Here is a 226,900-nt window from a genome sequence, read left to right as displayed (position 1 = left end):
GGCCCGATGCCGAAGGCGTACGCGACCGTTCCCACACCGAGGACGCCGCCCAGGGCCCAGCCGATGGCCACGACCGTCACCTCGATCAGCGTGCGGCACCGCCAGAGCGGCCATCCCGTGCGCCGCGCCAGACCGGTCATGAGGCCATCCCGGGCACCGGGGCCGAAGTTCGCACTGATGTAGCACGCCGTGGCCACAGCGTTGAGGACGAGGGCCCCGAGCAGGAAGACCAGCTGCCAGATCAGCCCGTCCGCTTGGGGGATGAACGGCATCGACAAGTCCACGAACAACCCCACCAGGACGGCATTGGCGAGGGTTCCCCAGCCCGGCTTCTGTCGCAGGGGGATCCAGAGCAGCAGGATCAGGAAGCTCAGCACGATGATCACCACACCCGTGCTGATGCCGGTCAAGTGTGAAACCCCGCGGTGCAGGACATCCCAGGGTGCGGTGCCCAGTCCGGCGCGGACGAAGAGGGCGATGGAGAAGCCGTACAAGGCCAGTCCGGCAATGAGCTGAGAAATCCTTCGGAACATCATGGCTCCACTCTCCCAGGAACTGGCTATGAAAAACATAGCCACTTTGGAATACTGGCTTCATGCATCAGGCCACATCCAGCACCGTCTTCGTCAGGCTGCTCGGCGAGTGGCGCCGCGGCTCGTCACCGGCGTACCGCGAGCTGGCCGACGTCGTCCGCCTTCTCATCATGGACGGCAGGCTTCCGCTCGACTCCCCGCTGCCCAGCGAACGCACGCTCGCGCTGTCCCTCGGCGTCAGCCGGACCACCGTCACCGCCGCCTACAACGCGCTGCGGGAAGAGGGATTCCTCTCGGCTGGGCAGGGCACGCGCGCCCGAACCTCGATCCCGAGCCGCACCGGCGAGGAGGATCCCTGGGCGGCCCGCACGGACTATGCGCCGGGGCTCCGCGCACCGCACGGCGTGGTCGACTTCGCGTACGCCTGCCTCCCGGCGAACGGCGCGGCCGTCCACCAGGCCTACACCGCGGCGCTCAGCGAACTCCCCGCGCTCCTTCCCGGTTTCGGCTACGACTCGTACGGCCTGCCCGAGCTCCGGGAGGCGATCGCCGCGAAATTCACCGCCGAAGGGCTGCCCACCACCGTGGACCAGGTCATGGTCACCGGCGGGGCACAGCAGGCCATGGCCCTCGCTCTGGCGGCATTCGTCGCCCCGGGCAGCCGCGTCCTTGTGGAACACCCCAGCTACCCTCATGCGCTGGACGCGATCGGCGCCCGCCAGTGCAAAGCCATCCCACTCGCGTTCCCCCTCGCGGAGGGCTGGGACGTCGACGGCTTCGAGGCGGCCCTGGCACGGCACCGGCCGGCCGCCGCGTACCTCATCCCGGATTTCCAGAACCCCACCGGCCGGCTCATGCCCGCCGAACAGCGACGCCGGGTGGCCCGGGCCGCCGCGGCGTCGGGCACCGTGCTGATCGCCGATGAGACGCTGCGGGACATCGACTTCGACGGCATCGCTCCCCCGCACCTGGGGTCCTACGCTCCCGGCGTCGTCACGATCGGCTCCCTCAGCAAGACTCACTGGGGTGGCCTGCGTATCGGCTGGGCCCGGTCCTCGGCCGAGAACATCCAGCGGATGGCCCGGGCCAGGACCCCTCTGGATCTCGGCGGACCCGTGGCCGAACAACTGGCGGGTCGGCACATCCTGCAGCACGACCTGCCGGGCCTCGGACCCCGATTGACCGAACTGCGGGCCCAGCGGGACGTGCTGCTCGCGCTCCTGGAGGAACACCTGCCCGAATGGCGGACCGAAATCCCCGACGGCGGACTGTCCGTGTGGTGCCGGCTCCCGCGGCAGGGCGCCCACGGCGAGGCCGTGAGCAGCGCGGCGCTCACCCTCCTGGCGGCCCAGCGCGGGGTGCGCCTGGCCGCGGGGCCGCGGTTCGGCGTCGGCGGGGCGTTCGAGCACTTCCTCCGGCTGCCGTTCACACTGCCGGCGAACGATCTCGAACGCGGCGTCCTGGCCCTCAAGGAAGCCCAGGCTCAGCTGCTCCGCACCCCCGGGCTCCGCCGTCGACTGCCGGATCCGCCCGCCGTCGCGATCGCCTGACCCCGCCCCCACATCGACTGCTCCATACGATGCCGTTTCCCACCGATTCGGGCCCGGAATGACATCCTAGGGAGCAGTCGATCGGGGGGCGCCGCGCTGGATCCGCTCGCGGGCGGTCCCGGTCCCCCGCCCCACCGGAACGTGCTGCGCTGCGGCGGCCAGGCCGAACCGGGGCATGTCGCTGTAGACGGTCTCGAAATCACCCGGACGGACCCGGTATGTCTCATGCCAGACTCCGACATCGCCGCTTCCCGCCAGTTCCTTCATGAAGCGGCGCCACGGTTCGAGGTGGGGTGCCTCCCGGTCCGCCGCGAAGCGATTGAGATGCTCCGGACTCTCCCAGTAGCTGAGGATGATCGTGGTCCGCCCGAACCAGGTGTGGAACCCGAGCATGCCGGCTTCGGGGGTGCGCGCCAGATGTGCGAGCATCTTCGGCATGGCGGACGTGACCTGCGCGATGCGGCCCAGTTTCCACCACCGATTCGCTCTCATCCCGATGAGGAACACCGTCACCTCATCGCGCGAGCCGACGTCCCGCCCAGTCTGAACGCTCTGCCCGGCCGGATCCTTCAGGGCCGCCGTGTACCGACCCGGGAAAACTGTGGAACTCATGGTGCCTCCGTTTGGTAACACTGTTACAAAACAAGGTTATGAAACAATGTCAGACATGGCAAGACCCGTGATTCATGACGATCAGCTCCGGCGCACCCTTCTGGACACCACGGCCGCCCTGGTCGCCGACCGCGGCCCGGCCGGGGTGACGCTCCGCGACCTCGCCGCAGCCGCGGGCACCTCGACCACCGCGATCTACTCATTGTTCGGCGGCAAGGCGCAGCTTCTGCAGGCTGTCGTGAACCACGGCTTCGCCTCCTTCGGCGCCGCACAGGAAGCGGCCGCCGACGGCGGTCTCCGCGCCCTGGGCATCGCCTACCGCCAGTGGGCGCTGGACCACCCCGCCCTCTACCGGCTCATGTTCGGCGGCCTCCTGAATCTCAAAGAAGGCCAGCAGGACCCACCCGAGCCGGAATCCGAGATCACCTTGCAGCCCTTGCTCTCCGCCATCCGGGCAGGTCAGGACCGGGGAACCCTGCGCGACGCTTCGCCTCAGGAGGTAGCCGCCGTCATCTGGGCCCAGGTCCACGGGATGGTCAGCCTCGAGATGGCCGGCCTCGGATCACCCACCGCCGACCGGGACGCCCAGTATCTGGCCGCGCTCGACGCGATCGAACGCGCCTGGGCGGCCTGACGCCCCCTCGTCGCCCGCCCCGCCCCCCCGGGCCATCCGGCCCCACCCCGAGACTGCCCACCGCCCCGACCCACCCCCACAAAGATCGACTGCTCCAGAGGATGCGTTTCCACGCCGGAATCGGCGGAAAACGACATCCTCTGGAGCAGTCGATCTGGAGATACGGGGCAAAGAGCGGGTCAGGCGTAGAGACCCTCGAGGTAACGGCCCCACGCGGCGGCGGTGGCTTCGGAATCCCCCGACCCGGAGAAGTCGTGGACCGTCAGGCCGACCACCGAACCGAAATGGTTCCGGCCGAAGAAGCGGTACAGAGCGTCGCCCGTGCGGATGCCGAAGAACCATTCATTGGCATAGTCGAGCTCACCCTTCAGCTCGCCGACCCCGGGCACCGACACGGCGACCTTGTCCCCGGCCTGCGCGTCGGCGATCCCGAAGGACTCCTTGAGCTTGTCGAACGCGTCGGGGGCTCCGGAGGCGGCAGGGCCCTGAACGTCGGTGAACACCACGGGCTGACCGTCGAAGTACTTGAGGTACTGCCCCAGGGTGTGCTGGTAGAAGAGCGTGTGCTTGGACGCGCCGTCGTACTGCTGGTCCCAGTCGTCCGTGAAGACGCCGCTGTGCACATAGCGGATCCGGGACTTGCCGCCCGGCAGCGCCTCGATGGTGTTCTCCAGCTGATTGAACCACCCGTCCGGGCCGTCCATCCTCGAGATCACATGCGTGGGGTACTCCTTGACGGGGTACTCGGCGGGCCACTGGTCCGTCGGGAACATCCAGGCGGCGGTGGCGTCATTGATCGCCTCCCACACCCGCTCCGGCGTGGCCTCCACCTCGGTGGTGGCTTCGATGCGGAATTCGCGGTTCTCACTCATGGTCCTACTCCTTGTCCGGGGTGTCGGTGATGTCATGCTCCGGCGTGGCGACCTGCCCGCCGGCCTTCAGTTCGGGGTGCAGCGCGAGCACCAGGCGGTGCCTGCGCGCGCCGGGGGCGCCGGCGTCGTGATACTTCTCCACGAGGGAGTCGACGACGGCGGAGAGCTCCTGCGCGAACTCCGCACGGTCGCGGGCGCTGGCGAAGCTGAGCTCGGCGTCGATCGCGAAGGTCGCCAACGGCTTCCGCGCCGCGACGGCTCCCGCGATCAGCTTGCCCACCTCCTGGACGAGCCGGCCCGCGAGGGCCAGCATCCAGAAGGCGGAGAAGCGGTCGGTGTACTTCTCGGGCTTCGGCGCCATGGACGCCAGGGCCAGTGGCGAGATCAGGTACGAGCCGGCACTGGCCTGCATGACCCGCTCGGTCATGTTGCCCTTGCGCCGCTCCTCCACCAGCTCCACGAGACCGGCCGATTCGAGCGCCTTCAGGTGGTAGTTCACCTTCTGCCGAGGCGCTCCGATCCGCCCGGCGACCGTGGCCGCCGAGGCGGGTTCCACGAGCGCTTCCAGGATCCGCGAGCGCATCGGGTCCAGCGAGACCTCCGCGACCTGGGGATCCTCGATCACTTCGATGTCCTTCATGACTCCAGGATCTCACCGACAAATTTTATTGTCAAGGACATTTTTCCCTCCAACCATCGACTGCTCCATAGGATGCGTTTCCGGGCCGGAATCGGCGGAAAGCGGCATCCTGTGGAGCAGTCGATCAGAGGGGAGGGCGGCCGGGGAAGACGCAGGGCTCAGAGCGCTTCGGCGACCTCGACCAGGAGTCCCTCGGGGCCGCGGAGGTAGGCCAGCAGGAAGACGTCCTGGTAATTGACCAGTTCGCGCACCAGACCGTAGCCCGCGGCCTCGGCGCGCGCCACGACGTCGCGCACGTCACCCACCTGATAGCAGATATGGCTGAAGCCGTAGGTGTTCACCGGGCGGCCGTCCGAGTCGCCTTCGGCGGGCGGCGTGATGAACCGGGTGAGTTCGAGCTTCCCCTCACCGCCGCCGGGCGGCCGGACCATCGCCATCTCCACCTGGGTCCCGTCGAGCCCGTTGACCCGGTCCGCCCAGGGGCCGCCGACCTCGGCACGGCCCTCCACCTCGAATCCCAGCGCCTCGAAGAATGCGATGGCGCCTTCCAGATCCCGCACGGTCACACCGACATGGTCCAGCCTGAAAGTGGTCATGGCGCCAGCCTACGCCCGGGGCCGCGCGTCGGGGACCCCCCCGGAATGAGCCACCCGTGAGGGTCGAGAGTGCACTTTCTCGGGGTTCCGCGCCCCGGAAGCCCGAGAAAGTGCAAGGTCACGCGACAGCCGGACCGGCCGAGCCGAGCAACGGGCCGACTAAACTGTCCCGGTGATGAAATCCCCCTTGCCGGTCCGCGACGGCGTCAACGCCACCCGCCTGCGTCTGCCGCACGACGGCCCGTGGGAGACCGCGCTGGACTACATGCAGCACCGCTGGGGTCACATCGATCCGCAGGGGATCCTGGACCGCTTCGACGCCGGGGAGATCGTCGGCGAGACCGGCGCTCCCCTGGACCGCACCACTCCCCTCCGCGACCACACCTTCATCTGGTACTACCGCACGCTGCCACCCGAGGAGCGGCTGCCGGTCGAGCTCTCGATCCTGCACCAGGACGGCGATCTGCTCGTCGTCGACAAGCCGCACTTCCTGCCCACGACGCCCGGCGGCACCTACATCCAGGAGTCAGCCCTGGTCAGGCTGCGGAAACTGCTCGACATCCCGGACCTCATCCCCATGCACCGCCTCGACCGCATGACGGCGGGCGTGCTGCTGTTCTCCACCAATCCGGAGACGCGCGGGAAGTATCAGGTCCTCTTCGAGAAGCGGAAGGTGCAGAAGGAGTACGAGTGCGTGTCCGCCGTCGTCCCCGAAAACGGCTTCGCGGACCCGGAATTCCCGGCTCTCGTCCGCAACCGCATGACGAAGTCCCGCGATTACCTGCTGGCCCAGGTCGTCGACGGTGAGCCGAACACGGAGACGCGCATCGAACGGGTGGAGATCATCGAGCCGCCACACCGGACGGCAGCGCACGACGACGCCGTCCACCCCCGCGGGCGCGCCCTCTACCGCCTGGAGCCGCACACCGGGAAGACGCATCAGCTCCGCGTGCACATGGCGTCGCTGGGGCTGGGGATCCTGAACGACCCCTTCTATCCGGTCCTCCTGGACAATGCCCCGGACGACTACGACCGTCCGCTCCAGCTCCTGGCCCGCGGGATCCGCTTCGTCGATCCGCTGTCCGGCAAGCCCGTGGAGTACCGGAGCGAGCTGACGCTGTCGGAGGCGCGGCGGGGCTGACGCCCCGCGGCCCTCACTGAGCAGGACGAACGCGCCGCACCTCAACCCCGCCGACGGCGCGCGATCTCCTCGGCGAGCGCCTGCACCTGGCCAGGGTCGGCGTCGCGGGCGAGAGCGACGTAGTGGTCCATCACGGTAGGCCGGTAGCGCACGGGCATCGTCTGCCCCGGGGCCAGCCGGGTGAGCTCCGTGATGCTCAGGTCTTCATCGGCGATGCCGCGGAACGCGAGCCCGTCAGCTGTCTCCACGTCGAACAGGAGCACGACGCGGGGCCGGCCCTCGCCGCCCACTTCGCGCCAATCGACCAGGACACCGAGGGCGAGCGGACCGCTGCGCAGTTCGGCGGTGCGTTTCCGTGCCTCGCCGCTCAGATAGGGGTTCGGCGCGACACCCGGGAATGCCGGACCGACGCCGAGAGCTTCCCGGCTCAGATCAGGCCTGAGCGCCTCGACCAGGTCTTCAAGCTTCCTCTTCCGCGAACCGAACATGCCGTCCCTCCTCACCGCGGGCCGAATGCCGGCCGGATCTGACCCCTTACCGGGATTCTACGGTCCGGCAGGTTCGGTCCGGCCAGCCTCAGCTCAGTAGTTCGCGAATCGGCCGGCCACGCCCATGCCGATCCCCAGCACCCAGAGCACGCCGAACCCGACACCGATCCAGCCGAGGACCTTGCCCGCCGTCGCCGTCACGCCGAGCGCCTCGGCCCGGCCGGCCTGTACGATCGCCACCGCCCCGAAGACGATCCCCAGGACGAACAGGCCCACCACCCCGAACACCGTGGCCTGTGTGCGGTGCCCGACGCCCTGCAGATACGCCGTCTGACTCTCGACCGTCAGCTGCCCGTCCCGCAGACGATCCAGATACGCCGCGTCCTGGTTGGGCCGCGAGCCCGCGACCACCGCCAGGATGACGAGCGCGGCCACCACCGCCAGCGTCAGGACGATGATGAGCAGAACCGGCCATGGCCCGTCGAACAGTCTTCCCATGGAAATACCCCCAAAGATCTCCGTACGAATGATCCGCACCAGCGGACGTGCCCACTGTACCGGCCCTTCGCCACGGCGTCCCGGCCCCACTCCGGCCCCACCCCGGGTCCGCGTGACGTACCTTGTTGCCATGGACTTCTCCGATCCCGCCACGTGGAGCACCGCGCTCTACTGGTGGATCGTCCCCCTGGTGATGGCGGACACCGTCTTCCCGCCGCTGCCGTCCGAGGCCCTCGTGGTGGCGGCGGGTGCTCTCGCGGCCGAGGGGCACTGCTCACTGCCGCTCGCGCTGGCCCTCGCCACGCTCGGGTCATTCCTGGGCGAGCTCGCGGTGTTCCTGCTGTTCAAACGACGGCTCGCGCACCTCATGGACCGGTGGAGCCTCACCTCGAGAATCCATGCGGGCATCCGCCGCGCGCTGGAACGCGCCGGCAGGACCCCCACGTACGGCGTGATCATCGGGCTGCGATTCCTGCCGGGCGGCCGACTGGTCCTGTCCGCCGGCTCCGGGATCGCGGACATCCCCACCCGCACGTTCGTGGCGTGTTCGCTGCTGGGCAGTGTGCTGTGGGCGACGTGGACCATCGGCCTCGGCTTCGTCACCGGGCAGACCACCCGCCTGCCGTTCTGGGTCAGCTCACTGCTGGGCCTCGCGGTGGGTGTGCTGGTGGGCGGGGTGCTGGGCATCGTGGTCACCCGCCGCCGTCGTCGCGCTTCCTGACTGGCACGGACACGACGACGGCGCAGTACGACGACGGCCGACACGACGACGGCGCGGGGCCCGGTCTCCCGGTCCCCGCGCCGCCCGGCGCGGTGCGGACTCAGCCCGTGTTGCGCAGGCCGGCGGCCACGCCGTTGATCGTGATGAGCATGGCGCGCTGCAGGGTCTCGGCGATCTCCGACTCCCCGGAGCCCGCCTCCTCCCGGACGCGGCGCAGCAGCTCGACCTGGAGGTAGCTGATCGGGTCCAGGTACTGATCGCGGACGCGCAGGGACCGCTGCAGCGTGGGCTGGGCCTCGAGAAGCTCCGACTCACCCGTCAGGCGCTCCACTTCCTCGACCGTCAGCGCGTGCTCGGCACGGATGGCGTCGAAGAGGCGGTGCAGTTCCTCCGGCACCAGGGTGCCGACATAGTGGCTCGCGATGTCCATGTCCGTCTTGGCCAGGGTCATCTCGACGTTGGACAGCACCGAGGCGAAGAAGTTCCAGCGCTCGGCCATCTCCCGGAGCTCGTCCTCCAGACCGGCTTCCCGGGCCGCCTTCAGGCCTGAGCCCACACCGAACCAGCCGGGCACGATCTGACGGGACTGGGTCCAGCCGAACACCCACGGGATGGCCCGCAGCCCACCCAGACCGGCCCCGGAATCGGGTCGCTTGGACGGACGGGATCCGATGTTGAGCTGCCCCAGCTGCTCCACCGGGGTGGAGGCGAGGAAGTACGCGGGCAGATCGGGATCGTCGATCAGCGAGCGGTAGCGGGCGAAGGCTGCGTCGGAGATGACGTCCATGACCTGGCCGTACCGTTCGCGCTCCTCCTCCGTGGTCCGCGGGGCGCGGTGCAGGGCCGAGCCCTGCATGACGGCGGCCAGCGAGAGCTCCAGGTTCTCCCGGGCCAGCTCGGGCAGCGAGTACTTGTCGCTGATGACCTCGCCCTGCTCGGTGAACTTGATCTCGCCTTCCAGGACGCCGTTCGGCTGGGCCAGGATGGCGTCATAGGTGGGTCCGCCGCCACGGCCCACGGAACCGCCGCGACCGTGGAAGAGGCGCAGCCGCACGCCGTGCTTGAGGGCCACATCGCGGAGCTTGCGCTGCGTCTTGTGGATCTCCCACTGACTGGTCATCACGCCGGACTCCTTGTTGGAATCCGAGTAGCCGAGCATGATCTCCTGCACGTCGCCGCGCAGCCGCACGAGTTCGCGGTAGGACGGGTCGGAGAGCAGCTGGTCCACGATCTGCTCCGAGGCCCGCAGCTCGTCCACGGTCTCCAGAAGTGGCGCGAAGCCGATCTTGGCGTACCGGGTCTCGCCGTGCAGCTGGACCAGTCCCGCCTCGCGGGCCAGGACCGCGGGGGCTAGGACGTCGTCCGCGCCACGTGTCATCGAGATGATGTACGTCTCGATCACGTCAGGGCCGTACGCCTTGAGCGCCTGCCGGATGACGCGGAAGACGTTGTACGTGTTGTCCGCGGCGCCGTCCAGCACGATCGGGTGGCCCGAGAGCGGGCGGTGCGACGCCAGTTCGGCCCGCAGCACCTCCCAGCGCTCTTCGCGGGAGAGCTCGGCGTACGGGCCGCTCAGCTCGCCGATGCGGTCGAACAACTGCCCGACGGCGTCGTGGTGGTGGTCCGCGTGTTCGCGGATGTCCAGCGTGGCGAGCTGCAGCCCGATCGAGGCGACCGCGCGCTGCACCCGGGCCAGGGCGCCGTCGGCGGCCAGGGACGCGGAGTGCTCGCGCAGGGAGTCTTCCACGAGGCGCAGATCCGCCAGGATCGCCTCGGTGCTGACGTAGTCACGGCCCGGTTCGTGGGGGCCGCCGTTGGCGATCCGGCGGCCCGTGTTGAGCAGCCGGGCCTTGATGCAGGTCAGCTTGAGGCGGTACGGCTCCTGGGCGTTCAGCTCGAGGACGCGCTTGTCGAGACCGGGCAGCTTCGCCAGGTCCTCCCGGAGCGATTCCTGAAGCGCCTCGCTGGAGCCGGCCAGGGCCGTGGAGTTGGAGAGGACGGAGATGAGCTCGTCCAGGAGGGAGATGGCGATCCGGATCGCGTTCTGGTTCTGGAGCTGGAGGATCTCCCGGGTGACTTCGGCCGTCACATTGGGGTTGCCGTCCCGGTCACCGCCGATCCAGGAACCGAAACGGATCGGGGCCTTCTCGGCGGGCAGGGTGACGCCGTGTTCGGCCAGGAGCTCGCCGAGTTCGGTCATGACTTCCGGCATGGCGCCCGTGAGGATGTTGCCGAGATAGTAGATGGCGTTGCGGGCCTCGTCGATCGGGGTGGGGCGGACCTGGCGCAGTTCGTCGGTCTGCCACATCTGGTCGATGATCTCGGCCAGTCGCCGGTCCTGGCGGCTGCGTGCCGCGGTGCCGTCCTCGGTGGGCTCGGACAGGACATCGGAGAGGGCGCGGAGCTTGTCCAGCACGGAGCGGCGCGAGGCCTCCGTGGGGTGGGCGGTGAACACCGGGCGGACGTCGAGTTCGTTGACCAGGTCCTGGAGGGCCTCGGTGCCGGCGTGTTCGGCGATCTCGGTGACGGCCCGCGCGAGCCAGCCGTCCTTCTCGGCCCGGGAGCGCAGGACGCGGACGCGGTGCACCTGCTCGGCCGCATTCACCAGGTGGAAGTAGAAGGCGAAGGCACGGACCAGGCGCGTGGCCTCCTCGAGCGGCAGGGAGGAGAGCAGTTCGCGGACCTGCTGCGCGACGTCGTCGGCGCTCCACGGCCCGGTGGCGTCACCGACGCCGCGCGCGGCTTCCTTGGACTCCTTGGTCAGCAGGCGCACCTGCTCGACCAGCTTGAGGAGCTCGGGCCCATGCTGGCGCACCAGGGACTGTCCCAGGAGGGTGGAGACCCGGCGCACGTCGGCGCGCAGCTCCGCGGCCAGTTCCTCGCTGGGGTCGGCCGGGTTCGGGACGGCGGAGGGCAGGGGGTTGTTCAACGGCATGGGCGCTTCCTCGGGACAGGGGATGGCCAGTACACGTCGCTGGATACTGAGAGCCAGATCGGCTGGCTGCTGAGCATGTGATCTTAGCCGCAAGCCGCCCCTCAGGGGAACCGTCGGCCGCCGTGCGGACCGTTCAGGAGGCGGTCTGCGGAGCCTTGACGCGGGGCGCGTAGCCGCTGCGCCAGACATAGACGATCGCGAGCAGCACTCCGCCGGCGAGGATCACGGCCCACCAGGGGAAGCCCGGGATGGTCGGAAGAGCGGCGGCCGCTTCCAGGTCCGCGGGCGGCGTCGGGGTGACCCGTTCACCGGTGACGAGGATGCGCTGGGAGTTGATGCCGAGCGGGGTGCAGGTCACCAGGGTGACCAGGTCTTTCCCAGGGACCGCCTGCAACGGCTTGGTCTGGTCGGGATCCACGACTTGGGTGTTGATCACCCGGTAGCTGATCACTTCGCCGCCCACGGAGAGGCTGAACATGTCCCCCTCCTTGACCCGGTCCAGGTCGGTGAACATGGTGGCGTTCGCCAGGCCGCGGTGACCCGTGATGACGGAGTGCGTGCCGGAACCGCCGACAGGCAGCGAAGTGCCCTCCAGGTGGCCCAGGCCCTTGAGCAGGGTCTCGTCCGACGTCCCGTGATAGATCGGCAGGTCGACCCCGATGGACGGGACCATGAGACGTGCCATGACGCCGGTGGCGGGGTCCTTGAGGATCGAGTCGTAGTTCAGCGAGCTGTCGCTGCTCTTGCCTTCGCCGGTGGGCAGGCGCTGATTGGCGTCGAGGACGGCGCCGGAGGCGAGGGCTTTGTTGTAGGCGTGGGCGAGGCGGAGCTGTTCGTTCTCGCGGGCACGGTCGGCGTCCACGGAGGTCGCGCTGTTGGCGATCACGCGGGACTGCTCAAGCTGGGAGAACCAGGAGGCCGCGGTGGGGTACAGGAGCACCGCCATCCCGGCCAGGGCGATGACGGCGACCACCACGGCGGCCACCGGGAGACGCCAGGTGCGGGCGGGGCGGGCAACGCGCCGGCCCCGGGCGGTGCCCGGGGCCGGCGCTGTGCTGGGAGTGTTCATGAACTCACCCGTTGGTGGTGGTCACCGGTCTCAGCGCTGTGCTGCGCGACGGCGGCTGACGACCAGCGCGGCGCCGACGGCGAGCAGGAGCAGGGCGATGCCGGTGACGGTCAGCAGGAGCTGACCCTCGGCGCCGGTGAACGGCAGGGTCACGGCGGGCTGCTGCGTGTTGGCGATCTTCAGCACGACCGGGGCGGTGTCACCGTTGGCCTTGACCGTGACCTGGGTCCACGGATCCTGGGGCAGGGTGTAACCGGCCGGAGCCTGGGTCTCCTTGACCCAGTAGGTCTTGCTGGTGACGTCGTTGTTGCCGACCCAGAGGCTGATGGAGGCCTTGCCGTTGGCGTCGGTCACGAGGGTGCCTACGGGCTGAGCGGCGTCCTTGGCGGTGTAGATCTCGAAGTGAGCGCCGGAGAGGGTCTTGCTCTCGTCCTGCTGGGCGTACTTGAGGATCTGCAGCGGGCCCCAGTTGGTGCTCGGCTTGTTGGTGTCGACCTTGGAGCCGTTGGTGTTCACGGTCGCGGTGTTGGTGATGACGCCGTTGTCGCCCAGGGAGGTGACCTTGGTGGTCACCTTGGCGACGACCGTCTGGCCCGAGGAGAGCTTGGCCACGCCGGCCGGGGTGAAGGTGATGGTGACGAGGCCGTTGGACTCGGTGACGGTGTAATCAGTGCCCGAGGTGAAGCCGTCCACGGTGGCGGAGGTGTAGCTCAGGCGGGAGTCCAGCTGGTCGGTGATGACGAAGGACTTGTAGGTGTCACCGGCTGCCAGGGCCGGCACCGGGGCGTTGATGGTCCAGGTGACCGAGGAGCCCAGGACCGGAGCGACCGGATCGGCCACCTCCTTGGTGGGGGTGGTGGTGTTGATCTTGTTCTTCGGGTACACGTGCACGTCGTAGAGCCAGTTGCCGTTGCTCTGCGGCAGGGGCAGCGTCACCAGGAACGGCTGAGCCGGGGAGATGACGTTGTTGGTGCCCGGGTCGGTTTCGGTGACCAGGTACACGGCCTGCGGCAGGGACTGGGTCACGGAGCCGTCGGCGCCGGTGGTCACGCTGACCGGGGTGCCGAACGCGTAGCCGTTGGCCGCCGTCACGTCGGAGGCCTTGACACCCTGCAGGAGGTCCCAGCCGGCCTGCGTGTGCAGGTCCAGGGCCTGGCCGTTCTTCGAGGTCACCGGGGTGATCTTGAAGGTCACACCGGCCAGGGCGTTGCCGAGCTGCGAGGTGTCGGTCTTCTGGGTGCCGTCACCGGCCGCGCCGGGCGTGCCGTCGTACTTGTGGATCGTCAGCGACGTCGGCGTGGACTCGTTGATGTTGCCTGCGGACGGCGCCGGGGTGTCCGCCTGGGCTGCGGCGGCGCCGCCGACCAGTGCGAGCGCTACGGCGCCGGCCAGTGCGGCGAAGCGCCGTCCCAGACCAAACGTGGAGTGGCCCATGGTGTTGTTGTCCTTTCGGAGGTCACCGGCGGCGTTCGCCGGAGATGCGGGGATGAGGTGTCGAAGGTGGTGGAAGATCATGACGTGGCTGCCCGGCGACGGTGCAGGACGACGGCGGTGACGCCGGCTCCCAGCAGGACGGCGAGCCCGCCGAGGGTGAAGAGGTCCGACCCGGTGCCACCCGTGAGCGGCAGCGTCACGGCCGCTCGCTGCACGTTCTTGAACGCCGTGGTGAACGCGAAATCCTTGCGGTCGGAGGTGAGCGTGAAGCGGTGCGGGGTCGTGTCCAGGACGTAGCCGGCCGGCGCGGACTTCTCCACGAGCGTGTAGTCGCCCAGGTTGAGGCCGGCCAGGTTGAATGCGCCTGCGGCCGGGTCCTTGTCGGCGCCGGTGCAGGACGCCGCGGAGGCGGCGACGCAGTCGGTGATCTCCTGGGTGGCGCCGCCCGGACCGGTCAGGGTCCAGACGGAACCGGCGAGGGCGCGACCGGATTCATCGGCCTTCTTCCAGGTCACGGAACCGGCCTGGTCCTGGTTGGTGATGGTGCAGGTGACGTTCGCGCCGGCCGCGACAGAGACCGTCTTGCCGTCGGCCGCGAGCGTGCCGCCCTGGCAGGTGATGCCGGCCTGCGCGTAGCCCGCGAGGAGGTCCTCGGAGATGACGTAGGAGCCGGTGGCCACGTAGCGCTTCTGGCCGGTGTTGTAGCTCAGCACGTTCTGGCCCTGGGTCGCCTTGAGGTGACCGTTCCAGTCCGTCGCGGTGCGGGTTCCGCCGTGCGTGTTCTGGACGTTCTTGATCACGGTCAGCGTCTGGCAGGTGACGGTGTTGGTCACCTGGTAGACGTTCTCCGTGCCCGGGAGCTTCACGGTGGTGGGCTGCCCGATGGCCTGGGTGCCGTTGACACCCGGCCCGGAGATGGTGGCGGAACTGAGCGTGCAGCCGGGGAACGCGTTCGGGTCGATGACGGTGGTCTCACCGATGCCGACGCTCTGGCCGATCGTGAAGCCGGTGCGGCGCTGGCCCCACGTGACGGAGCCGGTGCCGGTGCCACCGGGGGTGAGCGACGGCGTCGCCGAGATCCCGGCGGGCTGCTGGCCGTCGGCGTAGCTCTTGCCGTCCACGACCCAGGTCTTGTTGACCGTCACCGCGGCGGAGCGCGGCGAGTTGACGATCCGGCACAGGATCTCCTGGCCGGTGACCGGGATGGTGACGGAGCCGGAGGTCCCGGTGCCGGAGACCGCGGGGGTCATCGGCTGGCCGTCGACGGTGCACTGGTAACTGCTGGTGTAGCCGGAGAGGTTCGTGCCGCCGGCGCCGGTCTCGGCGAAGTTCACGGTGGTGCCGCGGACGGCGGGCAGCGGGCCCACCCGCTGGGACTGGACACCCGTGGCTGTGCCCGTGGTGGTCGCGGTGCCCAGAGTGGTGGAGCCCTGGGTCAGGCTCAGAGCGAACTGGTCGGTGTCATTCACACGCCCCTGCACGTCCTTCTCCAGCGTGATGGTCGCCGGGGAGGAGCAGGAGGCCAGGTCGGTGCCGGAGTAGCCGGAGGTCGAGGACGCCACGACCGTGGCGTTGGTCCAGTTCGGCATGTCGTAGGACGTGACCGTGTTGCCGGTGCCGAGGTAGGCCTTGCCGGAGGCGTCGAAGGCCACACCGTTCACGTTCGCGTTCGTCGTGAAGGAGTTCGACGTCGACGACGGGATGGTGCCGCCCGTGCCGGCCGCGAGGTTGGCGGCGGTCACGGAGAAGACGGTGGTGGTGCTACCGACGCCGCGCACCACGAAAAGGTTGCCGGCGGCGTCGAACGCCATGTCACCGTTGGAAGCGGAGGCCGCGTTGGTGGAGGTGTCCAGCGTGCCCATGAAGGTGAAGCGGGGCGAGCTGCCCGGGTTGTACCGCCAGAGGTAGTACTGCGTGCCGTTGCCGGAGAAGCCGCCGAAGTAGTACGAGCCCGTCTTGAGGTCCACGGCTCCGGCCACGAGCTGGCCGTTGTAACCGTCCAGCGAGGTGTTGTAGGCGTCACCCGTGTTGGTCCAGGTCAGGCCGACCGGGTCGAAGGAGAACATGGTGGCGGTGCGGCCGCCGTTCGTGCGCTCGTACGCCAGGACGGGGGAACCGCCTGTGCCGATGCCGAGGCCGTTGAAGCTGGAGACGCCGCTGGCACGGGAGCCGATCGAGGTCACGGTGCCGGCGGTGACCTGCTGGAGCTGGCCGTTCGCCGAGACGCCGTACACGACCCCGGCGGTGCACTGGATGAGCGAAGCGGTGGGTGCGGCGGGCACGGAACGAGGCGCCGGGGCAGTGAGAGCCTGCGCGGGCGCGGCTCCGCTCACCACGGCGCCTGCGATCAGCGCACACAGCAGCGCCAGGCGCACGATCAGTGGACGTCTTCTCCCGGCTGGTGGGTTTCCAGGCCGAAACGGCACGAACATCAGACTCTCCTTAGGGCGGGTACAGCGTCGGGCGACAGGGGGATCTCGGGTTCCGGCTGGGTTTCCGGCGCGGCTTCAGCCAGGAAGATCTCCTCAAGCGGGAGTTCCCTGTGGCATTCGCAGCGGCAGACCAGGCAGGCGTCGTGCATCCCGTCCCGGCAGTCGAAGGTCATGTACTTCGGCAGCCCGGCTGCGGTCCCTGCTCGGTCGGAGCGCGGACGCGAAGCACGACGCCCCGTGGTGAGGGCCTCGCGCAGTGCACGCAAGATCCAGATCACGCCCGTCCTTCCCTGTGGCATCAGCGCTCCACCGAGCCCAGGGCGGCCGCCCCTTTCGCCTGTTCATGGTCCTAGTGAGGGGTCTGACGGATTCGTGACGAGAAAAATGCAGACTTTCAGCACAAATTTTCGTGTCGTGCAAGTCACATAAAAGAATGGCGAAAAATATCGCCGTTTTCGCGACACGATCCGCAGGTTCGGCCCACTTAATGCGCTTGCACGCGCGTCGCCGCTGGCGTCCCCAGGAACTGTTCAGCGGGTCACCACGGCCCGTGCCGCTCCAGGGGTCGGTGGAAGATCCCCGGACGGCCGACAGCACGACGACGGCGGGCGGGGAGCGCGAAAAGGACCGCCAGGAAGGGGCTGCGGCAGCGGGAGCAGTGAGCCGGACACCGGCCGGAATCCGCAGGAAGGGGCGTCTGCGACGACGGTCTGCGGACACGAAAAATGCGGGTGCCGGCTATGCCGCCGCAGCGGCGATCTTAGGGAACGCCGGCACCCGCATCCCATGCTCCGAGCCGCATCAGCTCAGCGCACGGAAGTCTCGGTCCAGGAGCAGAACGAGACCTGCATCGGGGACCACGACCAGACCGTGGTCCCCGACACCTATGGAGAGCACCGTCGGACGGAATCGTGACGCGACGACGTCACGGGAGGAAACATGACGGCCGTGAAAGGGCCGGGGCGCGGAGGCCGACGGTTCAGACGGGGCCGGGTCTGTCGCCGGGGCTGCGGCCGTCCCCGGACCGCCGCCCGTGCGACGCGGAGCGGCGGCCTGCGAGCCCGACGACCAGCAACGCGACCGCGACCAGAACTCCACTCGCCCCGAGCCACCACCAGAGGGTGGTCTCGAGACCGAGAAGAGAGACCTGCCAGTCGCGGCAATACGACTTCGAGGTGTCCTGCGCGTCGACGCAGATGCCCGCACCGGCCACCGGCGCGAAGACGATGAACGCGATCACGAGCGCGCCGAGGACCGTCCAGATCAGGGCCTTCGTCCGCGTTCGCATGCGCTCACTCTACGCCGCGGAGGACGCGAGGGCGCGGGCCGGTTCGGCCTGGATCGTCAGGGTGTTACCGGCGCCGGCCGGGCGGGCGTCAGAGTGCGGTGATGCTCAGAACGTGCCGATCACGGGGCACTGCCACCAGGGGAACAGAGGGCACGGCGTGGTCGTCGGGGAAGGTGTGCTCGTCGTCGACGACGGTTCCGGGGACACCGGAGCAGTCGAGGTCGTCGAGTCCGTGGGAACCGGCGTCGTCACCGAATCCGTCGGGACCGGGGTCGTCGTCGTTTCCGTCGGCGTCGACACGGTCGTCGGACCCGAGGTCTCCGTCGGCGTGGCAGTCCCGGTCGGAGTGGCGGTGCCCGTCGGCGTCGTGGAACTGCTGGGCGTCGTGGTGGCACTCGGCGTTGCGCTCTTGCTCGGCGACGGCGAGGTGCTGCCGGTCGCGGAGGGCGTGGGAGTGGGCGTGAGCGCGGGAGGAGCGGGGAGCAGCGGCGCGAGGAGCTGCGGGAAGTCCGAGGGGCTCGGCTCCGCGTTCGGTGCTGGAGCCGCCGGTTTCGCTTCCGTCGACTTCGTCGCCGCGGACTTCTTGGACACCGGCGGCTTCACGGGAGGCTGCGCCACAGGCGCCTGCGACCCGGCAGGCCCGGCGGGCTGGCCCTGAGGCGCGGACTGCTGGGTCGCCGGAGACTGCCAGGCGGCCAGCACGGAAGGAGCCATCACGAGTCCGACCGCGACGACCGCGATCCCCGCCACGGCCGCGCCGATGCCGAGTGCGCCCGCGCCGGCCAGCGCACCGCCCGCGGCGCCGCCACCCGCGGCTCCACCGCTGGCAGCACCTCCGCTCGCGCCACCACTCGCGGCTCCGCCGGCTCCGCCTGCGGCCGCGGTTCCACTGAGCACACCGGCGCCCACACCACCGGTGGCGCCGACGAGGGATCCCAGGACGGCGGTCTGACCCGCCGCGGTGAGCCACCACGCGGCGGGGCCCACACCGATGATCAGCGGCAGCAGGACGGCCTTGATGGTAGCGCGCACATCACCGAGCTCGACCATGATGGCGGTGCACTTGGCACACGTCTCCAGGTGATCGCGGACCTTGCGTTCGGCGCCACGCGGCAGGCTGCCCCGGACGTAACCGCCCAGCTTGTCACGGTACGGCTTGCACTCCTCCGGGACGTCGCCCGTGACGTGGGCCTGCAGATATTCACGGCGGAGCGCGTCCCGGGCGCGGACACCCAGGGCGGAGACGGCGTTGGGGGCCAGGCCCATGATCGGCGCGACGGCGGCAGGCTTCTGCCCCTCGACGTCGAGGTACCAGATGACCTCCTGCCAGCGCTCCGGGAGAGCGCGAAAGGCGGTGGCCGCGGCGTGGCTCTCGAATTCCATCAGCGTGGGGTCGTCAGGGGTCTCCAGGCGGTCCAGCTGCTGCTCGTCGGCCGTGGGGATGGCGCGCCCTGCACTGCGATTGCGGGCATAGGCGGTCCGGCGGACCACCTGGAGCAGGTAGGCACGGAAGAAGGTGTCCGGGCCGTCACCTGAACGGAGCTTGTCCAGGACCGCATGGAAGGAGTCGGCGACGACGTCTTCCGCGTCGGCGTAGTTGTCGACGGACTGGCGGGCGATGGAGAGTGCCAGAGGGGCGTGACGCTCATAGAGCACGCCGAAAGCATCCTGGTCCCCTTCGCGGACCCGGAGACACAGGTCCCCGTCACTCAACTGGGTGTCGTCTGACACGCCATACCCCCTCCGTTGCACCGCGTTCCCCTCCGAAACGCTCCCCATAGAAGAGAAGTAGTCTTGGAGTGCAGATCGTGACGCCGGATCTTCTGACTTTTTTAAATTGTGACACTTCACACGAAAGTGGGAAGTCGCGTCACGATGTGCCAGATGTGCACACTCAATTTTACGTTAGACATGCACGATCAGCACTGGACGGGAAGGTGGGGCCATCATGCACCCGACGCCGGGTATGGAGAACCAGGACCACCTGTCCTGGCGCGAGCTGGTGGAGACCTGGCGCGCCGCCAGCCTCGGCGCCGGCTGGCGACATACCGGGGACTGGGATCTGGCTCCGGTGGAGTCCATCGCCCAGCAGCTGCTGACGGATGCACGGCTGTCCTCCGAATCCAGCGCCAGCCTGGGAGTCGCCCGGGCCTGGGCCGGCGTCGGCGCCCGTGAGGTCCTGTTGGATCTCAAGGCGCTCTACACCTCCATGGGCCAGGAGCTCGATCTGGACGCGACGGCCTGCGCCATCGACGCCTGGGCCGAGACCAGTCACGACACCGCTGAACTCGGATGCCTGGACGTCGCCACCGGCCTTTACACGCCCGCCCACTTCCGGCACACCGTGGGCGAGATGCTCGCCGCCGAGTCCGGCCCGGTGCTGGTGACCTCGTTCGCCCTGCGCCACAACTGCCCGGCGGCCCCGCTGAGCTGGACCCTGCTCGCGGAGCTCGGCGATGCGGTGAGCCAGGCGCTCGGCCCGGGATTCTGCGCGGCCCACATCTCCGGCACCGTGATGGTCGCCGGCCGCGACGACGAGAACTCGCTGCACCGCCTCCAGGAGTGCCGTCAGGCCCTGGAGTCCCTGCGCGACGGCGCCCTGATGCCGGTGTCCGTGTCCCAGGAGGAGGCGTCGCGGAGCGCCTTCGCCGGGGCTCCCGGAATCACGGTGAAAAAAATCTCCGGCATCGCGTCACGATTCGAGGGCTGACCCCACTCAGTAGTCGGGAGGTCCCGAGGCACGCCCCCCATCGTCTCGGGGCCGGGCGCCGTGGTTCACGCCACGGCGCCCTCCTCTTTTAATCGATGTGCCCTGTTCCTGGCGGTCGGGCCCGGCGGCGGCGCCCGGGAATGAGCCGTGGCACGGCATGGTTAGGTGGAGTGAGTTCTCGACCAGGAGGAACCATGAACCCCGCAGCCACCCCGTCACCGACCGGCACCGCCACACAGCAGGCCGCCGTCGACCCTCAGGAAGCCCGCTGGCTCCGCTTCCGGGACAACCGCAACGCCGCCCTGGCCACCTCCCACGGCTGGCTCACGCTCACGTCGCTGCAGTGGCTTCCGGACACCCCGACCGCGCTGGACGGCGTCCCCGGGCTGTGGTGGACCGACGGGACCACCGCCTGGCTGCGCGCCACCGAGGAGGACGGCCTGCGAGCCCTCTCCCCCGACGACGGCGAGTCCGGCGCCCCGGGCGCTGACGGTGAGCGGGAGGACGGCGTCGTCGTCGGCACGCTGAGCGCGCGGCTGAACGATGAGGAGTCGCTCGACTGGGTGGGCTTCGGAGGACCGGACGGCACCCGTGTGCTCGTGGAGCTGACGGTCCGGGGCGGGCGGTATGCGATCCGCACCCGCGACGACGCCTCCCCCGTCTACACCGGCTTCCAGGGCGTCCCGGTGTTCGACTACCGTCCCGAACTCGTGGTGACCGCGCGGTTCGAACCGTACCCCGAACCGCGTGCCGTGCCGATCGCCACCGCCAACCCGCACGTGACGAGCGTGCACCACTCGGTGGGCGAGGTCGTCTTCACGCTGCCCGGTTCGGACACGGAACACCGCCTCCAGGCCGAGGAGGAGAAGCTCGGCGCTCTGACCATCACCTTCCATGACGCGAGCAACGGGGACACCACCGACGAGTGGCGCAAGGTCTCCACGGCCCGGCCGCGGCCGGACGGCACCGTGGTGATCGACTTCAACCGCGCCATCAACTACCCGAGCGCCTTCACCGACTTCGGCACGTGCCCGGCCCCGGTCCCCGGCAACGCGATCACCTCGGCCGTGGAGGCCGGGGAGCGGAAGGCTCGCTGACAGACGGCCGGCCGAGGGAAAACCAGCCGAGGGCCGGCGCGCTGTGCGCCGCTCTCAGTGGATGGCCGAGACCCCGGTGATCTCCCGGCCCACGATCAGGGTGTTCACTTCGTAGCTGCCCTCGTAGGTGTAGATGGCCTCCGCATCGGCGAAGACCTTGGCGGCGCCGTAACCGGTGACGATCCCGTTGCCGCCCAGCACCGCCCGGGCATGAGCGACGGACTCCCGCATGGCCGTGGTGACGTGGGCCTTCGCGAGCGACACCTGGGGCATGCCCGCGAGGCCCTGCTCGTCGAGCTGGGCGATCCGCGTCATCATGGTGGCGCCGGAGACGGCGTTCCCGAGGATCTTCACCAGACGGTCCTGCACCATCTGGAACGAGGCGATCGGCTTGCCGAACTGTTCCCGGCGGACAGCGTAGGAACGGGCGACGTCGAAGGCGGCGAGCTGCTGCCCCACAGCCTGCCACGCGACCAGCACGCGGGAGCCGCGGAGGAGCTCATTGGTGTCGGCGAAGCTCGAGATCCCGGCGAAGCGGTCCGCTTCGGACACGCGGACGTCCCGCAGCTCGATGTCCGCGTTCTGCACCGTCCGGAGGGCCGTCTTGCCCTCGATCCGGGTGCGGGTCAGGCCCGGGAGGTCCCCGGCCACGATGAATCCCCGGACCGCCCCGTCAGCGCCGGGCGTCCGGTCCCGCGCCCAGAGCAGCATGTGGTCACAGAACGTACCGTTGCCAATCCAGCGCTTGGATCCGTTCAGCACCCATTCGCCACCGTGCCGCACCGCCGTCGTGGACAGCCCGCGGGCGATGTCCGAGCCATGCTCCGGCTCCGTGAGCGCGAAGGCGCCGGTGGTGCGGAGGGAAGCGGCGTCGTCGAGCAGGCGGTCCTTCTGGTCCCGGGACCCGAAGCGGTGCAGGGACTCGACGAAGAGGTCGTGGTGGACCATGAAGAAGGTGCCGAGGGAGACATCCGCCCGGCTCAGCTCCGCGATGAGCAGGCCCATGAAGAGGTGACTGTACCCGCGGCGCGTGGGGGTGTTGATCTCCAGGGCGGCGAGTTTGGGCAGGAGTTCGAAAGGGAACTCGGCGGCGTCCCACCAGGCGGCGGCGTAGGGCTTCACCTCGGCGTCCAGGAAATCACGCACCTCGGCGAGCTTGGCCCGCTCTTTGTCACTCAGTAGGTCTTCGACGCCGTAGAAATCGGCGGTGGGCAGTTCCAGGGTCATGGGACAGCCTTCCCGACGCCCCGTGGTCAACCGGGCGCCTGTGCCGGTGCCGGGACCTTGATGCGGGCCCGGCAAGCTGGTGATCAACCGCATCGACGTCCGGCCGAATGAGGCCATTGCGTTAATGCATGTTAACTACATCACATTCCGGGCCGGGTATGAAACGGCCTGGACGGACTCCTTGCCGGGCCAGCCGCTAGGCTCGGGACATGGACGCACAGCAACGCGCGGCGGAGGCGGCCCGCTCCGTGATCGCCCGCCACGGCCGACGCCTCGCAGGCCTTCCCGGGACCCATCTGGGACGGATCAAGGCGCCCAGCCGTGCCTTCAGCGAACTCGGCGTCTGGCACTACTGGTGGCAGGCGCATTACGTGGACGCTCTGGTCGACGCAGCCCTGCGTGAACAGGATCCGGACGGCCGGAAGGCGGCCCTCGCCCGGCGCGTCATCCGCTCCATCCGCCTCCACAACGTCTTCCGCTACGTGAACTCGTACACCGATGACATGGCCTGGCTCGCCCTGGCCGCTCAGCGGCTCCAGGCCCTCGATCCCGGGGCGCGCCACGCCCGCGGCCTCGACGCGCTCCAGCGGACGCTGAACCGCCGGCTGGTGCTGGCCAGCACGGACGAGCTGGGCGGCGGCAGCTTCTGGAGTTCGGCCCGGGACTTCAAGAACACCCCGGCCACCGCGCCCGTCTCCCTGTACTTCGCCCGAAGCGGCGACACGGTCCGCGCCCGGGCCCTGGTCGAATGGCTCCGCGAGCGCCTGCTGGATCCGGACACGGGCCTGTTCCTCGACGGCATCCACCTCCAGCCGGACGGGAGCACCACCGTGGCCCGGGAGGTGTACTCCTACAATCAGGGGCCGGTCCTGGGGTCCTATCTGGAGCTCGGAACCCCGGATGACCTGCGCCATGCCGAGGAGCTGATCCAGGCCGTGGCGGACCGGCTCACGCACCCCGGCGGCGCTCTGCAGACCCACGGCCCCGGCGACGGCGCGCTCTTCACCGGGATCCTCGCGCGCTACCTCGCCCTGGCGGCCCGGGACGAACGCTTGGCCCCCACGGCACGTTCCACCGCTTCGGCACTCGTCACGACGACGGCGGACGCGTTCTGGGCGGGCCGGCAGGACTCGGGCGAGGGCTGGGTCTTCCCGCGGGAGACCGCCGGGGCGCATGACCCCGACCGGCTGGACGGCGCCTCACCCCCGGACGGCGCCTCGCTTCTGAACGGCACGGTGGAATTCGCCGCGCAGCTTCAGGCCTGGATGACCCTCGAAGCCGCCGCGAGTCTCACGCCTGCCCGACAGGTCCGTTCGTAGGCTCCTCGGGCGCTTCGGCTTTCACCGCCGGCCTCCGGCTGAGCAGCAGGTCCCCCACCATGACCGCGGCGATGAACACCAGGGAGAGCCCGGCCGAAGCCAGCACATCCGTGAGCCAGTGGTATCCGAGATACAGGCGGGTGAACGCCACCAGGGCCGTGAACGCCACCGCGAGGACCGCTCCGAGCGCGAAGGCGTTCCGGCGCGCGGAATGAGCGGCCAGGAGATACGCCAGGGACCCGGCGAAGACGGCCGTCCCCAGGGTGTGACCCGAGGGGAACGAGTAGGACTGGTCGATGGTCAGCATCATCTGGAGCGGGTCCGGGCGGGCCCGGCTCAATTCGTGCTTGATGAGTGTCGACGCCAGCACCGCGAGGGTCATCGCACCCATCAGGAGGACCGGCCGGCGCCACTCCCGGAAGAGGATCATCCAGCCGAATCCGGTGATCGCCGTGATGACGGTCATCCAGCTCGGTCCGGTCAGCGTGGTGATGAACGCGAGGACGGCCGTGGCCACCGGGGTCCTGAGCGAGATCGCCCAGTCATGCACAGGCACATCCGCGGTGCCCACGAAGACGTGGTCCAGGTAACTGACCATCATCAGGACGAACCAGGCCGCACCGAACACCGCGAATGCCGCGGCGAGCCACCGGACCCGTTCGGGACGGACCGTCAGGGGCGGACTGGGGCGCAGGCGGAGACTGGTCATCCGACCAAGCTAGCGATCCCACCTGGGGGAACACCCGGAACGAACCCCACCACCGGCGCCACCCGCTTCGTCAATGCACCCCGCCCGCTTGGCGCAGTCGCTCCCTCGGCGCACCCGCTTCCTCAGCGCAGCCGGGGCGGCACGTTCCCCACAGACCGCGCCCGCTCCCCCGCCGCCCGGGTCTGGGCCGGGGTCTCCCCGATCACCTTGCGGTAACTGCGACTGAAATGCGCCTGGTCGGAGAACCCGAGCCGGTGCGCCAGGTCCGGCAGGGAGGCCGCGGCATCGGCGTAGAGCACCGTGGCCGCCTCCTGCAGGCGGCGGCAGTTGATGAGCCACTTCGGCGCCACCCCCACGTGATCCTTGACGAGCCGATCGAGGGACCGGACCGGCAGGCCCGCGGCCCGGGCGAGCTCGTCGACCCGGAGCATGTCCGGGTCCTCCTCCGCCAGGCGGCACACCTCGTTGCAGAGCCGCATCCGCTCGTCGACGCGCTCCGCGAACGGGGCCAGCCACTCCGCGAGCGCCGCGTGGAGCGGGGCGGGGCCGGCGTCGTCGTCCTCCATCGCGGCGCGGACCGCGTCCACCGGAGCGCCGGCGAGAGGCACCACGCGGCCCACCAGGGCGGCCGGTGACCCAGCGCTGAAAAGCCGTGTCGCGGCGGGGCGGAGGAGCAGGCCGAGCGCCCAGGACTCGCCCTCGAGATCCTGCGTCGCGACGGCCGTCCCGAGCCCCGACAGCACCGCGCCGTCCGGCCCGAAGACCACGTTCGACGCCGGGTAGCTCAGCACGCGCTGCCGCTGGACTGCGCCGTCCGGGAGGGACCACCGGACGCGCCAGAGGTGCCGCACCACGTCCTCCGTGCCGGCAGGCGGGGCGAAGCGGTCCAGGCGGACGCCTGCCGCCCCGGGGTTGAGATGTCCTTTGGAAGAGATCACTGTTCCATTCTCCCCGTGTCGCGGATCACAGACCCTTGCCGGAATTATTGCAGAGTATGTAAAGTTGCAGAGTCTGCAAACTTGTCGCCGAATCCGGCACACACTTCCCCAGAACCCTTCACCGAAAGTCCTGGTCTCTTTCATGTCCACAAGCACTGCTCACGCAGCATCTGCCGAGGCCCAGCAACCCGGCTCAGGCAATCCCGTCATGACGCACCGCCAGATCCTTCTGGTCATCTACGCGCTCATGGCCGGAATGTTCCTCTCCTCCCTGGACCAGACGATCGTCGGCACGGCCATCCGCACCATCGGCGATGACCTCCACGGGCTGGACCAGCAGGCCTGGGTGACCACGGCCTACCTGATCACCTCCACCATCTCGACGCCGATCTACGGCAAGCTCTCGGACATCTTCGGCCGCCGCCCGCTCTACCTCTTCGGTCTGGGCGTCTTCCTGGTCGGCTCGCTGCTCTCCTCGTTCTCGGACTCCATGCTCATGCTGGCCGCCTTCCGCGGCTTCCAGGGCATCGGCGCCGGCGCCCTCATGTCGATCCCGCTGGCCATCATGGGTGACATCCTGGCTCCCCGCGAGCGCGCCAAGTACCAGGGGTACTTCCTGGCCGTCTTCGCCGTCTCCTCCGTGGTCGGCCCGCTGATCGGCGGCGTGTTCGCCGACGCCGACCAGATCCTGTGGATCGCCGGCTGGCGCTGGGTGTTCCTCATCAACGTCCCGATCGGCCTCGCGGCCCTCGCCATGGTCCTCGCCTTCCTGCACCTGCCCAAGTTCCATGAGCACGGCAAGGTCAGGATCGACTGGTGGGGCGCGACGGCGGTCATCGTCACCTTGGTCCCGCTCCTCCTCGTGGCCGAACAGGGCCGCGAATGGGGCTGGGGCTCCGCGGGCTCCATCGCCTGCTACGTGATCGGCGCCGTGGGTCTCGCGGCCTTCATCATCATCGAATCGATCATGAAGTCGGACGCGATCATCCCGCTGCGGCTCTTCCGCTCCGGCACATTCTCCATGGCCACGGTCCTCGGTTTCCTGGTGGGCTTCGCGATGTTCGGCGCCATGCTGACCCTCCCGCTGTACCTCCAGCTGGTCACGGGCCTGACGCCCACCGAATCCGGCTTCGCCACGCTGCCCATGGTCGCGGGCCTCATGATCGCGTCGATCGTGTCCGGCCAGCTGATCGCGAAGACCGGCAAGTACCGTATCTTCCCGATCACCGGCACCTTCGCCACCGCGTGCGGCTACCTGGTGCTGACGTTCATGACCATCGACAAGCCGCTCTGGTTCCTCATGATCGGCATGTTCCTGATCGGTCTCGGCCTCGGCCAGCTCATGCAGACCCTGACGCTCGCGTCGCAGAACTCGGTGGAGCCCCGGGACATGGGTGTGGCGACCAGCTCGTCCACCTTCTTCCGCCAGATCGGTGGCACCTTGGGCACCGCGGTGCTGCTCTCGGTGCTGTTCGCCGTGATGCCGAACAACATCACCACGGCCATGCAGAACGAAAACGATCTGAAGGCCTCCCTGGACGCCGCGCTCACCCCGTCCGTGGCGACCGCCCCGGCGAACAAGGGCGTCATGGATCAGCTGTGGAACCCGATCGTGAACCCGGTCAAGGACGAGCTCCAGAAGGGCCTCGACCAGGGCACGGCCGCCGCGAAGAAGGCCGCGGACGACGCAGTGACCCAGCAGGTGACCGCCGCCGTTCAGGCCAAGGTCACGGCGGGTCAGCTTCCCGCGGAGGCCGCGCCGGCCATCATCGATCAGCAGGTCGCCGCCGCGAAGCCGGCCGCCGAGCAGAAGGCCCTGGAGGCCGCGGCACGGCAGGCGAACGCCGCCGTCGTGAACGGCAAGCTCGCCATCGACTTCAGCGACGCCGGCCAGCGGCAGGCCGTGGTGGACAAGCTGGCGCCGACCATGATCGATAAGCTGAAGGAACAGAAGTCGGAGAACGGCGGCAGCGCGTCGACCTCGGACACCTCGTACCTCAAGGGTGCCGATCCGCGCCTGACCCGTCAGTTCATGACCGGGTTCAACACCTCCGCGGTCAGCATCTACTGGGTGGGCCTGGGAGTGATCCTCCTGGCGTTCATCCTCAGCTGGTTCTTCAAGGTGCCGCCGCTGCGCCAGCGTTCGGCTCTGCAGGAACAGGCCGATAAGAACACGGCCGCCCAGCTCGCCGAGAGCTGAGCGGCGCCAGGACTGAACCGTGCTCCGGCCCCGGGACCACCCGGGGCCGGAGCACGGGCAGACCAGAGGAAGCATCCATGACCCCCATGACGTCCGGAACAGACACCGTCCACGGTTCCCTGCGGGAACGCAAGAAGCAGCAGACCCGGCAGGCGATCCATGATGCCGCGCGGGCGCTGGTGCTCGAAGAGGGGCTGGCGCAGGTGACGATCGCGGACATCTGCGCCCGGGCGGGGATCTCGGAACGGACCTTCTTCAACTACTTCCCGTCCAAGGCGGCCGCTTCCCTGGGCCTGCCGAGCAAGCCGCTCTCCGAGGCCCGCACGCGCCTGTTCCTGGACAGCGACGGGCCGATCATCGACGACCTCTGCCACCTCATCGGCAGTCTCTCCACCGGCCCGGACAGTGTCCCGCGCCTGAAGAAACTCGTGGACAACGAACCCGAGCTCATGGCCGCCGTGCACCACTGGATGTCGGGGCTGCGGGCGGAGATCATCGCCCTGGCCGAGCAGAAGACCACTCCGCTGCGGGCCCGCGCCGCCACCTCCCTGGTGTTCGCGGCGCTGTTCCTGCATTCGGACAGCAGCCACGCCGGGATCGAGGACCGGCCGTCGGCCGAGGATCTCCTGGCCATGATCAAGGTCCTGGCCGAGGTGGCGCAGGGGCACTGAGCCCCGGGGCGGCCCTCCGGCCGACACGACCGTCGCCCACGCGGCCCTCCCTGGCCGATTTCTTCAAGACACGGCCCGTGCTCCGCGCCAGAGTGGTGTCATGAGCGAAACACCAGCACACGATCAGCCCACCGCACCCGTCACGGGTGAGTTCACCACCGACGGCCTTCCCCACGGCCGCACCTCCATCACGCCGCACGTCGTGGTCTCCCCGGCCGCCGCGGCACTCGAGTTCTACCGCGATGTGTTCGGCGCCGTCGTCGTCTCCGACACGCGCATGGGCGACGCGATCGGCGAAGCCGAGCTGCGGTTCGCCTCCGGGAGCATCACCATCGGCGACCCCCTGCCCGAGTACGGCCTCGTGGCGCCCCAGCCGGGCGGGATCAGCATGTCCCTGGCCCTCTACGTCCCCGATGTGGACGCCGTCACCGCGAAGGCCGAGGCCGCCGGGGCCACGATCCGCGAAGCGCCCGCGAACTTCGTCTCGGGCGACCGGTACGCCTCCATCGTCGATCCGTTCGGCGTCCGCTGGGCCGTGATGACGCGCGTCGAGGACCTCTCCCCGGAGGAGAGCAAGCGGCGCGTGAACGAGTGGGCCGCCGGCTTCGCGGGCTGAGGCCCGCCCGCCGGTCATAATGGGTTCATGAGCGTACGCACCCCGGACCCCTACCCCGGCTGGCTGTCCGATGAGGACCTTTACGAGGCCAGGAACCGCCTCCCGATGGTCTACGTGGAGGCGGTCCCCGTGCGGCTGGACCCGCTGGGACTCGTGATCGAGGTCGGTTCTCTTCTGCAGGGCGACGCCGAAGGCAATATGGTGCGCTCCCTGGTGTCCGGGCGCGTCCTGTACCGCGAGACCATCCGCGCCGCACTGCTGCGCCACCTCGAGAAGGACCTGGGCGCCCTCGCGCTGCCGCAGCTCCCGCCGAGCCCGGTGCCGTTCACCGTGGCGGAGTACTTCCCGGCGCCGTCCCACACCGGCTTCACCGACGACCGGCAGCACGCCGTCTCGCTCGTCTACCTGGTGCCCGTCACCGGCGAGTGCAGCCCGCGCCAGGACGCGCTGGAACTGACCTGGATGTCGCCGGATGAAGTGCTCAGCCCCGCGGTCCAGCAGGAGTTCGACGGCGGCCGCGGACAGCTGGTGCGGCAGGCCCTGGCGTTCTCCGGGATCGCAGCCTTCTAGGTGGCTTGACGACCGGTCCGGCGCTCCGGCGTGTCCTCACCTCCCGCCGAATTGTCAGGCGCGGTTTGTAGACTGTGCGGCGAACTGGACCGGACACCGGGAGGTAACCCACTGATGGAACATCACGAAGCGCTGCGCGTCGAGCTCGCAGCCGGCCTGATCACCAAAGGGGTCCGCGTGGTGCTGCCCGATGGCACGCTGAGCCCCCAGGTGGAGGCCGTGGTCACCGAGGATGACGATCTGGGCCACCCCCTCCTGAACCGCCTGATGTTCGACGACGGCGCCAGCCTCCGCGTGGCGCTCACCGCCACGGTGCGTGTGGTGGCGGGCGCCGGGGCGGCGCTTCCCGTCGCCCGCGCCGAGGATGCCGCTGCTGACGCCTCCGCTGCCGACGCCTCCCAGGGCGAGGGCTCCGCCGCCGCAGATGGCGGCACACCCGGCCCCGGAGTCACGGAGACCGGCTCCGGCCTGGTGGTCCCACCGCCGCCCGCGCCGCTCCCCGCTCCGGAGGAGGACGCCGCGGTCCGCGAGGCCCGGGAGAAGATCCCGGCGCCGGAAGTCACTCCGGAGCAGCTCATCCAGGACCTCGCCGAGCAGTACCCCGGGCGCGCCGGGCTGCAGAACCTGGCCGAACGGCTGGCCAAGGGTATCAACGTGAAATCGGGCAGCTGCCTGGCCGATCTGCGGGCGTTCTCCCAGGACCTCTTCCTGGAGCACCAGGACGCCGACGGTGCTCTCGCGGTCGCGGATCTGCTGAACGTGCTGCCCTTCGACGGGAACCCGGCCCGCTGGACCCACACCGAGGCCAGCCTCGCGCTGTCCAGCTACATCGCCGAGCTGCTCGGCGACCGGGACCGTGCGGAGCGCTACCGGCTGCTGCTCAGGGCGCCGGAAGGACAGAGCCTGGACCCGTTCCGCTCCCGCCTGGAGGCGAAGATCCGCCAGCGACGGCTGAACGAACCCAATCTGTACGACAAGGAAGTCTTCCGCGCCATGGACAGCGGGAATCACGAGGCGGAGCGCGAATGGCGCATCCTGCGGCTCGAATCCCTGCTGCACCTCATGGCACATGGCGGGTCCCAGACGCTCGCGCCGGACGAGGTGGAGCGCCGCGTGCGCCTGGAACTGGACCTCATCCGCGGCTGAGGAACCTGGCTGAGCGGGTTCGGCGCCACGGACCTCTCCCCCTGCGGACCCTGCCCGAACCTCTCCGGAGCAACCTTTGGCAGAATGGCAGGGTGTCTTCCACCGCTGAATCCCTGATCGATCCCGTCGTCCCCGAGCGCGAGCCTGCCCGCCAGGAGGAGTTCGGCTTCACGGTCGGGACCCGCCTGGCGGAGTCCGAGCCCGGCAAACAGGGCCGCACGGGAACCATCAGGACGCCTCACGGTGAGATCCAGACGCCTGCGTTCATCGCCGTCGGCACCAAAGCCACGGTGAAAGCGGTGCTGCCCGAGTCGATGAAGGAGCTCGGCGCGCAGGCACTGCTGTCCAACGCGTACCACCTGTACCTCCAGCCGGGTCCGGAGATCCTGGACGCCGCGGGCGGGCTCGGACGGTTCATGAACTGGGAGGGACCGACCTTCACCGACTCCGGCGGGTTCCAGGTCATGAGCCTGGGGTCGGGCTTCAAGAAGGTCATCAACATGGACGTCGTGGACAATTCCGGTCCGGACGACGCGGTCGCTCCCGGCAAAGAGCGCCTGGCCCATGTGGACGAGGACGGCGTCTGGTTCAAGAGCCACCTCAACGGCGACAAGCACCGCTTCACCCCCGAGATCTCGATGCAGGTGCAGCATCAGATCGGCGCGGACATCATGTTCGCTTTCGACGAGCTGACCACCCTCCAGAACTCCCGTGCCTACCAGGAGGAATCCCTCGAGCGCACACGCCGCTGGGCGGAACGCTGCGTCACGGAGCACTTCCGCCTCACCGAGGAGCGCGTCGGCAAGCCGTATCAGGCGCTGTTCGGCGTCATCCAGGGCGCCCACTATGAGGATCTGCGCCGCAAGGCGTGCCGTGACCTCGGCGCCATGAACTTCGACGGCTTCGGGCTTGGCGGAGCCCTCGAGAAGGAGAATCTCGGGACGATCGTCGGCTGGTGCGCCGAGGAACTGCCGGAGGACAAGCCCCGGCACCTGCTCGGCATCTCCGAGCCGGACGACATCTTCACGGCCATCGAGAACGGGGCGGACACCTTCGACTGCGTCTCGCCCACGCGCGTCGCGAGGAACTCCGCGTTCTACACGCCGGACGGCCGGTTCAACCTCTCCGGCCGCAAGTACAAGGCGGACTTCGGCCCGCTCTACGACGGCTGCGACTGCTACGCCTGCGCCAACTACACGCGCGCCTACATCCACCACCTCTTCAAGGCCAAGGAGATGGTGGCGGCGACCCTCGTCTCCATCCACAACGAGCGCTTCGTGGTGAAGCTCGTGGACGACGCCCGTCTCGCCATGGAGTCCGGCGACTTCGCCGCGTACAAGGCGGAGACGCTGGGCCGGTACTACTCGGCCTGACGGCGTCCTCTCCCCCACCGCACAGCGTGCGGAGACGACGACGGCGCGCGGCCGCCCGGCCGCCGTTGGACCGTGGGGGGATGGTCCGCTCAGCCGGGTGCCGCGCGCCGTCGTACGCTAGACGCCGCGTGGGGGGGATCGCAGCGTCAGTCGAGGTCTTCCGGCCGGTCCTTCGGCAGGAAGAAGATGTACACCACGAGCGAGAGCGCGATCGTGATGGTGACGTAGGTGAAGAGCCATTCCTTGTGGCCCTGAGCGGACAGCCACTCGCCGATGAGCGGAGTCGTCCCGCCGAAGAGCGAATTCGCCACCGCGTAGCCCAAGCCCACGCCGAGTGCGCGCACCGACGACGGGAACAGCTCCGCCTTCATGATCGCGTTGACGGACGTGTAGTTCACCACGATCAGCAGCGCGGCGACCATGAGAAGGAACGCCGGGAGGGGGTCGTGCACGGTGGCCAGGGTCGACATGATCGGCCACGTGAACACGGTGCCCAGCACACCGAAGACGATCAGCAGGGTCCGGCGCCCGATCCGGTCGGAGAGCAGGCCGAACAGCGGCTGGATCAGCATGAACAGCAGCAGCGCCCAGAAGTTGATGACCGAGGTCTGCGACTTCGGGATGTGGGAGACGTTGTTCATGTAGCTGAGGATGTACGTCGTGTAGAGGTAGAACGCGCACGTGCCGCCCATGGTGAAGAACACCACCACCAGGAACTGCTTCCAGTGCTTCGTGAAGAGGAGCTTGAGGGTGCCGGGCTGGGCGCCGTCCGAGCGGACCGCTTCGCGCTGTTCGGTGGTGATGGTCTCGTCCATGGTCCGCCGCAGCCACAGCACCAGCAGGGATGCCACCGCGCCGATGGCGAACGGGATGCGCCAGCCCCAGTCGTGGATGGCCTGCTCGCCCAGCGTCTGCTGGAGGATCACGAGGGTCAGGAGAGCCAGGACCTGGCCGCCGACGAGGGTCACGTACTGGAAGCTCGAGAAGAACCCACGCTTGCCGCTCACCGCCGCCTCACTCATGTAGGTGGCGCTCGTGCCGTATTCACCGCCCACGGAGAAGCCCTGCAGCAGCCGCGACGCGTACATGAGGACAGTCGCCCAGACGCCGATCTGCGCGGCCGTCGGCAGCACGGCGACCAGGAGTGAGCCGAGGCCCATGAGGCTGACGGACAGCGTCAGCGCGGCACGGCGTCCGCGGCGGTCCGCGAAGCGCCCGAAGAACCACGAGCCCACGGGGCGCATCAGGAACGTCAGGGCGAACGTCAGGTACGCGTCGATCTGGGCCTGCGCCGGGTCCTTGCCGTTGAAGAAGGAGCTCGCGAAGTAGGAGGAGAAGGCGGCGTAGACGTAGAGGTCGTACCACTCGATGAGGTTGCCGGCCGAGCCTTTCAGGATGTTGGCGACGGCCCTGCCCATCGTGGGCTGTTTCGCCGGTGGGGCAAGACGTGTTCCTGACATACCGTTGCACCTTTCCGCCGCAACGCGCCGGTGCGCCACAGCCGCGGGCCACGCTACCCCCGCGTGGCCCCGGTCACGGCGTATTGGTCATATTGGTCACGGCTGCGACTGGAAGGGGTGGGGCGGCGCGGTGGGGCGGCGGGGCGCGGTGGCGGAGCGGCCCGGGCCTCGGGGCCGCGGCCCGGGCCAGTAGGCTACACGCATGGGGAACACGGCGGGTGAGGGCAATGCGGCGTACGACGGCGGCGCGGCGGCATCCGCCGGGAACGCGGCACCCGGCAGCGCCGCGGCTCAGCCGCCGGTCATTCCGGGACTGCATCCGGAGACTCAGGAGTTGCTGACGGCGCGGTATGGGTCGTCGGCCCCGCGCGATGACCGGCCGGAGGAACGCCACGGCCGGCCCGCAACGGTGCGGTACCCGTTTGAGGCTGTCATCCTCGGATTGATCGCGGCCTACGCGATGCTCGGGATCCTGTTCGAGACCGTTTTCCTCCTGGGCCCGGGATTTCCGGTGGCACCCGACAGCTCACGCCATCAGGGACTGTCCGCAGGCCTGTGGAACAGGTTCCTCGGAAGCGTGACCGCCGTGGGCTATCTCATGCTGTTCGCTCTGCTGCCGGTCATCCTGGTGGGCGGGCCGCTCGCAGCCGGCGTGGCGCGGGCGCTCCGCACCGTGAGAAACCAGGGGCTGCATGTCCTCGGGTTCGCTGTTGCGGGGTTCCTCACACCGATGCCCGCGGTGCTGCTCATGGGGCTGGGAGGAACTAGGCCAGGATTCGCCTCCTTGGTCCTGTTCGGAGGCGCGGGGGCGCTGTGCGCCGTCGTCGGGCGCCTGGCGATCTGGAAGCTCGTCGAGGTGACGCCAGCCGAAGCGTCGGCCCCGTAGCCCAGGTGGCGACGCCCCCATCACGGATCGTCGTGTCCGGGACGGTGACGAGAACGATGTCCGCGATAGTCGACGGCCGTCAGTCTCGTTGCTTCTCAAAACCCCACTGTTGTAACGCCTTGATGCCCAGACGTTCGACGAGTCAGAAACGCCCCGCGAGAGGTTTCGGCGCAGTCCACCTCACGACTCACGTTTCTGGCGCCGCGGGCAGTCGCTGAGAACATCCACCACCGCAGAGTCGATCAGTGCGCCAGAAACGACCGATTCTGACTCATCGTTTGTCGCCCCGAACCGGATGACGAGGTCGTGCCGGCGCATTCCCTGACCGGCGGGACGTGCCATGCAATACTGTCGCCATGACGGTACAGCCACCACCGGAGTTCTCCGGCCCCGTGGACCCAGGGTCTTGGCCGGGCGCTCCTAGGCCGGCCAGATCAGGTGGCCAGATCACAGACCTGATCGTCTCGATCATCCTGATGATCATAGGCGTCGTCGGATTCGCATTCCTCGGATTCCTGACCCTGTTTCTCTCGATGATGTCTGACGGCTGCTATGCGAACCAGTGCAATACCGGCCTGATGTCGGTCGGTTGGCTGATAGCTCTCGCTGTACCGCCCGCCGTCTTCATCGGCGCGATCATCTGGACCATCATCCGCCTCGCCCGCCGCAAGACCGCCTGGTGGATCACCCTTGCCGGCGCCTTCCTCGCGATCCTGGTCTGGGCTGCCGGCGCCGGCCTCATGCAAGCGGGCCTCGGACGCTGACGACGCCGGTCCCCACCTCTCAAGAGGACCAGCCGCAGGGTGAGCATCGGAAGTGGGTCCGACCCTGCTCACGCAGTTCTCACGATATTTCCGCGAGCGTCTCGGACAACCTTTCCCGTCCGTTGCCGTAGCCTCCACGTGGCGCAAGGTGAAGTGTCTCCAGGACCGTTGCCGGCGTCGTGGTACGTGATCGGTCCGGTGTTCTCCTGCAGCCTGGAGCCGGGCAATCGCGCCAGAGTGCTCTCACGCCTGAGCGCTGATCTGCTCACCGCTGTGGGCCGAGAGTCGGTGGTGGTCGACCTTGCAGAGTACTGGTCACCTTCACTCGCTACAGCGAGTTCGACGTCGGCGCATCTCGGGACCTGCACACGAATGCCGGCGGTCGGAAACCGCGAATGGTCTCCTAGTAGAACTGGATCTCAGCGGCGGCCCGTCTCAGGCGCTCGCGCTTAGATTCCGCCGGGCGCGATGAGAAGTCAGCGTCTGAGTCGACTGCTTCACGTGCACGCTCGGCGAGGTCTCGAACCAGTGCCCCGAGCAGTAGAGCGAGACCACTCTTGAGTTCTTCCAACGAGGTGTTCGTGATGTCCAGTCGACGGTCGCTCAGGATGAGTTCAACGTCGGGGTATCCAGCTGCGGCGAGGTGCCCGGCGCTGGCGACTTGGGCCATCAACCGCCTCTCCGCGGGGGTAGGGCGGCGGGACAGAATCGCTGGAACTGTGTACTTTTCCACCCGCGGGTCTTCCTCGACCCCGTCCCGGATGCCGGAGAACAGAACTCCTTGGAGACGTAGTGGCTCCAGGGAAGTTGAACGGCTGTCGCTTGTGGTCGTCATTGAAATGTTCCTCCCGTGGTCACGTTGGAAGAGGTCGCGTACCGGTGGTCGAAGCCGCCTCACGGAACGTGCCGTTCAGGTGGCAGAGGTTTCCGATCGCCAGATCCCGAGACGCCTCCCGTAATGGTCCAGCTCTGTTCGCCAGGATCCTCCACCACGACCAGGTTGGGCCCGGCCCGGAACTGGCTGGAGGCCTCTTGCTGACTGAAGTCCGGCCATACCATGGGGTCCTCGACCTTGGTGGTGGATGTCATCCGTCCGTATTTCCTGATCATGATGCTCCTCGGCACTGATCGGAGGGGCGTAGACCGATTGGTCGCACGCAGGGGATGCGGGCGACTAAAGCCGGGACCAAGCACTGCTGACGAACGAGATCTCGGCGGCGGCAGCTTCGACGTCGCGCAGTCTCCGCCCCTCCTCGTCTGCCAGAACGCTCAGGCGCTCGGTCTGCAGCGCCCACTCTTCTTGGACTTCGGAGGAGATCTGAGCGAGGAGGTCAGCAATGACCACGGCGAGTCCTTGTTTGAGTTCCTCAAGACTCGTGTTGGTGATGAACAATCGCCGGTCAGCGACTTGCAGTTCCACCGCCGTGTATCCGGCCTCGTCCAGTGTCCGCCGCGTTTCTGGCGCACCGAGCAGAAAGAGTTCGCGGGCTTCGGGGCGTCGCGTGAACACTGCTGCCACGGTGTAACGAGACGGTGCGCGGTAGGTGCCGAGTTCGGGGGGAAGAGCGGAGGCGAGGACCCCATTGAGTGCAAGAGGTTCCCTGGGATGTTCAGTTGTCATGACGGATTCCGCCGTTTCGTATCGCTGCGCTGTCGATTCCACGGGGGTGGATGGCGGCGTGATGATCGCGGGCTCAGCTGAGCAGGCGAGGTGCTATTTGTTCACCGGGTGGGCGTCGTCATGCCCGCCCTCGTTGTCCCAGCCTTCGGTCGCGTTCTCGTCACTACGACGATCGGCCCGATCTTCTGGATCGGACTCCAATTGCGCGGAATCATGCTGAACCTTCGGGGGTGTGTCTTTTCCGTCACGGTCTGGACCACCCGACATACTTCGAGTCTACTCCCGTCGATGGTGGCTGGCTCGACCCAGATCGATAGAAGAGCAAACAGAGGCGGTCTGGAACAGCAAGAACGCCGGACGAGGCGTTGAAGCATCGCGCGGGCGGCCGGCCCGGGGCCAAACCCAATCTAGAGGTCTGCCGCGACACGGCAACGATCTCTTGCGCCGCGTGCAGTCAATGAAGTCCTCGAGTTTAGCTTTGGGCTCTTCTATCGGGGTCGCCGGGTCCACCTCAGAAGTGCCCAGGGCGAAAGTACGGACCATCTCCGGACACGAGCCGACAAGTCACCGGCCGGCCCGTGGGCCCGTTGGACAAATCAGCAAGGATGAAAAGGCACAGGTTCCGGGGTGCCTCAGCATCACTCGAATGCAATGCCGGTGACTTCGGCCCTGAGCTCTCGGCCGCGGCGCGCACCAATTCTGACCGATGAGTCAAAAACGACCGTTTCTGACTCATCGTTTGTCACCCCGAACCGGATGACGAGGTCGTGCCGGCGCATTCCCTGACGGGCGGGCGGTGCCATGCAATACAGTCGCCATGACGGAACAGCCACCACCGGAGTTCTCCGGCCCCGCGGGCCCAGGGGCTTGGCCGGGCGCTCCCCAGCCGGCCAGATCAGGTGCCCAGATCGCAGACCTGATCGTCTCGATCATCCTGATCATCATCGGCGTCGTCGGATTCGCATTCCTCGGATTCCTGACCCTGTTCCTCTCGATGATGTCTGACGGCTGCTACGCGAATCACTGCAATACCGGCCTGATGTCGGTCGGTTGGCTGATAGCTCTCGCTGTACCGCCCGCCGTCTTCATCGGCGCGATCATCTGGACCATCATCCGCCTCGCCCGCCGCAAGACCGCTTGGTGGATCACCCTTGCCGGCGCCTTCCTCGCGATCCTGGTCTGGGCAGCCGGCGCCGGCCTCATGCAAGCGGGCCTCGGACGCTGACGACGCCGGTCCCCACCTTTGGCCAGGTCGCCGTGGGAATTGTGCATGCGGGCGATACGATCTGAAGCTCCCACCTGCGCCAGGCGGAAGCTCCAGATCGTCTATGGGTCGCGGTGCGTCTACTTCTGGGAACTCTTGATTCCTGCGGCGATGCCGGCTGCAGCAGTCGGCGCCAGCACAGTGAAGAAGATGCTCAGACCGCTTTGGTGTTCACCGAGCAGGTTGCGAATCACGGCGGTCGCAACGCCGATCGCCAGCCCAAAAAGAAGCCAGAGCAGTGTCCGGGATAGCGGGTTACGGGGAGTTTTCTTCATGGCAGTCTCCTAGCAGCTGGTGGCGCTCTGGACTCCGGAGATGATAGCCCCGGTGAGTGCGCCGATGACGACTCCGGGCACACCGGCGCCAGCCCAAACGCCGCTGCACCGAGAGCCTCGGATGTCGCGTTCACGCCGCGCTCCCCTCTTGCTGACCTGGCCCAGGCATGCCGCCAGCTTCAGGCTGGCGGCGTCATCTTCCTCAGCTGATCATGAATTCGCGGACCTCCAAGGGCCTTGAAACGACCCGGATGTCTCCGATGGCGCCCATCCACGTCTTGTCGAGCTCGCCCTTCCACGAGTACCCGCCCACAGCCCATTTCATCCCCGCGCGCGTCGAACCGCCGAGGAGACCAGCGTTGACGGTCGAGGGATTGCGAACCACCGGGCACCCATCGATGTACATGGTGGTATGGCGTCTGTTGTTGACGACCGCAACGTGCCACCAACTGTCCGTCCGCAGCTCATGTCCCCAGTTCGTGACAGAGCGATCCAGGTTCGTCGGGTAGACGCACCATTGCAGTTCGCGGCCTCCCGAGACCGACAGCGTGGCCACAGGCTCATCCTGGTCACCGCCGAAGCGTCCGGCCGACGCCGCCGATCCCCAGCGGGACAACAAGGCGGTCCATGCAGCGCCCCCGGTGAACGGTTCGGGCAGTTTGAAGAACGCCTCGACGGTATAGCCGCGATCGAGCGATGCCGTGTTCAATGGCGCTTTGTCCACGGTCAGGAGATAGCCGCCGGTCTTGCCCGACCCGGCGAATCGCAGTGACTCGCCGGCCGGTTGTGAGGGATGACGCTCGGTCACGCGGCTCAAGGTCGGACTTCCATCACCGACCACTTCCAGGTGATTGCCACGACCCGAGTGGTCCTCGATCCGGGATCCTCTGGCCAGCGATCCCTGACCGTCGAACCTCCAGTAGGCCTCGGTACCGCGCACCAACAGCGCTGCTGCGGGCCGGGTCGGTCGGCTCGGCCCGCCGCGGAGGCTTGGCGGGACCTGAAAGGAGAATCGGTCGGCCGCGCCGGTGATCCTCAGTTCCTCGCGTTCCAGTTGGTTGAGGCCATGCTGACGGGAGAAGGGAACCTCGGTGGACACGTCGACCACGCCACGGTCCAGATCGAACCGGTAGAGCCGGACGGCCGCTGCGCCCCCGTAGTAGGTCTCCTGGTAGTTGGCGAGGTGGAGTTCAACGGGCTGGCCAGCCGTGTTGGGCTTGGTCATCCGCCCGGAAGGCCAGAAGTGACCATTGATAGAGAGGAAGACCTGAGGATTGTCCTTGATGAGGCTGTCCCAGATCCTCTGGCCATGCTCGGAGAGGTCCGCCGTTGCTCCGTCGGCGGTGACGGCGTCATGGACGGTGACGATCGTGGGAAGGTGCGCGTGGGTCAGAAGAACTTCGCGGGCCCACGTAAGGCCCTGGTCGGAGACCCGCCAGTCCAGAGCGATCAGCAGGAGGTCGTGACCGCATGCGGAGAAGGTGTAGGCGGTGTTGTATCCGCCGTCGTCACGGCTGATCCGATTCCGGACGGCAAGGTCGGAGAAGGTGCCGAGGAACGGGGTCGGTCCGCGACGATCGTCCGTGCGCGAATCAACGTCATGATTTCCCGCCAGCACGGAGAACGGAATCCTGCGGGATTTCAAGGTGTTGAACGGGCCCACAGCGGCGGCGAACTCCTGTTGCCGACCGTTCTGCGTGACGTCACCCAAGTGGGCTACGAATGCGAGATCGTCAAGCCTGGAGAGCCACGCGACGGTCGCCTCGAGGGGCTCCGGGTGCAGGGAGTCGCCGTCGAAGAGGTACTGCGTGTCCGGAATCACCGCCAGGGTGAAGGTCCGTCCGCCGCTCGTCCCACGCTCATCGGCACGTCGACCGGTGGCCAGGTTTTCGGCCTCGGATACCGCAGCGGCCGATGCCGCTGTGGGGATGGTCAGGGACGCGGCGCCGGCCAGGGAACCGATGATCACCGCACGCCGCGAGGTTTCCGCGGCCATGGACTCCCTCCTGTGATCGCCGTGCATCAGCGGACGTCGATGAAGATCGGGTTGGCATAGAACCAGGTGTCCAGCCACGGATCCCCTTCACCGGCGCCATGACGCAACGGACCTGCCGGGTCCACGGCGGAACCATGGAAACCGGTGCCGTTGCGGTTGCCGTCGCTTCCGCGGAAGCGGACGTAGAACGGACGATCCACGCCCCGGAAAACATGAGTGACGGTGAAGGTGCCACGACGGCCGGTGGTATCGAATTGGCGCACTACGCGGGTTCCCGGCGCCCTGATCACGTCCGGGTCTGATGCCGGACCGGTCACCGGACCGGAAATCACATCAACGTGTGCCAGGTGCGGGATGATCCCCGCAGCGTTCACGTAGTCAGTGGTCGTGATGGTGATCGACACCTCGACGTCCTGCCCGCGCTTCGCGGTGAGGCGGCCGCCTAGCGTGGCGGAAGAGCCGGCCTGGTTGCCCCAGCCGTTGCCATTGCCGTTTCCACGGCCCTTCCCCTTGCCGGGCATCGTCGCCCGCACCCGCACATCGAGACCGTTCAGGAGATGGCCATGATCGACCCACATGCGTCCTCGACGCATGGCCTCCAGAACGCCTGCGTAGCTGCGTTCGGCGACACCCGTGTGCAAGCGCGAGAACTCGCCAGGCCAGAAGTCACTGCCGCCCTGCGGAAGCCCCGTGTCGATGGGATCCGGTCGCATGCCACGCACCGCCCATCGGTCGAACTCGTTCGGCAGGCTCGCGTACGGTTCCCCTGCCGGGTAGTCGCCGATCCGCCACGTGTCCTTGACCGTCAAATGGTTATCGGAGTTCGACGTGATGAAGAACGGTTTGCCCTCGGCGAGCATCGCATCCCACAGACCCCCGACCGTGGCCGTGATCCAGTCGAAGCCGCCATACGGACGGTAGGCGTCGACAGGGTATCCGGACCAGCTGTCCGGGCGTGGGGAATTGATGTACTCCCCGCGTTGGTCGCCGGGTCCGGCGTTCCTGCTGATGGCCGAACCCTGAGCTCCAGGCGCGCCCTCCATGCCGATGAAGATGTCGGGGTTCGCGTCGCGCCACGCGCGGATTTCATGCGGGGAGTCGATCCCGAGACGCATCGGATGATTGGCGAGCATGACGGCGTCGCCGACCTTGCCCGCCCTCTTCTGGGCGCCCAGCCAGGCGATCGCCTCTGTGGCCCGACGCGTGAACTCCGCCGCCTGAGCAGCGTCCGCAGGCTTGTCCCACCCGTTGAGCTTGCCATCAAACGCCAGTTCGAAGGCGCGGATCACCTCCGTGTCTCGAGGTCCTGGAGTGATCAGAACAGTCGCGTGCTCAGCGCCGGGGATGTACCACTCGAGGCCCTGGAAGATGAGCATGTTCCGGGAGCCTCGCTCCTGGTCGAGCAGACGCCGTGCCGTCGGCAGGCCCCGATCCGCATGAGCGAAGTTGCTGTGCTCGGTGAAGGCAAGCCAGTCGACACCAAAGCGCTGCGCGGCGTCCAGCTGCTGTGCCATCCGGTACTTCGCGTCATGGCTGAACTGGGTATGGATGTGGTGGTCGCCCACGAGCCACTTCAGCTGTGGTTCGGCGCCAGATCGCGCCGCCGGAACGCCGGCCAGTGCCGTTCCCACCCCACCGACCGCCGTCAAGCCCCCCGCAGCCAGAGCGATCGCTGCCGTACGAAGCATCTCCCGGCGGGAGAAGCCGAGAGAGCGAAGTTCGGCGTCGGCGTCGAACGGCGCCACAGGCGAGGAGAGTTGGTCACACATGTCGATCCTCCGTACATCCGGTCATTGCTCTGAACGGTATTCACCGGGAATGAACGGGAGGAAAACGTTTAACAACGACGACGTCGGTGCCTCTGGAAGCTGCTTCCTGGGGTGGACTTCGCGGGGACGTCAGCCGCGCTGCGCGGCAGACGTGAGACCCGTCAGCTGTCCCAGTCCTGCGGCCACCACGCGCCCCCAGGACACCGTGAGGTGATTGTCGTCGTAGTAGACGACGCGCTGATCGACCACCGCCGGGCAACGGCCGTTCCGGCAGACCAGGGGGCTGGTGTCGACCCATTGGGCGCCCGCCGCGAGGGTGGCCTCCTTGGTGAGCGCATTGCTGTCGATCTCGAGGCCGGTCTCCGCCCCCACGCACTGTTCGAGTGTCGCGCCGCGCACGGTGAGGCATTCGTCGGACTTCGAGGAGCGCGAGGGCACATCGGAGAGCACGATCACCTGGGGCGCCGTGGCCTTCAGCGCCCGGATGCCGGACTCCGCCCCGGCACGCCAGACGGAGTCGCGATCCGGACCGGACACCCGCATTCCATCGAAGCCCCGGGCGCTCACGACCACCGCTTCCGGTTTCAGGCCGGCGATCGTCCGCCGTGCCCACGTCTTGAACTCGTTGCAGGCCGTGATCTCCGCCGGCACGAAGCGCTGTTCCACGTCATACGCGTTGCAGGCCGGCTTGATGATCGGGACCAGCTTGAACCGGTTCTTCTTCCCGAGTTCGTCCAGGGCCGAGATCCACTGACCCGCATGGGAATCCCCGACGATCACCACCGTGCGCGAGGACGTCTTGTCCCCGACCGGGCACAGCTTCAGCGTGGAAGCCTCCCACCACGCCACGCAGGGGTAGACCTCCTGGAAGATGTCCCTCTTGTGGGCCGCCCAGTTGATGGACGGCGGAACCGGGGCGCCGGCATCGGCTGCGCCGAGTGCCTGCGTGATCCGCTCGCGGATCTGATCGACGGGCGCCACCTCCGGCGCGTCCTTGGCCGCCGGATCCGGCTTCTGGGCGCCTGCCGGATGGTCCTGGTACCACTGCGCGGCGGCGGCCTGCTCCTGCGCGGCGGCCTGCCCCACATAGCCGAGCGAGGCGACACAGCTGACCACCACCAGCGACGCCGCGACGGGCCAGAGCAGCAGGGCCCCGGTCTTGCGCGGCAGACGGACCGACCCCCGCAGGAACGGCTGCTCGACATACCGGAAACTCAACGCGGCGAGGGCGACCGCCGTCGCGATCAGCAGCGGCACGCGCACGTGCGGTGTCAGACCGGGCAGGAGCCCCAGCGTGAGCAACGGCCAGTGCCAGAGGTAGAGCGAGTACGAGATGTCCCCGAAGAACTGCATCGGGCGAAGGGACAGCAAACGGCCGGGGCCACCGAGCCCGCCGATGCCGGAAGCGAGAACTGCTGCCGTCGCGAGGACCACGAGGCCGCCGAGGATCCCGGGGATCGGAGTGGCCTCGTTCCACGCGACCACCATGACGAGCAACGCGGCCAGGCCAAGCCATCCGGCGACCGCTTGCAACCGGCCTGCATACCACCGCGGCAGGCGGGTTCCGGCGGCTGTGAGAATCGCCAGCAACGCGCCCCCGGCGAGCTCATAGGCCCGGTCCACCGTGGAGAAATACGCGGTGGTCGGAGAGAGCGCGGTCTCGATGCCGGAGGCGATCATCGATCCGGCGATGATCACGCCCACTGCCAGGCAGGCGAGCCGTGTGATCGGGGGCCGACGGCGACGGCGGGCGATCAGAGCCGCGATCCCCAACAGCACCAGCGGCCAGACGAGGTAGAACTGTTCTTCGACCGCCAGGGACCAGAAGTGCTGCAACGGGGACACGGTGGTCCCCGCGAAATAGTCGGTGCCCTCCAGGGCGAAATGCACATTGGCCAGGAAGAACGCTGACCAGATCGCATCCGTCGCCACCGCATCGAGCCGGCCCATCGGCAACAGCATCGCTGCGTACAGGACGGTGGCGACCAGGACCACCGTCCCGGCCGGGAGGATGCGCAGGGCACGCCTCTCGTAGAAGCGCCGGATGCTGATCCGCCCGGTCCTGTCGATTTCGCGGAGGAGCAGGGAGGTGATCAGGAACCCGGAGATGACGAAGAAGACGTCGACGCCGATGTAGCCGCCGGTCATGCCCGGTATCCGGGCATGGGACAGGACGACGACGAGGACTGCGAACGCTCGAAGGCCCTGGATGTCGGTGCGGCGCGCCCCCGGGGTTCCGGCCCGTCTCAGGTGCCGGGCCACGACCGAGGTGGTCAGTGTGGCCGTCAACGAGTCACCTCAGCGGCGCGATGTCCCACCTGGTCACTCGATGCCCAGGGCACCTGCCGGAACGCACACGACATGTGCCCTACCTCCCCCATCACAGACCGACAGGCCAGAGGATTGCGGTCCCGGCCTGTCGGGACGACGACTGTCATTCTACGATCCGGGACGTGAAGTGCAGCCGGTTCGCGCCGTCGTCGTCCGCGTGGCGAGCAGCAAGCCCGCCGACGCTACGACGCCGCCCCGGCTCAGGCCCCGTAGCTCGGTTCGCGGCGCTTGATCGCGCGGATCACCAGAGCGGTGACCGGCACCAGGGCGTACTCGACCAGGGTCTTGTAAAGGAAGCCGACCAGGACGTAGTTGATGAACGTGGGGGCGTCGGCGATGCCGATCACCGGCGCCGCGATGGAGCAGAAGATCAGGGTGTCCACGAACTCGCCGACGCCGGACGACCCCATGAGGCGCGCCCACAGGGTCTTCTCGCCCGTGCGGGCCTTCATCTTCACGAGGATCCACGAGTTGATGGTCTGGCCCGCCAGGAAGGCCACGAGGGAGGCCAGCACGATCTGCGGGACCGGGCCGAGGGCACCCTCGAGGGCGGCCTGCTTGGCGCGGCCGTAGTCGTCGTCGAAGCCGGGCAGCGCGATGATGACCCAGTAGGACAAGGACGCGAACACCGAGATCGCGAACGTGGTGATGATGGCCTTCCGGGCCACCTTGAAGCCGTACACCTCGGAGATCACATCACCCAGGACGTATGCGAGCGGGAAGAGGAAGAAGCCGCCGTCGGTCACGATCGGGCCGATGACGACGCCCTTCGAGGCGCCGATGTTGGACAGGATGACGATCACCGCCATGATCGCGAGCAGGATCCCGAAGAAAGGGCTGCCGATGGAGGCATAACTGGCTTTGTTCGCGGGCGAACTGGTGGCGGCGCCCGGCTGGGACGCAGGCGCGGCGGCGTTCTCGGCATTCATGTGATTCTCAATTCAGTGAAGGGCCGTCATCCCCACGACGTGCGCGGCAGCGTCGGGGTCGGACCCGGAAAGTGGTTCGCCAGGGCCTGGGCCCCGCTGTATTAGCACTCAGAGGGATTCCGGCTCGGCGGAACCCCTCGGTATTCTCCCACGACGCGCGGCGAAGGGCAGGGCTCCCCTGTCCCACCGGGCGACACCGTAGTACGGTGACTTCACACCCTGCAGGCCGAGCCGGGTGAACCCACGATTCCGCACCGGCCACAGCACGCCAGAGGCAACCAGACCACACCGGAGGCAAGGAGAGTCATGCACCGCCTGAAGCTGATCGCGGTGGTCATCGCCCTTGTCGCCGCGCTCACCGCCTGCGCCGGCGCGACGAAGAACGACGACGCCGCGGCGGCCAGGAAGCTCCACGACGCGGTGGCCTCACTCCCCCATGTCTCCAGCGTCAGCAGCACTTTCACGTCGAACGCCGGCATGGGCCGGACGGGCACTGTGGACATCACAGCGGACACCAGCGACGACGCCGCGCTGAAGGCGCTGCTGCGCCAGGCCTTCCCGGCCATCGTGAAAGCCGCGGACGGTGATCCCGAAGCGTCGCTGACCATCCTGGTCACCGCGGCGGACGGCTCGGGCTCGCTGTCCCCGACAGCACTCGGCTACTCGGGAGGGAACACCCTCACCAGCTATCGCGACTTCCTTAGGGCGCACCCGGACCTGTCCTCCGCGGGCTGACGTGGCGCCAGGGCGAGGGACTGCCCGCCGGCCCCACCGCCGTCGTCGTCCGCTGTCCACCCGCACAACGCGCGGGGGCCGCGCGCAGTGGGAGGATGGTGCCATGACGTCCACCGAACTGCATTCCGAATCCCCCGCCATCGCGCTGACCATCGCCGGTTCCGAGGCGACCGGCGGCGCGGGCGCTCAGGCCGATCTGAAGACCTTCCAGGAACTGGGCGTCTTCGGCATCGTGAACCTGACCTGCATCGTCTCCTTCGACCCGAAGGACAACTGGAACCACCGCTTCGTGCCCGTGGATCAGCAGGTCATCGCCGACCAGCTTGAGGCGACGACGGCGGCCTACGGTCCGGAGTCGGGCGCCGGGAGTGTGCTGGACACCGTCAAGATCGGCATGCTGGGCAGCCCCGCCACGATCTCCACGGTCGAGACGGCGCTCCAGGGCGGCGGATTCCGGAACATCGTGCTGGACCCCGTGCTGATCTGCAAGGGCCAGGAACCGGGCCACGCCCTGGACACCGACCAGGCGCTCAAGGCCCAGATCCTGCCCCTGGCCACGTTCGTCACCCCGAACCACTTCGAGTCCGAATCACTCTCCGGCATGACGATCTCCACGGTCGATGACCTCGTGGAGGCCGCGAAGAAGATCCACGCCCTCAGCGGCGCGGCCGTGCTGGCCAAGGGCGGCGTGCGCCTGGCCGGTGACGCCGCCGTCGACGTCTTCTACGACGGCGAGACCCTGGAGATCCTGTCCGAGCCCAAGGTGGGCGAGGTCGCCGTCTCCGGCGCCGGCTGCTCGCTGGCCGCCGCCGTGACGGCCGAGCTGGCCAAGGGCGCCACCCCGCTGGAAGCCGCGCGCACCGCCAAGGCGTTCGTGACCCGTGGCATCGAGAACCGCGTGACCTCCGGAGCCCCCTTCACCGCACTGTGGCAGGGCGGCGCCGGCGCCTGACCCCGGCCCACCCCTCCGCGAGAGAACAGATGGCGCCCCTACCCAGGCCGGGTAGGGGCGCCATCTGTTCTCTCGCGTGGGGAGGAGCCGTCTAGGAGCTGGTCACGACCTCGTTGAGGCTTGCGAGACCGGATTCGAAGTCCTTGCCGACCATCTTGTCCATGTTGAACACCTTGGCGAAGATCTTGGAGAACAGGGTCTTGTTCTCACCGCTCATGGTCCAGGTGACCTTGGTGCCGTCGCCCTCCGGGACGAACGTGAAGAGCGTGTGGTTCTCGTTCTTGAAGGGCTTGAGGAAGTTGAGGCGGATGTCGATGGACCCGGACCCGTCGGTGCTGCTGGCCGGTTCGGTCACGGCCTCGATCAGCATGGCGCCTGCCCCGGCCTTCTTCCCCTCCCACGAGTACGCCGCGCCACGGCCGGACTCCGGACCGCTGTAGTTCTTGGTCATCGCGGGATCGAGCTTTTCCCAGGGCGACCAGGCGCCCCAGAGGTGGAAGTTGTTGACATGGGCGAAGACATCCTGGGGCGCGGCCTGGATGAAGGCGCTGCGGGTGACGGCGAAGGTGCTCATGCGATCAGCTTAAGCCCCGGGGCGGGCGCCGTCACGGGTGTTGTCGCCCCGTGACTGTCAGGGCCCGCGACGGCGGCGCGCGCACCGCCGTCGTCCGCCGCCGCTGCCCGCCGGCGCCTCAGCCGGAGCACCTGCTGCGGCGTCAGCGCAACGGCCAGAGCAGGGCCGGGATTCCCGCGTCCGGCTGTTCCGGGACGGGCGGCGGCCACGGCGAACCTCCACCACCGGCCCGGTCCCCGGTCGGCAGCCCGGGCCAGCTCGCACTGCCGGACGGAACACTCCTGAACGGATCCACCGCTCCCCCTCTCAGATCTCCGAGGCGTCGACCACCGGCGCCTGGTACCGCACCCCGAGGGCCGCGAAGTGCGCCCGCCCGCAGGCCATCTTCCGCTGCTCCTCGGGACGGAGGGCGTCCTGACGGTGCGTGGACTTGGTCTCGGCCACCACGGCGACGTCCCGCATCCGTCCGTCCCTGAGCTCCATCTTGAGAACGGCCCAGTCGGGGTTGTACCCGCCCATCGGGGTCGGGATCCGGAACCGCGGCGGGAGTTTGAGGAACAGCTTGACGTCCCCGTCCGCGTCCCCATCGGCGAAGCGGTCGTCCAGCCCGCGGGCGAAGTCCCGCTCCACCGCGGAGTCCACCCGGACATGGCTCACGATCGACCCGTCCACGCCCACCAGATGCCGCGCGTCGACCTCGCAGTCCAGATCCCGCAGGATCTCGAGCGGCCACTCGGCGTTCTCCGGGTCCTCGACCCGGTGGTACCTGATGCCGTCGACCATGAGCGCCCGACGGGACTCGTTGATGACCCGCACCAGCAGATCCAGGACCGCCTGCGGGTTGACCGTCAGCTCTTCCGTCCGCCCCGACGCCCGGACGATGCCGGCCAGCGTGGCCCGGGTGAGGCCGGTCTCACGCTGCAGATGCCCCAGGACGTCCGGGATCCTCGGCGCCGCGTCCACCGCTCCGGCGTCCTGGAAGCCATGAACCATCCGGGCGTCCACCCCACCCGCCGCAGCGGCCTCCCCACGGCGCAGGGCGAGCATCGCGTCACCGACCATGAGGCGCGGCGCCTGCACGGCGGGCTCCCGCCGCAGCCGGTCGACGACGTCGGCCCGGAGCGCTCCGGCGTCCAGGCTCACCTCGTACCGGGTCCGCGGGTTGATGCTCCGCCACAGCGCGCGGACGGCGGGGTCGTCCGCGAGCGCGGCGAGCTCGGGGACTTCGACGCGCAGCAGGGTCCGCTGGTCGCGGATGCGGCCGCCGTCGAACGTCACGCCGGTCTCCTCCTCGATCTCCGCCTGCAGAGCGCGGGCGAAGTCGTCGTAGTGCTCGTTGGCGATGACCGTGAGCCGGTTGGCCGCGGGGTCGAAGCAGCGCTCGCCGTTCTCGTGCACCGGGAGGCGGAGGCCGCGTCCGATCTCCTGCCGCTTCCGGTCCGGAGACACCGATTCGTTGAGCGTGCAGATCTGGAAGACATTGGGGTTGTCCCACCCCTCCCGCAGCGCCGAGTGACTGAAGATGAACCGTCGTGGGTTGCCGTGCTCCAGGAGCTTCGTCTTGTCCCGCATGATCTCGTCGTACGCCGCCCGGTCATCCGCGGTGGTCCCCGAGGTGTCCCGGGGCCTCCCGGCGCGGTCCGCGGCGAAGTACCCGGTGTGGACGTCGTCGACCTCCGGAAGGCCCAGCTCGGCGAACCGTGGCTGGGCGGAGATTTCCCGGTACGCCTCTTCGAACCAGCGCCGGATCTTCGGCTCCTGCTCGCCGGTGCCGGTGTAGTTCGCGACCCGGTCGATGAACACCACCGACAGCACTTTGACCCGGCGGCCCGGCTCCGGGAACTTACGGCGCAGCAGCACCTCATGTTGCAGATGGCTCTCCACGGTGGCTCTGAGCTGGGCTTTCATGAGCGATTCCCGGTCCACCCCGGTCCGTTCGCCGACGCGGAGGATCCGGTCGTTGGCGAAGACCACCTCACCGGTGTCCGCACGGATGTCCTCCACCACCCAGGAGCCGTACCGTTCCAGGCCTCCCGAGAGTTCCTGGAGATCCTGGCCGGCCCGGTCCAGCCGCACGGCCCTCCGCGCCACCCCATCCCCCGCCCGGACGTCGATCTCGACCGTGGCACTCACCCCGCCCCGCTCCGCGTCGACGGCACGCAGCAGGATCCCGGCCCGGTTGGGATCGTGCTCCTGGAGCACGGACCGGACCACGATCTGTTTCACGAGCCCCAGGTCGTACGCGCGCACCGGGTCCAGCGTGTAGAGCTGATGGTGGCGGTCCTTGTGGGTTGCCGAGTAGCGAAGGGTGAAGAGCGGCCTCAGCTGGTGCAGCGCCTCCTTGCTCTTCCGGCTCTCCATCTTCTGCGGCTCGTCCAGAATGACGATCGGCCGCGTGTCCGCGAGCAGACTGATGCCCTGGCCCAGTCCTTCGAGATCCTTGTAGAGGACGTTCCCGGCCTTGTTGAAGGACGCCAGGGTCATGATGAGCACCTTGAGGTCGCTGTCCCGGTTGAAGCTGCGGATCCTGCTGACGTCCTTCGAGTCATAGACCCAGGCGTCCAGGCTCTGGTGCTCGAAGAGCTCCGCGAAATGCCCTTCCATCGCGCGAAGGCTCTGGAGGACCCCCTCACGGATCGCGACGGACGGCACCACGACGATGAACTTCCGCCAGCCGTACCGCTCCCGGAGCTGCCGGATGGTGCGGAGGTAGACGTACGTCTTGCCCGTCCCGGTCTCCATCTCCACGCTGAAATCGAGCGACCTCAGCGACTCGTCCCGGGCCTCCTCCGGGACGAAGTTCTCCGCCCGGCCCTGCACCGTGCGGAGGTTCGCCAGGATCTGCTCCGGCGGGATCGCCAGCCGGTTCCCCACCCCGCCGCCGGAGAACAGCACCCCTTCCTCCTCGAGCGCGGTGCCGAAGGACCCCTGGGCGAGCGGCTGCCCGCTGAACAGCTCGACGACGGCGTCCACCGCCGCGAGCTGGTGCGGCTGGGTGGCGTCGAAGGTGAGTTCCATGGGCCTCTTTCTGACACGTCGGGCGGGTGCGGGGCGGCTGATGCGGCTCCCGGGTGAAACCGTGGGGGCGGGGTGGCTGGGGGGTAGCGCCGGTGGCGCCGGTGGCCCCACTGGCTGGCGGTGCGGCCAGGGCCGGGCCGGGGCCGCCCGGTGGACGCCGCCCCGAAACGTCCCGGCCCGCCTGCGCCCCCTACACCGTCCGCAACGCGTGGTCCCGGTCCGGGTCGGTCTCCCCGTGGCGGGCGGCGAGGCGGAGCCGTGCGTTGAGCTTGAGCGAGTCGTCCTCGCCGAAGGCCGAGTCCAGCAGGAAGATCCGGCGCGGGGCCGGCTCGAGGTCCAGGAGTGCTGCGATGAACTCCGGAGTGATCCTCCGGGCCGCGCTCACGGCCACCGTTCCGCCCTCGGCGAGGACCAGCGTTTCCCCGGCCAGCGGCAGCACCTCCAGGGACGTGTCCAGGCGGACGCCCGCCTTGAGGAGGATCTCGTGCACGATCTGTTCGTCCGTGGCCGACGCCTCGACGTTGTCCACGAACACCTCCAGATCCTCGCCGAGCAGGGTGCCGGCGTCCGGAGGCCATTCCCGGAAGTGGGACGCGCTCAGCCGGAAGGCCCGGAAACCAGTGTCGGTGGATGCGGTGCGGGAGCCGGGTTCGCCGCCGGGCAGGGCGTGGGTGGGGTGGGCCTCGGCCTCCGAGCCGGGCTCCCGGACTGGCTCCGCCTCGGTCTCCGATCTCAGCAGGCGTCCAGCGCGCCGCACACGCTCCCGGGTGACGGCGGCCAGGGTGGGGAATCCGGGCTGACCGGACTCCTCGGGAAGCTGGACGAGCAGGAAGCGGCGGTCGCCGCCGTCGTCGGCATTCTGCCGGAGGACCGCTTCGGCCGTCGTGCCGGAGCCGGCGAAGAAGTCCAGCACCAGGTCGCCCCCGTTCGGCGAGGTGGCCGCCCGGACGAGCTGCTGCACGAACTCCACGGGCTTCGGGTAGTCGAAGGCGCCGTCCAGGCCGAGCCGTTCCAGGTCCTTGCGGCCCTGTTCGGAGAGGACCTTCACGATCGAGTAGAGCTTGGACGAGGCCTCCCGGACGGGGGTGCGCTTCGCGACGGCGTGCTTGCCGTCGCCCCACGGCAGGAGGAAGAGCTCCCCGCGGGCGATCCGCTCGTCCACCTCGCGCTTCTTCGCCTCGCCCTTGTACTCGACGAGCTCCTCGTACAGGCAGCGGCGCTCCACCCCCGGCTCGTACTTGCCGAACGTCTTGCGGATCACGTCGTCATCGACCAGGTACCGCACGCCGTCGATCTCCTCGACGCGGCCCTGGACCACCTTGTCGCGGCGCAGCGGCGGCAGGCTCCGCAGGGACTTGGCCACGACGAGCGCGTAGTCGTGGCCGCGCACCACGTGCCGGGCGTTGCCCCCGCCCTTGGCCCGCTGATGGATCAGGGTGACCACGAAGTTCTCCGAGCCGAAGATCTCGTCCACCAGGTGGCGCAGGGAGGCCAGCTCGCCGTCGTCGATGGAGACGATCAGCGCGCCGTCCTCGGCCAGCAGGCTCCGCGCCAGCACGAGCCGCGGGTACATCATGCTCAGCCAGTCCGAGTGGAACCGGCCCGACGTCTCCCGGTTGGCCGAGGTGCGGAACCCCTGGCCGTCCACCTGCCCGGAGCGCCGGAGGTAGGCCGCGGTGGGCTCGGTGAAGTCGTCTTCGTAGATGAAGTCGTGGCCGGTGTTGTACGGCGGATCCAGATAGATGAGCTTGACGCTGCCGTAGTACGGCTTCTGCAAGAGCTTGAGGACTTCGAGATTCTCCCCCTCGACGACGGCGTTCCGGGTGCCGGCCCAGCCGACGGACTCGTGGTGCACGGGGTCGAGGGTGCCCGTGGACGGCCGCTGCGCCAGCCGGACGGCCTCGCGCTTGCCGGGCCAGCTGAGCCCGTACCGCTCCTGAGGCTCGTCGGCTCCCAGGGTGGGGACGGCGTCGCCGAGCAGGACGCGCAGCCGCGCGAGGTCCACGGCGCCGTCCGCGAAGGCCTCCGGGAAGAGCTCTCTCAGGTCCGCGACGCGGTCCGGGCGGTGCTCCCCCGCAAGCTCCTCGACCGTCCGGATTCCGTCCGGCATCCCGTTCTCCTCCCTGCTGGACCGTTGCAAACAGTCACAGTGATCGATTTCGCACACTATGACAGTTATACATGTCACGAACAGGGGCTTTCTACTCTGTCATTGATGGGTGTCCAGTCATGCCAAGCTCACTCCGGAGGCCTCCAAGGCCCTCGGTCTGCGCTTGCAGGCGCTCCGCGCGGACTTCGGCTGGACGCAGGCGGAGGTCGCCGGACTCATCGGATTGTCCCGCGGCCACTACCGGACGCTCGAGCTGGGGCACCGTGACTACGGCGACCGCTCGACGTCGAACCCCACCATCGCCACCCTCCTGGAACTCGCGCGCGTCTACCGGATCGATCCCAAAGAGCTGATCGACCTGGTCCTGGAGAACAGCGGCAAGTGATCCTCCGGTCATGACCGGAGCCTACGCCCGCCCTCCGACACTATTTCCGGGCGGCAACGGCAAGGGCCGCCGGAAGGAATCCGACGGCCCTGCTTGTTGCAATATGGTGCACTGAATCTCTAGTGTCCCGGGATCTCCGCGGGCACCCCATGCTCCTCGAGCCCGGCGGCGCGGCGCGCCTTCAGCCGCTTGCGCACGAACGGCCAGCAGACGGCCAGGACCGCGACGGAGACGAGAGACGTCCAGACCTGCGTCTGACCGGACTCGCCGGAGAGCAGCATGACCACCACGATGCCGAGCACCGCCACGATCACCAGGATCCCGAGCCACGGGTGCAGCCACATCTTGAGCTTCAGCTGCGACTCCTCCTCCGGGCTCAGTGCCGCACGGGTGCGCAGCTGGGTCAGGGCGATGAACGCGTACACGAAGAGCGCCACGAGGCCGGCAGAGTTCATGATGAAGTCGAAGATGCCGGAATCCGGTGCGGTGAAGTTGATGATCACCGCGGCGTAGCCACCCAGAGTCGAGGCGATGACGGCAGCCACGGGCACACCGGACGAGGACTTCCGCGCGATCAGCTTCGGCGCGTACCCCTGCTCCGCAATGGACGAGAACATGCGCGCGGCGGAATACAGGCCGGAGTTCAGCACGGAGCAGACGGCGGTCAGGATCACGGCGCTCATGACGACGTCGGCGCCCGGCAGGCCGTACAGGCTGAAGAGGTAGGCGAACGGCGCCTTCTCCTTCGGGTCCGGCAGCTGGTTCCACGGCACGATCGTGACGATCAGGAGGACCGCTCCGACGAAGAAGATCAGGATGCGCCAGATGACGGTGCTGGTGGCCTGCCGGACGCCCTTGGCCGGGTCCTCCGACTCGGAGGCCGCCATGACGGCGATCTCGGTGCCGAAGTAGGAGAAGATCACGATGGCCACGCCGCCGACCACGGCGTCGATGCCCTTCGGCATGAAGCCGCCGTGCTCCCAGAGGTTCGGAAGGGAGAAGTGCGCGTTCGGCCACAGACCGAAGGCGAACAGGATGCCGACCACGAGGAAGACCACGATCGCGGCCACCTTGATGCTGGCCAGCCAGAACTCGGTCTCACCGAAGGAGCGCAGGGACACCAGGTTCGCCCCGGTGAACACGAGGAGCAGCAGGATCGAGAAGACCCACTGCGGCACCCCGGGCACCCAGCCGTTCAGGATGGAGCCGCCCACCACGGCCTCGTAGGCGATCACGCCCACCCAGAAGTACCAGTAGAGCCACCCCACGAAGTATGCGGCCCAGTCACCCAGGCCCACCCGGGCGTACTCCATGAAGGAGCCGACGGCGGGACGCGCCGCGGCCATCTCGCCCAGCATCCGCATGGCCAGGAAGACCAGCAGACCGCCGATGAGGTAGGAGATCACGGCGGCCGGACCGACGGCCTTGATCACATTGGCCGACCCGACGAACAGGCTGGAACCGATGATCCCGCCCAGCGTGATCATCGTGACGTGACGGGAACGGAGTTTCTTCCCCTCGGGGTGCGGGCTGTCCTGGGACATGGAGCCTCATTTCTGCAGAAGGTGGTGCGATGCGCCCGAGGGCACCCGGAATCCTACGCCACAATGGACCGGCTTTTCACGTCATGCCCCGCCCCGGGACCACGCCCCGTCCGGCTGCACCCGGTTGAACCAGCACCGCACCCGGCCGAACTCGTACTCCATTCCCTAACCTGGCCGCACCCCCGAACCCGGGCGCACCCCCGAACCCGGGCGCACCCCCGCCGAACCTGCCGAAACAGTGGGTTTGCGCTGAAACAGTGATGTTTGATCACTGTTTCAGCGCAAACCCACTGTTTCAGCGCGGGGCTCGGGCATCGCGGAGAGTCGTTCAGCAGGGCACTCGGGCGGGGCACTCGGAGGAATCGGCGGGACCTCCCCACACGGACCCGCCCCTCGCCGCGCTCGCCTACTCGTGCGCCGCCAGGAAGCTGTAGACCTCGGTCTCGTCCACGCCGGGGAAGGCGCCCGGGGGCATGGCCGCCAGAAGGTGCGAGTGCGCCCGCGCCGAGGGCCAGGCGTTCCCGGCCCAGGCATCGGACAGCTCCGCCGGCGGTTGCCGGCAACAGCTCGGATCCGGGCAGTTCGACACCGACCGCACCGTCGTCTCACGGCCGCGGAACCACTTCACATGGGCGTACGGCACCCCGACGGACAGGGAGAACTGCCCGCCCGCGGAGCGCTCGGTACGGGCCGTGCACCAGAACGTCCCGGCCTTGGTGTCCGTGTACTGGCTGTAGGGACTGAACTTGTCGGCCACCCCGAAAACCACCCGGCTCGTCCAGTTCTTGCAGCTCGGCTGACCCTCGATCGACCCCGTGTGATCCTTCGGAAAGATCACGCCGTCGTTCTCGTAGGCCTTGTAGATGATGCCGCTCTGGTGCGTCTTCTGGAAATGCGTCGTGATGCCGAGGTGGTGCGTGGCCAGGTTGGTGAAGCGGTGGGCGGCCGTCTCATAGGACACGGCGAAGTGGTCCCGCAGGTCCTCGATGGCGATCTCCTTGGCCGCCTTGGCGTGCTGCAGGAACTCGACCGTCGCATCCTCGGGCAGCATGAGCGCGGCGGCGAAGTAGTTCGTGGCGACGCGCTGGTGCAGGAAGTCCCCGTAGTTCCGCGGTGTCTCATGCCCCAGCACATAGTGGCCCAGCGCCTGGAGCAGCACTGAGCGCGGATCGTGATCGCCGGACGAGCCCTGCGTGAGGTAGATCCGCCGGTTCTTCAGGTCCGTCACGCTCCGGGTGGAGTGCGGGAGGTCGCTCACGTGGTGCAGGGTGAAGCCCAGGTGGGCGGCGATGTCCGAGATGACGAACTGGCTGAGCGGCCCGCCGCTGTACCCGACGCCGGCCAGGACCTTCTTGGCCTCCGCCTCGTACTCCGGGAAGTAGTTGCCCCGCTGGCGCATCATCACGCGCAGCTCGCTGTTCGCCCGGCGAGCCTCCTCCGGGGTGGCGAGCTGCTCGTTGAGGCGCCGTTCCAGTTCCTTGAGCAGGCCGAGCTGTGCTTCGAGCACGTCGTTGGGCAGCCGCGGCCCCACCCGGATCGCGGGCAGGTTGAGGGACTCGTAGAGAGCACTGCGCTGGTAGCGCTCCAGCTCGATCTCCATGGCGGCGCGGCGGCTGGGCGGTTCCGTGCCGAGCAGATCGTCCAGCCCGACGTCGAGCGCTCCGGCCAGCTGTTGTAAGGCGCCCAGGCGCGGCTCGCGCTTGCCGTTCTCCAGCAGGCTGAGCTGGCTCGGCGCCATGCCGACGACGCCGGAGAGCGCCTCGAGCGTCAGGCCCGCCTTCTTGCGCAGGTGCCGGACCCGGCGGCCGAGCGCGATGACATCCACCCCGCCGCTGTCGCCCAGGGGTGCGGGCCTCTCGAGGCCGGCATGCCAGTTGCCACGGACCGCTTGCTGCTCCGAACGCGCCATTTTTTGAGAATACGGGAAGAAGTGCATTTCTTTCCAGGGAAAACCTCTGGAAAGGGGTGTGAAACTGCGGAAATCTTAAAGCACGGCAAAGAACAGCCGGCATCAAGAGCTCAGCGAAGAGCCCTACTTGAGGAGACGGACATGACCGCAGAATTCACCACTTCCCCGAGCACCCCCGAAGAGTCGGCGGCGGCCCTGGAGCTGGAATGGTCTGCCAACCCGCGTTGGGAGGGCATCCAGCGCGACTACTCGGCTGCCGACGTCGTCCGCCTCCGCGGTCGTGTCAGCGAAGAACACACGCTCGCCCGCCGCGGATCCGAGAAGCTCTGGGCCCAGCTCAAGGAGCAGCAGAGCAAGGGCGAGCACACCCATGCCCTCGGCGCCCTCACCGGCAACCAGGCCGTGCAGCAGGTCAAGGCCGGACTCAAGGCCATCTACCTCTCCGGCTGGCAGGTCGCAGCGGACGGCAACAACGCCGCACAGACCTACCCGGACCAGTCCCTGTACCCGGCCAACTCCGTGCCGCAGGTGGTCCGCCGCATCAACAACGCCCTCCTTCGCGCGGACCAGATCGAGTTCTCCGAAGGCAAGCAGTCCGTGGAGGACTGGCTGGTCCCGATCGTGGCCGACGCCGAGGCCGGTTTCGGCGGTCCGCTGAACGCCTACGAGCTCATGAAGTCCATGATCGCCTCCGGCGCCTCGGGAGTTCACTGGGAGGACCAGCTGGCCAGCGAGAAGAAGTGCGGCCACCTGGGCGGCAAGGTGCTGATCCCCACCCAGCAGCACATCCGCACCCTCAACGCGGCCCGCCTGGCCGCCGACGTCTCCGGCGTCCCGAGCGTCATCATCGCCCGGACCGACGCCGAAGCCGCCACGCTCATCACAAGTGACGTGGACGAGCGGGACCAGGAGTTCATCACCGGCGAGCGCACGGCGGAGGGCTTCTACAAGGTCCGCAACGGGATCGAGCCCTGCATCGCCCGTGCCAAGGCCTACGCGCCGTACTCGGACCTCATCTGGATGGAGACCGGCACCCCGGACCTCGAGCTGGCCCGGAAGTTCGCAGAGGCCGTCAAGTCCGAGTTCCCGGACCAGATGCTCGCCTACAACTGCTCCCCGTCCTTCAACTGGAAGAAGCACCTGGACGACGCCACGATCGCCAAGTTCCAGCGCGAGCTCGGCGCCATGGGCTTCACCTTCCAGTTCATCACCCTGGCCGGCTTCCACGCCCTGAACTACTCCATGTTCGATCTCGCCCACGGCTACGCCCGTGACGGCATGAGCGCCTACGTGGAGCTCCAGGAGCGCGAGTTCGCCGCCGAAGACCGCGGATACACCGCAACCAAGCACCAGCGCGAAGTGGGCACCGGCTACTTCGATCTGGTCTCCACTGCCCTGAACCCGAACGGCAGCACCCTGGCCCTGGTGGGATCCACCGAAGAAGGCCAGTTCCACTGAGGTTCCCCGCACGAATTTTCTAAGGACAGTGACATGACCACCACCTTCGAGCTCACCGCTCAGCCGATCCGGAGGCAGGGAGAGATCCTGACCCCGGAGGCCCTGGAATTCATCGAACGGCTGCACCGTGCGCTCGGCGAGCGCCGCACCGAACTGCTCGACGCCCGTCACGGCCGCCGGGCCCGGATCGCCGGCGGCGAGGATCCGCAGTTCCCGCACGGCACCGAACACATCCGCGAGGACCGCAGCTGGCGGGTCGCCCCGCCGGCTCCGGGCCTGAACGAACGCCGCGTGGAGCTGGCAGGCCCCACCGACCGCCGCACCACCATCAGCGCGCTCAACTCGGGCGCCTCGGTCTGGGTCGCCGACTTCGAGGACTCCCTGACCCCGAGCTGGCGCAACATCATCTCCGGCCAGCTGAACCTGATGGACGCCCTGGAACGGCGCATCGATTTCACGGCGCCGGACGGCTCGGAGCTGCGTCTGACCGAGGGCACGCTGCCCACCATCGTGATGCGCCCCCGCGGCCTGCACCTGCCGGAGAAGCACCTTCTCTCGGGCGGTCAGCCGGTCTCCGGGTCGATCGTGGATTTCGGGCTGTACTTCTTCCACAACGCCCGTCGCCTGCTGGCCCAGGGCCGCGGTCCGTACTTCTACCTGCCGAAGGTGGAGACCCACCAGGAGGCCCGGTGGTGGAATGACCTGTTCATCCTGGCCCAGGATCTGCTGGGACTGCCCCAGGGCACCATCCGCGCCACGGTCCTGATCGAGACCATCTCGGCGGCCTTCGAGATGGAGGAGATCCTGTACGAACTGCGGGATCACGCCTCCGGCCTGGCCGCCGGGCACTGGGACTACATCTTCTCCCTCATCAAGACGTTCCGGACCCGAGGTCCGCGCTTCGTCCTCCCGGACCGCTCCCAGATCACCATGGAGCAGCCGTTCATCCGGGCCTACTCGGAACAGCTGGTGCACATCTGCCACAAGCGGGGCGCCATGGCGATCGGCGGCATGTCCGCCGAAGTCCCCAGCCGGCGCGACGCCGCACAGAACGCCCGTGCGACCGCCGCGGTCCGCGCGGACACCACGCGCTTCGCCGTGGACGGATTCGACGGCACCTGGGTGGCGCATCCGGATCTGGTGTCCTCCGCCCGTGAAGTGTTCGACGCCGCCCTCGGCCAGCGTCCGCACCAGATGGACCGGCAGCGCCTGGACGTGGTCCCGGACGCCCGCGCCCTGATCGACCTCTCGCAGACCACCGGCACCATCACGGAGGCCGGGATCCGCTCCAACGTGGAGATCGGCATCCGGTACATCGAATCCTGGCTGCGGGGCAACGGCGCCGTGACGATCCGCCGCAACATGGAGGACGCGTCGACGGCGGAGATCTCCCGGTCGCAGCTCTGGCAGTGGATCCACAACCAGGCGATCACGGACCAGGGCGAGGTCATCACCCGCGAATGGGTGACGGAGATCTTCGAGGAGGTCTACAGCGGACTGGAGCGCTTCGAGGGTGACCGCTTCCGCGACGCCCGCGAGCTCTTCGAGGAAGTGGCTCTGGCCTCCTTCTTCCCGACCTTCCTGACCATCCCGGCCTACGCCCGGTTCCTCTCCACCTCAGCGGAGGATGCGAGGGAACGACGGCTGGTGGCCGCCTGAGACCACCTGTCGGCGCCGGCGCCGCGACGGACTCGCAACACGTACCCCGAAGGCCGGGGGCGGCCCGGCCGACAGGGAACATCCGCCCCGACGACGACGGCGGCGCACCGGAAGGTGCGCCGCCGTCGTCGTGCTGGGCCGGCTTTTTGTCCCCCGCCCCTCGTTGCGTGCTCAGTTGTTGTGGGTTCCGACGCTTCGAACCCGCAACAACTGAGCACGCAACGCGTCGCCCGGCACACCCTAGACTGGCTCCATGCCGACCCTTGAGGCCACCACGACCGTCGCCATCGATCCGGAACTCGCGTTCGCGGTGTCCCAGACCCATGGCGAGCTGCGGCTCCGCTGGGACCGGTTCATCCGCGCCGAACGGCTCCTGGACGGCGCGACCTCCCAGGGCAAGGGCGTCCGGACGTGGACGCGGCACCGCTGGGGGATGCCGATGGTGAGCGAGTGCGTGTCCTTCCACCCGCCGTCGCACACCGGGATGCACATGGTGGAGGGGCCCTGGTTCTTCGAGCGGTTCGCCGGGGGCTGGCGGTTCAAGGCCGCGGACGACGGCGGCACGCTCGTGAGCTGGCGCTACAGCTTCGCGTGCCGGCCGGCGTGGCTCGCGCCACTTGCGGAGTGGATCGGCGCCAGGATCCTGCAGCGGGAGATCAGAGCCCGCCTCGACGGCTTCGCCGCCGGCTGCGCCGACCCGGAAGTGCTCGACGCGGTCCGGAGCGGCCGCCGCTCCTAGGCCTGCTGCGGCTCCTCGCCTCCCCTAGCCCTGCTGCCGCGCCGCGGCCAGCTTGTTCGCGCGGGACACGCCCCACGTGGTGCAGACGAGGAACGCCATGGTGGTCAGCAGCGGCACCAGGAGCGCGAGCTGCCAGCTGCCGGCGCTCACGTGGACCGAGCCGATCACGCTCGGCGCGATGCCCGCGAAGATGTACCCGATGCCCTGCACAAGCGCGGAGATCCGGGCGGTCTGAGCCTGGGTGGAGCCGGCCTTGATGATCGCCGAGAGCACCAGCGTGAAACCGCCGCCCTGCGCGGTGCCGCCAGTGAACGCCCAGAGCCACCACAGCTGCGGCGCCAGGAGAAGCCCGAGAGGAACCGTCACCCAGAGCGCGCCGATGACGAGCGTCCCCGCGATCCCGCCGAGCCACCGCACCAGCAGCGGCGTGCCGAGAGCGCCGAGGATGCCCATCACCTGGAAGATCGAGGAGCCGGCGCCGGCCTCGGTGGGGGCGAGCCCGATGGTGTCGTGCAGATAGCTGGGCAGCCATGCCGTGATGCCGAAGTAGCTGGAGGACTGGCCCGCGAAGCCGATCACCAGGGCGATGGTCACCCAGAGCGTGGCGCCCTGCAACCGCGCCGCGGCCCTGCGCGCCGCCTTGCCGGCGGCCTTCTCCTCGGCGGCGCTGAGCCCTTCCTGCCCGGATCCGGGACCGGCGATCGCCACCGGCTTGAGTGCCACGGCCGCGCCCATGGTCCAGATCCAGAAGCCCAGCACCACGAGCGCGACGACGCCGGACAGCGCCAGGGCGCCCTGCCACCCGAGCCACTGCGCCAGCGGAGCCGTGGCCACCGAGGCGAGGAACGCACTGAAGTTGAGGGTGCCGGAGTAGACGCCCATGGTGAGGCTCTGCCGCTCCACGGGGAAGTCCCGCCGGACGATCAGCGGCATGACGATGTTGCCGATCGTGATGGCCGCGCCGATCACGGCCGTTCCGGCGTAGAGGGCCCACTCCGGGCCGATCGACCGGATCGCCGCTCCCACGGCCACGCCGGCGACCGTGAGGGACACCGCCATCTCGGCGCCCCCCTTGCGGCCCAGCCAGGAGGCAGCGGGCGAGAAGAAAGCGAAGCACAGCACCGGGATGCCGGTGAGGATGCCGAACTGGACCTCACTGAGCCCCACCTCGTTGCGGAACACCGGCGCGAGGGGCGCGAGCCCGATGAACGGTCCGCGCATGGTGAGCGCGATGCCGATGATCGCGAGCAGGAGGAGCCAGGCCGGCTGTCCATGGGTGGTGGAGTGCGTCGACCTGGATGCCACGGTCGTGGGGGTACGGGTCATGCTGCCACGCTCTCCGGGCGCCCTCGACGCCCTGTCTCAAACAAACCACTATGGTATACCATCTTGCCCCAGCCTCCGGACGCCAGGGCGTCCGCCCCGCCCACGTCCGGTCCCGCCCCCGCCACACCCACCGCGGGAATAACGGTCCACTCCCCCGGGTTGATTCCTCACGTGAAGATTGAAATCTGGTCCGACGTCGCGTGCCCCTGGTGCTTCATCGGCAAGCGCCGTTTCGAAAAAGCCCTGGAGAAGTTCCCCCATCGCGATGAGGTGGAGGTCCAGTGGCGGAGCTACCAGCTGGATCCGAGCATCCCCGAACACTACGACGGTACCGAACTCGGATACCTCAGCGAGCGCAAGGGCATGGCACCCGAACAGGTTCGCACGATGTTCGGTCATGTCACGGAGCAGGCCGCGGGCGAGGGTCTCGCGTACGACTTCGACACCGTGGTGGTCGCCAACAGCTTCACCGCGCACCGCCTCATCCACCTGGCCGCGCAGTCCGGCAAGGCCGACGAGGCCAAGGAGCGTCTGCTCAGCGACCACTTCGAGCACGGCAAGGACATCGGGAACCACGAGTACCTGCGCGGTCTCGGCGCCGAGCTCGGCCTCCCCGCCCAGGACGTGGAAGAGCTGTTCACCACGGACAAGTACGCCGACGCGGTCCGCGAGGACATCGCCGAGGCCCGCGCCATCGGCGTGAGCGGCGTTCCGTTCTTCGTGTTCGACCGGAAGTACGGCGTCTCCGGCGCCCAGTCCAGCGACACGTTCTCCCAGGTGCTCAACGAGGTCTGGCAGGAGAGCCACCCCCTCCTGACACCCGCTGCGGTGGGCGCCCAGGCATCCGGCGACGACGCCGATCTCAACGGTCAGGCCTGCGGCCCCGACGGCTGCTGAACCGGCTGCTTCGGCTGATGATGCCGGCCCGGGCGAAGGCGTGCGCGAACACACAGCCTTCTCCCAGGCCGGCATCTCCCTTTTGATGACACAATCCGGTAAAGTGTCTCTATGCCCAAAATCTCCGCGGCCAACAATGTGGCCCAGCGCGCCGAGACCCAGCGGAAGATCCTCACCGCATTCGGCGAACTCCTCTTCACCCAGGGCCTGCCTGGGCTGACCATGACGGACGTGGCCCGCCACGCCGGCATCGGCCGCACCGCGGTGTACAACTACTACGCGGACATGGAGGAGCTGCTGGTCTCCTACGCGTTGACCGAGACCGAGAAGTTCGTGGCCGAGCTCAAGGCCGGCCTGGAATCGCTCGACAACCCCGTCGACCAGCTCTCCCTCTACATCCGGGCCCAGGTGGAGGACCTCACGCGTCGCCACCTGCCGCCGGGACCCGCGATGGCGGCGGTCCTCTCCCCCAAGTCCTTCGCCCGCCTCGCCGATCACGTCGGCGAACTCAACGGCCTGCTGCAGCAGATCCTCCGGCACGGCATGGAACAGGGCTTCCTCCCCCACGGTGACGTCGAATCCCTCGCCCGCCTGATCCTGGGCACCCTCTCCTCGACCGCTTCCCGCGCCAAGTCCCACCAGCCCGGCTCCCCGGAACTGGAACTGCAGATCGCAGCCACCGTGCGGTTCATCGCCAGCGGTGCGGGCGCCGAGTTCGACGACGACGGCCGTCCCGTCGTGGTCGCGCCTCTGCTGACGCCGCTGGCCTGAGTCCGGCCCACCCCGCGGGCGGGTCACCTCCCGCGGGAGCCACCTCGCCGGCATCACCTGGCCAGCGTCACTAGGCGGGAGTCACTGGGCCGGAGTCACTTGGCGGGAGTGCTCGCCACCGTCCGTTCGCGCGGGCAGAGAAGCGTCCCCGGTCCCTGCGCCAGCTTCGCGACAGGTGTGACGGCCGTGAACCCCTGGAACAGGATGACGTCCACGGTGCCGTCGGTCCGGCCGTCCTGGTAATAGTCCGAACCCGCGAACTGCCGCTGCACGGACAGCGCCGCGGCGTGGCCGTCCTTGCCGGACACCACCGCCACCGGCGTGTTCAGGGAGAGATCCCGGTTGGTCACCGCGCCCACCAGGAACTTGCGTTCCCTGAGCTGCGCAGCCACATTGCCCGCCAGGCCACGCCGGTCCGTGGCGTTGAAGACGTTGACCTTCACGGCCGAGTATTTGAGGGGCGTGATCGTCCCGGCCGGGCAGACCGAGGTCCGCTGAGGCGTGGACTCGGACTGCGGGATGTTCAGATAGCCCTTCTGGAGGGCGAAGGCGACGCCGATGCCGCCGGCCACCAGAACGAGCAGGGCCACCAGCACCACCCCGTGACGCAGGCGCAGGCGGAAGCGGCGCCCGTCGCCGTCGTCGTCCGGATCCGGGGAGAAGGCCGCCTCGAGTTCCTGGCGGGAGACCACATGACTCCCGTGCAGGCGCTCAGGATCCCGCGCCACCGTGCCTCACTCCTCGATGACCAGCACGCGGGCGTGGATGGCGGTCCGCTGGTGCAGGGCCGTGCGCACCGCGCGGTGCAGCCCGTCCTCCAGGTATTTCACGCCCTTGTACTCGACGACGTGCGGGAACAGGTCGCCGAAGAAGGTGGAGTCCTCCGCCAGAAGGGCCTCGAGGTCCAGGGTGCGCTTGGTGGTGACCAGTTCGTCCAGCCGCACGGGCCGGGGCGGCAGCGCGGCCCAGTCCTTGGGCGTGTTGTGCCCGTGTTCCGGGTACGGACGTCCTTCACCGACAGCTTTGAAGATCACCCTGCAAGCCTAGGCAAGAAACAGGTTCCGGGGAATCGGCACGCCGCCCGCACCCCGAGTCGTAGTGGAACGGTGACCATTTGACGGGGCCGGATTGAAGGCGGCCGGAACCCGGGTGTTGAATGGTGGGCATGACCGACAGCAGTGCCCCCGCCGCCCCCGACACCCACTCCCCGGACGGGACGGCCGGCCTGGAGCCGAGGGCCCCGCGTCAGGCGACCATCCCCGTCGAGCCGGGCGACGGCACCCGTCCCCCGCTGGCGCTGCTGCTCGACGTCGACGGGCCCATCGCGAGCCCGGTCACCCGCTCCGTTCCGGACGCGGTCATCGCGGAGCTGCTCTGGCTGGCCTCCGCCGGCGTGCCCGTCATCTTCAACACCGGCCGCTCCGCGGACTTCATCGACCAGCAGGTGGTCCGCCCCATGCTCGCGGCCGGCATCCCGGAAGGCCTCGAGTTCCTGGCCGTGTGCGAGAAGGGCGCCACCTGGTTCACCTTCGACCGCACCGGCGCAGGCGAGGTCCACGTGGACGAGCAGTTCATGGTCCCGGCCAGCTACGCCGCGGCGATCCGCGAGCTCGTGCGGCGCAAGTACGCGGAGTGGATGTTCTTCGACGAGACCAAGCTCGCCATGGTGTCCGTGGAGCAGCACGTGGAAACGCCCAGCGAGGACTACCTGGCGCAGCAGCCGCACTTCGACGCCGACGCGCTCTCCCTCATGCCGGCTCACGCCATGCGCGGTCTCATCCGCTCCGCGGCGCCGGAGAAGACGAGCGGCATCAAGGACTCCCAGGCGAACCACTTCCTGGTGGACCCCACGATCATCTCGACCGACATCGAGCACGCGCGCCTGGGCAAGGACCTCGGGGCGTGGCGTGCGCTCACCTGGCTCCAGGAGCGCGGGCTGGAACCCGAACAGTGGCGCACGGTGGGCGATTCGGGCACGGATTACGCCATGGCCGACTGGCTGCAGGCGCAGGGGCACGCCGTGGCCCACGTGGATGTCCGCCCCGCCGAGGAGCTTCCCGAGAAGCCGTACCACGTCCTGACCGCGGTCCAGGTGGGACTCGGCTCGGACGTGGTGAACGACGAAGCGGGGCTTGCCTTCCTCCGCGCCTGGCACGAGCGTCTGGACGGCTGAGCGGACCTCGCTGCCTCAGCCGGACCGCTCAGCCCATCAATCCGTTCAGCACATCAGCCCGCTCGGCGCGGCCGACCCGCTCGCTCAGCTTGCGGCGGGCTGAGCGGAACCGGTTTCCGGCGCCGCGAGGGCTGCTTCGACGGCGGCGAGCAGCTCGGCGTCGTCCGGCTCGGTCCGTGACCCGAAGCGTTCCAGCACCTCGCCGTCGCGGCTGATCAGGAACTTCTCGAAGTTCCACTTGATCAGGCCCGGCAGCAGAGGGTGCTTGAAGCGGGTCAGCTCCTGGTACAGCGGGTGCTGGTCCTTGCCGCGCACCTTCGCCTTGGCTGTGAGGGGGAAGGTCACCCCGAAGTTGAGCCGGCAGAACTCGGCGATCTCGGCGTCGTCGCCCGGCTCCTGCCCGGCGAACTGGTTGCACGGCACCCCGAGGATCTCCAGACCCTGATCCTGGAAACGCTCATAGAGCCGCTGAAGGCCGTCGTACTGCGAGGTGAAGCCGCATTTGGACGCCACATTGACCACCAGGACCGCCTTGCCCCGGAATCGCCCGAAGCTGGATCCGGCGCCGTCGTTCATGGTCAGGGGGATGTCATAAAGAGAGGTCACCTGACGAGCCTACGCCGGTCGGGAGACCCCGACGGACGCGAAGGTCCCGGTCAGCCGCCGAGGAGCGGCAGGCAGATCCTGATGCCGAGGATGGTGATGGTGCACCCGGAGTTCTGCGGCGGCTGCGGGGCCGGGATGCCGGGCGCCGGAGTGCCGGGCTGCGGCGCGGGCGGCTTCGGGGCCGGAGGCTGGGTGGCCGGCGGCTGGACGACAGGAGGAACCACGGGCGGCGCCGAGGGGTTCGCCGGGGCGGACGGCTCGGGCTCCGCCGGCGTGCCGGGAGCGGATGGCTCCGCACCGCCGCCGCCGGGCTCACCGCCGCCGGCGTCCGGACCCGGTGCCGTGGAACCGGGCTGACCGGGTTGCGCAGCAGCGGCGCCCGTGCCGGATCCCGTGCCCGACGTGCCCTCGTCAGAGGACTGCGAGGTGAGGTGGGCCTGCTCCTCGGTGGCCCCTGCCTCGCCGGCGGGTCCGGAACCGTCCGCCGGAGGGGCAGTCGCCTCGCCGGACTTCTTCGCGGGTCCGTTCGCGACTGCCGTCCGGGAACCGCTCTGGCGGTCGGCAGGACGTGACAGGACGACGCCGGAGGTCCCCGACGTCGAGCCGTTCGCCTGAGCGTGCGGCGCGGCGTCGTGCTCCGCGGCCAGTTCAGGCTGGGACGTTCCGCCGGAGACCAGAGCGGTCGAGACGAGTAGCACAGCGCTCAGCGTGGCCAGTGACACCGCCTGACGGTGCCGGGCGGTGCCGACGCCCCATGCGGCGAGAGCACCGGTGTCGGCCCGGCGGGCGCCCCGGCTCCGGGCCCTGCTGCGAGCCGTCCGGGCCGACGGCGGCGCGACGCGGCGGCCGCTCACGGCAGCGGCTTCCGGACACGGCCGGGCTGTCCGGCGACGGTGCCGAAAGCCCAGAACTCAGTCATCACGTGTGATCCCCCTTGCGCGGCCCTCCCCTGAAAGCCGTTGTCACCGATTCTCTCCCAGTGACATGCGCCACGCCAACCTTGACAACTCTGTTGCGCGCGGTTCTGGTGCGGTCAGTTCTGGCGGGGGCCCGGATCAGGGGGTGAGGAGCGACCGCAGCACGCTGGGCAGCAGCGTCGGACTCAGGAGGGATGTCGGTCCCGGCGTGCCGGTGCCCTCCACACCCGGGCTTCCCGAGTCCTGGGGCGTGGAGGGGGAACCGCTCCCCGCCGGGGCTCCGGAACTCGGCGGCGCCGTGGGGCCCGCGGTTTCCGTGCTGCTCGGCGTGGGCGTCGGGCTCGTCGGCCCGGTCGGGGAAGGTTCCGTGGGCGTCGGGGAGGGAGTCGGAGTGCCGGTCGGTCCCGGCGTCGAGGGCGGCGTGGGGCCCGGCGTCGAGGGTTGCGGCGTCGGGTGCTCGGGATGCGTGGGTTCCGGGCGGGCCGGGGGGACCTTGGTGCCCGGAGGGATCTTGCCGCCGTCCTTCTCCGCTTCGGGCGTGATGATCCCCTCCGTGCCGGAGGATCCGCCGGGCAGGGTCCAGGCCGACTTGGCGCCGGACCTCGAGTAGTCCGTGAAGGCGATGCGGTCCAGGCGGTCCACCTGCTTGATGGGGTCGAGCACCCATTGCAGCGGGTTGACGTACTTGCCGTTCTTGATGGTCTCGAAGTGCAGATGGCAGCCCGTGGACGAGCCCGTGGTGCCCACCTTCGCGATCACCTGCCCCACCTCGATGCTCTCGCCCTTGTTCACGGCGATGCCGGAGAGGTGGTTGTAGGTCGTGACCAGGCCGTTGCCGTGATCGATCTCGATCCTGTTCCCCCCGCCATACGGCGACCAGCCGACGTTGCGCACGCGACCGGCGTCGGCGGCGTAGACAAGGGTGCCGCACGCTGCGCCGTAATCCTGTCCCCAGTGGATCTCGCCCACTTCACCCGTGAGCGGGTTGATCCGCGGGCCGAACGGCGAGGTCGGGATCAGAACCTCCAGCGGCGAGGACAGATGGCCTGCGGCAGGACGGTGGCGTCCGGCCTCCGCCACGTTGAGACGTTCGCGCGCCCCCTTGGGACGGCTCTGCAGGGTGGTGGTCTCAAAGGCGATGAAGGCTTCGGCTTCCGCGGTGACCGGCGCGCCGAGCGCGGGGACCCTGACGTGGTCGGTGGCCACGGGCGGCGCCTGCGGCGTCCCCACCGCGGTGAACTGTGCCACGACGGGAGGCGTTCCGAGCGCCAGTGACACGAGGACGGCACTGGCCATGACCAGGCTCGCCCTCATCGATGTTCCCATGGGCCCCCGGCCGCGATGACGCGGCACGTGGTGGCCCCTCACAGTGCTTCCATCCCCAAGACCTGCACAGCGCTGAACATCCCCTGTTGTCGTCTGTGAAGACCGCCCGACCGGGCAATCACTTCTCAGTGTGCGCCCGCCGCCGTCGCGAATTCAAGGGGTTCCCGCGCCCCGTTTCAGAACCGCGTGCGGGAACGCCACCCGCCGCCCGGAACGGCCCCGGACGACACGGTGGGGCGCCCCGGATTCCGGGGCGCCCCACCGGCGCTTGCGGCCGTCGGAAAACGTCATGCCCTCCGCAGGGCCGGCGTGCGTCCCAGGATCAGACCGAGGGCGAGCATCGCGGCGCCGAGCGCGAAGTGGAGGATGTTGTCCGCCATGTTCACGGGCACGAAGTTGCCCGCCGACTCCTCGCCGAAGAAGAGGCCGTACACGAACAGCACCAGGTAGATCACGCCGCCCCAGACCAGGAAGTTCCGGGCCCCGGCAGCGCTGCGCCCGAGGATCAGGCCGGCCACGCCGAACAGGAGATGGACCACGTTGTGCAGGACGGAGACCTGGAAGATCCCGAGGAGCATGGCGTGCGAATGGTGGCCCGCCGCCTCCATATCGCCCGACGTGATGCCGGGGACGAATCCCAGGATTCCGACGAGCAGGAAGACTGCTCCCACCAGGGTCGCGGTCAGACGTACCGGGCTCTTGCCCTGGATGACATTGCTGGACATTTCGTGCTCCTCACCTCGTGTTCCACGGCGCCCGATGCGCCGTCCGGTGACTTCAGCCCCCGGTGCGGACTTCCCGCATCATGGATTCGGAGCGGATGGCCCGGCGGATTGGAAAAGCCCGGGAGAATTTCTCCCGGGCTTTTCTCAGGTGTTCCCGCCGGACCTCAGGTGATGGATTCCACGAGGATCGGCTTGGTGGTCGGCTGGGCCGAACCGCCTTCGGGTTCGACCGTGACCCCCAGGAAGGACGCCGAGCCGATCCCGCCGGGCAGCTCGTTCCAGGTGGACGCTCCACCGCCACTCTCCAGCAGACCGGCCGGCTTCGCCGCACCCGCCTGGTCGATGAGCCAGAGCTCGTAGCTCTTGCCCTGCGGCGGCGCCGACATCCCGAGCGTCATGACGCCGCCGCGGCCTTCCTTCTCCGAGTGCATGACCAGCATGGTCGCGCCACCGGGGACCGAGAACTGCTTCACCTTGGCGTCCGGCGCGGCGATGATCCTGTTCATCGCCTCGGCCGGGGAGTCCTGCGCCGCGGCCAGCCGCCGCTGCGCCTCGTCCCGCTGCGACTGCGCCTGGAACGCCCAGCCGGCCGTTCCCGCAGCCGCCACGGCGAGCACGGTCGCGACCGCGGCCAGCCAGCGCGTCGACGACGGCGCCCGGCGGACCGGGAGCGGCACGACGTCGGCGGTGGCCGGCTCAGCCCCGGCTGCCTGTGCCGAATCGGAGCCCTGCGCGGGAGCCCCGTCGGCCGACGTCGTCGGCGCGGGTGTCGGCACGAGTGTCGGCTGAGCCTGCGGCGCGGGCGTTTCCCGTGTCGGCCGCTCGGTGGTGGCAGGCTCGGTGGCGGCAGGCTCGGATCCGAGCGCCTCCGGCCCGGCGACCGCCTCGACCTGGGGCGTGATGGCGATCTGGGCCATGAGCCGAGCCTTCAGGTCCGCGGGCGGCGCCACCGGCGTCGTCCCGGCGGCCAGCAGGGCGGCCACCTGACTCAGTTCGCGCGCTTCCTCCGTGACCGGGTGGCCCGGGGTCAGCGACGTCTCGAAGTGGCGGCGTTCGTCCTCGTCCAAGGCGTTGAGCGCGTAGGCGCCGGTCAGCAGATGCAATTGATCATCCATGGCCAACTCCTAACGTGTCTCTCAGACGGATCATGCCGTCACGAATTCTGGTTTTCACGGTGCCCAGGGGCAGGTCGAGCGCCTGGGCCACTTCTCCGTAGCTGTACCCGCCGTAATAGGCGAGTTTGATGGCCTGCCGCTGGACCTCGGTCAGCGACTCCATCGCCTTGTGGACCCGCTCGCTCTCCAGGGCCACCTGCACGCGGTGCTCGACGTCGTCGTAGCTCTCGCGGAACTCCTTGATGCCTTCCCGCAGGTCCCGTTCCTGGGAGGCCTGCGCGGCTCGCACCCGGTCGACCGCCCGGCGGTGGGCCATCACGGTGATCCAGGCCCGGGCGCGTCCCCGGTCGGCGTCGAAGCGCTTGGCCTGCTGCCAGACCTCCAGGAACACCTCCTGGGTGACTTCCTCGCTCTGGGCCGGATCCCTCAGAACCCGGAGCACCAGACCGTGGACGTGCGGCGCGAGTGCGTCATAGAGACTGCCGAACGCTGCTTGGTCGCCCTGCGCCACCCGATCCATCAACTCGTCGATGTCGGCGGAGGCGGAGGGGGGAGGTCCCGAACCAGGGGGATGCATGTACATCACTGTCTCATAGCCGCTCATGTCCATCCGCCACCTGTCGTCCGGAAGTGGAAGGGTGGCGGGCCTGACGGCCCGCCACCCGGGTCTCACCTGGGGTCCTGCACCGCAGCGACTACTTGGCCGGGGGCAGGAGGACCGAGTCCACCAGGTAGACGGTCGCGTTGGCCGTCCGGACGCCACCGCAGATCACGTTGGCGCCGTTCACCTTCAGGTTGTCGCCGGAACCGGAGACGGTGACCTTCTGGCCCTCGACCGTGTCATGCGTGCCGACGATCGACGCCGGCTCGATCTGGCCCGGCACCACGTGGTAGGTCAGGATCTTCTTGAGGGCCGGGGCGTCCTTCTTGAGGCTGTCGATGGTGGCCGCGTCGATCTTCGCGAAGGCGCTGTCCACCGGCGCGAACACCGTGAACTGGCTGCCGTTCAGCGTGTCGACCAGGTTCACCTGCGGGTTCAGCTTGCCGGAGACGGCCTGGACCAGGGTCTTCAGCAGCGGGTTGTGGGAGGCCGCCACCGCCACCGGGTCGGTGGACATGCCCTGGACGGATCCGGGGCCGCTCGGGTTGGCGGAGGCGTACGCCTGGCAGCCGGGGCCCACCAGGTTGGCGGCGGGATCCATGCTGGGGCTGGCTGCTGCACTGCTGGACGTCATCGCCGGGGACGGCTCGGACGAGGTGGTGGCGGCGCCGCCGCTCATTCCACCGCTGCACGCCGCGAGCCCGAGGGGCACGACGGCTGCGAGACCGGCCAGGACGGAAAGACGCTGGATCTTCTTCATGATGATGCTCCTCTTCAAAGGTGTGCGGTCCGCATCCAGAAGCTGGGCTGACCTGTTGGTGCCAGTACTTCGGAGCAGGGTCCGCAGCCGGATTGGAGGAATTTCCGGAAACTTTCCGATGGCGCATTTTCCGCTCTCCTGAGCTGCGGCGAGCGCCGCGAGGGGACCCCGCGTGAGAGTGGGGTGCTGCTCCCCTCCGGCACGACGACGGCGGCTCCCAGCCGCCGCTTCCCTCCACCCGTCCGGTCCGCCCGTCCAATCCGCCGGGGCACGGCGCACCGAATACCCGGCATGGACACGAACATCATCATCGGCTTCCTGGGCGGTCTGGTGACCGGAATATCGCCCTGCATCCTGCCCGTCTTACCGGTCATCTTCTTCTCGGGAGGTCTGGACAGCGCACGGCGCGATCCCGGCGCCGCTCCCGGCGACGACGACGCGCCCGCCCGGGCCGTCTCCCGGTGGCGGCCGTACCAGGTGATCGCGGGACTGGTGATCAGTTTCAGTGTCTTCACGCTGCTCGGTTCGCTGCTGCTCAGCCTCCTGGGGCTGCCGCAGGACATCTTCCGCTGGGCCGGCATCGCGGTGCTGGCGGCGGTGGGACTGGGCATGCTCATCCCGCGCCTCGAGGAGTGGCTCGAACGGCCCTTCTCCTGGATCCCGCGACGTCAGGTGGACGCCCGGAAACGGGGCGGCTTCAGCCTGGGCCTCGCACTCGGGGCCGTCTTCGTCCCGTGCGCCGGTCCGGTCCTGGCCGCCATCACCGTCTCCGGCGCCACCGGCCGGATCGGCGCCGGGACCCTGGCGCTCACGCTGTCGTTCGCCGTCGGCGTCGCGATCCCCCTGCTGTTCTTCGCACTGGCGGGGCGCGGCCTGGCCGAACGGCTCAAGGCGTTCCGCCGCCGCCAGAAGGGCATCCGCATCCTCGCCGGCGTGCTCATGATCGCCCTCGCGGCCGGTCTGGCCTTCGACCTGCCCGCCGCCGTGCAGCGGCTCATCCCGGACTACACCGCGTCTTTCCAGGAGAAGCTGACGCCCTCGCAGGGCAGCCCTCTGGATCTGGGCGGCGTGGCCACGGACGAGAACAAGGACCTCTCCAAGTGCACCCAGGGCTCCACCGAGCTGCAGGACTGCGGGCCCGCACCCGAGCTCCGCGGCATCAACGCCTGGCTCGGCTCGGATCCGCTGACGCTCAAGCAGCTCAAGGGCAAAGTGGTCCTCCTGGACTTCTGGGCCTACTCCTGCATCAACTGCCAGCGGTCCCTGCCCCACATCACCGCGCTCGACAAGGCCTACCGTGACGCCGGGCTCCAGGTGATCGGCGTCCACACACCGGAGTACGCGTTCGAACGCGAGACCCGCAACGTCAGCGCCGGCATCAAGGATCACGGCATCCAGTACCCGGTGGCCCTCGACAACTCCTACGCCACCTGGACCGCCTACCGGAACCGCTTCTGGCCGGCGCAGTACCTCATCGACGCCCAGGGCAACGTGCGGCACATCCAGCAGGGCGAGGGCGGCTATGCGCTGACCGAGAAGCTCATCCGGTCCCTCCTGAGTTCCGCCCAGCCGGGCAAGGAGCTGCCGGCCGCCGTGGAGACGGGTTCGGCGGGACAGGACGGAGCCCTGCCGCAGAACACCACCCGCGAGACGTTCCTGGGAGTGTCCAAACAGGTCAACTACTCGGGCGCGGCCACCTACCGTTCCGGGACGTCCCTCTTCGCCTACCCGGCGTCGCAGGCTCCGGACAGCTTCGCGCTCTCCGGCTCCTGGACCCTCGAATCCCAGCGGATCTCGGTCCCGCGGAATGCGCCCGCCCCGGGATCCGGGGTGCGGCTGAACTTCCACGCCGGACAGGTCCAGGCGGTGCTGGGCGGCACCGGCTCCGTCACCGTGAAGGGCCCCGACGGCGAGAAGACCCTCCAGATCTCCGGCCCGCCGAAGTCCTACGTGGTCCATCAGAGCGACACCTCCGGCGCCGGGACCCTGGAGCTGCGGCCGACGCCGGGCGTGCAGCTCTACTCCTTCACCTTCGGGTGAGGTGAAGGAGGCCGTCTCCCGGAGTGCTGCGGGAGACGGTGGGGGATGTGAAACCCCCGTCGGAGAATCCCCCGACGCGTTCGTGTCAACGATTTCAGCGTTAACGTCAACGGCCCCGGAAACTCAGCTGAGTTTCCGGGGCCGTCTTGGCGGAGAATGGGGGATTTGAACCCCCGAGGGCGTTAACCCAACACGCGTTCCAGGCGTGCGCCATAGGCCGCTAGGCGAATTCTCCATTGCCCTAAGGGCAGGTATCAGCTTAGCGGACCTCCGCCGGGAGCGCCAAATCAAGGCCTGCCCGGCTCCTCGGACCGCCCCGATTTCCCCGTCCGCGTCCGGGCCGCTAAGCTGGTGTGCGACTCCTCGCGTGGCGTCATCCTGCCGAACTCCCCCAGGACCGGAAGGTAGCAAGGGTAAGTGGGCTCTGGCGGGTGCGCGAGGGGTCTTCTACGTTAAGGCCCGGCCCGTCCGGAGCCGTGGACTCCGGCTTCTCCTGTCAGCCTCGATTGATAGGGTTTCCCTGTGACCCAAGCCAGCGCTCTCTACCGCAGATACCGCCCCGACACTTTCGCGGACGTGATCGGTCAGGAGCATGTCACGGTCCCCCTGATGACGGCCCTGAAGAAGAACCGCGTCAATCACGCCTACCTCTTCTCGGGCCCCCGTGGCTGCGGCAAGACCACCTCGGCCCGCATCCTGGCCCGTTGCCTGAACTGCGAGCAGGGCCCCACCGACACCCCGTGCGGCGTCTGCCCCAGCTGCGTAGAACTCGCCCGCGGCGGAGCCGGTTCTCTGGATGTCATCGAGATCGACGCGGCCAGCCACGGCGGCGTCGACGACGCGCGTGATCTGCGCGAGCGCGCCACCTTCGCCCCGGCCCGGGACCGCTACAAGATCTTCATCATCGATGAGGCCCACATGGTCACGTCGGCAGGCTTCAACGCCCTGCTGAAGATCGTGGAGGAGCCGCCGGAGCACATCAAGTTCATCTTCGCCACCACGGAGCCGGACAAGGTGATCGGCACCATCCGCTCGCGGACCCATCACTACCCCTTCCGCCTGGTTCCGCCGGAGCCGCTCCTGGCCTACCTGGAACAGCTGTGCGAGCAGGAGAACGTCCCGGTGGCCCCGGGTGTGCTGTCGCTCGTCATCCGCGCGGGCGGCGGTTCCGTGCGCGACTCCCTCTCCGTGCTGGATCAGCTCATGGCCGGCGCCGGCCCGCAGGGTCTCGACTACGAACTGGCCGTCTCCCTCCTGGGCTACACGCACGCCTCGCTCCTGGATGACGTGGTGGACGCTGTCGCCGCCCATGACTCCGCCACGGTGTTCCGCGCCGTGGACCGGGTGCTGCAGACCGGCCACGATCCGCGCCGTTTCGTCGAGGACCTCCTGGAGCGTTTCCGGGATCTGATCATCGTCCAGGCCATGCCGGACAGCGCCGCCACCATCCTGCGCGGCATGCCCCAGGACCAGATCGCCCGGATGCGGCAGCAGGCCGTCACGCTCGGCCCCGCGGAGCTGTCCCGCTCGGCGGACGTCACCAACGCCGCGCTCTCCGAGATGACCGGCGCCACCTCGCCGCGTCTGCACCTCGAGCTGCTCTGCGCCCGTCTGATGCTCCCGGCGTCGGACAGCACCGAGCGCGGCGCCGCCGCACGACTGGACGCCCTGGAGCGCCGCCTCGCCCTCGGCGGGGCTCCGGCGCAGACGGCTCCCACACCCGCGCAGGCTCCGGCTCCAGCCGCGCAGCCTGCCGCGTCCGCTCCGGCCAGCGCGCCGGCGGTCACCCGGAACGACGACGCCGAACCGGCCTCCCAGCGGCCCTCCGCTGCTCCGACGGCTGCACCGGCCGCTACTCCGACACCTGAGCCGGCGCGTGCCGCGGACCTCCCGGATCAGCAGGCGTCCACACCGCCGACCCGCGACCTCCCTGCCGACGCCGCTCCCACGCCGGCCCCGGCTGCGGCTCCCGCCGCGGAACCGGTGTCCCGCGCCCGGGAGGCGGCGCCGTCGTCGGCCGCAGCCCCGTCCGCACCCGCCCAGACGCCTCCCCCGGCGCCCCAGCAGGAGGCCGCACCCGCGCCTCAGGGCGGCGGGGATGTCGAGGCGCTGCGCCGCGCCTGGCCGCAGATCCTGGACCGCCTGGGCAAGATCAAGCGCAGCACCTGGGCGCTCGTCGCACCCAACGCCACCGTGGCCCGTCTGGACGGCGACGCCGTGATCCTGTCGTTCTCCACCCCCGGCCTGGCCGGGGCGTTCGGCCGCGGTGACCACAAGACGCACCTTCAGACGGCGGTCAAGGAGGTCCTGGGCCTGGACTGCCGCGTCGAGGCCGTCGCGGGAGACGCGGCCGCACCGCCGCCGTCGTTCCAGACGAGCCGGCCGAGCGCACCCGAAGAGCCCGCGACGCCGTCGCCCGCAGCCGGTCCCGCCACGGCGGAGGAACCTCCGGGCTGGGGCGACAGCCCAAAAGCACCGGCTAGCCAGGAGAACATCCCCCCGGCTAGCGGCCCCGGCAGGTCAGCACCTCAGCGGACCGTCCCCTCTGGGGATTTCCACCCGCTGGATCAGCCGCGCGACGAGGACGAGCCGCCGCTGGATGAGGAACCGCCGTACGACGACGGTCCCTCCGACTGGGGCCGCCCGTCGGCTCCCGTTGCGCCGGCGACCCCCGCGTCACCGTCGTCCCCGGCGCCCTCGGCGCGTCAAGCGGCGCGGCCGGCGACGGCGGCCGCACCCACCGCACCCGAGCCGGCCGCGGCCGGAGGCCCTTCGGTCTCGCTCCAGGACGATCCGTGGTCGCGGGCCCGTGAGGTCTCCCCCGGCCGCTGGACGGTCGGGACCGAAAGCAATGTGAGCACCGGGAACGGCGGTTCCACAGCTTCCACGGCCATCCCCGGACAAGGATTCCAGGAACCCGAGTTCGAGGACGAGGACCTTTCCGACGAGGACCTGTCCGGCTCCGGCCCGGCTCCGGCAGCCGCTGGGGCTCCCGCCGGTGACCCGTGGGGTCTCCCCGCCGAACCGGCGAACGCCCCTGAGCGGACGGACGCCGCCGGCCAGGCAACCACAGCACCGGCACCCGCCGCCGCCCCGGCGTCGCGCCCCGCGGAAGCTCCCGCACCCGGTGAGCGGGGCGCCGGGAACGATGCTCGCGACGGCAACCAGAGTCTCTACCAGCGGCTCTCCAACAGCCCGCAGGCGCAGCGTGCCCGCGAGGAGGCCCGCCGGGCCGCCCCTCCGCAGGAACGGAACCCGGACGGCAGCGTGGCGGGGTATGCGGTGGACGAGATCAGCGCCGATGATGAGACCATCGAAGAATCAAGCACCTTCGGGCGCGCGGCCGTGGAACGTCTGCTGGACGGGACCCTCATCGAGGAGACCACCCTGGACGGCACCCCGATCATCCGGCGCTGACCGCGGGGAAGGCACCGTCGCGCACGCTGAACCGCACGAACGACCGGCCCGCCGCCAGAGCCGACCCAAAGCAAGAACTGACCTGTAGGAAAAGAGGACGCCGTGTACGAGGGCGCTGTTCAAGAGCTGATCGACGAGCTCGGACGCCTGCCGGGGATCGGCCCCAAGTCCGCGCAGCGGCTTGCCTTCCACATCCTCGAGGCGGACGCGGAGGACATGCGCAAGCTGTCCGAGGCGATCACCGCGGTGAAGACCCGCGTCAAGTTCTGCACCATCTGCGGCAACGTCTCCGAGCAGGACACGTGCAGCATCTGCCGTGACCCGCGCCGGGACGCGAGCATCATCTGCGTCGTGGAGGAGTCCAAGGACGTCATGGCCGTGGAGCGGACCCGGAGTTTCCGCGGCCGGTACCACGTGCTCGGCGGCGCCATCAGCCCCATCGACGGCATCGGTCCGGAGAAGCTGCGCGTCCGGGAACTCCTCACCCGCCTCTCCGATGACACGGTCCAGGAGATCATCATCGCCACGGACCCCAATGTGGAAGGCGAGGCCACGGCCACCTACCTCATCCGCACCCTGAAGCCCATCGGCGTCAACGTCAGCCGGCTGGCCTCGGGCCTCCCGGTCGGCGGCGATCTGGAGTACGCGGACGAAGCCACCCTCGGACGGGCCTTCGCCGGACGCCTCGCGGTCTGAGCCCACCGCTGAGCCCACCATGCGTCAGCCGGGCCGGCCGACGGAGGGCCGGCCGACGTCCGTACTAGATTGGCCTCATGGTCATCTCCGGGTCCCCTCTCGCCGCCCAGCCCACGCCACCGATCGCTCCCATCACCACCGACCGGCTGGTGCTCCGCCCCACGGAGCTCACCGACGCTCCTGCCCTGGAGAAGATCCGCGGCAGCGAGGAGACCACGCGGTACCTGTCGCACGAGGCCCTGGACCCCATCCAGGTGCGCGAGCGGATCGCCTCCGACCAGGCGCGTGCGGCCTCGTCCACGGCCACCGTCTTCCGGCACGCCTGGGCCATCCAGCTGCAGGATTCCGGTCAGGTGATCGGGGAGGCCAGCACCTGGACCACCAGGAATCCTCCGGAGCCGGGTCATCTCGAACCAGGTCAGGCCGCGTTCGGATACGTGCTCGATCCGGCGTTCCACCGGCGGGGGTACGGCAGCGAGGCCGCCCGGGCCCTCGTCGAGTGGCTCTTCACCCAGCGCGACATCCGGACCGCGTTCGCCGGCGTCTTCGAACCGAACGTCGCCTCGCAGGCACTGCTGCGAGGCCTCGGGTTCACCCCGGACCTCTGGTTCAGCGCCGAGCAGGACCAGAGCGGCAAGGGCCTGCCGTCCACCCGCTTCCGCCTCGACCGCCCGGACCAGGCCTGACTCCGGTCCAGCATGTGAGTCACATTTTCCGCACTGCGAGACGACGGCGATAAAATGGCTGCACGCGGTCTGTGCCCTGCCCGGGCCGCACGTCACGGACGCAGAGGTCCGCCACCCCCAGAACCTGGCGCCGCCCGGCGCCCGACCAGTAAGGGTCCATGCATGAGTCTGCCCACCAGTGAGCTGCCCGCAGCGGAACTGACCACCGAGCCCGGGGCCGCCACGCCCGCCACCGGCAAAGCCAAGCAGCTCATCGTCCAGAAGTTCGGTGGTTCCTCCGTGGCCGACGCGGACGGCATCAAGCGCGTGGCCGCTCGCGTCGCGGCCGCCCGGAACGCGGGCAACGACGTCGTCGTGGTGGTCTCCGCGATGGGTGACACCACGGATGAGCTGCTGGATCTCGCCGCGCAGGTCACGGACGGCGCCCCCGCCCGCGAGATGGACATGCTCCTCTCGGCCGGCGAACGCATCTCCATGGCCCTGCTCTCCATGGCCATCAACAAGCAGGGCGCCGTCGCGCAGTCCTTCACGGGCTCCCAGGCCGGCATGCTGACGGACGCGATCCACGGCAAGGCCCGCATCATCGACGTCGACCCGCACCGGGTCCGCACCGCCCTGGACAAGGGCCACATCGCGATCGTCGCCGGGTTCCAGGGCATGAGCCAGGACACCAAGGAAGTCACGACGCTCGGCCGTGGCGGCTCGGACACCACGGCCGTCGCCCTCGCCGCAGCACTCGACGCCGACGTGTGCGAGATCTACACGGATGTGGACGGCGTCTTCACGGCCGACCCCCGCGTGGTCGGCTCCGCCCAGAAGATCACCACGATCTCGAGCGAGGAGATGCTGGAGCTCGCCGCGTCCGGCGCGAAGATCCTCCACCTGCGCTGCGTCGAGTACGCCCGGCGCTTCGGCGTGCCGCTGCACGTCCGCTCATCCTTCAGCCAGCACGAGGGCACCTGGGTCCTGCCCAGCCCCGATGACAAGATCACCATCAAAGAGGGAGTTGCCTTGGAGCAGCCAATCATCTCCGGCGTCGCGCACGACCGTTCCGAAGCCAAGGTCACCGTGGTGGGCGTCCCGGACATCCCCGGCAAGGCCGCCGCGATCTTCCAGGTCATCGCCAAGGCGCACTCGAACATCGACATGATCGTGCAGAACGTGTCCACCAAGGGCACCGGCCACACGGACATCTCCTTCACCCTGCCGATCGTCGAGGGCGCCGACGCGCTCGAGGCACTCCGCGCGGCCCAGCCGGAGATCGGTTTCGAGAGCATCGACTACAACGCCGAGATCGGCAAGCTGTCGCTCATCGGCGCCGGCATGCGCTCCCACCCGGGCGTCTCGGCGACCTTCTTCAAGGCTCTCTCCGACGCCGGGATCAACATCGACATGATCTCCACCTCCGAGATCCGCATCTCCGTGGTCACCCGCGCGGACCTGCTGGATGACGCCGTGCGCGCAATCCACAAGGCGTTCGAACTGGACGGCGACTCCACCGCCACCGTGTACGGCGGCACCGGCCGCTGACGGCGGAGGCGCCGGCTGCATCACGCAGACGACGACGGCGGGGAACCGCCGTCGTCGTGTTGGTTAAGCGCCTGCCTTGTCAGGTGCGCGCCGCCTCACCTCAGCGGTGGGGCTCCTGCGGGCCGGGCTTCCGCGTCGCGTAATGGTGGCCCTGCGAGTCCGTCTCGATCTCGAAGTGACTGAGGTCCTCTTCCGAGGCCTTCTCGAAGTCGTCGTGCCGGTGGACCACCGGGGCCGCCGCGTCACCGCGCGCCGCCGGGCCGAAGAGCTTCGCGGCGTTCTCGGTCAGGTGCATGAATTTCTCGGTCATCGTGGTCATGCGTGCCACCTCCCTGCTCACGCCGGGCGGCCTCTCCACCCGGAGCGCTTAAGACGATTTTAAGTCCGCGGCGGGGGAAAGGAGCCGGTGGATCAGGAAATCCCGGAGGCCCCGAGGCTCAGATGCCTGGAGGCTCAGCGGAGCGAGTGATCGTCCGGATTCCGGGAGACGACGTAGGTGCTGCCGTCGGGCCGGGTCATCGTCTCCCACTGGAGCGTCTCGGCCTGACGCTGAGCCAGGAGGACCTTGTTCTCCTCGGTCATCTCATGATCCAGCGCACTGCGGTTCGCCGGACCGAAGACCGCCCGGAATTTCCCGGTGGCCCGCATGAAGCGCTGGGTGAAGGTCTGGTCGCTCATCTCTCTCCCTCGGTTCAGGGCATCCTCGACTCCTTCAGCATAGCAAATTATTTAGTACACTAACTAATCTCGCTCCTTGGCCCTCTCGACGGGGTCTTGACAACCCGAACGATAGGATGGACCTGTGGATTCCAATGCAGACACAGATCTCTCGCTCGAGAACCAGCTGTGTTTCGCACTCACGGTCGCTTCTCGGACGGTCGTCCAGGCGTACCGCCCGGTGCTGGAACCCCTCGGCCTGACCCACCCGCAGTACCTGGTGATGCTGGCCCTCTGGGACCACAATCCCCTGAGCGTCAAAGAGGTCAGCGCACAGCTCCTGCACGAGCCCGCCACCATCTCGCCCTTGCTGCGTCGACTGGAGGACATGGGCTACGTACGGCGCACCCCGAACGCCCAGGACGCCCGCGCGCTCGACGTCGAACTGACCACGGAGGGCCTCGCACTCAAGGAGAAGGCCCGAGCCGTCCCGCCCGCCATGATGCGCCGGCTCAAGCTCACACGCGAGGAGGTCATGGTGCTGAACAAGGCCATGCACAACCTCATCGAAGCGGCCACCGCGGAGGACTGACCCGCCGGGCCCTGCGCGCCTACACTGGGATCATCGATCCGGAGCAAGGAGACGCCATGGCCCAGCACATCTCGTTCAGGACACCTTCCGGCCTGCGCGCCGGTCTGCTGGGCCTGACCGCCGTCGCCTCCCTGATCGCGCTGTCCGCCTGCACTCCGTCCGCCACGCCCTCCCCGGACACCACGACGCCGGGCGCCACCGGTTCCAGGAGCGCCTCGTCGAGTCCATCGCCGAGCAGGCTTCCCACCACGCCTCCGGCCACCAGCGACCACCCTGCTCCTGACGCCTCCGCCACGGCCGATCTGACCATCACGGTCCTGGCCAAGCCCGGAGCCAAGCCCACCGAGACCAGGCTGCTGTGCACCGGCAAGACCGCGAAGCCGGAGGCCACGGTCCCGATCGCGGACGAGGCGTGCGCCCTGGTCGAAGCCCATCCGGCTTATCTGTTCCCCACGGCGAAGAACACCGCCCAGGCGTGCACCGAGCAGTACGGCGGTCCCGCGACGGCCACCATCAAGGGCACCGTCCGCGGCAAGACCGTGGACCTCTCCCTGAGCAGGACCGACGGCTGCAAGATCAGTCAGTGGTCCACTCTTGGGCCCTTGCTGGGCGAAGCCGGGGCGAACGTCTGAGGGGTTCGGCGGGCGTCGTCGTCTGCGCCCGCGCGGTGACGCGGGATAATGGAAGCGTGTCCGCCACCGTCCCAGCCACCGATCATGTCCTGTCCCAGGACGAGTGGCTCCCCCGCGCCGAGGCCCATGCCGCCCGCGTGGACCGGTACGCGGCGCCCTTCCTGGAACGGCGTCACACCGGCCGCAAGCACCCCGTGGAAGACTTCCTCTTCACCTACTACACCCATAAGCCAGGCCAGTTGCGACGCTGGCATCCTGGCGCCGGGACCATTCTGCTCGGCCCGGAAGCCCGCGAGCGCCAGGCCTGGAAGCACCACCGGGCGCTGACCACGGAGGAACGCGACGCACTCGGCCTGGCGCCCGACACGGCCGCGGTCACCGTCGACGTCGAGGGATTCCTGGCGGACCGGCGTGAAGCCGTCGACTTCGCCCGCATCATCTTGGGCGGAACGCAGGCCCGACCGGCGCAGTTCGGCTGTTTCGGTCTCCACGAATGGGCCATGGTGTACCGGCAGGAGAAGTTCGAGCTGCGCCACGAGTACCTCTCCCTCCGGCTCGGCGGCGAGGTGACGGACCAGGTGGTCGAAGGACATCGCATCCGGTGCAGCCACTTCGACGCCTTCCGCTTCTACACCCCGGACGCCACCCCGCTGAACGAGCTCCAGCCCACCCGGGAGACTCAGCGCGACCTGGAACAGCCCGGCTGCCTGCACGCCAACATGGACGTCTACAAGTGGGCCTACAAGCTCACACCGCTGCTGCCGAGCGAGTTCCTCATGGACTGCTTCGAACTCTCCTACCGGATCCGCGCCATGGACATGCAGGCCTCCCCGTACGACCTCGCCGCCTGGGGCTACGACCCCATCCGGATCGAAACCCCCGAGGGCAAAGCCGAGTACGTCGCCCGGCAACGGGGTTTCGCCGAGGAGACGCAGGAGTTGCGCGCCCGCTTCCTGGACCTGCTGGACCGCACCGTGCCACCCACTCCTCAGGAGACGCGATGACCTCCATGGACCTGACCGTCACTCTCACACCAGCCCCCGGAGCGCCCGAGGTGACCTTCCGTCTGGTCGGCGGGCCGGAAGGCCCCGGCCCCGCATCGACGGTGCCGGATCCGGCCGCCGCGTACGACGCCGTCGTGCGGCACGGCGCGCGGCTGCTCCTGCCCGCCCTGCCGCGCCAGGGGGCGGCCGTCTCCGAGACCCGCCCGGTCTTCGGCGGGGAGCAGCGTGCGCACGTCACGGGCACCCTGGAGGGCCGGCCGGTGGACCGCCGGTTCAGCCGCTCCGATTCGCGGGAGACCGCCCGCTGGGATGCGCTGGCACCACTGCTGGGAGGCTCGGAGGCCTGAGAGGCGGCGTCGCCGGGCGACGCTCCCCGGCAACGCAGCGCATCCAGGGAGACTCAGCGAATCCGGTGTGACCTCCGGAAACACCGGAAGGGCCGGTGGGACATGTCCCACCGGCCCTTCCGTTTCACTCAGCGGCGTGGATCAACCGGCCGCCGGAGCGTCCTCCTGATTCAGGTCGGGACGCTTCTGCAGTTCCTGCTCCGCCTTGGCGCGGACCCCGGCATCCGGGCTCTCCGCCGCGGGGGCCGCCACCGAGGCTCCGGTTCCGGTCACCACGACGTTGACGAAGGTCTGCACCGAGGAACCGGCGTAGCTGACGCGCCCGATGTAAGAGCCCGGGGTCAGGCCCTTCCAGGCGAGCGTGACGTCCGCCGTCTTGCCGTTCTTCAGCACGAGCGGGTTCGGCGTCACCGTGGCGTTGCCCACGGAGGCTCCGAGCACCGAAGCCTCGAGGCTCGCCTTGACGGGCTGGTTACCCGGGCTCGCGTAGAGGTTGGCCAGCAGGGTGTACTGGCCCGGCGCGGGGTTGCTCAGGGAGACCGACTCGCTCGCGGAAGCCGTGGCCGCCGTGTAGACCTTGCCGTTCGGGCCCAGGACCACGAGGTCGAAGTCGGCGTTGTCCTGCGAGGACACCACCGCGAAGCGGGCGAACGGCGTGCCGGCCGGAACCGTCACGGTCTTGGAGGCGTTGGAGGCGTCCGCCGTGTCGCCGGCCGGGCCGGGCACCAGCTGGATCTGCGTGGCATCCGCCTTGGAGAGGCCGTCCAGGGTCAGCTTGGTCGGACGGTCGCTGCCGGAGGTCACCGGGAAGGTGGCCTTATCCGTGCCCTTGGCGGTGGTGAAGGACAGGTTGGTGGCCGCCACGGCCGACTGCGGACGGACCGCGATCGGCGAGGTGACGCTCTTGCCCAGACCCTGCCAGCTCAGCTGGCCCATGGCGAACTGACCCAGCGGAGCTCCGGCGTTCTCGAAGCTGACCTTGAAGGTCTTCTTCTGACCGGCGGCGTTGAAGTTCAGCACCGACGGGGTGACCTTGACGTTCACGCCCGGGACGTTGACCACGGCGCGGTACAGGCCCGGGGTCAGCGCGGTGAGCGTGCGGGTGACCTCGATGCGGCCCGTCAGATTGCCGAGGGCGAAGGACGGGACGTTCATGTCACGGGTCTTGGTGGAGCCGAGACCCGGGATGCCGAGGTCGAAGCCCAGGCCCTGGATGTACCGCAGGTAGTCGTCCTGGCCGGCGTCGTACACGAGACCCGGGTTCAGGAACCCACCGGGGTTCACCTGGCCCGCGCCCGTGGCGAAGAGATCCGTGTCCTTGCTGCCGTCGGCCTTCTTCAGATCCGTCGCGGTGGTCATGAGCGCCGACTTGATGGTGGCGGGCGACCACTTCGGGTTCTTGGAGAGGGCCAGGGCGCCGAAGCCCGCGATGTGCGGGGAGGCCATGGAGGTGCCGGACATCATGCCGAACAGCGCGCCGTGCTCCGCGATCGGGGAGACACCGGCGAGGACGGCGACGCCGGGAGCGGCGACATCCGGCTTCAGCAGATCGGAACCGGAAGCCAGCAGAGGACCGCGCGAGGAGAACCCTGCAACCTGCGGCTGGGGCTCCACCGGAAGGCCGGTGGTGTCGTGGTTGACCAGGCGGGCCTTGATGGCCGGGTTCGCGGTGACCTTGTCCTTGATCTGCTGGGTCGCCGGCGGGTTGACGTGGACGGTGGGCACGGCGTGCATGTCCACGTCCTCGCTGGAGGCGCTCAGGTTCACCAGGACCATGCCGACGCCGCCGGCACGCTTGACCTCGGCGCTCTTCGCGACGCGATCCACCACGCCACGGTCGCAGACCACGATCTTGCCGCTCACCTTGGCGGGATCCAGGCTGTTGGGGGCGCAGAGGTTCGCGTTGCCGGTGCCGGATGCGGCGTTCCCGGAAAGGACCAGGTTGCTGTACGGGACCTCGGTGGCCATGAGGCTGGCGCCGCGGAACTTGCTGCCGTCCTCGAACTCGACCGTGCCCTGCAGTTCGCTCGTGAAGGAGCTGGCGGCCACGGTGGTCAGCCACGGAGCGCCGTGGTTGACGGTGCTCGCGGTCGGACCGCTGTTGCCGGCCGAGACTGAGACGAAGATGCCCGCCGAGACGGCGGAGAGGAAGGCCAGAGAGACCGGGTCGGTGGTGCTGGTGGCACTGCCGGAGATGGAGTAGTTCAGGACATCCACGCCATCCAGGATGGCCTGATCGATGGCCGCCACCGAAGCGGAGGAGTAGCAGCCGCCGGTGTCCGGGTCGTCGTCCTCCCAGCAGACCTTGTAGATGGAGAGCTTGGCCGCCGGGGCGACGCCGCTCGTGATGCCCATGTCCCGGTCGCCCAGATTGGCGTGGACGTTGGCGTTGCCGGCCGCGGTGCTCGCGGTGTGCGTGCCGTGGCTTCCGACGTCGACCGGGGAGATCAGCTCCTCCGGCGCGCGGTGCTCCGGCGGGACGGTGTTGAGGAAGTCATCGGCGAAGTACCGGGCCGAGAGCACCTTGGAGTTGCACTCGGTCCCTTCGAAGCCGTCGCCCGCCTGGCAGTCACCCACGAAGGTGTCGCCGTCCGACTTGAGCATGGCGATCTTGCCGTCCTCATTGCGGTACGGGACACCGACCTTCGGGGCGCCCTGGAGAGGCTTGACCTCGTCGCCGGCGAAGAACGGGCTCGACGGGGTGTAGCCCGAGTCGATCACGCCGACCACCACGCCCTTGCCGGCGTTGTTCACGCCGCCGAGCTGCTGCTGCCAGAGGCCGGTCTTGCCGGGGAGCTTGAGGTAGTCCGTGCTGGAGTAGTCCGGAGCGTACTGGCGGTCCGGGGCCACGGCCAGGACCTTGGGGTCCTTCGCGAGCTTGCTCGCCTGCTCGGCGCTGAGCTGGGCGGAGAACGCGTTCAGGGCCGTGGAGAAGCTGCGCTTGATGGCCACACCCTCCTGACCCGCCACCTGCTTCTGGACCGACTGGAGGTGCTGGCGGTACCGCTGGACGTTCTGGTTTCGGGCATCGAGCTTCCGGCCCGCCTCCGGCTTGGTGGCGGCGAGGCCCGGGGTCCCGCCGTCGTACCTCGCGGCGGGCTTTTCGGCGAGGACCACGATGTAGCGGCCTGCCTGGAACTGCTGGATGCTGCTCTGCCCGGGCGCCACGGTGGGTGCGGCCTGGGCGGGCGTCATGACGGCCGTGCTCAGGAGCACGGGGATGCTGACGCCGGCCGCGAGGGCCTTGGTGAGCGCCCTGCCGCGCAGGAGGCCCTTCCCTGTTCTTCTCATGGGTGCGTGAACCTTTCACGAAGGTCCTCCAGTCCCTTGACCGGAGGGGTCATGCCCGATCGGCCGCGTTGTTACGCGGCTCACACTCAGGTTGACTCTTACCCTAATGGAGCAGCACCCAGTTGTGACAGGGTTATTTCACAGTTTGTTATCAGTTGCGTTATCGGTCGCGTTATCAGTCGCGCTGTCAGTCGGCCGGGTCATACGTGAGGCAGTCCGCGCGCTCCGCACCGGGGCCGATCTTCACCTCGTGCGCGCCGCACATGAGGTGGTCGTTGTGCCGGCACTCGCTGCGCTGGCAGGCGCCGACATGAGCCAGCACCTTGGGCAGCCCGCCGAGGGAACTCGTGTCGATGAAAGTGGCGCACTGGGCGTGATGGTCGCTGCCGCCGATCGTGATGCCGTACGCCGTGCAACCGTCGTGGTTGAACGAACACGCATCCACACTGCAAGCGGACACTTCGGTGACGTGAGTGCTCATCATTCCTCCTGCTGGTTCCTCGCGGCGGGGGTCCCCGCTTCTTCCACGGTACGACCGTCCGCCGCGGTTTGACCCGGTGGAAATGCGTATGTGTGTTTTCGCTAATGAGCCCAGGTCGGCCTCAGAACGCGCTCACTCGGCAGCGTCGACCCTCATCCAGCAGCATCGACGTAGTACCAGCGCCCGCCCTCCCGCACGAAGCGGCTCACCTCTTCCTGCACCCCGCGCACGGTGCGCGACGACGGCGCCCCCGCACCGCCGTCGTCGGCCGGGGCGCGGTAGTGCGCCCGGAAGGTGACGGTCCCCTCGGTGTCGAAGGGGCCGCCCGCCGTGGTGGCGGTGATGTCGAGCCTGAGCCAGCGGATGTCCTCGTCCAGCTCCAGGTCCCGCGGGCGGGTGTCCGGATGCCAGGTGGCGAGCAGGTAGTCCTGGTCCAGCACGGCGAAGGCGCTGTACCGGCTCCGCATGAGCGCCTCGGCCGTGGCGGGCCGGCCCTCACCCGCGCGGAAGCGCCCGCAGCACGCGGCGTAGGACTCCCCGCTGAGGCAGGGACAGGGACCAGGGACGGGGCTCTTCCGGGCGTTCATCCACATAGCCTAAACACGGCGCGGAGGCCCGGGCGCACCCGGTAGAATGGGAGGTGCAAGCTCGCGGAGCGTCGCTGCCACCGTTTTCCCCGCCCCTCCACTCCTTCCGGGAGTCTCTGCGTGGAAACGGGAAGCGCGTGAGACGGCAACACTTCCGTGACGGCCCTGGCCTGGGGCGACACCCGGCCCAGGTTCAACGCACGCACGCACACAGGAGTTGCCGGATGCCCCGGATCGTCGTCGACGTCATGCCCAAGCCCGAAATCCTTGACCCCCAGGGCAAGGCCATCGTGGGCGCGCTGCCCCGCCTCGGCTTCACCGATTTCGTGTCGGTCCGCCAGGGGAAGCGCTTTGAGCTCGAGGTCGAGGGTGAGGTGACGGACGAGATCCTGGCCAAGGCCCGCGACGCCGCCGAGACCCTGCTCTCCAACCCCGTGATCGAAGACGTGGTCAACATCCAGGTCGTCGAGGCCTGATCATGACCGAGATCCCCCTGATCGGCGAGGTCGCGGCCGCGGCCATCGCCCCTCTCGCCGGCGCCCGGATCGGCGTCGTGACCTTCCCCGGAACGCTGGATGACCGCGACGCCGCACGTGCCGTCCGCCTCGCCGGCGCCGAGGCCGTTTCGCTGTGGCACGCGGACACCGAGCTCGCGGACGTGGACGCCGTGGTGATCCCCGGCGGCTTCTCCTACGGCGACTACCTGCGCGCCGGGGCCATCGCCCGCTTCGCTCCCCTCATGGGCAAGATCGTGGACGCCGCGAACTCGGACGCCAAGCTGCCGGTCCTCGGCATCTGCAACGGCTTCCAGATCCTGACCGAGTCCCACCTGCTCCCGGGCTCCATGATCAAGAACGACCACCTCAAGTTCATCTGCCGTGACCAGGTGCTCCGCGTGGAGAACGCGAACACCGCCTGGACCGCGGATTACACGCAGGGCCAGGAGATCACGGTCCCGCTGAAGAACCAGGACGGCCAGTACATCGCCGACGAGAAGACGCTGGACGCGCTCGAGGCGGAGGGCCGCGTGGTGTTCCGCTACGTCGGCTTCAACCCGAACGGCTCGCGCCGTGACATCGCCGGCATCTCCAACCCCGCCGGCAACGTGGTGGGCCTCATGCCGCACCCGGAGCACGCCGTGGAGGCCGGTTTCGGCCCGGAGCAGGACGGCGGCCACTCGGTGGACGGCCTCGGCTTCTTCACCTCCGTGCTGACCCAGATCGTGGGAGGAAAGTGATGACCCAGGAAACCACCGCCAAGTTCAACATCGACACCGTCGCCAACGCGGCGGGCACTCCCGAGGTCGAACTGCCGTGGGCCGAGCTGGGCCTGAAGCAGAACGAGTTCGAGGAGATCGTCAAGCTCCTGGGCCGCCGCCCCACCGGCGCCGAGCTGGCCATGTACTCCGTCATGTGGAGCGAGCACTGCTCCTACAAGTCCTCCAAGAACCATCTGCGCCAGTTCGGCCAGAAGGTCACCGAGGAGATGAAGAAGGACATGCTGGTGGGCATCGGCGAAAACGCCGGCGTCACCAACCTGGGTGACGGCTGGGCCGTGACCTTCAAGATCGAGTCCCACAACTCGCCGTCGTTCGTGGAGCCGTACCAGGGCGCCGCGACCGGCATCGGCGGCATCGTGCGTGACATCATCTCGATGGGCGCCCGTCCCGTCGCCGTCATGGACCCGCTCCGCTTCGGCGAGATCGACCACCCGGACACCGCGCGCGTCATGCACGGCGCCGTGGCCGGCATCGGTGGCTATGGCAACTCGCTCGGCCTGCCGAACATCGGCGGCGAGATGGTGTTCGACGCCGTCTACCAAGGCAACCCGCTGGTGAACGCTCTGGCCGTGGGCGTCATGCGCCACGAGGACATCCGCCTGGCGAACGCCTCCGGCAAGGGCAACAAGGTCGTCCTGTTCGGCGCCCGCACCGGTGGCGACGGCATCGGCGGCGCCTCCGTGCTGGCCTCCGAGTCCTTCGACGACACCAAGCCGTCCAAGCGCCCCGCCGTCCAGGTGGGCGACCCCTTCGCCGAGAAGGTCCTCATCGAGTGCTGCCTCGAGCTGTTCAAGCACTCCCTCGTGGAAGGCATCCAGGACCTGGGCGCCGCGGGCATCTCCTGCGCCACCTCGGAGCTGGCCTCCAACGGCGACGGCGGCATGCAGGTCGAGCTGACCAGCGTCCTGCTGCGAGACCCCACCCTGACCCCGGGCGAGATCCTCATGTCCGAGTCTCAGGAGCGCATGATGGCCGTCGTGACGCCGGAGAACGTCGAGGCGTTCGAGGCCGTCATGGACAAGTGGGCCGTGGAGTACTCCTGGCTCGGTGAGGTCACCGACACCGGCCGCCTCATCATCACCTGGGACGGCGAAGTGATCGTGGACGTGGACCCGAAGACGGTCGCGCACGACGGTCCGGTCTACGACCGCCCCTACGCCCGCCCGTCCTGGCAGGACGCCCTGCAGGCTGACACCTTCACCGGTTCCGTGCAGGACGCCGGCCGCCCCACCACCTCCGGCGAGCTCGCCGCCGCCGTGACCGAGCTGGTCGCGTCGCCGAACATGTGCGACAAGTCCTGGATCACCAAGCAGTACGACCGCTACGTGGGCGGCAACACCGCCCTGGCCTTCCCGGACGACGCCGGCGTGATCCGCGTGGACGAGGAGACCGGCCTGGGTGTGGCGCTCTCCACCGACGCCAACGGCCGCTACACCTACCTGGATCCGTACCAGGGCGCCCAGCTGGCGCTGGCCGAGGCCTACCGCAACGTGGCCACCGGCGGCGCCGTGCCGATGGCGGTCTCCGACTGCCTGAACTTCGGCTCCCCCGAGGACCCGGACGTCATGTGGCAGCTCGCCGAGGCCATCCGCGGCCTCTCGGACGCCTGCATGGAGCTGGGTGTCCCGGTCACGGGCGGCAACGTCTCCCTGTACAACCAGACCGGCACCACGCCGATCCACCCCTCCCCCGTGGTCGCGGTGCTCGGCAAGCTCGACGACGTCGCGCGCCGCACCCCGTCCGGCTGGCGCGAGGATGGCCAGGCCATCTACCTCCTGGGCACGACGGCGGCCGAACTGGACGGCTCCGAGTGGTCGAAGCTGCGCGGTCACCTGGGCGGCCTGCCGCCTCGCGTGGACCTCGCCGCCGAGCGCACGCTGGGTGAGATCCTGATCAACGCCTCCCGTGACGGCATGATCGACGCCGCGCACGACCTCTCCGAAGGCGGCCTCGCCGCGGCTCTCGTGGAGTCGGCCCTCCGCTACAACGTCGGCGCCCGGATCGGCCTGGACGAGGTCGCGGAACGCGACGGCGTGGACCTGTTCACGCTGCTGTTCTCCGAGTCCCAGGCCCGGGCCATCGTGTCCGTGCCGCGGAGCGAGGAAGTCCGCTTCAACGACATGTGCACGGCCCGCGGTTTCGCCCACGCCCGCATCGGCGTGGTGGACTCCGCCTCCGGCACCCTGGAGATCAACGGCGTGGACGCGCTCCCGCTCGACGCCCTCCGCGAAGCCCACGAGGGGACCCTGCCGAAGTACTTCGGCTGACCCACCCCTCCCCCTCCATCGACTGCTCCGTAAGTGTCGTTTTGTACCCTCAGAACGACACTTACGGAGCAGTCGTTTTCACGAGCCGCGACCCGGGCGCCATCCGGCCTGGATCAGAGTCGCCCGGATCTTGGCCACGGCGGAGCTGGCGTCATTCTGCATGTGCCGCTTCGAGATCCTCACCTCGATCCAGCCCAGCTCGCGGTAGCGTTCCGAGCGCGCTATGTCCCGGACGATCTGGGATTCTTCGCCGTGACCGTCACCCTCGCATTCGACGGCGATGCGGTATTGACGGTAGGAGAGATCGGGCCGCACCGGCCTGCCGGGCCGGCCGTCGTCGACCGGGACGTTGAGTTCCGGTTCCGGCAGGCCAGCACGTCCTATTGCAAGCCTGAGCAGCGTCTCTTGCGGTGAATCAGAGCCCACACGGACGAGCTGAAGGGCGAGTTTCGCCTTCCGCAGCCCACGCTTCCCCTTGTGTCGATCGATCATCCGTTGAAGATCCTCCACCGTGCACAGCGGTGCGGTTCTGTTGTCGAAATCCGGGTGAGGGACACGGACCAGATGATCGCCGGCGACCACCAGCTCATCGACGGTGAGCATCGCCGCCAGATCAAGCCACGTGCGCTCCGGCGTGGTGATCCTGATGCCTTGGTAGGTGGTTATTTCATCGTCGTAGAGCTTCGCCCGGTGCACCACCACATGCGGCCGTTTGAGATCCGCTGCCCCTTCGGGGCGGATCACGTGAAATGTCATGGTCTCGCTCACCCTTCTTCGGCTCGGAAGTCCGCCGAGCTCGGCCGCCGTGAGGTGTGAAACCGCGCAGCGATCGTTGATGTCTAGAAACGGACGGACACGCTCCGAGAGCGGGATCCGCTCCAGAGAAGCCGCAGTTCGGAGCCCCTTCCCCAAAGGTGCCAGGGACCCGTGCCGCAGCCGCCTCAGACTCACACCGCGGCGGCGGGCCTCCTCGACGGTGAACGGACGGTCCTCCAGCTCCTGGGGCAGCCGGCTCGGGGTTTTCATTCGCCCATCTCAGCAGAGAACGGAGTCACCCCGCAGAAGATATCCACAAGCCTCATCGACTGCTCCGTGGTTGTCGTTTTGAACGCTCAAAACGACAACCACGGAGCAGTCGATGAAAGGGACAGCAAAAGGCCCCCGCTCCTCGCAGTAAGCAAGGAACGGGGGCCGGGGCTTTCAGATCTAGCGGGACGTGCCCTGCGACACCGAGCCCTGCAGCTGACGCTGGAAGATGATGTAGACCACCAGGACCGGGATCACCGTGATGGTGACCGCGGCGAACAGTGCGCCGAAGTCGACGGCGTACCCCATCTGCTGGGCGAAGGCCGCCAGGGACTGCGAGAGCACCTTCGGACCGGCGGCGTTGATCGTCACCGGGATGAGGAACTGGTTCCACAGACCCAGGAAGTTGAAGATCGCCACGGATGCGAGGCCCGGCTTGGCCATCGGCAGCATGATCTGGAAGAAGGTCCGCCACTCACCGGCGCCGTCGATCGCGGCTGCTTCCGCGATCTCACCCGGCAGGTTCTTGAAGAAGCTGTGCAGGAAGAACACGGTGAAGGCCAGAGCGAAGCCCACGTACGTGAGGATCAGGCCGAACAGGGTGTTCAGCAGGTGCATCTTCTCGAGCATCTTGAACAGGGGCACCATGGCCAGGAAGACCGGGAAGGTGTTGCCCGCCAGCAGCAGGATGTAGATGAAGCGGTTGCCCCAGAACCTGAAGCGGGCCAGGACGTAGGCCGACATGGCGCCCAGCAGCATCACGAGGACCAGGGACGCACCCACCAGGATCAGCGAGTTGCCGAAGGCCTGGCCGATGCCCGCCTCGGTCCATGCCCGGGTGTAGTTGTCGAAGTGCCACACGCTCGGCAGGGCGAACGGGGAGGCGAAGATCTCCGCCGACGATTTGAACGAGGACATGAACGTCCAGAGCAGGGGCAGGACCACGATGGCCGACCACAGGATCAGCACCACATGGCTGCTTCCGGCCACCACACGGTCGCTCGCCGTCGTCTCCGCTTTGCGCTCCACATGCCCTTCGGGAGCCCGCGTCTTGTTGAGAATGCTCATACGAGTTCCTGATCCTTACCACCGGTGAGCCGGTTCACCAGGAAAACGAGTCCTGAGAAGATGAGCGTCGCCACGGCCATGACCACACCCATGGCGGTCGCGGTGCCGAACTGGCCACGCTGGAACGCGGTGAAGAACAGCTGCTGGGACATGACCAGCGTGGTGTTCTCCGGTCCACCGGCGTTCGGGAAGAGGGCCGCCATGTAGACGAAGGCGTCGAGGGCGAGGATGCCCAGGTACACGTACGCGGTCTGGATGTTGTCCCGGATCATCGGGATGGTCAGGCTCACCGCGGTGCGGAAGCGCCCGGCGCCATCGATGCGCGCCGCCTCGTACAGCTCAGCGGGGATGCCCTTGATGCCGGCGATGAACAGGACCATGTAGAAGCCCACGAAGCCCCAGATGATCACGAACATGGACGCGAACATCGCGGTGTCCGAGTTGCCCAGCCAGGCGAAGTCTTTGAAGTTCTGCAGCCCCACGGCACGGAGCAGGCCGTTCAGCAGGCCGCCGCTCGGGTCGTAGATCTGCCCCCACATGATGCCGATGGCGATCGCGGGGATGGTGTACGGGAAGAAGGAGACCACGCGGTAGAAGCTGGACCCCTTCAGGCCCTTGACCTGGCCCTTGCTGCTGCCGCCCACGGTGACGACGACGGCGAGTGCCAGCGAGAGGACGATCGTCACGAGAGGGACCACGATCAGCAGCAGGATGTTGTTACCCAGTGCCTTCAGGAACAGATCGTCCTGGAAGATCTTGACGTAGTTCGCGAGGCCGACGAAGTTGGCCTTCGGAGAGAACCCCGTCCAGTCCGTCAGGCTGTAGTAGAACGCTTGAATGAAGGGCCACACCACGAAGAGGATGTAGATCACGAGGGGCACGCCCAGGAACACCAGCATGAAGCTGACCTTGTCCCAGGTGAGCGCCTTCCGCCGCCGCGGGACGGCGGCCGGGAGGCCGCCGCCCGTGGTGGTGCCCGGAACAGGCAGGGTCACTTGATTTCAACCTTCTTGATGGAGGTATCGGCAGCGACCTTGTCCGAGATCTTCTGCAGTGCGTCGGCCAGCTCGTCAGCGGAGCTCTTGCCATCGAGGAAGGCGTTCCACACGACCAGCTGGTCCTTGTTGGTGCCGTACAGATCGAAGACCTGCCAGTTGAAGACGTTCTTGCCGGCGGCGTCGAGCATCTTCGTCTGGGAGACCAGTGCCGTGGAGCCGAAGCCGTCCGCAGGAACGGTGCCCTTGACGATGGTCGGCGAGAGCTTCGTCTTGGCGAAGTTGGTGGCGGCCTCCTTGGAGAGCATGGCCCGCAGCAGTTCCTTGCCGCCGGCGACGCTCTTGCCCTGGGACGGGACGATGAAGGGCTCACCGGCGCCGGAGTGCAGCGCCTCGAACGGGAGCTTGGAGCCGGAGGTGACCGTGGGCACCGGGGTGCCGGTCATCTGGAAGTCCGCCTTGGTCTGGTCCTTCATTTCGTTTTCGATCCAGGAACCGGACGGGTACAGCAGCGCCTCTTGCGAGTTCGACCACTGGGCCTGCGCCGCGGTGAACTGCGTGCCCGAGCCACCCGGCTTGAAGTGCCCGGCCTTCACGTGCTTCTCGAGAGCCTTGAACACCTTCATGATGGCGTCCTGCTTCCAGGCGCCCGGCTTCAGGTTCTCGATGTTCAGGCGGACATCCTGGCCGCCTTCCTTGATCGCGGAGGCGAAAGCGAGTTCCTGGTAGTACGTGGCGGCTTCCTTGCCCCACAGGAACAGGAACTTGCCCTTGGCCTTGGCCTTCTCGCCGAGCTCGAACGCCTCGTCCCAGGTCTTCGGCACGGTCCAGCCGTTCTCCTTGAAGAGGGAGGCGGAGTACCAGAGACCGTAGACGGTGAGGACGTAGTTGATCGCCGCGACCTTGTCGCCGAAGGTGCCCGGAGCGAGCACGCCTTCGTACAAGGTGTCGGAGATCTTGGTGCCCTCGTAGTTGTTGGCGTCCACGACGGACTTGAGGTCCTCGAGCTGGTCCAGGATGGTGGAGATGCCGATGGACTGCGCACCCGAGTTGTCGATCAGGTCCGGCGGGTTGCCACCGGCGAAACGCGGCTGCAGTTCCGCGGAGATCGCGGAGGAGGCCGAGACCTTGAAGGTGCTGCCGGAGAACTTCTTCTCGGCGGTCTTGGCGGCGAACTCCACGTAGTCCACACCGTAGCCACCCTTGAAGATCACCGCGTCGACCGTGGCCTTGTCCGCCAGGCCGAAGGGGTTCGTTGCAGAGACGTTGCCCGTGGCGGCCGGAGCGGCGCTGTCGCCGCCGGATGCGCAGGAAGCCAATGCGCCACCCATGGGGATGACCGCGGCCGTGGCGAGCGCCCCCCGGAGGAATCCACGCCGCGCGAACGGCTGATTCTGCATTTTCATATCGTTACCTTCCGATGACTCAAAGGAACTGGGCGGGTCATCTGCGACTTCGACCAGCGTGACCTGGATCCAAGCAGACCCGCGTCTGTGTGATATGCAACACCATCTTTGAGCGAAACGCAATATTTCCCGGGAGTTTTGATCAACTTCTTTCATTGCGATTTCATAACCGCCAGAGGTCCGGGAGGTTTCAGGCTCCCGCGCGCCACGGGTCTCCGGGAGGATCGTCGCAGTTCAGCGCCGCGTTCCCCCATACCGGACCACGAGCGGACCGGGTTTTCGGACCGGGTCACGGCCCGATGACGGTCCGCGAGCCCCCGAGAATCGAGTAGTCACTACTTGGGAGTGGGCTCAGCACCCGGCGCTACCCTGCACAGTACGCGGCACGGTGGTCTCAGGGGTAGCCCTCGGGGGCGCGTGCGGTGCGCCCGTGGACGGGAATCGGGGGATTCCCACCGCGGGTGGCAGGGTGACTGTTTTAGGAGGCGGTCACCCGGTGCCCAGGACCTGGTCCTGGGGACAGTGGTGGGGTCCGGCCAGGGCGTCCCTGTTGCCCGGCCCGGCCCCACCACCCGGTCCGGCAGTCCGGTCCGACAGTCCTGCCCGTCACGCCGCCGGAGAAGCCCGCAAAGGCCCCTGCAAGGGCCGCGTAGAAGTCCCACTCAGCCGCGCTCGACCAGGCCCTTCCAGCTCAGCTGTTCCTGCTGGCGACGGCTCAGGCCGGACACCACGAGGTCGTACGAATCCTCGATCATGTTCCGCAGCAGTTCGTCCGGCAGTCCTTCCAGGAGCACGCCGTTCCAGTGCTTCTTGTTCAGGTGCCAGGCCCCGGTGATCTGCGGGTAGCCCGCCCGCAACTGCAGGGCCACCACGGGATCACACTTCAGGCTCACGGAGAGCGGCAGGGCGCGCAGCCGCGTCAGGGCGAACATCTTCGCCGGATGCCGGGCGCCCTCCACCTCGGACGCGACCTTGAAGACGGAGGTGTCCGGGTCGAACGGGAAATCCTCCACCGCACCCGGGAACTCCAGGCAGAACTCGCGCAGCTCGCGGGCGTCCATGTCCGCTCCTCCTCGCCAGGCCGCCGTGTGCGGCTCTCAACCGTGTGCGACGACGCCGGGGTCGCCCGCCGTCGTCGTGCGTGCGTGTGCGGGGCGCTCAGGCCGTCGCGGCGCCGTCCGTGTCCAGACGCCGGCCCTCCTGGGCCCAGCGGTGCAGCACACGGTCGGGGCACTCGTTCATGATGACGTCCAGCCCGGCGGCCTCCGCGCGTTCGGCGGCGGCCTCATCCACGACGCCGAGCTGCATCCAGATCGCCTTGGCGCCCGCCTCGATGGCCTGATCCACCACCGCGCCGACGCGTTCGGAGTTCACGAAACACTCCACCACGTCCACCTGGCCCGGCACCTCGGACAGCAGCGTGTAGCCCTTCTCGCCGTGGACGTCCTCGCCCTTGGGGTTGATGGGGATGATCTCCATCCCCATGCGGTCGCGCACGGTGAGGGAGACGTCATAGGCGGCGCGCCATTCGTTGGTGCTCAGCCCGACCACGGCCCAGCGGCCCTTCGTGGTGATGAGCTTCTCGATGACGGCGGGATCGTTGACGTGTGCCATGCCCTAAGCCTATTCCTCCGCCTGGAGGATGCATTCCCACGCGGCTTAGCGTTCGCAGGCCCCCCGGCACTCGCAAGCTCGGCCGGGGACCCCTGCCTGCTCTCTTACTCGCCTGCGCTCGTTCCTCGCTGCGGCGCGCGATGCGCCGCTTTCGGGAATGCATCCCCCGGCCCCGAACACCGAGGGCCGGCGGCGCCAACGCGCCACCGGCCCTCGAGAAAGGAATGAGGAGGTCAGTCCTCGATCAGGTCGTGGACGACGATGGTCTGCTCGCGGTCCGGGCCCACGCCGATGGCGGAGAACCGGGTGCCGGAGAGACGTTCCAGCGCGAGGACGTAGTTGCGGGCGTTCTCCGGGAGGTCGTCCAGGGTCTTGGCGCCGCTGATGTCCTCGGTCCAGCCCGGGAAGTACTCGAAGATGGGCTTCGCGTGGTGGAAGTCCGTCTGGGTCATCGGCATCTCGTCGTGGCGGACGCCGTCGACGTCGTAGGCCACGCAGACCGGGATCTGCTCGATGCCCGTGAGGACGTCCAGCTTGGTGAGGAAGTAGTCCGTGAAGCCGTTGACGCGGGAGGCGTGACGGGCCAGGACGGCGTCATACCAGCCACAGCGACGCGGACGGCCGGTGTTCACGCCGAACTCGCCGCCGGTCTTCTGCAGGTAGAGACCCATGTCGTCGAACAGCTCGGTGGGGAACGGCCCGGCGCCCACGCGCGTGGTGTACGCCTTGATGATGCCGATCGACCGGGAGATGCGGGTGGGGCCGATGCCGGAACCCACGGACGCGCCGCCCGCGGTGGGGTTGGACGAGGTCACGAACGGGTAGGTGCCGTGGTCCACGTCCAGGAAGGTGGCCTGGCCGCCCTCCATGAGGACCACCTTGCCCTCGTCCAGGGCCCTGTTGAGCTCGTAGGTCGAGTCGATCATGAGGGGGCGCAGGCGCTCGGCGAACGAGAGGAAGTACTGGACGATCTCCTCCACCTCCACGGCACGGCGGTTGTAGACCTTCACCAGGAGCTGGTTCTTCTGGTGCAGGGAGCCTTCCACCTTCTGGCGGAGGATCGACTCGTCGAAGACATCCTGGACGCGGAGGCCGAGACGGGCCACCTTGTCCATGTAGGCGGGACCGATGCCGCGGCCCGTGGTGCCGATGGCGCGCTTGCCGAGGAAGCGCTCGGTGACCTTGTCCAGCACCTGGTGGTACGGGGCCACGAGGTGGGCGTTGGCGGAGACGCGGAGACGGGAGGTGTCCGCACCGCGGGCTTCCAGACCGTCGATCTCCTGGAAGAGGGCCTCGAGGTTCACCACGCAGCCGTTGCCGATCACCGGGATGGCGTTGGGGCTGAGAATGCCGGCGGGAAGGAGCTTGAGCTCGTACTTCTCACCGTTCACCACGACCGTGTGGCCGGCGTTGTTGCCGCCGTTGGGCTTGACCACGTAATCCACGCGCCCGCCCAGGAGGTCGGTGGCCTTTCCCTTGCCTTCATCGCCCCACTGGGCTCCGACGATCACGATTGCTGGCATTAGATCCTCCCCGAGGATTCGGCAGGGGCGTTGACCTACCCAGCTTAGTCGACCGGGGCCGACAGCCCGCATCGGGCCGCTTCACGACGGTCAGCCGATGTTCGTGCAGGACCCTCCCAGACCGCCGACGAGCCCCGGATTGGCGCGGACCTTGACCGGCACGGAGGGCCAGGTGCCGCTGTTGATGACGATCGCCAGTTCCAGTTCGGTCCCCAGGCCCAGGAGTCCCCCGAGGAGGTTCACCGGGACCTCGGTCGTGTACTCGGACGTGGTGCCGGTGGTGTTCGCGGTCATGGAGAAACCTGTCAGCGGCGCCAGCGCAGACCCGAGACCACTCTGCGAGGCGTACACGGTGGCGTTGGCGAGGGCGAACCCGGCAGGTGGCTTCCAGTAGATGATGATCTTGGCGCCGAGCCCGAGCACCCCGGCGTTGTAGGCACAGGGTCTGGTGAATGTGGCCGGCGGCACGGTGTACGTCCCGATTCCGGCGCCCGCTGTCCATTCGCGGTCGCTCCACGCGGCGGAGGTGGGCACGGCGGAGACGACGACGGCGCACGCGGCCAGCGCTGCGGCGATCCCGCCCTTCCTCCTCACGAGCCTCCTCCGTCCTTCTCGTCGTCGTGCCCTTCTCCCCTGCTCACCGCGGCCGGAACCCGCCGGAAGGCCGCCCACAGCGCGGCGCCGGCCAGCAGCGCGCCGCCGCCCAGCAGCGCGAAACGGCTCCCCTCGAAGCCCGTCTCGCCCAGGTGACCGTCCGTCGGCGGGGTGGGCCCGGCGTCGTCCTCCGAGTGCGCGGTGATCCCGAGCCCGAGCCGCAGGCCGCCCCGCGGGGCAGCCTGAGTTCCGCGCGGGGCCTCCAGGGTGACCGCCAGGTACGAATCCTTCCCACGGGGCAGCCCGGCCAGGGCCACGCTGGTCTGCGAGTCCACCGTTTTCAGCGCCTGACGGTCGACACGGAGCACGGGACGTACCGGGCAGCGAAGTTCCGCGCCCACGCCGCTCGCTCCGCTCCAGGGTTCGGAGCACTCGCGGACTGTGACGAGGTATCCCCCGTTCGCCGCGAGGGCACCCATGGCGCTGAGCTTCAGGGAGGTCGTGGCCGGCTCACCCTCCGCGACCCGCAGCCGCAGCTGCCAGCTGTACTGCTGCCCGGACCGCAGCGACGGGAAGGTCAACGGGTACGGCGAGGAGGCGAGCTGGAGGTGTCCCCGCCCGCCTGTCTCGGGAACCGGGGTGAAGACCGGATCCTGCCCCGCACCGCTCGCCGCCCCTGCCTGCCAGCAGACCACGGCGGGGCCCGCGAGCAGGAGACCGGCGAGGAGCAGTGCGGCGCGTCGGCCGGCCCGTCTCATGACGACTCCTGAGGACCCGCCTGCTGCCCTCCGCGGTGCCGCGGCTCCCGGTGCGGCCAGAAGGCCCAGGTCACCAAGGCAGCGATCACCAGGGTGGCGGCGCCCAGGAACCACGGGCCACGGGTGGCCATGACCCAGGATCCCAGGACGGGGACCGTGAACACGACGCGCTGCGCGGTCGTCACCTGGTACGGCACGGGATCCTGGGAGCTGTTCGCGTCCCCCTTGAGCACCAGGGTCGCCGCGCCCTTCCCGGCGCCGGGCTCGGGCGTCACGGAGACCACGCGGTGCGTGACCAGGGTCTTCGTGCCCTGACGCGTCACGGAGGCCACCTCCCCGGGCTTGAGTTGGTCAGCGGGAACCCGAACGGTGAGGGACAGGGCGCCGACCGGATACTCCGGTTCCATGGAACCGGTCCGGAACACCACGAATCCCGCGCCGAACAGCAGGGCCGCCAGGACGGACAGCAGACACAACAGGCCCAGGACGGCCGCGACGCTCAGGAGAACTTCGCGGACCGTCCTGATGCTGCGCGTCAGCACCGATCAGGAACCGACGGTGCTGGTGAAGCGCCAGAGCGGGGTGGTCTTCTTGCCCTGGAGCGACGGATCGGCGGTGGTCGGCAGCGTGATCGCCAGGCAGACGTCCACCCCGGTGCCGGCCGTGGCCGCGTCCGGGCCGGCGGGCAGGCTGATCGGGGTGGCCGAGGTGGCGGTCAAAGGCTGGCCGGCGGCGACCAGGACGGCGCCGTTGGCGCTGAAGCCCGCCGCGTTGCACTGGGCCTTGGTCACGCCGGACTTCGCCGAATAGGTCAGTGCCGCATACAGCGCCGAGTTGTTCGTGGGGTCCACCACGGGGGTGGCCTGCACGCCTTCGGCGAGGGTGGCGGTCAGCGCCTCGGAGCCGGCGGCCGCGCGGAGCTGCATCGGTGCGTAGACCGTGCTGCCCGGGACCAGCTTGTCGGCATTGACGGCGAAGGTCAGAGCACCGCCGTTCTTGCTTCCCTGATCGCTCCAGGATGCGGCGCCCGCGGTCCCGGTCCAGGTGTTCTGCTCCATCTGGTAGGTCTTGGTGCCCGGGCCGCCGGTTCCGGCGTCGTTCTGGCCGAAGACCCATTCGTTGTCGGTCCAGGCGGCGAGCGTGAAGACCGCGCCTACTCCCAGAACGAGACCTCCGGCCAGGATGGCGCGGACTTTCCGGGAACGGAATGGACGAGTGGTGGACTGATTCTCCATGGTTGATGCCTTGTCATAGCAGTTGAGTGATGAAAAAGCACCCGGCCCCCTAGTGCTGCCATGCAGTGCTGATTTCAGTGCATCATCGGAGGCACACCGTGTCAACGGGTCACAGATCTCGATTCGTCATCTTGTCAAGTCGCACGTCGGGCCGGTCTGGACCTCTCGCCATTTCCGCCGCGATCACCCATACTGACCGGTAACCAAGGCGCCGCGGCCCTGACGGCGCCTGGTCCCGGCACGCAGGAGGCACCGTGTTCAGCAGCCCGTTCCCCGACGTCGACATCCCCGAGGTGAGCGTCTACGACTACCTTTTCGGCTCCCTCGATGACACCGACCGCGCGCGGATCGCCCTGGTGGACGGCACCACGGGAGCCGAGACCGACTACGGGACGCTCGTGGCGCAGATCGACGCGGTCGCGGGCTATCTGGCCGCCCACGGCGTGCGGCCGGGCGATGTGGTGGGGCTCTTCGCCCCCAACATCCCGGCCTTCGCCGCCGTCTTCCACGGGATTCTCCGCGCCGGCGCGGCCGCCACCACCATCAACGCCCTCTACACCGCCGACGAGGTGGGGCACCAGCTCGAGGACGCCGGCGCCGGCTGGCTCTTCACGATCTCGCCGTTCCTCGAGCGTGCTGAAGCGGCCGCGGCCCATCAGAGCATCCCCGCCGAGCGCCTCGTGGTCCTGGACGGAGCCCCGGGACACCCGTCGCTCAAGGACGTGCTGACAGCCGGCCACCCGGCGCCCGAGGTGCACCTCGACCCGGCCACCCACATCGCGGCGCTCCCCTTCTCGTCCGGCACGAGCGGCAAGCCCAAGGGCGTCATGCTCACGCACCGCAATCTGGTGGCCAATGTCCAGCAGAGCCGGGCGCTTCTGGAGGTCAGCCGCGACGACGTGCTGCTGGCGCTGCTCCCGTTCTTCCACATCTACGGGATGACGGTGCTCCTGAACCTGGCCCTCGCCGAACGCGCACAGCTCGTCACGATGCCCAAGTTCGACCTCACCGAGTTCCTGCGCATCATCCAGGAACACCGCGTGACGTACCTCTTCATCGCGCCTCCGGTGGCCGTCGCCCTCGCGAAGCACCCCCTCGTGGCGGACTACGACCTCTCCAGCGTCCACACCGCCCTGTCCGGGGCCGCGCCGCTGGACGAGGAGCTGGGTCACGCCGTCGCGGAACGTCTCGGCTGCACGATGCTGCAGGGCTACGGCATGAGCGAGATGAGCCCGGTCTCCCACCTGATCCCCCGCTCGGCGGACGGCGTGCCGCTCGGCAGCTGCGGCTACACGGTGCCGAACATGGACATCCGGATCGTGGACCTGGCCACCGGGGAGGACATCGACCCGCCGGCCGAGGGCGTGAGCGAACCGGGCCACCTGCTCTGCCGAGGACCCAACGTCATGGTGGGGTACCTGAATCTCCCCGAGGCCACGGCGGAGACCCTCGACGCCGACGGCTTCCTCCACACCGGCGACATCGCCACGGTCTCCTCCACCGGCGTGGTCAGCATCGTCGACCGGCTCAAGGAACTCATCAAGTACAAGGGCTATCAGATCCCGCCGGCCGAGCTGGAGGCCCTGCTGCTCACGCACCCGGAGGTGGCCGACGTCGCGGTGGTCGGCGCCTTCGACGAGGACCACCAGGAGGTGCCCAAGGCGTTCGTCGTGCGGCAGCCCGGCTCGGAACTCGACGCCGCCGCGGTCATGGAGTTCGTGGCGGCCCACGTCGCGCCGCACAAGAAGGTCCGGCAGGTCGAGTTCCTGGACGCCATCCCGAAGTCGGCGTCCGGGAAGATCCTGCGACGCGAACTGCGCAAGGCCTGAGGGAGACGGCTTCGTCCCCGCGCTGAACTCGCTGGAACAGGGCTGAGCCCGCTACAGGCCGTAGCGAGCTCAGCCCGAACATCGCGAGTTCAGCAGCGGGCGGCCTGGCGACAGCGAGCTCGGCCGCCGGGCGACGCTCACACGACGACGGCGGCCGGTCACCTTCCGGTGACCGGCCGCCGTCGTCGTACAACCAGCCGCAGCTCAGAGGGCCTCGATGGCCGCCTTCGCCGTGGGGTCCGAGTCGTTCAGGAACGTCGAGATCCGCTCGGGCTCGTCGGGTTCACCGATCGCCGCGGAGGCGCGTCCCAGGGCGTACAGCGCCCGGAGGAAACCCTGGTTCGGCTCGTGCTCCCACGGGATGGGACCGGCGCCGCGCCAGCCGTTGCGGCGCAGGGCGTCCAGGCCGCGGTGGTACCCGACCCGGGCGAACGCGTAGGACTCGACGGTCCGGCCTTCGGTCCACGCCTGCTCGGCCGCAAGGGCCCAGAGCAGGGACGAGGCCGGGTACTTCGCCACGAGATCCTGAGGGTGCGCGCCGAGGGCGAGATGCTGGTACACCTCGGTCTCGGCCGGCAGCTTCGTGGGCTCAGGCCCCAGGAGGTTCGAACGGAATTCGTCGGACATGCTTACTTGCCGCTCTTGCCGGCGGAGCCGAGCTGCTGCGCGGCTTCGACGATGCGGGCCGCCATGCCGGCTTCGGCGGAGGCGCCCCAGACGCGCGGGTCGTAGGCCTTCTTGTTGCCGATCTCGCCGTCGACCTTCAGCACACCGTCGTAGTTGCTGAACATGTGGCCTGCCACCGGGCGGGTGAAGGCGTACTGGGTGTCTGTGTCCACGTTCATCTTGATGACGCCGTAGGAGACGGCGTCCGCGATCTCCTGCTCGGAGGAGCCGGAACCGCCGTGGAAGACCAGGTCGAACGGGCTGGCCTTGCCGATCTTGGCGCCGACCTCTTCCTGGATCTTCTTCAGCAGCTCGGGGCGAAGCTTCACGCCGCCCGGCTTGTACACGCCGTGCACATTGCCGAAGGTCAGAGCCGTGATGTAGCGGCCGTTCTCGCCGGAGCCCAGCGCCTCGATGGTCGCCAGGGCGTCCTCGGTGGTGGTGTAGAGCTTCTCGTTGATCTCGTTCTCCACACCGTCCTCTTCGCCGCCGACGGTGCCGATCTCGACCTCGAGGATCATCTTGGCGGCCGCGGTGCGGTCCAGGAGCTCACGGGCGATGCGCAGGTTCTCGCCGAGCTCCTCGTGGGAGCCGTCCCACATGTGCGAGTTGAAGAGCGGGTCGCGGCCGGCCTTGACCTCGGCCTCGGAGGCTGCGAGCAGCGGCAGGACGAAGCCGTCCAGCTTGTCCTTCGGGCAGTGGTCCGTGTGGAGGGCGATGTTGATGTCGTAGTTCTTGGCCACTTCGCGGGCGAAGGCCGCGAAGGCGAGGGAACCGGCCACCATGTCCTTGACGGAGGCGCCGGACCAGTAGGCCGCGCCACCGGTGGAGACCTGGATGATGCCGTCAGAGCCGGCCTCGGCGAAACCACGGAGGGCCGCGTTGAGGGTCTGCGAGGAGGTGACATTCACGGCCGGGTAGGCGAAGCCGCCTGCCTTGGCACGGTCGATCATGTCGGCGTAGATTTCCGGGGTTGCGATAGGCATGCTGACTCCTGGTGATGCAACGGGATGGGCCGGACAGCAGGGATGGTGCCGACCGATTCGCGCTATTTCCGCGTGACTGAACCCATCCTAGCCAGCAAGCGCGCGGGCATGGAATGTGGCCCGGATCATGACGCGGGGCACTGCCCGGGCACGGCGGCCGGGTCAGGACACGTGCTGCCCGAACACATGGCGCCGCACCCACGCGTGCATGGCGATCGCCGCGGCCGATGCGGCGTTCATGGACCGGGTGGAGCCGAACTGCTCGATCGACAGGGTGGCCTCCGCAGCCCGGTGGACCTCCTCCGAGAGGCCCGGACCCTCCTGGCCGAACACCAGGACGCAGTTCTTCGGCAGTTCATAGGTCTCCAGCGGCACGGAATCCGGGAAGATGTCCACCCCGAGGATCGTGAGTCCTTCGCCCTGGGCCCAGGCCACGAAGTCGTCGACCGTGGGGTGGTGCCGGATGTGCTGGTACTTGTCGGTCACCATCGCCCCGCGACGGTTCCAGCGCCGGCGACCGATGATGTGGACCTCCTTGGCCAGGAAGGCGTTGGCGGTGCGGACCACGGTCCCGATGTTCAGATCGTGCTGCCAGTTCTCGATCGCCACGTGGAAGTCATGCCGCCGCGTGTCGAGCTCGGCCACGATCGCGTCGTGCTTCCAGTAGCGGTACTGATCCAGCACATTGCGCCGGTCCCCGTGCTCCAGGAGCTCGGGGTCCCAGTGGTCCTCCTCAGGCCAGGGCCCCTCCCACGGTCCCACTCCCACCTCCGGCGCCACGACGGCCTCCGGCGCGCCCTCGGCAGCCGGCCCGACGACGGCGCGCGCCCCGGCGTCGTCGTCCGTGTCCTGAGGGGAGGCGGGCAGGCCGTGGTCGCCGGAGGTCTGTTCAGTCACCCTTCAACTGTAGTGGGACGCGCAGAGCCCGGACCGACGGCCCGGGCTCTGCGTGGAGTGCCGGTCTCAGACGGGACCTGCCGTGACGGGTGGGCCGCTTACGGCATCCGCCACTTGTTGATGCGGAAGGAGTTGGCCAGCTCCGCCATGAGACCCGGGTGCTGCTCCCAGTAGCTCTGGTGGCCGCTCACACCGAGCAGCTGCGGCGTGCCCCAGGGGGTGATGGTGAAGAGGTTGACGCCCTGGATCGCGTCGCCGCCGGAGGTCTTGCACTCGAAGCCGACCACCACGGCCAGACCGCGGAGGAACGACCGGATCTCCGGCTTGGTGGTGCGGAAATCGGAGGCGCACTTGTGGCCGACGACCACGGAGGCCAGCTGATCCTGCGACATCCCGGCGAGCTTGGTCTCCAGCTGCTTGATGAGGCTCTTGATCTTGGCCGGATCGGAGCCGTACTTCTGCGATTCGGATTCCGCGAAGAAGGAGAACGCGACCGACAACCCGTCCGAGTCGAGCTGATTGGTGCCCGCGGCGGCCCGCTGCATCTCCTGGCCGCTCTCCGGATCCTTGGTGATGCCGAGGCTGACGTCCGTGGACCATTCCTTCAGGCGGGCGAAGCTCGACTCTCCCGTGACGAAGCGGCTGAACTTGGTGTCGCCGTCCACCGGAGCGTTGTCCGGGCTCTTGTAGACCTTCCACTCCTCCGGGAGCGGGATGGCGCCGGCCGGCGGGGTGACCGCAGCGGCGGCCGTGTCCGCGGGAGACGGCTCCTCGGAGGGCTGCTCCGACGGGGTCACCTCGGGGGTGGATTCCGGGGTGCTCTGCTGGGAGGCGGTGTCGACGGCGCGCGGCTCCTTGTTGCCGGACAGCGCCGGCACGAGCCAGGCGAACACGACCACGAGCACCACGACGAGTGCCGCGGCGATGCTGCCGAGCACGATCGCCAGGGTCTTGCGGTTGCCGGACGCCGGGGGCGGCGGCACCGGCGGCAGCCCGTTGCGAAGGACCGTGTGGTCCTCCTCTTCGGGGATGTGCACCTGGAAGGACTGCTGCTGGCCGGGCTGCTGGGGGTAGGGCTGCGTCGGGCTCTGACCGGGATAGGAAGCTCCCGGATAGGGGTTCTGCTGGCCGGGATACGGGTTGCCCTGGCTCGGGCCGCCCGGGTACTGGCCGCCCGGGTACTGGCCGCCCGTGTATTGGCCGCCCGGGTACTGCTGCGGATTCTGGCCGGGTCGGCCGGGGACATCCCGGGGGTCCAGGGGACGGGTGCTGCCGGCGGGCGGCTGTTCAGATTCGTTGTTCGGGTCCATGGGAAGTCTTTTCAGGAGGAGGAGTGATGAGGCCTATTAAATCAAGACGTTGGATTCATTGGGAAACTCCCTCCCATTTCGCCATATTCCGGGCTGTCGCGCCAGTCATGACGCGGATTTCACGTTCTGTTCAGACCGGGGGCGGAACGTAGAGTGGAGACAGGCCCATCTGAGGAGGAATCATGAGCGACGCCGAACGCAGTCCTTTGCGCAATCACCGGAGCGGTCAGGAGATCGAATGCTGGCTCACCGACATGGACGGCGTGCTGGTTCACGAGAATCACGCCATCCCCGGAGCCGCGGAACTGATCCAGCGCTGGGTGGACACTTCCAAGCGCTTCCTCGTCCTGACCAACAACTCCATCTTCACGCCGCGAGACCTGGCCGCCCGTCTGGCATCCTCCGGCCTGGAGGTGCCCGAGGAGAACATCTGGACCTCCGCGCTGGCCACCGCCCAGTTCCTGAAGGAGCAGGTGCACAGCTCGGACAGCGGCAACCGCGCCTACACGATCGGTGAGGCCGGACTGACGACGGCGCTCCACGAGGCGGGCTTCATCCTCACCGATCAGGACCCGGACTTCGTGGTGCTCGGCGAGACCCGGACCTACTCCTTCGAAGCGATCACCATGGCCATCCGCCTCATCCTGGCGGGCGCGCGGTTCATCGCGACCAACCCGGACGCCACCGGCCCCTCGAAGGAAGGCCCCATGCCGGCCACGGGCGCGATCGCCGCGCTCATCACCAAGGCCACGGGCCGCGAACCGTACATCGTGGGCAAGCCCAATCCGATGATGTTCCGTTCGGCCATGAACCGCATCGACGCCCACTCCGAGACCACGGCCATGATCGGCGACCGCATGGACACGGACATCGTGGCGGGCATGGAAGCCGGCCTGCACACGGTGCTCGTGCTCTCCGGCATCACCCGGAGCGACGAGATCAGCTCGTACCCCTTCCGGCCCAACCAGGTCCTCACGAGCGTCGCGGCGCTCGTCGACCAGATCTAGGCCAGGCCGTCCCGGCCGGCGGGGACGGCTCAGGCCGCCGGACCCAGCCTGCCCAGGCCCGTGGCGAAGTCGGTCGCATAGACGAGCGTGACGTCACGGCCCGGGGGCAGGAGCAGAGAGGCCGTCTGCGTCATGTAGTCGGCTTGGACGTACACCGCGATGTGGCAGGAGCGGTCGGCCGGGATCTCGAAGGTCATGTACCCCCAGAACACCACGTAACTGCGCCCGTCGATGCTCACCACGGGCCGGAACCGTCCCGAGGCCATCACGTTCTGGGTGGTCACCTGAAGGGTGAGGAGGCGCCGCTCCCCCTGGTGGTACTCGACATACGGGATGACGCCGTTCGGCAGGGGCTGCCCGGAAACGCTCATACCGCCCTCCTCAGGGATGTGCTCGTCGGGGACTTGCTCGCGAGTGCGCGACGGCGGACCGGAGGCCGGCCCGCCGTCGCGCGTTGAGGCTCAGTGCTCAGAGGCTCAGTGCTCAGTGCTCAGAAACCGAAACCGAGGGGTCAGACCGTCGGCTCGACCGGGGGAAGCGAGGACCACGGGAAGGTGATCCACTTGTCCGTGCGGCGCCATTCGAAGTCCGGCGCCAGGATGGTGCGGGGCTTGGTGTAGAGGCAGACGGTCTTGACCTCGGCGCCCCAGTCGCCGATCAGATCCACCACCTTGGCCAGGGTGCGGCCGGAGTCGGAGACATCGTCCACCAGGAGGACCTTCTTCCCGCTCAGCGCGCCCTCGTCCAGCATGGGCGGCAGGACCACGGGCTCGGGCAGCACCGTGCCGATTCCGGTGTAGAACTCCACGTTCAGGGCGCCACAGGCCTTGGCCCCGAGGGCGTAGGCGATGGACCCGGCCAGGAGCAGGCCGCCACGGGCGATCGCGACCACCACGTCCGGCTGGAACCCGCTGTCCACCACGGTCTGGGCCAGCTCGCGCGACGCGTCGCCGAAGGTGTCCCAGGTGAGGACTTCGCGTTCGGGCTCGGGGAGGACGTCCACCCCGGAATCATCAAGGTTGTTTGCCATGTACCAAAGTTACCGGTGCGCCCGCTCCGGCGGGTAGTCGGGGCGGAACGCGACAGTGCGCCGGACGGCGATCAGGGGGACGTCAGAGCGGGAAGTAGCGATTCATGATCTGCTCGAGGATCGGGTGGTACACCTGTGGGCTCCACTGCGGGCTCGCGTGGGCCGGGACCGCACCCCGGGTCTCGATGTCGGAACTGAGCAGCTGGGACGGAAACGCGTTCCGCCAGCCCTGCCGGGCCGTGTAGTAGTCCACCGTGCCGTCCCCGGGGTTTCCGATGAACACGAGGCTCGTGTACGAGAGCCGCTCGGCCAGCGAGCGCACGTCGAAGCCGTACACGTAGGCCGCCTCGCTCTGGATGAGGAATGACGACGGCGCCAGCGGACTCAGCTGCTCGGCCGTCTGTTCCAGGATCTGCCGCCAGGTCCGCTCGTGTTTGTTGACGATCCGCTCCCCCAGCTCGTACCCGCCGCGGACGATCGTCGGGATCGGCACACCCTGTTCGTAGCTGTAGACCACACCTCCGAACGAGTCCTGGTCCAGCACGTCATAACGGCTCGCGGGGCTCGAATCGAGCAGGATGAAGCGCACCTGGATCTGATGCCGCTCCCACAGGAGCACCGCCGTCTGCACCGCGAGCATCCCGCCGAAACTGTGTCCATAGAGGAACACGTGGCGGATCCCGCGGACCCGGGTCGACGCGGCGATGGCGTCCACCACGTCGTTGACGGACAGGCCGAGATTCGAATACCCGACCGCCGCCATCCGCCCCCAGCGGCCGATCGCCGGCTTGAGGGTCGTCAGGATGAACAGGGCCTCGTCCCAGCTGGTCTTGAAACCGGGGAGGAGGTACCAGCCCGCGTCGGCCGGGGCGTCCCCGGGCGCGTCGTCACCGAGGGTCAGGATCGTGGTCTGCCGTCGCTGCTCGGCGATGGCCCTCGTGTAGGCGAGATCCGCGGCGAGGAACGCGGAGGCGCCGCCCAGCCAGAGGAAACTCCGCCGCGAGAACCGGCGCATGCGGCCGGCGGTGCGCAGCAGGGACGCGAGATGGCGACGGCGGGCCGCGCCGTCGTCGTCGTGCCCTGTGCCCGGACCGTCCGGCCCGGGCACAGGGGGCGGGAGATCAGTCGAGTCCGAGTTCATCCTTGGAGAAGGCGAACAGGTAGGGGACGCCCGCCTCGGCTTCGATCTTTTCCTTGGCGCCGGTGTTGCGGTCCACGATCACGGCCACGGCCTTGACGTTGCCGCCCGCGTTCCGGACTCCCTCGATGGCGGTCAGCGCGGAGCCGCCGGTGGTGGAGGTGTCTTCGAGGACCACGACGTCGCGTCCGTCGACGCCCGGGCCTTCCACCTGGCGGCCCATGCCGTAGGACTTCTGGGCCTTGCGGACCACGAAGGCGTCGATGGAGCGGCCCGCGTCACCGGCGGCGTGCATGAGCGCGGTGCCCACCGGGTCGGCGCCCATGGTCAGGCCGCCCGCGGTCTCGAACTCGATGCCGGCGTCGTCCAGCAGCTGAAGCATGACCTGGCCCACCAGGCGGGAGGCCTCGTGGTGCAGGGTGATGCGGCGCAGGTCGACGTAGTAGTCGGCCTCCTTGCCACTGGAGAGGGTGACCTTGCCGTGGACCACGGCGAGTTCCTTGATGAGGTCGAGCAGGCGGGCGCGGGCAGCGGCGGCGTCGAGGGCAGTCATACGAGAAGTTTATCGACTGGCGGCGGCCGCGCCGTCAGCCGGCTCCTGGACGGGTGGATTGCGGATGCCCACCGCGGAGACCAGACCGCCCACGACGAGCAGGACCGCCGTGACCAGGAGGACCCGGTGGAAGCCGTCGAGGTCCAGCGTCGGCCCCACGATGAGGCCGAGCACGGCCACGCCCACCAGGCCCGCCACCCGCGCGACGGCGTTGTTCACCGCCGAGCCGATGCCCGATTGCTCCTCCGAGACCGAGCCGAGGATCGCCGCCGTGAGCGGGGCCACCGTCACCGAGAGGCCGATGCCGAACAGCAGGATGCCCGGCAGCAACTGGGTCCAATAGTCCACCGGCACGCGGGTCGTGACCATGAGCAGATACCCCGCGCCGCCCAGGATCGGTCCGAGGGCCATGAACCACCGGGGTCCGTATCGTCCCGCGAGGGAGCCGAACCAGCTGGAGAGCGCGATGTTCAGGATGCTGATGGGCAGCGTGGCCAGGGCGGCGAAGGTGGCCGGGAACCCCGCCACCTGCTGCAGGAAGAGCACCACGATCAGGCCGCCGATCGAGAGCGCCGCGTAGATGAAGGTGGTGGCGATGTTCCCGACGCCGAAGTTGCGCACGGTGAACAGGCTCAGCGGCATGAGGGGCTGCTTCGCCGTCGCCTGACGCCAGAGGAAGCCCGCCAGACACAGCACGCCCACGACGAACGGGACCCAGATGCCGGGGCTCCCCCAGCCCAGGTTCCCCTGCTCGATCAGGGCGTACACCGGGCCGCCGAGGCCGAGCACGCAGAGGACGGCTCCCGCGTAGTCGATCCGGACACCCTGCGCGCGGGTTTCCTTCATCCCGAGGACGGCGAGCAGGTAGAGCGTCACGGCGATGGGCAGGACGTTGATCCAGAACACCGAGCGCCAGCCGACCGTGTCCACCAGGACGCCGCCCAGGATCGGGCCCGCGATGAAGGCCACCGTGGTGCCCGCGGTCCAGTGGCCGATGGCCTTGGACCGTTCAGGTCCGCTGAAGTTCGCGGTGATGAGCGCCAGCGAACTGGGCACCAGGAGCGCGGCGGCCGCTCCCTGGAAGCCACGGCCCACGATCAGGACCTCCGCCGTCGGGGCGAACGCGCAGACGAGCGACGTCACGCCGAAACCGATCAGCCCGATCCTCAGGATGAGGATCCTGCCGAGCACGTCGGACAGTGAACCCGCCAGCAGGATGAGGGCGCCGAGCGTGATGAGGTACGCGTCCACCACCCACTGCTGCGTCGCAAGTCCCCCGCCGAATTCGCGGTCGATGGCCGGGAGAGCGACGTTGATGACACTGCCGTCCAGGAACGAGACGAAGGACGCCAGGATGGTGATCCAGAGAATGAGCCGCTGAGCGGCGGGGCCGGTCTTCATGCCGAGGGACTCCGGTTCTGCAGCGCGTTGCTCCCGGTCGGGATGGGCCCGGGAGGACGACGGCGGGCGCCGACCGTTCCATTCTGCCCCCGGGAACGTTCGAGGTCTCCCCCTTGGCCCGTCCGGGCGGCGTGGCCCGGGGAGGGCGGTCCCGGGGAGGCCGGCCCCGGTAGGTTCGCACCGCCCGCCGGGCGCGGTCCCTGGAGAGGCCGGCCCCGGGGAGGCCGGCCCCGGCACCGGACAGCTTGCGGCTGCACGGCACGCGCGTGGCGCCGATGTAACCCTCGCGAAACGTGGTGCGAGTACCCTGGGCGTATGCGCGCACTTCAGGCCCAGATCATCGAGGAAATGGGCGTCAAGCCCGAGATCGACCCCGCGGCGGAGGTCGCGTCACGGGTGGAGTTCCTGGCGTCCTATCTGCGGGCGACCCGGACCAACGGCTTCGTGCTGGGCATCTCCGGCGGTGTCGACTCGTCGCTCGCCGGGAAGCTCTGCCAGCTCGCCGTCGAGAAGCTCTCCTTCGAAGGGGTGGACGCCGCCTTCGTCGCGGTCCGGCTGCCCTACCGCGTCCAGCACGACGAGGACGACGCCCAGGCGGCGCTCGCCTTCATCAACCCTCACACGGAATGGACCTTCAACGTGGGCCCCGGTGTGGACGGCGTGGAGGAGGAGTTCCTGAAGACCACGGGCTCTGAGATCTCCGATTTCAACAAGGGCAATGTGAAGGCCCGCATCCGCATGGTGGCGCAGTACGCGCTGGCCGGCGAACACAACTACCTCGTGGTGGGGACCGACCACGGCGCCGAATCGGTCACCGGGTTCTTCACCAAGTTCGGCGACGGCGGGGCCGACGTGCTGCCGCTCTTCGGGCTGAACAAGCGCCAGAACCGTCAGCTGCTCGAGCACTTGGGCGCGCCCCGCCAGGTCTGGGAGAAGGTCCCGACCGCGGATCTTCTGGACGGCAAGCCGGGTCGGACCGACGAGGACGAACTGGGCATCAGCTACGACGACATCGACGACTACCTGGAGGGCCGCGAAGTCCCCGAGGGCGTGGCGGCGACGATCGAGGAGAAGTACCTCCGGACGCGCCACAAGCGGACCACCCCGGTCACGATCCACGACGAGTGGTGGAAGCAGGGCTGATTTCGTGGCCGTCATCCACCGGGCGACGCTGAAGCCCACGAAGCTCGAACTGCTCGCGCCCTGGCTCGACCAGCAGTCCTGGTCCGGCAGCGGCGGCGAACTCGAGCGGATCGGCAGCTACCGCTTCGACGACCCCGCGGGCGAGGTCGGGATCGAAGGATTTCTGCTCCGCCGCGGCTCGGACATCCTCCACGTCCTCCTCACGTATCGCGGTGAGCCCCTGCCCGGCACCGACGACCAGCTGATCGGCACCATGGAACACTCGGTTCTCGGCACCCGCTGGGTGTACGACGGCATCGGGGACCCGGTCGGCCAAGACGCGCTGCGCCGCGCCCTCCGCGGTGAGCAGGGGCAGGCGCTCCTGGAGATCCACGACGACGCCGGCACCGTCGTCCAGCGGCCCGAACCGGACGTCCGGGTCAGGCTCGTCGTGGCCGACACCGCGACCCCCGGAACTCCGGCATTGACCTCCGTTGAGGACGCCTTCGACGCGGTGGGCACGGGAGACGAGCGGTTCCTCGTGGCCCGCAGACCGTCCGCTCCGGGTGCGGGGCCTGGTCAGGGTGCGGGGCCTGGTCAGGGTGCGGGGCCTGGTCAGGGTGTTGGCCATAGTCAGGGTGGATCCCGGCTCGTGGCCACCTGGGCGAACGGCGAGGCCGTCATCGCGTCCCTGGGCTGAGGACTGCCCGGACGATCAGCGGCACCGCCTCAACCGACCCCACCGACTTGTGTGCTCAGTAGTCGCGGGTCGTGGCCCCGAACACCCGCAACTACTGAGCACACAACACCTCAGGACCTCGCCGTCAGTCCCGGTTGAACTCGGCCGGACGCTTCTCCTGGAATGCCGCCATGCCTTCCACCTGGTCGGGCGTGCCGAAGAGGGAGTGGAACAGCCTGCGCTCGAACACCACGCCCTGAGCGAGCCCGGTTTCGAACGCGGCGTTGACGGCCTCCTTGGCCATCATGGCCACCGGCTTGGACTTCCCGGCGATCGTCTCGGCGACCGCGAGCGCCTCTTCGAGGAGGGATTCCGTGGGCACCACGCGGGAGACCAGCCCGGACCGCTCCGCCTCCGCGGCATCCATCATCCTGCCGGTGAGGACCAGGTCCATCGCCTTCGCCTTCCCCACGGCCCGCGTGAGCCGCTGCGAGCCGCCCATGCCGGGGATGACGCCGAGGTTGATCTCGGGCTGACCGAACTTCGCGTTCTCGGCGGCGATCAGCAGATCGCACATCATCGCCAGTTCGCAGCCGCCACCCAGCGCGTATCCGGAGACCGCGGCGATCACGGGGATCCGCACCCGGGTGAGCTCCTCCCAGCCGCGGAACCAGTCGGCCCGGTACATCTCGAGGTGGTCCTTGGACGCCATCTCCTTGATGTCCGCACCGGCGGCGAACGCCTTGGCCGACCCCGTGAGGACGACCGCGCCCGTGCCGGGGTCCACGTCCGCAGCCCGGATGGCGTCCACCACCTCGGTCATGGTCGCCAGGTTCAGCGCGTTGAGCGCCTCCGGCCTGTTGAGGGTCACGATCGTGACGCGCCCACGGCGCTCCACCAGGATGTTCTGCACGGGTGCTTGCTCCTTCGCAATCGGCGTCTGAGGAATGGGAATGCGGGCTGAGTGCTGCGGTGTCGGGCGCCGGAGGCAGGGCCTCCGGAATCAGAGTGTCAGATCGCCGCCATCCGTCTCCCCGGGTTCGAACGGGGCGAAGTAGGAGGCGACGAGCTCCGGACTGACCTCGGTCAGCCCCGCGTGCTCCCAGTGCGGCGTGCGGTCCTTGTCGATGACCTGGGCGCGAATGCCCTCCCGCATGTCCGGGGAGGCGAGGCACCGGACCGCGACGCGGAACTCGTCCCGCAAAGCCTCCTCGAGCGTTCCGGAGCAGTGGCGGCGCACGGCTTCGAGCGCCACGGCCACGGAACGCGGACTCTTGGTCCGGAGGGTGGCGGCTGCCGCCTGGGCCTGCGCCTCAGGGTGGGTCTCAAGGCGGCTCAGGATGACGGCCGCGGACGCGTCGCCGGACAGGGCTCCGGCGTAGCAGTCCTCGATCCAGGAGGCGGCGCCGTCGGCATCACCGGCTGCGGCGAGCACCGCTTCCGGCGCCATGCCGGCGAAGCGGGCCACGGCGTCGTCGGCGGTGTCAGTCTCCAGGAAGGTCAGGAATTCGGGGAGGTTCGCGGCCGGCACGAAGGCGTCCGCGAGCCCGAGGTGGATCGCGTCCCCGGGGCCGACGTGGTCGCCGGTCATGGCGGCGTGCACGCCCGCGACGCCGGCGTGGCCCAGCAGCCAGGTCCCCCCGACGTCCGGGACGTAGCCGATGGTGACCTCCGGCATGCCCATCCGGGTGGTCTCGGTGACCACCCGGTGCGAAGCGTGGGCGGAGATGCCCACGCCTCCACCCAGCACCAGACCGTCCTGCACGGCGATCACGGGCTTGGGGTAGCCGAAGAGGAGGGAGTTCATGCGGAACTCGGCGCGGAAGAAGTCATGGGAGGCCCGCTCCCCGGCCACGATGTCCCGGTACATCGCCACGACGTCACCGCCGGCGCACAGGCCGCGCTCTCCCGCCCCGGTGATGATGACGTGCTCGATCGACGGATCGACCGCCCAGGCCCGCAGCTGCGCGTCCACGGCCTCCACCATCCCGTGGTTGAGCGCATTGACCGCCCGCGGCCGGTTGAGGATGACCATACCGGCATGACCACGCTGCTCGAAGGTCACCTCCGCTGACTTCACCTCAGCGGCAGACGGCCCGGCCGTGAGGGCGGAGGCTGAGAGGGTGGACGGTGCGCTGGTACTGGAAGGCTCCATGGCTCTAGCTTGCCCGAAAGGCGGACCAGTTTCATCTGCAACGGCTCCCGATGTGGAAAAGCCCCCTCCTCCATCGGTGGATGGAGGAGGGGGCTGAGGCGGGCACGGACTGCCGCCCGTATCCGGGCGCCGAGGCCTCAGGCGCGGACGTCCTCCGGCTTCTCGCCGAGATCCTTGGTCCGGACCTTGTACGTCTCCCGGAGGCCGAGCACGCACAGCGCCAGGACCAGGCACGCGGCGCCGGAGTACAGGGCGATGCCGAGGGAGCCGCGATTGAACGCGATGAACAGGGCCGTGGCGATGCTCGCCGCCGTGCCGCCGCCCAGCGCCGCGCCCGTCTGGTACGTCGCGGAGATGGACGAGTAACGGCTCTCCTTGGAGAACTGCTCACCCAGGAACGCCGGGATGCAGCCCTGCGGCATGGCCATGAACACGTTCACCAGGATGAAGGCCACGGTCGCGAGGAACGCGACGCGGCTGTCCACCATGCCGAAGAAGAGGAAGAAGAACACCGCGTAGATCACGGCGCCGCCGGCGATCACCTTCTTGCGTCCGATCCTGTCCGAGAGCAGACCCATGAAGGGAGCTGCGAGCATGAAGGCGAATGAGCCGGCCACCTGGAACAGCAGTGACTGGGTGTCCGTGTAACCGCGTTCCTCGGTGTAGGTGACGGTGAACAGGGAGCCGATGTACGCGATGGTGTTGTAGCCGAACGCGACGCCGATCGCCAGGAGCATCTGCTTCGGGTGCCTCCGGATGGCCGCCAGGAGCGGCACGCGCGGAGCGCTCTCCTTGTTCACCGTCTCGTGCGGCATGCGGGTGCGGGCGATCAGGCCCACGAGCACCAGGAGACCGCCCAGCCAGAACGGCACACGCCAGGCCCAGGCGGTGAGCTCGGACTCCGGCAGGAGCGTCATCACCGTGAAGACACCCGTGCCGAAGAGGCTGCCGATGCCGATGCCCGTGCTCGTGAAGCTGCCCCAGAGGCCGCGGCGGTTCTCGGGCGAGTTCTCGATGCCGAAGAGTGATGCCCCACCCCATTCACCACCGGCCGCGAAGCCCTGCACCAGGCGCAGGATCACCAGCAGCACCGGAGCCAGCAGACCGACGTTCTGGTACGTCGGGAGGCAGCCGATGAGGAAGGTGCTGCCGCCCATCAGGAGCAGGGTCATGACGAGCATGGACTTGCGGCCGATGCGGTCACCGAAGTGACCCACCACGATGCCGCCGAGGGGCCGCACGATGAACCCGGCGCCGAACGCGGCGAAGGCCACCAGCGTCCCCGTCAGGCGGTCCGCGGCCGGGAAGAAGAGTGTGGGGAACACGAGGGCGGCGGCGAGGCCGTAGACGATGAAGTCGTAGAACTCCAGTGCCGTGCCGAAGCCGGAGATGAAGAAGGTGCGCAGCGCAGTGGTGGCCTGGGTGCCCAGCGTCGGGGCATCCTGCGGCGCCGGGGCGACGGCCGGCGAGGACTGGGTGTGGGACATGAGAGCGGTTCCTTGTGGAGATGGAGCGGGGAGGGAGGGGAGGTCAGAAGCGCGCAAGGCCGTGAACGGCGGCTTCGTCCGGGCGGCCTGCGAAGTAGTCGAGAGCGAAGTGCTCGACGTCGACGCCGATCGTCAGCAGGGTGCCCCACTGATCGATGACGGGCTTGGCGGTGTCCGGGGACATGCAGATGGGAGCGGCGGACCCTTCGCCTCCGCAGGCTGCGCGGGCGCGCTCGACGGGTGCCAGGCCTGCGAGGGTTCCCCGGACGGCGTCGAGGTGCTGATAGCGCTCGGCCGTGGAGGAGTCGGCGGGCATGGTGTCGCCCTGGAAGAGGTCGTGATCGAGGAAGTGGTTGGTGTGGAAGAGCCAGCCGTCCTCGCCAGGCCGGACGACGCCGAGGCCTGCCGGGGCGAGTTCGAGGCTCACGGCGCGGGAGTCGCCGTCGTGGAAGTCGAAGACGGTGAAGACGGTGGAGGCGCTGACAGTGGCGCTCGCCGCGATGTCTTGCGCCTCCTCCAAGGTCGCGGCCTCCTCCAGGATGCGGCGGGCGATCGCGTGGACCGGAACACCGCCCTGATCGGAGTCGCTGCGGTGGGACAGGATGTTGAAGTGCAGGCCGAGCCCGGCGTCGTTGACCCCGATCTTCGCTGCGGTGCCGAACTCGGTGAACAGCTTGACCCTGCGGCCGGCCGGGCTGGTCAGGTCCAGCAGCAGCCCGTCCGGCACCAGGAATTCGTGCCAGTCCCACGTCTGCAGGGTCTCCGGGGCGCGGTCCTCGCCGGTGAGGACCGCGGTGGAGCATTCACCCTCGGCACGAGGCGGCGCGGCCGCAAGGATCTCGGTGCGGGCGCCGACGGCGGCGAGCTGCCAGAGTTCGAGGCCGGCGGCCGCGGCGATGGCCTCCGCCTCCGCGGCCAGGCCCGGAGCCCAGTCGGCCAGTGCCGCGTGGCTCGTCTCGGCGATACGCCGGACGGTCTCCGCAGGGATCTTCAGCGCCGCGAAGTGCTCGAGGTACAGACCGGCCACGTCCTCGAAACGGTCGCCGAATTCCAGCCCGAGTTCACGGCCGCGGACAGCCGGGTCCTGCGTGGTGGAAGTGGCGGTGAAGAGCTTCATGAGGGGTTCCTTCGTGGGGGCGTTTTCTGAGGTGCAGATCACATTAGGAAAGTAAAACGTTTTATGCAATGATGGTTTTCCACATGGCCTCCGCGACCCGTGTGCGGGCGGTTCCGTCCCTGGTGAAATGGGGGTGACAACGACTTCAGGAGGGTCCGTGGCGCTTGGCAAAGGAGCGACGATCCGGGATGTGGCGCGCCGCGCGGGGGTGTCCATCACCGCCGTCTCGCACTCGCTGAACGGCAAAGGGACCATCAGCGAGGAGACCCGGGCCCGGGTGAAGGCGGCCGCGGACGAACTCGGCTACCAGGCGGACGCCTTCGCCCGCGGAATGCGCCAGGGCAGCATCGGCGCGATCGGCCTCGTGATGCGCTCCCTGGACGCCCTGGGCGATTACACCCCGGCCGGCGTCGACGTGTTCGAGCGCTTCGCGGGGATCCTGTCCTCGCGGGCGCTGGCCCGCGGGCTCAGTCTCACGCTCGTGCCGGACCTGACCCGCAGTCCTGTGCCGCCGCTGGCGTTCTCGATGGACGGGTACGTCATCATGAGCCCCAATGCCCAGGACCCCGTGATCGACCTCCTGGACCGGCGCGGCATCCCCTACGTCTGCTACGGCAAGCTCCTGGACAAGCCGGACTTCACGCGCTGGTCCTCGGAGGACGACCCCCTCGCCGCCCGGCAGATCCTTGCGCACTTCGAAGCAGCAGGAGCCCGCGAGGTGGTGCTCGTCTCCGGAACGGACCGGAACGCCTGGAACGCAGACTTCCTCCAGGAGTACCTGGCGTGGTGCGAGCGCCACGGGGTCACGCCACGGGTCTACGAACAGTCGGAGCGCTCCGGGCTCGACGGCGGCCGCGACGCCGGGCTGCGCATTCTCGCGGACGGCGTCCCCGAGGCCGTGTTCTGCATGACCGGGCGGCACGCGGCGGGGGTGCAGCAGGAGATCCTGGCGGCCGGGCTGACCGTGCCGGGCGACGTGATGATCGCCGCCGCGTCGGATTCCGAGCACGCCCGCTCGAGCCGCCCCGCCATCACGGCCTTCGAACTCAACCCCGCCGGCACCGCGGACCTGCTCCTGGACATGCTGCAGGAACTGCTCAAGACCGGCGAGACCGTGGGTCCCCGCCTCACGCGGGCCAGGCTTCGCCCGCGCGCGTCGACGAGGAAGGAGTAGGTCCCCATCCCCTCTGATCGACTGCTCCACACGATGCCATTCCGCCCGGAATTCCGGGGATTCCGGCATCGTACGGAGCAGTGGATGAGAGGCAGGCGATCCGGCGGCGGGGGTCGTTGGAGGGGCGCTGTCAGGGACGATGCGATTCGAGGATCCGCACGATCTCCGTGAAGCCCATCCGTCGGGCGTTGTCGAGCGCCGTGCGGCCCTGCGGGTCCCGGATGCCGGGGTCCGCACCCGCGGCCAGGAGCAGCCGGACCGCCTCCTGCTGGCGGGGGCCGCCGGCGTTCAGGAGGATCGCCTCCTGCATCCCGGTCCAGCCGAGACGGTTCACGTGGTTCACGGGAACTCCGGCCGCGATCAGGATCCGGATCGTCTCGACGTGTCCGTGCTCGCAAGCCGGGATGAGCGCGGTCCCGCCGAAACGGTTGGTGCTCCGCACGTCCGCGCCCGCTGCCAGCGTGAGCCGCAGGACGTCGTTGAACCCTTCCGCCCCGGCGTAGAGGAAGGCGGAATCCTGGATCGAATCCTTGGCGTTGACGTCGCCGCCCTGCTCGATGAGCCGCTTCACCTCGGCGGGGTCGTTCCGCTTCGCGGCGCGGATGAGGTCCTGATCCAGCCGGGCCCTTTGTGCCTCGGTCAGGCGGGCCCGGGCGGCGGCTCGCGCCCGGGGGTCCAGTCCGGTGGGCGACGGCGTGCTGCCGCTTTCCGCGGCGGGTGAGCCGCGCTGTGCCGGGGACGACGCCGGCGGCGAGGTCCGCGCGGAGGGTGCGGCGCCGTCGTCGGACGGCTGAGCTGGTCCCGGCTGAGCGGAACCCGGAGCGGAACCGGGCGCGCAGGCGGCGAGGAGCCCGGCGGCAAGGACCGCCAGGCTCCCCTTCAGCACTGCGCCACGCGTCGGCATGGCCTCCATCATCGCTCCTAGCGGCCCAGGATCGCCTCGGCGCCGGCCGTGGCGCACGCCTCGTCCAGGGCGCCGTCGGGCGCGCCGCCGACGCCGATGCCCGCCACGGACACGCCGTTGACCTTGAGCGGGACGCCGCCGGCCAGGAACAGGGTGCCGGGCAGATCGGCGATGGAGGGCTTGCCGTTGCCGCTGATCCGTCCGGCCAGCTCACTCGTGGGGGCGCCGAAGGCCGCCGCGGTGTAGGCCTTCTGCTTCGAGGCCTCGAGGGTGTGCTGCGCGGCGTTGTCGCCACGGAGGACCGCCTGGACGGTGCCGAAACGGTCCACGACCGTGACGGAGACGAACGGGAGCTTGTCCCCCACGCACTTTGCCAGAGCGGCCTGGACGGCCTTGGCGGAGGCGGTCGCGGAGATCCGGTTCTGCGAGACCGTGGTGCCCTCGCCGGCCGGGATGTCCGCCGTGGGAAGACGCTTGGCGGTCTCCGCGGCGGGCGCGGCCGCAGGCTGAGACGCCTGCCCGGCATTGGCGGCCGCGGTGACGCCGCCGGTCAGGAGGAGCGCCGCCGCCGCTGCGGAGAGGACCTTGATGTTGCTCTTGCTGATGGCCATGATGTGCCTGCCCTTCGGGAATGGATCGTGCCTGGATCGGACTCGGTGGTCACTGCGCGAGCCCACGGACCCCGGCGTGCCGGGTCTCCCCGGCCTTCCTGACGGGTCCGTGAGCTCCTGACATCCATCCTTCCGAGACGCGGTTCCGGCCACATCGGCAGTTCCAGCAGGGGTTCCTCATGCCTTCGGGTGGCGGCCTCAGCCAAAAGGATGAGACGCGCTTTTCCTGTCGGCCCCGTCTCGTAGAGTGGCCCCATGATCACCGCACCCCCGGCAGGCCGCGAGCGCTATCTCGGCGTGGCGGTCCACTGTGGGTTCACGGTGCTCCTGACCGCCTCACTGATCCGTTACGTGCTGCGGCATGGACCGGATGAGAACCTCCTCGTCCTGGTGCTGGCCGCGGCGCTCTGCGTGCTGTACGCGGCGGCGGTCCGGCTGCGCGGGCCCGCCCGCCCCGTGGTCCTGTGGATCCTCGTGGCGGTCTGGGCAGCACTGGTCATTCTCGCCCCGAGCTTCGCCTGGTGTGCGTTCGCGGTGTTCTTCGTCGGCCGGTCCGCGGTGTCCGGAAGGGCCGCCGCGCTGGCGACCGGGCTGACCGCGCTGAGCACGTCCGTCGGCCTGTTCAAACTCAGTGGGTACACGGACGTGGCGGCCCTCCTCGGCCCGGCCGCCGCGGCGCTCGTCCTGACGCTCGTCTACGACCGTCTGGAGGACGCCCTGTCCCGCCAGGCCCAGCTCAATGCGGAGCTGCGCACCGCGCAGGCCCAGACCGCCGCCGCGGAACGGGCCGCCGGCACGCTCGCGGAGCGGGAACGCGTGGCCCGCGAGATCCACGACACCGTGACGCAGGGCCTCGCCAGCACCGTGCTGCTCCTGGAGGCGGCGGACCGCACGGAAGGGCTGAGCCCCGAGGTCCGTCAGGCCACCGAACAGCTCAGGGTGAACCTCGCCGAGACCCGGGGACTGGTCCACAATCTCGCGACGGCCCCGGAACCCGATCTGCCGCTGGAAGACGCCCTGGCCGCCGCGGTCCGGCGCCATGTCCCGGGAATGCGGATCAACGTGACCGGCACCCCGCGGGCCCTGCCGCCCGAGGTGCGGCACGCCGTCGTGCGGATCGCCCAGAGTGCCGCGGCCAACGTCGAGCGGCATGCCTCCGCCCAGGCGGCGAGCGTCACCCTCGGCTTTCTGCCGGGGTCCGTCACACTGGATGTCTACGACGACGGCGTGGGCTTCCGGCCCACGGCCGCCGCAGAGCCGGGGCCCGGCGGCGGGTACGGACTGCGTGCCATGCGACAGCGGGTCGAACAGCTCGGCGGCACCTTCGCGGTGGAGTCCGCTCCGGGCGAGGGCACGGTGATCGGCGTGGAGATCCCGACCGGTGACGCCGGTGCGGTGGAAGGAGGAACGGCATGATCACGGTGCTGCTGGTGGATGACCATCTGGTGGTGCGGAGCGGTCTGCGAGCGCTGCTCAGCACCCAGCCGGACATCGAGGTGGTCGCCGAAGCCTCTTCGGGCGAGGACGGTGTGGCGACGGCGCTCGAGCAGGCGCCGGACGTGGTGCTCATGGACCTGGCGATGGGCGCGGGCATCGACGGCATCGAGGCGATCCGGAGACTCCGCACCGAACGTCCCGCACAGGCCGTCCTCGTGTTCACCACCTACGATTCGGACGCGGACATCGTGCGTGCCGTCGATGCCGGAGCCATGGGGTATATCCTCAAGGACGCCGCCCCGGACGAGATCTTCGCGGCAGTGCGGGGCGCGTCCCGGGGGCAGAGCCACATGAGCGCACCCGTCGCGAGCCGCCTCTTCCAGCAGATGCGGAACCCCGACGAGGCGCTGACACCCCGGGAGGCCGAACTGCTGACGCTGCTCACCCAGGGCCTCTCCAACAAGGAACTCGGGCGGAAGCTCTTCATCTCCGAGGCGACCGTCAAGACGCACCTGGCGCACATCTACGCGAAGCTCGGCGTGGACTCCCGGGCCGCTGCCATCGCGAAGGCGCTGCGGCGCGAGGGGATGCGATGACGGTGCCGGCGGCCGAGGTCGCGGAGCTCGTGTCCCGCAGACAAGGCTCCGTGCGGTTCCTGCTGTTCGCCCCCGGGCTGGCCGGTCATCCTCTGGACGACCAGGACGAGGTGTTCGCGGCGGCCGCCGAGGACCTGGGCGGCGATGCCGTGCTGCTGGGCGAGACTCCCCTGCTGTTCGCGGGGCTCCACGCCAAGAGCCTGTTCGCCCGGCGGCAGGAGAGCGTCGGGTTTCTCGTGACGGATCGGGCGGTTCACGTGAGGGACGCGCCCTCCACGCCGTTCGAACCTGCGGCCCCGAGGGCGGTGCCGCTCCTCGCCTCCCCTGACGCGGCGGAGGCGGCCCGGAAGGTGGTGCGCACGGCGTCGGCCACCTTCGACCGGAAGTGGGCCGAGACGCTGAGCGATCCCGGCGCGCTGCGGGAGGCCCTCGACGTCGTGCGCGAGGTCATCGAAAATGTGCTCGAGTCCGGCGGAGGGGTCGACGAGGACTTCGAGCCGGACGACTGGCTGGACTGACAGAACCCGTTCAGGGCACACGCCGGAGGCTCGGCGCGTGAGTCTTGCCACGTCCTCGGCTTCCGGCCCCGATGAGCCGCGCGGCCGATGACATACTCGGGGCATGGGAGATCAGCAACTCATGTCGGGGATCATCGCCATCGGGCTCGGGCTGGTGACCGGGGTGCTGTTGTTCGTGCCGTTCGTGGCGGTCAGCTATCGGCGGCGCGGCAGCCTGACCTTCGGCCGGGGGCTGCTCTGGGCGGCGGCGGTCGTGTACTTCTGGGCGATCTGGACGTACACCCTCCTGCCCTTGCCGGATCCGGAGACGGTGCGGTGTGCGGGCGTCAATCTCGAACCGTTCCACTTCATCGCGGACATCCGGGAATCCCTCGCCCGCTCGGGCGCCGGTCCGCGGGCCGCCCTCACCGACACCGCGGTCCTCCAAGTCGCGTTCAACGTCCTGCTCTTCGCCCCGCTCGGCTTCTTCGTCCGGGCACTCGGTTCCCGGGGCTTCCTGATCTCCACCGTCACCGGGCTGGCCGTGTCCGCCTTCGTGGAGTTCACGCAGCTGACCGGCGTCTGGGGCATCTACCCGTGCGCCTACCGGGTGTTCGACGTCGACGACCTGATGGCCAACACCCTCGGCGCGCTGCTCGGCTCGTTCCTCGCGCTGCCGTTCTTCGGGCGACGCCGCCACGTTGCCCCGGCCGCCGCCGTCGCGCGCCGGGTCACCAAACCGCGGCGCTTCCTCGCCATGCTGTGCGACTGGCTCGCGTTCACCCTGCTCAGCGTCGCCATCACGGTGGGCATCCGCGCATTCCTGCTGTTCGTCCTCAACGACCGTGAGGCCCTCAACCGGGACGACTACTCCGCGCTGGTCGGCACCGGCGTCGCCTTCCTGCTGTGGCTGGTGGTCACGTTGGTCAGCGGCCGCACCGTCGGCGATCACGCGGTCCAGCTCCAGTACGACGGCGGCCCCCTCCCCCGACCGCTCGCTCGGCCGCTGCGTCTGCTCGGAGGCATCGGCGGCTACGCGCTGCTCGGTTTCCTTCCGGAGGAACTCGGCTGGGTGGGTTCCCTCTTCGTCCTCGTGTCCCTCGGAACCCTGGTGTTCAGCGCGAAGGGCCGCGGCCTGCCGGGCCTGGTGTCGGGCCAGCAGGTCCGGGACGCACGGGAGACGACGCCGGTGCAGGCCTCGGTCCCTCCGGGCTGAACAGGAATTCCCGGGTCCTGCACCCACCCCGAAACAGTGGATTCCCGCCGAAACCGCGTGCAAAACACACTGTTTCGACGGGAATCCACTGTTTCAGCGGGTCCGGGCGGGCACGGACGAATTCAACCGGGCCAGACCCGAGGAAGGCGGGTGCGCCCCGCGGGACTCATCTCACCAGTGTGCGCGCCAGTACTGCGGTGCGAACGGGGTCTTGTCGAGTGGTTCGCCAAGGGAGCGGGCCGCCAGCGCGGGCCAGTTCGGCTCCTTGAGGGCGGCGCGGGCGATCGAGACGCCGTCCGCCTGGCCGTTCACCAGGACCTGCTCGGCCTGCTGCGCCTCGTTGATCATGCCGACGGCGCTGACGAAGGCGTCGTTCTCCGCGCCACGCTCCTGAGCATCCGCGGCCAGGGCCTTCTTCACCTGGGCCGCCAGCGCGATCTGATACCCCGGGCCGGTGGGGCCGTGGTACGCGCCGATGCCGCCGCTGGACAGGTCGAAGACGGTGACACCCTCGGCCCGGAGCTCCACCGCGAGACGGGCGGTCTCCTCGATGGTCCAGCCGCCCTCCACCCAGTCGGAACCGGAGAAGCGCACACCCAGCGGCTTGTCGGCCGGCCAGACCTCACGCACCGCGGCCACGACCTCCCGCAGGTACCGGGTCCGGCCTTCGTAGGAGCCGCCGTAGGAGTCCGTGCGCGTGTTGCTCAGCGGAGACAGGAACTGGTGCACCAGGTAGCCGTGGGCGGCGTGGATCTGGATGAAGTCGAAGCCGGCGTCATCGGCGCGGCGGGCGGCCGCGGCCCAGGACGCCACGGACTCCTGGATCTCCTCGACGGTCAGCTCATGCGACTCGGCCAGGCCGTGGATCGAGGTGACGGATGGCGCGACCGTGACCCAGCCGCCGTCGGCCACCGGGACCGACCCGGTCAGGCCCTGGTCCACCCAGCGGGGCAGCCAGCCGTACGTGGAGGCCTTGCCGCCGGCATGCGCCAGCTGCACGCCGGCCGCGGCGCCCTGGCTCTTGATGAACGCGGTGATGGGCTTGAAGGCCTCCACCTGCTCGTCGTTCCACAGGCCGAGGTCCTCCGGGGAGATCCGTCCCTCCGGCACCACGGCCGTGGCCTCGGTGATCACCATGCCGAAGCCGCCGGCGGCGCGGGCGCCCAGGTGCGCCTGATGCCAGGCGGTCGGCACGCCGTCGCGCGCCTCCACGGAGTACATGCACATGGGGGCGAGGAAGGTCCGGTTGCGCAGCGTGAGCTGGCCGGACGGGGCTGACAGGACTGCTTCACTGAAAAGTTGGCTCACGATGATGGGCAACCCCAGGCGTCCGGATCGTATTCCGATGGTGACGCCGCGGGTCACCAAACTGTCAGTCCGCTTTGATAGCTTGGGAGCGTGAAGATCGCCACCTGGAACGTCAATTCCCTCCGTGCCCGCGCCGACCGTGTGGAGGCCTGGCTGGAACGCAGCGACTGCGATGTCCTGGCCATTCAGGAGACCAAGTGCAAGGACGAGAACTTCCCCTGGGAGCTTTTCGAGCGCATGGACTATGAGGTGGCGCATTTCGGGTTCAGCCAGTGGAACGGTGTGGCCATCGCCTCCCGCGTGGGACTGGAGGACGTGGAGCGCACGTTCCCCGGTCAGCCGACGTTCGGCAAGGGCGGGGTGAACCCGGAGCAGGAGGCCCGTGCCATCGGCGCCACGTGCAACGGCGTCCGCGTGTGGAGCCTGTACGTGCCCAACGGCCGTGCCCTGGATGACGAGCACATGCCGTACAAACTCGAGTGGCTGGACACCCTGAAAGCGAACGCGGAGGCCTGGCTGGACACCGACCCCGCCGCCCAGATCGCGCTCATGGGCGACTGGAACATCGCGCCCCAGGATGACGACGTCTGGGACATCGATTTCTTCATCGAGGAGGGCCTCACGCACGTCTCCGCTCCGGAGCGCGCCGCCTTCCACGCCTTCGAAGAGGCCTCCTTCGCGGATGTCGTGCGTCCGCTCAACCCGGGCCCCGGCGTCTACACCTACTGGGATTACAAGCAGCTCCGCTTCCCGAAGAAGGAGGGCATGCGCATCGACTTCGTCATGGCGTCCCCGGCCCTCGCCTCCCGCGTGACCGGCGCCGTGATCGACCGTGAGGAGCGCAAGGGCAAGGGCGCCAGCGACCACGCCCCCGTGATCGTCGAACTCGCGGACTGAGCCATGCCCAGCGCGCGGCCGGGAAGCCGATGACCTTCTACGACTCCCCCATGGGGTTCCCCTACATCTCCGCCCTGCGCGTCTACCAGCCGCTCGACGCCTTCGGCGCCCCGCAGCGGCGGGCCATCGTCGCGCAGTACGGTGATCTGACCGAGCGCGCCATCCTGAGTGCCTCAGAGCTGCGGCAGATACGCGACGACGTCGAGCGCCGCGAGCTGCGCAGCACCCTTCACCGCCTCCTGCGGAAGCCCAACGACCCGTACCCGGGCAGCCGCGCCGAGCTCTCGCGCGCCCTCGCCGATCCCAGCGAGCGGGGTTCTCTGCTGTACTGCCCGAACCAGACGGTGCTCCGTTCCGCACTGGCCGCGGAGGAGCTGGCGGACGGGTCGAGTTCGGAGAGCCTGGAACGGATCGTCCCCGTGGACGCCACCGAACGGCATCAGGAACGGCTCAAGACCCTGGTGGACTCCGGTCTGATCGACTCGGATCTGCTGTTCACCCGCACCGCCACCTGGGGTGTTCCGTTCGCGTGGTTCATCTTCTTCCACGAGACGGACCGCCAGGAGATGATCAACAACCGGGACGGCAGCATCGCCACCCTGCGCCTCTACACGCCGGTGACGGAGGCGATCTCGCGCTCCCGCACCCTCGTGGCCGCTCTGTCCCTCGGCGCCCCGGAGCTGGATTTCCTGGACGAGATGACCCGCGTCGTCGCCTGGCTGGAGCGCTTCCACACCAGCAGTGTCCTGGAACTGGACTACGGCGCCCTCGCGGACCGGGTGTACCCGGACGACTCCCCCAGCGACGTCCGCATGGGCATCGAATGCCTCGCGGAAGGCGATATGACGGGCGCGGCGGCCGCGTATCAGCGCCTCATCACGCGCTGGGTGCCGCTGCGGCACCTCGGCCGCGCCAGCTGAGCCGCGCCAGCTGAACCTGCCCCGCGCCAGCTGACCCGTGCCGGACCCGCGCCGAGTAAGAGAGCTAAGTCAGCGGCGCCGTCGACGTCCGGCTCTTCAGTTCGAAGTCCGCGTGCACATCGTGGACGGACCCCGCCTTGCCGGCCAGCTCGTCGAGCAGCATCCGCGTCCCGAGCCGGGCCTGCGCCACCGGGTCCTGGGCCACCGTGCTCAGCCCCATGACCGGGGAGAACTCGTGGTCGTCGATCCCGATCACCGAGAGGTCCTCCGGCACCCGCAGCCCCCGGCGCTGCGCCTGCAGGATCACACCCATGGCCATCTCATCGGAGGCGCACATGAGCGCCGTCGGCTTGGGGCCGGGCCGGTTCCAGAGCTCGTCGAACGCCTCGGCGCCGCTCGCGAGGGTGAAGTTCCCCCGCACCTCCCATTCCGGGTGGTCCTCGACCCCGGCACGGGCGAGCTCTTCGTGGAAGCCGTTCACGCGGAGCTCGGGGACCTGGAAATTGAGGTCCTCGTCATCGTCCTGGCCGTGCAGGACCCCGATGTCGCGGTGCCCGAGGTCCAGCAGATGGCGGGTGGCGAGGGCCGCCGCTTCCACGTCGTTGATGCCGATGCTGGAGCAGCCCTCCACCGGCCCGCCCACCGCGACCAGCGGGATGTCGAGCCGGCGGAGTTCCTGGATCTCGTCCATGGACAGCGCCATGCAGAGCACCAGGAGGGCGTCGATGTGCTTGGCGACCATCGTCTTGCTGAAGGTCCGCTGCCGTTCCCCGGAGCGGCTGTCGAGGCTGAACAGGGACAGATTGTAGCCCTGCTCGTGGAGTTCGCGCTCCACGCCTTCCAGCGCCTTGTAGAAGAACCAGCGGTCCACGTACGGCGCCAGGACGCCGATGGTGCGGGTGCGGCCGGTCGCCAGGCCGGAGGCCGCGGACGAAGCGACGTATCCGAGCTCGGAGGCGACGTCCAGGATGCGCTGACGGGTCTGTTCGGACACGCGCGGGAGGCCTCGGACTGCCCGGGAGACGGTCGCCGTCGAGACGCCGGCCGCCGCGGCCACATCCTCGATGCTCACGCCATGATGCCCGCCACGGGCGGCACGCGCAGCCATGCAAGTCACACTCCTCAGGTTCCCCGAATCATGAATTGAACCACGCGTGCCATGTCACGTCACAGTCGATGACGCCCGACGCTCAGTTGCGACGGCCCATGGCTCGGGACGGCAGCCGCCTCCGGAGCCTGATGAGCCCCCAGACGGCGAGCACGGCCGCGAGCAGCCCCAGGGCCCAGCCGAGGGCCGGCTGTCCCGTGAGCTCCATCCAGACCGTGGTGCCGAAGAGGACCAGGGTCCAGAACCCCAGCATCCCCAGGACGATGTCCAGATCCTCGGCGCTGCGGAGGAGGCGACGGCTGGGCTTCCGTTCCGGCTCCTCCTGCGCCGGTCCTTCCCAGCCGCCCACGGTCCGTCCGCGGGCGACGGCGGCCCGCCGGCCGTCGTCGTCCGCGGAGGACTGCTGCTTGCTCACTTGACCGCGCCCGCGGTCAGACCGGCGACGATCTTGCGCTGGAACACGAGCACCAGGATGACCAGCGGGATGGTGACCACCGTGCCGGCGGCCATGACGGCCGTGTACGGCTCCTGGTGCGGCTGGGCGCCGGCGAAGGAGGCGATGGCCACGGTGACGGTCTTGGTGGAATCCACCGAGAGCTGGCTGGCGATCAGGAACTCGTTCCACGCGCCGATGAAGGTCAGGATCGCGGTGGTGAACGTCGCGGGCGCCGCCAGCGGAAGGATGACCTTCCGGAAGGCCTGGCCCTGCGTGCAGCCGTCGATCCGGGCCGCCTCCTCCAGCTCCCACGGCATCTCACGGAAGAAGGACGTGAGGGTGTAGACCGCGAGCGGCAGGGAGAAGGAGATGCTCGGGATGATCAGCGCCTGGTAGGTGCCCATCCAGCCGATCCCGGTGAAGAACTGGAACAGCGGGGTGATCAGGGCGACGGCCGGGAACATCGACGCACCCAGGATGAACCCGAGGACCAGTTCCTTGAAACGGAACTTCAGGCGGGCCAGGGCGTAGGCCGCGAACACGCCGACCACCAGGGAGATCACGGTGGTGATGCCCGCGACGATCAGGCTGTTCAGGAGGTTCTGGGCGAAGTGATTGCCCAGGCTCTCGTCGAACACGGTCCGGAAGTTGTCGAAGGTGACGTGGGTGAAGAACGGCGTGGGATCGAAGGTGAAGCCCACATCGCGGAAGGCCGTGACGATCATCCAGTAGAAGGGCGCGAGACACCAGACGAGGATGACGGCGGCCTGGAGGTACGTGCGCGCGGGCGCCCAGCTGAAGGCACGACGGCGCGTGGTTGCGGAGGCGGTGCTGACTGCGTTGCTCATGTCACTTCTTCTTCGGTGCGGCGGACTCCACGGCGTTGGCGCCGAGGAAGCGGACAAAGATGAATGCCACCAGGAAGATCACCAGGAAGGTGATGGTGGACAGCGCGGACGCCCCGTTGAGGCCCTGCCGGACCTGCTGCACCACCAGGATGGAGAGCGTGGTGGTGTTGTTGGCGCCGCCCGTCATGATGGCGGGCAGGTCGTACATGCGCAGCACGTCGAGGGTGCGGAACAGGATGGCGACCATCAGGGCCGGCCGGACCAGGGGAAGAGTGATCTGGGTGAAACGCTGCCAGGCGCTGGCGCCGTCCACCTTCGCGGCCTCGTAGACCTCATCCGGGATGAGCTGGAGACCGGCCAGGATCAGCAGCGCCATGAACGGGGTGGTCTTCCAGACGTCGGAGATGATGATGGCCCAGCGGGCGGGCCCTTCTGAACCGGTCCAGAGGATCTGCGTGCCGAAGAGCTGATTGATGATGCCGTCGAAGGCGAACATGAAGAAGAACAGCTTGGCCGTGACGGCGGTGGGGATGGCCCACGGGACGAGGACGGCGGCGCGGATGAGGCTGCGGCCCTTGAAGGCGCGCGCCATGATGACGGCCATCCAGAAACCGAGGATGGTCTCCAGGATCACCGTGATGATGGTGAAGAAGAAGGTGGTGCCCATCGCGTTCCAGAACTGGGAACCGAGGGTGCCGGGAGGGCAGGCCTGGCCGTTGCACTGCTGCAGGAGCCAGTGGACGTAGTTGTCGGCCCCGGCGAAGCCGCCCTGGACGAAGAAGCCGGTGGCCGGATCGAGGCCGGCGTCCTTCTGGAAGGACATGATGATGGCGTTGATGATCGGGTAGACGATCACCACGGCCAGCAGGATCAAGGTGGGCGTGAGCAGCGTGTAGGCCCAGCGGCCCTGCGTCACTTCGCGCCGGTCGGCGCTTTCCGCGCCGGCCAGGCCGGGTCCGCCTTTGGACCCTTTCCCCGCGCCGCCGCCGGTGGTGGTGCCCCGCGTCTGCGAGGGGGCATCTGTGGACATGGTGACTCCTCTGTGGTGTTCCCCTGGTCGATGGCCCCGCGCACGGGGCGATGGTGGGGGCCCGCCCGTGGACGGGCCCCCACCTGGTCGGCTACTTGGACGCGCTGGCCGCGTCGATGGCGGCTTGCATGTCGCTCAGTGCCTGGTCGACGGTCTTCTCACCCTTCAGGGCGGCGTAGGAGTTGTCCTGAACCGCCTTGGTGACTGCCGGGTAGAAGGGGGTCACCGGACGCGGGACCGCGTTCTGGATCGAGGTCAGCAGCGTCGGCATGTACGGGAGCTTGGCCACGATGGCCGGGTCCTTGTACAGCTCGGAGCTCACCGGGGCCAGGGAACCCTGGGTGGCGAAGAACTTCTGCTGCTCGTCCTGGATCAGGAAGGTCGCGAAGTCATGCGCGGTGGCCTTGTTCTTGGAGTACACGCTGATGGCCGCGCTGTGGCCGCCCAGCGAGGAGGCGCCGGGGCCGTCCTTGCCCGGGAGCGGTGCGACGCCGAAGGTGTCCTTCACCTTGGAGGCGCCATCGCTCTTGGCGAGGTTGTAGACGTACGGCCAGTTGCGCAGGAAGAGGAGCTTGCCGTCCTCGAACGCCTGGCGGCCCTGTTCCTCCTGGTAGGTGATGCCTTCCTTCGGGATGTTGCCGCTCTTGTAGGCGTCCACGAGCTTGGAGAGACCGGCCTTGGCCTCCGGCGAGTTCACGGTGGCCTTGCCCTGGTCATCGACGATCTTGCCGCCGAAGGTGTTGATGGCCTCGGCCGCGTTCACCGTCAGGCCTTCGTACTTCTGGTACTGACCGGCGTAGCAGCTCATGTTGTGCTGCTTCGCGATCGAGCACATGGACATCATCTCGTCCCACGTCTTCGGAGGCGTGGGGACCAGGTCCTTGCGGTAGTACAGGAGGCCGCCGTCCGAGGAGTTCGGCACGGCGTAGAGGGTGCCGTTGTAGGTGGCTGCCTTGACCGTGGCGGGCAGCAGCTTGGCGGTGTCCACCGCCATCTTGTCCTTGAGCGGCTGGAGCCAGCCCTTGGCAGCGAATTCCGCGGACCAGACGACGTCCACGGTCACGACGTCGTAATTGGCGTCGTTGGCCTGGAAGTGCTGGACCAGGTCGTCGTGCTGCTGGTCAGCGTTGTCGGTCTGTTCCTTGAGCGTGACCTTCTGGTCCGGGTGCGCGGAGTTCCAGCGGTCGATCGTGGGACGCCAGACGTTCGAGTTGTCCTTGCCGGTCACGAAGGTGATGGGGCCGCGTCCGTCGAGGCCCTGTGATGCGGCGTCGCTGCCGCCTCCTCCGTTGCCAGACCCACTCCCGCCGCCACAGGCGGTGAGGGTTACAGCCAGAACAGCGACCGCTGCGGCCGGCACAAGGAATTTACGTGGTTTCATTGCAGATGACTCCTCAGTGAGCGAAGCACGTCTTCCCAGTCGGGTTGATGTTGCGTAGATCACATTAGTAAGCTTCCATCGTCCGATGCAAGCGTTTACATAGAATCGTTAGGAAGGTTCTCCCGTGCCGCAGACCGCACCCGAATCCCACGAGGCACGCCACGGCACCTGGTGGTCCGACGCAGTGGTATACCAGGTCTATCCGCGCTCGTTCGCCGATGGGAATGGCGATGGCATGGGAGACATCCCGGGGGTCTCACAGCAGCTCCCTTACCTGGCCGAGCTGGGGGTCGACGCCGTCTGGCTGAGCCCCTTCTACAAGTCGCCGCAGGCGGACGCGGGCTACGACGTGGCCGACTACCGTGTGGTCGACCCGCTCTTCGGCAGCAACGAGGACTTCGACGCCATGCTCGACAAGGCCCATGAGCTGGGCCTGAAGGTGATCGTGGACCTCGTGCCCAACCACACCTCGGACGAGCACGTCTGGTTCCAGGAGGCCCTCGCCGCAGGCCCCGGCTCCCCGGAGCGCGCCCGCTACATGTTCCGTCCCGGCAAGGGCGAGAACGGTGAGATCGAGCCCAACAACTGGAATTCCATTTTCGGCGGACCGGCCTGGACCCGGACCACGAACGCGGACGGAACCCCCGGCGAGTGGTACCTCCACCTCTTCGACACCAAGCAGCCTGATCTCAATTGGGATAACGAAGAGGTCCGCGAAGAGATGCGTTCAGTCCTCCGATTCTGGCTGGACAAGGGCGTGGACGGCTTCCGGGTGGACGTGGCCCACGGCATGATCAAGGCCAAGGGGCTCCCGGACTGGGAAGGCGCCGCCGCCATGGTGGAAGGCTCGATCACCGAAGGCGAAGCCACCCAGGAGAAGGGCACCGGCAGTGGCCAGGACCTCTCCAAGGCGCCCTTCTTCGACCAGGACGGCGTGCACGAGATCTACCGCGACTGGCACCGCCTCCTCGCCGAATACCCGGGCGACCGGATGCTCGTGGCCGAGGCCTGGGTGGAGCCCGCCGAACGGCTGGCCCGTTATGTCCGGCCCGATGAGATGCAGCAGGCCTTCAACTTCGACTTCCTCCTGGCCGGCTGGGACGCCGAGCGCCTGGCCACCTCGATCGACGCCTCGATCGAGGCCGTGGCCGCCGTCGGGGCGCCTGTCACCTGGGTGCTGAGCAACCACGACACCGTGCGGCACCCCAGCCGTTTCGGCCTGAGCGATCCCACCACGTTCCCCAAGGGCATCGCGGCCGAGGACGAGCAGCCCGACGCCGCTCTCGGCCTCGCGCGCGCCCGCGCCGCCACCCTCGTGGAACTGGCCCTGCCGGGTTCCGCGTACCTCTACCAGGGTGAGGAGCTGGGTCTGCCGGAGCACACCACCCTCCCGGCCGAGGCGCGTCAGGACCCGTCCTTCTTCCGCACCCACGGTGAGGAGCGAGGCCGTGACGGCTGCCGCGTCCCCCTCCCGTGGACCGCGGACGCCCCCGGATACGGCTTCAGCCTGAACGGGCCGCAAGACGGCGCCCAGCCCTGGCTCCCCCAGCCCGAGTCCTTCGCGCAGCACGCCGCGGACGTCCAGCACGGCGTCGACGGCTCCACACTCGAGCTCTACCGCGCGGCACTGGCCTTCCGCCGCCGGCATGAACTCGGCCGGGGAGCCCACGTCTGGTCCGCCCTGCACGACCCGGCGAACGGCGTCGTGGCGTTCTTGAACAAGGGCGTGCTGGTGCTGACCAACATGGGCGACTCCCCCGTCGCGCTGCCTGCCGGATTCTCCCTGGCACTCGCCAGCGGCCCGGTCGAGGACAAGGTGCCGTCGGACACCACCGTGTACCTGGTCCCCAGCACGAGCTGAGGGAGGACCGCCCGCCGCGCACGACGACGACGGGCCACATGACGAGGGGCGGGCGCCGGAGCAATCCGGCACCCGCCCTTCGTGGTGTGCTGCTTCAGGCGGTGACTCTTACTTGTCGCCCTTGAAGAAGCCGGCGATCTTGGCGCCGAGACCCTTGGCGTTCTCCACCGCGTCCCCGGCGAATTCCTTGACGTTCTCGGCGGCGTCGCCCGCGAACTCCTTCACGTTTTCGACGGCCTCGCCCGCGAACTCCTTGACGTTCTCGGTGGCGTCGCCGGCGAATTCCTTGACGTTCCCCACAGCATCTTCCGTGAAGTTCTTGACGTTCTCGACGGCGCCGTCCACGAATTCGCGGGTGCCCTCGGGTGCGTTCTCGGCGGCGGTGTCGGCCGCGTTCTTCACTGCTTCGCCTGCGTTGTCCGCCGCGTTGTTGACTTCCTCGGCGCCCGGAATGTTCTCACTCATGATGACTCCTGCATGCTCGGTGGGTGTGCAAGCGCTGGTCGGCTGCTTGCCCGGTGTCAGGCTGACTCCACCTTCAAGCTAGACGGCGGACCGCCCGGGAGCAAGGCCGATACGGCATCTGACAGGGTCACCGGCGGGGCGACGTCTTCCTGAGACACACTGACGCGCCGCCAAAGAACCACATCCCGAGGTACCGCACCCGCCGAAAAACTCAGAGCACCCGTTCCTCGCGAGTGAACAGAGCCCGGGTCCCCGTCCCCAGGTGCAGCAGCACCGGGGTGTGCTGGCCGATGGCGGCATCCAGCCCCTGCAGGAGCACGCCGACCTCCCGGACCAGCTTCTGCGGCGACGCTCCCTTGCGGGGGTAGAGCCGGACACGGAGACCCGTGACGCCGCGGTACTGATACGTTCCCACTGACAGGCCCAGCAGATCGCTGCGGCCCGCGAGCGCGGCGCGGAGCATCTGCTCGGCGACATTGCCGCTGATGGTGACGTCACCCGGCGTCGGGGAATCGTCGGCACGGTCCACCAGGAGACTGACCCGGCCCTGGCCCTGAACCGAGATCCAGCGGACCGCAAGAAGTGCGATCACCAGCAGCACGGCGACCGCCACCAGGTAGATCCAGCTGCTGGCGAGCAGCGGCGTGGATTCGTAACTGCGATGGAACCACACCACCCAGTCCTTCGCCGCGGAGTGCCACGCCTGTGCCACCGCGGGGACGGCGGAGACCACCATCAGGAAGACTCCGGCAGCCAGGAGCAGCAGTCCCACCAGCCCGGTGAAGAAACGGTTGATCCTTCTCGGTGTGCCGTTCATGCGCCCACCACTCCCGTGCTCGCGATGTTGACCGTGACACCGGGCCGCGGTTCCAGGCCCATGTTTCCGAGTTCGTCCGTGACCGCCCGTTCCACGGCCTCCGGCGTCACCCGCAGTCCCGAGGTGGGGCGGACGTTCACGACCACCTGGGACTGGGCCACCGTCACCATGACCTGGGCCGAGGAGACATTCGCCGCGAGCCGGGCACGCCGCGCCAGGGCGGACGCCACCACTTCGTCGTCCACCACCACCGCGAGCGCGGGATGGGGCATGCTGTGCCGGGCCCGGCGGCCCGGGAACACGGCCACGAGCAGGAAGAACAGGCCGACCATCGCCAGCACGGCGCCGCCGAGGGCGAGGACCGGGGCGGGCCCGCCGGCCGGGAGACTCGCAATCCAGTCGAGGGCGAGGTCGGGATCGATCAGCCAGCCCGGCAGGCGGAACAGCGCCAGCACGGACTCCAGCATGAGGTAGACGCACAGTAGGATGACGAGGATCCCGGCCAGGAGGGCCGCGACGGACCGCGACGGCGTGAGCTCCCGGCGGGTGACCTCGTCGAGGAAGCGGCGTTCCTCTTCGGCGGACAGCGGTTCAGTGGACACGCTCGCTCACCTGACCCTTCCCGCGGTGCGGAGCACCACGCCGGAGATCCGGACGTCCACGCGGCTCAGCTCGGAGCCGCTCAATTGCATCACCCGTGCCCGGATGGCCGACTTGGCGTTGACGGCGCGGTCCCAGACACTGCCGCCGGCCAGCACCGAGGCATCCCTGACCACGTCGCCCAGCCCGGGGATGCTCACGGGGCTCACGACGCTCAAGGCGAGGAGGCCGTCGTCGTCGCGCCATTCGACGCGCACGTCCTGTGCCGGGACGTCCAGGGCTTCGGCGCAGGCCGCTTTCGCCAGGCTGGTGAGCGCCTGCGTGCTGAATCGGTTGTGGCCGGCCAGGACGCGCTCCTGCGGTGCGGGGGTCCCTGCCGGTGCCACGGCGGCGTCGGTCATGAGGAGGAGCGCCGTCCCGTCAGGGCGTCCAGAACCCGGCGGAGGTCGATCCGGCCTTCGGCCGCGCGGCCCAGGATGGCGCCGACGGCCATGAAGATGAGGGAGACCAGGAAGCCCCACCAGCCGAACTGGAAGGACATGAAGGCCAGGAAGGCTCCGATGGCGATACCGCTCAGGGTGTGGTTCATGGGACTCGCTTTCCTTCGACGACGACGGCGTCCGGCCCGGTCCCCTGCGCAAGCTCCTGCGGGGTCGGGGCGGCTGAGCCACGGGCGGTGCGGTTCTCCTGCTTGGCGCCGGGCAGCTGGACATCGTTGATCTCGATGTTCACCTCGATCACGTCCATGCCGACAAGGTCTTCGACCGCCTGATAGACGGCGGCGCGGACGGCATTGGCGATGTCGTGGAAGCGGTAGCCGAACTCGGCCACCAGGGTGAGGTCCACCGCCACCTGGGTCTCACCGACCTCGGCGCGCACGCCGGGGACGTGATCCGGATTGCCGACGGCGTCTCGGATGGCGCCCAGCGCGCGGGGCGTGCTTCCGGTGCCGAGGGCATGGACACCCGCGACGGCGCGTGCCGCGAGCCCGGCGACCTTGGCCACCGCTGAATCAGAGATCACGGTCCGTCCGCCTGCTGTGTGCTGCTCGAATTCAGAGTCCACTGTGCTCCCTTTCCCTTGGCCCCAAGCCTAGTACGCGAGGGGCCCCGGGCGAGCGAAGCGAGTTCGGGGAGCGTACTAGGCGCTAGTACGGGAGGGAGACAACGTGGGGAGCCCACCCTGCCGGAGCGGCCGCGGAACGGGTGTTTCCGGCACCGTGTGACGAGGCTCCCAGGATTTCTTCAGGAGCGTGGAAAAACCGCGGAATTCCAGGGTTTCTCCGGCAGTCATACCGCATCACAGAAGGCGTCTTGAGCGCCTCCGATTCCATCAAATTGCGTCAACGGGACTAAACTTGAACGTCATCGCGGGGCAGGACCCCGCACAGAAGTGCAAGTCGCAAGCAAATGACCTCCCTCAAGGAGAAGCCCAAATGCCCATAGACCCAGACTCACAGAAGACCGTGACGGCCCCTGGTGACCGACCCATCGAGGACGCCCGCGGCGCCCGCTCGGCCTTCGCCGGCGGCACCGACACCGTCGTCCCCGCTGCCGCACCGAGGCGCCCTGGGGGGCCCGCCCGCAAGTTCCGTCTTCCCAGCTACCGGCTGAAGGTCTCCGACGTCAACGTCGTCAACAAGCCGATGCTGAAGAAGGCCATCGGCGGCACGATCGTCGGCAACACCATGGAATGGTACGACGTCGGCGTGTTCGGCTATCTCGTGACGGTCATGGGTCCGGTGTTCCTTCCTGACGCCGACCCCGCCATCCGTACCCTCTTCATGCTGGGCACCTTCGCGGTCACGTTCGTCGCCCGCCCGCTGGGCGGCATCGTCTGCGGCTGGCTGGGTGACAAGGTGGGACGCCAGCGCGTGCTCGCCGCGACGCTCACCATGATGGCCGCCAGCACCTTCGCCATCGGGCTTCTTCCCGGTTATGCGCAGATCGGCGGTTGGGCTGCGGCCTTGCTGGTCACGCTGAAGCTGGTGCAGGGATTCTCCACCGGCGGTGAGTACGCCGGCGCCACCACCTTCGTGTCCGAGTACGCCCCGGACAAGAAGCGCGGTTTCTTCGCCAGCTTCCTGGACATGGGCTCTTACCTGGGCTTCGCCGCCGGTGCCGCCCTCGTATCCGTCCTTCAGCTCACCCTGAGCCCCGCCGACATGGAGGCCTGGGGCTGGCGCATCCCGTTCCTGCTCGCCGGTCCGCTGGGTGCGGTAGCGGTGTACTTCCGGAGCAAGATCGAGGAATCCCCGCAGTTCCAGGCCACCCTGGATGCCCAGGAGGCCAAGGTCAGCAGCGCCACGGAGAAGGATCCCACCACCAACACGGGCCCCATCACCCTGGTGAAGACCTACTGGCGCCAGATCATCCTCGCGATGATCCTCGCTGCAGCTGCCAACACCGTCGGCTACGCCCTGACGTCCTACATGCCGACCTACCTGACGGGTCCCATGGGATACGACGCCGTTCACGGCACATTGCTGACCATCCCGGTTCTCGTGGTCATGGCGGCCTGCATCCCGCTGACCGGGCGTCTGTCCGACCGGGTCGGCCGCCGCCCCGTGCTCTGGGTCGGCGCCGGCAGCACCATCGTGCTCTCGATCCCTGCCTTCATGATCATCGGAATCGGCGAAATCTGGTCGACCCTGCTGGGCCTCGCGCTGGTCGCGTTCCCCGTGACGTTCTACGTGGCGAACCTGGCGTCGGCGCTCCCGGCCCTGTTCCCGACGTCGAGCCGTTACGGCGGCATGGGCATCGCCTACAACTTCTCCATGGCACTCTTCGGCGGCACCACCCCGTTCATCGTGGCGGCTCTGATCGAGGCCACGGGCAACGACATGATGCCGGCCTACTACCTCATGGCCACCTCGGTGATCGGCGCCATCGCGATCTACTTCCTGCCGGAATCGGCACGTCGCCCGCTGCCCGGCTCCATGCCGAGCGTCGCGACCGAAGAGGAGGCCCGCGAACTCGTGGCCACCCAGGAGGAGAACCCGCTGCTGGATCTGGACTCCCTCCCCTTCGAGGACCGCCCCCTGGCCGGCGCCGGGAAGTAGCCCACGGCTCTGATCGACTGCTCCCTACGATGCCAGAAACACCCGGAAAAGGGGTGGAAACGGCATCGTAGGGAGCAGTCGATGTGTTTAACGAGGCGGTGTCAGGGCTGGGTGAGCGGCTCCCGCGCCGGACCCCGGGCGATCCGGACGAGCCGGGAGACTCCGAGGACGAGAACCGCGAGCAGCAGGAGATCGCGGACGGTCAGGACCAGGACCGCATGAACCTGGGCATGGACGATGGCCTGGAAGAGGACCGGGAACACCAGCAGGGTCACGGCGGCGGTCGCCATCACCAGCCAGGCCGCCCGACGCCACGCGATCCAGTCGTGCGCCAGCCCCGCCGCCACCACAGGTCCGAGCCACAGCACGAACTGGGGCGATCCCACCTTGTTGAAGACGATGAGCACGGCAGTGAGCGAGAGCGCCGTCCACAGCATCAACGCCGTGCGGTCGCCGTCGCGCCGGGCCACCGTCCGGAGTCCCGCGAGCGCGAGCGCCGCCACGGCCCCCACCGCGACCACGAGCAATGGCTGCATCAGGCCCGCCATCACTTCCGTGCCGGGCCCCTGGACCTCGAGCGAGCCGATCGCGACGTTCTGCACGGCCCGGGTTCCGTTCAGACCCAGTGCGGCGAGCCACATCCACGGCAGACTGAACGTCGCCTCGGCCTGCATCCCACGGTTCCCCTGGAAACCGAGGAAATCCAGGACATGAGGTCCCCAGTTCAGCACGACGGCGAGCAGCCCGGCGCCCAGCGACACGGCGACGCCCGCCGCGAGCACCGTCGCTCGGCGGCGCACCGCGATCAGCAGCGCCGTGACGACCGCGACGGGCCAGACCTTGATCCACGCGCCGACGGCCAGCAGGGCGGTGGACGCCCCCGGCGATGAGAGGCCGAAAGCCAGTGCCATCAGGACCAGCGGGGCCGTCACCCCATCGATCCGGGAGAAGGCCAGCACGCCCATGACCCCGGTGAAGAGGAGCCACCACCAGCCGGCGGCGACGCCCGCCGTCGTGTTGCTCCGCCGTGTCAGGGCCGCCAGCCCGAGGATGTTCAGCACGGCGACGACCACCGCCCAGACCGCGAAGAACCACCGCTCGCCCAGGACCTGCGCCAGCGCCATCGGGAGCGTCGCGAGGATGGGGTAGACCGTCGGCGCCGGGCCGTCCGCGGGCGCCACGGGCACGAATCCCGACGCCGCCCAGCCACGATAGATGGCGATGTCGCCGAGTGCGCTTCCCCGCCACGAATACACGATGGCGAACAGCACGACCAGGGCGTGGACGACCACAGCGGCGATCATCAGGCGTCGCGGAGAGCTCAGCCCCAGCCAGCGATTCCACGGCGTGTCCTGCAACGCCGACGAGGGACGGTCGAGGGGCTGTTCACGGCGAAGCACTGGTTCCGAGCTGTTCACCCGGCCATTCTTCCATCCACCTCTCTCATCGACTGCTCCATACGATGCCTGAAACGCTCGGAATGGGCGTCGGAACGGCATCGTAGGGAGCACTCGATGGTGAGACGTCAGGGCTGTTCCACCGGCCTCCGCGCCGGGCCCCGTGCGAAGCGCGCGGGCAGGAGCCTCGTCGCGGCCACCACGGCCTTGTACCGGAGGCTCGGAATGGACACGGCCTTGCCGCGGGCGTTGTCGGCCAGCCCGTCCCGCACCACGCGGCGGGCGTCGAGCCACATCCAGCGGGGCATGGCCGCCTTGTCGATGCCCATGCGCTGATGGAACTCGGTATGAGTGAAACCCGGGCACAGGGCGGTGACCTTCAGCCCGGACGGTCCGTAGTTCACGTTCGCCCAGCGGCTGAAGCTCAGCTCCCAGGCCTTGGCCGCGCCGTACGTGCCACGGGTCGCGAAGGCCGCGACGCTGGCCACGTTGATGATCCGGCCCGTGCCGCGCGGCAGCATCTCCTGCAGGGCCGCGTGGCAGAGTTCCAGCGTGGTCTGCACATGGAGCCGCAGGTGGTTCAGCTCGTCCTCGACCGGGTTCTCGTCGAAGGGCTTCTGCAGCCCGATCCCCGCGTTGTTCACCAGCACATCCACGGGCCGGGAGGCATCCCGCAGACGCGCGACGACGGCGGCCACCCCGGCGTCGTCCGTCAGGTCCGCGGGCAGCACCTCCACGGTCACGCCGTAGTCCCGCTCCAGGCGGCCGGCGGCCTCGGTGAGCCGCCCGGCGTCGCGCGCCACGAGGATGAGGTGGTGGCCCTCCTCGGCGAGCTGCCGCGCGAATTCCGCGCCCAGCCCCGCCGAGGCGCCCGTGACCAGGGCCGTGTAAGCGTCCGCTCGTGCCGTCATGACCCCAGGGTAACCCTCGCGGACCCCCGCGGAGCCGGGGCGATCGCCGCCCCGCCCTAGGGACGGCGACCGCACACGCGTCAGCGGTCACGGAACACCGCGAGCGGGTTCCTGAGCATCCCGGCCTTCTGCAGGCCGCCGGACGGGTCGTCCAAGTCCAGCATGTGCTGGTTGTTCCGCAGCTGGAGGCGGTTCAGGCAGGAGAGTTCGAACTCCTCCACGAACAGGTCGTGCGCCGCGAACTGCTCCGCCAGCTCCGGGTGCCGGGCCTGGTACTCGTGCAGGGCCTCGGCCGCGGTCCGCCAGAAGGCGTCCTCCTCCAGCACTCCGTCCTCCGCGAGCAATGCGGCCAGGAACCGGAAGATGCAGTCGAAGACGTCGGTGAAGATGGCCGCGGCCTTCTCCTCCTCAGGGATGGGCGCTTTGATGCGGGCGACGTCCTCGGGAACCTCCACCCGATCGCCCATCAGGACGATCTCCTCGGCGATGTCCTTCATGATCGCCCGGACGGGAACGCCGTCCTCGAGCACCAGGATCACGTTCTCGCCGTGCGGCATGAAGGCCAGCTCATAGGCGAAGAGGCAGTGCGCCAGCGGCACCAGATAGGCGTCGAAGTACCGGCGCAGCCAGACCTCCGGCGCCAGCCCCGAGCGCTCGATGAGTGCCGAGACGAACGGCTTGCCCTCCTGGTCCACGTGCAGCAGCGACGCCATGGTCGCCAGCTGCTGGCCGTCCTGCAGGAGATGGACCGGGCTCTCCCGCCAGAGCGCGGACAGCATCTTCCGGTACGGCGAGCCCTTCGCGGACGCCGCCTCGTAGTAGTGATTGTGATAGCCGAGCGCGGCCTTCTCCTTGATCAGGGCCATGCCGTGGCGCTGGAGTTCCGCGTCCTGGCCGATCAGTTCCTCCAGCCAGTCGTTGATGGCCGCGGTGGCCTTCATGTACTGCGGGGACAGGCCACGCATGAAGCCCATGTTCACCACGGACATCGCCGTCTTCACGTAGCTCTTCCCGGGGGCGGAGACGTTGAAGAACGTGCGGATGGACTGCTGAGCCTGGTAAGCATCAGTGCCGCTGCCGAGCAAGACGATCCTCTGCTGAGCGATCTCGGCGGCGAACGTCACCGAGATCTTGTGCTCCCACTGCCACGGATGCACCGGCATGAAGAGGTAGTCCTCCGGATCCAGACCCGCGGCGGACAGCTCCGCGTCGAAGAACGCCACGGCGTCGTAGCCGAGTTCGTCGGTCAGATGCCGGCGATAGTCCAGTCCCTCCTCCGAGCTGAACACGGCGCGGCTGCGGTGCACGGCGATCCAGCGCAGCCGCACCGGGGCGCCGGTTTCCGGGGCGAAGGCGTGATAGTCCGAGATTCCGAAGCCCAGCCGCCCATTGTTCGCGACGAAGCACGGGTGCCCCTCCGTCATCCCCCGTTCGATGGCCTGGAAATCCTGGGCGACGTCGGCGCCGCCCGTCACCCCTCGCGCCAGCAGTCCGGATGGGACGCCGTGACCCTGCTTGTAGGCGTGGCCGGAGAGGGTGCTGCTGATCTCCTCCAGATAGACCGGCAGCTGTTCCAGCCGGATCGTCAGGCTGGTCTGGAACTCCGCGATGAAGTCCAGCGCGTCGAGCGGGAGCTCCTCATCCTGGCCCGCGCGGTGGCGGGTGATCGACTCGGCCGGGAGCTCCTCATCCTGGCCCGCGCGGTGGCGGGTGATCGACTCGGCCGGGATGCTCCAGTGGTCCAGCCCGCGGAGGGTGGCCTCGAAGCGGTACTCGGTGCCGCCGTCGTCGCTCAGGAGACGGTAGGCGCCGCGGCCGTCCGCACCGTCACCGGTGCGCTCGGGGACGAGGAGCCGCTCGTGGGAGAACTCGGCGAGCGCCTTCCGGATCAGGTGCCGGTTGGCCACCGCCCACCGGGCCGGCTCCAGGTGGGCCACTCCGCCGGCCTCCAGGCCCGGTGCGGCGGGCTCACGGAGGCCGTCCTGGGCGTGGGCCTCGTGCGCGCGGCTTTCCTGGTGAAGAGAGGTGGAGGTCATGCGGAGGCTCCTTCGGTGGCGGGGGCGGAGAGCGGGGTCAGGGTGGCGAGGAAGTCGTCCCGCGTGCAGAAGCTCAGCAGGGCCTCCTTGGTGCTTTCGGCGGGGTCGACCGGGGGCAGCGTCACGACGGAATGCGCGTGGAAGCCGACCCGTTCGTTGAGGACGTGGATCTTGTGGTTGCGCACATCGGGTTCGACGACGACGCGCTCGGCCCCCGTGTGCTCGAACAGCCAGGCCATGACGGACTGCATCACGCCGAGAGTGAAGCCGGGGATGGTCCCGATCGACGACGGCGGCGCCACCAGCAGGTGCATGCCGACGTCGCCGGGCTGCACCTGGTAGACCGCGTTGAGCGGCGATTCGGCCGGCCGGTACCGCTCGACCAGGAATTCCGGAACGCCGTCCCGGAGACCGAGGAACGCCTCGTGGTGATCGGTCGCGGCCAGGCCGTCGTACTCCTCCCGGACGTCCTGGACGGAAGCCGCAAGCATCCCCCAGAACCGGGCGTAGGGCTGCGTGACCCAGCCGTGCAGCAGCTCCGCGTCGGCGGCGGGATCGACGGGGCGGAAGGTGTGGTTCATGCCGTCACCGCCAGGGACGCGGCAGACTCGGTGGACGCGGCAGACTCGATGGACTTCGCGGACTCGGCGCGCTCCGTCGCCGGGACGCCGAAGTGCTGGAAGGCGATGCTCCGCTCCACCGGGTACACCTCGGTGCCGAGGATCTCCCGCAGGATGCACGAGTTGCGGTACGCGGCCATCCCGAGGTCCGGGGTCACGAAGCCGTGGGTGTGCAGCTCGGCGTTCTGGACGAAGATCTCCCCCGGCTCGACGCCGATGCCGTACTGCCGGTCCACGTCGAAGCGTCCGAGCTCGTCGCGCCGGATCCGGTCCGCGATCCCGCCCAGGAACGCGGGTTCCTGGTAGGAGTACCCCGTCGCGAAGACCACAGCCTCGGAGTCGAGGGTGAACTCCCCGCCCTGTTCGGCGTGGCGGAAGGTGAGCGTGTGGGCTCCGGCGTCCGCGTCCCACGCGGCGCTCGTGAGTTCAGAGTGCGTGAAAAGCCGGGTGTCCACCATGCCGTTGAGGCTCTTCGCGTAGAGCAGGTCGTAGATCTCGTTGATGAGCTCCGAATCGATGCCCTTGTAGAGGTTCTTCTGGTGCACGATCAGGTGGTCGCGCTGTTCCGCGGGCAGCCCGTGGAAGTAGTCGACATACTCGGGGGAGGTCATCTCCAGGGTCAGCTTGGTGTATTCGAGCGGGAAGAAGCGGCCGCTGCGCGTCACCCAGGTGAGCTGGTAATCGTGGACGTCGATCTCCTGCAGCAAGTCCAGATACACCTCGGCGGCGCTCTGTCCGCTCCCGACGACGGTGATGCTCCGACGTGCCTGGAGCTCCTCCTTCCGCTGGAGGTACTCCGCGTTGTGCAGGGCCGGCCCGCCGGCGTCGAGCACCCCGCGGCCGGCTTCCGGGACGCCCGGGGTGGTGCCGGTGCCCAGCACGAGGCGCCGCGTCCGGACCTGCTCCGTGCCCTGGGGACCCTGGACGGTGAGGGTGTAGACGCCGTCGTCGTAGCTGGTATTCAGCACATCTGTGCTGAAACGGATGGAGTCGAGCTGACCGGCCACCCACTGGCAGTACTGGTTGAACTCGGCGCGCAGCGGGTAGAAGTTCTCCCGGATGTAGAAGCGGTAGAGGCGGCCGGTCTGCTTGAGGAAGTTCAGGAAGGAGTAGGGCGAGGTCGGGTCAGCGAGCGTGACGAGATCCGCCATGAACGGCACCTGGAGGTGGGCCGGTTCGAGCATCATGCCGGGGTGCCAGTCGAAGCTCTCCCGGCGTTCCAGGAAGAGGTGGTCCAGGCCGTCCAGCGGCTCGCTCAGCGCGGCGAGTCCCAGGTTGAACGGGCCGAGGCCGATGCCCACCAGATCGTGGATGCGGCCGTCTGCGGTGTTCTCGGTGGCGGTCATGCGGAGAGGTCCTTCTGGTCGGAGGAGAGGGAGGAGATGGCGGTGTCTCGCGGGGCGGTCAGCTCGCCGAGGAGGTCCGCGCCGTTGCGGCGCAGGAGCTCGATGATGTCCTGGATGTCGCTGAGGCGGGTCTCGGCGTTCAGGAGCGTGAACTTGAGATGGTGACGCCCGTGCACGGTCGTCCCGGCCACCACGGCCTCACCGGAGGCAAACACGGCGGCGCGGATGGCGGGGTTGAGGCGGTCCGCGAGGTCCTCGTCCAGCGGGACGCCGTTCAGCAGGGGACGGTAACGGAACACCAAGGTGCTGAGCTGGGGCGCGGCCGCGAGTTCGAAGTCGGGATCCTCGTCGAGGAGGGTCCCCACGCGGGCGGTGAGGTCGATGGCTTCGTCGAAGAGCGCCCCGACGGCATCCGCGCCCATGGTGCGGAGCGTGAGCCACAGCTTGAGGGCGTCGAAGCGGCGGGTGGTCTGGATGCTCTTGTCCACCTGATTGGGGATCTGAGCCTTGGCGGCACTCTCCGGGTTGAGGTAGTCCGCGTAGTAGGTCACGTGGCGGAGCATCGCGCGGTCCCGGACCAGGACGGCACTGGAGCTGACCGGCTGGAAGAAGGTCTTGTGGAAGTCGACCGTCACGGAGTCCGCCAGGTGGATGCCGTTCAGCAGCCCGCCGTGGCGCGGCGAGACGAGCAGCCCGCCACCGTACGCGGCGTCGACGTGCATCCAGGCGTCGTACGCCTTCGCGAGGGCGGAGACCTCGTGCAGCGGATCCACCGCGCCGAAGTCGGTGGTGCCGGCCGTCGCCACCACGGCCATCGGGATCAGACCCGCCTCCTGGGACTCGGCGAGGGCGGCGCCGAGGGCGGCCGGGTCCAGGCGGTGGTCCGGCGTCGTGGGCACCGGGATCACGGCGTCGAAGCCGAGGCCCAGCATGGCGGCCGACTTCTGGATGCTGAAGTGGCTGTCCGCGGAGGTGAAGATCCTCAGGCGGTCGAGGAGCAGCGGCAGCCGCAGCTCGCGGTGCTCGGCGGACTCGACCCGGAGACGCGCGACGGCGTGGTTGCAGGCCATGAGCAAAGCCTGGAAGTTGGACTGGCTGCCGCCAGAGGTGAACACGCCGTCCGCGTCCCGGCCGAGGCCGATCCGTTCCGCGGTCCAGTCGATGAGCCGCCGCTCGATGAGCGTGGCGCCCGCGCTCTGATCCCACGTGTCCAGGGACGAGTTCACCGCGGACAGGATCGCCTCGCCGACCAGCGCCGGGATCACGACCGGGCAGTTGAGGTGCGCGGCATAGCGGGAATCGTGGAAGTAGACGGCGTCCTTCAGATACAGCTCGTCGAGTTCCTCGAGCGCCGCGGTCAGATCCGGGAGCGGCTGATCGAGTTCGACGGCGGCGACCTGGCGCTCCAGGCCGGCGGGCGTGACGCCGGTGAACGGATGCGAGGTGCGCTGGATCTTGGTGGCCACGGCGTTCACGCCCTGAAGGACCTGCGCCACGTAGTTCGGGGAGTTCCTGGCGTTGAGGAGCTGGTTGCTCGCCGCCAGCGCGAGTTCGACGCCGGAACCGAAGTCCTGGCCTGGGGAGAGTTCGACTCGGGACGATGTCACAGGACACTACTTTCCGTCGGGGATGGGGATGCCCAACGACCGCAAGCAACGTTAGGCAAGCCAAGCCTTACTTAGGCTTGCCTTTACGTCAAATTAGTGTGCTGTAATTCACGCAGTATATGTCATTCTTCGCGACCGCTACGATCACCTCATGACCGCCGAAGCCGCCTGGAACCTGTCCACGTCCCGCCCGCCGGAGCCGCTGCTCGACCCGCAGGTGCTGGACGCTCACCGGCTCGCAGACGGAGGCGGTCTCCCGCCGTCGTACGTGTCGTTCGTCCGGACCTTCGGGTGGGGACGCCTGTTCGGACTGTGGCTCGTCTACACGCCGCTCCCCTCCGGGCGGGCCGACGGGCTGCTGGGCCGGGGCGGTGCCCTCACCACGCGCCTGCGGGAGGAGTTCGGCGAATGGCAGCGGGAAGGATACGACTGGGCGATCAAGCCGGATGGCTCTTGGGATCTGCCGTCCCGGCTGGAGGTCTTCGCCATGAGCGAGAACGGCGATTACCTCGCCTGGGACACCGGCAGCCGCGACGCCGAGGGCGAGCTCGCGATCTACCTCACCAGCCGGTTCACCACGCTGTCGCGGGTGGGCGACGATCTGCACGAGGTGGTCGAGCGGCTCCGCCCGCGCGATGCGAGCGCAGAGCCCGGGGCCTGCGACTTCGAGCCGCTGGAGCCCGCGCTTCTCTAGGGGGTCAGCGGACGCTGCGAGACGCCACGGGCCACCGGGGGATCCAGCAGCGGACCGCCTCCCGGTACCGGCGGTACGGCTCGCCGAACCGGGACTCGAGGTCACGCTCCTCCAGGGGCCGGATGCCGACGTTCCAGAGCAGCGCCCCGCCCACGGCGTACACCACCACGAGCCAGGACCCGAGGATCAGCCCCACCGACGCCGCCTGCGCCACACCCGCCACGGCCATGGGGTTGCGGACCCAGCGGTACGGCCCGGCGATCACCAGTTCGTTGGGCATCGCCGACGGCAGCGGCGTCCCATGTCCCCGGGAGGACATGACGACCGCCGACCAGATCCCCAGCAGGCTGGCCAGGCCGAAGACCGTCCAGCCCACGACGGCGGTGCCCTCCGGCAGCGCCAGGTCCACCTTCCAGCGCTCTTCCAGAGCCCGGATGATCAGCGGGAAGACCCCGAGGAAGAGGCCCCAGACCACGACGAGCTGCGTGAACGTCCGGCCCACGTGTCCCGCCGTCGCGCGCTGCCGGTCCGCCGTCCGGAAGGCGAGCGGTCCGCGGGTGACCCACTCGAAAGGAATCCTGCCCAGCCGCACCAGGCTCAGGGCGAGCAGCGAACCGAGCGCCGCGGCGCCCATCGCGACCACACCCCAGCCGGCCTCGGTGGTGAGCGTGGCATACAGCGCCATCAGCACCGTCACCAGCAGGGTCCAGGCGGTGTTCACCAGCGCCGCCACCCGTGATCCCGCCGCGGCCAGCCCGGCGGCGGCCACGAAGAGCGGAAGGTCGAAGATCGCTACGAGCGCCGGGTCCAATGAACCGAGTGTGATCCGCCGGACCAGCGGGGACAGCGGAACGAGAACCCACCAGAGCAGGCCGGCCGCGGACTGCACGGCGAAATAGACGCGGCCCCACCGGACGGCGGGCGGCACGGGCGCGGTCATCAGCGGTCCCCCACGGCTGCTTGAAAATGTTCTGACGGTCCGACTTTAGCCGTGATGAGCCGGGCTGCGCGCAGAGCGACGTTGCGGGGCCGGGGGCGGGCCGTTAAACAGAAAAACCGCCCCGTAAGGCGGTTCTCGCAGCATCGTGAACGTGCCGCAAATTGAAGAAGCCCCCGCCATGTAGAAGCTAGGCGAGGGATTCAGTGGCTCCGACCGGCGTCGATCCGGTGACCTTTCGATTTTCAGTCGAACGCTCTACCAACTGAGCTACAGAGCCTCGGTGACTTGTCACCATGATCGCCGGATAACTCCAGCCATCAAAGCGACCCTGACGGGACTTGAACCCGCGACCTCCGCCGTGACAGGGCGGCGCGCTAACCAACTGCGCTACAGGGCCTTGGTGGTATTTCTACCGTTGTTTTCACCGGAATCGCTCCCGGCTCACAAGATTTCATCTTAGCAGATCTTTCGATCCGCTTTCAAATCGCATCTCATGCGTACCCCCAACGGGATTCGAACCCGTGCCGCCGCCGTGAAAGGGCGGTGTCCTAGGCCGCTAGACGATGGGGGCCTTGACACACCTGCTCAGTTCCCGGCTGCTGCCGCGTTCCTCGCGAAGTGGACCAGTAAAACTTTAGAGCATGGTCCGGGAAATTCCAAAATGCGGGCCGGCCCCACCGACCCGGCCCGGACGGCTACCGTGGAAGGCATGGACAGCAGACCGGAACCGGCCTCCTCGCGACCACTCCCCCGCGGCCTGCCCATCCGCATCTGGCCGCCCGGACCGCGGTGCACGCTGCGCGGCGAGCCCGGCTTCGAATACCTCGAGCGCACGGAAGCCGCGACCCTCAGCCTGGACGAGTTCCAGGCCCTCGCGCTGCAGGCTCTCGAAGACCTCCCTCCCGAGATCTCGCGGCACATGGACAACGTCATGCTCTTCATCGAGGACGACGGCGTGGATCCGGCCACCGGCGAGCCTCTGCTCGGCCTCTATGAAGGCACTCCCCTGACGGAGCGCGGCGAGGGCTGGGCCGCGGGCTCCCTCCCCGACCGCATCTCGCTCTACCGCCGCCCCATCCTTGAGATCTGTGCCAGCCGGTCCGAGGTCCTGTTCGAGATCCAGGTGACGGTCATCCACGAGATCGCCCACCACTTCGGCGTGGACGACGCCCGCCTTCACGAGCTCGGCTGGGGCTGATCCGACCGGCGTCGCGCGCCTGGTCGAGCGCTTGGTCCGGCGGCCTCGCACACGCCCTCCACGACCGACTTCCAAAGCCACCCCGAACCCCTCGAAATCCGCGCCAGCACTGCGAATGAGTCGCATTCCGGACATGCATTCCGGGCCCTCCGAAGCTAGCCTGAAAAGCATGGGCCACAACCACGATCACACTCAGGGTATGACCGGCACCGGCAAGCACCGGAAGCGCCTGATCATCGTCCTCTGCATCACGCTCAGCGTCGTCGTCATCCAGGTGGCCGGCGCGGCCCTCTCCGGTTCGCTGGCCTTGCTGGCCGACGCCGGTCACATGCTCTCCGACGCGGCCGGGGTGTTCATCGCGCTGCTCGCGTCCTGGATCGCCACGCGACCGGCCACGGATCAGCGGACCTACGGGTACCAGCGTGCCGAGATCCTGGCCGCTCTGGCCAACGCCCTGATTCTGATCGTGATCGCGGTCATCATCGCCCTGGAAGCCTTCCGCCGCTTCGGCGAGACACCGGAGATCCGGACGGACACCATGCTGATCGCCGCGATCATCGGCGCGGTGGCCAACGGCGTCTCACTCCTGATCCTGCGGGGCGGGCAGGAGGAGAGCCTGAACCTCCGGGGCGCGTATCTGGAGGTGCTGGGCGATCTGCTCGGCTCCCTGGCCGTCATCGCCGCGGCGCTCGTCATCATGTTCACAGGATTCACCGCGGCCGACCCGATCGCGTCGATCCTCATCGCCGCCATGATCCTGCCGAGGGCCTGGAGCCTGCTCAGGGATGTGGTGGACGTGCTGCTGGAGGCCACTCCGAAGGGTGTGGACGTCGGCATGATCCGCGAGCACATCCTCGCCGTGGAGGGCGTGCAGTCCGTCCACGACATCCACATCTGGACCATCACGTCCGGCGTCCCGGTGTTCTCCGCCCATGTGGTGGTGGAGGATCAGGCCCTCAGCCCCGAATCCGCGGACCGCATCCTGGACCGCATGCAGCGCTGCCTCGGCTCGCACTTCGACACCGAACACTGCACCTTCCAACTGGAACCCGCGTCCCATCAGGCCCACGAAGCTCATCAGCACGCCTGAGATCGCAGGCCCCGGCACAGCGGTCGGCCGGAACGTCGGCGGCGCCGGGATTTCGCGCGACACGCCGTGTGACCAGCAGTGAAATGACAGCGATGTTGTTTATGTTGATAGTGGGACCAATGTTGCCAATGTTACTTTTGAGGCCGTACTCTCGGTAGGGCTGGGTGTTCTCCCAGCGGTCTCGAGGCAGGTGTACATGGCAGTGGCGAAGCGCAGGAAATACGCAGCGATCCTTTACTCCTCCGCTCTGAGCGCGAGCGTTCTGCTCGGCTCCGGCGGCATTCCGGGCGCCGTGGCCGCGCCCCTCCCGGCGTCGCCGGTCACCATCCCGGCCGACCAGTCCGACTCCATCCCCAGCGAATCGGAGATCGCCGCCGCGAAGAAGAACGAGAGCAGCGCGAAGGCGACTCAGGCCCGGCTCGAAGGACTCATCGGCACCCTCGCGGATCGCCAGTCCAGCGCCATCACCGCCAGCATGCGCGCCAATGACGCGTACACCAACGCTCTCCTGACCCTCAAGGCCAAGCAGGACGCCGCCGCGACCGCCAAGGCCAAGGCCGCCGCGGCCCAGGACCAGGCGGCCAAGAGCCGCAAGGATCTCGGCACCCTCGCCAGCTCCATCTACAAGACCGGCGGCGTGAACCCGGCCGTGGAAGGCGTGCTCAACGGCGACGGCGGCGACCTCCTCGGCCGCGCCACCACGCTCGACGCCATCAGCCAGAAGCAGAGCGAGACCTTCAACAAGGCGATCGCATCCGGCCAGGCGAACTCCGCCCTGTCCGCCGATGCCGCCGCCGCGCAGAAAGCCGCCGACGACGCCGCGCGCGACGCCGACCAGGCCCGCGCCGTCGCGGAGTCGGCTCAGACCTCCGCCACCCAGGCTCTTCAGAGCGCGCCCAAGGACCGCGAGAAGGTCATCGCCCAGCTCGCGTCGCTCCGCAACACCACGGTGGCCCTCGAGACGCAGCGCGTCCAGGGACTGGAGCAGCAGCGGGCCGCGGCCGCGCTGAAGGCTCTCCAGGACCGCGCGGCGCAGCAGCCGCTCCCGACTCCGCAGCCCCCGGCCCAGGGCGGGAACTCCGGTGGGAATTCCGGTGGCGGGCAGCCGTCGCAGCCCCAGCCGCCGGTCGTGCAGCCTCCCGTGGTCCAGCCTCCGGCGCCTCAGCCGCCGGCTCCCCGTCCGCCGGTGGTCCAGCCACCCGCGCCGCAGCCTCCCGCACCCCAGCCCCCGGCGCCCCAGCCGCCGGCTCCTCAGCCAAAGCCTCCTGTGGTCACCCCGCCCGCCCCATCGCCCGGTGGCAGCGCGGCGCAGACGGCCATCAACTTCGCGATGTCCAAGGTCGGCGGCCCGTACGTCTGGGGCGGCAACGGCCCGGTGGGCTACGACTGCTCGGGCCTGTCAAGCGCGGCCTTCGCCGCTGCCGGCGTCTACATGCCGCGCACGGCCACCGATCAGTACTTCTCCGCGCCGCGGTACATCCCCATGGGTCAGTGGCAGCCCGGCGACCTCATCTTCTGGGGTGACGGCGGATCGTTCTACCACGTGGGCATTTACATCGGCGGTGGCCAGGTGGTCAACGCCCTGAACCCTGGCTCCGGCATCACCGTGTCGCGCATCGACTGGATGATCGGCATGCAGCTCTGGCCGACGGCGGCCCGCTACTGGTGACCGGCTCGGGCCCGGTCTGACCGGCGTCCTCGCTCAGCAGTGACGACGAAGGCCCGGCCGTTCCGTGGATCTCCACGGAACGGCCGGGCCTTCGTCATGTCTGCGGTTCTCGGAGCCCGCGAGGTCAGCCGCCCAGCACCGGACCGAAGCTGGCCCGGTCGGCGAGCCGCGGATCCTCCCGGTCCGGCACCACCATGACCGGCCCCTGTGTGTGATGCAGGACGCCATCCGACGTCGAGCCCAGCAGCATGCCGGCGAATCCACCGCGGCCGCGCGTGCCCACCACCACGAGCTCGGAATCGCGGCTGGCGTCCACGAGGACCTCCACGGGTGAGCCGTCCACCAGGCGCGTGGTGATCTCGAGTTCCGGGAAGTGGCTCTTTAGCCAGAGGACGCCGGCGTCGAGCTGGACCTGGATGTCCGCGAAGATCGCCTCCCGGTCCATCGCCGCGGGGACCCAGGCCAGGCTTCCGCTGTACTGCGGCACGGCGCAGAGGATCTGCAGTTCGACGCCGAGCCGCTGGGCCTGTGCCGCGGCCTCCAGCACGGCGACCCGGGCCTGGTCGGAACCGTCCGCGCCGACCACGACGCGGGGCTTCACGGGTTCCAGGGGATTCTTGGCGAGCTCGGCCTTCAGATGCTTGTCCGTCACGTCCTGGCCGAAACGGCCGGCGCAGATCATGGGCACCACGACCGTGGGGCAGCTCGCGTGGGCCGGCAGGGCGGAACTGACCGAGCCGAGCAGTCGTCCGACGAACCCTCCCCGGCCGCGGCTGCCGACCACGAGCAGATCCGCCTCGCGCCCGAGTTCCAGCAGGACGCCCGAGGCGTCGCCGTTCTCGACCGACGCGTCGACGTCGATGTCGTAGTCCTTGATGCGCTCCAGCGCATCCTTCAGGACGCTCTCCGCACCCTGCCGGATGACGGAGTCGTCGACGGCGGCGTACCCGCCGTCCAGGCCCGAGGCCGCGTAGATGGGCACCGAGTAGGCGGTGATCAGATGGAGGGTGGTCCGGCGTCGTTCCGCCTCCCGGGCGGCCCAGCTCAGAGCGCACTGTCCGTGTTCGGACCCGTCCACTCCCACGATCACCCCGCCGTGGATTCCCTGCGGTGCTGTCTCCGGCGTATCCGTGCTCACGACTCTCGCCTCCTCATCGCTGTGGGCGGCCTGCGGAGACGGTCCCTGCAGCTCTCCTACCACCCACGCTGGCTTATGTCCCACTATTGCCGTTTGTGCTGGTCGTTTCAAGAAACGCCGACGCCGGAGGGAATTCCGGCGCTCGTCCACGGGCCGTGCCGGGGGCCATGCCGGGGGCCGTGTGAGGCACCTGCGGAACGCCCGCGGAACCGCGGTTCCGCGGGCCGCGCCTGGGACCCCGGGACGGTCCGCTCGAGCGGACCGAAACGGGTCATCCGGTACCGTTCACGAATTGCTTCACATCAGCCTTCCAGCGCCCTGTTCAGGTGCCCTCGAGCGGAGTATTCTCAGTTGCACAGTGGGAGGGGACCCATGGTGAATCGTGCTGATTCCCTGGGTCTTTTCTGCGCGCTGACCGTTCTGCCCTGTCCGGGACTCCCCGCCTGTGCGTCACGCCGGGCACCCATGCCGCACCGAAGGAGGATCGAATGCCACGCAGTGCCAGCAGAGTGTCCGGCGGGCCTCCGGAAGGCGTCATCACCGTCACCGATGTGGTGGTGGTCGGCACCGGGATGGGCGGACTGGCGGTCGCGACGCAGCTGCACCGCAAGGGCATGGCGGTCGTGGTGATCGACGGCCTGCAGCAGGGGGACCCTGTCACGGCAGGATCCCTGCGGCACGCCACCACCGAAGAACTCGAACGTGTCGCCATCGGCGATCCGGCCTCCCACCGCGAGCGCCGGGACATCCTGCGCCAGCTCCACGGGTACGCCAAGTGCCATCAGCTGGACGTCCGACGCGGCGTGGTGGCGGGTGCCCTCAACCCGGCTGCCCCGGCGCACGGGACGCCCTGGTCCTCCGCGATGCCGGGCGAAGCTTCCGCCCGCCGCTGGGCGCTTCCGACCCCGGGCGGCCTGATCGTCTGCGATTCGGTCGTGATCACGGGGGTCTCCGGCCGGCGTCGTGTGCGGCAGTTCCTCAAGGCCGTCGGTCAGGAGACGAGCGACAACATGGCCACAGCGCTCCGCCATGTGGGCATCTACCTGGTCGGTGTGGGACAGCAGGTCTCCGCGGGACACCGGGAAGTGCTCCATCAGGCCCGTCTGGTCGGCAACGCGATCGCCGGCGGGGCTCAGCGCCTGCCCGCCTGAACCGCGCCTGTCCACAGGGCTCTCAGGTTCCTCATACACAGGGCGCGAATCCACTATCAAAAGGCCATCGTCTTTAGATAAGCTGGCGGGGACTAGCACCAGGAGACTCTCATGACACACCCCGCCCCTCCGGCACGCCAACGCTCACGCACCGCCACGATCGCCCTCGGCCTCTCGATCACCATGCTCGTGGCCGCGGCCGTGCTGGGCGGGATCTTCATCATCCTGGGTGACCAGGCCAATGTCGCCGGGCGCGCCTGGCTCACCCTGCTCCTGGTCGGACTGTTCGCCGGCGCGGTGGTGCTGGACGGCAGCATGCCCGAAGGCCGCAATCGCTGGTATCTGGCCGTCTCGACCATTCTCAACGTGGTGCTCCTGGCGATCGGCCTCCTCAAGATCTGGAATGGCTGGCTCCAGCCGGCGGACACCGCCAGCGCCGCGGTCTGGACGGGTCAGATCGCCCGGTTCGTCTCCATGATCCTGCTCGTCCGGGTGGCCTTGCTGCTGACTCAGCTCTACGTCCCGCGGTTCATCACGGGCGCGAGCAAGACCGGCGTCCGGATCTCCTCGATGGCAACCCTCGTGTTCGCATGGCTGACCGTGGTGGAACTCGTCCTCCCGGCAGCCTTCCCCGCGATGGACTGGCCGTCCTGGTGGTGGCGCACGGCGGGCGCGACGTCGCTGATCGCCATCGTGGGTCTGGTCATCCCGCTGGTGCTCCGGGCCTTCGAGCCGAAGCCGCCCGCAGTCCAGCTTCCTCCGCAGGAGTACGCCCAGCAGCAGTGGACCCAGGCCCCTCAGTGGAACGGCTACGCGCAGCAGCCTCAGCAGGGGCAGCCGGCGGCCTACCCACAGCAGTGGCAGCAGGAGTACCCGCAGCCCGGGTATCCGCAGAACGCCTACCCGCAGGCGGGCCACCCTCAGCAGGGTTACCCCCAGGACCCCTACTCACAGCAGGCGCAGCAGCAGGCATACCCTCAGGCGGGGCAGTACGGACAGCAGCAGTACGGACAGCCGGACAGCCAGCAGCAGGGCCAGGAATGGACTCAGCAGGCCGGTCAGGGCTGGCAGCAGCCCTCCGAAGCCCAGCAGGCCGCCCCGGAGGCCTCGCGTCCGTCCGCTCCGAGTGAGCAGACCGGCCAGGCTCCGCAGCCGGACCAGGGCCAGCAGCCCGGTCAGGCTCAGCCGGCAGCGGCACCGCAGCAGGCACCCGAGGCCACGCAGCGACCAGAGCAGCAGTAGCATCCCTGCCGCGGTGGGCGCCGCCCCTCATGAGGGCGGCGCCGTCAGGACTCTTCGGAGCCTCCGCGGAGCTTGCGGCGAGCCAGCACGCCGACGATCGCCAGCAGAATGACGGCCACGACCCCGAACACCACGATCATGACCGGGAACGGCTCGGCGTCGGCCTGCTGCTGAGGGGCCTCGGTCTTGGTCTGCAGCGGCTCGGCCGTGGAGGCGCCCGGAGCGGTCGCCGCGGAGCCGGTGGTCACGATGTAGGAGAAGGTGTTCTCAATGGGGTGTGAGTCCGAGGAGACCACGCGCCACTGCACGGTGTAGGTCCCGGCAGGGGCACCCGGCTTGAGCTTCTGAGTGACGACATTGTCCAGGATGTCCACACCGCCCTCGGCCCAGTTCGTCCCGGAGGCGTCCTTCACGACGATTTCGGAACCGATCGCGATGGGGTTGTTGGAGAACGTCAGCGTCACCTTCTCCGGCGCGGCCCCCAACTTCTGTCCATTCTTCGGCGTGGTCCCTTCCAGGACGTCGTGAGCCGAGGCGGGTGCGGCGAACCCCAGCGTCAGCAGCACTGCCCCGAGCAATGCGACGACGGCGAGCCCGGCCCGCCGCACCACGCCTCCCCGCGCGGCCGGTGAGGGGGCCTTCGCCAGGGTGGCCGTCGCCGTCGTGAACTGGGGCTGGCTGGGCATGACGAGTCTCCTGAAGGGGTGCGGTCCGGGCGGCCGAGATGCCGCAGATTCCTACACCACCCTATGCCGCTTTTCAAGTGTTGCCCTGAGGGGAATATGATTTCCTCGGAAATCCCCAGCAAATTCCCTGGAAGGCATCCCCATGTTCAAAGCCGGTTCCGCACTGGACCGCTACTTCAAGATCTCCGAGCGTGGCTCCAGCTACTCCCGCGAGATCCGCGGCGGCTTCGCCACCTTCTTCGCCATGAGTTACATCGTGGTCCTCAACCCGCTCATCCTGTCCGGCAAGGACGCCAACGGCGACATCCTGGGCTTCACCAGCGTCGCCGCCGTCACCGCCTTCGTGGCGGGTGTCCTCACCATCCTCATGGGCGCCTGGGCCAAACATCCCTTCGCACTCGCGACCGGCCTGGGCGTGAACGCCTTCGTGGCGGTCACCATCGCCACCACCCCGGGCCTGGCCTGGGCCGACGTCATGGGTCTGGTGCTGCTCTCCGGTCTGACCATGATGGTGCTGGTGCTCACCGGCTTCCGGACCGCCGTGTTCAAGGCCGTCCCGGAAGGGCTCAAGACGGCGATCGTGGTGGGCATCGGCCTCTTCATCGCCCTGATCGGCCTGGTCAACGCCGGGTTCGTGCGCCGCATCCCCGATGTCGCCGGCACTACGGTGCCCGTGGGTCTGGGCTTCGACGGCAAGCTGCTCGGCTGGCCCACCCTGGTGTTCGTCTTCGGTCTGCTGCTGACCGTCGTGCTGCTGGTCCGCAAGGTCAAGGGCGCGATCCTGATCGGCATCATCGCCTCCACCGTCCTGTCCGTGATCCTCGAATACACCCTGCACATCGGGCCGAGCTTCGACGGCAAGAACCACAACCCCGCAGGCTGGTCCCTCGTGGCCCCGCACTTCACCGAGTGGGGCCTGCCGGATCTCTCCCTGATCGGCAAGGCGAACCCCGTCGGCGCCTTCCAGCACATGGGCACCATCGCCGCCCTGCTGATGGCCTTCGTGATCCTCCTGTCCATCTTCTTCGACGCCATGGGCACCATGGTCGGCCTGGCCAACGAGGCCGGGAACGTCGATGAGAACGGCGAGATCCCGAACGTCGACCGCGTCCTGATCGTGGACGCCTTCGGCGCCATCGCCGGTGGCGGTTCCTCGGTGTCCTCGAACCAGATCTTCGTGGAATCCGGCGCCGGCATCGCCGAGGGCGCCCGGACCGGCTTCGCCTCGATCGTCACGGGCCTGCTGCTCCTGGCCTCGATGTTCCTGACGCCGCTGATCAACCTGGTGCCGTTCGAGGCCGTGGCCCCCGCCCTCGTGGTCGTCGGCTTCATGATGGTCTCCCAGGTGTCCCGGATCGACTGGAGCGACTGGGGCATCGCGATCCCGGCCTTCTTGACCTTCACCCTCATGCCGTTCACGTACTCGATCGCGAACGGCCTGGGCGCCGGTTTCATCGCCTACGTGGTGCTGCGTTCCGCACAGGGCCGCGCCAAGGAGGTCCACCCGCTCCTCTGGGTGGTCGCCGCCGCCTTCGTCCTGTTCTTCGGGATCGGTGTGATCGAGCAGGTCCTCGGGGTCAAGTAGGCCCACGCCTCCCCCTCCCCCACGCGAGCCGCCAGTAGGTGCCCTTATCCGCCGCGGATTCGGGCACTTACTGGCGGCTCGCGGTGTTGGGGGTATGGGTTGGGGGTATGGTTTGCGGGGTTGGCGTCGAGAGCCGGGCGTACGGCCCGCGACAGGGCCCGGCTCGCAGCGGGCGTAGGGTGGAAAAGCCATGACAGTTGCCGAACAGCCCTTCAACTTCCGGTCCGTCGCACTCTCCGTCTACCTGCCCACGATCCTGTTCTCCACAGGTGAGGGCGCCGTGCTGCCCATGATCCCCGTCATGGCGCATGCGCTGGGCGCGTCCATTCCACTGGCCGGCGTGATCGCCGCGATGGTGGTGGTCGGCGAACTCCTCGGAGACATCCCGGCCGGCTGGTTCGTCGCGCGGTTCGGGGAACGCACCTCGATGATCGGCGCGGCAGGGCTCGCCCTGACCGGCATCGCCCTCAGTCTGCTCGCGACGGCGCCGTGGACGCTCATGATCGGCGTGCTGCTGATCGGACTCGCCACATCGGTGTTCGCTCTGGCCCGGCACGCCTTCATGACCACCCGTGTCCCCCTGCGGTACCGGGCCCGGGCCCTCTCCGCGCTGGGCGGCATCTTCCGGGCCGGCTGGTTCATCGGCCCGCTCATCGCCGCGGCGGTCATCGCGGGCACGGGCACCCCGCAGGCCGCTTTCTGGATCTTCGCGATCGGCTGCGCGTCCGCCGTCGTCGCGCTGCTGGTGCTGCCGGACCCAGAGCAGCAGGTCGGCCCGCCGCCGTCGGTCGCCGAAGCGGCGCCACGGCCGGGCCTCTTCCGCACGATCCACGCGAACCGGGCCATCCTGGTCCGGATGGGCTCCGGTGTGGCGCTCGTGGGCGCGACCCGCGCCGCACGGATCACCCTCCTGCCCCTGTGGGCCCTCAGCATCGGCATGAGCGAGGCCCACACGGCGCTGGTCATCGGCCTCGCGGGTGGCTTGGAGTTCGCCCTGTTCTACACGAGCGGGCAGCTCATGGACCGGCGGGGCAGGCTGTGGAGCGTCATGCCGTGCATGGTCGGGCTGGGCATCGGCTTCCTGGCGCTGGCCTTCCTCCACGACGTCCCCGGCCGCGAAGCCTGGTTCACCGCGGTCGCGTTCGTGCTGGGCGTCGCGAACGGGATGGGCAGCGGGATCGTCATGACGCTGGGCGCGGACCTCGCGCCGAAGGACAACCCCGCCGCCTTCCTCGGTGCCTGGAGGTTCTCCAGCGACGCCGGTCAGGCGGCGTCGCCCCTGCTGATCGCGGCGCTCGCCACGGTGTCGTTGTCGCTGGCGAGCGGCGTGATCGGCGTCCTCGCGCTCGTGGGCGCCGGGATCCTCGCTCGCTACATTCCCCGCTACATTCCGCACCGCCCGCACCGCTGAGTCCCGGCGCTGAGCCCACGGCCCGACGCTCGGTTGCTCGCGAAACGCCAGTAGGTGCCCGTATCCACACCGGATACGGGCACCTACTGGCGTTTCGGGGTCAGAAGGCGAGCAGCACCTTGGACGACACCGAGGCGTCCGCCGCCGTGGCGAAGCCCTCGAGCGCGTCGGCCGCCGGAACCACGTGGGTCACGATCCCATCCGTCCGGAGGCTGCCATCGCCGAGGGCCTCGAGGACCGCGTCGAATTCGCCGGCGAAGCGGAACGAACCGGTCAACGTGAGCTCCCGCGTGATCGCCGTCACCATGGGGACCTCGATGTTCCCGGCACGCTGCAGACCGAGCATCACCACCGTGCCGCCCCGCACGGCCGCGGAGATCGCCGCGGAGAGACCGGGCACCGTGCCGCTGGATTCGATCACGACGTCGGCGTGCAGCTGGGCGATGGCCTCGGCGTCGCGCGCGTCCAGGGTCCGCGCCCCGTGCTGTTCCGCGATGGCCCGCGGGACGTCGAACAGGTCGGTCGCGATGACCTCGGAGGCGCCATGGTGGAACGCGGCGGCGATCACGAGCTGCCCGATGGGCCCTGCACCGATCACGGCCACCCGCTTCCCACGGACGTCGCCGGCCCGTTCCAGACCGTGCCAGGCGACCGCCGCCGGTTCGGCCAGGGCCGCCACCTCGAGCGACAGCCCATCCGGGACGGCATGCAGCATGCGGGCCGGCAGGGCGACGCGTCGGGCGAAGGCGCCCTGCGTGTGCGGGAGGTGCATGGCCGAGCCGAGGTAGGTGGAGGCGGGAGCGAGGTTCGGGCGGTCCTCCGGGTACGGGGTGACGCCGTCGCCGTGCGGGGTCAGCGGGTGAGCGGCCACGCGGGTTCCGGCCGTCGGACCCGAACCGTCCGCCGCGGCCTGCACCACCGTCCCGGACACCTCGTGGCCCAGGATCATGGGTTCGCGCAGGATCGACGCCCCGGCGGCGCCGTGCTTCCAGTAGTGCAGATCGGATCCGCAGACCCCGCCGAAAGCGATCTCGACCACGGCCTCGTCCGCCGCGGGAACGGGCTCCGGCAGCGCCTCGATGCGCAGGTCCTCGGCGGCGTGGGCCACCACTCCCAGGTTCTCAGTCATGTTCTTTCCAATCATCAGGATGGCACCCCTCTGCCGAAACAGTGGGTTTCCGTCGAAACAGCGAGCACAACACACTGTTTCGACGGAAACCCACTGTTTCGGCTGGGCCCCGGGGTGTTTCGGGCGGATCCGGGGGTGTTTCGGCTGGGTCTCACGGTGTTTTGGGCGGCAGGGACTCAGCTGGTCGGGGTGGTCAGGACCATGCCCGCCACCTCGATCTCCACGAACGCCCCCGGCTCCACCCTGAAGTTGGAACGCGGGGCGCCCGTCATGATCACGTCGCCCGGGCCGAGCCGCAGCCAGTGGGTCACGTAGACGAGGCACTCCCGGATCGAGGCGGGCAGGTCCCACGTTCCCGTGGACACCCTCTCCACCCCGTCGATCCGGACCGTCATCGGCACCTCGTCGATGCCGGCCTCGGTGTCGATCCACGGACCCAGCGGGGTGTACCCGGCGCCGCCCTTGCCTTCGAAGTTCCGGGGGTCCAGGACGGCGCGGTCCGGGCTGGACACGTCGTTCACGGCCGTCACGCCCAGCACGTACTCGTGGGCGTTCCCCGCCGTGAGGCCGTCGGTGTCCTTGCCGATGACGACGGCGATCTCCCCTTCGATCGCAGGCACCCCGGCGTCGCGGCGCAGTGCCACCGGGGCGCCGCTCGCCACGACGGTCCGAGGGCTCTTGAGCCAGGCCTGCACCGGACTGTGGTGCTCCGGGCCGTTCTGGGCGATGCCGATCACCAGGAGCGGTTCGCACGGGGGCAGGAAGTCCCCGGTCACCGTCCCACCGGGAAGGTCCGCGGGAGCCTCGCCGCGTGCGAAGGCGGCGAAGGGGTCCTCGACCGGCACCCAGGTGTCGCCCTCCGCGCGGACCCAGCGGGCCGCGCCGTCGTGCGGCGAAGACGGGGCGGCCAGGCGGGCGAGCCGCATCAGACGACCGCCGTCATGCCGCCGTCAACGAACAGCGTCTGGCCGTTGACGAAGTCGCTGGCGGAGCTCGCCAGGAAGACGAGCGCGCCCACGAGGTCCTTCGTGTCGCCCCAGCGGCCCGCAGGCGTGCGGCCACGGACCCAGGAGGAGAACTGCTCGTCGTCGACGAGTGCCTGCGTGAGTTCGGTGGCGAAGTAGCCCGGGGCTATCGCGTTGGCCTGGATGCCGAGCGGCGCGAGGTCCGCACAGAGACCCTTGGTCAGCATCACGATGGCGCCCTTGGTGGCCGAGTACGGCGCGATGCCCGGCCGTGCCAACTGACTCTGCACGCTGCCGATCTGGATGAGCTTGCCGCTCCCCCGCTCCACCATGCCGCGGCTGACGCGCCGGGACAGGTAGAACGCGCTGGAGAGGTTGGTCGCCAGCAGGGCGTCCCAGTCCTCGTCGCTGAACTCGCCGATCGGGGACCGGCGCTGGATGCCCGCGTTGTTCACGAGGATGTCCGGCGTGCCGAGATCCGCTTCCAGTGCGGCGATGCCGGCGTCGACGGCGGCGGCATCGGTCACGTCGAAGGTCACGCTGCGCGTCGTGGCGCCGGTGGCCGCGGCGATCTCCTGCGCGGCTCGGGCGGCCTTATCGGCGTCGCGTCCGTGGACGACCACGGTGGCGCCCGCCGCGGCGAGCCCCTCCGCGAGGGTCCGGCCGATGCCCTGGCTGGATCCGGTCACGAGGGCCGTCCGGCCCTCCAGGCTGAAAGCGGAGATTCCTGTGGGAGTGCTCATGCCTCCACCTTTACCAGGCGCTGCGTGGTGGCTTCCACACCGTCGCCGGCCTCGTTGCGGGAGACCTTGACGGCGTCGTCGGTGCGGAGGAGGTCACGGCGCAGCGTCTCGGGGACCAGGAACGTGGAGCAGGTGGTGATGAGGGCCAGGGTCGCCATGTACACGGCGAGCAGGAGCCAGTTCCCGTTGCTCACGGCGATGATGTAGGCGCCCAGCACACCGGCGAGGCCGCCGGCCAGGACCGCGGAGATCTCGCGGGCCATGGCCACACCCAGGTAGCGGTGCTTGTTGCCGAACAGCTCAGGGAGCATGGCGCACTGCGGGCCGAGCATGGTGTTCACGGCCACGCCGATGCCCACCGCGACGACGGCCACGGCGAGTGCGTGGTTGCCGAGGGACAGGAGCCACCAGGCCGGGAAGGAGTACAGCAGCATGAAGACGGCGCCGAAACGGTAGACCGTGCGGCGTCCGAAGCGGTCGGAGAGAACGCCGGCGAACGGCACGGAGAACACGCCGATGAGCGAACCGAGGGTGACGCCCCAGGCCAGGAGGCCTTTGTCCGCGTTCTTGCCGACCACGGAAACGAAGAAGCTCAGGGCCAGCGTCTGGAACATGTAGGAGCCGCCGTTCTCGGCCATGCGCAGGCCGATGCCCACGATCACGCCGGGCAGACCCTTGGTGAAGATCTCCTTGACGGGCTTGTCCTGGACCTGCTCGTGCTTCTCCAGCTCGACGAAGGTGGGGGTCTCACGGAGCTTGGTGCGGATGAGGATGGCGACGATGATCAGCACGAAGGACATCAGGAACGGCACGCGCCAGCCCCAGGTCATGAGCTGTTCCTTGGGCAGCAGCGAGATGGCGCTGAAGACCAGACCGGCGAGCAGCGTGCCCGCCTGGATGCCGATGAACGGCAGGGCGGAGAAGAAGCCGCGGCGCTTGACCGGCGCGTACTCGGCCATCAGGACGGTGGAACCCGCCTGCTCGGCGCCGGCGCCGAAGCCCTGCAGCAGGCGGAGCGTCACCAGCAGGATCGGGGCCCAGATGCCGATGGCGTTATACGTGGGCAGGAAACCGATGGCCGTGGAGGCGCCGCCCATGAGCAGGATCGTCACGACGAGAACCCACTTGCGGCCGAGCCGGTCGCCGAGTCGACCGAAGAACAGGCCGCCGAAGGGGCGGGCCAGGAAGCCGACGCCGTAGGTGGCGAACGCCGCGACGGTCGCCATGGCCGGATCACCCTGCGGGAAGAACAGCAGGTTGAAGATCAGGGCCGTGGACAGGCCGTAGAGGGCGAAATCGAAGTATTCGAGGGCGCTTCCGACGCTGGAGGCCAGGGTGGCGCGCTGGAGGTTCTTGGCGTACTCCGGGTCCGAAGACCCAGGATGCTGGACCGAGTCCTGAGTGGTCACTGCCATCTCCTTTGATTGGCTGAAACGTGGTTGCCGGCGCGTCGATGCGCTGCGGCCTGTGATCGAGATTACCAACCCTTTGAACCCGGTTCAATACTTTGAACAGAAATTGTGTGGTGGATGCCACAGAGGCGTTCGAAAAGGGGATGGTGGCGCGCGTCGGCGGCAGAGCGCCGGTGAGCACGACGACGGCGGGCGGCAGGGCGGGGAGCGGCGCGGCAGAGGGGGCGCCGTCGTCGTCGTGCCGGTCGATGCGGGGATGCGCCGGCGGATGCGCCGACCTCGCTACGAAACGGCCGAACTCGCGACGCCGGGTAGCGAGATCGGTCCTTCGACAGCGAGGTCAGCGGCCGGCGAGCAACCCACGAGTCGCGGATCCGCGGATCCGCCTACTTCCGGGCGGAGGCGCCCAGGGGGTTGGTCAGCCGTCGGGCGGCGTCCCGGAGGGCTTCCGCGACGCGTTCGATGTGCTCCGGGGTCGCCCGGGCCTCCTGGATCGCCACGCCGAGAGCCAGGGGCGGATCACCCGGAGCCCAGCCCTCGAGCGGCACCGCGACACCATACAGCCCCTGCATGCCCTCGCCCGGATCGAGGGCGTACCCCCGGGCCCGCGCGGCGGCAAGCTTCTCCAGGAGCTCCGGCATCTCCCGGACGCTGTTCTCGGAAGCGCGCGGGAACGGCACCTGATCGGCCATGATCTCCTCCACGCGGGAGTCGTCCATGACCATGAGCAGGGCATTGCCCGTGGCACTGAAGGCCGCGTGGATCCGGGAACCCAGCGGCGTGCCGAAACGGACCGTCCGGGAGCCCTCGTGCCGGGCCAGGTAGAGGGCGTCGTGGTCGTCCAGCATCGCCACCTGCACCACCTCGTGACGCAGGACTGGAGAGGCCTCGCAGACCGCGTAGAACTCGCGGATCTGGTTGAACTGCGCCGCGAAAGCCCCGCCCAGCTCCGCATTGCGCCGGCCCAGCTGGTACCCCGCGGGAACCCGCTGAATCATCCCGCCGTCCTCCAGCGCGAGGCACAGGTTCATGGTGGAGGACTTGGCGAGCCCGAGAGCCGTCGCGATCTCCGTCAGCGTCTGCGGACCGTCGGCCTCGGCGAGCACGCCCAGGATCTTCAGGCTGCGGGTGACGGCCGGCGCGGGATCGCGCGTCACGCGGTCCGGAACGTCGACGGCGACGGGTTCGGCCATGGAGGTCTCCCTTGAACGGTGGTCAGGACGCGATGGTCGGGGTGCTGATGCCGCGGGAACCCTCAGTAGAACTCCACGGTGTTGACCACATTACGCAATGGCCGCCCGTCCAGCAGCCGCGTGGCGTTCTCGGCGAAGAGGCGAGCGATCCGCTCCTCCTCCTTGGAGTTCAGCGCCGCGGTGTGCGGGCTGACGAGCACATCGTCGCGGCTCCACAGTGGGGATTCGGCCGGCAGGGGCTCCACCTCGAAGACGTCCAGGGCCGCGAAGGACACCCGGCCAGTGTCGAGGGCGGCCAGCAGGGCCTCCTCGTCGATGACCGTGCCACGGCCGACGTTGCTGACGATCGCGCCCGGCTTGATGTTCCCCAGGACCTCGTGACCCACCAGGTGATGCGTCTGTTCGGTGCCGGGGAGGGTGACGACCAGGGCGTCCGTCTCGGCCGCGGCCTGCGCCAGCTCCTCGACCGGGATGAGACGGTCCACGCCCTCGACGGGCTCGCCGCTGCGGGTGGTCCCCCAGACGGTCGCGCCCAGGGCCTTGAAGCGGCGGGCGCACTCGGCGCCGATCCCGCCGAGCCCGACCACGAGCACGGTCATCTCGTCGAGCTGCTTCATCTCCCAGCGGTCGCTCCACTCGCGGTCACGCTGCTGCGCCTGGAGGCGGGGCAGCGACTTGGCGCCCGCGAGGACGCCGAACACCGCGAATTCGGCGAGGGGGCCGCCGTGGACGCCGGCCGACGTCGTGAAGGTGATCCGCTCGAGCGCCTCGGACGGGAGGTCGGCCGCCTTGACCTGACTGCCGCCGCCGGCCGCGGTGGTGTGGACCCAGCGGAGGTCCGGGTTGGCGGCGACAGTGCGCGCCAGGGCGGCGGCGTCGACATCGGGGATGCCGAAGAGGAACTCGGCCGAGTCGACCAGCTGCTCGAAGGCGCGCTGCTCCTCGGCGGAGCGGACGTGATCGGGATCGCCGGACCAGTCGGCCGCGCCGCGCATGGGGTGGTACAGCTCGTGCTGCCGGACCACGTCGAGACGCGGCTCCAGACGCTCGATCAGCTGGCAGTGCTCTTCGGAGAGCGGGACCGCGACGACGGCGCGGGCTTTCTCAGACATGGTGTCCCCTTCTTTGCGGCAGTCCGGACGTCGCCCCGTGACGGGGCACACAACTTCTCCAAGGGTAACGCGAATTCAACCAGTTGAACACTGTTCGAAATATTGGATTTGCCTTAAGCTGGCCTCATGACCCACACGACACTCGGCATCATCGGGCTCGGCGCCATGGGGGCGCCCATGGCCCGGCACCTGCTCGACAGCCATGGAAGCCTGACGATCACCGCCCGTCGCCCCCAGCCGGACCTCGTGGAGGCCGGCGCCACGTGGGCGGAGACTCCGCGCGACCTGGCGGCCTCGGTCGACGCCCTCCTGGTCATGCTCCCAGATCTCCCCCAGCTGGAGAAAGTCCTGTCCGGCGAGGACGGACTCCTCGCCGGCGTCCGGGACAGCGGATTGCTGCTGCTGATCGGCTCCACCAGCTCCGCGACCGGCGTCCGGGCCCTCGCCGAGCGCCTGAGCGCGGAGACGGAGGGCCGCGTCCGCGTCGTCGACTGCCCCGTCTCCGGCGGCGAGGACGGCGCGAAGGCCGCCACGCTCTCGATCATGCTCGGCGGCGCCGACGACGACGCCACCCTGGCCACGGAGCTGCTCGCCCCCTGCGGCAACCCGGTGCACCTGGGGCCGCTCGGCGCGGGACAGGTCGCCAAGGCGTGCAATCAGATGGTCGTCTCCGCGACGATCCTCGCGCTCGGCGAAGCGACGGTCCTGGCCGACCGCTCGGGCATCGACCTCGACAAGATGTGGGGGCTGCTCGCCGGAGGGTACGCGGGGTCGCGACTGCTCGACTCCCGCCGCGAAAAGCTCGTCACCGGCGACGACTCCCCCTCCGGCGTCGCGAAGTACATGGTGAAGGACCTCGCCTCCGCCGCCGAGATCGCCGACGCGACCGGGACCCGCCCGGTCCTCCTGCCGACCCTGCGCGCGGCGTTCGACGAGATCGTGGAATCCGGGCTGGGCGACCAGGACATCGCGGTGAGCCGGAGGTTCGTCGCGGAGCGCTGACGCCGTCCACCTGAGTTGCGTGCTCAGTTGTTGCGGGTGTTCGGGCGCGGAACCCGCAACTACTGAGCACGCAACGTGTGAGGCAGGGCGGCACGGGCCGGAACGGCACTTGTATCTCCCGACTGGTACAACCACAATGGTCTTGTACCAGCCTGCGGATACAAGGGGGATGTCATGCCAGCGATTCTGGCCATCGGAGCGGTCCTGCTAATGTCCTTCAGCGGCAGCTTTCAACTGCGCTCCAGCCCGCTGAGTCCCACGTACGGCCGGCTCACGATCATGCTCGGCGAGTTCCTTCTGATCCTGGCGTCCGGCTTCGAATTCCACAACCAGCACCCCGAATGGCTCGGGCTTCCCCTCTTCATCGCTCCCGGCGCGGGACTCGCGATCGCCCTCGTGGTCTTCGGCATCGCCAGTAACGGGAGCCGTCCCACCATCCAGCCTGTGCGCTCGGCGAACCTCACCACCCGCACTGTCGGGAGCTATCTCTCCCGCTCCTCCCGGAGGAAACTCGCGCTCCTGACCGCCGGCGTCGTGGTGCTCGTGCTGATCGGAGGGCTCACGTCCAGCCCGGACGATTCCGGTTTCCACCGCGCGTTCAGCGTGCACAGCGCCGACCAGAGTGCCACGGCGAGTCCCTATCCCGGCTGGTTCTACGGCGTTCCGTTCCTCCTGACCGTGCCTGTGCTCGCGCTCGGGATCTGGGTGGCGCTGCGGCGGGTCAGGCTCCTTCCGGCGATCACGACCGACCCCGCGCGGGACGCCCGCTGGCGCACCTCCCTTGCCGAAGTGCTGCTCTCCACGGTGGAGATCGCGCTCTTGTGCGGGATGGCGGGCATGGTGTTCGGGTTCGCCACGGCCTTCACCCCGCTGGCATCGCTCAGCCAGGATCCCGTCCCTCTTTTCATCGTTCAGGCCGCCATCCGTGGGGCGGGCCTGGCCCTCGGCGTCTGGGCGGTCGTGCTGTTCATCCGCGCCGTCGTCCGCGTGTTCCGGTTCCGGGGCATGCTGGACGGCCGGGATTTCGCAGCGCCGATCCCCGCGAGCCGGGAGCGCTGAATGCTCATCACCATCGATGTCACGAGTCCCCTCCCCGTCTTCGAGCAGCTCCGGGAGCAGATCGCGGCCCAGATCATGCTCGGGGCGCTGCCCGTCGGCGAGCGCCTGCCTCCGATCCGGCAGCTCGCCTCCGACCTGGCCCTCTCCCCCGGCACCGTGGCCCGCAGCTACGCCGCCCTCGAGGCCGCGGGCATGATCGTGACGATGCGTGGCCAGGGCACCCGGGTCGCGCCGCGGGACCGGGTCGTCGACGACGGGCTGAACCGCGCCGCGGATGCGTTTCTCCAGGCCGGCCGGAAGTCCGGGCTGGGCCTCAACGAGCTGATCGCCCTGCTGCGGGCCCGGCACCGCTGAGACGCCCTTCACGGTTTGCGTGCTCAGTAGGTGCGGGTTCACGGCCGGAACACCCGCACCTACTGAGCACGCAAGTGGTGAGGGGGCGGCGCAGGGCCCGGCACCCGCGTCCGGCACACCCCTTGTCCGGGACCCCGGACAGGCTCCGCCGGGACCCTCTCGGCTTCCGGGCCCGAAACAGGTGGAATGGAACCATGACCCTGCGCGCACCCTCCATCGACGTCCCGCCCCAGCCCTGGACCGGCCGCCACGATGGCGACGGCCCCGAGCACGCCCGCCATTGGCAGCGCGTGCAGGCCCTGTCCGCCACGGCTGAGGCCGGCACCGCGGTCGGCGAGGCGGCGAGCACGGGGCGACCCGCCGTCGTCGTCGGGTTCGCGAGTGACGCCGGGGTGGCCCGCAACAAGGGCCGCGTCGGAGCCGCCGCGGGGGCCGCCGCGATCCGCGCCGCGCTCGGTCCGCTCGCCGTGCACGACGAGCGCGTGCTCGCCGACGCCGGGGATGTCCGCGTGGAGGGCGACCGGCTGGAGGACGGGCAGGCGCGGTTCGGCGCCGCGGTCGCGCAGCTGATCGACGACGGCGCGCTGACGGTCGGCCTCGGCGGTGGCCATGAGATCGCGTACGCCAGCTACCGGGGCGTCGCCGGGAGCGCGAAGGTCACCGGCGGTGCGCGCTGGGGCGTGCTGAACCTGGACGCGCACTTCGACCTCCGGGATGAGGAGAACCCCAGCTCCGGCACCCCGTTCCTGCAGATGGCCCACGAGGAGAAGGCCCTGGGCCGGGAACTGCACTACGCCGTGCTGGGCATCAGCCGGCCGAACAACACCCGCGTGCTCTTCGACGAAGCCGAGAGTCTCGGCGTGACGTACCTCCTCGACGAGGACTGCTCACGGGAGGCGGCGGAGGCTTTCGTCCGTGAGTTCGTGGACGGCCTGGACGTCGTCTATCTGACGATCGACCTGGACGTGCTGCCCGCCGCCGTCGCGCCCGGAGTCAGCGCCCCCGCCGCCTACGGGGTGCCGCTGGAGATCATCAACGCCGTCTGCCGTCAGGTCGCGGCGAGCGGGAAGCTCCTGCATGTGGACGTCGCCGAGCTGAACCCCGGTTTCGACATCGACGGCCGCACCGCGAAGGTCGCCGCACGCCTCCTCGACACCATCCTGGGCGCCGCGCTCAAGGGCTGACGTCACCCGTCGGCGGTGGGACGTCACCCGCCTGCGGTGGCGACGACGGCGACGTGGTGGCGGGGCGGCTCGCGTCGTCCTCCGCCACCGTGAAGTTCCTCGCCGCGAACGCCCCGGACACCGTCGTGGCGGCAATGGTCAGGAGCGCCCCGAGGATCAGGGCACTCGCCTCTCCGGGCGCGAGCAGGTGGTTCTGCGTGCCGATGGTCGCGGCGGCCACGGGAACCCCGAGCTGCGCGCAGGCCAGGACGGCGAGCGGCAGCGGCGCACCGAGGAACCGCCTGACCGCATGGCTCAGGACCGCCCCGAGGCCCAGTGCGACGCCCAGCCCGATCATCGCCGGATTCACCGCCAGCTCCCGCATGTTGAGCGACGCCCCGAGCCACACGAAGAACAGCGGGCCCAGGAATCCTTCGGTGATCGCGAAGAGCTGCCGCGCCAGCCGCCGCGGCTCCCCCACCGCGGACACCGCCAGGCCGAAACTGAACCCGGCGAGCATGATCGAGACGTGCGTCAGCGTGGCGAGGGCCGCGAGGGCGAACAGCACCGCCAGCTGCACCCTCAGCTCGACCGCGAACAGCCGGTCCTCGGACACCGTGTGGATGCGGCGCCGGATCCCGCTCCGCTCCCCCTGCCGCAGGACGAAGAACAGCACGACGGCGCACGCCCCCACCGCGAGCGCGCCCAGCGCCGCGCGTGGTGCGTGAGCCGGGTCGATGGCCAGCGGCAGCGCCACGATGGCCGCCGTGTCCGCGAGGGCGACGGCCGCGATCGTCTGGAGCACCTGGGGACCTCCGAGCCGCAGTCCGTCCACGATCGGCAGGACCAGCGCCGCCGAACTCGAGGCCAGCAGAACGGCGTACAGCGGGGCGTGGGCGAGTCCGAAAAGCGCGGCGATGCCGAGCCCCAGGAGCACCGACACCACCACCGTCACCCCGAAACGGATGGCGCCCCGGCCCAGAGCGCTGCGGATCCGGGCGTCCCGGACCGGGACATGCGTGCCGGCCACGAACATGATGAGCGCGAATCCCAGATCCGCGAGGAACGTGAAGGTCTCATCCGAGGCGTCGACCAGCCCGAAGCCCGTCCGCCCGATCACCAGGCCGGCCACGAGCTCCCCGAGCACGAGGGGCAGATGCCATTTCCGGGGCAGCGCGAGGAGCGGGCCGAGCAGGGCCACGAGCACCACCAGCGACAACGCAGGAAATCCCATGGGGCAACTGTAGGCCGCCGGACTCGCCGCTGCGCCGAAACAGTGGGTTCCCGCCGAAACCGTGTGTTCTGCTCACTGTTTCGACGGAAATCCACTGTTTCGGCGGAGCCAGGGAGGGTGTCGAGTCCGATGGCGGGCGGGCCGGGCGGTCGTCAGACCCTCGTGCCCCGTGCCACCGCACCCTGCAGCAGCCCGGTCAGGACGTCCGCGTGGGTCAGCTGCGGGTGGTGTCCGGCGCCCGGGATCGTGATCAGCTCGACGTCGCCCCGCGCCTCGAGTTCCTCCACCGCCGCGGGAGCGAGCGGATCCTCGCTGCCCGTGATGATGCGGACCGGACCCGTGTACCGTCCCAGCGCGTCCCGGAGTTCGGTGCGCCAGCGCTTCGATCCGGCGCGGACGAGCTGCGAGGCCACGTGCGGAGCCGTGCCTCTCTTGAGGTCGCTGACACTGGATTCCAGAGCCGCGGCACTCGCATCCGCCCCGGTCAGACGGCGCGACAGCTTCACCGCGTCGGTCCGCCGCAGGTACGCGCTCACGAATGGCCTCAGGATGCCCGGCAAGCCGCCCGGGGCCTGGAGGAAGAACGGCGCGACCAGCGTGAGGGACCGGACCCGCTCGGGGAACCGCGCTGCGGCGATCACGGCGGCACCCGCGCCGATCGAGTGGCCGACGAGGTCGACGTCGTCGCCGCAGAGCAGTGCCGGCAGCCACTCGTCCCAGTCCTGGACGCCGGTCCCACCGCTGAGGCCGAGGCCGGGCAGGTCGACGGCCCGGGCGCCGCTGCCCGCGGCGACTCCCGCCCAGGTGTCGGCGTTGACCGGCAGACCGGGCAGGATCACGCGGGAGGCCTCGGGGTCACCGAGCTCGAAGGTGCGCACGCCGGCGACGTCCACGAAGCGCCGGTCGCCGCCCTTCGCGGCGCCGAAGCGATGCGCTGCCAGGTAGTCGACCCACCGGTCGAGGGAGAGCAGAACGTCGGGCATCGGAATGCCGTGCCTCGCGGCGAGTTCGACGGCGGGTCCGGTCGGGTAGCGGTCCGAGGACAGGAAGCCGAGCGTCTCGGGGTCAGCCTTGGTGATCCACGCCGGGAGCCGCTTGATGACGCCGACCGGGACCTGCAGGCGCGGGACTTTCGCGCCCAGCCGCCTGCCGGCACGGGTGAGCAGTTCCCTCAGGGACGGGGTGGCGTCGTCGAGAACCCAGAAGGCCCGGTCCACGGCCTCGGGATCGACAGCGGCCGCCGCCATGAAGGACGCCATGTAATCGACCGTCAGGACCGGGAGGAACGTCGAGTCACCGGCGGGGAGTGCCGCCGCGGTGCCGTCCCAGATCTGTTCGATGGTCTTCGTCATGCCGATGTACTGCTCGGTCTCCCCGGTCGAGCTGTCGCCGATCACGGTGGCCGGGTTGATGATCGTCCAGGGCACGCGTCGCTCGAGCGCCCGGGCCTGGAAGACGGCGTCGGATTCCACCTTGGAGGCCTCGTAGCCGCCGAGTTCCTTGTACACCGCCACGCGATGCTCCTCGGACCACGGAACGGCCGTGGGGTCCTGACCGCCGACGCGGTACCCCGAGATGTAGACGAGTCGCTGCAGCTTCGGAAGGTCCGCGGCGAAGTCGACGACCTTCTCGGCGATGCCGACGTTCGCGCTGCGGGCCTCCTCGGCGGACATGCCGAAGCGGAATGCACCGGCACAGCAGTGGATCTCGGTGATGTGGGGCAACGCGGCCGGTCCGCCGGCGATGATCCCCGGGGCGTCGAAGTCGGCGATCACCGTGCCGACCTGCTGCGTCAGACCGTGGTCCGCGAGCCACCGCCGGACCCGTTCCGCCGACGCCTCGCTCCGGACCGCAGCCGTGACGTTGGCGCCGGCCTGCGCGAGGGTGAGGACCAGGTGGCGGCCGATCAGGCCGGAGGCGCCGAAGACGAGGGCCTGGCGGGATGCTCCATGCGAGCTCATCGTGCACCTCCTGCGGCCTGGAGACGCTGGGTGATGAGCTCGGCCACGATGTCGGCGGCCGTGAGCAGGGGCTGAACGCTCCGGGTCGCGCGAGAGACGATCACCGCCCCCTCCGTGGTCGAGACGACGACGGTCGCGAGCGCGCGGGCCGCCTCGGCGTTGAGACCTCCGGATTCAAAGAGGGCGGCCGTGGGGGCGATCCACGACTCGAAGGCGGTGGCGCACGCTTCGCGGAGCCGTTCACTGTCCGCGCCCATTTCGAGGGTCACCACGGAGACGGGGCATCCCAGGCGGAAGTCGCTCTCGCCGACGATGGCGGCGAGAGCCTCGATCGCGGTGCGGGCGGCGTCGGCGGGGCCACCCGCGGTGGCGGCGGCTTCGGCGATGAGCGTCCCGAACTGCGTCGCGGCGAGTTCGATCGCAGCGACGCCGAGGCCTTCCTTGCCGTCGGGGAAGTGGAAGTAGACCGAGCCCTTGGGCGCCGCGGCATGTTCGGCGACGGCGTTCAGACCCGTGCCGCTGTAGCCGCTGGTCTGGATGAGTTCGAGCATCGACTCCGCGAGCCGGGTCTTGGTGAGGGTTCCTTTGGATGGCATTGAAAAATAATAGACCAGTCTATATATTTTTCGCAATCACGGGTTCCGAGGGCCCACGCGATCCATCCGAAGGCCCGTTAAACACCGAAACAGCGGGTTTCCGTCGAAACAGTGCGCACAACACACTGTTTCGACGGAAACCCGCTGTCTCAGCAGGCGGATCGGGTGACCCCGGTGACCCGGGATCAGGCGAGCGGGCCCACGGCCTTCTCGGCGGCGTCGCGCACGGCGCCGGCGCCCACGAGCTTGTCCGCGGCTTCCAGTTCCGGCGAGAGGAAGCGGTCGGTGCCCGGGCCCTCGACGACGGCGCGCAGCACCTCGAGCACGGCGGCGCCGGCCGGGCCGGGGGTCAGCTCGCCGTCGGAGAGCTGGGTGCGGATGTCGAGGGCGCGGCAGCTGGTCACCAGTTCGATCGCCAGGACGCGGCGGAGGTTCTCGATGGCCTTGCGCAGCTTGCGGGCGGCGTGCCAGCCCATGGACACGTGGTCCTCCTGCATGGCGGAGCTCGGGATGGAGTCCACCGAGGCCGGGACGGCCAGGCGCTTGTTGTCCGAGACCAGACCGGCCTGGGTGTACTGGGCGATCATGAGGCCGGAGTCCACCCCGGGGTCACCGGCCAGGAAAGCGGGCAGGCCGTGGGAGCGGGCCGGGTCCAGCATGCGATCGGTGCGGCGCTCGGCGATGGAGGACAGGTCCGCCACGGCGATGGACAGGAAGTCCAGCACGTACGCCACCGGAGCGCCGTGGAAGTTGCCGTTCGAGGAGACGCGGCCGTCGGGCAGGACGACCGGGTTGTCGATCGCGGCGGCCAGCTCGCGGGTGGCGACCAGCTCGGCGTGGGTCACGGTGTCGCGGACGGCGCCGGCCACCTGCGGGGCGCAGCGCAGCGAGTAGGCGTCCTGCACGCGGGAGTCGCCCACCTTGTGGGAGGCGACGATCGGCGAATCGGAGAGGACCCGCAGCATGTTGTCGGCGCTGGCGGCCTGGCCCGGGTGAGGACGCAGGGCGGCGTGCAGCTCCGGCAGGAACACCTGGTCCGTGCCGAGCAGGGCCTCGACGCTGAGCGCGGCGGTGATGTCCGCCGTCGTCATCAGAGTGCGCAGGTCGGCGATGGCCATGAGCAGCATGCCGAGCATGCCCTCGGTACCGTTGACGAGGGCCAGGCCCTCCTTCTCGGCGAGCGTGACCGGCTCGATGCCGTGCTCCGCGAGCAGTTCCGCGACGGTCGGGCGACCGGCGACGCCGTAGAGCTCGCCGTCGGGCCCGAAGGCCTCGCCTTCACCCATGACCACGAGGGCGCAGTGCGAGAGCGGGGCGAGGTCGCCGGAGCAGCCAAGCGAGCCGAACTCGCGCACGAGCGGGGTGATGCCGGCGTTGAGGACCTTCACGAAGGTCTCGAGGACCTCGGCGCGGACGCCGGTGCGGCCGGAGGCCATGGTCTTGGCGCGCAGGAACATGATGGCGCGGATGACTTCGCGCTCGACGGCGGGGCCCATGCCGGCGGCGTGGCTGCGGATCAGCGACTTCTGCAGCTGGGTGCGCAGCTCGTTCGGGATGTGGCGGTTGGCCAGGGCGCCGAAGCCGGTGGAGATGCCGTACGCGGGGGTCTCGCTGACGGCGAGCTCGTCGATGTGGGCGCGGACCTTGGCGACGTTGTCCAGGGCCTCCTGCGAAATGGTGATCTGGGCGCCGTGGCGCGCGACGGCGAGCACGTCCTCGGCGGTCACGCCGCTGGAGTTGAGGACGACGGTGGTCTCGGAAGTGGTGAGGGTCATGGGAGGTCTCTGTTCCTTAGAAGAATCGACTGCTCCGTGGTTGTCGTTTTGAACCCTCAAAACGACAACCACGGAGCAATGGATGGGAAGTGGTCAGGCCTGGGCGTCAGCCCTGCATCGGGATCCGGACGCCACGCTCGGCGGCGACCTCGATGGCGCGCTCGTAGCCGGCGTCGACGTGGCGGATGACGCCCATGCCCGGGTCGTTGGTGAGGAGGGCGGTCAGCTTGGCGGCGGCCAGCTCGGTGCCGTCGGCCACGGAGACCTGGCCGGTGTGGATGGAGCGGCCGATGCCCACGCCGCCACCGTGGTGGATGGAGACCCAGGTCGCGCCGGAGGAGGCGGCGGTCAGGGCGTTCAGGAGCGGCCAGTCGGCGATCGCGTCCGAACCGTCCTTCATGGCCTCGGTCTCGCGGTACGGGGAGGCCACCGAGCCCGAGTCGAGGTGGTCACGGCCGATGACGATCGGGGCCTTGACCTTGCCCTCGGCGACCAGCTTGTTGAAGAGCAGGCCGGCCTGGTGACGCTCGCCGTACCCGAGCCAGCAGATGCGGGCCGGGAGGCCTTCGAACTCCACCCGCTCCTGCGCGGCGTCGATCCACTTGTGGAGGTGCTTGTTCTCCGGGAAGAGCTCCTTGATGGCCTCGTCGGTGACGCGGATGTCCTCGGGGTCACCGGAGAGAGCCACCCAGCGGAACGGGCCGAGGCCTTCGCAGAAGAGCGGGCGGATGTACGCCGGGACGAAGCCGGGGAACTCGAAGGCGCGCTCGTAGCCGCCCTTGCGGGCCTCGTCGCGGATGGAGTTGCCGTAGTCGAACACCTCGGCGCCGGCGTCCTGGAACTCGACCATCGCCTGGACGTGACGGGCCATGGAGACCTGGGCCTTCTTGGTGAAGCCTTCGGGGTCGCCCTCGGCCTCGCGCTTCCACTCGTCCACGGTGATGCCCTCGGGCAGGTAGGACAGCGGGTCGTGCGCGGAGGTCTGGTCGGTCACGACGTCGACGACGAACTCGCCGGCCTGGTGACGGCGCAGGATCTCCGGGAACACCTCGGCGGCGTTGCCCACGTAACCGACGGACCAGCCGCGGCGCTCCTCCTTGGCCTTGAGGACCTTGGCGATGGCGGTGTCCAGATCGGTCTCCACCTCGTCGAGGTAGCGCTTGCCGACGCGGCGGCGCAGGCGGGACTCGTCGACGTCGACGATCAGGCAGGCGCCGTCGTTCAGCGTGACGGCGAGCGGCTGAGCGCCGCCCATGCCGCCGCAGCCGCCGGTCAGGGTGAAGGTGCCGGCCAGCGGACCCTCGTGCTCGCGGCCCTCGCCCTGGCCGCCGTCGGCGCGGCCTTCGGCGATGAGCTTGTTGCCGAGGGCGGCGAAGGTCTCGTAGGTGCCCTGGAGGATGCCCTGGGTGCCGATGTAGATCCAGGAGCCGGCGGTCATCTGGCCGTACATCATGAGGCCCTCGGCCTCGAGGCGGCGGAACTCCGGCCAGGTGGCCCAGTCGCCCACCAGGTTGGAGTTGGCGATGAGCACGCGCGGGGCCCACTTGTTGGTGCGGAAGACGCCCACCGGCTTGCCGGACTGGACCAGAAGGGTCTCGTCCTCTTCCATGTCCTTGAGCGTTTCCGTGATGGCGTCGAACGCCTTCCAGGAACGGGCGGCGCGGCCGGTGCCGCCGTAGACCACGAGGTCCTCGGGGTGCTCGGCGACCTCCGGGTCCAGGTTGTTCATGAGCATGCGCAGGGGCGCTTCGGTCTGCCAGCTCTTGGCGGAGATCTCGGTGCCGCGAGGCGCCTTGACCGGGCGGGTTCCGGTGGTGAAATCGGCGGGTGCCATGGTGACTCCTTGTGTGGCCAGTGGTTCGGGGCACCTCGCCGGGGGGCGTCGTTGCCGTTCCGGGTGCGGTGCTGTGCTTCCCTTCAATGACACCGCACTCCGCGCCTTGTCACGAGAGGCTTTCCGGGGGTCTTGTCCGGGATTCCGGACACGGCGCCTCCGGGTGGCGATCCCCCGTTAAACGGTCATTCCCCGCCGCCGCAGCGCCGGAGAATGACCGTTCAACCGGGGAAACCGGGACGTCAGAACGCCCGGAGGATCCCGTCGACCAGCGCGTCGGGGAAGCCCGGCTCCGCCTCGAGCACCACGCGGCACGTGGCGCCGTCCTGGTCGCCGTCGCCGCGGTAGCGTCCGCGCAGGTCACAGACGGTGGCGCCGCGTGCGGGGCCCTGCCCGGTCTCGACGGCGACCCGCACCACCGGACCGAGCGTCACTGCCACCTCGCCCAGGGCGATGGCCGCGGCAAGGGGGTCGTGCATGGCGGACGAGGGGCGTCCGAAGATCCCACGGTAGAACTCGAAGTAGTGCTCGAGCATGCGGGCCAGGGTTTCGGGGACGGCCTTGCCGGACTCGAGCAGCCGGCGCCGGTGGTCCTCCTCCATGACCTCGGTCATCGTCACGTCGAGCGGCACCAGCGTCACGGGCCACGGCGCCGCGAGGACCTCCGCGGCAGCCTCGGGGTCGTGGAAGATGTTCGCCTCGGCCGCCGCGGTAATGTTGCCGGGGGCCAGCGCCGCACCGCCCATGATGGTCACGTGCGCCACCAGCTCCGGCAGACGCGGCTCCCGGCGGAGCGCCTCCGCAAGATTCGTCAGGGGCGCGACGGCGATGACGTGCAGCTTCCCCTCCTGCTCCCGCGCCAGCCGGATCAGCATGTCCGCCGCGGATTCCGCCTCCGGCTCACGGTCCGCACGCGGCAGCTCGACCCCGCCGAGGCCGTTGTCCCCGTGCACGTGCGGCGATCCCCCGCCGTAGGCGACCGTCTGGAAATCGTGGCAGCCGACGGCGACCGGGATGTCCGGACGGCCCGCCAGCGCGAGCAGATCCAGCGTGTTCCGGGCGCACTGCGCGGCGTCGCTGTTGCCGCTCACCGTCCCGACACCCAGCAGCTCCGCCCGCGGCGAGGCGAGCAGATGCGCGATCGCCAGGGCGTCGTCGATGCCGGTGTCGCAGTCGAGATAGACGGGGATCGTGTCCATGAGGAGCCTTTCGGTGCTGTTCAGAAAGCCAGTGCGGTTCAGGAGCCGACGCGGTTCAGAAACCGGTGCCGCTCAGCGGTCCCGGAGCGCGACGACGTCGGCGTCCGTGCCGTAGGAGGCCTGGGCGCCACGGCCGGTGGCGGCGTGCGCCGCGGCGACCGAGGCGTAACGGGCCGCCTCCACGAGGGAGTCCCCTGCGGCGAGCCGCGTGGCGAGTCCTCCGGTGAACGCGTCGCCCGAACCGGTGGTGTCCACCGGGTCGATGCGCGTGGCGGCGATCCGCTCGATCGCGGCCTCATCCCCGGAACCTGCGCCGTCCAGCACCACGACGCCCTGCGCGCCCAGCGTCACCAGGACCCGGCGGAACCCGGCCTCGGCGAAGGCCGCGGCCACGGCGGCCCAGTCCTCCCCCTCGGCCGCGGGAGCCTCACGGCCCAGGAGCTGACCGGCCTCGTGGGCGTTGACGAGCAGGATGTCCGTGGCCGCCACGAGGTCCGCGGGGATCGGGGCGAACGGGGACAGATTCAGGATGACCGAGGCGCCTGCCGCGCGGCCCGCCTGCGCTGCCGCGAGGACGGTCTCCTGCGAGACCTCGAGGCACAGGCAGACGGCCGCGGCGCCGTCGAACACCGAGGAGGCCTGCTCGACGTCCTGCGGGGACAGCTCTCCGTTGGCGCCGGCCACGATCACGATGCTGTTCTCGCCCTGCGCGTCCACGGTGATCCCCGCGACGCCGGTCGGCACGCCGTCGATCCGGCGCACCGCCGCGACGTCCACGCCGGAGTTCCGGGCGGAGTCGAGGAGCATGGCGCCGTTGGCGTCGTCACCCACGGCCCCGATCAGCCGGACGTCGGCCCCGAGGCGCGCCGCGGCGACGGCCTGATTGGCGCTCTTGCCGCCCGGCTGGATGACGAAGTCCGTGCCGAGCACGGTCTCCCCCGGCAGCGGCATCCGCTCGGCGTACAGGGTCAGGTCCGCGTTGAGGGACCCGACCACGACCACATGACTCACTGCTGCACCTCTGCTTCTGCGGGACGGGGGATGAGGAAGGAGACGGCGAACGCGGCCACCGTGATGACCAGGCCCGTGAGCACCACCGTGAGGTAGGACAGCTTCGGGTCGGCCAGGGACTGCGTCGCCTGAAGCACGGCGGGCAGGACCAGGAAGCTCAGACCGGCGCCGAGGTTGAAGGCGCCGGCGTTCATGCCGGGCAGGAAGCCGGGGTTGCTCTGCGGGGAGAGCACGACTCCGAGGCCGTTGAGCATGATGTTCACGGTGCCAGCGTAGGCGATGCCGAGCAGCGCGGTCGCGATGATCATGACCGGCAGGCTGCCGAGTCCGAAGAACGCGATGACGGCCAGGGCGACGAGGCTGCCGCCCATGCCCAGGTGCAGTGTGCGGCGGTAGCCGATCACCGGGGCGAGACGGCCGCTGAAGGGTCCGACCAGCCAGCCGAGCAGGGCGTACGGCGTGAGGATCATGAGGGACATCTCGGTCGGGCCGACGGAGAAGCCCGGGGATGCGGCCTGGACGAACGCCGGGACGATGCCATTGATGACGGCGAAGATGCCGGTCATGGTCAGGGTGGTGGTCAGCAGCAGGGCCCACATGGAGCGCTGGCGCAGGTGGGCGATCTCCACCATCGGCTGGGCGGTGCGCTTCTCCACCGTCCAGAAGCCGATGAAGGCGGCCACGCCCACCAGGGCAAGGACGATCGAGAAGGTGAGGGTGCCGGCGTCGAATGCGGAGACCAGTCCGGCGGCGCTGTTGAGCGCCGTCAGCACGGCGCCGACCGCCACGACGATGAAGAACACGCCGGCCCAGTCCATGCGGGTGCCCTCCTGGGGCTTGGACTCCGGGGCCAGGAAGAGGACGAGCACGGCGGCCACGACGGCCAGCGCGGTCATGATCCAGAAGAGGCTGCGGAAGCCGTAATGCTCGGTGAAGAAGCCGCCCACGAAGGAGTCGACGCCGGCCACGCCGCCGTTGACCGCCGTGATGAGACCCATGAGGGAGCCGTAGCGGCGCGGGTCCTCGACGGCGGAGCGCAGCATGAGCAGGCAGAGCGGCACCGTGGGGCCGGAGACGCCCTGGATGATGCGGCCCACGAAGACCCAGCTGACGTCCGGGGCGACGGCGGCGATGACCGAGCCGATCGCCATGAGGGCCATCATGCCCACCAGGACGCGTTTGCGGCCCACGATGTCACTGAGGCGCGGCAGGAACAGGGAGAACAGCGCCGCGGCGGTGAAGAACCAGGTCTGGCTGAGACCGATCGTGGCCTGGTCCGTGTGCAGTTCGTGTTCCATGGACACCAGCGCGGGGCTGAGCATGGAGGCGTTGAGCTGGAAGGCGATGCAGGCGGTCAGCAGCGCGGCGGTCAGGACGCCGACGCCGGGCCCGGACTTGGTGGCGGTGGTGGTGCTCATGCCGCGGCTCCTGCCTGCTCGGGCTCACCGATCGCCTGAATGGCGTCGATGACGAGGTTCCAGAACTTCTCGCGGTCCAGGTCCACAGCCACGGAGGTCGTGCAGTCGTCCGGCGCGGGGGCGCGGAAGTCGGCGACGGTCATGCCGAGGGTCAGCGTGCCGTTGAGTTCGATGTCCACGGGGACGCGCTGCGTCGTCATGACGGTCGGGTCGATGACGTAGGCGACGGCACACGGATCGTGGACGGGCGGGAAGTCGAAGCCCTGCGCGTCCTTGTAGGTGGCGGCGAAGAAGTCCATCAGCTCGACGACGAACTGCGCGGGCTTGGTGCCGATCGCGGCGATGCGCTCGACGACGTCCGGGGTGGCCAGGGCCTGGTGGGTCAGGTCGAGGCCGACCATGACGACGGGCCAGGACTCGTTGAAGACGATGTGGGCGGCCTCGGGGTCGATCTTGATGTTGAACTCGGCCACGGCGCTCCAGTTGCCGACGTGGTAGCCGCCGCCCATGAGGACGACCTCGCGGACGCGCTCCACGATGCGGGGTTCCTTGCGGGCCGCCAGGGCGATGTTGGTCAGACCGGCCGTCGGCACCAGGGTCACGGTGCCGGGTTCGTGGGCCATGACCGTGTCGATGATGAGGTCCACCGCGTGCCGCTCGTCCAGGCCGAAGGCGGGCTCCGGCAGGGCGGGGCCGTCCAGGCCGCTCTCGCCGTGGATGTCCGGCGCGGTCTCGATGGTGCGGACCAGCGGGCGGGCACAGCCGGCGGCGAACGGGACGCCCGTGATGCCCGCGATCGTCGCGACCGACAGGGCGTTGCGGGTCACCTTCTCCAGGGTCTGGTTGCCCACCACGGTGGTCACCGCCAGGAGGTCGATGTCCGGATTGCCGTGCGCCAGGAGCATGGCGACGGCGTCGTCATGGCCCGGGTCGCAGTCCAGGATGATCTTGCGGGGGCTGTTGTCTGCGGTGACAAGAGGCATGGTTGCTCCACGTCGTCGGGGGCGGGCCGCCAGGGGTGGCGGCAAGAGTACACCAAGGAGTGTGACACCGTTCACGGAGCGGCGTCAAACGCTTAACGTCAAGCGCTTGATCCCGCGCGGGCCGGACGGCTTCGCCTCGCCTAAGATGGACCGCATGGACGACGACGCCGCGAACCCCCTGCCCGGCCTCCGCGCGGGTGCCGCCGGGGCCGCGGAAGCCCCTGCCGCGGGCGCCGGCCGGGTCACGGCCGCCATGGTCGCCCGCGAAGCCGGGGTCTCCACCGCGACGGTGTCGCTCGTGGTCAGCGGCAAGGCCCAGGGCCGCATCTCCGCCGCCAATCGCGAGAAGGTGCAGGCCGCCGTCGAGCGCCTCGGCTATGTGGTGGACACCGCGGGCAGCACGCTCTCGAAGGGGTTCAGCCCCGTAGTGGTTCTCGTGGCGACGGACATCGCCAACCCGTTCTACGCCGAGCTCATCTCGGAGGCGCGCTCGGCGCTCGGGGACCGCTACGAGCTGCTGCTCTCGGTCGGCGGGCCGGGGCGTCAGATCGACGCCGCCAGCATCCGGAAACTCCTGTCCCTCCGCCCGGCCGGGTTCCTCATCGACGCACCGAACGCCGAACTCGTCGAGGCGCTGCCGTCCGGCACGCGCGCCGTGCTGCTGGACGCCCCCGGGCTCCGCGGCGGCCTGCCGAGCGTCAACCTCGCCGTGGCCGACGGCGCTGCGCAGCTGGCCCGGCACCTGGCCGAGCAGGGGCATCGCCGGGTGGGCTATCTGGACAGCACCATCGACGCCGCCACGTTCCGCGTGCGCCGCGACGCCTTCTGGGACACCGCCGCGGAACTGGGGCTCGAGGTGCTCGACGGGGCCGCCTCCCTGACCGACATCGACGCCGCCGCGGAGGCCTTCACGGAGGCGTGGCCCGGGTGGGACGCCGCCGGGGTGACCGCCGTGGTCGGGTGCACGGACACGCACGCCTACGGAGTTCTCGGGGCAGCCGCCGAGGCCGGCGTCGCGGTGCCGGGGCGGCTCGCCGTCGCGGGCTTCGACGATCTGCCGTACTCGCGGCACACGAGTCCGCCGCTGACGAGCGTGAGCCTGCCGTCCGGCGAGCTCGGCGCCGCGGCCGGGAGGACGCTGCGGGCCCTGATCGAGGGCGGGTCACCGGAGACGGAGCACGTCGAGGTGCCGAGCCGGCTCGTGGCACGGGCTTCGACGGCCGCTGAGCCGGCCGGCGGCTGAGGCGTCTCGCCTGTCAGGCCTTCGGGCGGCCGTAGAGGCGCGTAGTCAGCTCGTTCGCGACCTTCTGAATGCGGGCCGCGAGCGCGGGCCATTCCTCCGCCTGCACCCGGTCCTCGATGAACGTCACGGCGATGGCCGCCGTCGGCCATCCGAGGTGGTCCGTCACGGCGGCCGCGACCGAACCGAAGCCCGGCGTCACCTCCCCGTGTTCGGTGGCGAATCCGCGCGTGCGGACGTCGTCGAGGTGGCGGGACAGGGCCGAGTAACCGGAGATCGGACTCGTGGTCTCGTGCCGGGAGACGAAGGCGGCCGCGTTCGGGTACAGCGCCCTGACCTGCGGCTTCGGCAACGCGGCGAGGATCGCGCGACCGCTGGCGGTGAGGTGCGACGGCAGGCGGACGCCGACGTCGGTCACCAGGGACGGGCGCCCCTTGGCGCGCTCTTCCACGATGTAGAGGACGTCGCGGCCGTGCAGCACGGCGAGGTGGGCGCTCTCCCCCAGGGCGTCCACGAGACCCGCGAGCAACGGGCGGCCCAGACGGGAGATCGGTTCCTGGCGGCTGTAGGCGCTGCTGAGTTCGAAAGCTCCCAGCCCCAGGCCGTACCGCTTCTCCTCCTTGAGATGCATGACCAGGCCGTGGTCCTCCAGCACCGCGAGCAGCTGGTAGACGGTGGAGCGGGGCAGCTCGAGAGCCGTGGCGATGGCGCTGGCCGGCTGCGGACCGCGCCGCGAGCTGAGAAGCCTGAGGATGCGCAGCGTGTTGTCCGCCGCGGGGACTTTGGGTTTGGGTGCACCCACGGAGCAGTCCTTTCTGCATGGCCGCCACCCCGCAGGTGAAGGAGGGGGCGAGGGCTCACACCATTGTGACAGGCGACGCGCGACGGCGCTCGGCCGGGCGGGATGTGACGCGGGCGGGGCAGCAGGGGTGGTCCTGGACAGCGGCGACTCCACATGCTTCGAAGGGCCGCATGATCAACAGAGCTTTTCCTTCACCTACGCACAGGGGAAGGAAAGAGAAGTCCGAATTAGCACAACTTCCCAGGTTAAACAAGCATATTTCGGAACACATCCTGCGCATTATGATGTATTCATGTCGCTAAATCCTTCTGAGGCATCTGCGTCAGCTCCTGTGGTATCAAGGCGCGGTCTATTCCGCGCCACAGGAGTTGGTCTTGGCGCGGCGGTCACGGGTTTCCCAGCGACTTCTGCATCCGCAGCGGGGCAATCCGTTTTGAAGGAAACAGGATTGAAGTCTGCAACAATCTCTAAATTGCGCTCGGCCGGTGCAGTTGCTTCCAGCGGGTGGGTCTCGCATCCCGCCGTAGCCTACGCGTCCTCCGTAGACGCCCTCGACAGGTCTGGCTCACCGATTGCAGCCCGGTTTCTGAATGGCAATCCGATGGGACTGCTGCATCAACGGGCCAGCACGAACTTCTACCCCAACCCACGCTACGACGGCGCCGCCGTGGGAGTCGTCCAGAACCAGGATGGGACCGCGGGGAGCGGCAAGTTGCCGAACGGGTGGTGGATCCGCAACGGCAATGGGTTTTCCGTCGAAGTCTTGTCGGCGTCCCCTGGGCGCATCAAACTTCGTGTGACCTCGCCGAATTCGCCCCTCACCTCCGGAGCCGGCGTCTCGCTCATGTGCTTTCGCGACGCAAAGCCCACGCTTCCAGCAAATAGCCGCGGTGGCGTCGCGGTCAAGGTTCAGATCATTCTGCGTTCCGTGTCGCCCTCTGCCTTCCTTCGGCATATCTCCTTTGATGTCACCCGCAAGGTGCCGGGCGGCACGGATGTTCTCATCCCACGAGCACCAGTCATCAACGGAATGGACGTCAATAAGTATTCGACCTCCACCACCTGGACGGATCTTCCGAGCGGCACTACTCTCACAGCGGGCCTCGGAGTCAATTTCCTTGCCGGCGCACGCAATTGCGCGGTTGATGTGGAGCTCAACTATCCACAAATCGAAGATGCCGGCGGAAACGACGACATCACCGACTTGTTCAACGCGACCGGGGTGGCGCAAGTTCGGATCAGCGTACCTGTGGACGGCGCCTATTGCGTCTTCGTCGTCGGGCAGTATTTTGCGAAGTGGTACGACGTCGTGGCGACAGGGGGACGAGCGACCATACCGCTCGACGACTCCACCTCGATGGTCCCTGCCGGCTGGAAGATCGTCACGGCGATCGTCGCCTGCGCGGCGCCTCTCACCGATCGGGAGAAGAACGACATCGCCGAGGACATCTGTCCGCCGAAACTCGATCCTCCGGGACATTCCCTGGTCGGTGGGGCGGTCCCATTCGGCGCGGTAGCCGGACACGCCTCGATCGGCGCATTGCACATCTACGGCGGTCAAGCAGATGGATGGACCACCAGTACCGGCGCGGTCCGCCGTGGCGACTACCGGCCGCTCACCGTTCGAGTAGAGCAGAGCGACGATCCCAAGCCGCTGCGTGTGGCCTGGAATCGCAGCACCACCCATTCTTTTTCCGTCACACGCGCTCCCGCATCTCTCGGTGCTGAAAAGATCCGGAGCGAGGGATACCTCGACGGGGACCCCTTCTATCCAAACTCCTACACCCAGTACGACATCGACTATTGGGTGTCATACTGGCTCAGACTGGATTCGGGCGGCACCGCCGACTTCTGGGAAATCTTCGGGCAGTGGCATCCTGGGGGAAACGTCCAGCGTTACCTGACCACTGAAGCGCGTGACGCACATCGCGCGACAGGTCTCTATCCCGTAGTGAGCTTGGGGTTCGTCAAGAGCCCAAGGCTCAGCATCACCTACCGGTCGGTTACCGCACAACTCATCGACGGCTCCGGCCCAATCCCGGTCCTCTCCGATGACGACATCCAGACAGGGGTCATCACCGACCCGGCTCCCTATGCGCCAGGTACATGGACATTCATTGTCCTCCGCACCCGGTTCTCCACCACGGGCGGCGGATCTCTCGACCTCTGGCGGGACGGCACCCAGATCGCAAAGAACGCCGGACCCGTGGGTTACAACGTCTCGAGACCAGGCAAGCCACCGGGTCCCACCTTCAATCATGGAATTTATGCGGGTCCCGCAGACCCCGGATACAGCCAGAACGCCACCTACGCGAATCTCAGGATCGCTCGCACCCCGCCCCCTTCCTTCGCCGGAGGGATCCGGAGTTAGCAGCCGCTCCTCACGAGCCGAAGGCCTCGACCCAGGCGGCGACAGATTGGTATTGCGTGTGGCTCATCAGCCTGATGCGAGACCCTCGAGCCCTGTGCGATGGCTTCAGTCTCGCGAAGGACGCACGGTCTCAGCTTCCTACCGATGTACCGACAAGAGCCGGGGTCCGCGAGGCTTCGACCTAAGCCCTGCCGCTGTCGACGCGGCCCAACGCCACGAGCGAGAGTGGCCCTCCGGGCTGACAGGGGTGGTCCGTCACCCCGCATCAGCGCGGTAGCGTGAGAGGAGGGCCGCCCCACCATCGGCGGCCCTCCTTCACCCGTACTGAGAGGACAGCCCATGACGAACACCGCCGAAGGCCGCACCCAGGACTACAACCCCGGACCCCGGGTCGGTATCACCTTCTCCACCTTCGATCTGCTCCACGCCGGGCACATCATGATGCTCGCCGAGGCGAAGCGCCAGTGCGACTACCTGATCTGCGGGCTGCAGATGGATCCCACGCTGGACCGCCCGGAGAAGAACGCGCCCACTCAGACGGTCGTGGAGCGCTACATCCAGCTCCGCGGCTGCCAGTACGTCGATGAGATCGTCCCGTACTCCACGGAACAGGACCTGGAGGACATTCTGCGGTCGTTCAAGCTCGACGTCCGGATCGTGGGAGATGAGTACCTGGAGAAGGACTTCACCGGACGCGAGTACTGCGAGGAGAGTGGGATCGAACTGTACTTCAACAGCCGCGACCACCGCTTCTCCAGTTCCGGTCTGCGCCGTATCGTGGCGGCCAAGGAAGCCGAGAAGGCCGGCCGCTCGTAATCCCGGCGGACGCCGGGCCAGGCCCCGAAGTCCAGCCCGAACACTGCCCACCATCCGTGAGGACCCATGAACGTCGACATCACCGTCAGAACAGTGATCAGCCGCCCCGTCGCCGTCGTCGCCGAGTACGCCGCCGACCCGGTGAACGCGCCGGAGTGGTATGCGAACATCAAGGCCGTCACGCTCCATGCCCCGGGCACGCCGCTCGGTGTCGGCGCGCGGATGGACTTCGTGGCCCACTTCCTCGGCCGGCGACTCAGCTACACCTACGAGATCACCGAGTACGACCCCGGACGGCGGCTGGTCATGCGGACCTCCGACGGCCCGTTCCCGATGCGCACCACCTACACCTGGTCGGCCGAGGGTGACGCGACCGTGATGACGCTGCGGAACACGGGCACTCCGTCCGGGTTCGGGGTGCTCATGACGCCGTTCATGCGCCGCGCGATGAAAGCCGCGACGACGAAGGACCTCGCCAACCTCAAGAGGATCCTGGAGCAGCGCTGACGACGGCGGGGCACGCTCCGGCCCGCCGTCGTCGTCCCTGACACGCGGAGGCCCCCGGAACCATTGCGGTTCCGGGGGCCTCCGCGCAGCAGTCGGTGCACAGACACCTCAGGCGACGCCGAGGTACGCCTCCTTGATCGCCGGGTTGGCCATCAGCTCCTTGCCGGTCCCCTGGTGGGTGATCGACCCGGTCTCCAGGACGAACGCACGGTGCGAGCGGGCCAGGGCCTGATTGGCATTCTGCTCCACGAGCAGCACCGTGGTGCCCTGGTTGTTGATCTCCGTGACGATCTTGAAGATCTGACGGATGAACTGCGGGGCCAGGCCCATGGACGGCTCATCCAGGAGCAGCAGCTTGGGGTTGGACATCAACGCCCGGCCGATGGCCAGCATCTGCTGCTCGCCACCGCTCATGGTGCCGCCGAACTGCTTGGACCGCTCCTTCAGTCTCGGAAAGAGGTCGAAGACCCGCTCGAGGTCCTTGGCGATCCCGGAGGTGTCCTTGCGGCCGTAGGACCCCATACCCAGGTTCTCCATGACCGTCATGCCGGGGAAGATGCCCCGGCCTTCAGGCGCCTGGGAGATGCCCTTGACCACCCGGAGGTGGGCCTTCATGGACGTGATGTCCTGACCCATGAAGCTGATGCTCCCGGCGGACGGGTTCAGGAGGCCGGACACGGTCCGCATCGTGGTGGTCTTCCCGGCGCCGTTGGCGCCGATCAGGGAGACGATCTCCCCTTCGTCCACGGTGAAGGACATGTTGTGAATGGCCTGGATGCGCCCGTAGTGCACGGACACGTTCTTCAGCTCAAGCAAGCTCATCTTCAGGCTCCCCGAGGTAGGCGGATATGACTTTCGGGTCCTCGCGGATCTCCTTGGGTGCGGCGTCGGCGATCTTCTTGCCGAATTCCAGCACGACGATGCGGTCCGTCACCCCCATGACCAGCTTCATGTCGTGCTCGATCAGCAGGACCGTATAGCCGTCGTCGCGGATGGTCCGGATGAGCGCCATGAGCTCTTCCTTCTCCGCCGGGTTGAAGCCGGCGGCCGGCTCGTCCAGGCACAGGACCTTGGGGTCCGTGGCCAGAGCGCGGGCGATTTCGAGCCTTCGCTGGTAGCCGTACGGCAGATGCCGGGACAGGTATTGCGCATGGTCCGCGATGCCGACGAATTCCAGCAGGGCCATGCCGCGTTCAATGGCGGATTTCTCCTCCCGGACATGGGTGGGAAGGCGGAGCAGGGCGCCGCCCACACTCGTCTTGTGACGGGCGTCCAGTCCCACCACCACGTTTTCCAGGGCGGTCATCTCGCCGAACAGGCGGATGTTCTGGAAGGTGCGGGCCAGACCGCGTCGGGTGATCTTGTGCTGGGCCAGCCCGTTGAGCGGCTTGCCCTCCAGGGTGACCGTTCCCGACGTCGGCTTGTAGACGCCCGTCATCGCGTTGAAGCAGGTGGTCTTTCCCGCGCCGTTGGGACCGATCAGGCCGAGGATCTCGCCACGGTTGATGTCGAACGTGACGTCGTCCAGGGCTGTGAGGCCGCCGAACTTCATCGTCAGGTTCTTCACCTGGACCAGGGGTTCGCCCACGTTGACCGAGATGTCCCGTTCCGGAGCGACCTTCTCGGCCACCTCGAGGTCCACGCCCTGCTCTTTCAGCGCTTCGACGTCGATTTCCGGTTCGACTGCTTCACTCATGTCCGCCCGCCTTCCCGCCGTCGGTGATCACCTGGGCGCGTCGGCCCGTCTGAGGTTCCTTCAGCTTGTTGTACGCCAGCCGCCCGTACGCCAGCAGACGCTGACGTGCCGGAAGCAGCCCGCCCGAACGGAAGATCATGATGAGCACGAGTGCCACACCGAAGATCAGGTACTTGAACTCCGCGATCGCCGTGAACCGCAGCGGGATGTACGCCACCAGGGCGCCGCCCAGAATGGCGCCGACCTTGTTGCCCGTGCCGCCCAGCACCACGGCGGCCAGGAACAGGATGGACGTGGCGATGTCGAACTTCTGATTGTTCACGAAGCCCACCTGCCCGGCGAAGAGCGCACCGGAGAGACCGCCCACGGACGCGCCGATGGCGAACGCCCACACCTTGTACTTGAAGGTGGGGACGCCCATGATCTCCGCGGCGTCCTCATCCTCGCGGATGGCGATCCAGGCGCGGCCCACGCGGCTGCGCTCCAGATTTCCGGCCAGGAGCAGCACGACGATGATGATCGTCAGCGTGAGCCAGTACCAGGGGGTGCCGTTCGAGTTCAGGAAGATCGGCTGGCCGTCGGCGTCCGTCCCGGGTGGATGGCCCACGTTCTGGAAACCGACCTGGCCTTTCATGGCCGGGATGATAGTGGCCAGGATGCGCACGATCTCACCGAAGCCGAGCGTGACGATCGCCAGGTAGTCACCGCGGAGACGCAGCGTCGGGACGCCCAGCATCACCCCGAAGAACATGGTGATCGCCATGGCCAGCGGAAGGGTCCACAGGTACGGGATGTGGAGGTAGGGCGAATCCGGGCTGGTGAACATGGCCGCCGTGTAGGAGCCGACGGCGAAGAACGCCACATAGCCGAGGTCCAGGAGGCCGGCATAACCGACCACCACGTTCAGGCCGACGGCGACCAGCGCGTAGACCGCCATCTGCGCCAGGGCGATCTGCCAGTTGTTGCCGGGTTCCGTGGTGATGAACGGAGGGTTCAGGATGGGCAGCAGGTACGCGATGACCACGATCACCATGAGCCAGAGCCACTGGATGTGGCGCGGCAGGGCGTTCCATTTGTCGCCGAGGCCGGGGAACCAGCCTTGACGACGGCGCCCCTTGGCTTCGCGGTCGGCGATCGCCTGATCTGCGGCGGAGTCGGGGATGAGGGTCGGGCCGTCTGTGGTGCTCATGCCTTACTCTTTCCAAGCGAGCTTCCGAGGATGCCTTCGGGACGGACCACGAGGACGAGGACCAGGACCACGAACGCCACGACGTCCGTCCACTGTGAACTGCCCAGCAAGACCTGCCCGTAGTTGCCGATCAGACCGATCAGCAGACCGCCCAGCAGGGCGCCTCGCACATTGCCGATGCCGCCCAGGACCGCCGCGGCGAAAGCCTTGACGCCGAGGATGAACCCGCCGTTGTACTGCACGCCGGACGGGATCTTCATGACGTAGAACAGGGCTGCCGCTCCGGCCAGGACACCGCCGATCGCGAAGGTGGTGAGGATGATCTTCTCCTTGTTGACGCCCATGAGTGTCGCGGTGTCCGGGTCCTGCGCCACGGCGCGGATGCCGCGGCCCGTCTTGGACTTCCGGATGAACTGGTCCGTGGCCACCATCAGGATGACCGCGGCGATGATGATCACCAGCTGCTGGGAGTCGATGATGGTGCCGAACACCTCGAAGATGGGGATGGGGCGGAACATGGTCAGCGCCGCTTCCGGGCTAGGTCCGCGCCACCAGTAGATGAGGTACTGGATGGCGAAGGAGACACCGATCGCGGTGATGAGGAACGCCAGCCGGGGGGCTTTGCGCTTGCGCAGTGGTTTGTACGCCACGCGCTCCACGACGACGGCGGTGAGGGCCGAGGCGATGATGGCCACCACGAGGGCCAGGATCAGATTGCCCACGATCGCCCAGAACGGCAGATGAGGGGCGGACGGGCCGAAGTTCAGCGCACTGAGGGTGAAGAACACGCCGTAACAGCCGACGATGAACACTTCCGAATGGGCGAAGTTGATGAGGTTGAGGACGCCGTACACGAGGGTGTAGCCCAGGGCTACCAGAGCGTAGATGGCGCCGAAGGTGAGGCCGTCGAACGTGGAGCTCCAGAAGTTCTGGGCCAGGGAGTCGACGTCGAAGGTGATCCAGGTGTCGTCCGTGGGCACTGCCAGTGGCACGGCGTGGATGAGGCTGGGAATTGCTTCACTGATCATAGGAGCTTCCTGAGGTGATCAAGAGAAATGCTGGGGGTACCGATGTCGCATACCCCCAGCATTCTGTTGAAACTGCCGACCTTACTTGCCGATCACGCCGATCGGGGCGATCTTGCCGTTTTCGACCTTGTAGCCGTAAACATCAGGAGTCGCCAGTTCGCCGGTGGAATCCCACTTGTAGTGCTTGGAGAGGCCATCGGCGTCGTAGGCCTTGACCCACGCGAGAAGGTCCGCCCGGGTCTGCTTGCCGTGATCGATGCCGGACAGCAGCACGGTGGCGGCGTCGTAGCCCTCGATCGAGTAGGTGCCCGGTTCGGCGTTGGCCAGCTTCTTGTACTCGGATTCGAACGTCGGGATCAGTTCGCCGGGGATGCAGGGGCAGGTGAAGAAGGAGTTCGACGACGCGTCGCCGGCCTGCTTGATGAACTGGTCATCCTTCACACCGTCCGGGCCTACGAAGGATCCGGTGAAGCCCTTGGCCACCAGCTGCTGGTCGAAGGGCGCGGCCTCCGCGTAGTAGCCGGCGTAGTAGACCGTGTCAGCCTTGGAGTTCATGATCTTGGAGATCACCGCGGAGAAGTCCTTCTGACCGGTGACGACCTTGTCGGAGCCGACCATCGCGGAGCCGAGGGCCTGCGAGGTCTGGGTGCCCAGGCCGATGCCGTAATCGGAATCGTCCTGCACGACGTAGACCTTCTTGGCCATCAGCTTGTCCGTGAGGAACTTCGCCGCGGCCGGGCCCTGGACGGCGTCATTGCCCAGAGCACGGAAGAAGGTGGTCCAGCCGTTCTTGGTGAGGTTCGGGTTGGTGGCGGACGGGGTGATGTGCACCAGGCCCTTCTGCTCGAAGATGTTGCCGGTGGCCTTGGACTCGCCGGAGAACGGGAGGCCGACGACGCCGATGATGTCCGACTCCGACACGATCTGCGTCACCGGGCCAGTGGCCTTGTTGGGGTCGCCTTCCGTGTCGAACTTCTTGAACTTGACCTGGCAGTCGGGGTTGGCGGCGTTGTGCTGGTTCACGGCCAGCTGGATGCCGTTGAAGATGTTGATGCCCAGCTGGGCGTTGGGGCCGGTTTCCGCACCGGCATAGGCGATCGTGGTGGTGGCAGGGCACTTGCCCTTGCCATCGCCGGCCGGGAGCACCGCGGCGGCGGGGACATCCACCTTCGAGATCGCGGGGATGTTCACCTTGCTTCCATCGCCACCTGAGGTGGCCGTGGAGCCCGAGCCGCTCTGGTTGGCGCAGCCGGACATCACCATGCCGAGTGCCACCGCCGTAGCCATGACTGAGAGGGCTTTCTTCCTGTACATAAGTGGCCTCCGCGCCAAATCAGGGTCTGATCCATGCACCCGCGGCGGTGTTGCCGCGAGCACTTCCAAGAGAGTACTCCCAGGAATGTGACATAGGCCACACTTTGGCGTCAGGGTTTGATAACGAATACGTCGCCCCACCAGCCAAAACCCTGTGGGGCCTCAGCCAGGGACGCCAGAGCGCCCCGTTCAGGAGGTTCGCGGCCGCCGTCGAGCCTGACCATCGGGGCTCCGGTCCGCCACGCGACGGAAGGAGAACGATGAAGCGCGGCACCCCCCTTTCGTGGTGTGCCGCACCCGCTGAAGTGAGCGTAGGGCTCCCGGAACGGCGCTTGGATTCGGGGAGATCACTTTCGTGTTAAGAGTCGGTTACGTCACCTGGTGTATGGCGGGGCCGGACTCCACAGGCAGCCCTTGATACGGTCATCAGCATGGCCTTCACCTTGCGTCCCAGCGTGCCCGGTGACATCGACTGGCTGGTTGAGCTCCGAGCCGTTGTCCTTCGGGCCGACCTCGAGCGCCTCGGCCGGTACGACGGCGTGCGGGTGCGCGAACGGATGCGCAAGGCCTTCGTGCCCGAGTGGTCCAGGATCGTCATCTCGGAGGGAGCCGAGGTGGGGTCGATCACGGCCCGCCCCGACGGGAACGTCCGCTGGATCGAGCACTTCTACTTGTCGCCGGACGTACAGGGCCGGGGTATCGGATCATCTGTCCTCCAGTCGGTGCTGAACGAACCGCACCACGGAGTGACCCGCCTCAACGTGCTGCAAGGAAGCGCAGCTCGCCGTCTCTATGAGCGGCTCGGGTTTGTTGCGGACTACGAGGATGAGATCGACGTGTTCATGACGCTGCGACCCGGAATGAAGACGTTTCACGAACCAGGGCCTGACTCGATCCTCACCACGACGGGCGACGCCGAGCGCGGCACCCGTCGCGGCTCACCGCAACCCGTCCGTAGACTCTGAAAATGCCGACGTCCGACTACGTTGCCTCGATACGCTCACGGATCGGGAATGACTTTCTCCTTCTTCCGGGCGTCACGGCCGTCATCAGGCATGGCGATCAGGTCCTGCTCGCCCGGCACCGCCACTCGGGTCTGTGGGGCCTCATCGGCGGCGGGGTCGAGCCCGGCGAAGAACCCGCGGAGGCCCTGGACCGCGAAGTGACCGAAGAGACCGGGGCGCGCATCCGCATCCGTGGAATCGTCGGCACCTATGGAGGACCGCACCTGATGACCACCTACCCCAACGGCGATCGCGTCGGGTATGTGACCACGGCCTACGACTGCGAACTGCTGGACGAGCCGACACCCACGCTGGAGGAATTGCTGGAACTCGGCTGGTTCCCGCGGAGCGCCATCGAGAACCTCCAGCGTCACCGGTGGATCGACCGGGTCATCGACGACGCCCTCGGGTGAGCGGGTCCGCCACCGCCCCCTCTCGTCGCCCCCGAACGTGCATCGCAGACGAAACCCCCGTCGAGAACCCTCTCACTCCCCGGGCAGCGCCACCAGGTGGCCGCCTCCGATGTCCCGCAGCTCAGGACGCGGCTCCCCTGGAGCGTCCCAGGAACGGTCGGTTCCGCGGCGACGCCGCTGCCCGCGATTCCGCGGGCTCACGATCGGGACCGCGTCCAGCAGTTCCCGCGTGTACGGGTGACGCGGGTCGTCGAAGATCTGCTCCCGGCTCCCCTGCTCCACGATCGCCCCGCGATACATGATCGCCACAGAGGTGCACATGTGCTCCACCACGCTCAGATCGTGCGAGATGAACAGGAAGGAGGTCCGGCGTTCCTCGCGCAGATCGCAGAGGAGGTTCACGATCTGCCCTTGCACGGAGACGTCGAGGGCTGAGACCGGCTCGTCCGCCACGACGAACTCCGGTTGCAGCGCCATCGCCCTCGCGATGACGATCCGCTGGCGCTGCCCGCCGGAGAACTCGTGCGGATAACGGTCCAGGGCGTCCGCGCCCATCCCGCACTGTTCCAGCACCTCGATGACCCGCTGCCGTTCGTCGTCGCGGGATGCCAGGCCATGGGTCCGCATCGGCTCGCCGATGGCGGTGACGATGCGCAGCCGCGGGTTCAGGGCCCCGAAGGGGTCCTGGAACACGTACTGCATCCGCTGCCGGAGTCCGCGGAGTTCGGAGCGCGGCAGGTCCAGGATCTCTTGCCCGCGGAACCGCACGGATCCGGCGTCCGGCTCGTGCATCCGCAGGATGGCCTGGCCCAGGGTCGTCTTGCCGCTTCCCGACTCGCCGACCAGTCCGAACATCTCCCCCTCACGGATGCTCAGGCTCACCCCGTCCACGGCACGCACGGCCTCCCGGGGAGCACGACGGCGGCCGCCTCGTGCGCGGAACTCCTTCATGACGTCGCGCGCTTCGAGAAGCACCGGCGCGGGACCGCCCGTCATGCGTGCACCTCCGCGGCCTCGGGACCGAGCGCGGCCAGCCTGCGCACGTCCTCCGGGATCGTGGGCAGCCGATCCAGCCGCTGTCCCAGCAGCGGACGGGCGCTGAGCAGCGCCTCCGTATAAGGGTGTTGCGGCTGTTCGAAGATGCTGAACACGTCGCCTCGTTCCACGGTCCGTCCGCCGTACATGACCAGCACCGAATCGGCGACCTCGGCGATGACGCCCAGGTCGTGCGTGATGAACAGCATGGCCATTCCCGTCTCGTCGCGAAGTTCCAGCAGCAGGTCGAGGATCTGGGCCTGCACGGTGACGTCCAGCGCCGTCGTCGGCTCATCCGCGATGAGCAGCCGCGGTCCGCAGCAGAGCGCGACGGCGATCATCACCCGTTGCTGCATCCCGCCGGACAGCTCGTGGGGATAAGAGCTCATGATCCGCTCCGCAGCGGGAAGGCCCACCCGGCGGAGCCATTCCACCGATCGGTCACGGGCCTCTGCCCGCGAGACGGACTCGTGAGCCCGGATCGTCTCGCTCAGCTGCCGGCCGATCGTGAAGACCGGATTGAGGGAGCGTGCAGGCTCCTGGAAGATCGTCCCGACCTCGCCACCCCGGACACGCTGCAAAGCCGTGCGTCGCAGCGTGAGGATGTCGGCGCCGTCGAACAGCACCTGCCCGCCGCAGATCTCTCCCGGCTCGTCCACGAGCTTCAGCAGCGAAAGCGCGGTCAGACTCTTGCCGGAACCGGACTCCCCCACGATGCCAAGCACTTCTCCCGGGCTGATCTCGAAGCCGACGCAGTCCACCACCACACGGTGCCCGCCGCCGTCGGCCGGGAAGCGCACACTGAGATCCTTCACCTGGACCAGAGGCTCGGTTGCCACGGCGGTCATCTCCCCATCCTGGGATCGAGGACGTCCCGCAGGCGGTCGCCGAGGACGTTGATCGCCGCCACCGTGATCAAGAGCGCGACGCCGGGCGGCACCCACAGCCACCAGTGCTGCTGGAAGTCGATCAGGTTGTTGGCGGCGTTGATCATGTTCCCCCAGGAGGCATTGGGCGGGACGACGCCGAGCCCCAGAAAGCTCAGCGCGGACTCGCTGAGGATCCCCGACGCCGTGCTCAGGGTGGCCACGACGATGAGCAGCGGCATCACGTTCGGAAGGAGGTGACGGAACTGGCGCGAAGCGGCGCTCAGGCCCAGCACCTCCGCCGCCCGCATGTACGGGGCCTCGCGCAGGGACAGCACCTGACCACGGATCAGGCGGGCCAGCGACGGCCAGCCGATCACGCTGAGCAGGATCATCACGATGTAGATCCGCGACTCGGGCGCGACCTTCAGCTCCGAGAGCACGGCCGCCATCACGATGAGCAGCGGCAGACCCGGAATGGACATGAGCAGGTCCGCGAACCGCATGATGAGCGCGTCGACGAACCCGCCGTAGTACCCCGCCACGAGGCCGAGCACGGCCCCGAGGAGCAGGGACAGCAGCATCGAGGCGACCCCGATCGTGAGCGAGATCCGCCCCGCGAGCATGAGCCGGGTCAGGACGTCCCGGCCGTACTCGTCCGTGCCCAGCCAGTGGTTCGACGCCGGGCCGTGCTCCGCGATGCGCAGGTTGATCTCCTCCCCGGTGTACCCGGTGAGCAGGGGCCCGAGGAAACTGAAGAGCAGCATGAAGACGAGCAGGCCGATGCTGATGCTCGCGGCCGGGATCTGCAACAGGCGGCGGAGCTCGACGGCGCTCCTGCTCGAAGGCACGGCGCTCCTCCCCGAGGGTCCTGTGTCTCGGGGCGAAAGCTCTATGTCCACGTGACTCATGCCGCCCTCCTCGATCCGAGAAGCCGCACCCGGGGGTCGGCCACGGCGTAGAGCACGTCCGCCAGGAAGCTGCCCAGGATCGTGAGGAACGCCAGGAGCATGGTGACGGTCATGAGCACCGCGTAGTCGCGCGTCTGCACCGATTCGAGCTGGATCCGTCCCACCCCGGGCCAGTTGAAGATCTGTTCGGTGATGATGGCCCCGGAGAACAGGGCCGGAAGCTCGAACGCCAGGAGCGTGATCGCGGGCAGCAGGGCATTGCGCAGCGCATGGGAGAACACCACGGTGCGCTCCCTCAGCCCCTTCGCCCGCGCCGTGCGGATGAAGTCCGCGTGCAGCGCCTCCAGCATCCCGCTCCGGAAGTAGCGGGTGAGCGCGCCGGCCCCGAGGAAGGTGAGGATGCCCACCGGGAGCACCATGTGCCGGGCGATCTCCAGGACCTGCGCGAAGCCGTCGGAGGAACTCGCGGTGTCGAGCATCCCACCCGTCGGCAGCCACCGGAGATCGACCGCGAACACCTTGATGGCCAGCAGGCCGATGAAGAACGACGGCACCGACAGGGAGGCGAACAGCCCGGCGGTGACAAGCCGGTCGAACCAGGAGTACTGCCGGGTCGCGGACAGCACGCCACACACCAGGGCGATCGCCCAGGTCAGCAGGAACCCTGCGAACGCGATGAGGAAGGAGTTGCCGATCAGCGGTCCGAGGAGTTCCGTCACCGGGCGGTTGTAGACCAGGGAGTACCCGAACTCACCGCGCAGCATGTTGCCGAGCCAGATGAAGTACCGCACCAGCACCGGCTGGTCCAGGCCGTTCAGGGCACGGAGCTCCGCCTTGCGCTGCGGCGTGAGCTGGCGGTTCGAGCTGAAGTAGTCGCCCGGCATGAGGGCGAAGAGGAAGAACACCAGGACGGAGACACCGACGAGCAGCAGTGCCATCAGTCCCAGTCTCTTGAGGACGTAGCGGGTCATGGGAACCGTTCGTAGCGGGTGACGGACGACGCCGGGCGGCTAGCCCGCGATCTTCAGCTTCGCCAGCGCGAGGGCCGCGTCATCGCTGCCGGTCGTGTACAGCTCGCCGTTCTGGATGCGGGCGTTCCAGGCCGAGAGGGACTTCCGGTAGTCGAGCAGGATGATCGGCGGATCCTGGCTGAGCTTCTGGTACAGCTCGGTGTAGATCTTCTGCCGGGCCGCCCGGTCGAAGGTCGAGATGCCCTTCTTGATCAAGGCGGTCACCTCCGGGTTCGCATAGCCGGTGACATTGATCGCGGGATCGGTGGTGCCGAACTCGGACACGGCGTCGTTGGGGTCGCTCAGACCGTTGCTGCGGAAGCCTGCGAGGTCGTAGTCCCCGTTGTTGAGGCGGTCGAAAGCCGTGTTCGAGTCGAGCACCTCCGGCACGAAATCGATGCCGAGGTCCTTGTAGTCCTTCTTCGCGATCGGGATCACCGGATCGTCCTGCTTGGTGGTGATGTAGGACAGGGTGAGCTTCTTGCCGTCCTTCTCCCGCGTGCCGCCGGCCTGGGCCTTCCAGCCGGCCTCATCCAGCAGCTGCCCTGCCTTCTTCGCGTCGAAGCCATAGGAGGTCACGCCGTCGTTCGTGTAGGACCACTGGGTCGGGGCCGCGAAGACGTCCGCCACCTGTCCCAGACCCTTGAACTTGGCGTCCACGATCTGCTGGCGGTCCAGGCCGTAGTACAGCGCCTGACGGACCTTGGTGTCGGCGAGCGCCGGCTTCTTGTTGTTGACCCAGATGGCGCCGTAGTCGGAGATGACCCGGGCACGGATGTCGGCGAAGCCGAGCCCCTGGAGTTCCTTGAGGTTCGCCGGGTCGCTGCCGAAACCGCCGTGGTCGATGTCCCCGTTCTGGAAGTTCTGCAGGGCGGAGTCGCTGGAGACCACCTTGAAGATCAACCGCGCGATGGACGGCTTGCCGCTGTAGTAGTGGTCATTGGCCCGGTAACGGATCTCCTGGCCCTCCACATACTGCTCCAGCGCGTAGGGGCCTGCGCCGAGGGGCTTGCCGTACAGGCTCTTGAGGTAGTCGAGCTTTCCCTTGACGTAGCCCTTGCCGTAGTAGGCCTTCGAGATCACGGGCCCGCCGAGGGTGCGCAGGGCGAGGGGGTTCGGCTTCTGGGTGACGATGCGGATCGTCGAGGGGTCCACCACCGTGATGCCGGACAACGAGCTTGCGGAGCCCTTGCGGAATTCCTTGGTGCCGGCGATGACGATGTCGGAGAAGTCCACGCCCCCGGCGTAGGCGGGGTCGTTGAGCAGGGTCAGCGTGAAGGCGACGTCTTCCGCGGTGAGGGGCGAGCCGTCGCTGAACGTCAGGTCCTTGCGGAGGTGGAACGTGTACGTGAGGTTGTCGGAGGACACCTCCCACTTCTCGGCCAGATCCGGCACCGGCTCGCCCGCGTCGTTGAACACCACGAGGGAGGCGAAGATCGGCTGCACCGCGTTCCCGTCCCAGCCGTTGTCATAGAAGCCGGGGAGGAACACCCCACCCGGCTTGCTGATGGTGGTGACGAACGAATCCTTGCGCTGCGTGGCGGCGGCCGGGCTCTTCCCCGGGTCGGAGGCCTTGTAGAACTCGTCCTTCAGCTTGCTCAGGTCCGCCTTCTCCGTGCCTGGGTCAGACTCGACGGCCGGGGCGCAGGCGCCGAGGAAAAGAGCACCTGCGAGCAGTCCCGCGATGGCTGCGACCGGCTTCTTGATGAGCGTCATTCTGAGACCCTTCTGGGGGCAGGAGGAATCCACAGGCGGAATGGTGATGTCCCTGTGAACGAATACCCGCACAGCCTAAGCAGGCCTCGGAAATCTCTGAAAGTGATGTTTCACGTGGTGAACGAATAAGAAGCCCGGTTGAAAAAGAAGTCGTTATGAGAACCGTCAGGGTCATGAATCGTCACACTTGGCAGAGCCCTCATCCGCCCGCGAGCAGCCCGCTCAGCCGCTGCCGCTTCCCCTGGATCTCCCGCTCCTGAGCGGTCAGCCGCTCGGCGAGGCCGTCGAGTTCCGCCCGCAGATCCGGGCACAGTTCCAGCGCGACGCCGTCCCCGCCGTCGCGCAGGCAGTCGAGGTAGCGGCGGATGGTCGCGGTGCCCACGCCGGCAGCGATCATCGCCCTGATCTGTTGGACCCGCACGACGTCGGACGCCACGTAGTCGCGATAGCCGGCGCGGGTGCGGCCCGGGGTCAGGACGCCCTGCTCCTCGTAGTGGCGCAGCGCCCGCGCACTCACTCCGCTGGCCGCCGCCAGTTCGCCGATCCGCATCCGGATCCCCTTCCCGTCTTGACCTTCACGCGGGCGTGAAGGTTTAGCGTCCCTGTCATGGCATCTACGACAACGGGCCGAAGGGCTCTGATCTTCCACGGCTACGGCGCCACCCCCGAGGATCATTGGTTCGGCTGGCTGGCGCAGCGGCTGGAGGACGACGGCATCCCGGTGACGGCGCCGGCGCTCCCGGACCCGCTCAGCCCGGATCCCGTGGCGTGGGAGGACGCGGTGCGGACGGCGCTCGGGACGCCCGACGCCGGGACGATCGTCGTGGCGCACAGCCTGGGCTGCCTGGCGGTGCTGCGTGCACTGGGGTCGCTCGCCGGTCCGTGGCGGCTGGGCACGCTCGCCCTGGTGGCCGGATTCCTCGACCCTTTGCCGGCTCTTCCGGAGCTCGACGGTTTCATCGCCGACGGCGCCCCGGTCGATAGGCTCGCGGTGGCCGGGCTGGCGGAGCACCTCGACCGTCTCGTGGTGCTCCGCTCGGACCGCGATGAGTTCGTGCCGACGACGCACACGGACCGACTGGCCGCCCTGCTCGGCACGGAGCCACAGGTGGTCGAGGGCGCCGGGCACTTCCTGGCCGACGACGGCGTCACGGAAGCCCCCGCGATCCACGACGCCGTCCGATCGTCCCGGCTCTGAGCCGCACCGCGCAGAGCCGCACCGCACCAGGTGGGGCCTCGACAGACCCGGTGCGCCCCGCCCTACGATGAACCCATGCAGCCTCTGGGACCGGCCCCCTGGCCACCGCCGCCGATCACCACCGAGCGACTGACCTTGCGCGTCTCGGAAGCACGGGACCGCGCGGGCCTCATCGACCTGTTCGCGTCGCCCGAGGTCGGCACGTACACGGGCGGAGCGAGGCCCCGGGAGGAGCTCGAGGCGTCCGTGCCGGAGATCCCCGGGCGGCGCGAGGGCTTCTTCGTCGTCGAACGGGAAGGCGAATTCCTCGGCATGGTGACCTTCGACCGGCGGGACGCGGAGCATCCCGGCCACGTGCGTCCGGAAGGGAACGAGGCCCAACTCGGGTACCTGTTCCTGCCCGCCGCCTGGGGCCGGGGCTACGCCACCGAGGCCTGCATGGCCGCTCTCGGCTGGTTCGCGACGGCGTTCCCGGGCGAACCGGTCGTCCTGCCCACACAGACCGCGAACGAGGCCTCGCTGCGGCTGGCGCAGCGACTCGGCTTCCGCGAAGTCGAGGTGTTCGAGGAGTACGGCGCCGAGCAGTGGTTCGGCGTCTGGACCGGCGAGAGCGCCGGCTCCCCCAAAGTCTGAGCGGCTACCCGGTGTCCGTCGCCCGGACGCCGCCTACGACGACGGCGCGTCGTGCCGGACGGCGGCGTCGCGCGCGAACTCGCGCACCCGCGCGTCGTCCAGGTACTGAGCGGGAACGCCACCACCCAGCAGGGTCCGGACCATGGACGCCGAGCCGGGGAAGGCCGTGAAGCTTCCCGCGATGATCACATTGCCGAAGCGCCGGCCCTTGAGCATGGGGGCGTCCGCGACGATCGCCACGTGCGGGAAGACGGAGGCGATGGTCGCCGCCTCTTCGCGCGCCGATTTCAGGTCCGGGGCGGAGCCGCAATTCACCACATACACCCCGTCCGGCCCGAGGACCCGTGCCGCGTGCTCGGTGAACTCACGGCTGGTCAGGGAGGCGGGGGTGACACCCTGCGCGAACACGTCGCGGATCACCACGTCCCGGCTGGCGGGGCTGAGCGTCTCGGTCACGGCGCGGGCCTCGCCCACCCGGATGCGGAGGAACGGCGCCCTGGGGAGGTCGAACCAGTCGCGCACCGCGGTGGCGAGCGCGGCGTCGAGCTCCACCACCACCTGACGCGACTCCGGGAAGACGTGGTGGAAGTAGCGGGCGAGCGAGCAGGCCGCCCCGCCGAGGTGCAGCAGGCGGACGCGATCCGTGGTCCCGGCCGGCCAGCGGTCCTCGACCAGAGCCGCGATCCAGCGCATGTACTCGAAGCTCAAGTGGCCCGGGTCGTCGAGGTCGATATGGGAGCTCTGGACGCCGTTGAGCCGCAGGAGCCAGCCGTTCGCGAGGTCGAGATCCCGGATGAGTTCGGCCTCGCCCTGATCCACGGCATGGACGCCCTCCACGGGCCCCGTCGGCTGCGCCTTCTGCCCCTGTTTCATAGCGTCCAGCGTACTAGGCGTAAGGATGCGGAGACGGCCCCGGTTCAGCGCAGCACGGCCAGCGCGAATCCGTCCCAGCCCTTGGACCCGACCGTCTGGAGGACCGTGGCGTCGAAGCGCGGGTCCTCGCCGAGCAGTTCGAGCGAAGCCCGGATCGCCGGGGCGTTCACGGGATCCATCTCGGGGTGCAGCGGCGCGCCCTCCCAGACGGTGTTGTCGAGGACCACCACGGTGCCGGGGCGGCCCAGTCGTGCGGCCCAGTCGAGGTATTTCGAGTTGTTCTGCTTGTCCGCGTCGATGAACACCAGATCGAACGGTTCCCCGCCCTCCAGGGTGGGCAGGACGTCCAACGCGGCGCCCACCCTGACATCGACGCGCGAGCCGACGCCGGCGTCGTCGAGATTCTTACGCGCGACGGCGGCGTGCTCGGCCTTGAACTCGATGGTCACCAGCCGCCCGTCCTCCGGGAGCGCGCGGGCCATGAAGAGCGTGCTGAATCCGGCCAGCGTGCCGATCTCGAGAACCCGCCGGGCTCCACGGATCCGGACCAGGAGCTCCAGGAGCTTGCCGGAGTTCGGTGCGACCTCGATGGGCGGCATCCCCGCGGCCTGGGCGGTGCGGATGGCCTGGTCAAGGGCCGGATCCGGGTGGACGACCGTGCTGGAGATCCACTCCTCCATGGCGACCCATTCCGGCTGGGATCTGTGCTCGAATGCGCTCATGAGGCCATGCTAGGCACGCTGCCGGGCCCGCCGGTAGAGGGCGTGAGGAGGTTCACGAAAGGTCGTCGAGGGCCTTTTCGAGCCGTTCCACTTTGCCGCTCAGCTCGCCCGTGTAGCCCGGACGGATGTCGGCCTTGAGGACCAGGGAGACGCGCGAACCGTACTCGGCCACGGCGAAGGTCGCGCGCTTGACCACGTCCATGACCTCGTCCCATTCGCCCTCGATCTCGGTGAACATGGAACTCGTGTGATTCGGGAGACCGGATTCGCGGACGACCTTGACCGCGGCGGCCACCGCGTCATGGACGGAAGCGTCGCTCGGGGCTTCGGATCCCGCGGGAGCGCCGGACGGGGCGACGGAGAATGCGACGATCATGGGGCTGCCTTTCGTCGGGGTCATGTCATGAAAGCGGTACCTTGGACCGCTTCCGCCCCTAGTGTGCCACGGCTGGCTATGCTGATCAGATGGAATACCGTCAGGGGGGCCGACCGCTGCGTGCAGACGCGGCGCGGAACGTTGAAAAGATCATCACGGCCGCCCGCGAGTGTTTCCACGAGCGTGGTCCGGAGGTTCCTCTGCAGTTCATCGCGGAGACCGCCAAGGTGGGCCCGGCGACGCTGTTCCGGAATTTCGCCGACAAGGAAGCCCTGGTCCTCGCGGTCATCTCGCGACAGCTGCGGGAACATGTGGACCCCGTGGTGGTGCAGGCCCTGGTGGAGCCGGATGCCGGGGACGCCCTCATGCGGGTCATCGAGTCGATCGTCCAGGTGGCGGCCGAAGAGTCGATGCTGCTGGATGCGCTCGTGGGCCGCCGCGGCGTCCTGACGACCATCAGCGGCAACATCATCGAGGCGCTCGGGATGCTCCTGGGCCGGGCGCAGCGGCAGGGCACGATCCGCGGCGATGTGTCGCAGGAGGACGTCATCCGGATCGTCGCCATGCTGATCGGCTCCGTGGACACCATCGAACGCGGCACGAGCGCCTGGCGCCGCCCGGTCGCCCTCATCGAGGACTCGCTGCGCCCCGCAGCGGCGACCCGCGAGCTCCCGCCCCAGACCCCGGTGCCGAGCCTGCAGCTGCCGCTGGGCTGAGTAGGGCAACGGAGCCTTGCCCGTCGTTGCCCCCAAGCCGGTCGCTTCCTGCGATCCTGCGGATGGTGCGCTTCCTGGCTATCCACAGAGGCTTTGCCCCGAGCATACTGTCTTTGTTTTTGGGTTCGGCACACAGGAGTGTGAATCAGGGCCATGCATCTACGATGCCTCCTTAAGGAAGGCCTTCGTCTTAAACTCGGGAGAGACTCCGCACGTGGCCCATACCAAGGATCCAAAAACAGCAAACCCCCGTCCAGGAAACCCCCTTGCCCAAAATATGAGCATCAGAAGCCGTTTCCAGGCCCGCCAGCCTTCGATTAACACCGGCCAGCCCGAAAAATCCGGGCCTCGCCATTTCAGGCCCGCTTTGATAGCCACCCACGGTTGCTCAACGAACTCGATGCGCACAGGGGACTCGAAAATTCACTCTCGAGACGGAACAAATACTTGATAGGGCTCTCCAGATCCATAAGGCATTGAACCTCTTTCCCCTAAATTTTCCCTACTGCGCGCGAAACCACCCCATCCCAAAAAACCACGGTATGCCCAGCGCCACCAAGCCACCCTAGGAAATTCGCGAACTCTACGGAGTGCTGGACAGAACTACGGTCGGACCGTAGTCATTTACAACCGACACCTCAAAATTCCTGTCAGGGAATGCGGCGCTGGCGCAGGACCTCCATGAAAATGCGATCTTTTCCGCCATCGACTCAATTGCGCGCTCTTCAATCTCATTATCAAAATCGAACCACGACCACAATATGAGTCGATTGACTGACCTCTCAATTCGACTAACGTCCCCGTTGTGAAGCTCCTTCCACTGAACGAAAGACTTGTCCGATGTAAGAAATTCCACAAGCACGCAATCATCTCTAACCAGAAATTGCGGGACTACAATATCCAGGAAAATCGACGCATTCGTTGTTGACAGATGATTTGCCATGTACGCAAGCGGCCTCGCCGGAGGAACCAGGGAGTAGGCCCAAGATCTAAATTTCGGCAATAGCTGCACATCAAAAGCTTTAGGGTAGTCCATTCAATTCCTCCGGTGTGGCGGGGCGCACGTTGCCACTTGTATTTATGTACGTTTCCCCCGTCTTTGGATTAGTGTGCCTCTCGAATTCCATTACGTGGGGCGTATCAACTTTATTATGGGATGCACCCTGGACGTCCACCCGCTTCTGCGGTAAACCATCCGCTCCGTAAACCTGGTAACTTGTCACTCTACCACTAGGGTCTTGGCGGAATAGGGTTTGATTGGGCTCGGCAGAACGGGGGAACTTTCCCGACACCCTTTTAGCACCCTCCAACACAGAGCGTGCCGCCACCTTCTCGGTCGCTTTAGCGACACGCATTCCCGCCTTAAGCGCTTTGCCGCCCACAGGAACGGCGCCCAGGACTGCTCCCCCGAGCCCTCTAGCCAGTGCTCCCCCAACGTCGTTGGGGTTTTCGTTCAGGCCGTCTGCAATGCTACCTACCGCGTACAGAACTGTGACGGCCGCACATATACCGTTGGGTGTATTGCATGCGAGGTCCTGAACCCAGGAAAGGACTTCAGTCGCATTGTGAACGAACGACTTTGCAGTTTGTTCGGCGACCTTCTTTACAGGATTCGCAGTTGGAAGGTTCCCGATCGTAGCGGCGCCCGTGTATCGCCAGTAGGGGTTGCTCGTACCGTAGTAGTAGTTTCCAGGGCCTCCCGGTGCGACGGTCAGAGTTCCGTACTGGGCTTGCTCCCACTTCTTGCCGTAGTCCTTGATCGGGCCCTTCGTGTGGTTGATCGGCACGTTGGGACGCGACTCGTACCCGTTGCACACGTCACATAGGAACAGGCCGCTGGGGTCCGAGAAATTGACCGGGTCAGCTCCCGAATACATGTAGGGGCTGAAGAGCCGCTGATCAGAACGTTCAAGGATTGGGTCCGGCGCAGTGAAGACACCCAGCGTCGGGTCGAGTTCTCGGGCGCCCACCTGAACGAGCTTCGACTGCGAGTCGGCCAGCTTTCCGATGTAGCCGTTGACGGCGCCGAACCCGGCAGGGTTGGCGGCATTGCTTCCCACTCCGCGAGCGCCAGCTGGCGCGGCCGCGAAAGCGGCGTTGGCGACCGCCGATTGGGTCGGGCCACGGGCCAGACCGTACGGATCAGTGAACCTGACGACAGCGGTGGTACCGGCAGTCGCGGTCGTGGGCAGGACCATCGTCTGGCCGGTGTTCACCCGATCACTCAGGATGACAGTCAGCTGGGAAACCCCGGATTTGGCTGTGCGCTCGGCGACTGCCTTCCCGGCGAAGCTGTACGACCGCGTTGCGGTGACAGCGCCGGCCGTCGTGGCATGCGCCGTCGTCATTCCCAGAGTGAACGTCGTTCCAGTCCCGTCGGTGATTCCGATGAGGTCTCCACCGGCGGTATAGAACCGCTGAGTGTCACCTGTCGCCGTCGACGCAGGCGGGTTACCCGAAGCACTGTTCGGGTTGGGGTTACCAGACAGCGTGGTGCTGCCTGACGTGCCGGCGAGCTTGCCGTCCGCCGTGTAGTTCAGCGTCTGCCCGGCCCTCGTGGTCATCCGTCCCGCAGCGTCCCACCCGAACGACGCGGAAGTCGCAGTCCCCGTGGCGGGGGTGCTCGTCATCCCGGACAGACGGTGGCCGGTTCCCTGATAACTGTAAGCCTCAGTGGACGCCAGGGCACCGGTGGGACCGAAGCGCTTGACCTGGGCACGATCTCCACCTGCCGTGTACGTGTAGGTCTGGGCGTAGGCCGCAGGCCCTCCGAGGCCGGTGACGGAGGTGGCGCTGGATGCCGGGGCGGCACCGCAGGCGGCGGTGGGGCTCCAGGCAGCAGCCAGACGATCCGCGTAGTCATAGGCGAAGCACTGATTGTCGACCGGCTTATTGGTCCGAGCGGACCACGACTGATTCCGGTTGGTGATCTTCCCTGCGGCGTCGTACTTGTAGCTCGTCTTGCCGAGGTCGGCGATCACGCCCTTGGACTTGTTGTCACTCCGAACAGCGACAACTCGCTGCGTGGTCGCGTCATAGTCGAAGTAAGTGGCTGTGGTGCCGACGGTGGGGTTGGTCGAATAGACAGAGTTCTTGTCCCACTGCTGGAAGGACCCCAGCCAGCCCAGGTTGTTGTAGGCACCGTTCGTGGCGATGTTGTCGCCGAGATTGCTTTCGAGGGCGATCGGCCGATCGGCGCTGTCGTAGGACGACGTCAGGGTCTCCGCCGCCAGGCCTCCCAGGGCCGGGATGCTCTGGGTGTTCGGAAGACCATTCTGTCGATAGCTTGCGGTCGTGGTGTACGTTCCGGCGAAGGTTCCCAGCCCGGATGGAACGGTCACGGTGGACGTTCCCGGCTGGTTATTGGCGTTGTAGTTCGCGTAGGTCGAGATGACGGCCTGATCGTAGTTCGTCCCGTTGTACCGGGTTTCGGAACTGAGCTGACCCTTCTTCTCGCTGTCGTAACTCCGGGTGACGAGAGTCTTCTCCGTACCCCCACTGACCGCCACGGTCGTCTTGACCGACCGGTCCAACGCGTCATACTCGTTCTTCGTGACCGTGCCGAGAGCGTCAGTGGTGGTCGCCAGCCGACCGCTCGCATCGTAGCTCAGCGAACTCGCGCCGGCATCCGGGTCAGTGGCGGAGACCTGGCGCCCCGCGGCGTCGTAGGTCCAGCTCCACGTGTTGCCGGCGACGTCCTTCATCGAGGTCATCTGTCCGAGCGTGTCGAAGGTGTACGTGCTGGTGTCCTTCGCCGACGCTGTGGTCGGGCCGCGGAACAGAACATTCGCCACAGCGTTGCCATCGAGGTCCGTCACGCTTTGCTTCGCCGAAGCCGCAGCTGTGCCTCCCGGAGGAGTAGGGCCGGTGCTGGTGACCGTGTCGGTCCCCGCGTACGCCAGCGTGCTGGTCCACAGGGTTTGATTGTCATTGGCCACGTCCGAGGTCGTTGTGACACGTCCTGCGGCATCGTAGGCGTAGGTGGTGGAGGACGGGACCGCGATGGTGGGGATGAAGAGCGTCCCCGACGGCGCATTCGTCATGTAGTACTCGTGGACGCTCTTGGCGAGATCTCCAGCACTGTTGTAATACGTGTCCGTGGCGATGGTGCCACCGATCGGCGAAGCCGTCTGCGTCTGACGGGCACGGCCCAGCCCATCGAAGATCGCATACCCGCTGACGATCCCACCCGAGTTGTTGACCCGATCGGTTTTGATGGACGACGGCGCCGTCTGCGACACCGCGTAGGTGATGGCGAGCGACGGAGTGGGATAGTTCGCCTTGGGACGAAGCGCGTCCCACTGCTTGACCAGGCGTCCGGACGAATCGTATTCACTGGTGGACACGTTGCCGTTGACATCCGTGGCGGTGAGGGCCGAACCGCGGGAGGCATCGAACGTCTGGCTCGACGTCCAGCCCAAGGGATTGGTGGAGGTCACCGTCGTCGGGAGGCCTGTGGCGGGACTGTAGGTCGTGGCGGTGACCCGGTCGGTCCCGGTGGTCGGATCGGTCGAGCTGATAGCCCGGCCGAGCGAGTCATAGCCGATGGTGTCGCCCGTGAGCCACGTCGACACCGACCCACCGTTGGTCTCAGTCGCCGTGTCGGTACGGGTCACCTGGCCCTTGGTGGGAGCCTGATACCCGTTGCTCCCTGGATCAGCGGAGGCCGAGGAGTCGTACAGCGTACGCGACGCGGTCAGAATATCCCCGGTGCTGGTGCCGCCGGAGCACTCACCCTTTCGCGTGGTCTGAGTGGCGGGCAGCCCCAGGAGATTCGCGCCTGTGTTGTCCGCAAACACCGTCAGCTGGCACGAGGCATCCGTGCCACCGGTCTGCGCGGTGTTGCTCGTGGCCGTGACACGGCCGTAACCGTCGTGGGTCAGGGTCGTGGTCCGGGACCTGGCCCCATTGATGGGAGCCGCCGTCTGACCGGACGCCTGGACCGTCTTCTGGGTGGCAACCCCGATGTGGCGAGCAGTTGCCGAACCCAGCGCTGCGGTCGACGTCGCCGTCGGCGACGAGGCCCAGGGGACGGTGATGGAACTGGACAGGCGCGTCGTGGTGTCGCCGAGGAAACTCTGAGTCTCCACCTGCATGCCCGTCAGCCACGGCGAATCCGTGATGGCGGTGCCATCGGTGGTGGTCACCGTGGACGCTCTGGTGCCGCCACTTGAATCAGACGGGGTGCCGTCCAGTCCTCTCAGATACGTGGCGATCGACGTGGGATTCGCCGTGCCCGAATTGTTGCCCTTGATGGTCTTCACCTGAGCCCACCCGGCCGCCACGGACCAGGTCATGTCCGTGCCGCCCTTGCCCGTCACGTATTTCTGTTCGGGGTACTTCCAGGCGGGGGTGCCGATGTACTGGTACCGCGTGAGCATGTCGACTCCGCCACCCGGGCCCGCGGCGATGCCGATGGCTGCCACCGGGTAGATGTGGAAGTAATCGGTACGGGCAGTCTCAGGAATCGGAGTGGTCGGAGCCCACCGCTGCGGGAAACAGCGCTTGTTATTGGTCTCAGGAGACGCGGGCAGATTCGTCGGCGTGCATTCCGCCGCGAGGTAGCTTACAGACACCACGCCACCGGTGGGCAGTTTGATTCCGGAGATGCGGTAACGGTCCAGGGGCGCCTGGCCATCCACTACCCACACCCTGTTCTGCAGCGTCTGGCCGGAGAACACCACAGCGGGATCGGTCACAGCTGTGCGGCCCGACGTCGTATCCGCGGCGGTGTGCGTGACGGAGCCCAGCCAGAGGGCGGGCTTGGTCCCATCGCCCGGGTCCGGGAAAGTGTGTGCCAGAGTCCAGGTGTCGATGTTCTGGTAAGCGGAGCCCACCAGCGTCTTCGTGGTGATGGTCTGCAAGCGCTGGTCTGAGTAGAACGTGGGCGACTGCATCTCACACGTTCCCGAGGCGGTGCACGAGTACGTCGCGGGAATGTCGCTGCCCTTGCTGCAATCCGTCCCGGTGCAGCGTCCGGTGTAGCTGAAAACGTACTGCAACGGGGCCGCGTTGGCCTCGAGCTCGTCACCGGAGCGCATCCCGTAGTCGACCCTGATCGGGCGGGAGGACCGCACATAGGACAACCGTGCTCCGGTGCCCTTCTGAGAGGCGTAGAAATTGGTGTCCTGCGCGTAGTAGACCGCCTGAGAATTGCCGTGGACATCCACGACGTAGTCGAGATTCCACGCAGCCGCCTGCTGACAGAGGGAGGCGCCGAAGGATCCTGCAGCGCACGGTTGGCTGGAGTTCGCCGCACCCACGGGGACCGTGTCCACCGAGTTGGTCGTCGCAGATCCGTTGGCCCATCCGGGAAGCTTGTTCCGTCCGAAGAAATACTGGGTGCCCGCGGTGTCGGTCAGTTTCCAGTACCCGCCGTCGTAGGAACCGTTCTGGCCCGATCCGGTGAGGTACTCGATCTTAGTGTTGTCATCGTTCTCGAGCTTGAAAACGCCCGACGCGGCGTCCTTGATGATTTTCCCGGAACGTCCGCCGAACGCGATGGAAAACGACTGTCCGCCCTTGTTTCCGCAGAGGTCGTAGGAATCGGCGACGTCTTGGTCCAGGCACGAACCGAACTTCTGCCGGATCGAACCCAGTCCTGCAAGAACCCACCCGTCTCCGACCGTGCTGGCCTGGTTGTTGGTGGCCGCCGTCAATCCATCCACGCGAGAGGAATCGTACGACAGAGACAGAGACGGTGATCCACCGGCGGGCGCTTCGCGGCCCGGCAAGGGATACGACCATGTGAACCCACCCGTCTGGGACGTGGATCCCCACTGGGAAGCGCCCGTTCCGGGGAGGGCGGAGAAGTCACCCGCGCCTTTGTCATTGGTCGGCGATGCCACGGTCCGGGGCTGGACGGCGGTGGCTTTCCGCCCGGACTGGGAGAACGACGCCGGCACGACCGTCACCGTGGATTGCCCACCTTGAGCGATCGGAACCGAAACCTGCTCTGTCCCTGCCACGCGGCCTCGTCGGTCGTGCGTCTGCGTTGCGCCCGAGAGGAAGGGCAGCCCCTTCGATTCCCCGCTCGGAGCCCACGGCACCGCCGACACCGCCGGCAGGTCCTGGGCTTTCAACTGCTCTTGAGGCGACCCGCCAGTGTCCGGGAGGGAGTACAGTCCCGCACTTGCGAGAAGCACCGCCGCCACCGAGGAAGCGGCGAGCGCGCCTTTCAGACCTTTGAATGTCCTCGCGGGGAATCTTCTACTCATCTCATCAGCCCTTGTTCGCCGTTGTCGTTGAAGCTGCTCGTCAGATTCTTGATCTGTTCAGCCGTGAGGATGCCCTGGGCCAGCACGGGACGGTAGATCGAGCCGAGGAACTGGTCCTGAGTGGATGTCGAAAGATACCCGAGCCGAACCGGCTGCGCTGCCGAGGAGGCAAGGAACCGGGTCTGCGCTGTTGCGGTGATCCACGTCGTCACTTGCCCGCCGCTGGTCACGGTGATCCGCAATTGCTGGTTCAGAGGGTCATAGGCGCTGACCACGTAGGCCCACTCACCGTCCTGGATACCGCCCGAAGCGTTGTTCAGGACGCGGGAATCGGCCGTAGCACTGGTCCACCCCTGCAGGCCGAACTGTGGCTTGTTCGCCGCGTCGGGCAGAATGCCCAGCCGCGCCCCAGGTCCTCCCGAAGCCGCAACCTGGGTGATCACCGATCGGGTGCCGGTTCCGCCTTGCGGCTTCACCCACGCCGCTGCCGTGAAGGCTTTGGACGTGTCGACGGCGCCGCTTGCAACGTCGCCTCTGTCCCCCGCCGCTGCGAACTGGAGCACCTTGCCGCTCCGCTGGTCTGCCGTATCGGGACAGAGTGCCACATTCGGCGAACCGGAGTTGCACACCGCTTGATCAGCCCAGGCGGCTCCACCGGAGACCGTCACGGGCTGCAGGTCATGGGGCAATGGCGCCTGAGCCCCCGTCGACAGCGTGTATGTGGTGGCGCTGGTGCTCTCTTTGAGGAGATTGACGTTGCCGGCGGTGTCGACCGCCCACGCACTGATCACCGTGTTCTGGTCGATCGGACTGACGTCAATCGTTGCCTTGTTCGATGTGGCACAGACGGAGACGAAGGGGCCGCTACGGGTGTTGCACGCCATCGAGACCGGGTGCGACGTCACCTGGCCGTCCTTGGTCACGGCGTAGATGAACTTCTCCACGCCATACTCGCCGCCGTCACCGAGGGTGAACGAAACAGTGTCCTGTCCTGGAACAGCCGACGTAGAGCCTTGGTTCGGACCCGTCGACGTCACGGGGAAGCCACCGGACGGGGTGATGGTGGGCGACTCGGGTGGAGTCGTGTCCACGTAGAAGATGAAGGTCATGGTCCCGGAGCTGTAGCCCTGGGCATCTGTCGCAGTGGCCGACAGCACGTATCGACCGTCGGGGAGCGATCCTCCCTGCCAGGTGAAAAAGGTGCCGATCGTCGGGGACCCCGGTGCCGACGTCCCCGAGAACATCAGGGCGCCGTTAGCGGCCTGGGTCACCTTCATGGACACCGTGATGTTGCCTCCGACCGCTCCATCAGGATCGCCCGAGCGAACCCTGTAGAAAGGCGCAGAGAACCTGGTGACATACCGAGACCCCGTCGCGCCCGGTTCTCCTTCCCAGAGACCACCGTCAATGCCGTAGATCGTGGGAGTGGTTGGCGGAGTGTCATAAGTGACGGTCAAGGTCGCAGCGTTGCTGAACCGCTTCCAGCCCAGGGAGTCGGTCTCGTCGTCCGCTTTGAGGCCCACCGACCACTGCGCATCCGTGGACAATGCGCTCTTGGCAGCTCCCATGTCAAAACCGACGGTTCCCGCCGGGCAAGACCCCGAATTGCCCTTGGCGACATTCGCCGTGCTGAATTTCGTGCCCCATGCCGGTTGCGAATTCCACGTCGTTCCGGCACCGACGGTGCTTGTCGCGTATGCGGTCACTGGACGCGCCGTGCACGACGGCGACCACACCTCAGTCGTGTTCATGACCGCTTTGATGACCTTCTTGCCTGCCAGGGCCGACGTCGTGAACTGATAGTGTCCACGCGTCACATGGGAGGCGCCATAGGTGTAATCCCATTCGGGAGGCAGATACCCGACGTGTACGCTGCCATCCGAGCCCCCACCGCCATTCCAATAGGACATGGTCGGCCAGAAAGAGTCCACGTAGGTGTACCCGTCACGGTTGGTGGTCCAGTCCGGATCCACGAACACAGGGAATGTCAGCTTCTTTGCCGACAGAATGCCACTCATCCCCAGCTTCTGCACTTGCTGGTCCCCCTCAGCGCCCAGGCTCAGACTCAGCGGGTAGACCAGTCCCGGGCCACCAGGACCCGACGCCGTCGAACCTTCCCAGGAAGAATCCCACCACTGGCCTTCAGCTGTCTGCAGCGCCGCCTTGCCGTCAGCGGTCACCGCCACAAGGCCCTTGCCGTCACCGCGGTCCTTCACTGTGGCGCCATCGGCATGAAGGAAAAACCTCATCTGTGCAACCCGCGGATCCGACAGCGCATCACGCGTCTTCACCTTCAAGACTTGCGACACACCGGTGGGCCGGGCCAGCTGTACAAGATCGACACCCGGCAGAACCTCGGAGTATGTCGCAGTGTCACCTTCGACGACGGGCTCGGGCAGAGTGCCGAAAGGCCACTTCTGCGTCACGGCTGCGCCACGATGATCGCCCACGTAGGCCATCACATCGGAGCCGCCTTTGGCCAGCGACACATCGGCGAAGACGTGTTCCGGAACGAGCCGTGGCTTACCCTCCTGGTCGACGGACTTGAGGTCGGTGTCGATCTGGTGCCACGTCGTGGCTTCTTTGACCCGGACCGGCTCGGAGGAGATCTCGGACTTCACCGTCCCATCAGGCTGGGCGGTCGTCACCGATGACTCGGTCGTGAGCGAATCCACCACGACAGGAGAACCCGTCTCCTTGGCCTCCTTGACGGCGGCGGCCTCCGCCTTCCCCAACGACGGCGACTCTGCTGGAACCTGTGAGGACGCGGCCGGAGATCCGCCTGGCCCAGATGACGGCGCCTCCTCCGCATACGCAGGCGTCATCCCTGCGGAAAGACAGGCGGCGACGATGGCCGCCGACATGATGCGGAAGCGGCGGCTTTTCAGTGATCCCACGCTGTGCTCCTCAAGCTCAAAGTGGTTCCGGTGGTTCCGGAAGGTGATGGATGGTGGGTTGTTCAGGGGGTCGAGTCGACGGTGTAAGCGAAGGACATGATGCCGGATCGATAGCCCTGCGCATCGGTCGCGTAAGCCTCCAGGACGTAATCGCCGTCCGCCAGGGTGCCGCCTTGCCAGGTGAAGATCGTTCCGTCAGCCGGCGAACCCGAAGCCGTCGTGCCCGAAGACCTGACCGCTCCGGTCACGCGCTCCTTGACCGTCATGGTCACGGTGATGCCACCGCCCGGAGCTCCGTCCGGGTCGCTCGCCCTGACCTTGTAGGACGGGATTGGGACGGCAGTGACATACCGGGATCCCTGCGCGGACGGCTGCCCGTCCCAAAAGCCCCCATCGATCGTGAAGATCGTTGGTGTGGTCGGTGGAGTGTCATAGGTGACCACCAGGGTCGCTGTATTGCTGAACCGCTTCCATCCCAGGGCGTCGCTCTCGTTGTCGGCCTTCAGTCCGACAGACCATTGCGACGTCGTTGACAGCTGCGATGTGGCGGCCCCCATGTCGAAAGCCACTGAACCGGCCGGGCACGAGGCAGAGTATCCCTTGGCCACGTTCTGGGTGCTCACCTTCTGGACGAAGGCGGGCTGCGCGTTCCAGGTGGTGCCGGGTCCGACAGAGCCCGTCACATAGGCGCTCACTGGACGCGCTGTGCACGTCGGCGACCACGTCTCGGTGGTGTTCAGCTTGGCGGAGATGATTTTCTTCCCGGCGAGCGCCGAGGTGTTGAACTGGTAGAACCCCCGTGTGACGTGAGAGGCCCCGTAGGTGTAATCCCATTCCGGAGGCAGATAACCGACGTGGACCGTACCATCGGCACCGCCGGAGCCGTTCCAATACGAGACCGTGGGCGTAAAGGAATCGACGTAGGTGTAGCCGGAGCGGCTCGTACTCCAGTCCGGGTCCACGAAGACGGGGAACGTCAGCTTCTTCGCCGACAGGATGCCACTCATACCCAGTTTCTGCACCTGCTGATCGCTCTCAGTGCCAAGGCTGAGACTCAGCGGATGCCGCAACCCCGGCCCACCAGGGCCCGAAGCGGAAGAGTCCTTCCAGGAGGAGTCCCACCACTGACCCTCAGCGGTCTCGAGCGCTGCCTTGCCTTCGGCGCTCACCGCCACAAGACCCTTCCCATCACCGCGGTCCTTCACGGTGGCGCCATCGGCGTGAAGGAAAAACCTCATCTGCGCAACTCGCGGGTCCTTCAACGCCTCCAGGGTCTTCACCTTGAGCACCTGTGAAACACCGGTGGGAGTGACGATCTGGACCAGATCCACATCAGGGAGGACTGATCGATACGTCGCGGTGTCCCCCTCGACGAGAGGCTCCGGGAGGGCTCCAAAGGGCCATTTCTGAGTGACGGCGGCTCCCTTCCGGTCGCCGACATAGGACATGACATCCGAACCGCCCTGGGCGATGGCGATGTCAGCCACTGCGTTCCGGGGAACCAACCGGCGTTCCCCGCTCGCTACCGCAGACCTGAGCGTCGTATCGACCGGGCTCCACCCGTCGGCGCCCTTGACACGAACAGGACGCGAATCGAGCTGGGCCTGGAAAGTGCCGTCCGGAAGTGCGACAGTACGCGAAGTCTCGGTGGTCAGAGAGTCGACTTCAAATGCTGAACCGGATGCCTTCGCCTTGCGCGCAGCCTGCTCAGTGGCGCTCGGCGTGTCGACCCCGGCGTCAGGGCTTTTCGCCTGAACCGCGCCCGCTCCCACCACCAGGACGAGCGGAAGGCCGAGGCCTGCGATGAAAAAAGAGACAGCACGATGTAGCGGCTTTCGCCGGAAAGTCCCCAATATGATCCCCATGAAGTTGTGCGAGTGGCAGGCTTCAGGCCCTCCTCTGAAGCCATTGATGAGTGAACCATATGACGTCGATCACGCGGTGACAAGACAAATGAAAACATTCCACCGGTATGTTTTACGACGGCATGACTGAGCTCTACACATTGACCATGGGCACGTTGCAGCTACCTCGCCGAGCAGTGCGGGCTTCTTCCAGGCGCGTCGGCGGGCCGCTTCGAGGTGAGCACCTCGACGCCGAAACCCACGCCACCGTCGTCATCCACAACCCGGATCCGGATGCGGCGACAGCCGGTCAAGTCCCGCTTCACACCCCACGAAAGCGAGGCAATGACGACTTAGCCCACTTCGCGGGCTCCGATGGCTCTCAGAACGTCCGCGAGCCACACAAGACCGTAACCGACGGCGTTCTCCGGATCATTAACGAGAGAGCTCAGATTTTCAGTGCATTCTGAGTACTGCCCGACAGTGAGCTCCGGTGGGCCGGCGAGCACGTCCCCTTGGAGGCGAGGAGGGATGGACCAGTAGTAGTCCACGCCAAGGTCAACAACATCGTCCCCGTTGGCTGCGCGCTCAAGGAGTATCTCAAACGCCTCTCGCAATAGGTCCTTGGTAACAGTCACTGCGTCTGTCCTTCCGCTCCAGCATTCTTCCACCCCCGTGACACGACGCGCCGAAAAGGCTGAGTGCTCCGAGCTGCGGCCCGAACCCCCCCTCAGACCGCCGGGACCTCGCCCAGCGCCACGGAGATCCGCCGCAGCACCTCGGCCGGGCGGTTGGTGGTGATCTCCTGGATGCCGAAGGTCACGCAGTAGTCCACGTCGGCGTCGTCGTCCACCGTCCAGACGCGGAAGCGGCGACCGTCCGCCAGCCATTGCCGCGCCTGGTCGGCATGCGCCTTCAGGTAATCGATGCCGGGGCCCGCGATGCCGGCGACACCGTCGTCCAGCATCCCCTCGGCCCGCTGCACCGCGGCGCGGAGCACGAGCGCGACCGCACTCGCCGCCAGGCCGCCCAGCTGCAGGTCCTCCTTGACCTCGTCCGTGTCGACGTCGTCCACCAGCTGGCACACGGCCTCCGCCGGCAGGGTCTCCAGCAACTGGTCCGTGGCCTGCGGATCGAAGCTCATGAAGGAGACCCGGATGTTCCCGAGCAGCCCGGTCGACGCCTCCCAGCCGCGCTCCGAGAGCAGTTCCAGCGTCTTCTCCTCCAGCCGGAACCCGAACGGCGAGGGGTGCTTGAACTCGATCGCCAGCCCGATCCGACGCCCGGCGCCCGCCAGGATGTCCAGGAGCTCGCCCAGGGTCAGGAACTGCTCACTCGGGGAGCCGAACTCCTGCGGGATCATGGCGCCCTTCCACGAGTGGAAGTCCAGTTCGCGCAGCTCTTCGAGGGTCTTCTCAGCCACGGGCCCGGTGCCGTTCGACGTGCGGTCGAGGTCGTCGTCGTGGAGCAGCACCACATGGCCGTCCTGGGTCAGGTGAACGTCGCACTCGACACCGTCCGCCCCGTCCGCGATCGCCTGCAAGTAGGCGGCGCGGGTGTGCTCGGCGAAGAGCTCGCTGGCACCCCGGTGAGCGTAGACGAGAGGACGGCTGTTCTGAGTCATGGGATAAAGCTACCCACATTCGTGTCAGGGCAGGGGCATAGGGTGGAGGCATGGACGTGAACACTGCGCCAATTTCCCAGGACAGCGGGTCGCTGCCCTCACCGGGTGACGCCGCCAAGGCCGCCGCGCTGGCCCGGATGAAGGGCATCGCCCTGGCACTGCTCATCGCCCTGGCCGTGGTGTTCGGGGTCTCCTTCGCGCTCCAGCACCAGTATCCGTGGCTGGCGTATGTCCGGGCCGCAGCCGAAGGCGGGATGGTGGGCGCCCTCGCCGACTGGTTCGCCGTCACCGCGCTCTTCCGTCATCCGATGGGCCTCAAGATCCCCCACACCGCGATCATCCCGCGCAAGAAGGACCAGATCGGTGCCTCGCTGGGCGACTTCGTCGGCACCAACTTCCTCTCCGAGGACGTCATCCGCACCAAGCTCGCGGCCACGGATCTGGCCCGCGCGCTGGGCCGCTGGCTCTCCGGCACGCACGACGACGGCGCCCCCGCCGCGGGTCCGACCGGCGCCGACCGCATCGCGAAGGAAGGCGCGGCCGCCATCCGCGGTCTCTTCACCGTCCTGCGGGATGACGACGTCCAGGCCGTGGTCGAAGCAATGGTCCGCAAGCACGTCGTCGATCCGCCGTGGGGTCCGCCGGTCGGCAAGCTCGCCGAGCGGGTGTTCGAGGAGGGGCACCACCGGCACCTCGTGGACCTGCTGATCGACCGGGCCGCGGACTGGGTCGGCCGGAACCACGAGACGGTGAACCGCCTGGTCAGCGACCGCTCCCCGCTCTGGGTGCCCGGGTTCGTGGACTCGCTGGTGGGCGACAAGGTGTACATCGAGCTGGCGAAGTTCGTGAAGGGCATCCAGGCGGACCCGGATCACCAGGTGCGCCAGGCCATCGACACCTACCTCAAGGAACTGGCCCAGGACCTCCAGCACGATCCGGCGATGATCGAGCGTGCCGAGGGGATCAAGGCGCAGATCCTGGGCGATCCCCAGGTCCGCGACATCGCCGGCCGCACCTGGGAGACCGTCAAGAAAGCGCTCCTGGAAGCCGTGGACGACCCCCAGAGCGAGCTGTACCAGCGCTTCGTTGGCGCGATCCGGGACTTCGGCCGTCGCCTGGTGGACGACCCCGAGCTGGCGGCCAAGGTCAACACCTGGGTGGCCGACATCGCGGCGTACGTGGTGTCCAACTACCGCGACCAGATCACCGGGCTCATCACCGACACCGTGGAACGCTGGGACGCCGAGGAGACCTCACAGAAGATCGAGCTCCAGGTGGGCCGCGACCTGCAGTTCATCCGGATCAACGGCACCGTGGTCGGGTCACTGGCCGGCCTGCTCATCTTCACCGTCGCCACGCTGCTGCTGGGCTGAGGACGCGCGGGGTCGGGCCTCGGGCCGACCCCTGTTGAGGAGGGCCAGGCTCAGCGCGGGGTGGCGGTGTCCGGCCCGTCCGTTCCGTGCGCGTCCACTCCGGAGGCGCCGGGGAGCTGCCGATCGTCGCTCGACGGGTCCAGCTCCAGCGGTGCGTGCTGCGGGAGCTGCGCGTTCGACGGGAGCTGCGCGGCGCCGTCGTCGGCCGGGAGAGCGGGCTGCTCGCCGAAGGGGGCGACGAGCGGGAGCGCCCCGAAGGCTTCGCGGGTGTTCGCGATGACCGCGCGGCCCATCAGCAGGTTGCCGCCGCCGCCCATGACGGCGCCGACGCCGAACGGCAGGAGCCGTCCGAAGAACGCGCCACCCTGCTTCTTGACCAGGGACTTCAGGAACGCCTTCTGGATGGCGGCCTTCACGGGTTCGAAGGTGGCGGCCGACGTCTTCTTGGTGAGGACGCTGCCCCAGACCTGGCTCGCTCCCCCGCCGCGGCCCATGCTCTGGCCGGTGAACGCACTCAGCAGCGAAGTGCCCTCTTCGCCGAGCATGATCGCCATGACCATGGTGCGGGCCTTTTCGGGGTCGGTCACCCGGACACCGTGGAGCTCGGCGACGCTGGAGGCGAAGAGCGCGGTGGCCTCGAGGAACGCCGCGGTCGCGACGCCGGACACGGCCAGTGCGGTCCCGGTGCCGACGCCGGGGATCACCGCGGTGGCGCCGGCGCCCGCACCGGTGGTCGTGACGGTCGCGAGGTACTGACGCTCCAGGCGGACCACGAGTTCGGCGAGCGAGGCGTTCGGGTGCTTGCGGCGCAGCCGTGAGATGTGCCCGACGACGAGCGGACGCTGCACATCGACCGCCTTCAGCAGGACGTTGTGGACACCGGAACGGGGCTTGCCCTGTTCGTCGAACATGGCGTTCTGTGCTGCGTTCTGAGCGATTCCCAGGGCGGGGTTCTTCTTGCGCTTGGCCATGGCCCTAAGCCTAGTCCGCGAGGGGCCCCGGTCGAGGAACGAGATCGGGGAGCGGACTGGGCGCTAGTCCGCGAGGGGCCCCGGTCGAGGAACGAGATCGGGGAGCGGACTGGGCGCTAGTCCGCGAGGGGCCCCGGTCGAGGAACGAGATCGGGGAGCGGACTGGGCGCTAGTCCGCGAGGGGCCCGGTCGATGAACGAGATCAGGAGGCGGCTTCGGCGGGAGCAGCGGAGTTGAGCACGTAGTACTTGAGGAACGCGTTCACGTCGACCATTTCCTGCACCGCCATGTAGTGGCCCAGCCCGGGGTAGCTGCGCGAGGTCAGCGCCGTGTTCTCCTCCAGCCACTCCTCCGTGAAGAGTGTGGCGTCCTCGTTGATCACGAGGTCCTCCTTGTCACGGCCCCAGAAGAAGGGCGGCCGCTGCTCGAAGGACTCTGTGAGGGCGAGAAGGTCGTTGTCGAGGACGAATCCTGAGAGACCCACCGTGGCACGGAACTGCTCGGGCCGCAGCCTCAGGAGGCTGCTCGCCATCGCCATCCCCTGGGAGAACCCGAGGAGCGAGACACTGCTGTGCTGCGCCTTGATCCCGTCCAGCCAGGCGAGCACCTGGGTGCAGGACGCCATGACCTGGGAGAAGTCGTTGGTCAGGAAGTAATCGAGCAGAAACCACCCGTGCTGGTCGCCGATCTCCATCACACCTTGAGGCGCCGCACAGGTGAACTCCTGCGGCAGGTGAGGGAACAGTTTCTCCATGCGTTCCGGCGAGGATCCGTAGCCGTGGAACAGCAGCAGCAACGGCGTGCCGGCTCGCTCGGATTCCGGCTTGGACCACAGGACCTTCTCCATGGCCCTAAGCGTAGTCCGAGGGGTCCCCTGCCGAGGCACGAGGCCGGGGAAGGACGCAGCGGTAGTCCGAGGGGTCCCCTGCCGAGGGAGGGAGCCCCTCACCCCCCGATTCCACCCGATCGTATCCGTTTTCTCCCACCCACCCCTTGACTTCCAAAAACAAACACAGATAAAGTCAAGCAATCGAAGATTCCTGTGACAACTGTCACAACCTCAAAGACGCGGAAGGAGACGGGTATGTTCGCAGAAGAACGGCACAGCACCATCGCCGACCTCCTGACCGCGCACGGCCGCGTCACGGTCACTGAACTGGCGCAGCGTTTCACCATCACCCCGGAAACGGTCCGTCGGGACCTCGCGCTTCTCGAAGAGCAGGGTGAGCTGCGACGGGTCCACGGCGGCGCGGTGACGGTCGAGCGCGGGAGCACCGCCGAAACCTCGGTCCCCGAGCGTCTGGCCACCCACTCCGAGCAGAAGCAGCGGATCGCGGCGGCCGCCTTCGCCCTCCTCCCCCGCACCTCGGCCGCCAGCATCGTGCTCGACGCCGGCACCACCACGGAAGCCCTCGCCGGCCTGATCGCCCAGCGCGACGCCGACGCCCCGGCCCTGCTGGTCCTCACCAACTCGATCCCCATCGCCGCCGCACTCTCCAATACTCCCGGCGTCGCGCTCCACATCCTCGGCGGCAAGGTCCGCGGGGTCACGCAGGCGGCCGTCGGCGCCGGAACCGTGGCCGAGCTGCGGACCGTCCGCCCGGACATCGCGTTCGTGGGCACCAACGGGATCCATGCCGACTTCGGCCTGAGCACCCCGGATCCCGAGGAGGCCGCCGTCAAGACGGCGTTCGTCCAGGCCGCCCGGCGCACGGTCGTGCTGGCCGACGCGAGCAAGCTCGACTCCGAAACCCTGGTCCGCTTCGCCGCCCTGGAGGACGTGGACACCCTGGTCACCGACGGGACGCCGTCCCCGGAACTGGCCGAAGCCCTTTCAACCGCAGAAGCAGAGGTGATTCAGGCGTGATCATCACACTCACCGCCAATCCCAGCCTGGACCGCACGGTCGAGCTCCCCGGGGCGCTCGCCCGGGGCGAGGTCCAGCGGGCCACGGCCGTCCGCAGCGAAGCCGGAGGCAAGGGTGTCAACGTCTCCCGCGCGCTCACAGCGTCGGGCCTGAAGACCGTGGCGGTCCTGCCCGGCGATCCCACGGACCCCGTGGTCGTCGGCCTGGCCTCCACGGGCATTCCGCACCAGGCCCTCCCCATCGGCGCGCCGCTGCGCAGCAACATCACGCTGACCGAGCCGGACGGCACCACGACCAAGGTGAACGAACCCGGCCCGGAACTGACTGCCGACCAGCGGGACGCCCTCACGGCGCTCCTGCTCAACGAATCCCGCGAGGCCTCCTGGGTGGTCCTGGCCGGTTCGCTGCCGCCCGGGTTCCCGGCCGACTACTACGCGCGGCTGACCCGCTGGCTCCGCACCGAACTCGGCAGTGACGCCCCGCGCATCGCCGTCGACTCCTCCGGGACCCCGCTCCTGGAGGCCATCAACGCCGGCGCCGACGCTGCGCCGGACCTCCTCAAGCCCAACGGCGAAGAACTCGCCGAGCTCGCGGCCCTCGCCGGGTTCAGCGAGCAGCACAGCGGAGACGAGCTGGAAGCGGACCCGGTGCTCGCCGCACGGGCCGCGACCGCCGTCGTCGAACGCGGCGTGGGAGCCGTGCTCGCGACGCTCGGCTCGAAAGGCGCGGTGCTGGTCACCGCCGACGGCGCCTGGCACGCGAGCCACGCGCCCATCCAGGCGGTGAGCACGGTCGGCGCGGGAGACTCCTCGCTGGCCGGTTACCTCCTGCAGGCCGAGAACGGTGGATCCGCCGTCGAGTGCCTCACCCAGGCCGTGGCCCACGGTGCCGCAGCCGCCTCCCTCCCCGGTTCCACCGTCCCCGGCCTGGACCAGACCACCCCCGACGCCGTGACCGTCACGGCCCTAGCAAAGGACTCCCTGTGAGCCAGATGATCACCCCGGACCTCGTGGTCCTCGACGCGGACCTGGGATCCACCCCCGCCGACGTCATCCGCACCCTCTCCGGCAAAGTCGCCGCGCTGGGCCGCGCCGAAGCGGAAGGCCTCTTCGCCTCCGCCCAGGCCCGCGAGGAGAAGACGCCCACCGGCATCCCCGGCGGCATCGCCATCCCGCACGCCAAGACCGACGCCGTCACCGAACCCGCCCTGGCCATGGCGCGCCTGGGCAACCCGGTGCCGTTCGGCGCCAAGGACGGCCCCGCGGACCTCATCTTCCTGATCGCGGCCCCGGCCGGCGCGGACCAGGAGCACCTCAAGCTCCTGTCCAAGCTCGCCCGTTCGCTCATCAAAAAGGACTTCACCGCCGCACTGCGGGCCGCCGCGAGCCCGGAGGAGATCGTCGCGCTCGTCGAGGGCGCGCTGTCCGACGCACCCAAGGCGGCACCGGCCGCCCCGACCGCCGACGCCGGGGCGCCGGCTGCCGCTGCCGCCGCGGCGCCGTCGTCGGCCGCAGCCGAGGGTCCCCGCCGCATCGTGGCCGTGACCGCCTGCCCCACGGGCATCGCCCACACCTACATGTCCGCTGACTCCCTCGCCGCCGCCGGCAAGGAGATGGGCGTGGACGTCCAGGTGGAGACCCAGGGCTCCGCCGGCGCCACCCCGTTGCCGGCCGACGTGATCGCCAACGCCGACGCCGTCATCTTCGCGGTCGACGTCGACGTCCGCGACAAAGACCGCTTCGCCGGCCTGCCGTACATCCAGTCCCCGGTCAAGCGCGGCATCGACGAGCCGAAGGAGATGATCGAAGAGGCCCTGGCCGCCGCGAAGGATCCGAACGCCCGCCGCGTGAGGGCCACCGGATCCTCGTCCTCCTCGGACGCGGACACGGCCGGTGAGTCCGTGGGCGCCAAGCTCAAGCGCGCCCTCCTGACCGGCGTCTCCTACATGATCCCGTTCGTGGCCGGTGGTGGTCTGCTGATCGCGCTCGGCTTCCTGCTCGGTGGCTTCGACATCACCAAGTTCGCCGACACGATCGTGCTCAAGAACAACCTCTTCAGCCTGCCGACCGAGTTCGGCGACCACGCACTCGGCCCGCTGGGCGCGTACCTGGGGGCGGTGCTGTTCAAGATCGGTGCCCTGTCCATGAGCTTCCTGGTCCCGGCGCTGGCGGGCTACATCGCCTACGCCCTGGCCGACCGGCCCGGCATCGCCCCCGGTTTCGTGGTCGGCGCCGTCGCCGGCTTCATGGGCGCCGGCTTCCTCGGCGGCATCGTCGGCGGTCTGCTGGCCGGCTACACGGCCTCCTGGCTCGGCCAGCGGCCCGCCCCGCGCTGGCTGCGCGGCCTCATGCCCGTGGTGATCATCCCGCTCGTCGCGTCGATCGTGGCCTCCGGCCTCATGTTCGTGGTCCTCGGCGGCCCCATCGCCTGGCTGACCACCGCGCTGAACAACTGGCTGACCGGCATGAGCGGCGCCGCCGCGATCGTGCTCGGCATCGTCCTCGGCCTCATGATGTGCTTCGACCTGGGCGGCCCCGTCAATAAGGTGGCCTACTCCTTCGCCGCAGCGGGCCTGAGCGCCGGCACCGCGGACAACCACGGCCCGTTCCTCATCATGGCAGCGGTCATGGGCGCCGGCATGGTCCCGCCGCTCGGCATGGCCCTGGCCACGGTGCTCCGGCCGAAGCTGTTCACCGCCGCCGAGCATGAGAACGGCAAGGCCGCCTGGCTCCTGGGCGCGTCCTTCATCTCCGAAGGCGCCATCCCGTTCGCCGCGGCCGACCCGCTGCGCGTCATCCCGGCCTCGATGCTGGGCGGCGCCGTCACGGGTGCTCTCTCCATGGCCTTCGCGGCCGGCTCCCGCGCACCGCACGGCGGCGTGTTCGTCTTCTTCGCCTTCGACAACTTCCTCCTCTGGATCGTGTCGATCGCCATCGGCGCCGTCATCACCGGCTTCGCGGTGGTGGGCCTGAAGGGGGCCGCGGCCCGCAAGGCCGAGGTCCGTCAGGCTCAGGAGGCCGTCGCCGTCTGACCCTCCGGATTGCTGGTCCTCCAGAATCCCGGGACGCGAAAACACCCCCGGTTCCGTTGTCCACCCACTGAAATGTGTGTGGGTGAGCAACGGAACCGAGGGTGTTTTTCGTGTATTCCGCCGGTCAGTGCGAGTGCGGCATCTGCGGACGGCTCGTGCGGTGGACCGCGTTCACTCCGGCGGCGTTGCCGGAGCGACCAGGGTTGCTGAAGTGGTCCTTGGGGTGCCGGTGCTTGCCGTTGCCGTCCGGCCAGACGGGGCGGGCGCTGTCACCACCGACCGCCGAGGCCCCGAGCGAAATCTGCGGAACCGCCGCGGACCCGTCCAGGGACGCCGTCATCTTCTGAACGATCTCGCCGTCCAGTCCTGCGGGGGTGGATTCATGTTCTGCCATGGTGACGCCTCCTTGGGAGTTCGATGCCAGGAACCGGCCGCGTCCGGCCACGAGGGTGGGAAGGGGCCGTTCCAGCAGTCTCCGCCCGCTCCCGCGGAAAATCAAGGGATCACGGGCCTCCGGAACCGAAAATCATCCTCTCGGGGAGGGGTGCGGGAGCTGGTTTCCGGGCAGGACGGAAGAGCCGCTCCCGACGACGGCGGCCGCGGCCTCCGGGGGCGCCGGGCGGCTCGTGGACGGCCACCTCAGCCCTGGGGGCTTCAGGTGAACGGCGGCGTCAGCCTTACGGCCAGTCGATGAACTGGTCGTTGGCGTGGTGCTTCCGCAGATAAGCGGCGATGAACGGGCAGTGCGGCACGACGCGCTGGCCGGCCGCGACGACGTCGTCGATCGCGAAGTGCGCCAGCACCCCGGCGAGGCCCTGCCCGCTGAACTCCTGGGCGACCTCGGTGTGCACGAAGTCCACCCGGCCCGGGGTGAGCCGGTACTGCGCGAAACC

At 68.5% G+C, this 226,900-nt stretch carries 206 protein-coding genes, 4 tRNA genes and 1 other RNA gene (2 of these 211 running past the window's edge); 76 read left to right on the top strand and 135 right to left on the bottom strand.

The genetic code is table 11. The annotated features are described in order from the left end of the window. Window positions 1–536, bottom strand: partial view of a hypothetical protein gene (locus P9849_RS02540; RefSeq protein WP_278268158.1) — the 5' portion only. 223 nt of this gene lie to the left of the window's left edge; 536 of the gene's 759 nt are visible here — the first part of the coding sequence; its start codon is at window positions 534–536; its stop codon lies beyond the left edge, outside the window. Window positions 537–595: 59 nt separating this feature from the next. On the opposite strand from P9849_RS02540, the gene P9849_RS02535 reads away from it, so the two are divergent. Next, window positions 596–2,083: a PLP-dependent aminotransferase family protein gene (locus P9849_RS02535; protein WP_278268157.1), complete on the top strand. Its 1,488-nt coding sequence runs from the start codon at window positions 596–598 to the stop codon at window positions 2,081–2,083. 66 nt (window positions 2,084–2,149) lie between these two features. Here the strand turns inward: P9849_RS02535 and P9849_RS02530 are convergent, their stop codons facing one another. Continuing rightward, window positions 2,150–2,695 carry a DUF4188 domain-containing protein gene (locus P9849_RS02530; protein ID WP_278268156.1) on the bottom strand — a complete coding sequence of 182 codons (546 nt, stop codon included), beginning with the start codon at window positions 2,693–2,695 and terminating at the stop codon, window positions 2,150–2,152. A 55-nt stretch (window positions 2,696–2,750) separates the two neighbouring features. Here P9849_RS02530 and P9849_RS02525 point away from each other — a divergent pair, with 55 nt between their 5' ends. Beyond that, on the top strand, window positions 2,751–3,329 hold the full coding sequence (locus P9849_RS02525; RefSeq protein WP_278268155.1) for a TetR/AcrR family transcriptional regulator: 579 nt from the start codon (window positions 2,751–2,753) through the stop codon (window positions 3,327–3,329). Window positions 3,330–3,508: 179 nt separating this feature from the next. Here P9849_RS02525 and P9849_RS02520 read toward each other — a convergent pair whose 3' ends face one another. The 3 genes from P9849_RS02520 to P9849_RS02510 form a co-directional block, all read right to left on the bottom strand. Continuing rightward, a complete protein-coding gene (locus tag P9849_RS02520; RefSeq protein ID WP_278268154.1) occupies window positions 3,509–4,201 on the bottom strand; it encodes an SRPBCC domain-containing protein in 693 nt (230 codons plus the stop codon). A gap of 4 nt (window positions 4,202–4,205) precedes the next feature. Then, window positions 4,206–4,841: a helix-turn-helix domain-containing protein gene (locus P9849_RS02515; protein WP_278268153.1), complete on the bottom strand. Its 636-nt coding sequence runs from the start codon at window positions 4,839–4,841 to the stop codon at window positions 4,206–4,208. 158 nt (window positions 4,842–4,999) lie between these two features. After that, window positions 5,000–5,437 (bottom strand): VOC family protein, encoded by a 438-nt coding sequence (locus P9849_RS02510; RefSeq protein ID WP_278268152.1) that lies wholly within the window; start codon window positions 5,435–5,437, stop codon window positions 5,000–5,002. Between the two features lie 175 nt (window positions 5,438–5,612). On the opposite strand from P9849_RS02510, the gene P9849_RS02505 reads away from it, so the two are divergent. Continuing rightward, complete coding sequence (locus tag P9849_RS02505) at window positions 5,613–6,578, top strand: RluA family pseudouridine synthase (protein ID WP_278269072.1); 966 nt, start codon at window positions 5,613–5,615, stop codon at window positions 6,576–6,578. 41 nt (window positions 6,579–6,619) lie between these two features. Here the strand turns inward: P9849_RS02505 and P9849_RS02500 are convergent, their stop codons facing one another. Both P9849_RS02500 and P9849_RS02495 read right to left on the bottom strand, forming a co-directional pair. Continuing rightward, window positions 6,620–7,066, bottom strand: a complete 447-nt coding sequence (locus P9849_RS02500) for a hypothetical protein (RefSeq protein ID WP_278268151.1) — start codon at window positions 7,064–7,066, stop codon at window positions 6,620–6,622. Between the two features lie 93 nt (window positions 7,067–7,159). Next, window positions 7,160–7,564: a hypothetical protein gene (locus P9849_RS02495; protein WP_278268150.1), complete on the bottom strand. Its 405-nt coding sequence runs from the start codon at window positions 7,562–7,564 to the stop codon at window positions 7,160–7,162. Window positions 7,565–7,694: 130 nt separating this feature from the next. Between P9849_RS02495 and P9849_RS02490 the strand changes: the two genes are divergently transcribed. Beyond that, the gene (locus tag P9849_RS02490) at window positions 7,695–8,285 is read left to right on the top strand and encodes a VTT domain-containing protein (protein ID WP_278268149.1); all 591 of its coding nucleotides are present in this window, start codon (window positions 7,695–7,697) and stop codon (window positions 8,283–8,285) included. A 100-nt stretch (window positions 8,286–8,385) separates the two neighbouring features. On the opposite strand, the gene ppc is transcribed toward P9849_RS02490, so the two are convergent. The 7 genes from ppc to P9849_RS02455 form a co-directional block, all read right to left on the bottom strand. Next, window positions 8,386–11,220 carry a phosphoenolpyruvate carboxylase gene (ppc, locus tag P9849_RS02485; protein WP_278268148.1) on the bottom strand — a complete coding sequence of 945 codons (2,835 nt, stop codon included), beginning with the start codon at window positions 11,218–11,220 and terminating at the stop codon, window positions 8,386–8,388. 133 nt (window positions 11,221–11,353) lie between these two features. Further along, the gene (locus tag P9849_RS02480) at window positions 11,354–12,289 is read right to left on the bottom strand and encodes a class C sortase (protein WP_278268147.1); all 936 of its coding nucleotides are present in this window, start codon (window positions 12,287–12,289) and stop codon (window positions 11,354–11,356) included. 30 nt (window positions 12,290–12,319) lie between these two features. Continuing rightward, window positions 12,320–13,723, bottom strand: a complete 1,404-nt coding sequence (locus tag P9849_RS02475) for a SpaH/EbpB family LPXTG-anchored major pilin (RefSeq protein ID WP_278268146.1) — start codon at window positions 13,721–13,723, stop codon at window positions 12,320–12,322. 77 nt (window positions 13,724–13,800) lie between these two features. Next, window positions 13,801–16,098, bottom strand: a complete 2,298-nt coding sequence (locus P9849_RS02470) for a SpaA isopeptide-forming pilin-related protein (protein WP_278268145.1) — start codon at window positions 16,096–16,098, stop codon at window positions 13,801–13,803. A 56-nt stretch (window positions 16,099–16,154) separates the two neighbouring features. Beyond that, window positions 16,155–16,433, bottom strand: a complete 279-nt coding sequence (locus P9849_RS02465; RefSeq protein ID WP_278268143.1) for a hypothetical protein — start codon at window positions 16,431–16,433, stop codon at window positions 16,155–16,157. A gap of 701 nt (window positions 16,434–17,134) precedes the next feature. Beyond that, window positions 17,135–17,443, bottom strand: a complete 309-nt coding sequence (locus tag P9849_RS02460) for a hypothetical protein (protein WP_278268142.1) — start codon at window positions 17,441–17,443, stop codon at window positions 17,135–17,137. Window positions 17,444–17,548: 105 nt separating this feature from the next. Then, complete coding sequence (locus P9849_RS02455) at window positions 17,549–19,174, bottom strand: sigma-70 family RNA polymerase sigma factor (RefSeq protein WP_278268141.1); 1,626 nt, start codon at window positions 19,172–19,174, stop codon at window positions 17,549–17,551. Window positions 19,175–19,391: 217 nt separating this feature from the next. Between P9849_RS02455 and P9849_RS02450 the strand changes: the two genes are divergently transcribed. Together P9849_RS02450 and P9849_RS02445 are read left to right on the top strand one after the other, a co-directional pair. After that, window positions 19,392–20,153, top strand: a complete 762-nt coding sequence (locus P9849_RS02450; protein ID WP_278268140.1) for a hypothetical protein — start codon at window positions 19,392–19,394, stop codon at window positions 20,151–20,153. A gap of 194 nt (window positions 20,154–20,347) precedes the next feature. Beyond that, complete coding sequence (locus tag P9849_RS02445) at window positions 20,348–21,250, top strand: DUF1684 domain-containing protein (protein WP_278268139.1); 903 nt, start codon at window positions 20,348–20,350, stop codon at window positions 21,248–21,250. A 54-nt stretch (window positions 21,251–21,304) separates the two neighbouring features. Here the strand turns inward: P9849_RS02445 and P9849_RS02440 are convergent, their stop codons facing one another. Next, window positions 21,305–22,477, bottom strand: coding sequence for an acyl-CoA dehydrogenase family protein (locus tag P9849_RS02440; RefSeq protein ID WP_278268138.1), 1,173 nt, complete (start codon window positions 22,475–22,477; stop codon window positions 21,305–21,307). Between the two features lie 209 nt (window positions 22,478–22,686). On the opposite strand from P9849_RS02440, the gene P9849_RS02435 reads away from it, so the two are divergent. Further along, on the top strand, window positions 22,687–23,796 hold the full coding sequence (locus tag P9849_RS02435) for a glycoside hydrolase family 76 protein (protein WP_278268137.1): 1,110 nt from the start codon (window positions 22,687–22,689) through the stop codon (window positions 23,794–23,796). Here P9849_RS02435 and P9849_RS02430 read toward each other — a convergent pair. Next, on the bottom strand, window positions 23,768–24,505 hold the full coding sequence (locus P9849_RS02430) for a phosphatase PAP2 family protein (RefSeq protein ID WP_278268136.1): 738 nt from the start codon (window positions 24,503–24,505) through the stop codon (window positions 23,768–23,770). The two genes, P9849_RS02435 and P9849_RS02430, sit on opposite strands and share 29 nt — an antisense overlap. A gap of 122 nt (window positions 24,506–24,627) precedes the next feature. Further along, a complete protein-coding gene (locus P9849_RS02425) occupies window positions 24,628–25,443 on the bottom strand; it encodes a helix-turn-helix domain-containing protein (protein WP_278268135.1) in 816 nt (271 codons plus the stop codon). Between the two features lie 208 nt (window positions 25,444–25,651). Between P9849_RS02425 and P9849_RS02420 the strand changes: the two genes are divergently transcribed. From P9849_RS02420 to tgt, 6 genes are all read left to right on the top strand, one after another. Beyond that, entirely contained in the window at window positions 25,652–27,643 is a 1,992-nt protein-coding gene (locus P9849_RS02420) for an MDR family MFS transporter (protein WP_278268134.1), read from the top strand. Between the two features lie 77 nt (window positions 27,644–27,720). Next, window positions 27,721–28,314 carry a TetR family transcriptional regulator gene (locus P9849_RS02415; RefSeq protein WP_278268133.1) on the top strand — a complete coding sequence of 198 codons (594 nt, stop codon included), beginning with the start codon at window positions 27,721–27,723 and terminating at the stop codon, window positions 28,312–28,314. Between the two features lie 100 nt (window positions 28,315–28,414). Next, window positions 28,415–28,930 carry a VOC family protein gene (locus P9849_RS02410; RefSeq protein ID WP_278268132.1) on the top strand — a complete coding sequence of 172 codons (516 nt, stop codon included), beginning with the start codon at window positions 28,415–28,417 and terminating at the stop codon, window positions 28,928–28,930. Window positions 28,931–28,957: 27 nt separating this feature from the next. Next, complete coding sequence (locus P9849_RS02405; protein ID WP_066214810.1) at window positions 28,958–29,500, top strand: NUDIX hydrolase family protein; 543 nt, start codon at window positions 28,958–28,960, stop codon at window positions 29,498–29,500. A 114-nt stretch (window positions 29,501–29,614) separates the two neighbouring features. After that, window positions 29,615–30,646 carry a DUF6707 family protein gene (locus tag P9849_RS02400; protein WP_278268131.1) on the top strand — a complete coding sequence of 344 codons (1,032 nt, stop codon included), beginning with the start codon at window positions 29,615–29,617 and terminating at the stop codon, window positions 30,644–30,646. Between the two features lie 92 nt (window positions 30,647–30,738). After that, a complete protein-coding gene (gene tgt / locus P9849_RS02395; RefSeq protein WP_278268130.1) occupies window positions 30,739–32,019 on the top strand; it encodes a tRNA guanosine(34) transglycosylase Tgt in 1,281 nt (426 codons plus the stop codon). Window positions 32,020–32,165: 146 nt separating this feature from the next. Here tgt and P9849_RS02390 read toward each other — a convergent pair whose 3' ends face one another. Next, the gene (locus P9849_RS02390) at window positions 32,166–33,479 is read right to left on the bottom strand and encodes an MFS transporter (protein WP_278268129.1); all 1,314 of its coding nucleotides are present in this window, start codon (window positions 33,477–33,479) and stop codon (window positions 32,166–32,168) included. Window positions 33,480–33,681: 202 nt separating this feature from the next. Between P9849_RS02390 and P9849_RS02385 the strand changes: the two genes are divergently transcribed. Together P9849_RS02385 and P9849_RS02380 are read left to right on the top strand one after the other, a co-directional pair. Further along, entirely contained in the window at window positions 33,682–34,365 is a 684-nt protein-coding gene (locus P9849_RS02385; protein WP_278268128.1) for a hypothetical protein, read from the top strand. Between the two features lie 356 nt (window positions 34,366–34,721). Beyond that, entirely contained in the window at window positions 34,722–35,129 is a 408-nt protein-coding gene (locus P9849_RS02380) for a DUF6264 family protein (protein ID WP_278268127.1), read from the top strand. Window positions 35,130–35,532: 403 nt separating this feature from the next. Here P9849_RS02380 and P9849_RS02375 read toward each other — a convergent pair whose 3' ends face one another. Together P9849_RS02375 and P9849_RS02370 are read right to left on the bottom strand one after the other, a co-directional pair. Beyond that, entirely contained in the window at window positions 35,533–35,964 is a 432-nt protein-coding gene (locus tag P9849_RS02375) for a hypothetical protein (protein ID WP_278268126.1), read from the bottom strand. A gap of 339 nt (window positions 35,965–36,303) precedes the next feature. After that, window positions 36,304–36,750 carry a hypothetical protein gene (locus P9849_RS02370; protein WP_278268125.1) on the bottom strand — a complete coding sequence of 149 codons (447 nt, stop codon included), beginning with the start codon at window positions 36,748–36,750 and terminating at the stop codon, window positions 36,304–36,306. An 817-nt stretch (window positions 36,751–37,567) separates the two neighbouring features. Here P9849_RS02370 and P9849_RS02365 point away from each other — a divergent pair. Further along, window positions 37,568–37,975 (top strand): DUF6264 family protein, encoded by a 408-nt coding sequence (locus tag P9849_RS02365; protein ID WP_278268124.1) that lies wholly within the window; start codon window positions 37,568–37,570, stop codon window positions 37,973–37,975. Between the two features lie 119 nt (window positions 37,976–38,094). Here P9849_RS02365 and P9849_RS02360 read toward each other — a convergent pair whose 3' ends face one another. From P9849_RS02360 to P9849_RS02340, 5 genes are all read right to left on the bottom strand, one after another. After that, window positions 38,095–38,289 (bottom strand): hypothetical protein, encoded by a 195-nt coding sequence (locus tag P9849_RS02360; protein WP_278268123.1) that lies wholly within the window; start codon window positions 38,287–38,289, stop codon window positions 38,095–38,097. Between the two features lie 202 nt (window positions 38,290–38,491). Further along, a complete protein-coding gene (locus P9849_RS02355; RefSeq protein ID WP_278268122.1) occupies window positions 38,492–40,285 on the bottom strand; it encodes a LamG-like jellyroll fold domain-containing protein in 1,794 nt (597 codons plus the stop codon). 26 nt (window positions 40,286–40,311) lie between these two features. Beyond that, window positions 40,312–42,054, bottom strand: coding sequence for a PHP domain-containing protein (locus P9849_RS02350; protein ID WP_278268121.1), 1,743 nt, complete (start codon window positions 42,052–42,054; stop codon window positions 40,312–40,314). Between the two features lie 129 nt (window positions 42,055–42,183). Further along, window positions 42,184–44,343, bottom strand: coding sequence for an acyltransferase family protein (locus P9849_RS02345; RefSeq protein WP_278268120.1), 2,160 nt, complete (start codon window positions 44,341–44,343; stop codon window positions 42,184–42,186). Between the two features lie 242 nt (window positions 44,344–44,585). Then, the gene (locus P9849_RS02340) at window positions 44,586–45,314 is read right to left on the bottom strand and encodes a queuosine precursor transporter (RefSeq protein WP_278268119.1); all 729 of its coding nucleotides are present in this window, start codon (window positions 45,312–45,314) and stop codon (window positions 44,586–44,588) included. A gap of 306 nt (window positions 45,315–45,620) precedes the next feature. Here P9849_RS02340 and P9849_RS02335 point away from each other — a divergent pair, with 306 nt between their 5' ends. Both P9849_RS02335 and P9849_RS02330 read left to right on the top strand, forming a co-directional pair. Beyond that, window positions 45,621–46,049: a hypothetical protein gene (locus P9849_RS02335; protein WP_278268118.1), complete on the top strand. Its 429-nt coding sequence runs from the start codon at window positions 45,621–45,623 to the stop codon at window positions 46,047–46,049. Window positions 46,050–46,152: 103 nt separating this feature from the next. Further along, a complete protein-coding gene (locus tag P9849_RS02330; RefSeq protein ID WP_278268117.1) occupies window positions 46,153–47,001 on the top strand; it encodes a hydroxymethylpyrimidine/phosphomethylpyrimidine kinase in 849 nt (282 codons plus the stop codon). Between the two features lie 91 nt (window positions 47,002–47,092). On the opposite strand, the gene P9849_RS02325 is transcribed toward P9849_RS02330, so the two are convergent. The 3 genes from P9849_RS02325 to P9849_RS02315 form a co-directional block, all read right to left on the bottom strand. Next, window positions 47,093–47,575: an SRPBCC family protein gene (locus P9849_RS02325; protein ID WP_278268116.1), complete on the bottom strand. Its 483-nt coding sequence runs from the start codon at window positions 47,573–47,575 to the stop codon at window positions 47,093–47,095. Between the two features lie 306 nt (window positions 47,576–47,881). After that, window positions 47,882–50,593, bottom strand: coding sequence for a DEAD/DEAH box helicase family protein (locus P9849_RS02320; protein WP_278268115.1), 2,712 nt, complete (start codon window positions 50,591–50,593; stop codon window positions 47,882–47,884). 190 nt (window positions 50,594–50,783) lie between these two features. Beyond that, complete coding sequence (locus tag P9849_RS02315) at window positions 50,784–52,703, bottom strand: site-specific DNA-methyltransferase (protein ID WP_278268114.1); 1,920 nt, start codon at window positions 52,701–52,703, stop codon at window positions 50,784–50,786. Window positions 52,704–52,812: 109 nt separating this feature from the next. On the opposite strand from P9849_RS02315, the gene P9849_RS02310 reads away from it, so the two are divergent. Next, window positions 52,813–53,088, top strand: coding sequence for a helix-turn-helix transcriptional regulator (locus P9849_RS02310; RefSeq protein ID WP_066214784.1), 276 nt, complete (start codon window positions 52,813–52,815; stop codon window positions 53,086–53,088). 119 nt (window positions 53,089–53,207) lie between these two features. Here the strand turns inward: P9849_RS02310 and P9849_RS02305 are convergent, their stop codons facing one another. Continuing rightward, on the bottom strand, window positions 53,208–54,632 hold the full coding sequence (locus P9849_RS02305) for an amino acid permease (RefSeq protein WP_278268113.1): 1,425 nt from the start codon (window positions 54,630–54,632) through the stop codon (window positions 53,208–53,210). 406 nt (window positions 54,633–55,038) lie between these two features. After that, the gene (locus tag P9849_RS02300) at window positions 55,039–56,568 is read right to left on the bottom strand and encodes a helix-turn-helix transcriptional regulator (protein ID WP_278268112.1); all 1,530 of its coding nucleotides are present in this window, start codon (window positions 56,566–56,568) and stop codon (window positions 55,039–55,041) included. A 114-nt stretch (window positions 56,569–56,682) separates the two neighbouring features. Between P9849_RS02300 and aceA the strand changes: the two genes are divergently transcribed. From aceA to P9849_RS02285, 3 genes are all read left to right on the top strand, one after another. Then, window positions 56,683–57,999 carry an isocitrate lyase gene (gene aceA, locus P9849_RS02295; protein ID WP_278268111.1) on the top strand — a complete coding sequence of 439 codons (1,317 nt, stop codon included), beginning with the start codon at window positions 56,683–56,685 and terminating at the stop codon, window positions 57,997–57,999. A gap of 33 nt (window positions 58,000–58,032) precedes the next feature. Beyond that, on the top strand, window positions 58,033–59,658 hold the full coding sequence (gene aceB / locus P9849_RS02290; RefSeq protein ID WP_278268110.1) for a malate synthase A: 1,626 nt from the start codon (window positions 58,033–58,035) through the stop codon (window positions 59,656–59,658). 253 nt (window positions 59,659–59,911) lie between these two features. Then, a complete protein-coding gene (locus P9849_RS02285; protein ID WP_278268109.1) occupies window positions 59,912–60,397 on the top strand; it encodes an SRPBCC family protein in 486 nt (161 codons plus the stop codon). A gap of 24 nt (window positions 60,398–60,421) precedes the next feature. On the opposite strand, the gene P9849_RS02280 is transcribed toward P9849_RS02285, so the two are convergent. Then, on the bottom strand, window positions 60,422–61,723 hold the full coding sequence (locus P9849_RS02280) for an MFS transporter (protein WP_278268108.1): 1,302 nt from the start codon (window positions 61,721–61,723) through the stop codon (window positions 60,422–60,424). Window positions 61,724–61,894: 171 nt separating this feature from the next. Here P9849_RS02280 and P9849_RS02275 point away from each other — a divergent pair, with 171 nt between their 5' ends. Both P9849_RS02275 and P9849_RS02270 read left to right on the top strand, forming a co-directional pair. After that, complete coding sequence (locus P9849_RS02275) at window positions 61,895–62,620, top strand: DsbA family oxidoreductase (protein WP_278268107.1); 726 nt, start codon at window positions 61,895–61,897, stop codon at window positions 62,618–62,620. A 111-nt stretch (window positions 62,621–62,731) separates the two neighbouring features. Next, window positions 62,732–63,391 (top strand): TetR/AcrR family transcriptional regulator, encoded by a 660-nt coding sequence (locus P9849_RS02270; RefSeq protein WP_066214768.1) that lies wholly within the window; start codon window positions 62,732–62,734, stop codon window positions 63,389–63,391. A 95-nt stretch (window positions 63,392–63,486) separates the two neighbouring features. On the opposite strand, the gene P9849_RS02265 is transcribed toward P9849_RS02270, so the two are convergent. Together P9849_RS02265 and P9849_RS02260 are read right to left on the bottom strand one after the other, a co-directional pair. Further along, the gene (locus P9849_RS02265; RefSeq protein WP_278268106.1) at window positions 63,487–64,119 is read right to left on the bottom strand and encodes a LytR C-terminal domain-containing protein; all 633 of its coding nucleotides are present in this window, start codon (window positions 64,117–64,119) and stop codon (window positions 63,487–63,489) included. 6 nt (window positions 64,120–64,125) lie between these two features. After that, the gene (locus tag P9849_RS02260) at window positions 64,126–64,425 is read right to left on the bottom strand and encodes a type II toxin-antitoxin system VapB family antitoxin (protein WP_066214766.1); all 300 of its coding nucleotides are present in this window, start codon (window positions 64,423–64,425) and stop codon (window positions 64,126–64,128) included. 131 nt (window positions 64,426–64,556) lie between these two features. Here P9849_RS02260 and P9849_RS02255 point away from each other — a divergent pair, with 131 nt between their 5' ends. Beyond that, window positions 64,557–65,564 carry a hypothetical protein gene (locus P9849_RS02255; protein ID WP_278268105.1) on the top strand — a complete coding sequence of 336 codons (1,008 nt, stop codon included), beginning with the start codon at window positions 64,557–64,559 and terminating at the stop codon, window positions 65,562–65,564. Window positions 65,565–65,648: 84 nt separating this feature from the next. Here P9849_RS02255 and P9849_RS02250 read toward each other — a convergent pair whose 3' ends face one another. The 7 genes from P9849_RS02250 to P9849_RS02220 form a co-directional block, all read right to left on the bottom strand. Further along, window positions 65,649–66,170 carry a glutathione peroxidase gene (locus P9849_RS02250; protein WP_278268104.1) on the bottom strand — a complete coding sequence of 174 codons (522 nt, stop codon included), beginning with the start codon at window positions 66,168–66,170 and terminating at the stop codon, window positions 65,649–65,651. Between the two features lie 50 nt (window positions 66,171–66,220). Further along, window positions 66,221–67,024: a hypothetical protein gene (locus tag P9849_RS02245; protein ID WP_278268103.1), complete on the bottom strand. Its 804-nt coding sequence runs from the start codon at window positions 67,022–67,024 to the stop codon at window positions 66,221–66,223. A 201-nt stretch (window positions 67,025–67,225) separates the two neighbouring features. After that, window positions 67,226–68,401 (bottom strand): M23 family metallopeptidase, encoded by a 1,176-nt coding sequence (locus P9849_RS02240; RefSeq protein ID WP_278268102.1) that lies wholly within the window; start codon window positions 68,399–68,401, stop codon window positions 67,226–67,228. Window positions 68,402–68,700: 299 nt separating this feature from the next. Next, on the bottom strand, window positions 68,701–69,138 hold the full coding sequence (locus P9849_RS02235; RefSeq protein WP_107003726.1) for a DUF4383 domain-containing protein: 438 nt from the start codon (window positions 69,136–69,138) through the stop codon (window positions 68,701–68,703). A 164-nt stretch (window positions 69,139–69,302) separates the two neighbouring features. Next, on the bottom strand, window positions 69,303–70,253 hold the full coding sequence (locus P9849_RS02230) for an anti-sigma factor (protein WP_278268101.1): 951 nt from the start codon (window positions 70,251–70,253) through the stop codon (window positions 69,303–69,305). Then, window positions 70,246–70,830, bottom strand: a complete 585-nt coding sequence (sigK, locus tag P9849_RS02225; protein ID WP_278268100.1) for an ECF RNA polymerase sigma factor SigK — start codon at window positions 70,828–70,830, stop codon at window positions 70,246–70,248. The genes P9849_RS02230 and sigK overlap by 8 nt, the downstream gene beginning before the upstream one ends. A gap of 118 nt (window positions 70,831–70,948) precedes the next feature. Beyond that, the gene (locus P9849_RS02220; RefSeq protein ID WP_144630159.1) at window positions 70,949–71,614 is read right to left on the bottom strand and encodes a fasciclin domain-containing protein; all 666 of its coding nucleotides are present in this window, start codon (window positions 71,612–71,614) and stop codon (window positions 70,949–70,951) included. Window positions 71,615–71,905: 291 nt separating this feature from the next. Between P9849_RS02220 and P9849_RS02215 the strand changes: the two genes are divergently transcribed. Continuing rightward, entirely contained in the window at window positions 71,906–73,654 is a 1,749-nt protein-coding gene (locus P9849_RS02215) for a cytochrome c biogenesis protein DipZ (protein WP_278268099.1), read from the top strand. Between the two features lie 147 nt (window positions 73,655–73,801). On the opposite strand, the gene P9849_RS02210 is transcribed toward P9849_RS02215, so the two are convergent. After that, a tRNA-Ser gene (locus P9849_RS02210) sits at window positions 73,802–73,889 on the bottom strand. Window positions 73,890–74,008: 119 nt separating this feature from the next. On the opposite strand from P9849_RS02210, the gene ffs reads away from it, so the two are divergent. The 5 genes from ffs (at window position 74,009) to P9849_RS02185 (ending at window position 79,983) form a co-directional block, all read left to right on the top strand. Then, an RNA gene (gene ffs, locus P9849_RS02205) (signal recognition particle sRNA small type) lies at window positions 74,009–74,105 on the top strand. A gap of 71 nt (window positions 74,106–74,176) precedes the next feature. Further along, the gene (locus P9849_RS02200) at window positions 74,177–77,071 is read left to right on the top strand and encodes a DNA polymerase III subunit gamma and tau (protein WP_278268098.1); all 2,895 of its coding nucleotides are present in this window, start codon (window positions 74,177–74,179) and stop codon (window positions 77,069–77,071) included. Between the two features lie 102 nt (window positions 77,072–77,173). Beyond that, window positions 77,174–77,767, top strand: a complete 594-nt coding sequence (gene recR, locus P9849_RS02195) for a recombination mediator RecR (protein ID WP_066214750.1) — start codon at window positions 77,174–77,176, stop codon at window positions 77,765–77,767. A 77-nt stretch (window positions 77,768–77,844) separates the two neighbouring features. Further along, window positions 77,845–78,453 (top strand): GNAT family N-acetyltransferase, encoded by a 609-nt coding sequence (locus P9849_RS02190; RefSeq protein WP_278268097.1) that lies wholly within the window; start codon window positions 77,845–77,847, stop codon window positions 78,451–78,453. Between the two features lie 168 nt (window positions 78,454–78,621). After that, window positions 78,622–79,983, top strand: a complete 1,362-nt coding sequence (locus tag P9849_RS02185) for an aspartate kinase (RefSeq protein ID WP_278269071.1) — start codon at window positions 78,622–78,624, stop codon at window positions 79,981–79,983. A 100-nt stretch (window positions 79,984–80,083) separates the two neighbouring features. Here the strand turns inward: P9849_RS02185 and P9849_RS02180 are convergent, their stop codons facing one another. Both P9849_RS02180 and P9849_RS02175 read right to left on the bottom strand, forming a co-directional pair. Beyond that, window positions 80,084–80,302 carry a hypothetical protein gene (locus tag P9849_RS02180; RefSeq protein ID WP_278268096.1) on the bottom strand — a complete coding sequence of 73 codons (219 nt, stop codon included), beginning with the start codon at window positions 80,300–80,302 and terminating at the stop codon, window positions 80,084–80,086. Window positions 80,303–80,436: 134 nt separating this feature from the next. Beyond that, a complete protein-coding gene (locus tag P9849_RS02175) occupies window positions 80,437–80,661 on the bottom strand; it encodes a hypothetical protein (protein ID WP_066214742.1) in 225 nt (74 codons plus the stop codon). Window positions 80,662–80,785: 124 nt separating this feature from the next. Between P9849_RS02175 and P9849_RS02170 the strand changes: the two genes are divergently transcribed. The 4 genes from P9849_RS02170 to P9849_RS02155 all read left to right on the top strand — a co-directional run bounded on the left by P9849_RS02170 (window position 80,786) and on the right by P9849_RS02155 (window position 83,215). Then, the gene (locus tag P9849_RS02170) at window positions 80,786–81,232 is read left to right on the top strand and encodes a MarR family transcriptional regulator (RefSeq protein ID WP_066214740.1); all 447 of its coding nucleotides are present in this window, start codon (window positions 80,786–80,788) and stop codon (window positions 81,230–81,232) included. Window positions 81,233–81,288: 56 nt separating this feature from the next. Continuing rightward, window positions 81,289–81,864, top strand: a complete 576-nt coding sequence (locus P9849_RS02165) for a serine protease inhibitor (RefSeq protein WP_278268095.1) — start codon at window positions 81,289–81,291, stop codon at window positions 81,862–81,864. 89 nt (window positions 81,865–81,953) lie between these two features. Further along, window positions 81,954–82,868 (top strand): 3-methyladenine DNA glycosylase, encoded by a 915-nt coding sequence (locus P9849_RS02160; protein WP_278269070.1) that lies wholly within the window; start codon window positions 81,954–81,956, stop codon window positions 82,866–82,868. Further along, a complete protein-coding gene (locus P9849_RS02155) occupies window positions 82,865–83,215 on the top strand; it encodes a serine protease inhibitor (RefSeq protein WP_278268094.1) in 351 nt (116 codons plus the stop codon). The genes P9849_RS02160 and P9849_RS02155 overlap by 4 nt, the downstream gene beginning before the upstream one ends. A 141-nt stretch (window positions 83,216–83,356) precedes the next feature. Here P9849_RS02155 and P9849_RS02150 read toward each other — a convergent pair whose 3' ends face one another. The 3 genes from P9849_RS02150 to P9849_RS02140 all read right to left on the bottom strand — a co-directional run bounded on the left by P9849_RS02150 (window position 83,357) and on the right by P9849_RS02140 (window position 87,574). Continuing rightward, a complete protein-coding gene (locus P9849_RS02150) occupies window positions 83,357–86,410 on the bottom strand; it encodes a S8 family serine peptidase (RefSeq protein ID WP_278269069.1) in 3,054 nt (1,017 codons plus the stop codon). 283 nt (window positions 86,411–86,693) lie between these two features. Then, entirely contained in the window at window positions 86,694–86,987 is a 294-nt protein-coding gene (locus P9849_RS02145) for a DUF1540 domain-containing protein (protein ID WP_278269068.1), read from the bottom strand. Window positions 86,988–87,139: 152 nt separating this feature from the next. Further along, the gene (locus tag P9849_RS02140) at window positions 87,140–87,574 is read right to left on the bottom strand and encodes a YchJ family protein (protein ID WP_278268093.1); all 435 of its coding nucleotides are present in this window, start codon (window positions 87,572–87,574) and stop codon (window positions 87,140–87,142) included. A gap of 224 nt (window positions 87,575–87,798) precedes the next feature. Here P9849_RS02140 and purS point away from each other — a divergent pair, with 224 nt between their 5' ends. Genes purS through purL form a run of 3 tightly spaced genes read left to right on the top strand, consistent with a single transcriptional unit; the run spans window position 87,799 to window position 91,120 of the window. After that, window positions 87,799–88,050 carry a phosphoribosylformylglycinamidine synthase subunit PurS gene (gene purS, locus P9849_RS02135; RefSeq protein ID WP_066214728.1) on the top strand — a complete coding sequence of 84 codons (252 nt, stop codon included), beginning with the start codon at window positions 87,799–87,801 and terminating at the stop codon, window positions 88,048–88,050. A gap of 2 nt (window positions 88,051–88,052) precedes the next feature. Continuing rightward, on the top strand, window positions 88,053–88,811 hold the full coding sequence (gene purQ, locus P9849_RS02130) for a phosphoribosylformylglycinamidine synthase subunit PurQ (RefSeq protein WP_278268092.1): 759 nt from the start codon (window positions 88,053–88,055) through the stop codon (window positions 88,809–88,811). After that, entirely contained in the window at window positions 88,811–91,120 is a 2,310-nt protein-coding gene (gene purL, locus P9849_RS02125; RefSeq protein WP_278268091.1) for a phosphoribosylformylglycinamidine synthase subunit PurL, read from the top strand. The genes purQ and purL overlap by 1 nt, the downstream gene beginning before the upstream one ends. A gap of 78 nt (window positions 91,121–91,198) precedes the next feature. On the opposite strand, the gene P9849_RS02120 is transcribed toward purL, so the two are convergent. From P9849_RS02120 to P9849_RS02070, 11 genes are all read right to left on the bottom strand, one after another. Beyond that, complete coding sequence (locus P9849_RS02120; protein WP_278268090.1) at window positions 91,199–92,146, bottom strand: hypothetical protein; 948 nt, start codon at window positions 92,144–92,146, stop codon at window positions 91,199–91,201. Between the two features lie 180 nt (window positions 92,147–92,326). Next, window positions 92,327–93,214 carry a carbohydrate ABC transporter permease gene (locus P9849_RS02115; protein WP_278268089.1) on the bottom strand — a complete coding sequence of 296 codons (888 nt, stop codon included), beginning with the start codon at window positions 93,212–93,214 and terminating at the stop codon, window positions 92,327–92,329. Continuing rightward, the gene (locus P9849_RS02110; protein ID WP_278268088.1) at window positions 93,211–94,209 is read right to left on the bottom strand and encodes a sugar ABC transporter permease; all 999 of its coding nucleotides are present in this window, start codon (window positions 94,207–94,209) and stop codon (window positions 93,211–93,213) included. Before P9849_RS02110 ends, P9849_RS02115 begins: the two co-directional genes overlap by 4 nt. Then, a complete protein-coding gene (ngcE, locus tag P9849_RS02105; RefSeq protein ID WP_278268087.1) occupies window positions 94,206–95,615 on the bottom strand; it encodes an N-acetylglucosamine/diacetylchitobiose ABC transporter substrate-binding protein in 1,410 nt (469 codons plus the stop codon). The genes P9849_RS02110 and ngcE overlap by 4 nt, the downstream gene beginning before the upstream one ends. A gap of 662 nt (window positions 95,616–96,277) precedes the next feature. Continuing rightward, window positions 96,278–96,676 (bottom strand): MmcQ/YjbR family DNA-binding protein, encoded by a 399-nt coding sequence (locus tag P9849_RS02100; RefSeq protein WP_278268086.1) that lies wholly within the window; start codon window positions 96,674–96,676, stop codon window positions 96,278–96,280. A 97-nt stretch (window positions 96,677–96,773) separates the two neighbouring features. Further along, a complete protein-coding gene (locus P9849_RS02095) occupies window positions 96,774–97,229 on the bottom strand; it encodes a CoA-binding protein (RefSeq protein ID WP_278268085.1) in 456 nt (151 codons plus the stop codon). A 233-nt stretch (window positions 97,230–97,462) separates the two neighbouring features. Further along, complete coding sequence (locus tag P9849_RS02090; RefSeq protein WP_278268084.1) at window positions 97,463–98,752, bottom strand: adenylosuccinate synthase; 1,290 nt, start codon at window positions 98,750–98,752, stop codon at window positions 97,463–97,465. A gap of 90 nt (window positions 98,753–98,842) precedes the next feature. Beyond that, window positions 98,843–99,346 carry a SipW-dependent-type signal peptide-containing protein gene (locus P9849_RS02085; protein WP_278268083.1) on the bottom strand — a complete coding sequence of 168 codons (504 nt, stop codon included), beginning with the start codon at window positions 99,344–99,346 and terminating at the stop codon, window positions 98,843–98,845. Next, entirely contained in the window at window positions 99,343–100,104 is a 762-nt protein-coding gene (locus P9849_RS02080) for a hypothetical protein (protein ID WP_278268082.1), read from the bottom strand. Before P9849_RS02080 ends, P9849_RS02085 begins: the two co-directional genes overlap by 4 nt. Beyond that, a complete protein-coding gene (locus P9849_RS02075; protein ID WP_278268081.1) occupies window positions 100,101–100,646 on the bottom strand; it encodes a signal peptidase I in 546 nt (181 codons plus the stop codon). Before P9849_RS02075 ends, P9849_RS02080 begins: the two co-directional genes overlap by 4 nt. Window positions 100,647–100,649: 3 nt before the next feature. Beyond that, complete coding sequence (locus P9849_RS02070) at window positions 100,650–101,339, bottom strand: SipW-dependent-type signal peptide-containing protein (RefSeq protein WP_278268080.1); 690 nt, start codon at window positions 101,337–101,339, stop codon at window positions 100,650–100,652. A gap of 254 nt (window positions 101,340–101,593) precedes the next feature. Between P9849_RS02070 and P9849_RS02065 the strand changes: the two genes are divergently transcribed. Continuing rightward, entirely contained in the window at window positions 101,594–103,168 is a 1,575-nt protein-coding gene (locus P9849_RS02065; RefSeq protein WP_278268079.1) for an AMP-binding protein, read from the top strand. A 204-nt stretch (window positions 103,169–103,372) separates the two neighbouring features. Here the strand turns inward: P9849_RS02065 and P9849_RS02060 are convergent, their stop codons facing one another. The 4 genes from P9849_RS02060 to P9849_RS02045 all read right to left on the bottom strand — a co-directional run bounded on the left by P9849_RS02060 (window position 103,373) and on the right by P9849_RS02045 (window position 107,027). After that, a complete protein-coding gene (locus P9849_RS02060) occupies window positions 103,373–103,795 on the bottom strand; it encodes a DUF3151 domain-containing protein (protein ID WP_278268078.1) in 423 nt (140 codons plus the stop codon). Window positions 103,796–103,797: 2 nt separating this feature from the next. Then, window positions 103,798–104,820, bottom strand: coding sequence for a class II fructose-bisphosphate aldolase (fbaA, locus tag P9849_RS02055; protein WP_144630119.1), 1,023 nt, complete (start codon window positions 104,818–104,820; stop codon window positions 103,798–103,800). Window positions 104,821–104,982: 162 nt separating this feature from the next. Beyond that, window positions 104,983–105,600: a TrmH family RNA methyltransferase gene (locus P9849_RS02050; RefSeq protein WP_278269067.1), complete on the bottom strand. Its 618-nt coding sequence runs from the start codon at window positions 105,598–105,600 to the stop codon at window positions 104,983–104,985. A 215-nt stretch (window positions 105,601–105,815) separates the two neighbouring features. Continuing rightward, window positions 105,816–107,027, bottom strand: a complete 1,212-nt coding sequence (locus tag P9849_RS02045) for a hypothetical protein (protein ID WP_278268077.1) — start codon at window positions 107,025–107,027, stop codon at window positions 105,816–105,818. 182 nt (window positions 107,028–107,209) lie between these two features. On the opposite strand from P9849_RS02045, the gene P9849_RS02040 reads away from it, so the two are divergent. Continuing rightward, window positions 107,210–108,034, top strand: a complete 825-nt coding sequence (locus P9849_RS02040; protein ID WP_066214694.1) for an HAD-IIA family hydrolase — start codon at window positions 107,210–107,212, stop codon at window positions 108,032–108,034. Window positions 108,035–108,063: 29 nt separating this feature from the next. Here the strand turns inward: P9849_RS02040 and P9849_RS02035 are convergent, their stop codons facing one another. The 5 genes from P9849_RS02035 to P9849_RS02015 all read right to left on the bottom strand — a co-directional run bounded on the left by P9849_RS02035 (window position 108,064) and on the right by P9849_RS02015 (window position 112,156). Further along, window positions 108,064–108,405: a hypothetical protein gene (locus P9849_RS02035; protein WP_278268076.1), complete on the bottom strand. Its 342-nt coding sequence runs from the start codon at window positions 108,403–108,405 to the stop codon at window positions 108,064–108,066. Between the two features lie 140 nt (window positions 108,406–108,545). After that, window positions 108,546–109,064 (bottom strand): phosphoribosyltransferase, encoded by a 519-nt coding sequence (locus P9849_RS02030; RefSeq protein ID WP_066214690.1) that lies wholly within the window; start codon window positions 109,062–109,064, stop codon window positions 108,546–108,548. Window positions 109,065–109,146: 82 nt separating this feature from the next. Further along, a complete protein-coding gene (locus P9849_RS02025) occupies window positions 109,147–110,205 on the bottom strand; it encodes an alpha/beta fold hydrolase (protein WP_278268075.1) in 1,059 nt (352 codons plus the stop codon). Next, window positions 110,186–110,755, bottom strand: coding sequence for an orotate phosphoribosyltransferase (pyrE, locus tag P9849_RS02020; protein ID WP_066214684.1), 570 nt, complete (start codon window positions 110,753–110,755; stop codon window positions 110,186–110,188). The genes P9849_RS02025 and pyrE overlap by 20 nt, the downstream gene beginning before the upstream one ends. Window positions 110,756–110,764: 9 nt before the next feature. Continuing rightward, a complete protein-coding gene (locus tag P9849_RS02015) occupies window positions 110,765–112,156 on the bottom strand; it encodes an MFS transporter (RefSeq protein ID WP_278268074.1) in 1,392 nt (463 codons plus the stop codon). A gap of 315 nt (window positions 112,157–112,471) precedes the next feature. Here P9849_RS02015 and nadE point away from each other — a divergent pair, with 315 nt between their 5' ends. Continuing rightward, complete coding sequence (gene nadE, locus P9849_RS02010) at window positions 112,472–113,299, top strand: ammonia-dependent NAD(+) synthetase (RefSeq protein WP_278268073.1); 828 nt, start codon at window positions 112,472–112,474, stop codon at window positions 113,297–113,299. Between the two features lie 4 nt (window positions 113,300–113,303). Continuing rightward, the gene (locus P9849_RS02005; RefSeq protein WP_278268072.1) at window positions 113,304–113,978 is read left to right on the top strand and encodes a hypothetical protein; all 675 of its coding nucleotides are present in this window, start codon (window positions 113,304–113,306) and stop codon (window positions 113,976–113,978) included. Window positions 113,979–114,102: 124 nt separating this feature from the next. On the opposite strand, the gene P9849_RS02000 is transcribed toward P9849_RS02005, so the two are convergent. The 4 genes from P9849_RS02000 to P9849_RS01985 form a co-directional block, all read right to left on the bottom strand. Further along, window positions 114,103–114,870, bottom strand: coding sequence for an enoyl-CoA hydratase (locus P9849_RS02000; RefSeq protein ID WP_278268071.1), 768 nt, complete (start codon window positions 114,868–114,870; stop codon window positions 114,103–114,105). Between the two features lie 90 nt (window positions 114,871–114,960). Then, window positions 114,961–116,112, bottom strand: coding sequence for a 3-hydroxyisobutyryl-CoA hydrolase (locus P9849_RS01995; protein ID WP_278268070.1), 1,152 nt, complete (start codon window positions 116,110–116,112; stop codon window positions 114,961–114,963). A 137-nt stretch (window positions 116,113–116,249) separates the two neighbouring features. After that, window positions 116,250–117,599 carry an MFS transporter gene (locus P9849_RS01990; RefSeq protein ID WP_278268069.1) on the bottom strand — a complete coding sequence of 450 codons (1,350 nt, stop codon included), beginning with the start codon at window positions 117,597–117,599 and terminating at the stop codon, window positions 116,250–116,252. Between the two features lie 43 nt (window positions 117,600–117,642). Then, window positions 117,643–118,716: a C45 family peptidase gene (locus P9849_RS01985; RefSeq protein WP_278268068.1), complete on the bottom strand. Its 1,074-nt coding sequence runs from the start codon at window positions 118,714–118,716 to the stop codon at window positions 117,643–117,645. A gap of 157 nt (window positions 118,717–118,873) precedes the next feature. On the opposite strand from P9849_RS01985, the gene P9849_RS01980 reads away from it, so the two are divergent. Next, window positions 118,874–119,890 carry a LacI family DNA-binding transcriptional regulator gene (locus tag P9849_RS01980; protein ID WP_278268067.1) on the top strand — a complete coding sequence of 339 codons (1,017 nt, stop codon included), beginning with the start codon at window positions 118,874–118,876 and terminating at the stop codon, window positions 119,888–119,890. A 130-nt stretch (window positions 119,891–120,020) separates the two neighbouring features. Here P9849_RS01980 and P9849_RS01975 read toward each other — a convergent pair whose 3' ends face one another. Both P9849_RS01975 and P9849_RS01970 read right to left on the bottom strand, forming a co-directional pair. Continuing rightward, on the bottom strand, window positions 120,021–120,803 hold the full coding sequence (locus tag P9849_RS01975) for an ankyrin repeat domain-containing protein (RefSeq protein ID WP_278269066.1): 783 nt from the start codon (window positions 120,801–120,803) through the stop codon (window positions 120,021–120,023). A gap of 8 nt (window positions 120,804–120,811) precedes the next feature. Continuing rightward, window positions 120,812–121,405, bottom strand: a complete 594-nt coding sequence (locus P9849_RS01970; protein ID WP_278268066.1) for a heme-binding protein — start codon at window positions 121,403–121,405, stop codon at window positions 120,812–120,814. A gap of 255 nt (window positions 121,406–121,660) precedes the next feature. On the opposite strand from P9849_RS01970, the gene P9849_RS01965 reads away from it, so the two are divergent. The 4 genes from P9849_RS01965 (at window position 121,661) to P9849_RS01950 (ending at window position 125,151) form a co-directional block, all read left to right on the top strand. Then, the gene (locus P9849_RS01965; RefSeq protein WP_278268065.1) at window positions 121,661–122,821 is read left to right on the top strand and encodes a sensor histidine kinase; all 1,161 of its coding nucleotides are present in this window, start codon (window positions 121,661–121,663) and stop codon (window positions 122,819–122,821) included. Further along, a complete protein-coding gene (locus P9849_RS01960; protein ID WP_278268064.1) occupies window positions 122,818–123,438 on the top strand; it encodes a response regulator transcription factor in 621 nt (206 codons plus the stop codon). Before P9849_RS01965 ends, P9849_RS01960 begins: the two co-directional genes overlap by 4 nt. Then, window positions 123,435–123,956, top strand: a complete 522-nt coding sequence (locus P9849_RS01955; protein ID WP_278268063.1) for a hypothetical protein — start codon at window positions 123,435–123,437, stop codon at window positions 123,954–123,956. Before P9849_RS01960 ends, P9849_RS01955 begins: the two co-directional genes overlap by 4 nt. A gap of 103 nt (window positions 123,957–124,059) precedes the next feature. After that, the gene (locus P9849_RS01950) at window positions 124,060–125,151 is read left to right on the top strand and encodes a VanZ family protein (RefSeq protein WP_278268062.1); all 1,092 of its coding nucleotides are present in this window, start codon (window positions 124,060–124,062) and stop codon (window positions 125,149–125,151) included. A gap of 171 nt (window positions 125,152–125,322) precedes the next feature. On the opposite strand, the gene P9849_RS01945 is transcribed toward P9849_RS01950, so the two are convergent. Next, a complete protein-coding gene (locus P9849_RS01945; RefSeq protein ID WP_278268061.1) occupies window positions 125,323–126,459 on the bottom strand; it encodes an NADH:flavin oxidoreductase/NADH oxidase in 1,137 nt (378 codons plus the stop codon). Window positions 126,460–126,549: 90 nt separating this feature from the next. Between P9849_RS01945 and P9849_RS01940 the strand changes: the two genes are divergently transcribed. After that, a complete protein-coding gene (locus P9849_RS01940; RefSeq protein ID WP_278268060.1) occupies window positions 126,550–127,356 on the top strand; it encodes an exodeoxyribonuclease III in 807 nt (268 codons plus the stop codon). Window positions 127,357–127,385: 29 nt separating this feature from the next. After that, window positions 127,386–128,276, top strand: coding sequence for a hypothetical protein (locus tag P9849_RS01935; RefSeq protein WP_278268059.1), 891 nt, complete (start codon window positions 127,386–127,388; stop codon window positions 128,274–128,276). A gap of 64 nt (window positions 128,277–128,340) precedes the next feature. On the opposite strand, the gene P9849_RS01930 is transcribed toward P9849_RS01935, so the two are convergent. The 5 genes from P9849_RS01930 to P9849_RS01910 form a co-directional block, all read right to left on the bottom strand. Then, a complete protein-coding gene (locus P9849_RS01930; RefSeq protein ID WP_278268058.1) occupies window positions 128,341–129,384 on the bottom strand; it encodes a LacI family DNA-binding transcriptional regulator in 1,044 nt (347 codons plus the stop codon). Between the two features lie 82 nt (window positions 129,385–129,466). Continuing rightward, window positions 129,467–129,799 carry a hypothetical protein gene (locus P9849_RS01925; protein WP_278269191.1) on the bottom strand — a complete coding sequence of 111 codons (333 nt, stop codon included), beginning with the start codon at window positions 129,797–129,799 and terminating at the stop codon, window positions 129,467–129,469. After that, window positions 129,796–130,668, bottom strand: coding sequence for a carbohydrate ABC transporter permease (locus tag P9849_RS01920; RefSeq protein WP_278268057.1), 873 nt, complete (start codon window positions 130,666–130,668; stop codon window positions 129,796–129,798). Before P9849_RS01920 ends, P9849_RS01925 begins: the two co-directional genes overlap by 4 nt. Window position 130,669: 1 nt before the next feature. Beyond that, entirely contained in the window at window positions 130,670–131,698 is a 1,029-nt protein-coding gene (locus tag P9849_RS01915) for a sugar ABC transporter permease (protein WP_278268056.1), read from the bottom strand. A 91-nt stretch (window positions 131,699–131,789) separates the two neighbouring features. After that, window positions 131,790–133,079, bottom strand: a complete 1,290-nt coding sequence (locus P9849_RS01910) for an ABC transporter substrate-binding protein (protein ID WP_278268055.1) — start codon at window positions 133,077–133,079, stop codon at window positions 131,790–131,792. Between the two features lie 235 nt (window positions 133,080–133,314). Here P9849_RS01910 and P9849_RS01905 point away from each other — a divergent pair, with 235 nt between their 5' ends. Beyond that, the gene (locus tag P9849_RS01905; RefSeq protein WP_278269065.1) at window positions 133,315–134,940 is read left to right on the top strand and encodes a glycoside hydrolase family 13 protein; all 1,626 of its coding nucleotides are present in this window, start codon (window positions 133,315–133,317) and stop codon (window positions 134,938–134,940) included. A 108-nt stretch (window positions 134,941–135,048) separates the two neighbouring features. Here P9849_RS01905 and P9849_RS01900 read toward each other — a convergent pair whose 3' ends face one another. The 6 genes from P9849_RS01900 to P9849_RS01875 all read right to left on the bottom strand — a co-directional run bounded on the left by P9849_RS01900 (window position 135,049) and on the right by P9849_RS01875 (window position 137,887). After that, window positions 135,049–135,405, bottom strand: coding sequence for a hypothetical protein (locus P9849_RS01900; protein ID WP_278268054.1), 357 nt, complete (start codon window positions 135,403–135,405; stop codon window positions 135,049–135,051). Window positions 135,406–135,616: 211 nt separating this feature from the next. Beyond that, a complete protein-coding gene (locus P9849_RS01895) occupies window positions 135,617–136,222 on the bottom strand; it encodes a hypothetical protein (RefSeq protein ID WP_278268053.1) in 606 nt (201 codons plus the stop codon). After that, window positions 136,219–136,824: a DUF6286 domain-containing protein gene (locus tag P9849_RS01890; protein ID WP_278268052.1), complete on the bottom strand. Its 606-nt coding sequence runs from the start codon at window positions 136,822–136,824 to the stop codon at window positions 136,219–136,221. The genes P9849_RS01895 and P9849_RS01890 overlap by 4 nt, the downstream gene beginning before the upstream one ends. Before the next feature lie 6 nt (window positions 136,825–136,830). Continuing rightward, complete coding sequence (locus P9849_RS01885) at window positions 136,831–137,223, bottom strand: hypothetical protein (RefSeq protein WP_278268051.1); 393 nt, start codon at window positions 137,221–137,223, stop codon at window positions 136,831–136,833. Then, the gene (locus P9849_RS01880) at window positions 137,220–137,411 is read right to left on the bottom strand and encodes a DUF2273 domain-containing protein (RefSeq protein WP_066217277.1); all 192 of its coding nucleotides are present in this window, start codon (window positions 137,409–137,411) and stop codon (window positions 137,220–137,222) included. The genes P9849_RS01885 and P9849_RS01880 overlap by 4 nt, the downstream gene beginning before the upstream one ends. After that, window positions 137,408–137,887, bottom strand: a complete 480-nt coding sequence (locus P9849_RS01875) for an Asp23/Gls24 family envelope stress response protein (protein WP_278268050.1) — start codon at window positions 137,885–137,887, stop codon at window positions 137,408–137,410. The genes P9849_RS01880 and P9849_RS01875 overlap by 4 nt, the downstream gene beginning before the upstream one ends. A gap of 370 nt (window positions 137,888–138,257) precedes the next feature. Between P9849_RS01875 and P9849_RS01870 the strand changes: the two genes are divergently transcribed. Then, window positions 138,258–139,883 (top strand): MFS transporter, encoded by a 1,626-nt coding sequence (locus P9849_RS01870; protein ID WP_278268049.1) that lies wholly within the window; start codon window positions 138,258–138,260, stop codon window positions 139,881–139,883. 101 nt (window positions 139,884–139,984) lie between these two features. Here the strand turns inward: P9849_RS01870 and P9849_RS01865 are convergent, their stop codons facing one another. The 6 genes from P9849_RS01865 to P9849_RS01840 form a co-directional block, all read right to left on the bottom strand. Continuing rightward, window positions 139,985–141,301 (bottom strand): glycosyltransferase family 87 protein, encoded by a 1,317-nt coding sequence (locus tag P9849_RS01865; RefSeq protein WP_278268048.1) that lies wholly within the window; start codon window positions 141,299–141,301, stop codon window positions 139,985–139,987. A gap of 107 nt (window positions 141,302–141,408) precedes the next feature. After that, the gene (locus P9849_RS01860) at window positions 141,409–142,191 is read right to left on the bottom strand and encodes an SDR family oxidoreductase (protein WP_278268047.1); all 783 of its coding nucleotides are present in this window, start codon (window positions 142,189–142,191) and stop codon (window positions 141,409–141,411) included. Window positions 142,192–142,271: 80 nt separating this feature from the next. Further along, window positions 142,272–144,227: an IucA/IucC family siderophore biosynthesis protein gene (locus P9849_RS01855; RefSeq protein ID WP_278268046.1), complete on the bottom strand. Its 1,956-nt coding sequence runs from the start codon at window positions 144,225–144,227 to the stop codon at window positions 142,272–142,274. Then, on the bottom strand, window positions 144,224–144,808 hold the full coding sequence (locus tag P9849_RS01850; RefSeq protein ID WP_278268045.1) for a GNAT family N-acetyltransferase: 585 nt from the start codon (window positions 144,806–144,808) through the stop codon (window positions 144,224–144,226). The genes P9849_RS01855 and P9849_RS01850 overlap by 4 nt, the downstream gene beginning before the upstream one ends. Next, window positions 144,805–146,193 (bottom strand): lysine N(6)-hydroxylase/L-ornithine N(5)-oxygenase family protein, encoded by a 1,389-nt coding sequence (locus P9849_RS01845; RefSeq protein ID WP_278268044.1) that lies wholly within the window; start codon window positions 146,191–146,193, stop codon window positions 144,805–144,807. Before P9849_RS01845 ends, P9849_RS01850 begins: the two co-directional genes overlap by 4 nt. Next, window positions 146,190–147,800: an aspartate aminotransferase family protein gene (locus P9849_RS01840; protein ID WP_278268043.1), complete on the bottom strand. Its 1,611-nt coding sequence runs from the start codon at window positions 147,798–147,800 to the stop codon at window positions 146,190–146,192. Before P9849_RS01840 ends, P9849_RS01845 begins: the two co-directional genes overlap by 4 nt. Before the next feature lie 151 nt (window positions 147,801–147,951). Here P9849_RS01840 and P9849_RS01835 point away from each other — a divergent pair, with 151 nt between their 5' ends. Next, window positions 147,952–148,494, top strand: a complete 543-nt coding sequence (locus P9849_RS01835; protein WP_278268042.1) for a hypothetical protein — start codon at window positions 147,952–147,954, stop codon at window positions 148,492–148,494. A 4-nt stretch (window positions 148,495–148,498) separates the two neighbouring features. Here the strand turns inward: P9849_RS01835 and P9849_RS01830 are convergent, their stop codons facing one another. From P9849_RS01830 to P9849_RS01815, 4 genes are all read right to left on the bottom strand, one after another. Next, window positions 148,499–149,434: an isoprenylcysteine carboxylmethyltransferase family protein gene (locus P9849_RS01830; protein WP_278268041.1), complete on the bottom strand. Its 936-nt coding sequence runs from the start codon at window positions 149,432–149,434 to the stop codon at window positions 148,499–148,501. 204 nt (window positions 149,435–149,638) lie between these two features. After that, window positions 149,639–149,711, bottom strand: a tRNA-Phe gene (locus P9849_RS01825). A gap of 46 nt (window positions 149,712–149,757) precedes the next feature. After that, a tRNA-Asp gene (locus P9849_RS01820) sits at window positions 149,758–149,831 on the bottom strand. A 101-nt stretch (window positions 149,832–149,932) separates the two neighbouring features. Beyond that, window positions 149,933–150,005, bottom strand: a tRNA-Glu gene (locus P9849_RS01815). A 138-nt stretch (window positions 150,006–150,143) separates the two neighbouring features. On the opposite strand from P9849_RS01815, the gene P9849_RS01810 reads away from it, so the two are divergent. From P9849_RS01810 to P9849_RS01800, 3 genes are all read left to right on the top strand, one after another. Beyond that, window positions 150,144–150,632 carry a metallopeptidase family protein gene (locus tag P9849_RS01810; RefSeq protein WP_347567910.1) on the top strand — a complete coding sequence of 163 codons (489 nt, stop codon included), beginning with the start codon at window positions 150,144–150,146 and terminating at the stop codon, window positions 150,630–150,632. Window positions 150,633–150,801: 169 nt separating this feature from the next. Next, entirely contained in the window at window positions 150,802–151,722 is a 921-nt protein-coding gene (locus P9849_RS01805; protein WP_278268040.1) for a cation diffusion facilitator family transporter, read from the top strand. A 196-nt stretch (window positions 151,723–151,918) separates the two neighbouring features. After that, complete coding sequence (locus P9849_RS01800) at window positions 151,919–153,391, top strand: C40 family peptidase (RefSeq protein ID WP_278268039.1); 1,473 nt, start codon at window positions 151,919–151,921, stop codon at window positions 153,389–153,391. A 124-nt stretch (window positions 153,392–153,515) separates the two neighbouring features. Here the strand turns inward: P9849_RS01800 and P9849_RS01795 are convergent, their stop codons facing one another. Beyond that, window positions 153,516–154,529, bottom strand: a complete 1,014-nt coding sequence (locus tag P9849_RS01795; RefSeq protein ID WP_278268038.1) for a universal stress protein — start codon at window positions 154,527–154,529, stop codon at window positions 153,516–153,518. A gap of 488 nt (window positions 154,530–155,017) precedes the next feature. Between P9849_RS01795 and P9849_RS01790 the strand changes: the two genes are divergently transcribed. Both P9849_RS01790 and P9849_RS01785 read left to right on the top strand, forming a co-directional pair. Further along, window positions 155,018–155,680: an FAD-binding protein gene (locus P9849_RS01790; protein WP_278268037.1), complete on the top strand. Its 663-nt coding sequence runs from the start codon at window positions 155,018–155,020 to the stop codon at window positions 155,678–155,680. 111 nt (window positions 155,681–155,791) lie between these two features. Further along, the gene (locus tag P9849_RS01785; protein ID WP_278268036.1) at window positions 155,792–156,922 is read left to right on the top strand and encodes a hypothetical protein; all 1,131 of its coding nucleotides are present in this window, start codon (window positions 155,792–155,794) and stop codon (window positions 156,920–156,922) included. Window positions 156,923–156,966: 44 nt separating this feature from the next. Here P9849_RS01785 and P9849_RS01780 read toward each other — a convergent pair whose 3' ends face one another. Beyond that, the gene (locus P9849_RS01780) at window positions 156,967–157,608 is read right to left on the bottom strand and encodes a copper resistance CopC family protein (RefSeq protein WP_278268035.1); all 642 of its coding nucleotides are present in this window, start codon (window positions 157,606–157,608) and stop codon (window positions 156,967–156,969) included. 142 nt (window positions 157,609–157,750) lie between these two features. Here P9849_RS01780 and P9849_RS01775 point away from each other — a divergent pair, with 142 nt between their 5' ends. Together P9849_RS01775 and P9849_RS01770 are read left to right on the top strand one after the other, a co-directional pair. Further along, window positions 157,751–159,193 (top strand): NCS2 family permease, encoded by a 1,443-nt coding sequence (locus P9849_RS01775; RefSeq protein WP_278268034.1) that lies wholly within the window; start codon window positions 157,751–157,753, stop codon window positions 159,191–159,193. A 190-nt stretch (window positions 159,194–159,383) separates the two neighbouring features. Further along, entirely contained in the window at window positions 159,384–160,604 is a 1,221-nt protein-coding gene (locus tag P9849_RS01770) for an MFS transporter (RefSeq protein WP_066217063.1), read from the top strand. 100 nt (window positions 160,605–160,704) lie between these two features. Here the strand turns inward: P9849_RS01770 and P9849_RS01765 are convergent, their stop codons facing one another. The 6 genes from P9849_RS01765 to P9849_RS01740 all read right to left on the bottom strand — a co-directional run bounded on the left by P9849_RS01765 (window position 160,705) and on the right by P9849_RS01740 (window position 167,158). Continuing rightward, a complete protein-coding gene (locus P9849_RS01765) occupies window positions 160,705–161,733 on the bottom strand; it encodes a zinc-binding dehydrogenase (RefSeq protein WP_278268033.1) in 1,029 nt (342 codons plus the stop codon). A gap of 176 nt (window positions 161,734–161,909) precedes the next feature. Then, on the bottom strand, window positions 161,910–162,659 hold the full coding sequence (locus P9849_RS01760; protein ID WP_278268032.1) for a fumarylacetoacetate hydrolase family protein: 750 nt from the start codon (window positions 162,657–162,659) through the stop codon (window positions 161,910–161,912). Continuing rightward, window positions 162,659–163,441, bottom strand: a complete 783-nt coding sequence (locus tag P9849_RS01755; RefSeq protein ID WP_278268031.1) for an SDR family oxidoreductase — start codon at window positions 163,439–163,441, stop codon at window positions 162,659–162,661. The genes P9849_RS01760 and P9849_RS01755 overlap by 1 nt, the downstream gene beginning before the upstream one ends. Beyond that, window positions 163,438–164,850, bottom strand: a complete 1,413-nt coding sequence (locus tag P9849_RS01750; RefSeq protein WP_278268030.1) for an MFS transporter — start codon at window positions 164,848–164,850, stop codon at window positions 163,438–163,440. Before P9849_RS01750 ends, P9849_RS01755 begins: the two co-directional genes overlap by 4 nt. Window positions 164,851–165,239: 389 nt before the next feature. After that, the gene (locus P9849_RS01745) at window positions 165,240–166,046 is read right to left on the bottom strand and encodes an IclR family transcriptional regulator (RefSeq protein ID WP_278268029.1); all 807 of its coding nucleotides are present in this window, start codon (window positions 166,044–166,046) and stop codon (window positions 165,240–165,242) included. A gap of 62 nt (window positions 166,047–166,108) precedes the next feature. Then, complete coding sequence (locus P9849_RS01740) at window positions 166,109–167,158, bottom strand: D-2-hydroxyacid dehydrogenase (protein ID WP_278268028.1); 1,050 nt, start codon at window positions 167,156–167,158, stop codon at window positions 166,109–166,111. 126 nt (window positions 167,159–167,284) lie between these two features. On the opposite strand from P9849_RS01740, the gene P9849_RS01735 reads away from it, so the two are divergent. The 4 genes from P9849_RS01735 to hutG all read left to right on the top strand — a co-directional run bounded on the left by P9849_RS01735 (window position 167,285) and on the right by hutG (window position 170,757). Then, complete coding sequence (locus tag P9849_RS01735) at window positions 167,285–168,160, top strand: NAD(P)-dependent oxidoreductase (RefSeq protein ID WP_278268027.1); 876 nt, start codon at window positions 167,285–167,287, stop codon at window positions 168,158–168,160. A 174-nt stretch (window positions 168,161–168,334) separates the two neighbouring features. Beyond that, window positions 168,335–169,219, top strand: a complete 885-nt coding sequence (locus P9849_RS01730) for a hypothetical protein (protein WP_278268026.1) — start codon at window positions 168,335–168,337, stop codon at window positions 169,217–169,219. Further along, a complete protein-coding gene (locus P9849_RS01725; protein ID WP_278268025.1) occupies window positions 169,220–169,573 on the top strand; it encodes a GntR family transcriptional regulator in 354 nt (117 codons plus the stop codon). 194 nt (window positions 169,574–169,767) lie between these two features. Further along, window positions 169,768–170,757, top strand: a complete 990-nt coding sequence (hutG, locus tag P9849_RS01720; protein ID WP_278268024.1) for a formimidoylglutamase — start codon at window positions 169,768–169,770, stop codon at window positions 170,755–170,757. Here the strand turns inward: hutG and P9849_RS01715 are convergent. The 9 genes from P9849_RS01715 to P9849_RS01675 all read right to left on the bottom strand — a co-directional run bounded on the left by P9849_RS01715 (window position 170,747) and on the right by P9849_RS01675 (window position 182,747). Continuing rightward, window positions 170,747–171,970, bottom strand: a complete 1,224-nt coding sequence (locus P9849_RS01715) for a cation:proton antiporter (protein WP_278268023.1) — start codon at window positions 171,968–171,970, stop codon at window positions 170,747–170,749. The genes hutG and P9849_RS01715 overlap by 11 nt on opposite strands. A 152-nt stretch (window positions 171,971–172,122) precedes the next feature. Continuing rightward, window positions 172,123–173,931, bottom strand: a complete 1,809-nt coding sequence (locus P9849_RS01710; RefSeq protein ID WP_278268022.1) for an alpha/beta fold hydrolase — start codon at window positions 173,929–173,931, stop codon at window positions 172,123–172,125. Next, entirely contained in the window at window positions 173,928–174,527 is a 600-nt protein-coding gene (locus P9849_RS01705; RefSeq protein ID WP_278268021.1) for a TetR/AcrR family transcriptional regulator, read from the bottom strand. Before P9849_RS01705 ends, P9849_RS01710 begins: the two co-directional genes overlap by 4 nt. 185 nt (window positions 174,528–174,712) lie before the next feature. Continuing rightward, window positions 174,713–176,302 carry a histidine ammonia-lyase gene (gene hutH, locus P9849_RS01700; protein ID WP_278268020.1) on the bottom strand — a complete coding sequence of 530 codons (1,590 nt, stop codon included), beginning with the start codon at window positions 176,300–176,302 and terminating at the stop codon, window positions 174,713–174,715. 106 nt (window positions 176,303–176,408) lie between these two features. After that, window positions 176,409–178,136 (bottom strand): urocanate hydratase, encoded by a 1,728-nt coding sequence (locus P9849_RS01695; protein WP_107003914.1) that lies wholly within the window; start codon window positions 178,134–178,136, stop codon window positions 176,409–176,411. A gap of 242 nt (window positions 178,137–178,378) precedes the next feature. After that, on the bottom strand, window positions 178,379–179,335 hold the full coding sequence (locus P9849_RS01690) for a nucleoside hydrolase (protein ID WP_278268019.1): 957 nt from the start codon (window positions 179,333–179,335) through the stop codon (window positions 178,379–178,381). A 72-nt stretch (window positions 179,336–179,407) separates the two neighbouring features. Further along, window positions 179,408–180,346: a ribokinase gene (locus tag P9849_RS01685; RefSeq protein ID WP_278268018.1), complete on the bottom strand. Its 939-nt coding sequence runs from the start codon at window positions 180,344–180,346 to the stop codon at window positions 179,408–179,410. After that, window positions 180,343–181,764: an MFS transporter gene (locus P9849_RS01680; protein WP_278268017.1), complete on the bottom strand. Its 1,422-nt coding sequence runs from the start codon at window positions 181,762–181,764 to the stop codon at window positions 180,343–180,345. Before P9849_RS01680 ends, P9849_RS01685 begins: the two co-directional genes overlap by 4 nt. Next, the gene (locus P9849_RS01675; protein WP_278268016.1) at window positions 181,761–182,747 is read right to left on the bottom strand and encodes a nucleoside hydrolase; all 987 of its coding nucleotides are present in this window, start codon (window positions 182,745–182,747) and stop codon (window positions 181,761–181,763) included. The genes P9849_RS01680 and P9849_RS01675 overlap by 4 nt, the downstream gene beginning before the upstream one ends. A gap of 154 nt (window positions 182,748–182,901) precedes the next feature. Between P9849_RS01675 and P9849_RS01670 the strand changes: the two genes are divergently transcribed. Further along, entirely contained in the window at window positions 182,902–183,990 is a 1,089-nt protein-coding gene (locus P9849_RS01670) for a LacI family DNA-binding transcriptional regulator (RefSeq protein ID WP_347567909.1), read from the top strand. 13 nt (window positions 183,991–184,003) lie between these two features. Here the strand turns inward: P9849_RS01670 and P9849_RS01665 are convergent, their stop codons facing one another. Beyond that, window positions 184,004–184,789, bottom strand: a complete 786-nt coding sequence (locus tag P9849_RS01665) for an IclR family transcriptional regulator (protein WP_278268015.1) — start codon at window positions 184,787–184,789, stop codon at window positions 184,004–184,006. A 601-nt stretch (window positions 184,790–185,390) separates the two neighbouring features. Between P9849_RS01665 and P9849_RS01660 the strand changes: the two genes are divergently transcribed. The 3 genes from P9849_RS01660 to P9849_RS01650 all read left to right on the top strand — a co-directional run bounded on the left by P9849_RS01660 (window position 185,391) and on the right by P9849_RS01650 (window position 188,483). Then, a complete protein-coding gene (locus tag P9849_RS01660) occupies window positions 185,391–187,160 on the top strand; it encodes a heparin lyase I family protein (protein ID WP_278268014.1) in 1,770 nt (589 codons plus the stop codon). A gap of 339 nt (window positions 187,161–187,499) precedes the next feature. Then, a complete protein-coding gene (locus tag P9849_RS01655; RefSeq protein ID WP_278268013.1) occupies window positions 187,500–187,976 on the top strand; it encodes an adenylyltransferase/cytidyltransferase family protein in 477 nt (158 codons plus the stop codon). A gap of 66 nt (window positions 187,977–188,042) precedes the next feature. Then, entirely contained in the window at window positions 188,043–188,483 is a 441-nt protein-coding gene (locus P9849_RS01650) for an SRPBCC family protein (RefSeq protein ID WP_278268011.1), read from the top strand. Between the two features lie 108 nt (window positions 188,484–188,591). Here the strand turns inward: P9849_RS01650 and P9849_RS01645 are convergent, their stop codons facing one another. The 5 genes from P9849_RS01645 to P9849_RS01625 all read right to left on the bottom strand — a co-directional run bounded on the left by P9849_RS01645 (window position 188,592) and on the right by P9849_RS01625 (window position 193,683). Then, window positions 188,592–189,305 (bottom strand): ABC transporter ATP-binding protein, encoded by a 714-nt coding sequence (locus P9849_RS01645; protein ID WP_278268010.1) that lies wholly within the window; start codon window positions 189,303–189,305, stop codon window positions 188,592–188,594. Then, window positions 189,292–190,179, bottom strand: coding sequence for an ABC transporter ATP-binding protein (locus P9849_RS01640; protein WP_278268009.1), 888 nt, complete (start codon window positions 190,177–190,179; stop codon window positions 189,292–189,294). Before P9849_RS01640 ends, P9849_RS01645 begins: the two co-directional genes overlap by 14 nt. After that, window positions 190,172–191,368, bottom strand: a complete 1,197-nt coding sequence (locus P9849_RS01635; protein WP_278268008.1) for a branched-chain amino acid ABC transporter permease — start codon at window positions 191,366–191,368, stop codon at window positions 190,172–190,174. The genes P9849_RS01640 and P9849_RS01635 overlap by 8 nt, the downstream gene beginning before the upstream one ends. After that, entirely contained in the window at window positions 191,365–192,396 is a 1,032-nt protein-coding gene (locus P9849_RS01630; RefSeq protein WP_278268007.1) for a branched-chain amino acid ABC transporter permease, read from the bottom strand. Before P9849_RS01630 ends, P9849_RS01635 begins: the two co-directional genes overlap by 4 nt. A gap of 81 nt (window positions 192,397–192,477) precedes the next feature. Further along, window positions 192,478–193,683 (bottom strand): branched-chain amino acid ABC transporter substrate-binding protein, encoded by a 1,206-nt coding sequence (locus tag P9849_RS01625; RefSeq protein WP_278268006.1) that lies wholly within the window; start codon window positions 193,681–193,683, stop codon window positions 192,478–192,480. 458 nt (window positions 193,684–194,141) lie between these two features. On the opposite strand from P9849_RS01625, the gene P9849_RS01620 reads away from it, so the two are divergent. Continuing rightward, the gene (locus P9849_RS01620) at window positions 194,142–194,675 is read left to right on the top strand and encodes a GNAT family N-acetyltransferase (protein WP_278268005.1); all 534 of its coding nucleotides are present in this window, start codon (window positions 194,142–194,144) and stop codon (window positions 194,673–194,675) included. 2 nt (window positions 194,676–194,677) lie between these two features. Further along, window positions 194,678–195,127 (top strand): NUDIX domain-containing protein, encoded by a 450-nt coding sequence (locus tag P9849_RS01615; RefSeq protein ID WP_278268004.1) that lies wholly within the window; start codon window positions 194,678–194,680, stop codon window positions 195,125–195,127. Window positions 195,128–195,199: 72 nt separating this feature from the next. Here the strand turns inward: P9849_RS01615 and P9849_RS01610 are convergent, their stop codons facing one another. The 6 genes from P9849_RS01610 to P9849_RS01585 all read right to left on the bottom strand — a co-directional run bounded on the left by P9849_RS01610 (window position 195,200) and on the right by P9849_RS01585 (window position 201,215). Next, on the bottom strand, window positions 195,200–196,123 hold the full coding sequence (locus P9849_RS01610; protein WP_278268003.1) for an ATP-binding cassette domain-containing protein: 924 nt from the start codon (window positions 196,121–196,123) through the stop codon (window positions 195,200–195,202). Then, complete coding sequence (locus P9849_RS01605; RefSeq protein ID WP_278268002.1) at window positions 196,120–197,010, bottom strand: ABC transporter ATP-binding protein; 891 nt, start codon at window positions 197,008–197,010, stop codon at window positions 196,120–196,122. Before P9849_RS01605 ends, P9849_RS01610 begins: the two co-directional genes overlap by 4 nt. After that, window positions 197,007–197,879, bottom strand: coding sequence for an ABC transporter permease (locus P9849_RS01600; protein WP_278268001.1), 873 nt, complete (start codon window positions 197,877–197,879; stop codon window positions 197,007–197,009). Before P9849_RS01600 ends, P9849_RS01605 begins: the two co-directional genes overlap by 4 nt. A gap of 56 nt (window positions 197,880–197,935) precedes the next feature. Continuing rightward, on the bottom strand, window positions 197,936–198,910 hold the full coding sequence (locus P9849_RS01595) for an ABC transporter permease (protein ID WP_278268000.1): 975 nt from the start codon (window positions 198,908–198,910) through the stop codon (window positions 197,936–197,938). Between the two features lie 39 nt (window positions 198,911–198,949). After that, window positions 198,950–200,665, bottom strand: coding sequence for an ABC transporter substrate-binding protein (locus tag P9849_RS01590; RefSeq protein ID WP_278267999.1), 1,716 nt, complete (start codon window positions 200,663–200,665; stop codon window positions 198,950–198,952). A gap of 199 nt (window positions 200,666–200,864) precedes the next feature. Beyond that, window positions 200,865–201,215, bottom strand: coding sequence for a MerR family transcriptional regulator (locus P9849_RS01585; protein WP_278267998.1), 351 nt, complete (start codon window positions 201,213–201,215; stop codon window positions 200,865–200,867). Between the two features lie 57 nt (window positions 201,216–201,272). On the opposite strand from P9849_RS01585, the gene P9849_RS01580 reads away from it, so the two are divergent. Further along, window positions 201,273–201,863 carry an alpha/beta hydrolase gene (locus tag P9849_RS01580; RefSeq protein ID WP_278267997.1) on the top strand — a complete coding sequence of 197 codons (591 nt, stop codon included), beginning with the start codon at window positions 201,273–201,275 and terminating at the stop codon, window positions 201,861–201,863. Window positions 201,864–201,938: 75 nt separating this feature from the next. Next, entirely contained in the window at window positions 201,939–202,496 is a 558-nt protein-coding gene (locus P9849_RS01575) for a GNAT family N-acetyltransferase (RefSeq protein WP_278267996.1), read from the top strand. Between the two features lie 33 nt (window positions 202,497–202,529). Here P9849_RS01575 and P9849_RS01570 read toward each other — a convergent pair whose 3' ends face one another. Genes P9849_RS01570 through P9849_RS01560 form a run of 3 tightly spaced genes read right to left on the bottom strand, consistent with a single transcriptional unit; the run spans window position 202,530 to window position 204,467 of the window. Beyond that, the gene (locus tag P9849_RS01570; protein ID WP_278267995.1) at window positions 202,530–203,369 is read right to left on the bottom strand and encodes a fused MFS/spermidine synthase; all 840 of its coding nucleotides are present in this window, start codon (window positions 203,367–203,369) and stop codon (window positions 202,530–202,532) included. Window positions 203,370–203,413: 44 nt separating this feature from the next. Further along, window positions 203,414–204,091, bottom strand: coding sequence for an O-methyltransferase (locus tag P9849_RS01565; protein WP_278267994.1), 678 nt, complete (start codon window positions 204,089–204,091; stop codon window positions 203,414–203,416). A 52-nt stretch (window positions 204,092–204,143) separates the two neighbouring features. After that, complete coding sequence (locus P9849_RS01560) at window positions 204,144–204,467, bottom strand: thiamine-binding protein (RefSeq protein WP_278267993.1); 324 nt, start codon at window positions 204,465–204,467, stop codon at window positions 204,144–204,146. Between the two features lie 89 nt (window positions 204,468–204,556). On the opposite strand from P9849_RS01560, the gene P9849_RS01555 reads away from it, so the two are divergent. Then, window positions 204,557–205,183 carry a TetR/AcrR family transcriptional regulator gene (locus P9849_RS01555; protein WP_278267992.1) on the top strand — a complete coding sequence of 209 codons (627 nt, stop codon included), beginning with the start codon at window positions 204,557–204,559 and terminating at the stop codon, window positions 205,181–205,183. A 1,022-nt stretch (window positions 205,184–206,205) separates the two neighbouring features. Here the strand turns inward: P9849_RS01555 and P9849_RS01550 are convergent. The 5 genes from P9849_RS01550 to P9849_RS01530 all read right to left on the bottom strand — a co-directional run bounded on the left by P9849_RS01550 (window position 206,206) and on the right by P9849_RS01530 (window position 218,765). Then, a complete protein-coding gene (locus P9849_RS01550) occupies window positions 206,206–211,842 on the bottom strand; it encodes a polymorphic toxin type 24 domain-containing protein (protein WP_278267991.1) in 5,637 nt (1,878 codons plus the stop codon). 554 nt (window positions 211,843–212,396) lie between these two features. Then, a complete protein-coding gene (locus P9849_RS01545) occupies window positions 212,397–215,297 on the bottom strand; it encodes a LamG-like jellyroll fold domain-containing protein (protein ID WP_278267990.1) in 2,901 nt (966 codons plus the stop codon). A gap of 62 nt (window positions 215,298–215,359) precedes the next feature. Further along, window positions 215,360–217,162 (bottom strand): hypothetical protein, encoded by a 1,803-nt coding sequence (locus P9849_RS01540; RefSeq protein WP_278267989.1) that lies wholly within the window; start codon window positions 217,160–217,162, stop codon window positions 215,360–215,362. Between the two features lie 332 nt (window positions 217,163–217,494). Beyond that, a complete protein-coding gene (locus P9849_RS01535; protein ID WP_278267988.1) occupies window positions 217,495–217,779 on the bottom strand; it encodes a hypothetical protein in 285 nt (94 codons plus the stop codon). A 92-nt stretch (window positions 217,780–217,871) separates the two neighbouring features. Continuing rightward, window positions 217,872–218,765 carry a glycerophosphodiester phosphodiesterase family protein gene (locus P9849_RS01530; protein ID WP_278267987.1) on the bottom strand — a complete coding sequence of 298 codons (894 nt, stop codon included), beginning with the start codon at window positions 218,763–218,765 and terminating at the stop codon, window positions 217,872–217,874. Window positions 218,766–218,815: 50 nt separating this feature from the next. Here P9849_RS01530 and P9849_RS01525 point away from each other — a divergent pair, with 50 nt between their 5' ends. Next, window positions 218,816–220,138, top strand: a complete 1,323-nt coding sequence (locus P9849_RS01525) for a DUF445 domain-containing protein (protein WP_278267986.1) — start codon at window positions 218,816–218,818, stop codon at window positions 220,136–220,138. Window positions 220,139–220,188: 50 nt separating this feature from the next. Here P9849_RS01525 and P9849_RS01520 read toward each other — a convergent pair whose 3' ends face one another. Continuing rightward, window positions 220,189–221,109, bottom strand: coding sequence for a hypothetical protein (locus tag P9849_RS01520; protein ID WP_278267985.1), 921 nt, complete (start codon window positions 221,107–221,109; stop codon window positions 220,189–220,191). A gap of 202 nt (window positions 221,110–221,311) precedes the next feature. Further along, window positions 221,312–221,956 (bottom strand): phospholipase, encoded by a 645-nt coding sequence (locus tag P9849_RS01515; protein WP_278267984.1) that lies wholly within the window; start codon window positions 221,954–221,956, stop codon window positions 221,312–221,314. 237 nt (window positions 221,957–222,193) lie between these two features. Between P9849_RS01515 and P9849_RS01510 the strand changes: the two genes are divergently transcribed. Genes P9849_RS01510 through P9849_RS01500 form a run of 3 tightly spaced genes read left to right on the top strand, consistent with a single transcriptional unit; the run spans window position 222,194 to window position 226,007 of the window. Then, on the top strand, window positions 222,194–222,976 hold the full coding sequence (locus P9849_RS01510) for a DeoR/GlpR family DNA-binding transcription regulator (protein WP_278267983.1): 783 nt from the start codon (window positions 222,194–222,196) through the stop codon (window positions 222,974–222,976). Next, window positions 222,973–223,962 carry a hexose kinase gene (locus P9849_RS01505; protein WP_278267982.1) on the top strand — a complete coding sequence of 330 codons (990 nt, stop codon included), beginning with the start codon at window positions 222,973–222,975 and terminating at the stop codon, window positions 223,960–223,962. Before P9849_RS01510 ends, P9849_RS01505 begins: the two co-directional genes overlap by 4 nt. After that, window positions 223,959–226,007 carry a fructose-specific PTS transporter subunit EIIC gene (locus P9849_RS01500; RefSeq protein ID WP_278267981.1) on the top strand — a complete coding sequence of 683 codons (2,049 nt, stop codon included), beginning with the start codon at window positions 223,959–223,961 and terminating at the stop codon, window positions 226,005–226,007. Before P9849_RS01505 ends, P9849_RS01500 begins: the two co-directional genes overlap by 4 nt. A gap of 124 nt (window positions 226,008–226,131) precedes the next feature. On the opposite strand, the gene P9849_RS01495 is transcribed toward P9849_RS01500, so the two are convergent. Beyond that, window positions 226,132–226,401, bottom strand: coding sequence for a hypothetical protein (locus P9849_RS01495; protein WP_278267980.1), 270 nt, complete (start codon window positions 226,399–226,401; stop codon window positions 226,132–226,134). A gap of 283 nt (window positions 226,402–226,684) precedes the next feature. Next, window positions 226,685–226,900, bottom strand: the 3' portion of a protein-coding gene (locus tag P9849_RS01490) for a GNAT family N-acetyltransferase (protein WP_107004038.1). Its footprint extends 93 nt past the window's final position; only the last 216 of its 309 coding nucleotides appear in the window; its start codon lies off the right edge, out of view; it ends in the stop codon at window positions 226,685–226,687.

It is taken from the genome of Arthrobacter sp. Y-9, from assembly GCF_029690065.1.
Classification (GTDB): domain Bacteria; phylum Actinomycetota; class Actinomycetes; order Actinomycetales; family Micrococcaceae; genus Arthrobacter_E.
Note: the sequence above shows the minus strand (reverse complement) of the source record. Positions and strands in the feature narration are given on the sequence as shown.

What these genes read in the sequence shown, in the direction of transcription:
- P9849_RS01730 (WP_278268026.1), top strand. Translation starts at nt 168,335, where the DNA reads ATGCCAGCGATTCTGGCCATCGGAGCGGTCCTGCTAATGTCCTTCAGC.
- P9849_RS02415 (WP_278268133.1), top strand. Translation starts at nt 27,721, where the DNA reads ATGACCCCCATGACGTCCGGAACAGACACCGTCCACGGTTCCCTGCGG.
- P9849_RS01640 (WP_278268009.1), bottom strand. Translation starts at nt 190,179, where the DNA reads ATGAGTGAAGCAGTCGAACCGGAAATCGACGTCGAAGCGCTGAAAGAG.
- hutH (WP_278268020.1), bottom strand. Translation starts at nt 176,302, where the DNA reads ATGACCCTCACCACTTCCGAGACCACCGTCGTCCTCAACTCCAGCGGC.
- P9849_RS01540 (WP_278267989.1), bottom strand. Translation starts at nt 217,162, where the DNA reads ATGGGGATCATATTGGGGACTTTCCGGCGAAAGCCGCTACATCGTGCT.
- P9849_RS01575 (WP_278267996.1), top strand. Translation starts at nt 201,939, where the DNA reads ATGCAGCCTCTGGGACCGGCCCCCTGGCCACCGCCGCCGATCACCACC.
- P9849_RS02330 (WP_278268117.1), top strand. Translation starts at nt 46,153, where the DNA reads ATGACGTCCACCGAACTGCATTCCGAATCCCCCGCCATCGCGCTGACC.
- P9849_RS02220 (WP_144630159.1), bottom strand. Translation starts at nt 71,614, where the DNA reads ATGAAGAAGATCCAGCGTCTTTCCGTCCTGGCCGGTCTCGCAGCCGTC.
- P9849_RS02335 (WP_278268118.1), top strand. Translation starts at nt 45,621, where the DNA reads ATGCACCGCCTGAAGCTGATCGCGGTGGTCATCGCCCTTGTCGCCGCG.
- P9849_RS01715 (WP_278268023.1), bottom strand. Translation starts at nt 171,970, where the DNA reads ATGGGATTTCCTGCGTTGTCGCTGGTGGTGCTCGTGGCCCTGCTCGGC.
- P9849_RS01835 (WP_278268042.1), top strand. Translation starts at nt 147,952, where the DNA reads ATGACCGCCGAAGCCGCCTGGAACCTGTCCACGTCCCGCCCGCCGGAG.
- P9849_RS01930 (WP_278268058.1), bottom strand. Translation starts at nt 129,384, where the DNA reads ATGGCTGCGCGTGCCGCCCGTGGCGGGCATCATGGCGTGAGCATCGAG.
- P9849_RS02240 (WP_278268102.1), bottom strand. Translation starts at nt 68,401, where the DNA reads ATGAGGGCGAGCCTGGTCATGGCCAGTGCCGTCCTCGTGTCACTGGCG.
- aceB (WP_278268110.1), top strand. Translation starts at nt 58,033, where the DNA reads ATGACCACCACCTTCGAGCTCACCGCTCAGCCGATCCGGAGGCAGGGA.
- P9849_RS02390 (WP_278268129.1), bottom strand. Translation starts at nt 33,479, where the DNA reads ATGTCAGGAACACGTCTTGCCCCACCGGCGAAACAGCCCACGATGGGC.
- P9849_RS01920 (WP_278268057.1), bottom strand. Translation starts at nt 130,668, where the DNA reads ATGAGCAACGCAGTCAGCACCGCCTCCGCAACCACGCGCCGTCGTGCC.
- purL (WP_278268091.1), top strand. Translation starts at nt 88,811, where the DNA reads ATGACCCAGGAAACCACCGCCAAGTTCAACATCGACACCGTCGCCAAC.
- P9849_RS01635 (WP_278268008.1), bottom strand. Translation starts at nt 191,368, where the DNA reads ATGAGCACCACAGACGGCCCGACCCTCATCCCCGACTCCGCCGCAGAT.
- P9849_RS01705 (WP_278268021.1), bottom strand. Translation starts at nt 174,527, where the DNA reads ATGCCATCCAAAGGAACCCTCACCAAGACCCGGCTCGCGGAGTCGATG.
- P9849_RS02375 (WP_278268126.1), bottom strand. Translation starts at nt 35,964, where the DNA reads ATGACGACCACAAGCGACAGCCGTTCAACTTCCCTGGAGCCACTACGT.
- P9849_RS01645 (WP_278268010.1), bottom strand. Translation starts at nt 189,305, where the DNA reads ATGAGCTTGCTTGAGCTGAAGAACGTGTCCGTGCACTACGGGCGCATC.
- P9849_RS02040 (WP_066214694.1), top strand. Translation starts at nt 107,210, where the DNA reads ATGAGCGACGCCGAACGCAGTCCTTTGCGCAATCACCGGAGCGGTCAG.
- P9849_RS02090 (WP_278268084.1), bottom strand. Translation starts at nt 98,752, where the DNA reads ATGCCAGCAATCGTGATCGTCGGAGCCCAGTGGGGCGATGAAGGCAAG.
- P9849_RS02100 (WP_278268086.1), bottom strand. Translation starts at nt 96,676, where the DNA reads ATGGACGCCCGCGAGCTGCGCGAGTTCTGCCTGGAGTTCCCGGGTGCG.
- P9849_RS02480 (WP_278268147.1), bottom strand. Translation starts at nt 12,289, where the DNA reads ATGAACACTCCCAGCACAGCGCCGGCCCCGGGCACCGCCCGGGGCCGG.
- P9849_RS01595 (WP_278268000.1), bottom strand. Translation starts at nt 198,910, where the DNA reads ATGACCCGCTACGTCCTCAAGAGACTGGGACTGATGGCACTGCTGCTC.
- P9849_RS01630 (WP_278268007.1), bottom strand. Translation starts at nt 192,396, where the DNA reads ATGATCAGTGAAGCAATTCCCAGCCTCATCCACGCCGTGCCACTGGCA.
- P9849_RS02435 (WP_278268137.1), top strand. Translation starts at nt 22,687, where the DNA reads ATGGACGCACAGCAACGCGCGGCGGAGGCGGCCCGCTCCGTGATCGCC.
- P9849_RS02370 (WP_278268125.1), bottom strand. Translation starts at nt 36,750, where the DNA reads ATGACAACTGAACATCCCAGGGAACCTCTTGCACTCAATGGGGTCCTC.
- P9849_RS02360 (WP_278268123.1), bottom strand. Translation starts at nt 38,289, where the DNA reads ATGAAGAAAACTCCCCGTAACCCGCTATCCCGGACACTGCTCTGGCTT.
- P9849_RS01775 (WP_278268034.1), top strand. Translation starts at nt 157,751, where the DNA reads ATGTTCAAAGCCGGTTCCGCACTGGACCGCTACTTCAAGATCTCCGAG.
- P9849_RS02165 (WP_278268095.1), top strand. Translation starts at nt 81,289, where the DNA reads ATGGCCCAGCACATCTCGTTCAGGACACCTTCCGGCCTGCGCGCCGGT.
- nadE (WP_278268073.1), top strand. Translation starts at nt 112,472, where the DNA reads ATGCGCGCACTTCAGGCCCAGATCATCGAGGAAATGGGCGTCAAGCCC.
- P9849_RS01755 (WP_278268031.1), bottom strand. Translation starts at nt 163,441, where the DNA reads ATGAGCACTCCCACAGGAATCTCCGCTTTCAGCCTGGAGGGCCGGACG.
- P9849_RS01605 (WP_278268002.1), bottom strand. Translation starts at nt 197,010, where the DNA reads ATGACCGCCGTGGCAACCGAGCCTCTGGTCCAGGTGAAGGATCTCAGT.
- P9849_RS01860 (WP_278268047.1), bottom strand. Translation starts at nt 142,191, where the DNA reads ATGACGGCACGAGCGGACGCTTACACGGCCCTGGTCACGGGCGCCTCG.
- P9849_RS01970 (WP_278268066.1), bottom strand. Translation starts at nt 121,405, where the DNA reads ATGGCCATCAGCAAGAGCAACATCAAGGTCCTCTCCGCAGCGGCGGCG.
- P9849_RS01900 (WP_278268054.1), bottom strand. Translation starts at nt 135,405, where the DNA reads ATGAGTGAGAACATTCCGGGCGCCGAGGAAGTCAACAACGCGGCGGAC.
- P9849_RS02535 (WP_278268157.1), top strand. Translation starts at nt 596, where the DNA reads ATGCATCAGGCCACATCCAGCACCGTCTTCGTCAGGCTGCTCGGCGAG.
- P9849_RS02420 (WP_278268134.1), top strand. Translation starts at nt 25,652, where the DNA reads ATGACGCACCGCCAGATCCTTCTGGTCATCTACGCGCTCATGGCCGGA.
- P9849_RS01895 (WP_278268053.1), bottom strand. Translation starts at nt 136,222, where the DNA reads ATGAACGGCACACCGAGAAGGATCAACCGTTTCTTCACCGGGCTGGTG.
- P9849_RS02015 (WP_278268074.1), bottom strand. Translation starts at nt 112,156, where the DNA reads ATGAAGACCGGCCCCGCCGCTCAGCGGCTCATTCTCTGGATCACCATC.
- P9849_RS01610 (WP_278268003.1), bottom strand. Translation starts at nt 196,123, where the DNA reads ATGACGGGCGGTCCCGCGCCGGTGCTTCTCGAAGCGCGCGACGTCATG.
- P9849_RS01955 (WP_278268063.1), top strand. Translation starts at nt 123,435, where the DNA reads ATGACGGTGCCGGCGGCCGAGGTCGCGGAGCTCGTGTCCCGCAGACAA.
- ngcE (WP_278268087.1), bottom strand. Translation starts at nt 95,615, where the DNA reads ATGAAAATGCAGAATCAGCCGTTCGCGCGGCGTGGATTCCTCCGGGGG.
- P9849_RS02300 (WP_278268112.1), bottom strand. Translation starts at nt 56,568, where the DNA reads ATGCACTTCTTCCCGTATTCTCAAAAAATGGCGCGTTCGGAGCAGCAA.
- P9849_RS02490 (WP_278268149.1), top strand. Translation starts at nt 7,695, where the DNA reads ATGGACTTCTCCGATCCCGCCACGTGGAGCACCGCGCTCTACTGGTGG.
- P9849_RS02325 (WP_278268116.1), bottom strand. Translation starts at nt 47,575, where the DNA reads ATGAGCACCTTCGCCGTCACCCGCAGCGCCTTCATCCAGGCCGCGCCC.
- P9849_RS02030 (WP_066214690.1), bottom strand. Translation starts at nt 109,064, where the DNA reads ATGGCAAACAACCTTGATGATTCCGGGGTGGACGTCCTCCCCGAGCCC.
- P9849_RS02320 (WP_278268115.1), bottom strand. Translation starts at nt 50,593, where the DNA reads ATGGAACTCACCTTCGACGCCACCCAGCCGCACCAGCTCGCGGCGGTG.
- P9849_RS01585 (WP_278267998.1), bottom strand. Translation starts at nt 201,215, where the DNA reads ATGCGGATCGGCGAACTGGCGGCGGCCAGCGGAGTGAGTGCGCGGGCG.
- P9849_RS01570 (WP_278267995.1), bottom strand. Translation starts at nt 203,369, where the DNA reads ATGAAACAGGGGCAGAAGGCGCAGCCGACGGGGCCCGTGGAGGGCGTC.
- P9849_RS01615 (WP_278268004.1), top strand. Translation starts at nt 194,678, where the DNA reads ATGCCGACGTCCGACTACGTTGCCTCGATACGCTCACGGATCGGGAAT.
- hutG (WP_278268024.1), top strand. Translation starts at nt 169,768, where the DNA reads ATGACCCTGCGCGCACCCTCCATCGACGTCCCGCCCCAGCCCTGGACC.
- P9849_RS02150 (WP_278269069.1), bottom strand. Translation starts at nt 86,410, where the DNA reads ATGACGCCCGCCCAGGCCGCACCCACCGTGGCGCCCGGGCAGAGCAGC.
- P9849_RS01830 (WP_278268041.1), bottom strand. Translation starts at nt 149,434, where the DNA reads ATGACCGCGCCCGTGCCGCCCGCCGTCCGGTGGGGCCGCGTCTATTTC.
- P9849_RS02115 (WP_278268089.1), bottom strand. Translation starts at nt 93,214, where the DNA reads ATGAGCATTCTCAACAAGACGCGGGCTCCCGAAGGGCATGTGGAGCGC.
- pyrE (WP_066214684.1), bottom strand. Translation starts at nt 110,755, where the DNA reads ATGACTGCCCTCGACGCCGCCGCTGCCCGCGCCCGCCTGCTCGACCTC.
- P9849_RS02235 (WP_107003726.1), bottom strand. Translation starts at nt 69,138, where the DNA reads ATGTCCAGCAATGTCATCCAGGGCAAGAGCCCGGTACGTCTGACCGCG.
- P9849_RS02070 (WP_278268080.1), bottom strand. Translation starts at nt 101,339, where the DNA reads ATGGAGAATCAGTCCACCACTCGTCCATTCCGTTCCCGGAAAGTCCGC.
- P9849_RS01510 (WP_278267983.1), top strand. Translation starts at nt 222,194, where the DNA reads ATGTTCGCAGAAGAACGGCACAGCACCATCGCCGACCTCCTGACCGCG.
- P9849_RS01885 (WP_278268051.1), bottom strand. Translation starts at nt 137,223, where the DNA reads ATGACCGACGCCGCCGTGGCACCGGCAGGGACCCCCGCACCGCAGGAG.
- P9849_RS02340 (WP_278268119.1), bottom strand. Translation starts at nt 45,314, where the DNA reads ATGAATGCCGAGAACGCCGCCGCGCCTGCGTCCCAGCCGGGCGCCGCC.
- P9849_RS02215 (WP_278268099.1), top strand. Translation starts at nt 71,906, where the DNA reads ATGGACACGAACATCATCATCGGCTTCCTGGGCGGTCTGGTGACCGGA.
- P9849_RS02305 (WP_278268113.1), bottom strand. Translation starts at nt 54,632, where the DNA reads ATGTCCCAGGACAGCCCGCACCCCGAGGGGAAGAAACTCCGTTCCCGT.
- P9849_RS01590 (WP_278267999.1), bottom strand. Translation starts at nt 200,665, where the DNA reads ATGACGCTCATCAAGAAGCCGGTCGCAGCCATCGCGGGACTGCTCGCA.
- P9849_RS01810 (WP_347567910.1), top strand. Translation starts at nt 150,144, where the DNA reads ATGGACAGCAGACCGGAACCGGCCTCCTCGCGACCACTCCCCCGCGGC.
- P9849_RS01950 (WP_278268062.1), top strand. Translation starts at nt 124,060, where the DNA reads ATGGGAGATCAGCAACTCATGTCGGGGATCATCGCCATCGGGCTCGGG.
- P9849_RS02515 (WP_278268153.1), bottom strand. Translation starts at nt 4,841, where the DNA reads ATGAAGGACATCGAAGTGATCGAGGATCCCCAGGTCGCGGAGGTCTCG.
- P9849_RS01760 (WP_278268032.1), bottom strand. Translation starts at nt 162,659, where the DNA reads ATGCGGCTCGCCCGCCTGGCCGCCCCGTCTTCGCCGCACGACGGCGCG.
- P9849_RS02520 (WP_278268154.1), bottom strand. Translation starts at nt 4,201, where the DNA reads ATGAGTGAGAACCGCGAATTCCGCATCGAAGCCACCACCGAGGTGGAG.
- P9849_RS01580 (WP_278267997.1), top strand. Translation starts at nt 201,273, where the DNA reads ATGGCATCTACGACAACGGGCCGAAGGGCTCTGATCTTCCACGGCTAC.
- purS (WP_066214728.1), top strand. Translation starts at nt 87,799, where the DNA reads ATGCCCCGGATCGTCGTCGACGTCATGCCCAAGCCCGAAATCCTTGAC.
- P9849_RS01780 (WP_278268035.1), bottom strand. Translation starts at nt 157,608, where the DNA reads ATGCCCAGCCAGCCCCAGTTCACGACGGCGACGGCCACCCTGGCGAAG.
- P9849_RS01530 (WP_278267987.1), bottom strand. Translation starts at nt 218,765, where the DNA reads ATGACTCAGAACAGCCGTCCTCTCGTCTACGCTCACCGGGGTGCCAGC.
- P9849_RS01785 (WP_278268036.1), top strand. Translation starts at nt 155,792, where the DNA reads ATGACACACCCCGCCCCTCCGGCACGCCAACGCTCACGCACCGCCACG.
- P9849_RS01855 (WP_278268046.1), bottom strand. Translation starts at nt 144,227, where the DNA reads ATGACCTCCACCTCTCTTCACCAGGAAAGCCGCGCGCACGAGGCCCAC.
- P9849_RS02505 (WP_278269072.1), top strand. Translation starts at nt 5,613, where the DNA reads ATGAAATCCCCCTTGCCGGTCCGCGACGGCGTCAACGCCACCCGCCTG.
- P9849_RS01845 (WP_278268044.1), bottom strand. Translation starts at nt 146,193, where the DNA reads ATGACCGCCACCGAGAACACCGCAGACGGCCGCATCCACGATCTGGTG.
- P9849_RS01915 (WP_278268056.1), bottom strand. Translation starts at nt 131,698, where the DNA reads ATGTCCACAGATGCCCCCTCGCAGACGCGGGGCACCACCACCGGCGGC.
- P9849_RS02350 (WP_278268121.1), bottom strand. Translation starts at nt 42,054, where the DNA reads ATGTGTGACCAACTCTCCTCGCCTGTGGCGCCGTTCGACGCCGACGCC.
- P9849_RS02060 (WP_278268078.1), bottom strand. Translation starts at nt 103,795, where the DNA reads ATGTCCGACGAATTCCGTTCGAACCTCCTGGGGCCTGAGCCCACGAAG.
- P9849_RS02400 (WP_278268131.1), top strand. Translation starts at nt 29,615, where the DNA reads ATGGAACATCACGAAGCGCTGCGCGTCGAGCTCGCAGCCGGCCTGATC.
- P9849_RS02175 (WP_066214742.1), bottom strand. Translation starts at nt 80,661, where the DNA reads ATGAGCGACCAGACCTTCACCCAGCGCTTCATGCGGGCCACCGGGAAA.
- ppc (WP_278268148.1), bottom strand. Translation starts at nt 11,220, where the DNA reads ATGCCGTTGAACAACCCCCTGCCCTCCGCCGTCCCGAACCCGGCCGAC.
- P9849_RS01990 (WP_278268069.1), bottom strand. Translation starts at nt 117,599, where the DNA reads ATGTCCCACACCCAGTCCTCGCCGGCCGTCGCCCCGGCGCCGCAGGAT.
- P9849_RS01650 (WP_278268011.1), top strand. Translation starts at nt 188,043, where the DNA reads ATGAACGTCGACATCACCGTCAGAACAGTGATCAGCCGCCCCGTCGCC.
- aceA (WP_278268111.1), top strand. Translation starts at nt 56,683, where the DNA reads ATGACCGCAGAATTCACCACTTCCCCGAGCACCCCCGAAGAGTCGGCG.
- P9849_RS02095 (WP_278268085.1), bottom strand. Translation starts at nt 97,229, where the DNA reads ATGGCACACGTCAACGATCCCGCCGTCATCGAGAAGCTCATCACCACG.
- P9849_RS01520 (WP_278267985.1), bottom strand. Translation starts at nt 221,109, where the DNA reads ATGGCCAAGCGCAAGAAGAACCCCGCCCTGGGAATCGCTCAGAACGCA.
- P9849_RS01975 (WP_278269066.1), bottom strand. Translation starts at nt 120,803, where the DNA reads ATGGAGGCCATGCCGACGCGTGGCGCAGTGCTGAAGGGGAGCCTGGCG.
- P9849_RS01680 (WP_278268017.1), bottom strand. Translation starts at nt 181,764, where the DNA reads ATGAGCACCACCACCGCCACCAAGTCCGGGCCCGGCGTCGGCGTCCTG.
- P9849_RS01670 (WP_347567909.1), top strand. Translation starts at nt 182,902, where the DNA reads ATGGACGACGACGCCGCGAACCCCCTGCCCGGCCTCCGCGCGGGTGCC.
- P9849_RS01745 (WP_278268029.1), bottom strand. Translation starts at nt 166,046, where the DNA reads ATGGCCGAACCCGTCGCCGTCGACGTTCCGGACCGCGTGACGCGCGAT.
- P9849_RS02450 (WP_278268140.1), top strand. Translation starts at nt 19,392, where the DNA reads ATGCACCCGACGCCGGGTATGGAGAACCAGGACCACCTGTCCTGGCGC.
- P9849_RS01495 (WP_278267980.1), bottom strand. Translation starts at nt 226,401, where the DNA reads ATGGCAGAACATGAATCCACCCCCGCAGGACTGGACGGCGAGATCGTT.
- P9849_RS02475 (WP_278268146.1), bottom strand. Translation starts at nt 13,723, where the DNA reads ATGGGCCACTCCACGTTTGGTCTGGGACGGCGCTTCGCCGCACTGGCC.
- P9849_RS01770 (WP_066217063.1), top strand. Translation starts at nt 159,384, where the DNA reads ATGACAGTTGCCGAACAGCCCTTCAACTTCCGGTCCGTCGCACTCTCC.
- P9849_RS01905 (WP_278269065.1), top strand. Translation starts at nt 133,315, where the DNA reads ATGGGAGACATCCCGGGGGTCTCACAGCAGCTCCCTTACCTGGCCGAG.
- P9849_RS02285 (WP_278268109.1), top strand. Translation starts at nt 59,912, where the DNA reads ATGCCGACCCTTGAGGCCACCACGACCGTCGCCATCGATCCGGAACTC.
- P9849_RS02365 (WP_278268124.1), top strand. Translation starts at nt 37,568, where the DNA reads ATGACGGAACAGCCACCACCGGAGTTCTCCGGCCCCGCGGGCCCAGGG.
- P9849_RS02460 (WP_278268142.1), bottom strand. Translation starts at nt 17,443, where the DNA reads ATGCGAACGCGGACGAAGGCCCTGATCTGGACGGTCCTCGGCGCGCTC.
- P9849_RS02495 (WP_278268150.1), bottom strand. Translation starts at nt 7,564, where the DNA reads ATGGGAAGACTGTTCGACGGGCCATGGCCGGTTCTGCTCATCATCGTC.
- P9849_RS02530 (WP_278268156.1), bottom strand. Translation starts at nt 2,695, where the DNA reads ATGAGTTCCACAGTTTTCCCGGGTCGGTACACGGCGGCCCTGAAGGAT.
- P9849_RS01910 (WP_278268055.1), bottom strand. Translation starts at nt 133,079, where the DNA reads ATGAAACCACGTAAATTCCTTGTGCCGGCCGCAGCGGTCGCTGTTCTG.
- P9849_RS02280 (WP_278268108.1), bottom strand. Translation starts at nt 61,723, where the DNA reads ATGACCCGTACCCCCACGACCGTGGCATCCAGGTCGACGCACTCCACC.
- P9849_RS02500 (WP_278268151.1), bottom strand. Translation starts at nt 7,066, where the DNA reads ATGTTCGGTTCGCGGAAGAGGAAGCTTGAAGACCTGGTCGAGGCGCTC.
- P9849_RS02045 (WP_278268077.1), bottom strand. Translation starts at nt 107,027, where the DNA reads ATGGACCCGAACAACGAATCTGAACAGCCGCCCGCCGGCAGCACCCGT.
- P9849_RS02410 (WP_278268132.1), top strand. Translation starts at nt 28,415, where the DNA reads ATGAGCGAAACACCAGCACACGATCAGCCCACCGCACCCGTCACGGGT.
- P9849_RS01880 (WP_066217277.1), bottom strand. Translation starts at nt 137,411, where the DNA reads ATGAACCACACCCTGAGCGGTATCGCCATCGGAGCCTTCCTGGCCTTC.
- P9849_RS01555 (WP_278267992.1), top strand. Translation starts at nt 204,557, where the DNA reads ATGGAATACCGTCAGGGGGGCCGACCGCTGCGTGCAGACGCGGCGCGG.
- P9849_RS01870 (WP_278268049.1), top strand. Translation starts at nt 138,258, where the DNA reads ATGCCCATAGACCCAGACTCACAGAAGACCGTGACGGCCCCTGGTGAC.
- P9849_RS01725 (WP_278268025.1), top strand. Translation starts at nt 169,220, where the DNA reads ATGCTCATCACCATCGATGTCACGAGTCCCCTCCCCGTCTTCGAGCAG.
- P9849_RS01965 (WP_278268065.1), top strand. Translation starts at nt 121,661, where the DNA reads ATGATCACCGCACCCCCGGCAGGCCGCGAGCGCTATCTCGGCGTGGCG.
- P9849_RS01675 (WP_278268016.1), bottom strand. Translation starts at nt 182,747, where the DNA reads ATGCCTCTTGTCACCGCAGACAACAGCCCCCGCAAGATCATCCTGGAC.
- P9849_RS01710 (WP_278268022.1), bottom strand. Translation starts at nt 173,931, where the DNA reads ATGAGCTCGCATGGAGCATCCCGCCAGGCCCTCGTCTTCGGCGCCTCC.
- purQ (WP_278268092.1), top strand. Translation starts at nt 88,053, where the DNA reads ATGACCGAGATCCCCCTGATCGGCGAGGTCGCGGCCGCGGCCATCGCC.
- P9849_RS01525 (WP_278267986.1), top strand. Translation starts at nt 218,816, where the DNA reads ATGGACGTGAACACTGCGCCAATTTCCCAGGACAGCGGGTCGCTGCCC.
- P9849_RS01985 (WP_278268068.1), bottom strand. Translation starts at nt 118,716, where the DNA reads ATGAAGCTCTTCACCGCCACTTCCACCACGCAGGACCCGGCTGTCCGC.
- P9849_RS01560 (WP_278267993.1), bottom strand. Translation starts at nt 204,467, where the DNA reads ATGATCGTCGCATTCTCCGTCGCCCCGTCCGGCGCTCCCGCGGGATCC.
- P9849_RS01935 (WP_278268059.1), top strand. Translation starts at nt 127,386, where the DNA reads ATGACCTTCTACGACTCCCCCATGGGGTTCCCCTACATCTCCGCCCTG.
- P9849_RS01765 (WP_278268033.1), bottom strand. Translation starts at nt 161,733, where the DNA reads ATGACTGAGAACCTGGGAGTGGTGGCCCACGCCGCCGAGGACCTGCGC.
- P9849_RS02270 (WP_066214768.1), top strand. Translation starts at nt 62,732, where the DNA reads ATGCCCAAAATCTCCGCGGCCAACAATGTGGCCCAGCGCGCCGAGACC.
- P9849_RS02180 (WP_278268096.1), bottom strand. Translation starts at nt 80,302, where the DNA reads ATGACCACGATGACCGAGAAATTCATGCACCTGACCGAGAACGCCGCG.
- P9849_RS01660 (WP_278268014.1), top strand. Translation starts at nt 185,391, where the DNA reads ATGGGACTGCTGCATCAACGGGCCAGCACGAACTTCTACCCCAACCCA.
- P9849_RS01735 (WP_278268027.1), top strand. Translation starts at nt 167,285, where the DNA reads ATGACCCACACGACACTCGGCATCATCGGGCTCGGCGCCATGGGGGCG.
- P9849_RS02525 (WP_278268155.1), top strand. Translation starts at nt 2,751, where the DNA reads ATGGCAAGACCCGTGATTCATGACGATCAGCTCCGGCGCACCCTTCTG.
- P9849_RS01850 (WP_278268045.1), bottom strand. Translation starts at nt 144,808, where the DNA reads ATGAACCACACCTTCCGCCCCGTCGATCCCGCCGCCGACGCGGAGCTG.
- P9849_RS01565 (WP_278267994.1), bottom strand. Translation starts at nt 204,091, where the DNA reads ATGAGCGCATTCGAGCACAGATCCCAGCCGGAATGGGTCGCCATGGAG.
- P9849_RS02315 (WP_278268114.1), bottom strand. Translation starts at nt 52,703, where the DNA reads ATGCCGGACGGAATCCGGACGGTCGAGGAGCTTGCGGGGGAGCACCGC.
- P9849_RS02190 (WP_278268097.1), top strand. Translation starts at nt 77,845, where the DNA reads ATGGTCATCTCCGGGTCCCCTCTCGCCGCCCAGCCCACGCCACCGATC.
- P9849_RS02445 (WP_278268139.1), top strand. Translation starts at nt 20,348, where the DNA reads ATGAACCCCGCAGCCACCCCGTCACCGACCGGCACCGCCACACAGCAG.
- P9849_RS01790 (WP_278268037.1), top strand. Translation starts at nt 155,018, where the DNA reads ATGCCACGCAGTGCCAGCAGAGTGTCCGGCGGGCCTCCGGAAGGCGTC.
- P9849_RS02440 (WP_278268138.1), bottom strand. Translation starts at nt 22,477, where the DNA reads ATGACCCTGGAACTGCCCACCGCCGATTTCTACGGCGTCGAAGACCTA.
- P9849_RS02405 (WP_066214810.1), top strand. Translation starts at nt 28,958, where the DNA reads ATGAGCGTACGCACCCCGGACCCCTACCCCGGCTGGCTGTCCGATGAG.
- sigK (WP_278268100.1), bottom strand. Translation starts at nt 70,830, where the DNA reads ATGCATCCCCCTGGTTCGGGACCTCCCCCCTCCGCCTCCGCCGACATC.
- P9849_RS02025 (WP_278268075.1), bottom strand. Translation starts at nt 110,205, where the DNA reads ATGAACTCGGACTCGACTGATCTCCCGCCCCCTGTGCCCGGGCCGGAC.
- P9849_RS02080 (WP_278268082.1), bottom strand. Translation starts at nt 100,104, where the DNA reads ATGAGACGGGCCGGCCGACGCGCCGCACTGCTCCTCGCCGGTCTCCTG.
- P9849_RS02355 (WP_278268122.1), bottom strand. Translation starts at nt 40,285, where the DNA reads ATGGCCGCGGAAACCTCGCGGCGTGCGGTGATCATCGGTTCCCTGGCC.
- P9849_RS02230 (WP_278268101.1), bottom strand. Translation starts at nt 70,253, where the DNA reads ATGGATGATCAATTGCATCTGCTGACCGGCGCCTACGCGCTCAACGCC.
- P9849_RS01620 (WP_278268005.1), top strand. Translation starts at nt 194,142, where the DNA reads ATGGCCTTCACCTTGCGTCCCAGCGTGCCCGGTGACATCGACTGGCTG.
- P9849_RS01515 (WP_278267984.1), bottom strand. Translation starts at nt 221,956, where the DNA reads ATGGAGAAGGTCCTGTGGTCCAAGCCGGAATCCGAGCGAGCCGGCACG.
- P9849_RS01740 (WP_278268028.1), bottom strand. Translation starts at nt 167,158, where the DNA reads ATGTCTGAGAAAGCCCGCGCCGTCGTCGCGGTCCCGCTCTCCGAAGAG.
- P9849_RS02380 (WP_278268127.1), top strand. Translation starts at nt 34,722, where the DNA reads ATGACGGTACAGCCACCACCGGAGTTCTCCGGCCCCGTGGACCCAGGG.
- P9849_RS02430 (WP_278268136.1), bottom strand. Translation starts at nt 24,505, where the DNA reads ATGACCAGTCTCCGCCTGCGCCCCAGTCCGCCCCTGACGGTCCGTCCC.
- fbaA (WP_144630119.1), bottom strand. Translation starts at nt 104,820, where the DNA reads ATGCCTATCGCAACCCCGGAAATCTACGCCGACATGATCGACCGTGCC.
- P9849_RS02120 (WP_278268090.1), bottom strand. Translation starts at nt 92,146, where the DNA reads ATGAAAACCCCGAGCCGGCTGCCCCAGGAGCTGGAGGACCGTCCGTTC.
- P9849_RS01805 (WP_278268040.1), top strand. Translation starts at nt 150,802, where the DNA reads ATGGGCCACAACCACGATCACACTCAGGGTATGACCGGCACCGGCAAG.
- P9849_RS01960 (WP_278268064.1), top strand. Translation starts at nt 122,818, where the DNA reads ATGATCACGGTGCTGCTGGTGGATGACCATCTGGTGGTGCGGAGCGGT.
- P9849_RS01690 (WP_278268019.1), bottom strand. Translation starts at nt 179,335, where the DNA reads ATGGACACGATCCCCGTCTATCTCGACTGCGACACCGGCATCGACGAC.
- P9849_RS02140 (WP_278268093.1), bottom strand. Translation starts at nt 87,574, where the DNA reads ATGAACGCCCGGAAGAGCCCCGTCCCTGGTCCCTGTCCCTGCCTCAGC.
- P9849_RS01625 (WP_278268006.1), bottom strand. Translation starts at nt 193,683, where the DNA reads ATGGCTACGGCGGTGGCACTCGGCATGGTGATGTCCGGCTGCGCCAAC.
- P9849_RS01695 (WP_107003914.1), bottom strand. Translation starts at nt 178,136, where the DNA reads ATGGCACCCGCCGATTTCACCACCGGAACCCGCCCGGTCAAGGCGCCT.
- P9849_RS02255 (WP_278268105.1), top strand. Translation starts at nt 64,557, where the DNA reads ATGACCGACAGCAGTGCCCCCGCCGCCCCCGACACCCACTCCCCGGAC.
- P9849_RS01995 (WP_278268070.1), bottom strand. Translation starts at nt 116,112, where the DNA reads ATGGAGCCTTCCAGTACCAGCGCACCGTCCACCCTCTCAGCCTCCGCC.
- P9849_RS02035 (WP_278268076.1), bottom strand. Translation starts at nt 108,405, where the DNA reads ATGAGCGTTTCCGGGCAGCCCCTGCCGAACGGCGTCATCCCGTATGTC.
- P9849_RS01800 (WP_278268039.1), top strand. Translation starts at nt 151,919, where the DNA reads ATGGCAGTGGCGAAGCGCAGGAAATACGCAGCGATCCTTTACTCCTCC.
- P9849_RS01655 (WP_278268013.1), top strand. Translation starts at nt 187,500, where the DNA reads ATGACGAACACCGCCGAAGGCCGCACCCAGGACTACAACCCCGGACCC.
- P9849_RS02510 (WP_278268152.1), bottom strand. Translation starts at nt 5,437, where the DNA reads ATGACCACTTTCAGGCTGGACCATGTCGGTGTGACCGTGCGGGATCTG.
- P9849_RS02385 (WP_278268128.1), top strand. Translation starts at nt 33,682, where the DNA reads ATGGGGAACACGGCGGGTGAGGGCAATGCGGCGTACGACGGCGGCGCG.
- P9849_RS02155 (WP_278268094.1), top strand. Translation starts at nt 82,865, where the DNA reads ATGACCTCCATGGACCTGACCGTCACTCTCACACCAGCCCCCGGAGCG.
- P9849_RS02145 (WP_278269068.1), bottom strand. Translation starts at nt 86,987, where the DNA reads ATGAGCACTCACGTCACCGAAGTGTCCGCTTGCAGTGTGGATGCGTGT.